At 43.0% G+C, this 220,057-nt stretch carries 191 protein-coding genes, 4 tRNA genes, 3 rRNA genes and 1 riboswitch (1 of these 199 only partly in view); of the genes, 108 read left to right on the top strand and 90 right to left on the bottom strand.

Translation table 11 applies throughout. From position 1 onward, the window contains the following. Nucleotides 1–659: 659 nt before the first annotated feature. The 5 genes from rpmH (at nt 660) to mnmE (ending at nt 4,765) form a co-directional block, all read left to right on the top strand. On the top strand, nt 660–794 hold the full coding sequence (gene rpmH, locus ACRAD_RS14320; RefSeq protein ID WP_000831329.1) for a 50S ribosomal protein L34: 135 nt from the start codon (nt 660–662) through the stop codon (nt 792–794). Between the two features lie 31 nt (nt 795–825). Continuing rightward, on the top strand, nt 826–1,218 hold the full coding sequence (gene rnpA / locus ACRAD_RS14315) for a ribonuclease P protein component (RefSeq protein ID WP_005017526.1): 393 nt from the start codon (nt 826–828) through the stop codon (nt 1,216–1,218). Between the two features lie 8 nt (nt 1,219–1,226). Beyond that, nucleotides 1,227–1,547: a membrane protein insertion efficiency factor YidD gene (yidD, locus tag ACRAD_RS14310; RefSeq protein ID WP_005017530.1), complete on the top strand. Its 321-nt coding sequence runs from the start codon at nt 1,227–1,229 to the stop codon at nt 1,545–1,547. Nucleotides 1,548–1,552: 5 nt separating this feature from the next. After that, nucleotides 1,553–3,307 (top strand): membrane protein insertase YidC, encoded by a 1,755-nt coding sequence (yidC, locus tag ACRAD_RS14305; protein ID WP_005023828.1) that lies wholly within the window; start codon nt 1,553–1,555, stop codon nt 3,305–3,307. Nucleotides 3,308–3,409: 102 nt separating this feature from the next. Further along, nucleotides 3,410–4,765, top strand: a complete 1,356-nt coding sequence (gene mnmE / locus ACRAD_RS14300) for a tRNA uridine-5-carboxymethylaminomethyl(34) synthesis GTPase MnmE (RefSeq protein WP_005023830.1) — start codon at nt 3,410–3,412, stop codon at nt 4,763–4,765. Nucleotides 4,766–5,112: 347 nt separating this feature from the next. On the opposite strand, the gene ACRAD_RS14295 is transcribed toward mnmE, so the two are convergent. Further along, nucleotides 5,113–6,285, bottom strand: coding sequence for an MFS transporter (locus ACRAD_RS14295; protein WP_010700176.1), 1,173 nt, complete (start codon nt 6,283–6,285; stop codon nt 5,113–5,115). A 145-nt stretch (nt 6,286–6,430) separates the two neighbouring features. Beyond that, the gene (locus tag ACRAD_RS14290; protein WP_005023836.1) at nt 6,431–6,694 is read right to left on the bottom strand and encodes a metal/formaldehyde-sensitive transcriptional repressor; all 264 of its coding nucleotides are present in this window, start codon (nt 6,692–6,694) and stop codon (nt 6,431–6,433) included. A gap of 53 nt (nt 6,695–6,747) precedes the next feature. Here ACRAD_RS14290 and dmeF point away from each other — a divergent pair, with 53 nt between their 5' ends. Next, a complete protein-coding gene (dmeF, locus tag ACRAD_RS14285; RefSeq protein ID WP_005023838.1) occupies nt 6,748–7,701 on the top strand; it encodes a CDF family Co(II)/Ni(II) efflux transporter DmeF in 954 nt (317 codons plus the stop codon). Between the two features lie 98 nt (nt 7,702–7,799). Beyond that, a complete protein-coding gene (locus ACRAD_RS14280; protein ID WP_005023841.1) occupies nt 7,800–8,513 on the top strand; it encodes a DsbC family protein in 714 nt (237 codons plus the stop codon). Nucleotides 8,514–8,571: 58 nt separating this feature from the next. Here ACRAD_RS14280 and ACRAD_RS14275 read toward each other — a convergent pair whose 3' ends face one another. From ACRAD_RS14275 to ACRAD_RS14260, 4 genes are all read right to left on the bottom strand, one after another. Continuing rightward, nucleotides 8,572–8,841: a GlsB/YeaQ/YmgE family stress response membrane protein gene (locus ACRAD_RS14275; protein ID WP_005017546.1), complete on the bottom strand. Its 270-nt coding sequence runs from the start codon at nt 8,839–8,841 to the stop codon at nt 8,572–8,574. A gap of 206 nt (nt 8,842–9,047) precedes the next feature. Beyond that, nucleotides 9,048–9,575 (bottom strand): hypoxanthine phosphoribosyltransferase, encoded by a 528-nt coding sequence (gene hpt, locus ACRAD_RS14270; protein WP_005017552.1) that lies wholly within the window; start codon nt 9,573–9,575, stop codon nt 9,048–9,050. A gap of 216 nt (nt 9,576–9,791) precedes the next feature. Further along, a complete protein-coding gene (gene guaD / locus ACRAD_RS14265) occupies nt 9,792–11,117 on the bottom strand; it encodes a guanine deaminase (RefSeq protein WP_005023845.1) in 1,326 nt (441 codons plus the stop codon). A 122-nt stretch (nt 11,118–11,239) separates the two neighbouring features. Next, nucleotides 11,240–12,196 carry a TerC family protein gene (locus tag ACRAD_RS14260; RefSeq protein WP_005023847.1) on the bottom strand — a complete coding sequence of 319 codons (957 nt, stop codon included), beginning with the start codon at nt 12,194–12,196 and terminating at the stop codon, nt 11,240–11,242. Nucleotides 12,197–12,581: 385 nt separating this feature from the next. On the opposite strand from ACRAD_RS14260, the gene ACRAD_RS14255 reads away from it, so the two are divergent. Then, complete coding sequence (locus tag ACRAD_RS14255; RefSeq protein ID WP_005023849.1) at nt 12,582–12,863, top strand: GNAT family N-acetyltransferase; 282 nt, start codon at nt 12,582–12,584, stop codon at nt 12,861–12,863. Between the two features lie 57 nt (nt 12,864–12,920). On the opposite strand, the gene ACRAD_RS14250 is transcribed toward ACRAD_RS14255, so the two are convergent. Both ACRAD_RS14250 and ACRAD_RS14245 read right to left on the bottom strand, forming a co-directional pair. After that, entirely contained in the window at nt 12,921–14,438 is a 1,518-nt protein-coding gene (locus ACRAD_RS14250) for a 3-hydroxyacyl-CoA dehydrogenase (RefSeq protein ID WP_005023851.1), read from the bottom strand. Nucleotides 14,439–14,453: 15 nt separating this feature from the next. After that, a complete protein-coding gene (locus ACRAD_RS14245; RefSeq protein WP_005023853.1) occupies nt 14,454–15,227 on the bottom strand; it encodes an enoyl-CoA hydratase in 774 nt (257 codons plus the stop codon). Nucleotides 15,228–15,685: 458 nt separating this feature from the next. Here ACRAD_RS14245 and ACRAD_RS14240 point away from each other — a divergent pair, with 458 nt between their 5' ends. The 4 genes from ACRAD_RS14240 to ACRAD_RS14225 all read left to right on the top strand — a co-directional run bounded on the left by ACRAD_RS14240 (nt 15,686) and on the right by ACRAD_RS14225 (nt 22,440). Beyond that, nucleotides 15,686–16,963: an MFS transporter gene (locus ACRAD_RS14240; RefSeq protein WP_005023856.1), complete on the top strand. Its 1,278-nt coding sequence runs from the start codon at nt 15,686–15,688 to the stop codon at nt 16,961–16,963. Between the two features lie 146 nt (nt 16,964–17,109). After that, a complete protein-coding gene (locus ACRAD_RS14235; protein WP_005023858.1) occupies nt 17,110–18,483 on the top strand; it encodes a long-chain fatty acid transporter in 1,374 nt (457 codons plus the stop codon). Nucleotides 18,484–18,801: 318 nt separating this feature from the next. Continuing rightward, nucleotides 18,802–20,604 carry an acyl-CoA dehydrogenase C-terminal domain-containing protein gene (locus tag ACRAD_RS14230; protein ID WP_005023860.1) on the top strand — a complete coding sequence of 601 codons (1,803 nt, stop codon included), beginning with the start codon at nt 18,802–18,804 and terminating at the stop codon, nt 20,602–20,604. Nucleotides 20,605–20,781: 177 nt separating this feature from the next. Then, nucleotides 20,782–22,440 (top strand): AMP-binding protein, encoded by a 1,659-nt coding sequence (locus ACRAD_RS14225; protein WP_005023863.1) that lies wholly within the window; start codon nt 20,782–20,784, stop codon nt 22,438–22,440. Nucleotides 22,441–22,479: 39 nt separating this feature from the next. Here ACRAD_RS14225 and mpl read toward each other — a convergent pair whose 3' ends face one another. Further along, nucleotides 22,480–23,844: a UDP-N-acetylmuramate:L-alanyl-gamma-D-glutamyl-meso-diaminopimelate ligase gene (gene mpl / locus ACRAD_RS14220; protein WP_005023865.1), complete on the bottom strand. Its 1,365-nt coding sequence runs from the start codon at nt 23,842–23,844 to the stop codon at nt 22,480–22,482. A gap of 272 nt (nt 23,845–24,116) precedes the next feature. On the opposite strand from mpl, the gene ACRAD_RS14215 reads away from it, so the two are divergent. The 4 genes from ACRAD_RS14215 (at nt 24,117) to ACRAD_RS14200 (ending at nt 28,261) form a co-directional block, all read left to right on the top strand. Continuing rightward, a complete protein-coding gene (locus ACRAD_RS14215) occupies nt 24,117–24,467 on the top strand; it encodes a DMT family protein (protein WP_016801137.1) in 351 nt (116 codons plus the stop codon). Nucleotides 24,468–24,651: 184 nt separating this feature from the next. Further along, the gene (gene purE, locus ACRAD_RS14210; RefSeq protein WP_005017582.1) at nt 24,652–25,164 is read left to right on the top strand and encodes a 5-(carboxyamino)imidazole ribonucleotide mutase; all 513 of its coding nucleotides are present in this window, start codon (nt 24,652–24,654) and stop codon (nt 25,162–25,164) included. Between the two features lie 15 nt (nt 25,165–25,179). Beyond that, a complete protein-coding gene (locus ACRAD_RS14205; RefSeq protein ID WP_005023868.1) occupies nt 25,180–26,301 on the top strand; it encodes a 5-(carboxyamino)imidazole ribonucleotide synthase in 1,122 nt (373 codons plus the stop codon). A gap of 676 nt (nt 26,302–26,977) precedes the next feature. Beyond that, on the top strand, nt 26,978–28,261 hold the full coding sequence (locus tag ACRAD_RS14200; RefSeq protein ID WP_005023869.1) for a lytic murein transglycosylase: 1,284 nt from the start codon (nt 26,978–26,980) through the stop codon (nt 28,259–28,261). Between the two features lie 64 nt (nt 28,262–28,325). Here ACRAD_RS14200 and ACRAD_RS14195 read toward each other — a convergent pair whose 3' ends face one another. The 3 genes from ACRAD_RS14195 to grpE form a co-directional block, all read right to left on the bottom strand. Further along, nucleotides 28,326–28,721, bottom strand: a complete 396-nt coding sequence (locus ACRAD_RS14195) for a hypothetical protein (RefSeq protein ID WP_005023870.1) — start codon at nt 28,719–28,721, stop codon at nt 28,326–28,328. Nucleotides 28,722–28,887: 166 nt separating this feature from the next. Then, nucleotides 28,888–30,834: a molecular chaperone DnaK gene (dnaK, locus tag ACRAD_RS14190; RefSeq protein ID WP_005023873.1), complete on the bottom strand. Its 1,947-nt coding sequence runs from the start codon at nt 30,832–30,834 to the stop codon at nt 28,888–28,890. Nucleotides 30,835–30,951: 117 nt separating this feature from the next. Next, nucleotides 30,952–31,506, bottom strand: coding sequence for a nucleotide exchange factor GrpE (grpE, locus tag ACRAD_RS14185; RefSeq protein ID WP_005023875.1), 555 nt, complete (start codon nt 31,504–31,506; stop codon nt 30,952–30,954). A 612-nt stretch (nt 31,507–32,118) separates the two neighbouring features. Between grpE and ACRAD_RS14180 the strand changes: the two genes are divergently transcribed. Next, complete coding sequence (locus ACRAD_RS14180) at nt 32,119–32,403, top strand: hypothetical protein (RefSeq protein ID WP_005017595.1); 285 nt, start codon at nt 32,119–32,121, stop codon at nt 32,401–32,403. A 452-nt stretch (nt 32,404–32,855) separates the two neighbouring features. Here the strand turns inward: ACRAD_RS14180 and ACRAD_RS14175 are convergent, their stop codons facing one another. Continuing rightward, complete coding sequence (locus ACRAD_RS14175) at nt 32,856–33,176, bottom strand: hypothetical protein (protein WP_005017598.1); 321 nt, start codon at nt 33,174–33,176, stop codon at nt 32,856–32,858. 205 nt (nt 33,177–33,381) lie between these two features. Between ACRAD_RS14175 and ACRAD_RS14170 the strand changes: the two genes are divergently transcribed. Then, a complete protein-coding gene (locus tag ACRAD_RS14170; protein WP_005017599.1) occupies nt 33,382–34,452 on the top strand; it encodes an alpha/beta hydrolase in 1,071 nt (356 codons plus the stop codon). A 75-nt stretch (nt 34,453–34,527) separates the two neighbouring features. Here the strand turns inward: ACRAD_RS14170 and ACRAD_RS14165 are convergent, their stop codons facing one another. Further along, a complete protein-coding gene (locus ACRAD_RS14165; protein ID WP_005017601.1) occupies nt 34,528–35,193 on the bottom strand; it encodes an acetoacetate decarboxylase family protein in 666 nt (221 codons plus the stop codon). A 99-nt stretch (nt 35,194–35,292) separates the two neighbouring features. Between ACRAD_RS14165 and ACRAD_RS14160 the strand changes: the two genes are divergently transcribed. From ACRAD_RS14160 to rrf, 6 genes are all read left to right on the top strand, one after another. Continuing rightward, nucleotides 35,293–35,862, top strand: a complete 570-nt coding sequence (locus ACRAD_RS14160; RefSeq protein ID WP_005023877.1) for a peptidylprolyl isomerase A — start codon at nt 35,293–35,295, stop codon at nt 35,860–35,862. A gap of 436 nt (nt 35,863–36,298) precedes the next feature. Next, nucleotides 36,299–37,835 (top strand): 16S ribosomal RNA (locus tag ACRAD_RS14155). 61 nt (nt 37,836–37,896) lie between these two features. Next, nucleotides 37,897–37,973: transfer RNA gene (locus ACRAD_RS14150), tRNA-Ile, on the top strand. A 55-nt stretch (nt 37,974–38,028) separates the two neighbouring features. After that, nucleotides 38,029–38,104 (top strand) — tRNA-Ala (locus tag ACRAD_RS14145). Nucleotides 38,105–38,467: 363 nt separating this feature from the next. Beyond that, nucleotides 38,468–41,357 (top strand): 23S ribosomal RNA (locus ACRAD_RS14140). A 190-nt stretch (nt 41,358–41,547) separates the two neighbouring features. After that, nucleotides 41,548–41,662 (top strand): 5S ribosomal RNA (gene rrf, locus ACRAD_RS14135). The 16S, 23S and 5S rRNA genes sit together here with 2 tRNA genes alongside, the layout of an rRNA operon. A gap of 106 nt (nt 41,663–41,768) precedes the next feature. Here the strand turns inward: rrf and ACRAD_RS14130 are convergent. The 3 genes from ACRAD_RS14130 to ACRAD_RS14120 all read right to left on the bottom strand — a co-directional run bounded on the left by ACRAD_RS14130 (nt 41,769) and on the right by ACRAD_RS14120 (nt 44,399). Further along, nucleotides 41,769–42,314 (bottom strand): type 1 glutamine amidotransferase domain-containing protein, encoded by a 546-nt coding sequence (locus tag ACRAD_RS14130; protein WP_005023879.1) that lies wholly within the window; start codon nt 42,312–42,314, stop codon nt 41,769–41,771. 234 nt (nt 42,315–42,548) lie between these two features. Next, the gene (locus ACRAD_RS14125; RefSeq protein WP_005023883.1) at nt 42,549–43,634 is read right to left on the bottom strand and encodes a zinc-binding metallopeptidase family protein; all 1,086 of its coding nucleotides are present in this window, start codon (nt 43,632–43,634) and stop codon (nt 42,549–42,551) included. A 72-nt stretch (nt 43,635–43,706) separates the two neighbouring features. After that, nucleotides 43,707–44,399, bottom strand: a complete 693-nt coding sequence (locus tag ACRAD_RS14120; RefSeq protein ID WP_005023885.1) for a TIGR04219 family outer membrane beta-barrel protein — start codon at nt 44,397–44,399, stop codon at nt 43,707–43,709. 535 nt (nt 44,400–44,934) lie between these two features. Here ACRAD_RS14120 and ACRAD_RS14115 point away from each other — a divergent pair. The 3 genes from ACRAD_RS14115 (at nt 44,935) to zupT (ending at nt 47,449) form a co-directional block, all read left to right on the top strand. Then, nucleotides 44,935–46,413 carry a sodium-dependent transporter gene (locus tag ACRAD_RS14115; protein ID WP_005017616.1) on the top strand — a complete coding sequence of 493 codons (1,479 nt, stop codon included), beginning with the start codon at nt 44,935–44,937 and terminating at the stop codon, nt 46,411–46,413. Nucleotides 46,414–46,421: 8 nt separating this feature from the next. Further along, entirely contained in the window at nt 46,422–46,550 is a 129-nt protein-coding gene (locus ACRAD_RS14110; RefSeq protein ID WP_005017618.1) for a methionine/alanine import family NSS transporter small subunit, read from the top strand. 89 nt (nt 46,551–46,639) lie between these two features. Next, the gene (gene zupT, locus ACRAD_RS14105) at nt 46,640–47,449 is read left to right on the top strand and encodes a zinc transporter ZupT (RefSeq protein ID WP_005023887.1); all 810 of its coding nucleotides are present in this window, start codon (nt 46,640–46,642) and stop codon (nt 47,447–47,449) included. Between the two features lie 23 nt (nt 47,450–47,472). On the opposite strand, the gene rsmB is transcribed toward zupT, so the two are convergent. Then, nucleotides 47,473–48,780 carry a 16S rRNA (cytosine(967)-C(5))-methyltransferase RsmB gene (gene rsmB, locus ACRAD_RS14100; RefSeq protein ID WP_005023889.1) on the bottom strand — a complete coding sequence of 436 codons (1,308 nt, stop codon included), beginning with the start codon at nt 48,778–48,780 and terminating at the stop codon, nt 47,473–47,475. Further along, entirely contained in the window at nt 48,777–49,739 is a 963-nt protein-coding gene (gene fmt / locus ACRAD_RS14095) for a methionyl-tRNA formyltransferase (RefSeq protein WP_005023891.1), read from the bottom strand. Before fmt ends, rsmB begins: the two co-directional genes overlap by 4 nt. A 315-nt stretch (nt 49,740–50,054) precedes the next feature. Here fmt and ilvD point away from each other — a divergent pair, with 315 nt between their 5' ends. Together ilvD and ACRAD_RS14085 are read left to right on the top strand one after the other, a co-directional pair. Next, a complete protein-coding gene (gene ilvD, locus ACRAD_RS14090; protein ID WP_005023893.1) occupies nt 50,055–51,740 on the top strand; it encodes a dihydroxy-acid dehydratase in 1,686 nt (561 codons plus the stop codon). 74 nt (nt 51,741–51,814) lie between these two features. Further along, nucleotides 51,815–53,119 (top strand): hypothetical protein, encoded by a 1,305-nt coding sequence (locus ACRAD_RS14085; protein WP_005023895.1) that lies wholly within the window; start codon nt 51,815–51,817, stop codon nt 53,117–53,119. Between the two features lie 64 nt (nt 53,120–53,183). On the opposite strand, the gene ACRAD_RS14080 is transcribed toward ACRAD_RS14085, so the two are convergent. Further along, entirely contained in the window at nt 53,184–53,930 is a 747-nt protein-coding gene (locus ACRAD_RS14080) for an HAD family hydrolase (RefSeq protein WP_005023898.1), read from the bottom strand. A 184-nt stretch (nt 53,931–54,114) separates the two neighbouring features. Between ACRAD_RS14080 and ACRAD_RS14075 the strand changes: the two genes are divergently transcribed. Next, entirely contained in the window at nt 54,115–54,858 is a 744-nt protein-coding gene (locus ACRAD_RS14075) for a sulfite exporter TauE/SafE family protein (RefSeq protein WP_005023901.1), read from the top strand. Here ACRAD_RS14075 and ACRAD_RS14070 read toward each other — a convergent pair. The 4 genes from ACRAD_RS14070 to ACRAD_RS14055 all read right to left on the bottom strand — a co-directional run bounded on the left by ACRAD_RS14070 (nt 54,855) and on the right by ACRAD_RS14055 (nt 60,976). After that, nucleotides 54,855–55,760: a LysR substrate-binding domain-containing protein gene (locus ACRAD_RS14070; protein ID WP_005017641.1), complete on the bottom strand. Its 906-nt coding sequence runs from the start codon at nt 55,758–55,760 to the stop codon at nt 54,855–54,857. The genes ACRAD_RS14075 and ACRAD_RS14070 overlap by 4 nt on opposite strands. Before the next feature lie 88 nt (nt 55,761–55,848). Continuing rightward, nucleotides 55,849–57,144 carry a solute carrier family 23 protein gene (locus tag ACRAD_RS14065; RefSeq protein WP_005023905.1) on the bottom strand — a complete coding sequence of 432 codons (1,296 nt, stop codon included), beginning with the start codon at nt 57,142–57,144 and terminating at the stop codon, nt 55,849–55,851. Nucleotides 57,145–57,507: 363 nt separating this feature from the next. Beyond that, entirely contained in the window at nt 57,508–60,192 is a 2,685-nt protein-coding gene (ppc, locus tag ACRAD_RS14060; protein WP_005023907.1) for a phosphoenolpyruvate carboxylase, read from the bottom strand. 151 nt (nt 60,193–60,343) lie between these two features. Then, nucleotides 60,344–60,976, bottom strand: coding sequence for a TetR/AcrR family transcriptional regulator (locus ACRAD_RS14055; RefSeq protein ID WP_005017644.1), 633 nt, complete (start codon nt 60,974–60,976; stop codon nt 60,344–60,346). Between the two features lie 145 nt (nt 60,977–61,121). Here ACRAD_RS14055 and ACRAD_RS14050 point away from each other — a divergent pair, with 145 nt between their 5' ends. From ACRAD_RS14050 to dnaJ, 4 genes are all read left to right on the top strand, one after another. Then, nucleotides 61,122–62,228, top strand: a complete 1,107-nt coding sequence (locus tag ACRAD_RS14050) for an efflux RND transporter periplasmic adaptor subunit (protein WP_005017645.1) — start codon at nt 61,122–61,124, stop codon at nt 62,226–62,228. After that, nucleotides 62,225–65,353: an efflux RND transporter permease subunit gene (locus tag ACRAD_RS14045; RefSeq protein ID WP_005023910.1), complete on the top strand. Its 3,129-nt coding sequence runs from the start codon at nt 62,225–62,227 to the stop codon at nt 65,351–65,353. Before ACRAD_RS14050 ends, ACRAD_RS14045 begins: the two co-directional genes overlap by 4 nt. Nucleotides 65,354–65,497: 144 nt before the next feature. Then, complete coding sequence (locus tag ACRAD_RS14040; protein ID WP_005017647.1) at nt 65,498–65,875, top strand: hypothetical protein; 378 nt, start codon at nt 65,498–65,500, stop codon at nt 65,873–65,875. Between the two features lie 103 nt (nt 65,876–65,978). After that, nucleotides 65,979–67,091, top strand: coding sequence for a molecular chaperone DnaJ (gene dnaJ, locus ACRAD_RS14035; RefSeq protein WP_005017657.1), 1,113 nt, complete (start codon nt 65,979–65,981; stop codon nt 67,089–67,091). 111 nt (nt 67,092–67,202) lie between these two features. Here the strand turns inward: dnaJ and ACRAD_RS14030 are convergent, their stop codons facing one another. Continuing rightward, nucleotides 67,203–67,562: a hypothetical protein gene (locus ACRAD_RS14030; RefSeq protein WP_005017659.1), complete on the bottom strand. Its 360-nt coding sequence runs from the start codon at nt 67,560–67,562 to the stop codon at nt 67,203–67,205. Nucleotides 67,563–67,858: 296 nt separating this feature from the next. On the opposite strand from ACRAD_RS14030, the gene dapB reads away from it, so the two are divergent. Both dapB and ACRAD_RS14020 read left to right on the top strand, forming a co-directional pair. Further along, nucleotides 67,859–68,680: a 4-hydroxy-tetrahydrodipicolinate reductase gene (dapB, locus tag ACRAD_RS14025; protein WP_005017661.1), complete on the top strand. Its 822-nt coding sequence runs from the start codon at nt 67,859–67,861 to the stop codon at nt 68,678–68,680. Nucleotides 68,681–68,747: 67 nt separating this feature from the next. Next, complete coding sequence (locus tag ACRAD_RS14020; protein ID WP_026444232.1) at nt 68,748–69,401, top strand: START domain-containing protein; 654 nt, start codon at nt 68,748–68,750, stop codon at nt 69,399–69,401. Nucleotides 69,402–69,441: 40 nt separating this feature from the next. Here the strand turns inward: ACRAD_RS14020 and ACRAD_RS14015 are convergent, their stop codons facing one another. Beyond that, nucleotides 69,442–70,608, bottom strand: a complete 1,167-nt coding sequence (locus tag ACRAD_RS14015; protein WP_005023917.1) for an MFS transporter — start codon at nt 70,606–70,608, stop codon at nt 69,442–69,444. 6 nt (nt 70,609–70,614) lie between these two features. Beyond that, nucleotides 70,615–71,418, bottom strand: coding sequence for a 2,5-didehydrogluconate reductase DkgB (gene dkgB / locus ACRAD_RS14010; RefSeq protein WP_005023920.1), 804 nt, complete (start codon nt 71,416–71,418; stop codon nt 70,615–70,617). Between the two features lie 113 nt (nt 71,419–71,531). Between dkgB and ACRAD_RS14005 the strand changes: the two genes are divergently transcribed. Then, on the top strand, nt 71,532–72,440 hold the full coding sequence (locus ACRAD_RS14005) for a LysR family transcriptional regulator (protein WP_005023922.1): 909 nt from the start codon (nt 71,532–71,534) through the stop codon (nt 72,438–72,440). Here ACRAD_RS14005 and ACRAD_RS14000 read toward each other — a convergent pair. Beyond that, nucleotides 72,419–72,793, bottom strand: a complete 375-nt coding sequence (locus ACRAD_RS14000) for a hypothetical protein (protein ID WP_005017672.1) — start codon at nt 72,791–72,793, stop codon at nt 72,419–72,421. The two genes, ACRAD_RS14005 and ACRAD_RS14000, sit on opposite strands and share 22 nt — an antisense overlap. 89 nt (nt 72,794–72,882) lie before the next feature. On the opposite strand from ACRAD_RS14000, the gene ACRAD_RS13995 reads away from it, so the two are divergent. After that, nucleotides 72,883–74,310: an aminotransferase-like domain-containing protein gene (locus ACRAD_RS13995; RefSeq protein ID WP_005023924.1), complete on the top strand. Its 1,428-nt coding sequence runs from the start codon at nt 72,883–72,885 to the stop codon at nt 74,308–74,310. On the opposite strand, the gene ahr is transcribed toward ACRAD_RS13995, so the two are convergent. The 8 genes from ahr to ACRAD_RS13955 all read right to left on the bottom strand — a co-directional run bounded on the left by ahr (nt 74,307) and on the right by ACRAD_RS13955 (nt 79,568). Next, the gene (gene ahr, locus ACRAD_RS13990) at nt 74,307–75,335 is read right to left on the bottom strand and encodes an NADPH-dependent aldehyde reductase Ahr (RefSeq protein ID WP_005023926.1); all 1,029 of its coding nucleotides are present in this window, start codon (nt 75,333–75,335) and stop codon (nt 74,307–74,309) included. The genes ACRAD_RS13995 and ahr overlap by 4 nt on opposite strands. Then, nucleotides 75,332–75,925 carry a DNA-3-methyladenine glycosylase I gene (locus tag ACRAD_RS13985; RefSeq protein ID WP_005023927.1) on the bottom strand — a complete coding sequence of 198 codons (594 nt, stop codon included), beginning with the start codon at nt 75,923–75,925 and terminating at the stop codon, nt 75,332–75,334. Before ACRAD_RS13985 ends, ahr begins: the two co-directional genes overlap by 4 nt. A gap of 34 nt (nt 75,926–75,959) precedes the next feature. Next, the gene (locus ACRAD_RS13980) at nt 75,960–76,205 is read right to left on the bottom strand and encodes a hypothetical protein (protein WP_005023928.1); all 246 of its coding nucleotides are present in this window, start codon (nt 76,203–76,205) and stop codon (nt 75,960–75,962) included. Between the two features lie 9 nt (nt 76,206–76,214). Continuing rightward, nucleotides 76,215–76,751, bottom strand: a complete 537-nt coding sequence (locus ACRAD_RS13975; RefSeq protein ID WP_005023931.1) for a M23 family metallopeptidase — start codon at nt 76,749–76,751, stop codon at nt 76,215–76,217. 51 nt (nt 76,752–76,802) lie between these two features. Beyond that, entirely contained in the window at nt 76,803–77,834 is a 1,032-nt protein-coding gene (mutY, locus tag ACRAD_RS13970; RefSeq protein WP_005023932.1) for an A/G-specific adenine glycosylase, read from the bottom strand. Nucleotides 77,835–78,044: 210 nt separating this feature from the next. Next, nucleotides 78,045–78,410 (bottom strand): HIT family protein, encoded by a 366-nt coding sequence (locus ACRAD_RS13965; RefSeq protein WP_005023934.1) that lies wholly within the window; start codon nt 78,408–78,410, stop codon nt 78,045–78,047. A gap of 85 nt (nt 78,411–78,495) precedes the next feature. Further along, nucleotides 78,496–79,230 (bottom strand): dienelactone hydrolase family protein, encoded by a 735-nt coding sequence (locus ACRAD_RS13960; RefSeq protein WP_005023935.1) that lies wholly within the window; start codon nt 79,228–79,230, stop codon nt 78,496–78,498. 179 nt (nt 79,231–79,409) lie between these two features. Further along, nucleotides 79,410–79,568 (bottom strand): DUF1328 domain-containing protein, encoded by a 159-nt coding sequence (locus tag ACRAD_RS13955; protein ID WP_005017692.1) that lies wholly within the window; start codon nt 79,566–79,568, stop codon nt 79,410–79,412. Nucleotides 79,569–79,757: 189 nt separating this feature from the next. Between ACRAD_RS13955 and ACRAD_RS13950 the strand changes: the two genes are divergently transcribed. After that, nucleotides 79,758–80,210: a YcgN family cysteine cluster protein gene (locus ACRAD_RS13950; RefSeq protein WP_005023938.1), complete on the top strand. Its 453-nt coding sequence runs from the start codon at nt 79,758–79,760 to the stop codon at nt 80,208–80,210. 46 nt (nt 80,211–80,256) lie between these two features. Here ACRAD_RS13950 and ACRAD_RS13945 read toward each other — a convergent pair whose 3' ends face one another. Next, a complete protein-coding gene (locus ACRAD_RS13945) occupies nt 80,257–80,874 on the bottom strand; it encodes a cation transporter (RefSeq protein ID WP_005023940.1) in 618 nt (205 codons plus the stop codon). A gap of 72 nt (nt 80,875–80,946) precedes the next feature. On the opposite strand from ACRAD_RS13945, the gene ACRAD_RS13940 reads away from it, so the two are divergent. The 5 genes from ACRAD_RS13940 to ACRAD_RS13920 all read left to right on the top strand — a co-directional run bounded on the left by ACRAD_RS13940 (nt 80,947) and on the right by ACRAD_RS13920 (nt 86,764). Further along, nucleotides 80,947–81,351, top strand: coding sequence for a MerR family transcriptional regulator (locus ACRAD_RS13940; RefSeq protein ID WP_005023942.1), 405 nt, complete (start codon nt 80,947–80,949; stop codon nt 81,349–81,351). A 130-nt stretch (nt 81,352–81,481) separates the two neighbouring features. Further along, nucleotides 81,482–82,654, top strand: coding sequence for a PQQ-dependent sugar dehydrogenase (locus ACRAD_RS13935; RefSeq protein WP_005023944.1), 1,173 nt, complete (start codon nt 81,482–81,484; stop codon nt 82,652–82,654). Between the two features lie 143 nt (nt 82,655–82,797). Then, nucleotides 82,798–84,069: a replication-associated recombination protein A gene (locus ACRAD_RS13930; protein ID WP_005023946.1), complete on the top strand. Its 1,272-nt coding sequence runs from the start codon at nt 82,798–82,800 to the stop codon at nt 84,067–84,069. 529 nt (nt 84,070–84,598) lie between these two features. Then, nucleotides 84,599–84,835 (top strand): DUF378 domain-containing protein, encoded by a 237-nt coding sequence (locus tag ACRAD_RS13925; RefSeq protein WP_005023947.1) that lies wholly within the window; start codon nt 84,599–84,601, stop codon nt 84,833–84,835. A gap of 357 nt (nt 84,836–85,192) precedes the next feature. Next, nucleotides 85,193–86,764 carry a histidine-type phosphatase gene (locus tag ACRAD_RS13920; RefSeq protein ID WP_005023949.1) on the top strand — a complete coding sequence of 524 codons (1,572 nt, stop codon included), beginning with the start codon at nt 85,193–85,195 and terminating at the stop codon, nt 86,762–86,764. A gap of 120 nt (nt 86,765–86,884) precedes the next feature. On the opposite strand, the gene purC is transcribed toward ACRAD_RS13920, so the two are convergent. The 3 genes from purC to dapA are packed head-to-tail and all read right to left on the bottom strand — an operon-like array spanning nt 86,885 to nt 89,159. Next, on the bottom strand, nt 86,885–87,604 hold the full coding sequence (gene purC / locus ACRAD_RS13915) for a phosphoribosylaminoimidazolesuccinocarboxamide synthase (RefSeq protein ID WP_005023952.1): 720 nt from the start codon (nt 87,602–87,604) through the stop codon (nt 86,885–86,887). Between the two features lie 36 nt (nt 87,605–87,640). Next, nucleotides 87,641–88,249: a hypothetical protein gene (locus tag ACRAD_RS13910; protein ID WP_005023954.1), complete on the bottom strand. Its 609-nt coding sequence runs from the start codon at nt 88,247–88,249 to the stop codon at nt 87,641–87,643. A 13-nt stretch (nt 88,250–88,262) separates the two neighbouring features. Then, nucleotides 88,263–89,159, bottom strand: coding sequence for a 4-hydroxy-tetrahydrodipicolinate synthase (dapA, locus tag ACRAD_RS13905; RefSeq protein WP_005017708.1), 897 nt, complete (start codon nt 89,157–89,159; stop codon nt 88,263–88,265). 699 nt (nt 89,160–89,858) lie between these two features. Here dapA and mhpT point away from each other — a divergent pair. The 3 genes from mhpT to ACRAD_RS13890 all read left to right on the top strand — a co-directional run bounded on the left by mhpT (nt 89,859) and on the right by ACRAD_RS13890 (nt 92,932). Further along, nucleotides 89,859–91,061: a 3-(3-hydroxy-phenyl)propionate transporter MhpT gene (gene mhpT, locus ACRAD_RS13900; protein ID WP_005023956.1), complete on the top strand. Its 1,203-nt coding sequence runs from the start codon at nt 89,859–89,861 to the stop codon at nt 91,059–91,061. 145 nt (nt 91,062–91,206) lie between these two features. Then, the gene (gene pncA / locus ACRAD_RS13895) at nt 91,207–91,851 is read left to right on the top strand and encodes a bifunctional nicotinamidase/pyrazinamidase (protein WP_005023959.1); all 645 of its coding nucleotides are present in this window, start codon (nt 91,207–91,209) and stop codon (nt 91,849–91,851) included. Nucleotides 91,852–91,969: 118 nt separating this feature from the next. After that, nucleotides 91,970–92,932, top strand: a complete 963-nt coding sequence (locus ACRAD_RS13890) for a bile acid:sodium symporter family protein (protein ID WP_005023961.1) — start codon at nt 91,970–91,972, stop codon at nt 92,930–92,932. A 402-nt stretch (nt 92,933–93,334) separates the two neighbouring features. On the opposite strand, the gene ACRAD_RS13885 is transcribed toward ACRAD_RS13890, so the two are convergent. After that, nucleotides 93,335–94,747, bottom strand: a complete 1,413-nt coding sequence (locus tag ACRAD_RS13885; protein ID WP_005023964.1) for an aminotransferase-like domain-containing protein — start codon at nt 94,745–94,747, stop codon at nt 93,335–93,337. 112 nt (nt 94,748–94,859) lie between these two features. Here ACRAD_RS13885 and ACRAD_RS13880 point away from each other — a divergent pair, with 112 nt between their 5' ends. Next, nucleotides 94,860–95,768: a DMT family transporter gene (locus ACRAD_RS13880; RefSeq protein WP_026055451.1), complete on the top strand. Its 909-nt coding sequence runs from the start codon at nt 94,860–94,862 to the stop codon at nt 95,766–95,768. A gap of 75 nt (nt 95,769–95,843) precedes the next feature. On the opposite strand, the gene glmS is transcribed toward ACRAD_RS13880, so the two are convergent. From glmS to ACRAD_RS13840, 8 genes are all read right to left on the bottom strand, one after another. After that, nucleotides 95,844–97,682, bottom strand: coding sequence for a glutamine--fructose-6-phosphate transaminase (isomerizing) (glmS, locus tag ACRAD_RS13875; protein WP_005017717.1), 1,839 nt, complete (start codon nt 97,680–97,682; stop codon nt 95,844–95,846). Between the two features lie 11 nt (nt 97,683–97,693). After that, the gene (gene glmU / locus ACRAD_RS13870; RefSeq protein WP_005023967.1) at nt 97,694–99,058 is read right to left on the bottom strand and encodes a bifunctional UDP-N-acetylglucosamine diphosphorylase/glucosamine-1-phosphate N-acetyltransferase GlmU; all 1,365 of its coding nucleotides are present in this window, start codon (nt 99,056–99,058) and stop codon (nt 97,694–97,696) included. Between the two features lie 21 nt (nt 99,059–99,079). Then, nucleotides 99,080–99,556 (bottom strand): phosphatidylglycerophosphatase A family protein, encoded by a 477-nt coding sequence (locus tag ACRAD_RS13865; RefSeq protein ID WP_005404828.1) that lies wholly within the window; start codon nt 99,554–99,556, stop codon nt 99,080–99,082. Between the two features lie 22 nt (nt 99,557–99,578). Then, nucleotides 99,579–100,496 (bottom strand): thiamine-phosphate kinase, encoded by a 918-nt coding sequence (thiL, locus tag ACRAD_RS13860; protein WP_005023969.1) that lies wholly within the window; start codon nt 100,494–100,496, stop codon nt 99,579–99,581. A gap of 12 nt (nt 100,497–100,508) precedes the next feature. Then, entirely contained in the window at nt 100,509–100,958 is a 450-nt protein-coding gene (nusB, locus tag ACRAD_RS13855) for a transcription antitermination factor NusB (RefSeq protein WP_005023971.1), read from the bottom strand. A gap of 3 nt (nt 100,959–100,961) precedes the next feature. After that, complete coding sequence (gene ribH / locus ACRAD_RS13850) at nt 100,962–101,432, bottom strand: 6,7-dimethyl-8-ribityllumazine synthase (protein WP_005023974.1); 471 nt, start codon at nt 101,430–101,432, stop codon at nt 100,962–100,964. Between the two features lie 11 nt (nt 101,433–101,443). After that, nucleotides 101,444–102,565, bottom strand: coding sequence for a bifunctional 3,4-dihydroxy-2-butanone-4-phosphate synthase/GTP cyclohydrolase II (gene ribBA / locus ACRAD_RS13845; RefSeq protein WP_005017730.1), 1,122 nt, complete (start codon nt 102,563–102,565; stop codon nt 101,444–101,446). A gap of 282 nt (nt 102,566–102,847) precedes the next feature. Further along, entirely contained in the window at nt 102,848–104,131 is a 1,284-nt protein-coding gene (locus ACRAD_RS13840; protein ID WP_089041191.1) for a hypothetical protein, read from the bottom strand. A 59-nt stretch (nt 104,132–104,190) separates the two neighbouring features. Between ACRAD_RS13840 and serB the strand changes: the two genes are divergently transcribed. The 3 genes from serB (at nt 104,191) to ACRAD_RS13825 (ending at nt 106,791) form a co-directional block, all read left to right on the top strand. Beyond that, nucleotides 104,191–105,411, top strand: coding sequence for a phosphoserine phosphatase SerB (serB, locus tag ACRAD_RS13835; RefSeq protein WP_005017734.1), 1,221 nt, complete (start codon nt 104,191–104,193; stop codon nt 105,409–105,411). A 412-nt stretch (nt 105,412–105,823) separates the two neighbouring features. Continuing rightward, nucleotides 105,824–106,159 carry a ciprofloxacin tolerance protein AciT gene (aciT, locus tag ACRAD_RS13830; protein ID WP_005017736.1) on the top strand — a complete coding sequence of 112 codons (336 nt, stop codon included), beginning with the start codon at nt 105,824–105,826 and terminating at the stop codon, nt 106,157–106,159. A gap of 152 nt (nt 106,160–106,311) precedes the next feature. After that, nucleotides 106,312–106,791 (top strand): SCP2 sterol-binding domain-containing protein, encoded by a 480-nt coding sequence (locus ACRAD_RS13825; protein WP_005023979.1) that lies wholly within the window; start codon nt 106,312–106,314, stop codon nt 106,789–106,791. 50 nt (nt 106,792–106,841) lie between these two features. On the opposite strand, the gene dtd is transcribed toward ACRAD_RS13825, so the two are convergent. Beyond that, nucleotides 106,842–107,282: a D-aminoacyl-tRNA deacylase gene (dtd, locus tag ACRAD_RS13820; RefSeq protein WP_005023981.1), complete on the bottom strand. Its 441-nt coding sequence runs from the start codon at nt 107,280–107,282 to the stop codon at nt 106,842–106,844. Nucleotides 107,283–107,488: 206 nt separating this feature from the next. On the opposite strand from dtd, the gene ACRAD_RS13815 reads away from it, so the two are divergent. From ACRAD_RS13815 to asd, 5 genes are all read left to right on the top strand, one after another. After that, nucleotides 107,489–109,009: a catalase gene (locus ACRAD_RS13815; RefSeq protein WP_005023983.1), complete on the top strand. Its 1,521-nt coding sequence runs from the start codon at nt 107,489–107,491 to the stop codon at nt 109,007–109,009. Nucleotides 109,010–109,207: 198 nt separating this feature from the next. Next, on the top strand, nt 109,208–109,633 hold the full coding sequence (locus tag ACRAD_RS13810) for an ankyrin repeat domain-containing protein (protein ID WP_373865822.1): 426 nt from the start codon (nt 109,208–109,210) through the stop codon (nt 109,631–109,633). 172 nt (nt 109,634–109,805) lie between these two features. Continuing rightward, nucleotides 109,806–111,014, top strand: a complete 1,209-nt coding sequence (gene pncB / locus ACRAD_RS13805; RefSeq protein ID WP_005023987.1) for a nicotinate phosphoribosyltransferase — start codon at nt 109,806–109,808, stop codon at nt 111,012–111,014. 111 nt (nt 111,015–111,125) lie between these two features. After that, on the top strand, nt 111,126–111,974 hold the full coding sequence (locus tag ACRAD_RS13800; protein ID WP_005023990.1) for a sulfurtransferase: 849 nt from the start codon (nt 111,126–111,128) through the stop codon (nt 111,972–111,974). Continuing rightward, nucleotides 111,971–112,822 carry an archaetidylserine decarboxylase gene (asd, locus tag ACRAD_RS13795; RefSeq protein WP_005023992.1) on the top strand — a complete coding sequence of 284 codons (852 nt, stop codon included), beginning with the start codon at nt 111,971–111,973 and terminating at the stop codon, nt 112,820–112,822. Before ACRAD_RS13800 ends, asd begins: the two co-directional genes overlap by 4 nt. 46 nt (nt 112,823–112,868) lie before the next feature. Here the strand turns inward: asd and phoR are convergent, their stop codons facing one another. The 3 genes from phoR to ACRAD_RS13780 form a co-directional block, all read right to left on the bottom strand. Continuing rightward, nucleotides 112,869–114,227 carry a phosphate regulon sensor histidine kinase PhoR gene (phoR, locus tag ACRAD_RS13790; protein WP_005023994.1) on the bottom strand — a complete coding sequence of 453 codons (1,359 nt, stop codon included), beginning with the start codon at nt 114,225–114,227 and terminating at the stop codon, nt 112,869–112,871. Nucleotides 114,228–114,236: 9 nt separating this feature from the next. Then, a complete protein-coding gene (gene phoB, locus ACRAD_RS13785; RefSeq protein WP_005017756.1) occupies nt 114,237–114,947 on the bottom strand; it encodes a phosphate regulon transcriptional regulator PhoB in 711 nt (236 codons plus the stop codon). 238 nt (nt 114,948–115,185) lie between these two features. Continuing rightward, nucleotides 115,186–115,863, bottom strand: a complete 678-nt coding sequence (locus ACRAD_RS13780; RefSeq protein WP_005023996.1) for a TetR/AcrR family transcriptional regulator — start codon at nt 115,861–115,863, stop codon at nt 115,186–115,188. Between the two features lie 198 nt (nt 115,864–116,061). On the opposite strand from ACRAD_RS13780, the gene ACRAD_RS13775 reads away from it, so the two are divergent. After that, nucleotides 116,062–116,913, top strand: a complete 852-nt coding sequence (locus tag ACRAD_RS13775) for an SDR family NAD(P)-dependent oxidoreductase (RefSeq protein ID WP_005023998.1) — start codon at nt 116,062–116,064, stop codon at nt 116,911–116,913. Nucleotides 116,914–116,999: 86 nt separating this feature from the next. Here the strand turns inward: ACRAD_RS13775 and ACRAD_RS13770 are convergent, their stop codons facing one another. From ACRAD_RS13770 to ACRAD_RS13750, 5 genes are all read right to left on the bottom strand, one after another. After that, nucleotides 117,000–118,367 (bottom strand): MATE family efflux transporter, encoded by a 1,368-nt coding sequence (locus tag ACRAD_RS13770; protein ID WP_005024000.1) that lies wholly within the window; start codon nt 118,365–118,367, stop codon nt 117,000–117,002. Nucleotides 118,368–118,484: 117 nt separating this feature from the next. Then, nucleotides 118,485–119,639, bottom strand: a complete 1,155-nt coding sequence (locus ACRAD_RS13765) for a methionine aminotransferase (RefSeq protein ID WP_005024002.1) — start codon at nt 119,637–119,639, stop codon at nt 118,485–118,487. Nucleotides 119,640–119,671: 32 nt separating this feature from the next. Next, nucleotides 119,672–120,973, bottom strand: a complete 1,302-nt coding sequence (locus tag ACRAD_RS13760) for a DUF445 domain-containing protein (RefSeq protein ID WP_005024003.1) — start codon at nt 120,971–120,973, stop codon at nt 119,672–119,674. Between the two features lie 32 nt (nt 120,974–121,005). Continuing rightward, nucleotides 121,006–121,572: a CC0125/CC1285 family lipoprotein gene (locus ACRAD_RS13755; RefSeq protein WP_005024005.1), complete on the bottom strand. Its 567-nt coding sequence runs from the start codon at nt 121,570–121,572 to the stop codon at nt 121,006–121,008. A 52-nt stretch (nt 121,573–121,624) separates the two neighbouring features. After that, complete coding sequence (locus ACRAD_RS13750; protein WP_005017768.1) at nt 121,625–122,164, bottom strand: DUF924 family protein; 540 nt, start codon at nt 122,162–122,164, stop codon at nt 121,625–121,627. 206 nt (nt 122,165–122,370) lie between these two features. Between ACRAD_RS13750 and gshA the strand changes: the two genes are divergently transcribed. Continuing rightward, a complete protein-coding gene (gene gshA / locus ACRAD_RS13745; RefSeq protein ID WP_005024007.1) occupies nt 122,371–123,948 on the top strand; it encodes a glutamate--cysteine ligase in 1,578 nt (525 codons plus the stop codon). Between the two features lie 23 nt (nt 123,949–123,971). Beyond that, a complete protein-coding gene (locus ACRAD_RS13740) occupies nt 123,972–124,496 on the top strand; it encodes a disulfide bond formation protein B (protein ID WP_005024008.1) in 525 nt (174 codons plus the stop codon). Between the two features lie 136 nt (nt 124,497–124,632). On the opposite strand, the gene ACRAD_RS13735 is transcribed toward ACRAD_RS13740, so the two are convergent. Next, nucleotides 124,633–125,964: an alpha/beta fold hydrolase gene (locus ACRAD_RS13735; RefSeq protein ID WP_005024011.1), complete on the bottom strand. Its 1,332-nt coding sequence runs from the start codon at nt 125,962–125,964 to the stop codon at nt 124,633–124,635. Nucleotides 125,965–126,188: 224 nt separating this feature from the next. Between ACRAD_RS13735 and ACRAD_RS13730 the strand changes: the two genes are divergently transcribed. Continuing rightward, on the top strand, nt 126,189–126,776 hold the full coding sequence (locus ACRAD_RS13730; RefSeq protein ID WP_005024014.1) for a YqiA/YcfP family alpha/beta fold hydrolase: 588 nt from the start codon (nt 126,189–126,191) through the stop codon (nt 126,774–126,776). 15 nt (nt 126,777–126,791) lie between these two features. Beyond that, entirely contained in the window at nt 126,792–128,672 is a 1,881-nt protein-coding gene (gene parE / locus ACRAD_RS13725; RefSeq protein WP_005017778.1) for a DNA topoisomerase IV subunit B, read from the top strand. Between the two features lie 101 nt (nt 128,673–128,773). Here parE and ACRAD_RS13720 read toward each other — a convergent pair whose 3' ends face one another. Then, complete coding sequence (locus tag ACRAD_RS13720; protein ID WP_005024016.1) at nt 128,774–129,511, bottom strand: outer membrane protein OmpK; 738 nt, start codon at nt 129,509–129,511, stop codon at nt 128,774–128,776. Nucleotides 129,512–130,206: 695 nt separating this feature from the next. Here ACRAD_RS13720 and ACRAD_RS13715 point away from each other — a divergent pair. The 3 genes from ACRAD_RS13715 to ACRAD_RS13705 all read left to right on the top strand — a co-directional run bounded on the left by ACRAD_RS13715 (nt 130,207) and on the right by ACRAD_RS13705 (nt 132,003). Then, nucleotides 130,207–130,560: an HPF/RaiA family ribosome-associated protein gene (locus ACRAD_RS13715; protein ID WP_005017781.1), complete on the top strand. Its 354-nt coding sequence runs from the start codon at nt 130,207–130,209 to the stop codon at nt 130,558–130,560. Nucleotides 130,561–130,678: 118 nt separating this feature from the next. Continuing rightward, nucleotides 130,679–131,221 (top strand): ankyrin repeat domain-containing protein, encoded by a 543-nt coding sequence (locus ACRAD_RS13710; protein ID WP_005017789.1) that lies wholly within the window; start codon nt 130,679–130,681, stop codon nt 131,219–131,221. Between the two features lie 14 nt (nt 131,222–131,235). Then, nucleotides 131,236–132,003, top strand: a complete 768-nt coding sequence (locus ACRAD_RS13705) for a transporter (protein ID WP_005024019.1) — start codon at nt 131,236–131,238, stop codon at nt 132,001–132,003. A gap of 159 nt (nt 132,004–132,162) precedes the next feature. Here ACRAD_RS13705 and ACRAD_RS13700 read toward each other — a convergent pair whose 3' ends face one another. Then, on the bottom strand, nt 132,163–133,074 hold the full coding sequence (locus ACRAD_RS13700) for an alpha/beta hydrolase (protein ID WP_005017796.1): 912 nt from the start codon (nt 133,072–133,074) through the stop codon (nt 132,163–132,165). A gap of 159 nt (nt 133,075–133,233) precedes the next feature. Between ACRAD_RS13700 and ACRAD_RS13695 the strand changes: the two genes are divergently transcribed. After that, nucleotides 133,234–133,671 carry a DUF2147 domain-containing protein gene (locus ACRAD_RS13695; RefSeq protein ID WP_005017798.1) on the top strand — a complete coding sequence of 146 codons (438 nt, stop codon included), beginning with the start codon at nt 133,234–133,236 and terminating at the stop codon, nt 133,669–133,671. A gap of 65 nt (nt 133,672–133,736) precedes the next feature. Here the strand turns inward: ACRAD_RS13695 and ACRAD_RS13690 are convergent, their stop codons facing one another. Further along, on the bottom strand, nt 133,737–134,093 hold the full coding sequence (locus tag ACRAD_RS13690; RefSeq protein ID WP_016801229.1) for a Spx/MgsR family RNA polymerase-binding regulatory protein: 357 nt from the start codon (nt 134,091–134,093) through the stop codon (nt 133,737–133,739). Nucleotides 134,094–134,540: 447 nt separating this feature from the next. Then, entirely contained in the window at nt 134,541–135,362 is an 822-nt protein-coding gene (locus ACRAD_RS13685; RefSeq protein ID WP_005024026.1) for an exodeoxyribonuclease III, read from the bottom strand. Nucleotides 135,363–135,401: 39 nt separating this feature from the next. Between ACRAD_RS13685 and pyrE the strand changes: the two genes are divergently transcribed. Together pyrE and gshB are read left to right on the top strand one after the other, a co-directional pair. Next, nucleotides 135,402–136,052, top strand: coding sequence for an orotate phosphoribosyltransferase (gene pyrE / locus ACRAD_RS13680; RefSeq protein ID WP_005024028.1), 651 nt, complete (start codon nt 135,402–135,404; stop codon nt 136,050–136,052). A 309-nt stretch (nt 136,053–136,361) separates the two neighbouring features. Beyond that, nucleotides 136,362–137,306: a glutathione synthase gene (gene gshB / locus ACRAD_RS13675; RefSeq protein ID WP_005024030.1), complete on the top strand. Its 945-nt coding sequence runs from the start codon at nt 136,362–136,364 to the stop codon at nt 137,304–137,306. 36 nt (nt 137,307–137,342) lie between these two features. On the opposite strand, the gene ACRAD_RS13670 is transcribed toward gshB, so the two are convergent. After that, nucleotides 137,343–138,539, bottom strand: coding sequence for an MFS transporter (locus ACRAD_RS13670; RefSeq protein ID WP_005024033.1), 1,197 nt, complete (start codon nt 138,537–138,539; stop codon nt 137,343–137,345). A 409-nt stretch (nt 138,540–138,948) separates the two neighbouring features. Between ACRAD_RS13670 and murG the strand changes: the two genes are divergently transcribed. The 7 genes from murG to lpxC all read left to right on the top strand — a co-directional run bounded on the left by murG (nt 138,949) and on the right by lpxC (nt 147,070). Next, nucleotides 138,949–140,046 (top strand): undecaprenyldiphospho-muramoylpentapeptide beta-N-acetylglucosaminyltransferase, encoded by a 1,098-nt coding sequence (murG, locus tag ACRAD_RS13665; RefSeq protein ID WP_005024035.1) that lies wholly within the window; start codon nt 138,949–138,951, stop codon nt 140,044–140,046. A 13-nt stretch (nt 140,047–140,059) separates the two neighbouring features. Next, nucleotides 140,060–141,508 (top strand): UDP-N-acetylmuramate--L-alanine ligase, encoded by a 1,449-nt coding sequence (gene murC / locus ACRAD_RS13660; RefSeq protein WP_005017818.1) that lies wholly within the window; start codon nt 140,060–140,062, stop codon nt 141,506–141,508. 52 nt (nt 141,509–141,560) lie between these two features. Beyond that, the gene (locus ACRAD_RS13655; protein WP_005024038.1) at nt 141,561–142,496 is read left to right on the top strand and encodes a D-alanine--D-alanine ligase; all 936 of its coding nucleotides are present in this window, start codon (nt 141,561–141,563) and stop codon (nt 142,494–142,496) included. 3 nt (nt 142,497–142,499) lie between these two features. Further along, entirely contained in the window at nt 142,500–143,357 is an 858-nt protein-coding gene (locus tag ACRAD_RS13650; RefSeq protein WP_005024040.1) for a cell division protein FtsQ/DivIB, read from the top strand. Between the two features lie 67 nt (nt 143,358–143,424). Beyond that, on the top strand, nt 143,425–144,687 hold the full coding sequence (ftsA, locus tag ACRAD_RS13645) for a cell division protein FtsA (protein WP_005017834.1): 1,263 nt from the start codon (nt 143,425–143,427) through the stop codon (nt 144,685–144,687). 165 nt (nt 144,688–144,852) lie between these two features. Then, on the top strand, nt 144,853–146,037 hold the full coding sequence (gene ftsZ / locus ACRAD_RS13640) for a cell division protein FtsZ (RefSeq protein WP_026055458.1): 1,185 nt from the start codon (nt 144,853–144,855) through the stop codon (nt 146,035–146,037). 130 nt (nt 146,038–146,167) lie between these two features. Continuing rightward, complete coding sequence (gene lpxC, locus ACRAD_RS13635; RefSeq protein ID WP_005024044.1) at nt 146,168–147,070, top strand: UDP-3-O-acyl-N-acetylglucosamine deacetylase; 903 nt, start codon at nt 146,168–146,170, stop codon at nt 147,068–147,070. A 98-nt stretch (nt 147,071–147,168) separates the two neighbouring features. On the opposite strand, the gene ACRAD_RS13630 is transcribed toward lpxC, so the two are convergent. Beyond that, the gene (locus ACRAD_RS13630) at nt 147,169–147,609 is read right to left on the bottom strand and encodes a DUF721 domain-containing protein (protein WP_005017837.1); all 441 of its coding nucleotides are present in this window, start codon (nt 147,607–147,609) and stop codon (nt 147,169–147,171) included. A 106-nt stretch (nt 147,610–147,715) separates the two neighbouring features. Here ACRAD_RS13630 and ACRAD_RS13625 point away from each other — a divergent pair, with 106 nt between their 5' ends. From ACRAD_RS13625 to recJ, 10 genes are all read left to right on the top strand, one after another. Then, a complete protein-coding gene (locus tag ACRAD_RS13625; protein WP_005024046.1) occupies nt 147,716–148,402 on the top strand; it encodes a M23 family metallopeptidase in 687 nt (228 codons plus the stop codon). 207 nt (nt 148,403–148,609) lie between these two features. Next, nucleotides 148,610–151,327: a pyruvate dehydrogenase (acetyl-transferring), homodimeric type gene (aceE, locus tag ACRAD_RS13620; RefSeq protein WP_005024048.1), complete on the top strand. Its 2,718-nt coding sequence runs from the start codon at nt 148,610–148,612 to the stop codon at nt 151,325–151,327. 5 nt (nt 151,328–151,332) lie between these two features. Then, nucleotides 151,333–153,372, top strand: a complete 2,040-nt coding sequence (locus ACRAD_RS13615; RefSeq protein WP_005024050.1) for a 2-oxo acid dehydrogenase subunit E2 — start codon at nt 151,333–151,335, stop codon at nt 153,370–153,372. A gap of 129 nt (nt 153,373–153,501) precedes the next feature. Continuing rightward, nucleotides 153,502–153,659, top strand: a riboswitch (yybP-ykoY riboswitch). Between the two features lie 90 nt (nt 153,660–153,749). Then, entirely contained in the window at nt 153,750–154,325 is a 576-nt protein-coding gene (locus ACRAD_RS13610; protein ID WP_005405191.1) for a TMEM165/GDT1 family protein, read from the top strand. Between the two features lie 179 nt (nt 154,326–154,504). Further along, nucleotides 154,505–155,302, top strand: a complete 798-nt coding sequence (locus ACRAD_RS13605; protein ID WP_005017851.1) for an oxygen-binding di-iron domain-containing protein — start codon at nt 154,505–154,507, stop codon at nt 155,300–155,302. A 92-nt stretch (nt 155,303–155,394) separates the two neighbouring features. Further along, nucleotides 155,395–155,757, top strand: coding sequence for a YkgJ family cysteine cluster protein (locus ACRAD_RS13600; protein ID WP_005024055.1), 363 nt, complete (start codon nt 155,395–155,397; stop codon nt 155,755–155,757). 173 nt (nt 155,758–155,930) lie between these two features. Next, nucleotides 155,931–157,397, top strand: coding sequence for an IMP dehydrogenase (gene guaB / locus ACRAD_RS13595; protein ID WP_005017853.1), 1,467 nt, complete (start codon nt 155,931–155,933; stop codon nt 157,395–157,397). 140 nt (nt 157,398–157,537) lie between these two features. Beyond that, nucleotides 157,538–158,884: a phosphoglucosamine mutase gene (glmM, locus tag ACRAD_RS13590; protein WP_005024058.1), complete on the top strand. Its 1,347-nt coding sequence runs from the start codon at nt 157,538–157,540 to the stop codon at nt 158,882–158,884. A 3-nt stretch (nt 158,885–158,887) separates the two neighbouring features. Beyond that, nucleotides 158,888–159,541 (top strand): pyridoxamine 5'-phosphate oxidase, encoded by a 654-nt coding sequence (gene pdxH / locus ACRAD_RS16560; protein WP_005024060.1) that lies wholly within the window; start codon nt 158,888–158,890, stop codon nt 159,539–159,541. Then, complete coding sequence (gene recJ, locus ACRAD_RS13580; protein ID WP_005024062.1) at nt 159,542–161,254, top strand: single-stranded-DNA-specific exonuclease RecJ; 1,713 nt, start codon at nt 159,542–159,544, stop codon at nt 161,252–161,254. Between the two features lie 142 nt (nt 161,255–161,396). Here recJ and ACRAD_RS13575 read toward each other — a convergent pair whose 3' ends face one another. Beyond that, nucleotides 161,397–162,182 carry a putative porin gene (locus tag ACRAD_RS13575; protein ID WP_005024063.1) on the bottom strand — a complete coding sequence of 262 codons (786 nt, stop codon included), beginning with the start codon at nt 162,180–162,182 and terminating at the stop codon, nt 161,397–161,399. 561 nt (nt 162,183–162,743) lie between these two features. On the opposite strand from ACRAD_RS13575, the gene prfB reads away from it, so the two are divergent. After that, nucleotides 162,744–163,839 (top strand): peptide chain release factor 2 gene (prfB, locus tag ACRAD_RS13570; protein WP_100067877.1). Its coding sequence is split into 2 segments (ribosomal slippage): nt 162,744–162,815 and nt 162,817–163,839, totalling 1,095 coding nucleotides; the frame shifts between segments, so codons are not numbered across the junction. 72 nt (nt 163,840–163,911) lie between these two features. Here the strand turns inward: prfB and ACRAD_RS13565 are convergent. Both ACRAD_RS13565 and ACRAD_RS13560 read right to left on the bottom strand, forming a co-directional pair. After that, nucleotides 163,912–164,457 carry a VTT domain-containing protein gene (locus ACRAD_RS13565; protein ID WP_010700148.1) on the bottom strand — a complete coding sequence of 182 codons (546 nt, stop codon included), beginning with the start codon at nt 164,455–164,457 and terminating at the stop codon, nt 163,912–163,914. 305 nt (nt 164,458–164,762) lie between these two features. Beyond that, the gene (locus tag ACRAD_RS13560) at nt 164,763–165,218 is read right to left on the bottom strand and encodes a GNAT family N-acetyltransferase (protein ID WP_016801298.1); all 456 of its coding nucleotides are present in this window, start codon (nt 165,216–165,218) and stop codon (nt 164,763–164,765) included. 289 nt (nt 165,219–165,507) lie between these two features. Here ACRAD_RS13560 and ACRAD_RS13555 point away from each other — a divergent pair, with 289 nt between their 5' ends. The 4 genes from ACRAD_RS13555 to ACRAD_RS13540 all read left to right on the top strand — a co-directional run bounded on the left by ACRAD_RS13555 (nt 165,508) and on the right by ACRAD_RS13540 (nt 169,002). Continuing rightward, complete coding sequence (locus ACRAD_RS13555) at nt 165,508–165,813, top strand: ArsR/SmtB family transcription factor (RefSeq protein WP_005024071.1); 306 nt, start codon at nt 165,508–165,510, stop codon at nt 165,811–165,813. A 42-nt stretch (nt 165,814–165,855) separates the two neighbouring features. Then, nucleotides 165,856–166,911 (top strand): alkene reductase, encoded by a 1,056-nt coding sequence (locus ACRAD_RS13550; RefSeq protein WP_005024073.1) that lies wholly within the window; start codon nt 165,856–165,858, stop codon nt 166,909–166,911. A gap of 87 nt (nt 166,912–166,998) precedes the next feature. Continuing rightward, on the top strand, nt 166,999–168,276 hold the full coding sequence (locus ACRAD_RS13545) for a 3-deoxy-D-manno-octulosonic acid transferase (RefSeq protein ID WP_005024075.1): 1,278 nt from the start codon (nt 166,999–167,001) through the stop codon (nt 168,274–168,276). A gap of 12 nt (nt 168,277–168,288) precedes the next feature. Further along, entirely contained in the window at nt 168,289–169,002 is a 714-nt protein-coding gene (locus tag ACRAD_RS13540; RefSeq protein ID WP_005024077.1) for a 16S rRNA (uracil(1498)-N(3))-methyltransferase, read from the top strand. Here ACRAD_RS13540 and ACRAD_RS13535 read toward each other — a convergent pair. Both ACRAD_RS13535 and ACRAD_RS13530 read right to left on the bottom strand, forming a co-directional pair. Continuing rightward, a complete protein-coding gene (locus ACRAD_RS13535; protein ID WP_005017875.1) occupies nt 168,976–169,968 on the bottom strand; it encodes a mechanosensitive ion channel family protein in 993 nt (330 codons plus the stop codon). The two genes, ACRAD_RS13540 and ACRAD_RS13535, sit on opposite strands and share 27 nt — an antisense overlap. A 98-nt stretch (nt 169,969–170,066) precedes the next feature. Then, nucleotides 170,067–170,630, bottom strand: coding sequence for a DUF805 domain-containing protein (locus tag ACRAD_RS13530; RefSeq protein WP_005024080.1), 564 nt, complete (start codon nt 170,628–170,630; stop codon nt 170,067–170,069). Between the two features lie 299 nt (nt 170,631–170,929). On the opposite strand from ACRAD_RS13530, the gene acs reads away from it, so the two are divergent. Next, entirely contained in the window at nt 170,930–172,876 is a 1,947-nt protein-coding gene (gene acs / locus ACRAD_RS13525; protein ID WP_005024083.1) for an acetate--CoA ligase, read from the top strand. Nucleotides 172,877–172,994: 118 nt separating this feature from the next. Continuing rightward, nucleotides 172,995–174,179 (top strand): acyl-CoA dehydrogenase family protein, encoded by a 1,185-nt coding sequence (locus tag ACRAD_RS13520; RefSeq protein WP_017400571.1) that lies wholly within the window; start codon nt 172,995–172,997, stop codon nt 174,177–174,179. Between the two features lie 188 nt (nt 174,180–174,367). Here ACRAD_RS13520 and sfnG read toward each other — a convergent pair whose 3' ends face one another. Then, nucleotides 174,368–175,477 carry a dimethylsulfone monooxygenase SfnG gene (sfnG, locus tag ACRAD_RS13515; RefSeq protein WP_005024094.1) on the bottom strand — a complete coding sequence of 370 codons (1,110 nt, stop codon included), beginning with the start codon at nt 175,475–175,477 and terminating at the stop codon, nt 174,368–174,370. A gap of 20 nt (nt 175,478–175,497) precedes the next feature. Further along, nucleotides 175,498–176,235, bottom strand: coding sequence for an FMN reductase (gene msuE, locus ACRAD_RS13510; RefSeq protein WP_005024097.1), 738 nt, complete (start codon nt 176,233–176,235; stop codon nt 175,498–175,500). A 367-nt stretch (nt 176,236–176,602) separates the two neighbouring features. Between msuE and ACRAD_RS13505 the strand changes: the two genes are divergently transcribed. Further along, entirely contained in the window at nt 176,603–177,253 is a 651-nt protein-coding gene (locus ACRAD_RS13505) for a response regulator (RefSeq protein WP_005017881.1), read from the top strand. A gap of 60 nt (nt 177,254–177,313) precedes the next feature. Here ACRAD_RS13505 and ACRAD_RS13500 read toward each other — a convergent pair whose 3' ends face one another. Further along, entirely contained in the window at nt 177,314–178,081 is a 768-nt protein-coding gene (locus tag ACRAD_RS13500; protein WP_005024098.1) for a hypothetical protein, read from the bottom strand. 396 nt (nt 178,082–178,477) lie between these two features. After that, a complete protein-coding gene (locus ACRAD_RS13495; RefSeq protein WP_005024103.1) occupies nt 178,478–181,975 on the bottom strand; it encodes a hybrid sensor histidine kinase/response regulator in 3,498 nt (1,165 codons plus the stop codon). A 192-nt stretch (nt 181,976–182,167) separates the two neighbouring features. On the opposite strand from ACRAD_RS13495, the gene ACRAD_RS13490 reads away from it, so the two are divergent. Together ACRAD_RS13490 and ACRAD_RS13485 are read left to right on the top strand one after the other, a co-directional pair. Further along, entirely contained in the window at nt 182,168–182,512 is a 345-nt protein-coding gene (locus ACRAD_RS13490) for a DUF485 domain-containing protein (protein WP_005017884.1), read from the top strand. 1 nt (nt 182,513) lies between these two features. Next, nucleotides 182,514–184,229 carry a cation acetate symporter gene (locus tag ACRAD_RS13485; RefSeq protein WP_005017886.1) on the top strand — a complete coding sequence of 572 codons (1,716 nt, stop codon included), beginning with the start codon at nt 182,514–182,516 and terminating at the stop codon, nt 184,227–184,229. Nucleotides 184,230–184,277: 48 nt separating this feature from the next. On the opposite strand, the gene ACRAD_RS13480 is transcribed toward ACRAD_RS13485, so the two are convergent. Beyond that, the gene (locus ACRAD_RS13480; protein WP_005024105.1) at nt 184,278–185,318 is read right to left on the bottom strand and encodes a hypothetical protein; all 1,041 of its coding nucleotides are present in this window, start codon (nt 185,316–185,318) and stop codon (nt 184,278–184,280) included. Nucleotides 185,319–185,664: 346 nt separating this feature from the next. Between ACRAD_RS13480 and ACRAD_RS13475 the strand changes: the two genes are divergently transcribed. Beyond that, nucleotides 185,665–186,360 carry an ion channel gene (locus tag ACRAD_RS13475; RefSeq protein WP_026055478.1) on the top strand — a complete coding sequence of 232 codons (696 nt, stop codon included), beginning with the start codon at nt 185,665–185,667 and terminating at the stop codon, nt 186,358–186,360. 165 nt (nt 186,361–186,525) lie between these two features. Beyond that, entirely contained in the window at nt 186,526–188,493 is a 1,968-nt protein-coding gene (locus ACRAD_RS13470; protein ID WP_005024108.1) for a BCCT family transporter, read from the top strand. A 60-nt stretch (nt 188,494–188,553) separates the two neighbouring features. Here ACRAD_RS13470 and omp33-36 read toward each other — a convergent pair whose 3' ends face one another. Next, on the bottom strand, nt 188,554–189,480 hold the full coding sequence (gene omp33-36 / locus ACRAD_RS13465) for a porin Omp33-36 (RefSeq protein ID WP_005024111.1): 927 nt from the start codon (nt 189,478–189,480) through the stop codon (nt 188,554–188,556). A 1,380-nt stretch (nt 189,481–190,860) separates the two neighbouring features. On the opposite strand from omp33-36, the gene ACRAD_RS13460 reads away from it, so the two are divergent. Then, a complete protein-coding gene (locus tag ACRAD_RS13460) occupies nt 190,861–192,558 on the top strand; it encodes a GGDEF domain-containing protein (protein ID WP_005024113.1) in 1,698 nt (565 codons plus the stop codon). A gap of 271 nt (nt 192,559–192,829) precedes the next feature. Here ACRAD_RS13460 and uvrA read toward each other — a convergent pair whose 3' ends face one another. Both uvrA and tenA read right to left on the bottom strand, forming a co-directional pair. Next, nucleotides 192,830–195,661: an excinuclease ABC subunit UvrA gene (uvrA, locus tag ACRAD_RS13455; protein ID WP_005024115.1), complete on the bottom strand. Its 2,832-nt coding sequence runs from the start codon at nt 195,659–195,661 to the stop codon at nt 192,830–192,832. Nucleotides 195,662–195,768: 107 nt separating this feature from the next. Then, entirely contained in the window at nt 195,769–196,443 is a 675-nt protein-coding gene (tenA, locus tag ACRAD_RS13450) for a thiaminase II (protein ID WP_005017903.1), read from the bottom strand. 240 nt (nt 196,444–196,683) lie between these two features. Here tenA and ACRAD_RS13445 point away from each other — a divergent pair, with 240 nt between their 5' ends. From ACRAD_RS13445 to ssb, 3 genes are all read left to right on the top strand, one after another. Beyond that, nucleotides 196,684–197,766 (top strand): DUF475 domain-containing protein, encoded by a 1,083-nt coding sequence (locus ACRAD_RS13445; RefSeq protein ID WP_005024117.1) that lies wholly within the window; start codon nt 196,684–196,686, stop codon nt 197,764–197,766. A 148-nt stretch (nt 197,767–197,914) separates the two neighbouring features. After that, the gene (locus ACRAD_RS13435) at nt 197,915–199,279 is read left to right on the top strand and encodes an MFS transporter (protein WP_005024118.1); all 1,365 of its coding nucleotides are present in this window, start codon (nt 197,915–197,917) and stop codon (nt 199,277–199,279) included. 51 nt (nt 199,280–199,330) lie between these two features. Continuing rightward, complete coding sequence (ssb, locus tag ACRAD_RS13430) at nt 199,331–199,915, top strand: single-stranded DNA-binding protein (protein ID WP_005024120.1); 585 nt, start codon at nt 199,331–199,333, stop codon at nt 199,913–199,915. A gap of 145 nt (nt 199,916–200,060) precedes the next feature. On the opposite strand, the gene ACRAD_RS13425 is transcribed toward ssb, so the two are convergent. From ACRAD_RS13425 to ACRAD_RS13400, 6 genes are all read right to left on the bottom strand, one after another. Then, the gene (locus ACRAD_RS13425) at nt 200,061–200,927 is read right to left on the bottom strand and encodes an SDR family oxidoreductase (RefSeq protein ID WP_005024122.1); all 867 of its coding nucleotides are present in this window, start codon (nt 200,925–200,927) and stop codon (nt 200,061–200,063) included. Between the two features lie 75 nt (nt 200,928–201,002). Next, nucleotides 201,003–201,329: a hypothetical protein gene (locus tag ACRAD_RS13420; RefSeq protein WP_005024124.1), complete on the bottom strand. Its 327-nt coding sequence runs from the start codon at nt 201,327–201,329 to the stop codon at nt 201,003–201,005. 177 nt (nt 201,330–201,506) lie between these two features. Then, on the bottom strand, nt 201,507–202,439 hold the full coding sequence (locus ACRAD_RS13415; protein WP_004812228.1) for an IS5-like element ISAha3 family transposase: 933 nt from the start codon (nt 202,437–202,439) through the stop codon (nt 201,507–201,509). Nucleotides 202,440–202,653: 214 nt separating this feature from the next. Then, the gene (locus ACRAD_RS13410) at nt 202,654–203,301 is read right to left on the bottom strand and encodes a hypothetical protein (protein WP_005024126.1); all 648 of its coding nucleotides are present in this window, start codon (nt 203,299–203,301) and stop codon (nt 202,654–202,656) included. A 313-nt stretch (nt 203,302–203,614) separates the two neighbouring features. Further along, a complete protein-coding gene (katE, locus tag ACRAD_RS13405) occupies nt 203,615–205,738 on the bottom strand; it encodes a catalase HPII (RefSeq protein ID WP_005024128.1) in 2,124 nt (707 codons plus the stop codon). A 52-nt stretch (nt 205,739–205,790) separates the two neighbouring features. Further along, a complete protein-coding gene (locus tag ACRAD_RS13400; RefSeq protein WP_005024129.1) occupies nt 205,791–206,261 on the bottom strand; it encodes a CinA family protein in 471 nt (156 codons plus the stop codon). Between the two features lie 670 nt (nt 206,262–206,931). Between ACRAD_RS13400 and ACRAD_RS13395 the strand changes: the two genes are divergently transcribed. From ACRAD_RS13395 to ACRAD_RS13385, 3 genes are all read left to right on the top strand, one after another. Continuing rightward, nucleotides 206,932–208,350, top strand: a complete 1,419-nt coding sequence (locus ACRAD_RS13395; protein ID WP_005024133.1) for an iron-containing redox enzyme family protein — start codon at nt 206,932–206,934, stop codon at nt 208,348–208,350. Between the two features lie 427 nt (nt 208,351–208,777). Next, a complete protein-coding gene (locus ACRAD_RS13390; protein WP_005024134.1) occupies nt 208,778–210,076 on the top strand; it encodes an FAD-dependent oxidoreductase in 1,299 nt (432 codons plus the stop codon). Nucleotides 210,077–210,083: 7 nt separating this feature from the next. Further along, nucleotides 210,084–210,920, top strand: a complete 837-nt coding sequence (locus tag ACRAD_RS13385; RefSeq protein ID WP_010699884.1) for an SAM-dependent methyltransferase — start codon at nt 210,084–210,086, stop codon at nt 210,918–210,920. Nucleotides 210,921–210,947: 27 nt separating this feature from the next. On the opposite strand, the gene ACRAD_RS13380 is transcribed toward ACRAD_RS13385, so the two are convergent. The 3 genes from ACRAD_RS13380 to ACRAD_RS13370 form a co-directional block, all read right to left on the bottom strand. Further along, nucleotides 210,948–211,023: transfer RNA gene (locus tag ACRAD_RS13380), tRNA-Thr, on the bottom strand. Nucleotides 211,024–211,160: 137 nt separating this feature from the next. Beyond that, nucleotides 211,161–212,219, bottom strand: a complete 1,059-nt coding sequence (locus ACRAD_RS13375; RefSeq protein ID WP_005024138.1) for a type II asparaginase — start codon at nt 212,217–212,219, stop codon at nt 211,161–211,163. A 472-nt stretch (nt 212,220–212,691) separates the two neighbouring features. Continuing rightward, nucleotides 212,692–212,781, bottom strand: a tRNA-Ser gene (locus tag ACRAD_RS13370). 120 nt (nt 212,782–212,901) lie between these two features. Here ACRAD_RS13370 and ACRAD_RS13365 point away from each other — a divergent pair. Beyond that, nucleotides 212,902–214,779, top strand: a complete 1,878-nt coding sequence (locus tag ACRAD_RS13365; RefSeq protein WP_005024140.1) for a potassium transporter Kup — start codon at nt 212,902–212,904, stop codon at nt 214,777–214,779. A 123-nt stretch (nt 214,780–214,902) separates the two neighbouring features. On the opposite strand, the gene ACRAD_RS16765 is transcribed toward ACRAD_RS13365, so the two are convergent. Next, a complete protein-coding gene (locus ACRAD_RS16765) occupies nt 214,903–215,553 on the bottom strand; it encodes a hypothetical protein (RefSeq protein ID WP_005024142.1) in 651 nt (216 codons plus the stop codon). 262 nt (nt 215,554–215,815) lie between these two features. On the opposite strand from ACRAD_RS16765, the gene ACRAD_RS13355 reads away from it, so the two are divergent. Together ACRAD_RS13355 and ACRAD_RS13350 are read left to right on the top strand one after the other, a co-directional pair. Next, nucleotides 215,816–216,883: a DNA/RNA non-specific endonuclease gene (locus ACRAD_RS13355; RefSeq protein ID WP_005017930.1), complete on the top strand. Its 1,068-nt coding sequence runs from the start codon at nt 215,816–215,818 to the stop codon at nt 216,881–216,883. Nucleotides 216,884–216,964: 81 nt separating this feature from the next. Then, nucleotides 216,965–217,210 (top strand): hypothetical protein, encoded by a 246-nt coding sequence (locus ACRAD_RS13350; protein WP_005024144.1) that lies wholly within the window; start codon nt 216,965–216,967, stop codon nt 217,208–217,210. Between the two features lie 2 nt (nt 217,211–217,212). Here ACRAD_RS13350 and ACRAD_RS13345 read toward each other — a convergent pair whose 3' ends face one another. Next, a complete protein-coding gene (locus tag ACRAD_RS13345) occupies nt 217,213–218,211 on the bottom strand; it encodes an AraC family transcriptional regulator (RefSeq protein ID WP_005017934.1) in 999 nt (332 codons plus the stop codon). Between the two features lie 101 nt (nt 218,212–218,312). Here ACRAD_RS13345 and ACRAD_RS13340 point away from each other — a divergent pair, with 101 nt between their 5' ends. After that, the gene (locus tag ACRAD_RS13340; protein ID WP_005024147.1) at nt 218,313–218,957 is read left to right on the top strand and encodes a sterol desaturase family protein; all 645 of its coding nucleotides are present in this window, start codon (nt 218,313–218,315) and stop codon (nt 218,955–218,957) included. Between the two features lie 88 nt (nt 218,958–219,045). Here ACRAD_RS13340 and hisF read toward each other — a convergent pair whose 3' ends face one another. Continuing rightward, the gene (gene hisF, locus ACRAD_RS13335) at nt 219,046–219,804 is read right to left on the bottom strand and encodes an imidazole glycerol phosphate synthase subunit HisF (RefSeq protein WP_005024149.1); all 759 of its coding nucleotides are present in this window, start codon (nt 219,802–219,804) and stop codon (nt 219,046–219,048) included. A gap of 112 nt (nt 219,805–219,916) precedes the next feature. Between hisF and ACRAD_RS13330 the strand changes: the two genes are divergently transcribed. Continuing rightward, nucleotides 219,917–220,057 carry the 5' end (the start) of a homoserine kinase gene (locus ACRAD_RS13330; protein WP_005024150.1) on the top strand. 810 nt of this gene lie beyond the right edge of the window, so only the first 141 of its 951 coding nucleotides appear in the window; it begins with the start codon at nt 219,917–219,919; the stop codon falls past the right edge of the window.

Here is a 220,057-nt window from a genome sequence, read left to right as displayed (position 1 = left end):
GTGAATCCCCTATCTTCATGTTTTAAATTTAAATTGAACTACAGCACCCCTTGCGAGGGGTGGCCATTCTAACCAAGTTATCCACATCTGTCATGGGTCATTTCTAAAGTTTTGGCCAAAAAAGAAACTTTCTGTTTTAAATTTGAATTTAAACCACATGTGGATAAAGTTTTCCATAACCTGTGGATAAAATATATCACAAAGTTATCCACAATTCATATAAATTATAAAAACATAGTTATCCACAATATAATCATCTGATATTAGAATATAAAAGTATCATTTCCACAGAAAAAAGCCGCTCTAATAATAATAAATTTAAATTTTAAAATTTGAATTTAATAATAACGATGCAATCTGGTGTGGATAACTTAACTTACAATGAATTTAAATTCAAAACCAGCAGCCTAACTCAGAAATACAAAATATTGTTTATAAAACTGTGGATATTTTTAGTTTTTAAATAAATGTATTTTAAAATAAATGGTTTATATTGTGTATAAGTTTTAAATTTTATCTCTCTCATTTTTATATTTGTATATTTCTCTATTCTTGGAATTACAATCAAAATTGAACAAAAGACGGGTTTTCATTGACAGCGTAAAGATTGCACAATACAATCGCGAACCTTTATAGAAAGATCATTTTGGAGTTTCGACATGAAACGTACATTCCAACCATCTGAATTAAAGCGTAAGCGCGTTCATGGTTTCCGTGCTCGTATGGCTACTAAAGCTGGTCGTCAAGTATTAGCTCGCCGTCGTGCCAAAGGTCGTCACAGCTTAACTGTTTAATTTCAGTTTAAGTTTAAACGACTTGGGTGTCATGACACTTTATAGCTTCAGCACAGCTGTACGTATCCGCTGTGCTGCAGATTACAAAAGTGTGTTTGATGGTGCGCTTTTTAAAGTGCATCAACCCCACTTCTTATTTCTTGCCAGACCGACCGAATTGCATCATAGCCGTTTGGGTATTGTTGTGGCCAAGAAAAAAGTGCGTCGTGCACATGAAAGAAATCGGATAAAACGACTTGCTCGCGAAAGTTTTCGCCTGCATCAGCAACAACTGGAATTATTAGATATCGTAGTAATGCCTAAAATAGGTATAGAAGATATTTCTAATGCCGAGTTGCACCAGCAACTACAGATAGCTTGGCAAAAGTTACAACGCCAGGTTAAAAAACACCGAAAAATAGCTGTTTCTTCCTCACAAAACTAGAGATACCAATGAGACGTTTATTGCATTGGTTGATACGTTTCTATCAAATTGCGATTAGTCCGCTGCTTGGACCTCGTTGTCGTTATATTCCAACTTGTTCTCAATATTCGTTAGAAGCCATTCATGCGCATGGCGCGATGCGTGGCGTGTGGTTGGCCGGTAAACGTATCTGTCGCTGTCATCCGTGGGGTGGTTCTGGCTATGATCCTGTTCCCCCAAAAGCAATTCGTTTTATTTCATTTCAGCAAATAGATTCTCAAACCTTTCACGTTACTGTACCCTTTCGTGATCGTTTTTTGAATCAAAATCACTCTAACCACTTGGGGTAATAGATATGCAACAATGGGCCAGGTTTGCAATTCTCGGGGCCATGTTTGTCGTCGCATATTTGCTCATTTTGGCGTGGCAAAAAGATTATGGTCATGCAGAGACAGCGCCGCAGCAACAGGCAGTCGTTTCGCATGAAGTATCTGCAGATTTGCCAAATAGCCAAGCGGCATCAGCTTCTTCTGATGTACCGCAAGCAAATATTGCAACGCCACAAGCAACAGATGTAACTGCACCTGTAAATCAGCAGCTGATTTCAGTACAGACTGACCTCTATCATCTTTTGATCAATCCAAAAGGTGGGGATATTGTACGAATTGAATTACTGAATCATGACAAGAATAAAGACAGCGATCAGCCGTTTGTCATGCTGGAAAGTGATGCCAAGCGTACCTATGTCGCACAATCTGGTCTGATTGGACTCAATGGTCCAGACAGTAACCGTAGCGGCCGCCCGGTATATGAGGTTGAAAAAACTTCTTATGACTTGCTTAAAGATGCTCAGACTGTCAGTAAAGATAATGGTAAAGCAGTAAAAGTACTGACTATACCAATGGTCTACAAGACTGCTGATGGTGTAGAGATCATTAAGACCTTTACCTTTAAGCAGGGCGAGTACCCGATCGTGGTCAACCATAAAGTGGTGAACCGTAGTCAGCAAAACTGGCAGGGTCAGATGTTTGGCCAGATCAAACGTGATAATTCTGAAGATCCTGGTAAGTCTGATCAAGGGATCTTTACGCTTGGTACCTTCCTGGGCGGTGCCTGGGGCACACCAGAAGAGCATTACAACAAGCTCAAGTTTGATAATTTTAATGATGAAAAGCTGAATGTTGATGCAAAGGGTGGCTGGATTGCTGTAGTACAGCATTACTTTGTGAGTGCCTGGATTCCGGGTCAGCTTAAACTGACTCAAGCCAATGGACAGCCATATGCTGCCAAGCTCGAATCACGCAAATCAGCTGATGATATGAATATCATTAGTTTTACTTCGCCAACTATCAATGTGCCAGCCGGTACGGTTGCTGAAGTAGATGCAACCTTCTACTCAGGTCCAAAGATTCAGTCCGAGCTCAAAGATCTGGCAGTAGGTTTGAACCAGACTGTAGATTATGGCTGGTTATGGCCAATTGCTAAATTATTGTTCCTGGGTCTGCAGTTCTTCCATAACATTGTCGGTAACTGGGGTTGGTCAATTATCCTGCTGACTATACTGGTTAAACTTATTCTTTGGCCACTGTCATCCAAGAGCTATCGCTCTATGGCGAAAATGCGGGTAATTGCACCAGAAATGCAGCGCATGAAAGAAGAGTTCGGTGAAGACCGTATGCGTTTCTCTCAGGAAATGATGGCGCTCTACAAGCGCGAGCAGGTTAATCCTCTCTCAGGCTGTTTACCGCTCTTGCTGCAAATGCCGATTTTCCTTGCCCTATACTGGGTATTGATGGAAAGTGTAGAACTGCGTCATGCGCCATGGTTTGGCTGGATTCAGGATTTGTCGGCGATGGATCCGTGGTTTATCTTGCCGTTAGTCATGGGTCTGACCATGTTTACTCAGCAATCACTGAATCCGCAGCCAGCTGATCCAATGCAAGCAAAAGTCTTTAAGATCATGCCGATCATTTTTACTGTATTTATGCTGTTCTTCCCAGCAGGACTAGTACTGTACTGGATTGTCAACAACAGTATCACTATCTTGCAGCAATGGTTTATTAACCGGAGCGTGAAGAAAGAACGCGAAAATGGTGTTGAAGTGATTTAATAATCCATTCAGCTCACTTGATCGATGCTGAATAAATCCGTCCAAGATGATAATCTTGGACGGATTTTCTTTTGCTGTTTTTAAAATTTTTAGGTGATCAATATGCTCAACTCCACCACAATTGCTGCGATAGCGACTCCACCTGGCCGTGGTGGTGTTGGGGTAATTCGCCTCTCAGGTCCGAAAGCCTATATGATTGCCGAACAGTTAACCCAGCGGTCTCTACCAAAAGCCCGCATGGCAGCTTTTCGGCAGTTTTATGATGCAGAGCAGCTGGTAATGGATGAGGGATTGGTGATCTGTTTTCCAAATCCCTATTCATTTACGGGAGAAGATGTTGTTGAGCTACAGGGTCATGGTGGACCGGTAATTCAAAATGCCCTGCTCTCCCGACTATTCGAGCTGGGTGCCATAGCGGCCAAGGCTGGCGAGTTTTCCATGCGTGCCTTTGAAAATGGCAAACTTGATCTGGTACAGGCCGAAGCCATTGCTGATCTGATTGATGCCACGTCACAGGCAGCTGCACGCTCTGCAGTACGTTCTTTACAAGGTGCTTTTTCTGTTAAGGTGAATTCTGTATTAGAGAAGCTTATTCATTTACGTTTACATGTAGAAGCGGCGATTGATTTTCCTGAAGAAGAAATTGATTTTCTCGCTGACGGAAAAATTCTCAAGCTGCTGGATGATGTTGCCAGTTCAGTCACGCTGGTACAGCAATCTGCACGTCAGGGCCAGTTACTGCGAGAAGGCTTACAGGTGGTCATTGCCGGAAAACCAAATGCCGGTAAGTCTTCGCTCTTAAATGCATTAGCAGGTAATGACCGCGCTATTGTTACTGATATTGCTGGAACAACCCGTGATGTACTGCATGAAAAGATTAGTCTGAACGGTCTACCCATTACACTCACAGATACAGCAGGTTTACGTGAAACCGGTGATATTGTAGAACAAGAAGGGATACGTCGCGCAATTAAGGAAATTGAACAGGCTGACTTACTGTTACTGGTCTATGATTTGAGCCAAGGTGAAGATCCTCTAAAATTAGCCCAGAATTATTTTGCTGAACATCTGGAGCCTAAACGGCTTATACTAATTGGAAATAAGTGTGACCTCATTGGGGTCCAGCCAGAAGCAGGAAAATATCAGGGTTTTCGTCATATCAGTGTATCTGCAAAAATGGAAACCGGCGTCCAGACACTCATAGAAGCGATTACAGACCATGCCGGCTTCCAGCCAGAAGAAGATACCTTTATTGCCCGAACACGGCATCTGGACGCAATGAAGCGTACACAGGCATATCTGGCTGAGGCACGTGAGCAGCTTACAGATTTTCATGCAGGTGAGCTGGTAGCCGAATCATTACGGCTGGCCCAAAATGCTTTAAGTGAAATTACTGGTGAATTTAGCGCCGATGACCTGCTTGGGAAAATTTTCGGGTCTTTCTGTATCGGGAAATAGTTCAAAATCAAGTGAACTCATTATCAATAAATTGATAAGTTATTTAAGCCGGTCTTAGGACTCTCTATAGAGAATTAAAACCCTACCTTTATCAGAGTTGGCCGGCTTTTAATTTCTATTAATAATTTGCCAGAATTTTTATAAAAAGCATAAGCAATGAGCTAAATTTTAATATTAGTAACTCCAAGACTTGATAGAAAATTTTACCTGAATCAGGTTTAGATAAAATTTATGGAATTCCAAATATCTAAATAATATTTTCAGTGAAAATGATTAAAATATAATAAATTAAGCTGATTTAGGATTTGATGACTGCTCCATTCTGCTAAGCCATAAAGTTCAGGTAATTATGATGAAACTATTTTTTTAGGCCAGAGTAATAAGGCCAGACAGAGCAGCGCTATGCTCGCACAGAAACTCAGTACCCCGAATGTCAGTCCAAAATGATCAGCCAGATAGCCTACGGCAATAATTGGTACAATTGTGCCCAGATAACCGATAAAAAGATAAGTTGACATAACCGCAGCACGATTACGTTCATGAGTCATGCTGTGAATCAGACCAAATGCACCCATTAACCCTAACCCATGCCCTGCGCCGACCAGAAGGTCACTGATGAAGAATAGCGGGCTCCATTGCGAAATCATACACAAGGCCAGTAAGATCAGACTGAACATTAATGTACCCACACCCAGATTCAGGCTTTTAATGGGTGACAGTGAGCGTGCAAAAAACTGTACAACAGCAGAGGTAAGTAAAATACTGGCAATTGCACTGCCACTTACCAGCGGGCCATGCCATGGAATTAAATCTTTCACAAAAGAAGGTGACAGTGAAGCAAACAGACTGAAAGCACCAAAAGCACTAAAGGCAGTCAGACCGGCAATAAAAAACAGGGTCTTGTAATGTGACTCAGGAATTTCCAGATGTGGCGCTATAGAAAAATTTTGCCGTTCGAATTGAGGTGATTCAAGGCGGGCCAAACCTAACAGGCAAAGGAAAGCTACCACAATCACCGGCAAATAAGGACTTATAAGAGGCTGATCAGAAAACTGGGCAATCAGTCCTCCAATAAAGGGTCCAAGCCCGAAACCAATCACAGTAATCACTGAACTGAGTTGCGGTGCATAAAGTTTATGTTGATCAGGAATCGTCGTAATCAGGCCAAGCATGGCTGAGGTACTAATCAGTCCAGAAGCAATCCCGATCACAAATCGTCCTGCCATCAACCAGTAAATATCAATGGCAACTGCAGAAAGTGTCAATCCACAAATCACGATGACTAAACCGATTTGCAGTGTACGGAGAAAACCCAAACTATTACTGGTACGACCAAAGAACAGTAAAGTGGCAAGACAGCCAAACATATAGGCGACGAAAATATAAGTAATGTGACTTGGCAGTAAATGCCATAATTGCTGGTAAATCGGATAGAGCGGGCTAGCGAGCGCTGTTCCGATGGTACCAGTACATAAGGCAAGGCTTACCATAAGAAATGGATGCCAAGATTGTTGTTTCATAAATGAAAAGATCAGGTCGTAAATAGGAATGAACCTAATAGTAGTCTGAAGCCTTTGAAAAATCGAAAGTAAATAAGTAACCTGGATTAGTGCCTGTCATAAATCTGGAACCTTACTATTTAGATAACCAGGATCTATGGCCAGATCAGGTATAACGCTTAAGCAACCTGAGAAACTCGGCCAGTTCCTTTTCATTATCATCATTTTGTTTGATTACGTGTTCACGCAGATGAGATTCAATCAGCTCGTTCATCAGGCCATTTACTGCACCTTTTATAGCTGCCACCTGCTGTAATACTTCAATGCAGCTTTTATCTTCTTGCTGCAACGCAGTTTCTACAGCTTGAAGCTGCCCTTGAAGCCGCTTGACCCGATTTAAAATTTTCTTGTCCTGATGTAAATGACCCATGCATGACCTCTAAAAATAATTATACTAGGGGGGAGTATATAGAATAAACTGTTATGCAAAATTTTAACCTATCCCGACACCATAAACACCAGTTTGATCAGGGGAATCCGCTCGCCCAGAAACGAATCCTGTGGGCTACACTGTTAACCGGTTTCATGATGCTACTCGAAATAAGTGGTGGCTGGCTATTTAACTCTATGGCTTTACTGGCTGATGGCTGGCATATGAGTTCACATATGTTGGCTTTGGGACTCGCTTATCTGGCTTACCGCGCGGCGCGCCACTATGCAAATGACCAGCGTTTCAGTTTTGGAACCTGGAAAATCGAAATTCTGGCAGGCTACAGTAGCGCCATTTTATTGATTGTTGTAGCTTTATATATGGCGGTTCATTCAGTTGAACGCCTGATTTTTCCGGTTGCTATTCACTATAATGAAGCAATTCCGATTGCAGTACTCGGCCTATTGGTAAATCTGCTTTGTGCCTGGCTCTTGCATGATCATACTGACCATCACCATCACCATCACCATCACCATCATGAACATGAACATGAACATGAACATGAACATCGTAAGCATAGTCATGATTTAAATCAAAAAGCTGCTTTCTTGCATGTGGTTGCTGATGCGGTGACATCGGTTTTCGCTATTATTGCGCTTCTGGCTGGAAAATATTTCGGCTGGGCCTTTCTGGATGCCGTCTTGGGAGTTGCTGGTGCTGTATTGGTAGCGCGCTGGGCCTGGGGACTTATAAGAGATACAGGCCGAACCTTGCTGGATGCAGAAATGGATCATCCGGTAGTCGCTGAGATTCGTGAGGTTATTGTCGGTTTACCAGTACAAGTAGAAATTACTGATCTGCATGTGTGGAAAGTAGGCCGTGGAAAATTTGCCTGTATTTTGGCTTTGGAAACTCAAGATGACCTGAATGCTGATCAGGTTCGTGATGCATTAAGTATTCATGAGGAAGTGGGGCATATTTCGGTTGAAATCAATATGCCGTTGTAGATGTTCCACGTGAAACCTTCCTTAGTTAGTTAAAATATTTTGTTAAAAATATGTTTAAAAAGAGCCAAAAGATTAGAATCAGGCAGGATTAACCTAAAATGAGCCATCCACGCATGAAAAAATTATTAATGCTAGCGCTAGCTGGAATACTCAGTAGTAGCTGCTTTGCCAATGTAGAGTCAGTACAGAATAATTTAAAGCAGCATTATCCTAACCTGAAATTTGAGCAGATTCAGTCTACTGAGATGAATGGAATCTATAGTGCAGTGCTAGATGGCCAAGTAGTTTACGTGGGTGAAGAAGCCAATCATATTCTGGTTGGTTCCATGATACGTCTTAAGGATCAGCAGAATCTAACCAAAGATCTGGTGCTTAAGCAAAATAGTATTGACTGGAAACAGCTGCCTTTACAGGATGCGATTAAAACAGTGCGAGGCAGCGGCAAGCGTCAACTTGCTGTTTTTTCTGACCCAAATTGTCCATATTGCAAAAAGCTTGAGACTGAGCTTGCCAAACTTAATAATGTGACGATTTATACTTTTATTTATCCGATCAAACCACAGTCGGTAAAACCGGCTAAACAGGTATGGTGTTCGGATAGCCGTACAGTGGCTTGGCAAAACCTGTTAGTTAAAGGAATACAGCCCACTGCCAATACCAATTGCACTAATCCGATTGAGCGGAATTTGAGTCTGGGAAAATCACTGGGCTTGCAAGGTACTCCGGCAATCATTTTCTCAAACGGTTTTAAACTGATGGGGGCTTATCCGGCGGAACAGATTGAACAGGCTTGGCAGGAATTTGGCTTATAAGCTATAGCCATAAAAAAGCACCGGAAACGGTGCTTTTTTATTTTAATTTTTAAATTATTTAAGGATGATGATTTACACGTGAACGCTTGGTAATCATGTTATAAATAAACAGGATGATCAATGCACCCACGACTGATGCGATAAAGCCTGCAGCCGAGTTTTCATCATAAAGGCCGAGCATACGGCCACCATAGGTAGCCACCAGTGCACCAGCGATCCCTAATAAAGTGGTAACGATAAAGCCTGCCTTGTCATTACCTGGGTGAATTGCCCGTGCAATTAGCCCTGCAATGAAACCGACGATAATAGCAACAATAAGTGACCACATACGCGTTCTCCTTCTTATCTTTTCTGATGTGATGTCTGGAACATGTACGCTTATTATCATTGAGCACGTATCAAATTTTAAAAAGTGCCATAATGCTACTTCCTGTTGAGTTTTTGTGCCGCTAGGGCATCAATACGATAAAACTGCTAAAGAACGTATAAAAAAAGTGGCCATAGGCCACTTTTAAGTATCAGGAATTTAGAAAACTAAAGACCAATTTCCCCAATAAAAGGAATATGTCGATACTTCTGGTCATAATCCAGACCATAGCCAACAATAAATTTATCTTCTACTTCAAAGCCTAAAAATTTAACTTCAAGTTCAATTTCACGGCGTGATGGTTTGCTTACCAAGGTGCAGAGCTCAATTGAATTAGGATTACGGGTTTGCAGGATTTCTAGAACTTTACTCAGGGTATTGCCTGAGTCGATAATATCCTCGACTACCAGAACATCTTTACCCCGGATTTCCCCGTCCAGATCTTTCAGGATTTTTACATCACGACTTGAAGTAGTGCCTCCCCCATAACTGGAGACAGTCATAAAGTCCAGTTCATGTGGTTTATGAATGGCACGGCATAAATCTGCCATGAAAATGACCGAGCCACGTAACAGTCCGATCAGAACCAGTTCCCGGTCACTTTGTGCATAGTGAGCATCAATTTTTGCACCAAGCTCTTTGACTTTTGCCTGAATCTCTTCAGCAGAAATCAATACGCTCATTTCAATGGTCATGGGCAGATCCCTAAAAACGAGTAAAATGGAAAAATAAAAAAGGTGTTGACCTGCAACACCTCGAATAGGGAAATTTTAATGCAATTTTTCATTCTGTGCATCCTTTTCAGAAGCCAGAATGTGAATTATCTGTTAGTTGAGGGCCGATCAGACTTGAGCAGGACTGCACAGGCTAAAGCCAATACTCCCCATTTAAAAAGACTGCTACCAGGAACTCTAGACTGGTTCTGCTTTGCTGTAGGCCTTTTGTCCATAGATATAGGTTGCTTCAACATTACGATCATCTCCTAATGTAAACAGGGCAAACAGGCTGTCTTCTAGTCCCTTGCTATGTTCCTGACGCAGTTTCTGTAAAGTTGTTGCCTTCAGGTCGAGTACTATAAAGTCAGCTTCTTTACCTAAATCGAAATTACCCAGTTTGTCCTCTAGGTTCAATGCACGTGCGCCCCCCAGTGTAGCGTGGTAGAAAGCCTCAAGCGCAGAGAGCTTGTTGCCCTGTAACTGCTGGACTTTATATGCTTCATTGGCTGTCTGTAACAGGCTGAATGATGTACCTGCACCAATATCAGTCCCGAGGCCAACCTTTACCTGTTTTTGCCAGGTTTTAGACAATGGAAACAGCCCGCTTCCTAAAAACAGGTTCGATGTTGGGCAGAATGCGATTGCAGATTTACTCTGGTGCAGACAGTCCCATTCCTGCTCCTGCAGATGAACACAATGTGCAAATACACTGCGTTCTCCAGTCAGCCCGTAATGATGATAAACCTCCAGGTAACCCTGCTGCTCAGGGAACAATTCTTTTACCCAAGCAATTTCATCCAGATTTTCACTCAAATGGGTATGTATATAGACATCCGGAAATTCTGTTTTTAATTTCCCCGCCAGCTGCAATTGTTTCGGTGTAGAGGTAGGCGCAAAACGTGGTGTAATAGCATAGAGTGCCCGGCCCTTGCCATGCCATTTTTCAATGAGTGCCCTGCTATCTTCATAGCTGCTCTGGGCCGTGTCACAAAGTGCTTCGGGTGCATTACGGTCCATCATGACCTTACCTGCAATGAGCCGCATCTGGTACTGTGCTGCCTGCTCAAATAATGCATCTACTGATTGCGGATGCACCGTACAGAAAACCAATGCAGTGGTGGTTCCATTTCTAAGCAGTTCTTCTATAAAAAAATGGGCAATCTTGCTGGCATGTTCAGGATTTTCAAACTGCATTTCAGTTGGAAATGTATAAGTATTAAGCCAGCTCAGCAGTTGCTCGCCATATGCACCGACCATTTCACTTTGCGGATAATGTATATGGGTGTCAATAAAGCCAGGAACAATCAACTGTTCAGGATAATGTTCTACCAGAATACCGGCAGGTAATTGGGTCTGACCCTCTTGCCACGGGCCAAACCAGACTATTTTTCCCTGTTCTGTAATCAGCAGGCCATCTTCTAAATAACGGACCTGATGAGCCAGATCGGTAGGCTGGGCTACAATCTGCCGAATATCTAGAAAACGCCCGCGAATGGCTGTGGAAATGGGAAGTGAAGACATGGTTAAAACCTGCAAGTTATACTTTTTTCAACCGATTTTAACCGTAACTCTCAGCGACTGTATACCGTTATAATGCGTAAAACGGTTAAGTCAGAGCCTTAACCGTTTAAACTATCTGTGGACTATTGTGGTAGCTGCTTTTGGTTATAACGGTATGACATCCAGCCGGTAATGGTGAGCACAACTGCAATAAAGCCTAGAGAAATCCAGATTGGCATATGGAATACGTCAAGCAGAAGCATTTTTGCGCCAATAAACAGCAGGATTACACCTAAACCATAAGGAAGGTAATGCATTTTTACTGCAGCACCAGATAGAAGAAAGAACATGGCACGTAAACCGAGAATCGCCATCAGGTTTGCTGTAAGAACAATAAACGGATCACTGGTGACTGCGAAGATTGCCGGAATAGAATCTACTGCAAAAATTACATCAGAGAACTCAACCAGAATCAATACTACGAAGAGCGGCGTCAACCATAACTGGCCCTGTTTACGTACCCAGAATTTATGACCTTCGAGCTGCGGGGTAATACGAAAATGCTTACGCAGCCATTTCAGTAAGGCCATCTCTTCAATATTGGGGTCATCATCTTGCCCTTTCAGAAATTTATAGCCGGTATATACCAGGAAGGCACCGAAGATATAAAGTACCCAGGAAAACTCCTGTACCATCCATGCCCCAATAAAGATAAAAATGGTCCGCAGGATAATTGCGCCCAGAACCCCATAAAGCAGGACCTGTTTCTGCAAAGCAGGTGGAATGGCAAATGCCGAGAAAATCATTAGCCAGACGAACACATTATCAATAGCCAATGATTTTTCCAGTAGATAACCGGTAAAGTATTCCATGGTTTTCTGGTTGGCTATTTCAATTCCGCTGCTCTGTTGCAGATAAAACCAGAGACCTGCACCAAAAATCACTGAAATGGTTACCCAGGCTGCACTCCACCACGCAGCCTGCTTCATAGGAACAGGCTGATCCTGATGCTGTCTGAAACCTAAAAAATCTACCAAAAGCATGACTGCAATTATGGCAAAAAATACCAGATACAATCCCATACTGCCGATTGATTCCATCACTATCTCCTCATCCGGCATACGGGCACAAAAAAACCTTGACCTGCTGCCAGATGTGTTTATTCATCTGTGTCAACATGATCAAGGTCTTGCCTACACCAGGGTTAGAACATCCTGATGCTCAGATACCGACTTTTTGCAAAGTGTATTGACGATATCTGACACGCAACCGAACGCGATAAAAAACTATCGGCTACGCTTGGAGGAGGCTACTCCCCTTGTCAAACTAAAATTCTGTCTCAAATAGAATGCTCTATTTGAATATGTGTAGAGTTGCACATTTTTTAACAAAGTGCAATTTAAAAAAATAACTCAAATCAACGGTAATTGTTGTCTGGATGTGGCATGTTAAAACAAATTGACAAGATTCATGAAGGAGAAAAGTATGGAAGTTCAGCATTATGAAAATGACCAGCGCGGTGCCTTTATTATTCCTGAAAATGGCGAACGCTTGGGCGAGCTGACTTATGTGTGGCAGGGTGAGGACAAATTTGCTATTGATCATACCTGGGTCAGTCCGGCAGCACGTGGCCGAGGCGTGGCACGCGAACTGCTTGATGCTGCAGTTGCTTATGCACGTGAGAAACAGGTCAAGATTATTCCAGTCTGCTCTTACGTAGCTACCATGTTTCAGCGTGAGAAAAGTTTTGCTGATGTAGCTGTCTGAGTCTTGTATCTGAACAGGTACTGCTGCTACAAGCAGTACCTGAGAGACTTTAAAGGATTATACAGTCGTGACCAATGGCAGTTTTAACTGAACACGACGGCGTAACCATGCACTCGGACGATAACGTGGATCACGGCTAATTGCAGACATACGGTCCAGAATAAGCAGAATTTTATCTGCTCCCAACTTGTCACCCCATTCAATCGGGCCATAAGGATAGCCCAGACCCAGACGTACTGCAGCGTTAATATCCTCAACACTGGCCACACCCTGCTGGGCAATGTCACAGCCCAGATTAACGATCATGGCCAGTACACGCTGTGCTACGAAGCCGGTACTTTCCTGAATCATGCTAAGTGAAGTGCCATCCAGATTAAAAATGGAATGTGCTGCTGTCTTATGTTTTGAGTCAGTGATGAGGGTTGGCATAAGAGTACGATGTTTATTAAAACCGTATAGCAGGTCAATACACACTACCTGTTTCGGATTTACCTGATAGCGTAAGGCCGCAGTCGTTGCATCTTCACCATAGCTGGCAATGAGCACTAAAGCCTGTTCAGAAGGCTCTGGACCTGTTTCTAGCGTTACGCCCTGCTGTTCCAGATAATCTTTTAAAATACTCTGGTCTTTTTCAAGGTCTGCTGCAATCCAGACAGTTGGATACTGATCCAGCTTTTCTACAAAAACTGCCGGGTCTTCTCCCTGCTTTTCACCAGTCGTATAGTCATAAAAACCTTTACCGGTCTTTCTGCCCAGCTGTTTGGCTATATATCGCTGCCGGGTAATAACACTTGGACGATAACGGGCTTCTTCATAGTACTGATGATAAATTGACTCACTCACCGGATGGGAGACATCCATCCCGGTCAGGTCTACCAGTTCAAATGGACCCATTTTAAAACCGATACCATCACGGTAAATCCGGTCAAGCTCGGACACTGAAGCCACATTTTCAATCAGCATGGCATAGGCCTCACTGCCAAAGGCTCGGCCCGCATGATTAATGATAAAACCCGGGGTATCCTGTGCTTTAACCGGATGATGACCCATTTTGACAGAAAGCTGCATGAGTGCATCTACAATATCCTCACGGGTATTGAAGCCCTGAATGACTTCGACAACTTTCATCAGCGGTACAGGGTTGAAGAAATGGTAACCCACGATCTGTTCAGGACGCTTGCAGCCAGCAGCAATTGCAGTAATAGATAAAGAAGAGGTGTTAGAAGCCAGAATGGTTTGTGTACCCACCAGGCTTTCTAGCTGCTGCATGAGCTGCTGCTTGACCTCAAGATTTTCAACAATTGCTTCAACAATCAGGTCACAGTTTTTGAGCTGTTCCAATTCGGTCGCTATACTAAGATGGCTCAAATCCTGATTGGCTTTTTCCTGACTGAATTTTCCTTTACTGGCCAGCGTATTTAAAGTCTTGCCGAGTTTTTCTCTGGCTTGCTCTGCAGCCCCTGCCTTGGCATCAAACAGTATTACATCGTGGCCAGATTGGATTGCAATCTGGGCAATACCTGCGCCCATAGTACCTGTGCCAATAATTCCGATCTGCTGAATTTGAATACTCATGTTTCTATCCCTGAATTATTTACCCTGATAATTTGGTTTTCGTTTTTCAATAAAAGCCTGCATGCCTTCTTTCTGGTCTTCGGTATCAAAGAGTAACTGGAAGGATTTACGCTCTAGCGCCAGGCCCGCATGAAGAGGTACATCTTCGGCCATCAGCGCAACTTCTTTAATCTGTTCCAGCGCGACAGGAGGCAATTTAGCTATGGATTCAGCCATTTTGAGGGCAGCTGGAATCGCATTGTCTTCTTCAACTAACTGGGACACTAAGCCCATTTGTAAGGCTTCTTGAGCTGGAACCAGACAGCCAGTCAATATCATGCGCATGGCCTGGAATTTGCCTACCGCACGGAACAGACGCTGGGTACCACCTGCCCCTGGCATTACACCAACTTTTACCTCTGGTTGTCCAAATACCGCTGTCTGGCTGGCAATAATAATATCTGCATGCATGGCCAGCTCACAGCCTCCACCCAAGGCATAGCCATTGACTGCAGCAATGACCGGTTTTGGACAGCTGGCAATTGCCTGCCAGTAACGCTCACTGCGACGTTGCATCATCTGAACTGCATGAGCATTTGCCAACTCTTTTAAATCTGCGCCTGCTGCAAAGTCCTGTTCTCCGCCTGTCAATACAATGGCACGAATTTCCGGGTCATCGCTGAGTTGATTAAAGATTTGTGCCAGCTGAATCCTCACTTGGGTATTTAAGGCATTTTTTGCTTCTGGACGGTGAATTTTAACTACAGCTACATAGGATTTTAAATATTCAACCTGAACGACCTGTTCCATTTTATCTCCATTGTTTCGTTATGCGGAAATATGTTTTATTAAAAATAAGTTTATTCTATAGCCAATGCAATGCTTTTTTAATAAAAACTTAGCTTAATAGGCATTCTTGGCTTCTTTGTAGTGTTTTAGGAAAAACACTTGAGCAGTTTATGGGAATATGATTTTATATTTCGTATTATGAAATAAAATTTTGGATTCATCTGAAGCTGGTTTATTTCATTAATATCCGACTCATATAAAAACTTAATTCAAGACAAAAGCTGCTGCAGTGACGCAATAGCAGAAACCATAAAGATAAGCCTCTACAGCCCAGGAGGAAAACTAGAAAAAATATTAGGAATTTGATGAGCCTGTTCTATCACCGGTATATCTAACTATATGACATCACTTCTAATCGCTGTTTAATAACCAAAACAATAATTTGCTGTAAGCAATAAAGATAATAAGGAAAATTTAATATGGAAAAGGTTTCACCTTTAATAATAGAAGAGGTTTCAGTACCACCTGCTAAAAAGGTCTGGATGACCGCATTTATATTTTCATTTCTGGTTTTACTGGTCGATGGCGCTGATATTGCATTTTTAGCCTATAGCCTGACCAGTCTTAAAGCCGAATTCGGATTGACCTCGATTCAGGTAGGTGCCTTGGGCAGCTGGTCATTGATTGGCAGTGCAGTAGGTGGCCTGATTGGCGGCTGGGCCTGTGACCGTTTTGGCCGGGTACGTATTATTGTGATTTATCTGGTAATTTCATCTGTTCTATCCTGTGCATTAGGTTTTGCAGACTCCTATTATCAGTTTGTTATTTTAAGAACGCTGGCTGCGGTCGGACTGGGTTCATTATACATTGCCTGTAATACCTTAATGTCAGAATATGTGCCTACCAAATACCGGACTACGGTACTTGCGGCGCTAATGACCGGTTTCACTATGGGATCTCTGGTGGCCACACTGTTAGCCGGCTGGATTATTCCGGCTTATGGCTGGCGAATGCTGTACTGGATTACTATCGTTCCCATCTTTCTCTCGGTTCTGATTCATTTTATGGTACCAGAGCCGGAATCCTGGAAAAAATCCATTGCCTTAAAGCTGAAGAAAGCCGAACAGCTGGCACAAACTATAAAAACCACCAATCCATATAAAGATATATTTAAAGAGAGAAAACACCGCAAGATGTTTTTACTCTGGTCATTAAGCGCGGGTGCATTACAGTTTGGTTATTACGGTATGAGTAACTGGTTACCATCTTATCTTGAGGCCGAAGTCGGCATCAAGTTTAAAGAGATGACCATGTATATGATCGGTACATTCCTGATCATGATCTTTGCCAAGGTTGTAGCAGGGATGGTCGCCGACCGTTGGGGACGCCGTGTAGTTTTTGCTTTTGGAACCATGGGTACGGCGCTGTTTATTCCTGTTCTGGTCTACCTTAATACACCTGCCAATATTTTATGGCTGATGTTGCTGTTCGGTTTTCTGTACGGTATGCCATTTGCTATTAATGCTACTTACATGACCGAAAGTTTTCCAACATCTATTCGTGGAAAAGCGGTTGGCGGTGCATTTAATGTCGGGCGAATTGGAGCAATTTTTGCGCCTGTTACAATTGGTATTTTTGCTCAGAATGGCTCTATTGGAACCGGCCTTCTGGTAATGGGGGCTGCTTATTTTCTATGTGGCCTGATTCCGTTGTTATTTATTAAAGACCGCTTATATGATCCGCAAAAAGCTGATTAAAAAAGAATTCACAAAGCAAAAATCTACTTTTAATTAGATTTTTTATTAAAAATGCAAGACAAATTAACAGATTAAGAAGAATTTTTATAAATAAAAAACCATGATCAATAACCGATCAGATTCCATATAAGAAAAGGATCACAAGAATGAGAAAGACAGTAATCGCTACAGTAATTGGAACATTATTTAGCCCAACACTTCATGCGGCAGCATTTGACCGTACTGGCCAATCAATCTCCAGTTTTTTACAGCCGGGCAATTACTTTGAAGCCACTTTAACGGTCAGTGATACTACACTCAAGGGCCAAGAGGCTGGCACGACAAATACTGACCGTATGATTGATGATATTGCCAATACTGATTATCGACCGGCGGCTGCATTCAAATTGCAGCTTGCACCACAATTTTCATTTGGCCTGATTTATGATCAGCCTTTTGCTTCAGACAGTGAATACTCAGGAAATAACAGTTTCACTGCTACTCCGCAGGATCAGGTGGTACTGCCAGGAATTACAACTGGCAGTCTGGCTGAGGCTACAGATGGTCAGATACCTGAGGGACAAACCCTGTCACAGGTAAATACACAAAATTTGAGCTGGATCATGGGCTATCAGCCCAATAAAAACTGGAATATTTATGCAGGGCCGGTTTATCAGACTTTTAAAAGCGATATTCAACTGCGGGGGGCCACTTACAGCTTATATAACGGTTATAACTTTCAGGCCGAGGAAACAGGAGATTGGGGCTGGCTTGCCGGCTTCGCCTACCAGATTCCTGAAAAGGCTATCAGGACTTCCTTAACTTACCGCTCTGCAATCACCCACAAGATTAATGCCATCGAAGAAGCACCACTGATTGATATGCTGAGTACCCGGTCCGGACGAGATTATGTGGGCAATTATCTGCAACAGCTGGTAGCTCTTGGCCAGATTTCTCCGGAGCAGCAGGCTGCCATTAATAGTATCGTTGCCCGTTTACCTTCTGCAGGGGAGTCTGGAACCACCAAATTTGAATCACCGGCTTCGCTTAATTTTGAGTTCCAGACTGGTTTACGGCCGGGCACTCTTCTGTTTGGTAATGTGCGCTGGGTAAACTGGGATGACTTCGCATTTCAACCTTACCGCTTTGGCGCAATATCTGAAATAGTCGGTGTGCTTTCTACGCCCAGCCGGCCGGAGGGATTTAATCTGGTGCGCTATTTTCATGACCAGTGGTCAGCGAATTTAGGTATTGGACAGCGTTTTAGCTCCAAATGGAATGGTTCTGCTTCTATAGGATGGGATTCCGGTGCTGGAGAATATGTATCTACGGGCGGTCCAATAAAAGGTTATTACAATATTGGACTGGGCTTTCAATATAGCCCTGTCACGTCATATTTTATTTCTGGAGGAATGAAATATACCTGGCTTGGAGACGCCAAGGGGCAAGTCGGTGCACAGGCAGGAAGTCAATACTATGTCAGCGAATTTAAAGATAACCATTCTATCGGCTATGGATTAAAGATTGGTTATCGTTTCTAGTCAGCTAATGGCACAGCCTGTCTCATCCAATAGAACCAATAAGAAGTGCAGCTTATTTAAAGTAAATCCTAAGCCACTTGATTAGTAAAAATAAGATGACTGCTTTTCTGAGTATATTTAAAAATTTTAGCTAAAATTTAATTTCTTGATATGAAATTTTTTGTAATAGCTATTCTTATGCTTCACTGGATTTTCAAGATTTCTTAAATTATGATGGAATAAAACATAACTGAATTTCACAGTGCGAAATATTATTTACAAATAGCTTGAGCCGTACAGATAGAAATTCAGACTACAAACCCGATAAGGATATGGCCGATGCCGAATTATATTGCACCGCTACGCGACATGAAATTTGTTCTCAATGATTTTTTAAACTTTGAACAGAGCTATCAACAATATCCGGCTGCCCAAGATAACTTTAGTGCAGAGATATTAGAGCAGTACTTGGAAGCTGCAGCAGATTTTTGCCAGAACGAACTTTTACCACTTAACGGTATTGGTGACCAGCAGGGCTGCAAGCTGGAAAATGGTGTAGTAACCACGCCAGACGGTTTTAAAGATGCCTATAAAAAATATGTCGAGCTGGGTTTTACTTCACTCACTGGCGATGAGCAGTATGGCGGGCAGGGCTTCCCTACCCTATTCCGTATTGCAATTTCAGAAATCATTACTTCAACCAACTGGGCTTGGGGCATGTACCCTGGACTCTCACATGGAGCCATGCGCACTATTGAACATCATGGTTCCGAACAGCAGAAGCAGCACTACCTTACCCGGCTGATTTCGGGGGAATGGACAGGTACTATGTGCCTGACCGAATCCCATGCGGGTTCTGATCTGGGTCTGATCCGGACCAAAGCAGTGCCCAATGCGGATGGCAGTTATGCTATCAGTGGTGAAAAAATCTTTATTTCTGCTGGGGAACATGACCTGGCTGAAAATATTATTCATATTGTACTGGCACGTTTACCAGATGCTCCTGCGGGTACCAAAGGAATCTCCCTGTTTATCGTACCTAAGTTTAATTTGGATTCGGACGGGAATATTGCCGAACGTAATGGCGTGGTGTGTAGTGCACTTGAACATAAAATGGGTATTCATGGAAATGCGACTTGTGTACTGAATTTTGATCAGGCTAAAGGCTTTCTGATTGGGCCGGAAAACCGGGGCCTAAACTGCATGTTTACCTTTATGAATTCGGCACGGATCGGCACTGCAATTCAGGGACTGGCTGCTTCTGAAGCTTCTTATCAGGGCGCACTGGCATATGCCAGAGAACGCCTGGCAATGCGCTCTCTGGCTGGACCCCAGCACCCAGAACTGCCGGCTGACCCGATAATTGTGCACCCGGCAGTACGCCAAATGCTATTAACTCAAAAAGTCTTTGCAGAAGGCTCGCGTGCCCTTGCCTATTACTTATCTACTTATGTCGATATGGCCGAGTTTTCAAATGATGAAGATGAAAAGAAACAGGCAGAAAACAAACTTGCCCTTTTAACCCCAATCGCCAAAGCATTCATGACCGAAACGGGGGTAGAGTCGGCCAAGCATGGGATGCAGATTTTTGGCGGACATGGTTATATCGCTGAACATGGAATGGAACAAATTGCTCGTGATGCACGGATCGCCTGTCTTTATGAAGGAACAACCGAAATTCAGGCAATTGACCTGCTGGCACGTAAGGTAATTGGTTCTAAAGGTAACTTGCTCAAAGCCCTGACCGATGAAATTCAGGAGTTTACTGCGCAGCATCAGCAGCACGATAAGTTCTCTGCTCAGGTGCAGCAGCTTGAGCAGCTAGTCAAGGAATGGTTAGAACTGACCAGAGACGTGGTGGATAAAATGCAGCAGAGACCAGAAGAAATTGGTGCCGCAGCAGTCGATTATCTTTATTTCTCCGGATACACCGTATTTGCCTATTTGTGGGCAAAAATGGCGATTGTAGCGGAAGATAAAATTGCTCAGGGCGATACAGATCCTTACTATCCGGCCAAGGTAGCTACGGCGCAGTTTTATTATAGCCGCATTCTAAACCGTACCTTAACCCATGCGGCAATGATCCGTTCTGGAATGGATACCCTATTTGAACTTAATCCGGAACAGTTCAAGTTTGATTAATGACTTTGACTCGACAGGTGTGTAATTCACACCTGTTTTTAAAATTCAAATATAAAGATCATTTTGAAGCTGCTCGCAATGAGCAGTAACTAGCTCCATGAGAATAGCCTGATTGAAAAATAATAATTCTGAATAGAAAACTGCTTTGATCTAAAGCGCACAATAAAGGATAGAGCAATGACAGAGAATGTCTGGTCAAATGAATACAAACAATGGAATATTGCCCCAACTATTCAACTACCTGCACGACATGTGACTTTACTGGATTTCTGGGAACATAGTTTTCAGAAATTTAGCTCGCGTACTGCATTTATTTTTAAAGATAAAAAATTCTCTTTCGACGAGATTGAGCAATATAGCCGTAAATTTGCCAGCTTTTTACAACATCTTCAACTACCTCAAGGTAGCCGCATAGCAGTGATGATGCCGAATATCATTCAGTATCCGATTGTGTCACTGGCTGTCATCCGGGCCGGTTATATACTGGTCAATATCAATCCACTTTATACCGCACGTGAATTACAGCATCAGCTTCATGACGCAGGTGCCTCTGTACTGGTACTGCTCGACCAGTTTATGCCTGTCTACCAGCAGGTCAAAGATCAGCTTGCTATACAGTATGTGGTGATTACAGCTGCGCCAGATTTGCTGGTTGATCCTGCTGAAAAACCTGAAAGCCAGCAGGAAGCACAAATATTCAGTTTAAAAGATATTCTCTCTGAAACTTTACCGGAGACCTATCTTCGTCCCAAGCTTGATCAAGAGGATACTGTAGTACTGCAATATACAGGTGGAACGACTGGAGTTTCTAAAGGTGCAGAGCTGACACATCGTAATATTATTGCCAATCTGCTGCAAAATAATGCAGTATTTTGCAGTTATTTCGGTGACCGGGATGCCTATGCAGATGAAGTCACGATCTGTGCCCTTCCGCTGTATCATATTTTTGCCTTTACCGTGTGTTTATTGCACAGTACATTAAATAAAGGCTATGCCACGGTGCTGGTAGCCAATCCGCGCGATCTGTCTGATCTGGTGCATTGTTTTAAAACATATCAGCCTGCAGTTTTTCCAGCAGTAAATACCCTGTTCAATGCGCTTATTAATCATCAGGAGTTTAAAACACTCGACCATAGCCAGCTGCGCATCACTACAGGCGGCGGCATGACTGTACTCAAATCTACTGCGGATGCCTGGCAGAGAATTACCGGCTGCATGATCCGTGAAGGCTATGGTCTGTCTGAAACATCACCAGTGGCTACATTTAACCCTCCAGCATCCACTACATTCAGTGGTTCAATTGGCATTCCACTCCCGGCAACAGAAATCAAAATTCTGGATGATAGAGGCCAAGAAGTGGTACAAGGTGAAAAAGGCGAGATCGCTATACGGGGACCGCAAGTAATGAAAGGTTACTGGAATCTACCTGAAGAAACAGCAAAAGTTATGACAGTAGACGGGTTTTTCCGCAGTGGCGATATTGGCGTCATGGATGCAAAAGGCTATGTACGAATTATTGACCGTAAAAAAGATATGATTCTGGTTTCAGGTTTTAATGTCTTTCCCAATGAAATCGAGGCTGTATTATCACAGCATCCCAAAGTGCTGGAAGTTGCAGTGATTGGGGTAGCAGATGAAAAATCTGGGGAAGTACCAAAAGCTTTTATTGTCAAAAAAGAACAGTCTTTAACAGCAGAGGAAATCCAGTCTTATGCCCGAGAAAATTTAACCGGCTACAAACAGCCACGCTATATCGAATTTCTGCATGAACTGCCTAAATCAACGGTGGGCAAAATTCTGCGTAAGGCACTCAGGCAGGATGCATCACTACAGTAGAGAGTCATAAAAAAGCGGGTGTTAACCCGCTCTTTCAGTTTAGCTTTGTAATGCTGCCAACAGTTTCTGATGCAGTCCGCCAAACCCGCCATTCGACATAATCACCACAGCATCACCCTCACCTGCTTCCTGAACTATACGCTGGATAATTTCATCCAGAGAACGGCTCACCTGTGACTTATTTGGAGCAGCCTCGACTACAGGTTGCAGATCCCAGTCCAGGCCTTCTGGCTGATACCAGATTACCTCATCTGCCAGGCGGGCCGAGTGGGCCAGTCCGTCTTTATGGCTACCCATACGCATAGTATTTGAACGCGGTTCAATAACCGCCCAAAGGCGCCGTTCACCCAGACGTTTACGAGCACCATCCAGTGTCGTTTCAATTGCAGTGGGATGATGTGCAAAGTCATCATAAACTTCGATACCCCTGAGCGTACCCAGCAGCTCCATACGGCGTTTGACACCCCCAAAACTGGACAGTGCTTCACACGCCTGAACAATACTGACACCCACATGCTGTGCAGCAGCAATGGTAGCCAAAGCATTGGCAACACTATGCTGGCCTGTCATGGACCATTGAACTTCAGCAATAACCTTACCCTGCTCCAGCACCTTAAAATGGCTGCCATCTGCTTGAATTAGTTCTGCATAGAGTTCGGCTTGGGTATCGGTATCCAAACCGGTACGTATAACAGGTGTCCAGCAGCCCATTTTCAGTACTTCATCAATATGGGTTTCAGTAATAGGCGCAATAATCCGGCCAGTGCTTGGAATGGTGCGCACCAGATGATGAAACTGTTTTTGAATGGCAGCCAGATCATCAAAAATATCGGCATGGTCAAATTCGAGGTTATTCAGGATTGCTGTTTTAGGATGATAATGAACGAACTTGGAGCGTTTATCGAAGAAAGCCGAATCATATTCATCTGCCTCGACTACAAAGTACTTGCCCCCGCCCAGCCGTGCGCTCTGGCTAAATCCAAGGGGCACACCGCCAATTAGAAAACCGGGATTTAAACCGGCCTGATCCAGTACCCAAGCCAGCATGGTGGTGGTGGTGGTTTTACCATGAGTACCCGCGACACCGAGTACATGTTTACCCTGCAATACATGATCAGCCAGAAACTGTGGTCCCGAAATATAAGGCAGACCGGCATCTAGCATATATTCAACAGCATCAATTCCACGCTTCATGGCGTTGCCCACAATGACCAGATCGGGATGTGGCTGTAAATGGCTGCGATTATAGCCCTGCATTAAGGTAATGCCCGCATTCTCAAGCTGGGTAGACATTGGCGGGTAGACACTCTGGTCTGAACCGGTCACAGTATGCCCAAGATCACGTGCCAGAAGTGCCAGTGATCCCATAAATGTGCCGCAAATACCTAAAATATGCAGATGCATAACTCACCCTCTCTACTACTTTTGACACATCACTTGATCTTATCGTGTTGTTGTCGTGATCGATTAAAATTGTCAGCAACGATAGCAAGGCTATTCATGAAAAGATAGTTGTTCTTATAGTCGTTATAAGGCTTTCAGGGATTTTTTATCAGATCTGATTACTGTTGCCCCGCTATTAAATTATTACGATAAAAAATCTGGTTAAAATATTTGTCGAATTTTTCAAATAGATTAAAGTCTTTACTCTCCTGTACCGTCTTGTATAAATACCCATGAATCCAAACCTGTACCTGCCCCTGCTGTTATTGATTATTTCGAACTGCTTTATGACTCTGGCCTGGTATGGGCATTTAAAATTTTTACATGGTGTACCGTTATGGCAGGCTATTTTATTTGGCTGGCTGATTGCACTGCTTGAATACAGTTTTATGATTCCGGCAACACGTCTTTTATCCCAGTATGGATGGAGCTTGGGCCAAATGAAGATTACCCAAGAAGTAGTCACCTTACTGGTATTTGTTCCTTTCATGATTTTTCTGTTTAAGCAGCCGTTTAAGTTGGACTATTTATGGGCAGGTTTATGTCTGTTAGGCTGTGTTTATTTTATCTTTCGCAGCCAGTAAGAATTTTTTAACTATTTTAATAAAGTTTCTCGGCTGCTTCCTGAAAAATCATAAAAAACAGCCAGCAGCTATAAGGTTAAATGGTCGTGAGCGCAAAAATCAGTCTATAATAGAGGGCTACTTATTCATTTAAAGCTTGGCTCTGGTCGAGATCTCTTTTTACCTAGTCTCTGGAACATTAGCAATGAATGCGGTCGCAACTGACGCTCAACCCCTAGTCGGAATTATCATGGGCTCCCAATCGGATTGGGCTACCCTCGAACATACTGCCAATATGCTCAAGCAGCTTGGTGTCCCTTTTGAAGCTGAAGTCGTCTCTGCACACCGTACTCCAGACCGTCTGTTTGAATACGCTGAAACAGCTCGCGATCGTGGGATTCAGGTCATTATTGCAGGAGCTGGTGGAGCTGCACATTTACCTGGAATGTGTGCAGCCAAAACCGATCTACCTGTACTGGGTGTTCCGGTTAAGTCCTCAATTCTAAATGGTGTAGATTCCCTGTTGTCTATTGTACAAATGCCGGCAGGTATTGCAGTCGGTACCTTGGCCATTGGCCCTGCAGGTGCTGCCAATGCCGCTATTATGGCCGCCCAGATTCTGGGTTTGACCCGTCCCGAAATTGCAAAAAATGTAGCAGGCTTCCGTGAAGCGCAAACTGCAAAAGTTGCGGGTAATAATATTCCAGGTCAGGGTTAAGACAGGATCGATATCATGAATAAGACTATCGGTATTTTTGGTGGCGGCCAGCTCGGCCGCATGATGGCCCAAGCTGCCTTACCACTCAACATTCAATGTACGTTTTTTGAAGCCAACCATAACTGCCCTTCAGCAATATTGGGTCAGGTCTTTTCTGAGCATGACGTGCAGGGTCTGGAAAAATTTATTGAAAGTGCAGATGTATTTTCCCTCGAATTTGAAAATACGCCTCTCGCGGATGTTGATACTCTCTTGCAGAGCAAACAGCTTTATCCACCACGTCAAGCATTGGCTACTGCTCAGAACCGTCTGCTAGAGAAGGCACTGTTTGACCAGCTGGATATACCAGTAGCGCCGTATCGTGCAGTAGATTCTTTGTCGAGCCTACAGCAGGCTGTAACCGAGTTGGGTCTACCGATTGTACTGAAAACGGCAACTGGAGGTTATGATGGTAAAGGGCAATTTGTACTGCGCGAGCAAGAGCAGATTGAACAGGCTTGGGCTGAACTGGGTCCGGCCAAATCTTTAATTGCAGAAAGCTTTGTAAAATTTTCCCGTGAAGTTTCAATTATTGCGGTACGTGGACAGAATGGTGAAGTTAAGAGCTGGCCATTAGCTGAAAATCATCATCATCATGGTATTTTGTCACATTCGATTATACCTGCACCGAATAGTGAGCAGTTACAGCCGGTTGCTCAGGATTATATTACCCGGCTGCTGAATCATCTGAACTATGTAGGTGTACTGACACTTGAGTTATTTGTGACAGAAGCCGGTCTGTATGCCAATGAAATGGCGCCAAGGGTACATAACTCGGGGCATTGGTCAATTGAAGGTGCAGTCTGTTCACAGTTTGAAAACCATATACGTGCTGTTGCAGGCCTACCGCTCGGTTCTACAGAAGTGCTTCGCCCTACGGTGATGGTCAATATTATTGGGCGATATCCTGATGCCGCACAGGTACTGGCTTTAAATGGTGCGCATCTGCATATGTATAACAAGGAAGAACGGCCGGGGCGTAAACTCGGTCATATTACCTTAATGCCAGTTAATCATGCAGAGCTGACAGAGCTATGCCGTCAGCTGGCGAAAATATTGCCAGAGCCATTAGCCTTGACTCAAGATATGAACATTTAAACCTTAAACTGTTGCTAAAAAAAGCGGTCATTTTAGTGACCGCTTTTTTTATAGCTGTCATTACGGCATGATTGCGCCTCTTTTTTATTAGCTATGAATATCTTTAATTTTTTAAGTTTTATTTAATATCTGAATCGCGTCAGATTCTTCAATAGTTACTGAATTTATCAACTCAATATTCAACTGAAAAAAGTAGCTTCACATATAGAGTTTATGAAATTGGGAAATAATATTTAAATTTAGATTTATGAATTCATTTTATTGAATTTAAATTTTCTATTTTAAGTTTGAATTCAAAGTTTCATGCCGGTTGGCTTGTGGACAAACTTTAAATTTAAAATTAGAAAATAAATTTTGAATTTAAAACTAAAAAAATAAATTCAAAATTCATCTTGTTGAGCGTAACCATTCTTTAGCCAGTGCATTCGTATTGATAATTATCTATAAATTTAAAAGAGATTATTTGAATTCAAATTAATTTAAGATGGATTTTTAATTTGAATTTAAAACTATCTTTATAAATTTAAATGCTGAAGGGTTGTGGATAAAATTTTTAAATTTAAAATGAATTTAAAACAGGAAATTTTGACTTTAAATTTACGTTTCAAAACTTCCATTTTGACTTCAGAATGCTATGGTAAAAACAATAATTTAAATTCAAAGTGATAAGGATCTTATGCGCCACTTTGCTCTAATTTTTTCTACCGCTTTTTTGAGCGTGTCTCAGGTTAATGCTGAATTAATTATTAATGGTCAATCGAGTTCTACTTCGGTAACAGCAACATCTGCTATTTCAAATGCCTATAGTCCACAAAATAATTTTCAGGCATGTCTGGGCAACTTGCGTTCACAGGCTATATCTGCTGGAGTAAACGGAAGTACTTATGACCGTTATACCCAATCTTTAACACCTGATTATTCAGTAATCGACAAGCTAAATTATCAGCCAGAGTTTTCTACACCAATCTGGGATTATCTGTCGGGTCTGGTGGATGAAGAGCGAGTACAGGCAGGCCGAACAAAACTGGCACAGCATGCAGAGGTACTCAAGCGTGTTGAGGCAGCTTATGGTGTACCAGCCGAAACAGTAGTGGCAGTATGGGGGGTAGAGAGCAACTTCGGTGATATTTCAGGAAGTTATCCCTTGTTACAAGCGCTTGGAACATTAAGCTGTGAAGGCCGGCGCCAAAGTTATTTTCGTGGCGAGTTTTTTGCAGCCATGCGAATTTTACAACGTGGAGATTTACGTGAAGAGCAATTAAAAGGTTCATGGGCAGGCGCTTTTGGCCATACCCAATTTATGCCTTCGACCTATGAGGAACTGGCGGTCGATTTCGATGGAGATGGCCGGCGTGATTTAGTCTCAAGTACTATAGATGCCTTGGCTTCTACAGCAAACTTTCTAAAAAAACGCGGCTGGCAAACCGGTATGCCTTGGGGATTTGAAGTCAAACTTCCTTCAGGTTTTTCTGCACAGGGAGAAGGGCGGCGTAATAAAAAAGCTTTAAACAGCTGGGTAAATCGCGGATTAACTCGTACTGATGGTACTGCACTGGTTCAGGGAAACCTTTCAGGTTCTACACCAGCAGGTTTGATGATGCCGGCAGGTGAAAATGGACCGGCTTTTCTAGTATTTAAAAATTTTGATGCAATTTATAGTTATAACGCGGCAGAAAGTTATGGGTTGGCGATTGCCCATTTGTCTGACCGTTTACAAGGACAGGGACCTTTTTTGACGGCTTGGCCAACCGATGATGCCGGAACATCACGTGCGGAGCGGCGTGAAATTCAACAGTTTTTATTAAGAAAGGGTTATGACATCGGGGCAGTAGATGGACTGATCGGTGATAAAACCCGGCAGGCCATTCGTCAGGAACAGCAACGTTTAGGATTAAATCCAACCGGACGGGCGGGGCAGCAAATTCTGCGTGCTCTGCGTGCTGAATATATTATGCAGTAAAATCTAAAATTAAAGCAGCGAAATATTTCGCTGCTTTTCATGAATATAAAAGTCGGAAAATAATTTAAATTATTTCATCATCTTCGTCTGGTGTAATCATCGCCTCTAGCAAGTCCATAATAACGGCGGTAACATCTTGGCAAACTTCATGGTCATTTAAAATTTCAGATGCAGTGATGGTAATTTCAGTATCACTTGGCAAAAGTTTTTGTTCTTCTTCAATGAGCTGTTCAATAGGTAACAAGGTCTGCTTGATAGAGAAATGTAAAATATCATTAAATTCAATATTTTCATCTTCAAGTTCAATCGCACAATCATTTAAGTAGGGGAGCAGTACTGAATAAAGATAGGGCTTTAAGTCTGTAATATTAAATAACTCAATATCACGCGATTGCTCAATAGTGCTGATATGATCATTTGCTTCAATCAGAATATGATAGTAACTCACCTGAATATCCATCTTTGTTCCCCTCTAGCTGTCTTAACCATATCATGAAAATGATCTGTAACTAGACAGGGTAATATCCATACATAATATTGCAAGGCTTTTTACCGGAAAACCCTAAAACTATAAACAAGAAAAAACCGCGCCTGAGCGCGGTTTTTTTGAAAGTTAAAGTGAAAAATTATTTTTTATCATCTTTAACTTCAGTAAATTCAGCATCAACGACACCGTCATCAGCTTTTTGTTGCTGACCAGCATCACCACCCTGGAAAGCATTCGGATCAAAGCCTTGCGCACCACCCTGAGCACCTTGAGCGGCTTCATAAGCACGCTGGGTGATTGGCATAATGATGTTTTGTAATGCTTCAGTTTTTGCCTTAATAGCGTCAACATCATTTTCTTTAGTTGCAGCTTCAAGTTCAGAAACTGCTGTTTCAACGGCAGTTTTCTCATCAGCAGTTACTTGCTCGCCCAGATCTTTTACTGCTTTTTGTGCAGAAGAGATCAGTGCATCCGCTTCATTACGTGCTTTCGCCAGTTCTTCAAACTTGCGATCTTCTTCCGCATTCGCTTCCGCATCTTTAATCATTGCTTCAATTTCAGCATCAGACAAACCTGAGTTTGCTTTAATCTGGATCGATTGCTCTTTACCAGTACTCTTGTCTTTTGCAGAAACTTTCAGGATACCGTCAGCGTTAATGTCAAATGACACTTCAATTTGCGGTACGCCACGTGGAGCAGGTGGGATATCGCCTAACTGGAAGTTACCCAACAATTTATTTTGTTGAGCCATTTTTCGTTCACCTTGGTAAACCGAAATATCTACTGCAGGCTGGTTATCTGCCGCTGTAGAGAACACTTGTGATTTCTTCGCAGGAATCGTCGTGTTTTTCTCGATAATTGGAGTCAACACGCCGCCCATAGTTTCAATACCCAGTGTTAACGGGGTTACATCTAACAATAGTACGTCGTTCTTGTCACCAGACAATACAGCACCTTGAATCGCAGCACCAATTGCAACTGCTTCATCCGGGTTTACGTCTTTACGTGGCTCTTTACCAAAGAATTCTTGTACTTTTTGTTGTACAAGCGGCATACGAGATTGACCACCAACCAAAATGACGTCAGAGATGTCAGAAGTTGAAAGCCCAGCATCTTTAAGCGCAATACGGCAAGGCTCAATGGTACGCGCCACTAAATCAGCAACCAAACCTTCAAGTTTCGCACGTGTTACATTGATCACTAAGTGTTTAGGACCAGTTGCATCAGCGGTGATATATGGAAGATTGATTTCAGTTGCATTTGATGAAGAAAGCTCGATTTTTGCTTTTTCAGCAGCTTCTTTCAAACGTTGTAACGCAAGTGGATCATTTTTCAAGTTCACACTTTGTTCTTTCTTGAATTCTTCAACCAGAAATTCAATTAACGCGTTATCAAAGTCTTCACCACCAAGGAAAGTATCACCATTGGTTGATAACACTTCGATTTGCTGGTCGCCATCAAGGTCTGCGATTTCAATGATTGATACGTCAAAAGTACCACCACCTAAGTCATAAACTGCAACTTTACGGTCGCCTTCTTTTTTATCCATACCGAACGCAAGTGCAGCAGCAGTAGGTTCGTTAATGATACGTTTAACGTCTAGACCAGCGATTTTACCCGCATCTTTAGTTGCCTGACGCTGTGCATCGTTAAAATAAGCAGGCACAGTAATAACCGCTTCAGTTACGGTTTCACCTAAATAGTCTTCTGCAGTTTTCTTCATCTTTTTCAAGATTTCAGCAGAGATCTGTTGAGGTGCCAATTTTTTATCGTTAACTTCAACCCAAGCATCACCATTGTCTGCTTTGATGATTTTATAAGGTACAAGACCGATGTCTTTCTGTACCGCTTGATCTTCATAACGACGACCGATCAAACGCTTGATTGCGAATAATGTATTTTTCGGGTTGGTTACTGCTTGGCGTTTCGCGCTTTGACCAACCAGAATTTCGCCATCTTTATAGGCAATAATGGATGGGGTAGTGCGTGCGCCTTCCGCATTTTCGATTACTTTAACTTTATCGCCTTCAAGTACAGCAACACATGAGTTGGTTGTACCCAAGTCAATACCAATAATTTTAGCCATCTGACATATTCCTCAGTAATTTTTACAATCTTATGTTTGTTATCCGATATGAGAGTCTTTCAAAAATTTTCAAGTAAATTAGCTAAAAATTTTTAAAAACTCCCGCATTTAGAAGGCTTATTGCCCTACCATGACCATTGCAGGCCGTAACAGACGACCGGATAGGGTATAGCCTTTTTGCAAAACTGTACCTATTTCACCAGACTTGGCATTTGGATCAATACCCACCGCCTGATGCAGATCGGCATTAAAACCATTTGCCGTGTCTACAACTACCACGCCCGCTTTTTCAAGCGTAGTCAGTAACCCTTTTAATGTGAGTTCTACACCTTCCGATAAAGGAGTTTGTTCTTCACCAGTGGCTTGCAGCGCACGTTCAAGGTTATCTACTGTCTCAAGCAGGTTTTTCGCAAATTTCTCTAGAGCAAATTTTTTCGCAGTCTCAGCTTCACGCTCAAGACGCTCTTTTACTTTTTCACTCTCATAAATCGCATTCGCCGTACGAGCTTTTTCAAGTTTCAGGCTTTCTTCAAGCTTGATAATTTGTGCTTTTAAATCTTCAGCATCTGTTTCTAAATGCCCTGAACCGCTTTCAGCCTGAGTCTGTTGGTCATGTGCTTCTAATTGCTCTTCTTGAGGGTTTTGAGCCTGCTCATTTTGCTCATTCGCCATTGCTGATCTCCGTTTAAATGGGTTTTTAAACATGTACAGTCCTTATTTGGCCTCAGTACTAACTGCGTTACTTCTGAACTGCCATGATTGCTCATTCATTAATACTGTTGAAGTCGGGGCTAGATGAAAAAAATCAAGCAGAAACCCATATAAATATAAGGTTTTTTATTTCTTCTATATATAAAAGGTCATTTTTCTAAAAATTATCAGAAAATAAAATCGCTAAACCCCCTATAACAGGACGCTATAGAGGTATTTTTTCTTAAAATGGGTATAATTTTTAAATCATCTTCTTAAATTACAATGTAAAGCTTTTATAACGGTGTATAAGAGTTGTATAGCTGAATTATTATTAAAAATGAAAATTCCATCCTTTATGTAAATTAAAATCTTTATAAACTGAATAATTTAAATAATTCTCATTTGCTAATCCTAAAGATGTGCTTATTCATTTTACTCTGTAACAGTTTAATAAAAGATTTCAGAAGCTGTACCTGTCTTATTCAAAACACCAACCAATTGTATGCAGGACAATGAAAAGCTTTTGTTCATTATGATTTTCGCAAAGCAGTGTCTAGGCTTTGTGTATTTGATGTTTTTTTAAGGAAGGAAATGATGAAAAAATTAGGTTTAATTTCACTGGTGCTGGCAGGTGTTTCTTTTGCAGCTGTAGGCTGTGCGACCAATGATGGTATGACTCATCCTGAAACTGCACAAAGCCAGTCTGCTGTACAGTCTGAGACTGACACTTCATTAGTAAGTGCTCAAGCGTCTACAGATATTAGCGCACAAGGTGAAGTTGCGGCTCAAGCTGATCCTGCAGCTCAACAAATCGAAGCAGCACAGGCAGCTCCTGCTGAGCAGCCAGCAGCTATGACTGATGCTACAGCACAGTAAGAACTAATCCTCCAGGAAAGGATACAATGAAGAGAAGCCATCTCTTGATTGTTTAATTGTTGAGGAAACAATTGGAAATAGATAATAGACCTGAGATCTGTTATCTATTTTTGTCTAAACAGTCGTTATTAATAAAAATATAAAAACTCAATAAGAAAGATGAACTGTTGATTTAGAATTATAGATAAGAAAGTAATCCAGGTGTTTAGCTTAATATTTTAAGTTAACCATAGAGATATTGTTGTTAAGCTGACGGCTGACTTGTTTGGTAGAAATATCTGGCATGATATAAATAGAAAAGACAGTTAAAGTTTTAGTCTGCTCTATAATTTTGAGTTTATTTTAAAGAATAACTGCTATGTCAAACTATGCATAGGTTATAGCTAGAGTAAAAGATAAAAGAAAGCCCGGTTAAAACCAGGCTTAGTCTAGAGGAGGTAAGAAAAAGAGATTTAGTCTCTATCCCATTTCCGATATTCACGCTCGCGTTCACGCTGACGCTTTTCCCATTCCTTGTGATCTTTCTTCCATTCTTTACTATTTTCTCTACGCTGTTCATACAGCTTTTTACGCTGCTCCATACGCTTACGTTCCCATTCACGCTGATCATAACGCTGCTGGTCATAGCGTTGATCTCGGTCATACCGATGATCACGATCATAACGCCGGTCCTGATCATAACGGCCATCATATTGATAGTCATCCGGATAAACCGCACAACCACTTGCTAATACTGCTGTTGCAAGCGAAAGTCCTAATAATTTATTTAACATGCTGCTGTTCCTTTCTACTCTTGCCGTCCAGTGGCAAAAAACATCCTGAAAACCATTGCTTAATGTCAATGACAGTTTATAGAAATAAGAATAGCGTATTCAGCTTGTTGGATTTGTATACACACTAGTTGTTTTATATACCAGTATAGTCAAATGACAGTTAATCATGTAGAAAGTATGAAGAAATAAATAAGGAGAAAATGGCATGGCAGTTTCTAACTTGGCAATACAACAATTATTAAAAAAAACTCAAGGTCCCGCAGCACGTGCACTCGATAAATTGCCTGATCTTGCCAAAGAATCAATTGCCAAGGCATTGGGCTATAGCTATATCTATCCGCAGCTCGACCCTCTGGTCAAATGTTTAATGGCCATACAGCATAAGCAGGGTAAGTTTGGTTTAATTACAGATCAGCCCTTAAAAGATCGAGAAGGCTTTGAAAAACAGATTGCAGAGCTAACCGCAAAGAAAACTCCTATCAAACATGTAGAGGACATCCGGCTACCTTTACAAAGTGGCACGATTACAGCCCGGCATTATCATCCTGATCCACAGAAAAAATTACCTTTAATCATGTTTTATCATGGAGGAGGGTTTGTGATTGGTAGCTTGAATACACATGATGAAGTTTGTCGTCTGATTGCCAAATATGCCAATACTCAGGTGATCAGTATAGATTATCCACTTGCACCTGAGGTTGGTCCAAAACAGATAATTCAGTGCTGTGAGGATGCGCTCGCATGGGCCTATCAGAACCGTAAGCAGCTTAAGATTTATAAAAACCGTATTGCAGTCGCAGGGGACAGTGCCGGTGCCAATATCAGTGCAGTAGTTGCACAGCGTACAGTGAATAAGGCTTATAAACCTTCTGCGCAGTTATTAATTTACCCGGTAGTAGACTTCAAGAGCCGTCACCCTTCTTTTTATAACTATAATGAAGGATTAGTACTGACCAAAGATGACGTGGACCGCGTTACAGAGTTTTATGCTATTCGTCATCATATCGAATTGGATGACCCGATGATTTCGCCTACTTATGGTGAGTTAAAACATCTGCCGCCAACTTTTATTTTAACTGCCGGGCATGATGTTCTACACGATGAAGGAAAGATTTATAGCCATAAGCTGCGTCAGCAGGGCGTAAAGGTCCGCTATCAGGAATTTGAAGACCAGGCTCATGGTTTTGTTAATCTGACTTTGGTATCTGGAAAAGCCAAAAAATATACAATTCAAATTGCCAAGGATTTCCGTAAATTCTGGAATAAAGCAGCATAACTGCTATCAAGGTTTCTTATATTTCTAAAGCTCATTTAGATGAAGTATTTTAGGTTCCACGTGAAACAAAAAATATCAAGTGATCTGAGCTTTAGGAAATATTAAGTCAAACGCAGGTACGTATAGACCTTTTAGAAAAATTGCCTGGGAAAAGTCCGGAAACAGGCAGCCAGTATTTTTCCAGTGTGCCTGATATATTACATTTAAGGAACCTTTAAATTCAGGACGGAAACGGTAATGCCGTTGTCCATCAAACTGATCAATCTGCATCAACTGTTTAGGTAGATATTTAGAGTTGACTGGTACACTTTTAAAGTAAGGTGAAAAACCAATATGCAGAGACATTTCATGTTCAGAAGATGCAATATGGCAAAAGAGTTGATTCTGCTGTCGTCGCCATTCAAAACGTGCCAGTTCTTTAGGAATGCCCCATAACTTACGGCCGTGTATTACAGACTCTGTAGTTGAGACATAAATTTTTGGAATAGTAGAAAGTATACGTTGTGTCATTAAAGGATGATCAAGAATCAATAATTCATCATAAGGTTGTATAGGAGTATCCTGATAGCGTACCAATATGACTTGGACGAAGCGCCCTGTAGAAGAGTAGGACAAACCAAAATGGCGAAATTTTTTCAGAAACTGCGGAGTAAGCCAGTAATTTAAAATAAAGCCTTCTCCTTGCAAGTTCCAAGGCGGTAACTGTAAGTTATGCGGATCAGTATGATTTATTCTTGTCATAACACATACTCAAAATAATTACTTTTCTGCTGATTAATAAATTATGAAAGCTTAATATAGCTAAATCTAAAAGCTCTAGAAAATAGTGTGGGTAAATAAATGTTAAAACAGATAATCGTGGGTATGAGCGCAGGTTTTTTGAGTATCTCGGTATGGGCTGCCAACAGTGCCATGCAAATAAAAACATCTTTGGGTAATATCGAAATAGAATTATTTAACGATAAAGCGCCTGTGTCAGTTAAAAATTTTGAAAGCTATGTAAAGAGTAATTTCTACAATGGTACCATTTTCCATCGGGTCATTCCTGGCTTCATGATTCAGGGTGGAGGGTTTGATGCACATATGAAACAGAAACCTACAAATGCCCCTATACGTAATGAAGCAGGTAATGGTTTAAAAAATACCCGGGGTACTTTAGCAATGGCACGTACCAATGATCCAAACTCAGCTACCAGTCAATTTTTTATAAATATTGCTAATAATGACTTTTTAAATAGAAATATAATGAATGACGGATACGCAGTATTTGGCCGGGTTACTCAAGGAATGGAAATAGTCGATAAAATCGGTGCTGTACCGACAGGTAACAATGGCCCATACCAAAATGTTCCAGTTCAACCAGTTAAAATTTTAGAGATAAAAACAAAAGTAAACAAAACTGATAAATAAATACTCATTTAAGTGGGAATATTTAACTTATATTTCTATTTTAAAATTAATAAGTTATAGGGTAGCTATACTAATAAAAAGTTAAATAAAATGTATATTTTTAGAACACTTGTAAAAACAGCAGCTTAAAAGTGCTTGCCATAGCTCATTTTTGCCCTATAATGAGCTCATCCCGACGCGATTAAGACAAAGATCTTCACTAAAGGGTGAAGGTAGTGGTTCTTATTTGCGTTAATTCTGTCTCTGACGAAGAGCAGAAAGATCATTAAGAGAGTATGAAGAACAACTTGTGTGGATTTTTACTGGTTGATCGATCGAAATAATTTTCATTGATTGAATGGTAGAAATTTCTCGAAGTTTATTTGAGTAAATTTTTAGTCAGAAGATTAATGAGCCAGAATTGGTACCTTGTCTATAAATAAGGTACAAATGATTTTAACTGAAGAGTTTGATCATGGCTCAGATTGAACGCTGGCGGCAGGCTTAACACATGCAAGTCGAGCGGATGAAGGTAGCTTGCTACTGGATTCAGCGGCGGACGGGTGAGTAATGCTTAGGAATCTGCCTATTAGTGGGGGACAACGTTCCGAAAGGAGCGCTAATACCGCATACGTCCTACGGGAGAAAGCAGGGGACCTTTGGGCCTTGCGCTAATAGATGAGCCTAAGTCGGATTAGCTAGTTGGTAGGGTAAAGGCCTACCAAGGCGACGATCTGTAGCGGGTCTGAGAGGATGATCCGCCACACTGGGACTGAGACACGGCCCAGACTCCTACGGGAGGCAGCAGTGGGGAATATTGGACAATGGGGGGAACCCTGATCCAGCCATGCCGCGTGTGTGAAGAAGGCCTTTTGGTTGTAAAGCACTTTAAGCGAGGAGGAGGCTACCTAGATTAATACTTTAGGATAGTGGACGTTACTCGCAGAATAAGCACCGGCTAACTCTGTGCCAGCAGCCGCGGTAATACAGAGGGTGCGAGCGTTAATCGGATTTACTGGGCGTAAAGCGTGCGTAGGCGGCCAATTAAGTCAAATGTGAAATCCCCGAGCTTAACTTGGGAATTGCATTCGATACTGGTTGGCTAGAGTATGGGAGAGGATGGTAGAATTCCAGGTGTAGCGGTGAAATGCGTAGAGATCTGGAGGAATACCGATGGCGAAGGCAGCCATCTGGCCTAATACTGACGCTGAGGTACGAAAGCATGGGGAGCAAACAGGATTAGATACCCTGGTAGTCCATGCCGTAAACGATGTCTACTAGCCGTTGGGGCCCTTGAGGCTTTAGTGGCGCAGCTAACGCGATAAGTAGACCGCCTGGGGAGTACGGTCGCAAGACTAAAACTCAAATGAATTGACGGGGGCCCGCACAAGCGGTGGAGCATGTGGTTTAATTCGATGCAACGCGAAGAACCTTACCTGGCCTTGACATACAGAGAACTTTCCAGAGATGGATTGGTGCCTTCGGGAACTCTGATACAGGTGCTGCATGGCTGTCGTCAGCTCGTGTCGTGAGATGTTGGGTTAAGTCCCGCAACGAGCGCAACCCTTTTCCTTATTTGCCAGCACTTCGGGTGGGAACTTTAAGGATACTGCCAGTGACAAACTGGAGGAAGGCGGGGACGACGTCAAGTCATCATGGCCCTTACGGCCAGGGCTACACACGTGCTACAATGGTCGGTACAAAGGGTTGCTACACAGCGATGTGATGCTAATCTCAAAAAGCCGATCGTAGTCCGGATTGGAGTCTGCAACTCGACTCCATGAAGTCGGAATCGCTAGTAATCGCGGATCAGAATGCCGCGGTGAATACGTTCCCGGGCCTTGTACACACCGCCCGTCACACCATGGGAGTTTGTTGCACCAGAAGTAGGTAGTCTAACCGCAAGGAGGACGCTTACCACGGTGTGGCCGATGACTGGGGTGAAGTCGTAACAAGGTAGCCGTAGGGGAACCTGCGGCTGGATCACCTCCTTAACGAAAGATTGACGATTGGTAAGAATCCACAACAAGTTGTTCTTCATGACGATGTATCTGAGGGTCTGTAGCTCAGTTGGTTAGAGCACACGCTTGATAAGCGTGGGGTCACAAGTTCAAGTCTTGTCAGACCCACCACTACTGACGAAAGCAGTAATGCAGAAAAACAGATATGTTGACTTATTGATAAGCTGGGGACTTAGCTTAGTTGGTAGAGCGCCTGCTTTGCACGCAGGAGGTCAGGAGTTCGACTCTCCTAGTCTCCACCACGAATCAAACATGATTTGATTCGAAGCTAGAGATTACAGAATTTAGTAAATGGAAGGTTCAAGAATCCTGGTTTATTAACTTCTGTGATTTATCACAGTTGACTGCAATCCGACGAGGATGCAGTGAATCATTAACAGATTGGCAAATTTGAGTCTGAAATAAATTGTTCAACTCATTCAATAGACGTTACAGGGCAACCTGTTGACTAACGTAGATTGAACTGAGAACTAGCAAATTAACTGAATCAAGCGTTTTGGTATATGAATTTAGATTGAAGCTGTACAGTGCTTAAATGCACAGTGCTCTAAACTGTAATGTTGAAGTTGCTCCTTGTAGGTAACGTCGACTGTTTGGGGTTGTATAGTCAAGTAATTAAGTGCATGTGGTGGATGCCTTGGCAGTCAGAGGCGATGAAAGACGTGATAGCCTGCGAAAAGCTTCGGGGAGGCGGCAAATATCCTGTGATCCGGAGATGTCTGAATGGGGAAACCCACTTACCATAAGGTAGGTATTGCATGATGAATACATAGTCATGCAAGGCGAACGAGGGGAAGTGAAACATCTCAGTACCCTCAGGAAAAGAAATCAATTGAGATTCCCTCAGTAGCGGCGAGCGAACGGGGATCAGCCCATTAAGTTATGTGTGTTTTAGCGGAATGCTCTGGGAAGTGCAACCGTAGAGGGTGATAGTCCCGTACACGAAAGGGCACACATAATGATGACGAGTAGGGCGAGGCACGTGAAACCTTGTCTGAATATGGGGGGACCATCCTCCAAGGCTAAATACTCCTGACTGACCGATAGTGAACCAGTACCGTGAGGGAAAGGCGAAAAGAACCCCTGTGAGGGGAGTGAAATAGATCCTGAAACCGCATGCATACAAGCAGTGGGAGCACCTTCGTGGTGTGACTGCGTACCTTTTGTATAATGGGTCAGCGACTTATATTCAGTGGCGAGGTTAACCGAATAGGGGAGCCGTAGAGAAATCGAGTCTTAATAGGGCGTCTAGTCGCTGGGTATAGACCCGAAACCGGGTGATCTATCCATGAGCAGGTTGAAGGTTGGGTAACACTAACTGGAGGACCGAACCCACCGTCGTTGAAAAGCCGGGGGATGACTTGTGGATAGGGGTGAAAGGCTAATCAAACTCGGTGATAGCTGGTTCTCCCCGAAAGCTATTTAGGTAGCGCCTCGGACGAATACCATTGGGGGTAGAGCACTGTTTCGGCTAGGGGGTCATCCCGACTTACCAAACCGATGCAAACTCCGAATACCAATGAGTACTATCCGGGAGACAGACTGCGGGTGCTAACGTCCGTAGTCAAGAGGAAAACAATCCAGACCGCCAGCTAAGGCCCCAAAATCATAGTTAAGTGGGAAACGATGTGGGAAGGCATAGACAGCTAGGAGGTTGGCTTAGAAGCAGCCACCCTTTAAAGAAAGCGTAATAGCTCACTAGTCGAGTCGGCCTGCGCGGAAGATGTAACGGGGCTAAAACTATGTGCCGAAGCTGCGGATGCACATTTATGTGCGTGGTAGGGGAGCGTTCTGTAAGCCGATGAAGGTGGATTGAGAAGTCTGCTGGAGGTATCAGAAGTGCGAATGCTGACGTGAGTAACGACAAAACGGGTGAAAAACCCGTTCGCCGAAAGACCAAGGGTTCCAGTCCAACGTTAATCGGGGCTGGGTGAGTCGACCCCTAAGGCGAGGCCGAAAGGCGTAGTCGATGGGAAATTGGTTAATATTCCAATACTTCTGTGTAATGCGATGAGAGGACGGAGAAGGTTAGGTCAGCCTGGCGTTGGTTGTCCAGGTGGAAGACAGTAGGCATGCATCTTAGGCAAATCCGGGGTGCTCTATGCTGAGAGTCGATAGCAAGCCAGTTTACTGGCGAAGTGGCCGATACCATACTTCCAAGAAAAGTCTCTAAGCTTCAGTTACACAGGAATCGTACCCGAAACCGACACAGGTGGTCAGGTCGAGTAGACCAAGGCGCTTGAGAGAACTCTGCTGAAGGAACTAGGCAAAATGGTACCGTAACTTCGGGAGAAGGTACGCTGCTGATGGTGATAGGACTTGCTCCTTGAGCTGTCGGCAGCCGCAGAAACCAGGCCGCTGCAACTGTTTATTAAAAACATAGCACTCTGCAAACACGAAAGTGGACGTATAGGGTGTGATGCCTGCCCGGTGCTGGAAGGTTAATTGATGGGGTTAGCGTAAGCGAAGCTCTTGATCGAAGCCCCAGTAAACGGCGGCCGTAACTATAACGGTCCTAAGGTAGCGAAATTCCTTGTCGGGTAAGTTCCGACCTGCACGAATGGCATAATGATGGCGGCGCTGTCTCCAGCAGAGGCTCAGTGAAATCGAAATCGCTGTGAAGATGCAGTGTACCCGCGGCTAGACGGAAAGACCCCGTGAACCTTTACTGCAGCTTGACACTGAACTTTGACCTTACTTGTGTAGGATAGGTGGGAGGCTTTGAAGTAGGGACGCCAGTTCCTATGGAGCCATCCTTGAAATACCACCCTGGTAATGTTGAGGTTCTAACTCTGACCCATAATCTGGGTCGAGGACCGTGTCTGGTGGGTAGTTTGACTGGGGCGGTCTCCTCCTAAAGAGTAACGGAGGAGTACGAAGGTGCGCTCAGCGTGGTCGGAAATCACGCGTAGAGTATAAAGGCAAAAGCGCGCTTAACTGCGAGACCCACAAGTCGAGCAGGTACGAAAGTAGGTCTTAGTGATCCGGTGGTTCTGTATGGAAGGGCCATCGCTCAACGGATAAAAGGTACTCTGGGGATAACAGGCTGATACCGCCCAAGAGTTCATATCGACGGCGGTGTTTGGCACCTCGATGTCGGCTCATCTCATCCTGGGGCTGAAGCAGGTCCCAAGGGTATGGCTGTTCGCCATTTAAAGAGGTACGCGAGCTGGGTTTAGAACGTCGTGAGACAGTTCGGTCCCTATCTACCGTGGGCGCTGGAAATTTGAGAGGATCTGCTCCTAGTACGAGAGGACCAGAGTGGACGAACCTCTGGTGTACCGGTTGTGACGCCAGTCGCATCGCCGGGTAGCTATGTTCGGAAGGGATAACCGCTGAAAGCATCTAAGCGGGAAGCCTACCTCAAGATAAGATTTCCCCGTGACTTTATGTCACCTAAAGAGCCGTTCAAGACCAGGACGTTGATAGGTTGGATGTGGAAGCATAGTGATATGTGAAGCTGACCAATACTAATTGCTCGTGAGGCTTGACTATACAACACCCAAACAGTTGTATACAAAGCATCAATCGATTCATAAATATGCAATATCCCTTGATTCAGCCTAATGCTGGAACATACAATTCAGACCCAGATCTGCCCGCTGTTAATAACTCATTTGGACCAAAGTACGGCACATACTGCACCGCAGTTAAATCAGACCCGAACAAGTCCATCAACAGTTGTGCTGGCGACCATAGCAAGAGTGAACCACCTGATCCCTTCCCGAACTCAGAAGTGAAACCTCTTAGCGCTGATGGTAGTGTGGGGTTACCCATGTGAGAGTAAGTCATCGCCAGCTCATTATTCTAAAAAAGCCCCCTCATCGAGGGGGCTTTTTTATGCTTTGATTTTGAAATAGAAGGGGAATTAGCCATCGCGATGCTGGCAATGGCTGATAGCCCGGTTTAAGCGGCTTCTAGTTCTTTTAAAATTGCTTCATTAAATTCAGGCAGGTCTCCTGGATTACGTGAAGTAATTAAAATCCACCCGTGGGCCTTGCAATAGGCCACCGCTTCATCTTTCCATAATCCACCTGCATTTTTCAGGTCCAGTTCCAGGCTTTGATAACCAGTAACGGTTTTACCTTCAATTCGCCCGGCATTAATTAATGTCCAAGGTGCATGACAGATCATGGCAATGGGTTTACCGTTATCTGTAAAATGCTGAATGAGTTGTTGCACCTGTTCATTAATGCGCAGGGTGTCAGCATTTACCGTACCGCCTGGTACAATCAGAATGTCATAATCGATCGGATCGACCTTTTCAAAAGTACTATCAGGTGTGTAGGCTGGTCCAGGTTCTTTATCACCTTTCATGGTCTGTACTTCTTCATTTTTTTCGGCAGCATGAATTGCTTCAATGCCTTTACTCTTCAAAAATTCAAGCGGTTTAATCAGCTCGTCATGTTCTACACCGGCATTTGAAGTAATAATTAATGCTTTTTTTGCCATGTTTCTGAACTCCTTACTGGTTTTATATTTCTTTAGATTAGTCGAGTTTTATAGAACCCCCTATAGCAGTTCTTAAGCAGCTTTGTATAAAACAGATACAGTTTCAAATTTATTTACATTCATTTTTACGACTCATTTAAAAAGCCCTACTAAAAGCAGGGCTTTTTAAATACTGTGTTTTATTCAGCATTAAACTGTCTAATTTAAGTAATAATCATTGTCAATTTCAGTGATTCAGGCTTCCCGTACTTCTGGCTGTAATGCTACTTTGAGTAATCCATTATGTATGAAACGGAGTTTATCCAGTACTGTATCGGATAAGGTAAACGGATAAGCGTCTTCAAGCCCCATACTGCGATTAAGTGCATTTAAGCTATAGCTCAAAGCAAACCAGTTAATCAGGGTCTGTTCAAAGTCCTGTGAGCCAATAGGAGATTCTTTAAACTTCATGGCAGGGTCAGATGGACGGTTAGGCTCTAACCTTAGACCTGCATGATATGCGGTATCGAGCGTATCCATCATATGTAGGTAATGCGCCCAGGTTTCCGCCCAATCTTCCCAAGGATGTGCAGAGGCATACTGGCTAATATAGCTTTCACTCCAGTTCTCTGGTGCACCCTGTTCATAATGATGCTCTAAGGCCTTTGCGTAGTCCTGTCTTTCATCACCAAACAGCTGGCGAAATTCTTCCAGCCATTCCGGATAAGTATGGGTCAGCAGATCAAAATAATAATGGCCGCTTTCGTGACGGAAGTGGCCGAGCAGGGTGCGATAATTTTCACCCATGTTAAGCCGTGTCCGTTCACGATGCACTACATCCGCTTCTGAAGCATTTAAGGTAATCACACCATCAGCATGGCCAGTCATCACAGACTCATGCGGAAGGGGCATCAGGAAATTGAAACGCAGGCCATAACGGTCATGATCATCTGTTTTCGGACGCGGCAAGATATTCATCTGCTGGGTTAGATATAAAAATCTGCGTTTGGCCTGTTCTAATGCTCCCCAATACTGTTTATTTTCGGGAATGGATAGATCCGGAATCTTATGGGTTAACTGACACGAAGGACAATACATATTCGGGTCATCTACCGGAATCATCCAGTTGCAGACCTGGTGGTGAACGTAGTTATAACAGGGTTTATAGTCCGGCTTGGAGTCCTTGGGATCCACATGTTGCCAAAGCTGGTCATTAACTGGCTTGAAAGTACCCATTATTTTCTTTTCGACAATATAGCCTAGAGCGGCTTGGCACTTTTCGCAGTAGATATTATTAAAGAAAACTTGGTTCTGGCATTGTTGGCAATAGAAGATTTTCATTGCTTACTCAGTATGCATAGGTGATGACAACCAGTAATGAAGTTTTATTGGCTGGCCGTCTGGATGTTCTTGTTAAAAATGTGCTTCTAATCCTAGATATGGACCTTTGAACTCGAATTTCAGATCATTATCTTCATAGTCATCCAGGTCGATACTCAAACTACGGTAGCCAACTTTTGCACCTAAATCAACGAGCAGACTGTCAATTACGTTATATTTTATTTCAGCTTGTAGATCAGTTATTTTGGCATCATTAACGTTAGTATAAATACCTTCTGCCTGAGCACTTAGACCAGTAAAGGGAAGTTTGGCCTGCACCAGACCATAAAGTACCGGGTAGGTCTCATCAATGTCGAGGGTATTTAGCCCTACAGAAGAAATTTTACCATCAAGAAAACGTGCTCCCACACCGACATCAGCACTGATAATATTGTCGAGTATCTCGTAATATAAAATAGCATCAGTCTGATCTAGATCTACTTCATGTAATGGTACACCGGCAAGCTCATTTTCTGTCTGACTGTTTAAATTAACATATTTAAGTTTGGCATTCGGTATCAACGGTACAGGATGTTCAATAGAAAGCGACAGCTGAGGGCTACCTTTTTGGTCAAGGTCCTGATCATTAAGGTTCTGTTGGTTGCGGTTGAGCTGGCCATCATAGAACCAGTAATCTATACCGGCTTTTGCACCAATGATATCTGCATGGCTAAGCTGGGCTAGGCTGACCATTAATGCAATACCTGAATATTGAAAAAACTTCATAAGGTCCCTTTTATAATGATGAAAAAGCAAATTAAAAACCGGAGCAGTAAAAAGTGTTTTTTTACTATTTCTACGGGTAATAGAGCGCATCATATAGCAAACTTTATTTGATGACTTATATTTAAATGTAGAGTCAGCAAGAGAAAAATATTGGGTTATATTGGATAAAACAGAAAATTTTTAATAAGATTTTTATAATTTTTAGGACCATATAAGACTGTACTTTATAAATTATTTTTCTAAATAATTGAAATTAAAACAAGTGAAGGATGAATAGACGAAAGATTTAAAAATGTGACTGTAGAAATTACAGCAAAGTAAAACAAAAACAGGTATTGTTTCTTCATAAAAAAGCAAAACTCCAGATTCGGCTTTAAGCAGGCCTTTCTGACTTTGCAGGTTTGTGAATTAGACATACAGCTCAAAAGGCTGACCTAAGTTCAAACAAGGAAGATTTATTCAGGATACTTTTTTTGCTTGCGTTATTATCCCAAAAAAAAGCAGCATTAAAAGAAACCTAAGATTTAGGTGTTTTATGACAGATACTCGTGAAAATTGGTCCGCGCGATCAGGTTTTATTATTGCGGCCATCGGTTCAGCCGTGGGGTTGGGAAATATTTGGCGCTTTCCCTATGTTGCCTATGAAAATGGCGGTGGTGCATTTTTAATTCCCTATCTTATTGCTTTATTAACAGCAGGATTACCCCTGCTATTTCTGGACTATGCCGTCGGGCACCGAAGCAATGGCGCACCGCCTAAGGCTTATAAAAAACTGTTTAAACCTGCTGAATCACTGGGCTGGTGGCAGGTGTGTGTATGTATCATTATTGCTTTGTACTATGCAGGAGTGCTCACCTGGGCGGGTAGTTATATATTTTTCTCTATGGGACAAATATGGGGGAATGACCCGGAGGCTTTCTTCTTCAAAACCTTCCTGAGAACTTCAGAAGCCAGCAATTTTGATATGTCTTTTGTTAGCCATCTTTTTTGGCCTCTGGTGGGTGTCTGGGCGCTGGTTTTGGCTATTCTCTATGGAGGCGTAAAAAAAGGAGTTGAGCTTTCTAACCGTATCTTTATGCCTTTACTGGTAGTGCTATTCACTATTCTGGTGATTCAGGCGTTACGCTTACCAGGGGCAGCTGATGGTTTGAATGCCTTCTTTACCCCGAACTGGAAAGCCATGATGGATTATAAGGTCTGGCTGGCAGCTTATGGTCATATCTTTTTTTCTTTGTCTGTTGGCTTCGGTATTATGGTGACCTACGCCTCCTATCTAAAGCCAAAAACCAATTTAACGGGTTCGGGTCTTATTGTCGGTTTTGCCAATTCGTCATTTGAGCTTCTAGCTGGTATTGGGGTATTTGCTGCATTGGGCTTTATGGCTCACTCGGCCGGTACTAGCGTACAGGAAGTAGTAAGTGGCGGGATCGGACTGGCCTTTATTGCATTTCCTAAACTGATTTCAAGTCTGGGAGCCGGGGCTGATCTGTTTGGTATTCTGTTCTTTGGTTCACTGTTTGTAGCTGGTGTAACTTCAATGGTCAGTATTCTGGAAGTGCCAATTGCTGCCATGCAGGACAAGTTAAACTGGAGCCGCAAGAAAGCTGTAAGTGTGATTGGTTTCAGTACAGGTGCGGTATCTATTTTCCTGTTCTCAAGTGTCAATGCCATCAAGCTGGTCGATATTATTGACCACTTTATTAATAACCTTGGAATTGTGTCGGGTGCTTTAGTTTCAATTATTATCGTTTCCTGGTTCAAACGTGTACTGATGACTGAACTAGAAATTCACATCAACTCGATTTCTACAGTTAAACTGGGCCGTACTTGGGAACTTACACTAACTGTAGTTACTCCAGTGGTACTGCTGTCAACTTTGGCACTGACTTTAAATGCCTTACTGCAAAAAGGCTATGGTGATTACTCCTTAAGCCTTCAGGTCTGGTTTGGCTGGGGCAGTATTATTTTCTGTGCGCTAGGCGCATTGCTGTTTACTAAGCTCAGTCAGCGTTAGGAGGTGATATGAATACATCTGCAATTATTATGCTGGTCATTTCCATTGTCTTTCTATGGGGTGGTCTAATTTTATCTATTCTTCACTTGATGCGACATCCTGAAGAGATCGATATTAATGACCAACATAGACTCTAAATAAAAATACATTGCTTCAATACTGAAAGCCTATAAAAAAAGTCATTATCTCTTGTAGATAATGACTTTTTACTTTTAAGGGACAAACCATGGATAACTTCATGCAGCAAGAAGTCCTGACAGCTTTTCTGGTCACTTTATTGGCCGGACTGGCCACAGTGATTGGCGGAGCGCTGGTCCTGTTTTTTAGGCAGCCCAGCTTCCGGTTTTTATCATTCGGTCTGGCCTTTTCAGCCGGTGCGATGGTTTACGTTTCGCTTACTGAAATTCTTAATAAATCTATTGCTTCTTTCTCTGGTGCTTTTGACCCTAAAACCGGTTATGCCTTGGGAACTTTTTCATTGCTGCTGGGCATTATTCTGGTATTACTACTTGATCACTTCATTCCTAACCCGCATGAAAGTGTAGAAAAAGGTACAGAGCATGGACTGGATCAGCAGCAGCTGATGCGGACGGGACTGCTGACCCTGTTTGCTATTACTGCCCATAATCTGCCCGAAGGTCTGGCAACTTTTTTTGCCACATTGGAAAGTCCGACCTTGGGAGCACCACTTGCAGTTGCAATTGCTATTCATAATATTCCTGAAGGGGTAGCCATTGCTTTACCCGTCTATATAGCCACTCAGAATAAAAAACTTGCTTTAGGTGCAAGCTTTGTTTCCGGTCTTGCTGAACCTATAGGTGCAGCACTTGGCTATTTTATTTTGCAGCCTTTCATGAGTGATGCAATTTATGGCATTGTCTTTGGAATTATTGGTGGAGTGATGGTTTATCTGGCCTTAGACGAGCTGCTGCCCACAGCCAAACGTTATAGCCAAGGCCATGAAACCGTATATGGACTGGTATCCGGCATGGCGATTTTGGCTTCAAGTCTGGTACTGTTCAGATTTATCAGTTAAGAGTGGCTGAATAAAAAAGTGGCTTAAATTGCCACTTTCTTAATTCTACAGTAATAAAAGCCATCGCCATGTCCAGGTTCTGGCAGCAGCTGACGGCCATAGAGCTGCTCAATCCCCCAATCTGCCTGGATCTTGTCTTCTACAGCATCTTTGTGTTCAATAAAGAACTGGGTCATTTGCTGCTCATTTTCAACTTTTAAAATCGAGCAGGTGATATAAAGCAAAGTTCCCCCAACATTAAGCTGTTGCCACATATGATGCAAAATCCGTTTTTGCAGATCGACAGTCTGGGCAATGTCTGAGGGCTGACGCAACAGCCGGATGTCGGGATGCCGGCGCAGGACCCCAATAGCCGAACAGGGCGCATCTAAAATAATACAATCTACTGGCTGTTCAGGCTGCCAGCGTGTTGCATCGCCTGTTTCAATCTGAACATGACCAGCTTCAAGGTCAAGCCGTTGCAGATTCTCTGTAATTCGTTTTAAACGCTGTGGGTCCTGATCTAATGCAACCAGTAGCGCAGGTTGGTACTTTTCTAAAAGATGCGCCGTTTTCCCGCCAGGCGCTGCACAGGCATCAATAACCGTTTTGGTATTCAGATTGGGCAAAAGGCTGGTACTTAGCTGGGCATGTTCATCCTGTACTGAAAACCAGCCCTCGTCATAACCTGGTAGTTCACGGATAGGCATACTCTGGTCCAGTACAATTCCTACCTCTGATACAACGCAGGCATGGGCCTGAATCTGTATATTATGCAGTTGTTCCAGATAGGCTTCACGACTGATTTTACGCTGGTTTACTCTTAGGGTCAGTGGGGCTGATTGCTTGAGGTTCTGGCTGAGTGACTGGATCTGCTCGGGCCAGTCTTTATTTAGTCGTTTAAGCAGCCAGCTTGGCAGACCATGCGCCTGGTTCAGGGTGTGCTGAAATTGCTCGGTTTCCCGTGTGGCCCGCCTTAAAATGGCATTAACCACGCCACTGAGCGGATGAAAGCCCAGCTGTTTAGTTGCAGTGACCGTTTCCGAAATAGCAGCATGTGGCGCAATACGGGTGCAAAGTACCTGATACAATCCTAAATACAGGCAGGTTTCGACTACAGGATTATTCAGGGGCTTGGTCAGCAATGGCAGGGCCAGTGACTTGAGGGCGAACCATTGGCGTAAAGTACCTAGTAACAACTCATGGAACAAGGCTCGGTCACGGTCGGCCACCTGGTTTAGCTGCTGGTTCAGGATCAGTGACAGAGACTGGCCTTGTTGTACTGCCAGCAGACTATGCACCACTTGTGCACGTAAATTCAGGTCTGGACCGGGAGAGGGAATATAACTCATTGTAGGATTTGCCCAACCTTCAGTTTCTGGGTTTGATTAATTTGTACAGCATTCAGCGGTTTACCGCCTGGCCATTGCAGGCTGGTCAAGCAAAGTACAGTGTGCTGACCGCACTTTATATGAACCCCTTTTTTATCGACCGCAACAATCTCACCTGGCTGGGCGGCAGTATCTTGCTGGTCTGAAAGCCGTGATTCCCAGACACGCAGCGCAGTATGGTCATCTAGTTGACAAAATGCTACCGGCCACGGATTAAACGCCCGGATATTGCGGTCCAGAGCTACTGCATCCTGAGTCCAGTCAATTTCTGCTTCAGCCTTGCTCAGCTTATGGGCATACACAGCCAAGCTGTCATTCTGGACTTCACTATCAGCAAGTGCCTGTTGCAGGGTCTGCTCAGATTCGAGCACTGTACAGATGGCTTCAGCGCCTTGTACTGCGAGTTTATCATGCAGAGTTGCCGAGGTATCACTGGCCAGAATCGGACATAGCGTTTTAAGCATCATATCGCCTGTATCCAGCCCGGCAGCCATTTTCATAATAGTGACACCAGTAACCTGATCGCCTGTAGCGATAGCGCGCTGAATAGGGGCAGCACCACGCCAGCGTGGCAGCAGCGAACCGTGAATATTCAAGCAACCATATTTAGGAGTATCTAAAACAGCTTGTGGCAAAATTAGACCATAAGCCGCCACCACCATTACATCTGCATTAAGTGCGGCCAGCTGCTGCTGTGCGGCCAGCCCTTCTTCAGTACTGCTTTTAAAATGCAGAGGCTGAAAAACGGGTAGATCATGTGCAAGTGCCAGCTGTTTTACCGCTGAGGCAGTCAATTTCTGGCCGCGACCTGCCTTGCGGTCTGGCTGGGTATAAACCGCCACAATGTCATGAGGTGTTTTTAATAATGCATTTAAAGCTACTGCGGCAAATTCAGGGGTGCCGGCAAAAATGATTCTCACAAGTGCAATCCGCTATAAACTTGTTTCAAGTATAAGGCATAATCGGCTGGAGGCCTAAAAGCGATGCGTATCCGGCTGTAACCTGAACAAACTGGATGCTATATATGAACAAAAATTTATTTAAAACTATTTATTGATAATTTTATTTTATAGAAAAATAAAAAATTATTCATGCAAGTTTTCGGGATTATTCGAGAGATAAAGCCCTTTGCAGCTTTAAGAAATACAGAGGCTTCTATAGAATGATCACAATTAAAAAATACAGATGATGCGATCATAGCTACGGCCATCGCCTAAGCCACGGAGTGAGTTTTCATGAGCAAAGAAAATATACGCGAGCATTCAGCACCAGTTTATGAGGGCATCGAAAATGCGCCGGCACGTTCCATGATGCGTGCGGTGGGCTTTAATGATGATGATTTTACCCGTCCATTTATTGGTATTGCCTCGACTTGGGCAAATGTTACACCATGCAATATGCATATTGATGGTCTGGCGCGTGAAGTAGAAAGTGGCGTGAATACAGCCGGTGGTAAAGGAATCATTTTTAATACCATTACTATTTCTGACGGTATCTCAAATGGTACTGAAGGTATGAAATATTCACTGGTATCCCGCGAAATTATTGCTGACTCAATTGAAGCTGTTGTTGGCTGTCAGGCTTATGATGGCGTAATTGCAATTGGTGGCTGTGACAAGAATATGCCGGGATGCATCATGGGACTTGCCCGTCTGAACCGCCCGGGCCTGTTTATTTATGGTGGTACGATTCAACCGGGTGAAGGTCACACTGATATGATTTCGGTCTTTGAAGCAGTAGGCCAGCATGCCAAAGGTGAAATCAGTGCAATTCAGGTCAAGCAGATTGAAGAAGTGGCATTGCCTGGTCCGGGATCATGCGGTGGAATGTATACCGCAAATTCAATGGCCTCTGCCATTGAGGCGCTTGGCATGAGCTTGCCGGGTTCATCTTCGCAAGAAGCTATATCAAGTGACAAACAGCTCGATTGTGCGCGTGCTGGCGAAGCAGTAATGAACCTGTTACGTCTGGATATCAAGCCTCGCGATATCATGACCAAGGCGGCATTTGAAAACTCAATTAAAGTTCTGATTGCTCTGGGCGGTTCAACCAACGGTGTATTGCATTTGATTGCGATGGCACATACTGCCGGTGTCGAACTGACACTGGATGACTTCGTACGTATTGGCAAGGATATTCCGGTCGTTGCTGATGTACGCCCTTCAGGTAAATACCTGATGTCGGAACTGATTAAAATCGGAGGCATTCAGCCCCTGATGAAGCGGATGCTGGACCGTGGCATGCTGGATGGTTCTTGCATGACAGTAACTGGTAAGACTCTGGCTGAAAACTTGGCTGATGTAGAAGATTATCCTGAGGGTCAGCAGATTATCATGCCGTTTGATGCACCAATCAAAAAGGATTCACATCTGGTAGTGTTGAAGGGCAACTTGTCTCCTATGGGTGCCGTGGCAAAAATTACCGGTAAAGAAGGGCTTTACTTTGAAGGCCCGGCGCGGGTATTTGAAGGTGAAATTGGAGCTATGCGCGGTATTCTGGATGGCGAAGTTCAAGAAGGCGAAGTTGTGGTCATCCGTGGTGAAGGGCCAAAAGGTGGACCCGGTATGCCAGAAATGCTCAAGCCAACCTCTGCCATTATCGGTAAGGGCTTGGGCCAGACAGTTGCCCTGATTACAGATGGCCGCTTCTCGGGTGGTAGTCATGGTTTTGTAATTGGTCATGTAACTCCGGAAGCCTATGAAGGTGGACCGATTGGTCTGGTCAAAAATGGTGACCGGATTTCGATTAATGCCGAGACCCGTGAGATGACCCTGCATATTTCAGATGAAGAAATGGCAGCTCGTAAAGCCGTTTGGGTTAAACCGAAACCAAATTATACTTCGGGTGCGCTGGCCAAGTTTGCTAAACTGGCAGCAGGCGCAGACAAGGGTGCCGTTACTGATCTAAATCTGGATGTGTAATTGAACATTTTGTCCTGACTTGTTATAAACCCTTGTATTAAGACAAGGGTTTTTTATTTTTAGAGGCTACTCACATGTCACTGTTACGCCGTTGGTTTGATCCGATCCGATCGAGCTGGTTTTATCAAAAACCTTCCCGGCAGGCGGTATTGCCTACAGATCAGGGGCTGAGTATTTATCTGCGGCTGGATGATGTCTATAGTTATCTGGCTGCACAGCAGCTGACCCAGCTCGACAATATTCTCAGTGATGACATCAAGCCGCTCAAAATTATTATTTCAAGCCGGGCAGCTGAACCACCTAATAACATGACTGCCAGTGAATGGCAGGCCTATTGCGTTAATGATGCGCAGATTCTGGCAAAGCAGCACCGTTTTAGCTTTCATGAAACTCCGGAACTGCCTACTGCAGAGGCCTTGCAACAGGCCGAACTGATACTTCGTAATACACCGTTACAGGGGCGTAATTTCCTGTATCTGCTTGAGGATGTGTTTCATATGCTCTGGCAGCAGCAATATGGCAAGTTGCGCACACTGTATGCAATGGCCAAGCGCCATCAACAGCCGCATGACTATCCGGAGCGAATCTTTACAGATAATGCAATCTTGTCCAGCTACTTTGAGTTCGGTGGACGAAAATACCATGCAGTTGATGATCTGCTGCGTTTAACCCGCCGTCTCAAACAGCAAAAACTGCTGACGGGTAATCCGATTTTCCTGATCAATCATATCGAGTGGCGTGAGCATCTGCTCAGTGATGCTGAAGAGCTGTCAGATATTCAGAGTATGCATCCGGAGCTTGATCTGTATATTGCACTTGAAGACCCTATTAGCTGGCTACTGCTGGCTTATATTAAAGAAGAGTTGGCAGATTATTATAATATCCAGTTGCAGGTTTATCCGCTCAGTTACCATGGCCGTGACTGGTTTGACTGGAGTCTGGCCACCCGCCTATCAAAACGCACCGAAGTTGCTTTTACGCCATTTTGCCGCCCCACTCAGGAAGCAACTTTAAATATGGCACGATTATTTTATAGTGTGCCGGAAGAACAGCGTATTGAAACCATGTACACTCTACTCAAAGCAGTGTGGACGCAAGGCAAAGATTTGTCGTATAAACCGCATTTTATGCAACTACAGCATAGTCTGGGAATTGAGCAGCTTGGTGAACAGGATGTTGTGACATTACTGGAAAAGAATGATATGCACTGTGAAAACATGCACCAACCTAGTTTACCAGTATTGCAATTACGGATTGATGGGCAGAGCTATACCTTTAACAGCCTGTACCGGGTCTGGATGATTGAAAGTATTTTTAACAATGTATTGGAAGAAAAGTATAAAACTGAAAATGATGCAGAGCATCAGCAGAGGGATTAATCAAAGAACCTGAACCCGACTGGAATAAAAAAACAGCTGTAAGTTCCAAGCAGTAATATATCAGTTATATTTTCTTTGACCAGACTGAGCTGACAGCCTGCTGGTTCAGAACCTCCAACAATTCTTTATAGTCCTGCACTATATAGTCCGCTTTAAGACGGATTTGATCCTGTTCATGTTGGGAATGTTCATCATATATGGCCACGACCTGTATGCCAGCCGCATGTGCTGCCTCTACACCGACCAGCGAGTCTTCAATAATCAGGCATTCACTGGCTGTAATCTGAAAATGTGCCAAGGTCTTAAGGTAAACTTCAGGATCCGGTTTAATGCGCGTAACATTTTCGCGGGTAAGAATGAGGGAAAACTGGGTATTAAAATCTATCTTCTGGTAAATGTTGGGATTATTCTGCTGATAACGCTGGATATTATGAATACTGGTTGTGGTGGCGAGGGCCAGCAGAAAATTCTGCTGTTGTAATTCCTTTATGAAATGCTCGGCATACGGTTTTAAACGTATTACCTGATCAAGAAAATGCTGGGAGATGGTATAACGTAATGTTTTGATTTCCTGTTTTGATAAAGCAGAACCATAACTGTCTTTTAAAAAACCACAATATTCTAGGTATGGATCAGCATGAGTCCTGAATAGATTCAGTTGCTGGTCGCGCTGCTGTTGAATCTGTGACAGTGAGATGTTCTGGCCCCTCAAGCTTTCAATCAGGTGGGCATCAATATCATTCCAGATACCAACTGAATCGATCAATGTTCCATCCAGATCAAAACAGATTACTTTTTTGTTACTAAACATGGTACGTATTCTTTACTCAGCCCAAGCGCATGGAAGTATAACATGGGCGGCTAAAACAGTTTTCCGCTCTGTCCCTTATATCATTTGGCCTCAATCTTCTGTTGAGGCCTGCTCCATAAAACCCTGATATTGGAAGTTGCTGACTTTACTTAAAATAATCGCTCTACCCAAAGGGATGAGTTGAATGCTTGGTTATGTCATAGGTGTATTTGCAGTAGCGGGAATGATCAAGGGAACTATTGGTCTGGGCCTGCCCGCAGTTTCAATGGGATTGCTAAGTCTGGTGATCAATCCATTTCAGGCGGCTACCTTATTGATTATACCTTCCATGGTCACCAACTTTTGGCAGCTTTTTGCCGAAGGCCATGTGGTACGACTGATCCGACGTTTCTGGCCGATGCTAGTGGGAATAGTCACCGGGACAATATGGAGTATTTTTCCAACCCTGGGTGAAACAGATATGGCGTTTCATAGCGAAATTTTACTAGGGGCTATGTTGGCGCTTTACGGACTATATGGCCTGTGCGCTAAAAATATGCCGAATCTGGCACCGTATGAGAAATGGCTTTCTCCAGCAATAGGATATCTGGGCGGAGCACTGACGGTAGCAACTGGGGTAGTAGTCATCCCGGTTGTCCCTTATTTGCAGTCTTTACAGCTTAAAAAAGATGATCTGGTACAGTCCTTGGGGTTAGCTTTTACCGTTTCCACACTGTGTCTGGCTATTTTTCTGCATCAAAACCCGGTTGATAATACACCGATTGATTATACTCTATCAATGATTGCCTTGATTCCGGCACTTATTGGCATGTGGTTGGGTACTAAAATCCGTTATCAGATAAGCGAGCAGAAATTCCGGAAAGTGTTTTTTATTGGTCTGGTTTTATTCGGCAGTTATATGATGCTACACCAGTTAGGCTGGCTCTAGCCCAGACTGAGCTGACTTTTCTTTGCCAGCAAAAACTGGCTGAAATGCTGATATGGCACAGGCAGCTCGTCAAAACTACGTGCGGCCAATAAGAGTTTACGATTGGCCCAAGCACCATTCAGCTTGATCTGATGGAAGGTGTAATGAACACTTAGTCGCATGGCTGCACGTTTAGGCATAACTGCCACCCCTACGCCATTGGCAACTACCTGGGCAATGGCTGCAAAATTTGGCAGGCGTAAACGGTACTGGATAGCGCAGCCAAGAAGCTGGGCTTGGGTTTCAATTGACTGCTGTAGAGAATGATGCTGCATTAATCCGACAAAAGGCTGGGTGAGCGTATCGGCCAGAACCAATTCTTTAAAATGACTCAGTTCATGCTTTAGGGGGCAGATCAGTACCAAAGGATCATCAGAGAACTCCAGTGTCTGTAACTGATGGGCCTGAAAGAAACTGGAAATCAGGCCCAGGAGCGCCGTCCCCTTATCCAATGCATAAATAATATCGTTACTTTCTGCCTCTTTCAGATCGATTCTGACCTGAGGATTTTCAACCAGATACTGGGGTAGCAACTGTGGCAGATACTCACTTTGTGCAGATGAGTTACACCAGAGTGCGACTTCACAGCTTAAATTTCTGGAGAAAGGTAGCATACTGTGCTGTAAATGCCGCCCTTGCTGGATCATCAATGTGGCCTGCTCGGCAAAGGCTTGTCCGGCTAAGGTCAGACTAACACCAGAAGAGTGCCGGATAAACAGCTGTACGGTAAACTGCTGTTCCAGTTTTTTGATACGTTCACTGGCTGCCTGCAAGGAAATGGCTGAGCGCTCGGCACCCCGGGTCAGACTGCCACTGTCTACAATATTCAAAAAAAGCTGCAGATCAAATAAGTCAAGGCGCATGGCTGAGCTGTTCTGGGAAAGTACCTCTATCTTACTAAAACCCCCATAAAAAAAGCAGCCCGAAGGCTGCCGAAATCAACAGATCAAATCAGGTTTTATCTTTAAGGCTAAAAAACCAGTTCAATAAAATTGCTGCGAAGGTTGCAGTACCAATACCGCCCAGATTAAAGTTGCCAAAGACCAGCTCAAAATTACCGGCTCCCAGAATAATAGTCACGGCAGCAACTACCAGATTTTTGTTATTAGCAAAATCGACCTTGTTTTCAATCCAGATTTTGGCGCCGGCAATGGTAATCAGGCCAAATACTACAATTGATGCACCTGTCAGGATAGCGGTAGGAATAGTAGAGATGACTGCACCAAATTTTGGTGAAAGGCCCAGAAAAATTGCAAAGATACCGGCAATCACAAAAATAATGGTGGAGTAAACCCGGGTAATTGCCATTACCCCAATATTTTCACCATAGGTGGTCATACCGGGAGCACCAACACTGCCTGACAGTGAAGTCGCAATCCCGTCTGCAACAAATGCCTTGCCTAGATGCGGGGTCAGGTTTTCACCTGTCATCGCCCCAACTGCCTTGATATGTCCCAGGTTTTCAGCTACCAGGATCAGTGCAACAGGTGCAATAATCAGCATGGCATTCATTTCAAACCGGGGCGTGGTCATACTTGGAAGTCCGAACCAGGCTGCATTCGAGATGACTGAAAAATCAATCGGTTTACCATAGCCCAGCACATTACTAATGATAAAATAAAGCAGGTAAGACAGTAGTAGCCCAACCAGCAATAATAAACGCTGCAAAAGTCCACGGGTAAAGACTGCGATAATACCCATAGAAAGTACCGTTAGTAGCGCCATCCACATATCAAACTGATTGCCTGCTACACTCTTGACAGTCACTGGCGCAAGGTTCAGGCCAATAATCATTACCACTGCGCCTGTTACCACAGGAGGCATCAGTTTCTCGATCCAGCGGGTACCAGTCAGCATGACAATGAAACCGATGATGGCATAAAATACCCCGCAGGCCACTATACCGCCCAAAGCAACAGCCAGGTTCGGATTGACACCGCTACCAATGGCATGGCCACTTGCTGCTGCGACTACACCAATGAAAGCAAAGCTTGAACCCAGATAACTTGGTACCCGGCCGCCTGTAATTAAAAAGAATAAAATGGTGCAGATCCCGGACATCAAAATAGCTAGGTTAGGATCAAAGCCCATCAGTAAAGGTGCAAGTACCGTTGCGCCAAACATGGCAAATGCATGCTGGATACCTAAAACTACACTTTGTGCCGGAGGGAGATATTCATTGGTAGAGACGGGTCGCTGGTCAATATGACCGGCATAAGGACGCCATTTGGGAAACCAATTGGACATAAAATGAGCTCTTGAAGTTCAAACTGGCGACATCATACTCTTTCTTTTCTGGAGAATTAATCTCTCCAGTAAAATTAAATGATGATAATTACAATAGTTTTTTGGTTTTTTTACCAACCGGTAAAAAGGTTGAATACGCTAAATTTTACGAAATCAATCAATTAATTTATGATTTTTTAGAGTATTGACTTTAAAAATAATTTTTGCATGAGATAAAAATAATATGTTTTAAGCAATATTTTTTAATAGAGTCTGATCGGAATGGCAAAACGGATGAGAGCTACATATTGATCTGCCAGTAAATTAAATCTTATTTACTGGCAGAGATTTTAAGTATTTAAAACCTATTTGCTAAAGTATGGATTAGCCTGTGTTACGTAAACCTGCGGCAATACCGGCAATACTGACCATCAGGGCGTGGTCAACCGGTGTATGTTCAAGTTGCTGTTCAGCCAGATAGATCCGGCGGCGTTTCATCAATTTAGCCTGTAACAGGTGCAGGGGCAACAGATACGGTTTACGCACCCGCATTGACTGATCCAGTACTTCATTATGGCTAAGCAGCTTGGATTCACCCTTGAGTGCCAGTAAAGTCTGAACTGCATCTTGCAGACGCTGACGCAACTCTTGTCCAAGTGCTTTGAGTTCAGGGTCATCAGTCAGATGAGCCTCATAATATAGCGCTACATGGGCATCGGCCTTAGAGAGCACCATTTCCAGCATGTCTATCAGTGTCTGAAAATAAGGCCATTGCTGTAACATTTCATCCAGCAGTTCTTTTTGGCCCTGATCCAGTACCTGATTCAGCGCAGCACCTGTACCCAGCCAGGCAGGGAGCATCAGGCGGATCTGGGTCCAGGCAAATACCCATGGAATAGCACGCAGGGATTCGATACCGCCACTGACTTTACGTTTGGCCGGGCGTGAGCCTAGCGGCAGCATCTGCAGTTCCAGCTCAGGAGTTACAGTACGCAGATATTGCACAAAGTGTGGATTCTCCCGTACAGTCTGGCGATAGACCTGTACTGAAAGATCAGTCATGCGATGCATCAGTTCACGCCATTCGGCTTTAGGTTCTGGCGGTGGCAATAAAGTCGCCTCTAGCGTTGCCGCGGTATAAATTTCCAGATTTTGCAGGGCAATACCTTCCACACCAAATTTGAAGCGAATCATTTCACCCTGTTCTGTTACCCGAATAGCCCCTGATATTGAACCGGGCGGCTGGGAGAATAAAGCCTGCTGGGTCGGTGCTCCACCACGGCTAATAGAACCACCACGACCATGAAACAGAGTCAGCTGAACAGCATGTTGCCGGGCCACCGCAGTTAGCTCTTCCTGAGCACGGTATTGTGCCCAGTTGGCACACATAAAGCCGGCATCTTTTGCGGAGTCGGAATATCCGATCATTACCTCATGCTTACCCTGAATGTGCTGTCTGTACCAGTGCATATTGAACAGTGTCGCCATCGTAGCGGCTGCACCATCCAGATCCTTTAAGGTTTCGAACAGGGGCACAACACGCAATGGTCGTTGTATACCTGCTTCTTTTTGCAGTAGCAGTACGGCCAGTACATCGCTCGGGTACTCCGCCATAGATATAATATAAGCACCCAGGCTTTCAGATGGCTGTTCGGCCAAGGTCTGCATGGTCGCAAACACTTCCTGAACATCGGGATGCAGGATCAGACTTTGTGCCGGCTCATTGAAGTGTTTAGGCAGTAAAGGCCGTTTACTTTGTAATTCCTGCAACAAGAAGTTCTGGCGTGCCTGTTCTGTCCAGGTGTCAAAATTTCCCAGACCCAAGTATTCAGTAATGGCCGAGATGGCTTGGCGATGACGGCCCGACTCCTGACGGACATCCAGTTTTAAGAGTTCGATACCAAAACAGTTAACCCGACGGATAAAATCCAGCAGTCGGCCATTGGCAATTTCTGGCAGGTTACAGGCCATCAGTGAGCGATAACAGAGAAGTAAAGGCTGGAGTAATTCGTCCTTGCTATGAATAACAAGGCTGGCGTCAGCATCTTGCCCCTGTAATTTCTGTGCAAGCCAGTGACGGGTAGCGCGTAAACGTTCGCGTGTTTGACGCAGATATTCCCGGTAGGGTTCAGGGTGGGTATATCCCAACGCTTCGCTCATTTCCTCGGAGCAGTTCTGAATGGAAAGTTCCCAGCGCAAGGCTTCAATATCACGTACATACAGATCAGCAGCCTGCCAGCGTGATAGCCATAAAACTTCCTGTGTAACCTGATGGGTTACATTCGGATTCCCGTCCCGGTCGCCGCCCATCCATGAAGCAAAGCGAATAGGTGCAACTTCGAGCGGCAGAGGTCGGCCACAATGCTCGAGTACCAGCTGATCCAGTTCATGAATAAATTTAGGTACAGCATTCCACAGGGTTTGTTCGATAGTGGTAAAACCCCATTTTGCCTCATCAATCGGGGTTGGACGATGCTGGCGGATTTCATCGGTTTGCCAGGCTGAACAGATCAGCTGCTTCATTTCATCCAGTACACTCTGACGTTCATGAGGGGTCAGTTTTTGCTGGTCCAGACGCGACAGGCACTGGTTGATTCCATCATATTTCTGAATCAGGGTACGGCGACTGACTTCTGTAGGATGTGCAGTCAGTACCAGCTCGATCTTGAGTTCACAAACTTGCTGGTAGAGCGCATCAGCACTGATGTCTTTTTGTTTAAATTTCTGAAACAGGTGATCAAGCGGGTTCGGAGAAGGAGCATTTTCATCGAATTCATGCTGTCTCCGGCTGCGGACCAGATGATATTGCTCGGCAATATTGGCAAAGTTCAGAAAATGGGAAAAAGCCCGGGTCAGGGGCAGAATTTCTTCATCTTTTAATGTTGAAAATAGTTCTTCGAGCTGTTTTTCTGCTTCTTTTTGTCCGTCACGTGCACCTTTAGCCAAAGCACGAATCTGTTCAATCTGATTAAACAAATCCTGTCCCGCATGCAGTTTGAGGGTTTCACCCAGAAGATTACCGAGCAAACGGACATCTTCACGTAACGGGGCATCAATTTGTTGAATCATCACCTTTCTCCTGAGGCTGTTTTCCTTATATCTTTTTGACTATACCGCGATTATGTGACTTGCCAAGACAGAGAATTTGAATTCCTGATCTTTTGTGCAAAAAATAACAGGCAATACAGTTAAAATTTTTAAAATAGAGTAGAAGTCTGGTTCAAGGTGGAGATGAGCGAACCTGATAGCGTAATAAAAACAGCTCAATGGCCTGCTGAATCATGCAGTCACGTTCTTGCTGATCTGGAGCCGGCTGCATACCAAGTAATACATGCTGATGTCGGATACCCAATAACAGGGAAAGTAATAGCTCGGTATACATGACCGGGGCAGCTGGCTGAATAAAGCTCAACTCAATAGCCTGGCGGAAGAAATCTGTCAGGCTATTGGTCAGGCGCTGATGCGAAGCCTTAAAAAACTGTTCTACCAGAGGACTCTGCTCGGCTGCCAGCTGCAGCAGTATATATTCAAGCTTGAGCGCTTCTGGCAGGTAAATTAAATGTAATACCCGGCTACAGACCTGATACAGCTCTTTAGCAAAATGGCTTTGTGCATGCAGACTGAACTGGCGGGCCGGTATCGCTTCCTCGCAACTTTCTTCAATGGCACAGGTAAATAAAGTGGCTTTGTCCTGAAAATGATTATAGACCGTCAGCTTGGTTACACCGGCTTCAGATGCAATCTGGTTCATACTGGAGCCGTGATAGCCCTGTTTTAAAAACATACACTTGGCTGCGGCCAGGATCCGGGCTCGTTTTTCCAAATCTTTAGGACGACCTGCTGTTATTTGCACACCATTATCCAGAAACTTTAAATAAAAGAAGAATTAAAAATATTTTAATTTATGTACCGCGCGGTATATTAATTAAAAAATAAACAATTTAGTATAGCGATCATTATTCTGCCTTAAAAATAAATCTGAAATAAGAGTAATTTGCATGAGTTTAACCAAATCCGCCCTGGTGAGCCTGATTTTTATGTGTTACCTGACTTTAGGGGGGTGTAGCCGGGAAGCTCCCCAAACTGAAGAAATTCCTTATGTAATGGTCGCACAGCCCTTGACTACGCATCATGAACAGAAAAGTTATGCCGGCGAGGTTCAGGCCCGCCAGCAGACAGCACTGGCTTTTCGGGTTGGCGGGCAGGTTACTGCCCGGCTGGCGGAGGTAGGGGATCGAGTCCGGGCAGGGCAGGTCTTGGCCCGGCTGGATGTGAGTGATGCACAACTACAAAGTAATGCTGCCAGGGCCCAGCTGGAAAGTGCTCAAGCTGCTTTAAAAATAGCGGCCGATGAATTACAGCGCTTTAGACAGCTGCTGCCGATGAATGCAGTCAGCCGTTCCCAGTATGACGCGGTTGAAAACCAGTATAAATCGGCTGAGTCCGCCTATCGTCAGGCCCAGTCCAATTATCAGGTCAGTACCAACCAGACCCGCTATAACCAGCTGCAGGCTAATCGAGCGGGCGTGATTACCGAACGTAATATTGAGGTTGGGCAAGTGGTAGCAGCCGGGCAGGCAGCATATCAGCTGGCAATTGATGGCGACCGGGACGTAGTTATCGGCATACCCGAACAGACTACCAGCGCTATAAAAGTTGGTCAGACTGCCTGGGTTACCCTTTGGTCACAGCCACAAGCCAGATTAGCCGCTTATGTTCGGGAAATCTCACCTGCAGCAGATGAGTCACGTACCTTCAAGGTTAAAGTTGCGTTACGTGAAGGGCCATCTGCCATTCAGCTCGGGCAAAGCGCACGGGTATTTTTTGACTATAGTCAGCCGAATGTCCTGAGTGTGCCTTTATCCAGTGTATCTGCCCATGAAAAACAGCCTTATATTTGGGTTCTTCAGCCGGATCAACGCATACATAAAGTACCAGTTCAGCTCGGAGCCTATGGCCGGGACTCTGTGCCCGTACTTTCCGGTCTCAAAGCTGGGGACTGGGTAGTAATTGGAGGAGTACACCTGTTGCATGACAAGCAGAGAATTCATCCGGTAGACCGTGATAATCGTCCGGCGAAGCTTGCAGCAGGAGCACAACCATGAAGTTTAACCTGTCGGAATGGGCACTGCGTCATAAAGGATTAGTACTTTATTTAATGATATTGCTGGGTATTGTCGGCATTTATTCTTATTCCAAACTGGCACAAAGTGAAGACCCGCCATTTACCTTTAAGGTTATGGTGGTACAAACCTACTGGCCGGGAGCAACAGCCAGAGAAGTTTCCTTGCAGGTTACTGACCGTATTGAAAAAGAGCTGATGACCACCGGACAATATGAACGCATCATGGCTTATTCCCGGCCGGGCGAGTCAATGGTTACCTTTATTGCCAAGGACTCGCTCAAATCAGACCAGATTCCCGATGTCTGGTACAACGTGCGTAAAAAAGTCAGTGATATTCGCCATCAATTACCTCAAGGTGTACAGGGGCCATTTTTTAATGACGAGTTTGGAGATACCTTTGGCAATATCTATGTACTGACCGGAAAAGATTTTGACTACGCCATTTTAAAAGAATATGCCGACCGTTTACAGTTACAGTTACAGCGGGTCAAGGACGTCGGTAAAGTTGAGCTGATCGGACTACAGGACCAGAAAATCTGGGTTGAAATTTCTAATACCAAGGCAGCACAGCTGGGTATCCCGGTGACTGCCATCCAGCAGGCCCTGCAACAGCAAAATAGTGTTGCTAATGCCGGATTCTTTGAAACCGGAACTGATCGTATCCAGCTACGGGTGAGCGGACAGATTCAAAGTGTAGAAGAATTAAAACAGATGCCGTTACTGGTCGGCGGGCAGACCATCCAGTTATCTGATGTGGCAGAGGTTTACCGCGGCTTTAGTGAGCCGGCCCAGCCGCGGATGCGCTTTATGGGTGAAAATGGAATTGGAATAGCCGTTTCCATGCGTAAGGGTGGAGATATTCTGGCGCTGGGTAAAAATCTGGAAAATACCTTTGCTAAGTTACAGAAAACCTTGCCGCTGGGTATGCAACTGCAAAAAGTATCTGACCAGCCAGTTGCAGTGAAACGTAGTGTTAACGAGTTTATGAAAGTACTGGCCGAAGCAGTTATTATTGTTCTACTGGTCAGCTTTTTCTCTCTGGGCTTTCGCACCGGTCTGGTGGTGGCTTTTTCTATACCGCTTGTGCTGGCGATGACATTTGCCGGAATGAACCTGTTTGATGTCGGACTCCACAAGATTTCACTTGGTGCCCTGATTCTGGCTTTAGGTCTGCTGGTAGATGATGCCATTATTGCTGTCGAAATGATGGCTATTAAAATGGAGCAGGGCTACAGCCGTATAAAAGCTGCTGGTTTTGCATGGAACAGTACAGCTTTTCCAATGTTGACCGGAACACTGATTACTGCTGCCGGTTTTCTGCCAATTGCCACAGCTGCTTCAAGTACTGGTGAATATACCCGTTCTATTTTTCAGGTAGTCACAATTGCCCTGATTGTTTCCTGGTTCGCAGCAGTGCTGTTTGTTCCTTACTTAGGTGAGAAGTTTTTACCTGATTTTAATCAGTTACCGGTTCGGGCACCATGGTACCAGCGTCTATGGGCGCGGCTGCGCAAACGCCCTGAACCAGAGCCGGTCAGACCGGTACATGCATTGGATGAAGTTCATGATCCCTATCAAAGCGGTTTTTATCAACGGTTCAGAAAACTCGTCAATACCTGTGTAACTTATCGTAAGACCGTCATCATCAGTACAGTGGGATTATTTATACTGTCAATCCTCATGTTTAAACTGGTGCCACAGCAGTTCTTTCCACCATCTAACCGTGCTGAAATTCTGGTTGATTTAAAACTTGAAGAAGGTGCCTCGCTTACTGCTACTGAAAATGCTGTCAAAAAGGTCGAGAGATTCCTCTCCACACAAGAGGGTATTGATAATTTTGTAGCCTATGTCGGAACCGGTTCATCACGATTTTATCTGCCTTTGGACCAGCAGTTACCTCAAGCCAGCTTTGCCCAGTTTGTTGTACTGGCTTCTTCTCTGGATGATCGGGATGAAATCCGTCGCTCACTGGACCAGCAGATCCGTAAACTTTTACCGGAAGTTCGTACCCGGGTGTCATTACTGGAAAATGGGCCTCCGGTCGGTTATCCGATTCAGTACCGGGTTTCAGGTGAGGATTTAAGCTTGGTCCGTCAGTGGGCAGAGCGTGTAGCGCAGGTCATTGGTAAAAATCCAAATACTACCAATGTACATCTGGACTGGGGTGAGCCCAGCAAGACCATTATTTTAAATATTGATCAGGACCGCGCTCGCCAGATGGGAATTAGCAGTGCTGATCTGGCCGGATTCCTGAACAGTTCCATCAGCGGGGCGGCTATTGACCAGTACCGGGAAAAACGTGAACTGATTGAGATCCGTCTAAGAGGAGACCAGGCAGAACGGGTGGATGTCGGTTCATTGGCCAGCCTGGCCGTACCGACCAGCCAAGGGAGTACTGTTCCTTTGGCCCAGATTGCCCAGATTGATTACAGCTTTGAAGAGGGATTGATCTGGCATCGTAACCGTTTACCGACCATTACAGTCCGGGCAGACATACGCAGTCAGCAGCAACCTGCAACAGTCGTGAATGAAATGGCTGGACAGATCGAGCAGTTACGTACCGAGTTACCGCCTGGTTACCTGATTGAAGTTGGCGGGACAGTGGAAGAGTCGGCACGTGGCCAAAGTTCAGTAAATGCAGGAATGCCGCTATTTCTGGCTGTGGTCATGACTTTACTGATGTTACAGCTCAAGAGTATCTTGCGGGCATTGATAGTATTTCTGACCGCACCTCTTGGCCTGATTGGTGTAGTCATCTTTTTGTTGCTGTTTAACAAACCTTTCGGTTTTGTGGCCATGCTGGGCACGATTGCCCTGTCTGGCATGATTATGCGTAACTCTCTGATCCTGATTGACCAGATCGAGCAGGATATACAGGCCGGTCATGATCGCTGGAATGCCATTATTGATGCGACGGTTCGGCGTTTCCGTCCTATTATTCTGACGGCCTTGGCGGCGGTTCTGGCCATGATCCCCCTATCACGCAGTATTTTTTTCGGTCCGATGGCTGTAGCGATTATGGGTGGACTGATTATTGCGACGCTGTTAACACTATTTTTCTTGCCAGCTTTATATGCAGCATGGTTTAAGGTGAAAAAACCGTAAATATGCAGTAATTTTTGCTGAATATGAGGTGCGAAATATTGAAAACTTCAATATAGTAACACCTTATCTTTTACACAAAATAACACAGCAAATTTCATTGCATAAAAATAACTGATGCATGCAATGAATGAGGTCAGAGAATCCATGAGGCAAGATACACTCGCACAGCATCGCCGTTATATTGCGATCTCGTATGTTTTCATGTTTCTGGCATTATTTAGTGTCATTACCGCAGTCATTGCCTATATTCTGGCGCGCAAAGTTGCTGGTGTCGATCATGCAGAAGTCTGGCTTAATTCCCATGCCTTATGGATTATGCGAAATATAGTGCTGTTTTTGGGAATGACAGTTTTTGCAGCGCTATGGTTTATTCCGCTGATTTTCTTTTACTGGGACAGCGAACTTTGGGTTACAGCCTGTACAGTTCTAGGCGTCGTCTTTACTGCGATTGCCTGGCTGTTCCTGTTAAATGCCTGGATTAAAGGTATTTCCAAGTTCTTCAATTACAAGGCAGTTTTTTAAAGTCTTTTAAAAAAACCGGCTTTGCCCTTGTAAAACAGTACCTAATCCCCAATTTTACACGGCAGTTGTATAAATTAAAATTCCGTGAGGAGCATCGCCAGTCATGGCTAAACGTGATTATTATGAGGTTTTAGGGGTTTCCAAAACCGCAAGTGATGATGAGATTAAAAAAGCCTACCGAAAGTTGGCGATGAAATATCATCCGGACCGAAATCCTGATAACCCGGAAGCTGAAGAAAAATTTAAAGAAGCCTCAGAGGCTTATGAAGTCCTGTCTGACAGCGAAAAGCGTAGTATGTATGACCGTATGGGTCATAGCGCGTTTGAAGGCGGCTTTGGCGGCGCAGGCGGCGGCTTTGGCGGTTTTAGTGCTGAAGATATTTTTAGCCAGTTTGGTGATATCTTTGGCGGGGCTTTTGGTGGTGGTGGACGTCAGCAGCGTCAACGCCGTGGTTCCGACCTGCGTTATGTGATGGAATTGACACTTGAAGAGGCAGTACGTGGTGTCAAGAAAACTATTACTTTCAATGCGCCTGCGCCTTGTGAAGTCTGTCATGGAAAGGGTTCCAAGAATCCAAATGATGTAGAAACCTGTAAAACCTGTCACGGTGCAGGACAGGTACGGATGCAGCAGGGCTTTTTCTCTGTACAGCAGACCTGTAGCACTTGTCGTGGCCAAGGTAAAATTATTAAAAACCCATGTCATGCCTGTCATGGTTCCGGTGTTGCAGACCGTCAGCAGACTCTGGAAGTTACGATTCCTGCAGGTGTGGATAATGGTGACCGGGTACGTCTGAGTGGCAAGGGCGAAGCTATTCGTGATGGCCAGTCAGGTGACCTCTATGTTGAAGTCGTAGTGCGTGAGCATGAAATCTTCCAGCGTGATGGGGCTGATCTGTATATGGATGTGCCTGTCAGCATTGCTGATGCAGCGCTTGGCAAGGAAATCCAGATTCCTACACTTGAAGGCCGTGTAAGTCTGAAAATTCCTGAAGGTACCCAGACCGGAAAGCTGTTCCGTTTACGGGGTAAAGGCGTACGTCCGGTACGAAGCAGCATGGTAGGCGATCTGCTTTGCCGTATCGTGATTGAAACTCCGGTCAATCTGACCAGCCATCAACGTGAACTGCTAAAAGAATTGCAGGCCTCTTTTGATGGTGAAGACAGTACGTCTTCACCGAAGAAAAAGTCATTCTTTGATCGCCTGTTTGACTAAGCAGGTGCTCTGAGATAAAAGGCAGCTATTGAGGAGCTTTTCTTCATAGCTGCTTTTTCTTATTTAAAATAATCTGGAATACTTAACAAACCTGTCTGTTTAGTCACAGGTTTATTCTGGCTGTATGGCATCAATATCATTCCAGCTTACCAGTTCTTCCTGCCCAGTGGCTGAGGTAGAGGCCTGGAGTATACTCTGCTGGGTAACCTGTGCCGCAGAAGACTGTTCCTGTATTCTACTTGTCTGCTCATCGGGCATAATAGTGTCAATTTCCTCGACTGCAATACTTGTAGCTGTTTCATTCTGAACCTGTACTGTCCCAGACGGTAAAGAGGTCTGGCGCAGAGTCGTCGTGATGCGTGCTGTAGATAAATTTGCCAGTGTATCGCCCGCTTGAACTACCGGCTCAGCCCAGACTGCACCCGTACACAGTATTAAAACGATTCCCAAACCCGTAAAGTGAAAGCGCATATCTTTTCCTTATTTGATGACACCCAATGGTGCTGGCTAGTCTGCGCCTGCTTGTTTAAAGAATTGTGAAAAATACGAAATTGTCTGAACATTTTTTAATATTTTTCAGCAGTTAACTGGATAAATAAAGTCATGAATGAGCTAAAAATATTGCTTCTTCTTTGAACTGCTTGTTTTCTTAATGGTTCATTTTTATAAAGGAACTTTAAGCCATAATTTTTCCAGACAAGTTTCAGAGAGCGGGAAGAGTTTTGTTATAGTAGAGCAATTTTAAAGATGACTGCAGGGAAAATGTTATGTCAGCAACTCCACGTATTGGTGTTTTAGGTGCAGGTGGCCGTATGGGCCGGATTCTGGTTCAGGCTGTCCAGCAGGCAGGTTACCAGCTGGCAGCAGCAGTAGAGCGTCCAGAGAGCTCACTGGTAGGAGCCGATGCGGGTGAGCTGGCAGGTATTGGTACGCTGGGAGTCAAAGTATCTGGTCAGCTGGCTGACGTGCTTAATGATTGTGATGTAATCATTGATTTTACTGCACCTGCTGCCACTGAACAGCACTTGAAACTTTGCCGTGAAGCAGGGGTAGCAATGGTCATTGGAACCACTGGCATGAATGATGAACAAAAAGCCGTACTGGAAGAAAGTGCTAGCCAGACACCTGTAGTTTATGCAGCCAATTATTCAGTTGGAGTCAATGTGTCGATCAAACTGCTCGAGCTTGCAGCAAAAGTGTTTGGTGATACAGTTGATATTGAAGTGATTGAAGCACATCACCGTCATAAAGTCGATGCTCCATCGGGTACTGCGCTCATGATGGGTGAAGCGATTGCGGATACCTTGGGCCGTAATTTAAAAGAAGTGGCAGTTTATGGCCGCGAAGGCCATACTGGCCCACGTGAGCGTCAGACCATTGGCTTTGAAACTATTCGTGGTGGCGATATTGTTGGTGAGCATACTGTCATGTTTATCGGGGAAGGTGAGCGTGTCGAAGTGACCCATAAGGCAACCAACCGGATGAATTTTGCCGCCGGTGCAGTACGTGCAGCCGCATGGGTCGTTGGACGTGAAGCAGGTAAATATGATATGAAAGATGTGCTTGGATTCAATGATATCCAGATGTAGCGCTAATGGCCCTTTTCAGGAAGAAAGGGGCCTGATTACACTTATATAAAAAGTATGAAAAATAAAAATGAGAAAGAAAACTATATTCAATATTTGCTTGATGTTACTGAGTCTGTTAATTACTCAATTTACCTCGGCAGAGCAGGCCAGACTAAAAATTAATAAACAGAATATCAAAGTCTGGACTTACCAGATGTCTCGCAACCCGGCTGCATCCTATAAGGCAGAGACAGTATTTAATGTACCCTTGGAACGGGCTGTTGCGCTGATTATGGATGTTGAGCGTGCCCAACAATGGGTCCCATATATGGGGAAAATCAGTATATTAAACCGAGATGATCAAGCTGGAGAATTTTTGCTGCATGTGGTAATGGACTTACCTTTTCCGCTTAAAGATCGTGACCTTATTATTCAAAGTAAAATTACTAGAGAGCGTAATGGTACAGTGAATATCCGTAACCGGGGTATGGCAGACTCCCGTTTTAGTCAGCCTGACTATATACGTCTTCAAGACTATCAGGGGGACTGGACTTTTCAGCGTTTAGGTGCAAATAAAGTTAAAGTCACCACAATGGGATATGTAAACCCGGAAGGCAGTTTGCCCATCAGTTTTATGAACATATTTGTGGAACAGCAGCCTTACCAAATGCTTAAAATCATGCGATCCGAGCTTGAACGGCCTATGTATATCAATGCCAAACTTCCTGTAGCTATTCAATAACGTTATTTCAGCCTGCCTTACAGGCTGAAATTGATAACACTTATGATTCACAGGCTATGGAAGGCTGTTGTCCTTTCCTCTGGATGAATACCAGAAGCAGGCCTACTATGCTCAGTACTGCGCCACTGACCGACACTGCCATATAACTCCAGCCCATGCTAAGTACGGCACCACCCGCTACAGCGCCAAGCGCATTACCCAGATTAAATGCCCCGATATTAACTGAGGACGCAAGTCCTGGTGCATCATGAGCGGCTGACATTACCCGCATCTGTAAAGGGGGTACCAGAGCAAAGGTGGCTATGCCCCAGATCACCAGTCCGACTGCTGCCCCCAGTGGATTTTTTGCCAGTAACGGAAAGAGCAGCATACTGACGATCAGCAATACAAAGAAACCGATTAGGGTTTTGTCCAGAGACAGGTCAGCAAATTTTCCGCCTAAATGATTGCCGATCGAGAAACCTATACCAATCAGTACCAGCATCAAGGTAATGAATCCTGGAGATGCCTGGGTAAATTCAACCAGGCTCGGGGCAATATAGGTATACAGGGTAAACATTGCACCAGAGGCCAATACTGTGGTCAGCATTGCCAGTACGACCGGCCTGCGTGTCAATACTTTCAGCTCAGCTCTTACATCAGGCCTGCTACCTCTATGGTCTTTAGGTAAGGCTTTCCATAAAGATAGCATCGTCAGCAGACCAAGACCGGTAATTGCCAGAAAGGACATTCGCCAGCCAATATTTTGTCCAACCCAGGTTGCCAGAGGGACACCACCAATATTGGCAACAGTCAAACCCATAAACATAGCTGCTACTGCGCTGGCCTGTTTATGGACCGGAACGACACTGGCGGCTACTACAGACCCGATTCCAAAAAATGCACCGTGGTTTAAACTGGTGATAAGACGTGCACCCATCAGACTCATATAACTGGTAGAAACTGCTGTCAGCAAATTACCTATAGTGAAAATAGCCATAAGTAGAATAAGTGCCTTACGGCGGCTAAAGCTGCTAAACCATAAAGTCATCACTGGAGCGCCAAGCATTACGCCCAGCGCATAACCAGTAATCAGCATACCAGCTCTCGGAATAGAAACATCAAGATCCCCGGCAATATCAGGTAACAGTCCCATTGGCGAGAATTCGGTTGTACCAATCGCAAACGCACCGACTGCAAGGGCAAGCAGCGGAAAATTAATTTTCATCCGTACTTAATCCCACGCTGGTGCCAGCTGCTCCGGACTGATTTCCCGTCCATTACGTTCAAGTTCGGCGATTTGCTGCATTTCTTCATGGCTCAGCAGAATTTTCTGGGCTTCTAGATTACTGAGCAGGTGCTCACGCTTGGTAGAAGATGGAATTACTGAAAAGCCCTGCTGCATGGCCCATGCCAGGGCAATCTGGGCGGTACTCGCTTCATGTAAGGCTGCAATACGCATAAGAACAGGGTCTTGCAGCACCTTGCCATAAGCCAGTGTCATATAAGAGGTAACCTGTATATTCTGGCTCTGCAGATATTGTACTAATGTACGGTTTTGCAAATAAGGGCTTAGCTCGATCTGGTTGGTTACAATCTGGTCTGGTCCAACTGCTGCAATCGCCTCTTCTGTCTGGGCAATATTGAAATTGGACACACCAATATGTTCGGTGAGTCCCAGCTTTTTGGCTTGATACAGGCTCTGCACCAGTTCAGCAGCAGAGTAGCCCAGACCGGGTGCTGGCCAATGAATGAGTGTCAAGTTCACAGCATTTGTCTGTAACTTGTGCAGGCTGTCCTTCAGGCTGGCAATCATCCGTTCTGGTGCATAATTTCCAGTCCAGATCTTGGTGGTTAAGAAAAGCTCCTGTCGGGAGACCTTGCTTTGCTTTATGGCTGTACCGACTTCTGCTTCATTACCATAAATCTGGGCTGTATCAATCGCCCGGTATCCAACGTCGAGTGCCTGGCTGACTGAATCAATGACGGCTTGGCCAGACAGGCGAAAGGTACCTACACCGATTTTAGGAATAATCATCGTAACCTCGATCATATTTTTAAATAGTTAAGATTATTTTGTCGGAAGCTTTGTTGCTAAAAAAGTAGATAATCTGCAAAATATTATTGTTAATTTGTCATTAATTGGATGTGATGAAATCTACTTTTGAAGAGCTGCAGGTTTTTGTCAGTATTGTGGATAGTGGTTCGATTGTTAAGGCGTCTGAACAGCTCGGCCAGTCAACTTCTGGATTAAGCCGTATTTTGCAGCGTCTGGAGAGTAAGTTAAACGTTACGTTACTGGAACGTACTACCCGCAAGCTCTCGCTGACACAGGAAGGCCAACTGTTTCTAGAGCGTGCACGCAAGATTATCAATGAGCTGAACGATGCTGAAGAGCTGCTGCTTAAATCTGACCACGAGGTTTCCGGTAAAATCCGGATCGATTCGGCCACCCCCTTTGTGCTGCATGTAATTGCTCCACTCATGCAGAAATTTATGCAGCGCTATCCATATATTGAAATTGAACTGAACAGCCATGACCAGATTATTGACCTTTTAGAACATCGGACCGATGTGGCTATCCGTTTTGGTCAGCTGAATGATTCAAGTCTGCATGCTCGTTTACTCACTCAAAGCCGCTTATATATAGTTGCAAGCCCCGCTTATCTGGAACAGTATGGCACTCCACAAACTGCTGGGGAGCTATTGCAGCATCAGTTAATCGGGTTTAGTTCTCCCAAGCATTTGAACACTTGGCCTCTCAAACTGGGTAATGAATACTTTACCGCAACTGCACCAATTCGGGCATCTAATGGTGAGACTGTACGGCAGCTGGCCCTGTTGCATCATGGAATTACCTGCCTGTCTGAATTTCTGGTGGGTCAGGATCTGGCCCAGAACAGACTAGTTGCCTTGTTTGAAGACCAGATTGAATTACATTATCAGCCTATTCATGCGGTTTATTATCAGCAGGAACATTTACCAAAACGGGTCAGGCTACTGATCGAATATCTGGTACAGGAATTAAGCTCGGGTTTTCATTTTGAACCATTTACCTGAGAGGCTGGCACAGGCAAACGGAGCTCAAATAATGGGAGCCTGAGCTGTCTGGATGTCTGCAATAATTCGAGTCGTAAATGCTGCTGCTGTTGTGAACAGACAAACTCGATTTTAGGCTGAAGTAGACCTGTCATAATCAGCCCGTTTTCAGTAGGTTTCTTATAAAGATAATGCCACTCTGTGCTGGAAGGGAGTGCTGTAATTTTCCAGAGCTGATAGCCAGGCAGTGACTGCATTTTTAAATAACCTCCAATTAATGACTGACACAGTGCATTTTGAGAAGTATTCTGCTGATATTGTGGCTGACAAGCTGCTAGCCATAGACAAATAAATAATAAAGTACAAGTTTTCATCAAGTTTTGCTCAATTTTAATTTTTTTCAGCTTAAACCTATGCTATAGAGCATTACAGACACAAAAAAATTTAAAAAAGCAGTACAGATATGGCATTTCACTACCAACTTCTTGCCAGTCAGCTGGCCGGAAAAATTCACAGCCAAGCTTTAAAAGCCGATCAGCGGCTCAGTTCTCTTCGGGATTTTGCCCGGCAGCATGAAGTGAGCCTGAGCACTGCACAAAGCTGTTATGAATTACTGGAAGCTCAAGGCTTAATTTATGTACGGCCCAGATCTGGCTATTTTGTGAAAGGGCAGTCATTACAAAACCCGTTACCCCGTCATTTAGATTTCCAGTCCAGACCGCGTGATGTCAGTAATCTTGAACTGCAAATTGAAATACAGCAGGCTTCCATTCAGACTAATTTAGTACATCTGGGGGCTATCCAGCTATCACCACAACTGGTACCTGTAGAGGCTTTGCGCCGTTCGATTCAGCGTGCGCTCAAGCATAGCCAGCCGGAAGACTTTCTATACAGTGACCGGCAGGGCCATAAAAAGTTACGTCAGGCTTTAAGCGAACACTGGGCAGAAGATGGCCTGTATATTCAGCCAGAAGATATTTTAATTACCAGTGGCTGTATGCCTGCATTATCACTCATTATTCAGCAGCTTACTGAAGTGGGTGATAGCATTCTGGTACCAACCCCAAGTTTTAATGGCCAGTTACAGCTACTGGCCAGTCTGAAGCGTAAAATTATCGAAATACCGGCCAGTCATGCAGGCGTTGATCTGGACCGGCTGGAACAGATGATGCAAAGCGGGCAGGTAAAGGCCTGTCTGATGACTGCGAATTACCAGAATCCGCTTGGCTACTGTCTGACCAATACAGAAAAGGCACAGATTGCACAGCTGGCAGAACGCTACCGCTGTTATGTGATTGAAGATGATATTTATGCTGAATGCGGCTTTAATCTGGAACGACCATTACCTATTAAGTACTGGGATCAGGCCGGTTATGTCATCTACTGCGGTTCAGTTTCCAAGTCTTTATCATCTGCTTACCGCATTGGGTGGGTATGTATCAGCCAGCAGCTACAGTCTTTTAGAATCGGGTTATTAAATGGAAATGCCATCGTCAATACACCATTGCAGCTTGCACTGGCCGATCTGATATATAGCCGCAGTTACCGTGAACATTTAAATAGTTTACGCCCCCGTCTTATGCAGCAGGTAAGACAATATCAGGAATATATTTTAAAGGCTTTTCAAGGCGTTAAAATCGGTCTAAGTCAGCCTGAGGGTGGTTATGCCCTGTGGCTGGAATTTCCGGTACAGATTGACGGACTAGAAATGTATCATTTTGCACAGCGGCATGGTATTAACATTGTACCGGGAGAAGTATTTGGAGAAGACCGGCGCTACCGGCATTTTATCCGTTTAAATGCCGGACATGGCTTAAGTCATGAGATCTGCCAGTCAATTGATAAACTGGCAGAATGGGTAAAACAAAAACTTGATAACACAGACAGTTAGTCAAAATCTGCTTTTAAAACCACCCGGTAACGTACTTGACCTGAGTGCAGGCGTTCAATAGCTTCATTAATCTGTGACATTGGAAACAGTTCAATCTGTGGAGCAATATTTTTACGTGCTGCAAACTTGAGTAACTGACGCAAAGCCGCCGGTGAACCGGTGGGTGAGCCCGTCACTGATTTGTTCCCTCCAATAAGGGTTCCTACTGGTACCTGCATCGGTTCAAGGGTGAGTCCCAACATATGTACGGTACCATGTGGTGCCAGTGTGTGTAGATAGGATTTCCAGTCCAGACTGACATTAACGGTACTGAGCAATAAGTCAAACTTGCCGTATTGGTCTTTAAGTGCCGCAGAATCACGGCTGTTTACTACGTGATCTGCACCCATTTCAATCAGCTCGGGTGTTTTATCCAGACTGGAAGTGAAAGCAGTAATTTCGCAGCCCCATGCTTTAAGCAGCTTGATGGCCATATGGCCCAAGCCCCCAATTCCGATAACACCGACATGATGTACAGATTGAATCTGATGTTTTAATAAGGGGTCAAATACAGTAATACCGCCACAGAGCAGGGGGCCGGCACTTTGTGGATCCAGATCATCGGGAAGAGGAATCGCCCATTGCCAGTCGGCACGAACTTTTTCAGCAAAACCGCCAGCATGGTCAACAATAGTCGCTTTAGAACCACCATTACACATTACCTGATCGCCGGCAATACAGTAATCACAATGCTGACAGCTTTCTGCTGTCCAGCCGATACCCACACGTTGACCCAGTTGCAAGCCTCTGGCTTCTGAGCCTAAGCCAATAATTGTACCGATAATTTCATGACCAGCCACAACCGGATAAACCGAACTGCCCCAGTCATTATTTAGTACTGAAATATCAGAGTGACACAAGCCACAGTACTCAACCTTGACTTCAACCTGATGTGGCTGTAAATCACCGGCATCGAACTCATAGGGAACCAGTGCTGCACCTGGCTGCATGGCAGCATAGGCACGAATAGTATTCTTCTGACTCATAACAACTCCTTGGCAGAAAAGCGGATGTTTGGCTTAGACTTAAATTTACAGCTATTTTCATGATCATCAACCATACCGACTGCCTGCATAAAAGCATAACAGGTCGTCGGTCCAACAAATTTGAAACCATATTTTTTTAAAGTTTTTGAAAGTGCAAGACTGGTCTCTGTCTGGGCAGGAGCCTGACGAAAATCTGTTACATTTCGATATAAAGGTTGACCATCGACAACTTGCCATAACCAGAGGCCTACGTCACCGACTTCAGCTTTAAGTTTTTGCCAGGCAACTGCGTTGTCACGAATAGCCTTCAACTTGCCCAAGTGACGGATAAGACCTGAATCCTGCATTTTTTGCTGTAACAGCTCATCACTCAAGCTGGCAATCTTAGCAATTGGATATTGAAAAAAATGCTGCCGATAAGCCTGGCGTTTTTTTAAAACGGTAATCCAAGAGAGGCCGGCTTGCTGACCTTCCAGACACAGCATTTCAAATAGGCGTTGCTCATCATATTCAGGTTTTCCCCACTCTTGGTCATGATAGGCAATATAAAGCGGGTCATCCGAGCACCATCCGCAGCGCTGAGGGGTCATCATGGTGCTCCCTGAGTGGTTTAACTTAAGGTCATTAAATAGTAAATCTTATCCACTCACTGGTAAGATTATTCCAAAAATATAGTTCGGCAATAGCAAGATCGTCAAACTTTAACCAGAAATCTTTACCATTCTTATCATTAAAACCTGTGCTGATCATCAGCGCATCTTCAGTAATTTCCATTATCCAGCCCTGGTAACTCTGTCCGGCCAGCACAATTTTCTGCTGGTTTCCAGATTCTGCAAACTCGACCAGCCGTTGAATTAAAGCTTCTGACATATTTTTTTCCTAACGCAGATACAGATAAGGATTCACTGCACCACGACCTTTGCCTTGCAGATAAATTCCATAATGAAGATGAGGGGCTGTATGACGGGCATTACCAGTATTGCCTACGTAACCGATGAGCTGTCCCTTTTTAATATAATCACCGACTTCCAGACCTCGCTTGTGCCCATCAAGATGGGCATAATAGTGCCAGCTGCCACCTGGTCCCAAAATCCAGATGACTTTACCTCCAAGATTGTTATTGCGCAGATCTGCGATCAGCCCCTCTGTGGCACTATAAACTTTTGTACCGCGTGGAGACATAATATCAATACCTTCATGAGTGCGTCCTTTACTACGTGACACTCCCCAGGTATCACTGAGTTGTTGACGCTCCATACTCTTCACTGGAACCGGCAAACGCGGAGCAAGCTGCATACGATGAAGTTTACTTACTTGGGCAGCGGGTAGGGCAGAAGGTTTTTTCGGCGCAGAGGTACAGGCCGCTATCAAGATAAAACACAAACTTAAAAAAATATAACCGGCAAAACGTGACACACGACTTCCTTGATTAAATAAGTTTATAAAATGACAGTAACCAGTATGTCATCACTCGATAAGCTGAATCAATTTTTTCATAGCCGTTGGCAGACCACGCATTAGAGCCTGTTCAGGGCTCAGCCATTCACCACCCAGTTCAGTCTGTAGAAACTCACGTTGTTCTGGTTCCACGTGGAACAGATAGGTATCCAGCAGCCAGGTAAAATGAGTGAAGCCATGTGTAAACTGAATGGGCGCTTGTTTCTGCTTTAAACCATATTGTGCCAGCAGCTGAGAAAACTGCTGCTTATCTTCAATTATAGGCAGACAATACAAGCCGCCCCAGAGACCGCTAGCTGGCCGCTGCTGCCATAACCATTGGTCTTGGCTTTGCAATAATAAGATATGGCCCTGTTTCAGCGGCACAGGCTTTTTTGGTTTTTTATAAGGCAATTCAGTTTCTAATCCCTGCTGATGGGCAAGACAGTGCTGCTGCATCGGGCAGTAAAGGCATAACGGTTTTTTGGGGGTACAAATGGTAGCACCCAGATCCATGATAGCTTGCGTATAATCATGGTTACGTTCAGTCGGACATAGCTCTTCTGCCAGTTTCCAGAGTCTGCGTTCCTGTACCGGCTGGCTCAAATCTTCTTCAATTGCAAAAAAGCGTGCCAGTACCCGTTTAACATTGCCATCCATAATGACACCATACTGGCGCAATCCGAGTGACATTAATGCGCCTGCTGTCGAGCGGCCTATACCGGGCAAAGCAATCCAGCCCTCAAGACTGTCTGGAAATTTGCCTTCACAGCTAACTATTCCAGCTGCTTTATGCAGATTTCGGGCACGTGCATAATAGCCCAGCCCAGCCCAGTATAGGGCTACTTCATCCCAACTAGCCAGTCCCAAGTCATTTACAGTAGGAAACCGCTGGATAAAGCGTTCGAAATATTGCAGCACAGTCTTGACCTGGGTTTGTTGAAGCATAATTTCTGAAACCCAGACTTTATAGGGATCATCACTGACTTGCCAAGGCAGATCATGCCGGCCATGAACATCAAACCATTCAAGTAAAGCATGTGAAAAGGAAAATTCGGACATATAAATTTCAGGCAAGAATTACCTAGAGATTATAGCTGAACTACAGCGAGAATAGATTTTTTAGTTGGAAAAAGGCTGTTTCATGGCAGGTGTTTTAAACAGCTTAAAGATTAAGTATTAAAGATAAATAGCACCGTTATAGTAAACGGCAGAAATCATTAAACCCAGTAACCAGGATAAAAGATGATGCCCTAGGCATCATCTACTCATTTATTCTTCGTCCAGTATTCCCCAGCGCTCGTCCAGTCTTAAAGCCTGACCCGCATAGCGTGGAATAATATGGATATGGAGATGCTGGGAAGCTTCTCCAAAGACAGAACCATCATTAAAGCCGATATGGAAACCTTCAGGCTGATGACGAATTTTAAGTTCATTACGCGCCAGTTCCAGAAGCGACATCAGACTTTTACGTTCTTTATCAGTGACATCGAAAAATGAACTGATATGGCGCAGGGGAATAATAACAGAATGTCCCTTAGATAACGGTTTTGGCTCAGGCAAAATGGCACCAAAGTCATTTTTATCAATCACATCATATTCATCAAAGTCACAATATGGACAATTATTTTCAATCATGATTATACCCTCATCGTTTTATTTATAGGTTGAATCTATGCAGTAAGGTAATCAGCACCTTACTGCGGTTTTAATCTTTTATAGGTTAAAGGTGACGTTGTAGCAAATCATACATGGCCTTTAAGCTTTGTCGCTCTGCTTCTGCGTTATAGCCCAGATCTACTCCATTGGCCCGGGCACGTTCATCGGCTAATGGATTACTAAAACCATGTTTTGCTGCTTCAAATACAATAACATCATGCTCTACATCCGCTGCCTGCATTTCCTGCTTGAAACTGGCTACATCATCTAGAGTGACCATGCTGTCGAGTTCACCGTGCAATACCAGAACTTCAGCCTGAATTTTTCCAGGCTGTGCCGGCTCTTTTGCAGAGAGATTACCGTGAAAAGTAGCAACGGCTTTAAGTGGTGCACCTGAGCGTGCCAGATCAAGGACGACCTTGCCCCCATAGCAAAAGCCTATTGCTGCCAGTTTATCCGGATTTACTTCATTTTGTTCAGCCAAAGCCTTTAGGCCAGCTGACGCACGAGTCACTATTGTGTCCGGATCCTGAAAAGTTTGGGTCATCCATTCATTGGCTTGGCCCGCGTCGATAGTTACCTTTTTGTCACCATACATATCAATTGCAAGTGCAGCATAACCATGCTCAGCCAGCTCACGGGCACGTTGTTCAGTATATTCAGTTCTGCCCCACCATTCTGGCGCTACAATCACACCCGCTACTGGTGCATCAGATTCTGGCGCAGCAAAATAGCCAACTAAATTGGTACCATCTGCTACGTTATAATGAATTTCGCGGGTTTTGATTGTTGAAGTCATTCTGATCAATCCTTGTATAAACTTAAGAGAATGACCTGATTAAATCATAAAAAATATTTAAAATGACTGAAAAGAAAAAGAATATAAAAGAAGAAATGTGAAAATTTATGTTTTTAATAAGATGAAAAAATAAAAAAGAAGGATAAATCCTTCTTTTTTATAACACGATGAATATATATTTATACTCGGCCGCGTGAGATAAAACCAACGATTGCCAGAATAACTGCAATCACAAGCAGAATCACTGCAAAGTCTTTAGATAAGCCTGCTACGCCACCAAAACCTAACAGACTTGCAATTAGTGCAATCACCGCAAAAATAATCGCCCAACGAAACATAATTTATCTCCATAATTTTTTATTAATGTGTTTTTAGTATAGAGAGCAAAATAAAATATAAGTGTGAGCTTTGTGTTTAAAAATTATACCAGGTATTGCGTTAAGTAAATGATTTGTGAGAGATGTATTTTTTAAAAGTCAAAACACACAATGATATACTGTTCAGGTAGTAAATTTGTATGAAGTATTATGGTGAAGCCGTTGCGTCCACAGTTTTGGAAAGTCTATCCACTTGAACAACTTAGCCCGGAAGAGTGGGAAGCGCTTTGTGATGGCTGTGGTTTGTGTTGTCTGGTCAAACTTGAAGATGAAGAGACTCAAGAGGTTGCCTATACCAAAGTTGCCTGTAAATTACTGGACTGCAAGACAGCGCGGTGCAGTGATTATACCAACCGGAAACAGCAGGTTCCTGACTGTATCCAGCTGACTCCAGAAAAGCTCGCTACAATTCACTGGTTACCTCCGAGTTGTGCTTATCGCCGTCTGTCTGAAGGTAAAAATTTACCTTCATGGCACTATTTGAATACCGGCAGTCGCCAAAGTGTGATGAAAGCCAAAAAATCAGCAGCCGGCCGCTGTATTTCTGAACTGGACATTGAGGAAGACCAGATAGAAGAATATATCGTGCGCTGGGTACGTTAAATTAAAAATAAAAGAGAAGTATCTCAAGCTTCTCTTTTATTCTATCTCATCCGAGCTTGGCCTGAATCCGTTCTTTCCATGAGGTCCGGATAATAGTAAGGCTGGAGCTTAAGCCAAGTAAAATCATAATTAAGGCTACAATTAAATCTGGCCAGACCTGCTGTGTTCCAAATACGCCTACAGCAGCCAGAACTACCGCTATATTACCAATCGCATCATTACGACTGCACAGCCACACAGACTTCATATTGGCTTCGCCATCCCGAAAAGCATATAGAATCAGGGCAGTCAGGATATTAGCGATCAGTGCCAGTGTACCAATAATACCCATAGTAATTGCTTCTGGCGGTACACTATGTATATAGGACCAGACCACTTTGCCCAGAACAATGAAAGCAAAAACCAGCATCATCAGTCCTTTTAGCAGGGCAGCTGTTGCGCGCCAGTATAATCCAAGACCCAGTACGAAAATAGAAATCAGGTAATTGAAAGAATCTCCTGCAAAATCCAGTGCATCAGCCCAGAGTGAAGTGGAACCTGTATGTGCTCCACCTGTAACCTCAACAATAAACATAGTGAAATTTAAAAATAGGGCTATCCACAGCGCATTTCTGAATTTACGGCTTTTGGCCTGTGTTTCCTGACAACTACAGCAACCTGCCATTATTCAACTCCTGAAAGATCAGATAGAATAATTAAAAAGTCTGGAGTAACTCCAGAGTCAAGAGGGGAACGTATGCTGTATTCGATTGGTGAACTGGCTAGGAAAAGTAAAATTTCGGTAGACAGTATTCGCTTTTATGAAAAGAAAAATCTGCTTTCGCTGCCATTACGGGGTAATAATAACTATCGTTATTATGATGACACTGCGCTTGAACAGCTTATCTTTATCCGGCATTGCCGTGAACTGGGAATGTCACTTAAAGAAATTGGACAGCTGACTGAACTGTTGAAAAAGCCGTATCAACAGTGCAATACAGTTGATCAACTGCTAGAAGATCATTTGGGACATATTGAACAAAAACTTCAACGCCTTGAAAATTTCCGTACAAAGTTACAACAGCTGCGCCAGACCTGTCGGGCTGACCTTACTATTCAGAACTGCAAAATTATTTCTGGCCTTAAGCACCCTGAACCATAAGCTTTAACTTTCCTGAAAATTAATTAAATCAAAAGGAAATATTTGGTAAAGCAATACTTTGATTAAATCGGACAGATATATTCATTCATTTGTATGATGGAAAATATAGTCAGAATTTAAGAGAGAAGTAATGTATAACAATAAATTCCGCATAACATCTATATTATTTTTTAGCCTGTTTACCTTGTATGGCTGTAATTCAAATCAGGGACACACTAATACTCCGGAAAGCCATCAACAGGCTGACCAGACTTCAACTTCTAAGCAATTACAGATATTTAAAGTACAGCAAATTACCCAGTTTAATGAACCTTGGGCACTCGCTATCCTACCTGACCAGCGACTACTGGTCACTGAACGAAAAGGTCAGCTCAAGCTATTTGACCCGCTGACAAAACGTACAGTAAATATCACAGGTCTGCCTGAAGTAGCATACGGTGGGCAAGGCGGTCTGGGCGATATCGTATTGCATCCAAATTTTAATCAAAACCAGTGGGTTTACTATAGTTATGCGGAAAAAGGTGCTGGAGGACAGGGAGCAGCTGTCGCCAGAGCCCGGCTGGACCTGAACAGTGCAGTGCCAGCTTTAAAAAACCATGAAGTAATCTGGCGTCAGATACCAAAAGTTTCGGGGCAAGGCCATTATGGTCATCGTCTGGCTTTTGACCATGAAGGAAAACTCTGGATTGCCTCAGGTGAGCGCCAGAAGTTTACGCCGGCACAGGATATGAAATCTAATCTTGGGAAAGTACTGCATCTAAACGATGACGGTACACCGGCCAGTAATAATCCATTTGCACAGCAGAGTAGAGTAACCGCCGAGATCTGGTCATTCGGACATCGAAATCCGCTTGGGATTGCATTTGATGCTAAAAATCAGCTCTGGGTCGTAGAAATGGGACCGAAAGGTGGGGATGAGCTGAACCTGATTAGAGAGGGGAAAAACTATGGTTATCCCATCGTTTCCAATGGAGACCATTATGATGGTAAAGCGATTCCTGACCATTCAACCCGACCTGAATTTCAAAAACCCGAGCTAAGCTGGACACCTGTCATTTCTCCCTCGAGTCTGCTGATTTATCAAGGCCGGCAATTTCCCAAGTGGCAGGGGAAGGCACTGATTGGAGGGCTGTCTTCAGAGGCTTTGATTATCGTAGATCTGGAGCAAAACCCGGCGAAAGAAATTCAGCGTATTGATATGAAGGAACGTATTCGGGGATTACAGGAAGCTCAGGATGGTTCGATCTGGGTTATTGAGGATGGCAAAAATGCAAAACTTTTGAAACTAACGGCTGGCTCATGAAGCATCGGGGTATGAAGCTGATATTTAAGCCAGAATATTTGCTATTTTTGCCCCGCACTTATATACAGTACTGCTTAAAAACTGCCGTGCAGCAGCCTGAAAATACGCTACTATAAAAGCTTATACAGTAATGCAAAAAGAATATGTCAGATACTCAAATCCCTCTACCTGAACGTCTGCGTCCACGTGACCTCTCAGAAATTATCGGACAGGATCATCTGCTCGGTGAGCAGGCACCTTTACGGCAGATGATTGATCAGGGGCATTTGCCTTCTATTATTTTCTGGGGTCCACCGGGTGTGGGTAAAACTACTATTGCCTTGCTTCTGGCACAGGCTGTAGATCGACCTTTTATTAGCCTTTCAGCGCTCAATACTGGGGTTAAAGAACTACGGGAAATTATTGCTGAAAGTGGCGATCTGCTGACACCTGTAGTTTTCATTGACGAAATTCATCGCTTTAACAAGTCTCAGCAGGATGCGCTATTAAATGCGGTAGAGAAAGGTAAAATCACCTTAATCGGAGCGACAACTGAGAACCCGTCTTTTGAGGTAAATGGTGCGCTTTTGTCACGCTGCCAGGTTTATACCTTAAATATTCTTGATAGCGAATCTATTCAAACCTTGCTTGATAAAGCACTTCAAACAGATGAATTTTTAAAAGAACGGCATATCCAGATTGAAGAATATGATGCACTCATCCAGTTTGCTGCTGGAGATGCTCGCAAGGCACTCAATCTACTTGATCTGATTGCCAGTACCTTTGAACCCGGCCTTGAAAATATAATTAATAATGCCATCGTGGTTAAGGTTGCACAGCAGAATATCGCACGTTACGACAAATCCGGTGAACAGCATTATGATTTAGTATCAGCATTTATTAAGTCAATTCGGGGAAGTGATCCGGATGCAACTTTGTACTGGATGGCCCGGATGCTTAAAGGTGGAGAAGATCCGGTATTTATTGCACGCCGTATGCTGATTGCAGCATCAGAAGATATTGGCAATTCTAATCCGAATGCACTTTTACTGGCTGGAGAATGCTTCCGTTCAGTTCAGGCAGTGGGTATGCCTGAAGCACGGATTATTTTAGGTCAGACAGCAGTATATCTGGCTACCAGTGCGAAAAGTAATAGTACTTATCTGGCAATTAATAAGGCCTTGGCCTTGGCCGAGAAAACTGCCAACCTGCCTGTTCCCCTACATTTAAGAAATGCGCCTACCAAAATGATGAAAGATCAAGGTTATGGAGTGAATTATCTATATCCGCACGATTATCCGGAGCATTTTGTATTACAGGAGTACTTGCCCCCTGAGCTAAAAGGTACTCAATTGTATGAGTCGGCACGTAATAAGCGGGAAGTGGAAGGTGAGAAGCTACAACAGCGCCGCTGGCAGCAACAACAGCAACAGTAAATCAAGGGCCGTACCCGGGCCCTTGTTTTTAGGATTTAAAAAGTCTGTTAATGATATTCAGCCTATTTTTCTAGATATTATTTTGAAAAGTTGAGTCTTCCGATAAGCCTTTTTTATTTTTGGTATATTTATTTATATTTACTTAATGGGTTATATAAAAAATAAAAAATTTCATTAAATATTTTAAAGTTATTTATTCTCTTAATTTTAAGATCATAAGTTAGTAATTGGCTAGAGATAAATTTTTTAAATAGAAAATTCCAAAATTTTTAATCTTTAGGCACTCTATATAAGGAATTTAAATTATATAAAATATTTAATAGTATTTCTTTTATAGCTAAAAAACTCAATTTTTATAAGTTTACATTGAACACTAATTGTACAAATAAAAGTAACCTAGTTAAAATTTAAACTCTATAAAATGACACTAGCTCAACATAGAAAACAGCTTTTTAGCATCAAAACAACATATTAAATTTAATTAAATTCTCATAATTAATATATCAAATAGATGGCTGGAGAGTAACCTATGAGACTTAATACAATCGACTGGATTGCATATGCTTTAACAATTATTGGTGGAATTAACTGGGGCCTGGTTGGTGCATTTAATTTTGATCTAGTTGCTGCAATTTTTGGTGAAATGAGTGCTCTATCCCGAATTATTTATGTATTGGTTGGTTTGTCTGCACTTTATCTAATTTATACGGGTACTAAACTGGGTAAAACAGTGCACCATGACCCTCATGCAAAAGTTGTTCGCTAAGTAAGCCTAATATTTTAAATTTTATATAAAAATGGAGTCTTGGCTCCATTTTTATTTTTATAAAACACTATTTTTACCTTTTTCTTAATATTTAAAAGCCACTCTATAAATATTAGCTTATAGCTTTTCTATTATTTTTTATAAATTTCCTACTGCTGCTTTACAGTTAAATATTAAATTTCTATTTTAAAAATTAACTTCTTATTTTAATGGAAACTATTTAATCAATACTATTCACCCAATTATAAAACAATTAATAGAATATTCTAGCAGAGATCCTCTTTTAAAATTAGTAATAAAATTGACATAACATTAAATTATTATACCCAGCATTTCCTTATCTATTATTTAAATTATATGAATAAAATATTTAAAATCAGCATATTAGCTTTAAATTTATTTATAGTTGCCTGTAACGATGAAACCAGTAAAAATTTAGTCATACCACCTTCAAATCATACTGAGTCAAAATATTATCAAACTAAAACCCCTTATCAGCCACAACAGGATATAAAAAGTTACGAGCCAGTTCCTTCAGGCTTTCAGCCTGTCTTTACAGAGATGGTTGCACGTCATGGATCAAGAGGGTTATCAAGCCTTAAGTATGATCTGGCCTTATATCATTTATGGAAACAGGCGAAAGCAGAAAATGCCTTAACTCCTTTAGGGGAACAACTGGGTAAAGACCTAGAAACTATGATGCAAGCTAATATACTTTTAGGCTATGGGGTAGAAGGTATTCGCCAGTTTGGTTATGGTAATGAAACTGTGACAGGCATTTTGGAACATCGTGGAATTGCTGACCGCTTACTGCAGCGTTTACCAAACTTGTTTAATCAGGATGCTTCAATCTGGATACAAAGTTCTGGAGTGGACCGGGCAGTCGATAGTGCAAAATTTTTCACAGCTGAATTAATTCAGCAGCGAAGTGAGCTTAAAAATAAAATAGAACCTGACTCCTATACCAGTCTGACCAGTACTATTTCTCCTACCATTGAAGAAGGTGGAGTCGACCGCTTCAAGCTTTATTTTCACCGCTTAAATGCAGAGGAAGATTTAATTAAAGCACTTAACCCTCATCAACAGGAAATTTATGAGACGAGTCAGACCTATCAACAGTTTGAAGAAAATAATGATGACTTGAACAAGAAACTTGATGAATTATCTAACCATACTCAGGCTGAGGCAGTTGCATTAACTGTACTCGAACCCATCTTTAAGGCAGATTTTATTCGAAAGCTCGGTTTACCTGACTATATTTTCAGTAATACAGGCTCATTTACGGTCACTACTCCTGCAGGGGAGCAAGTTACAGAAAAGGGTAAGGGTAAAAATACAATCGCAAGCACGGTAGATGCTGCAGCTTATCTGTATGAGCTTTATTCGATTTCAGGTGGAATGCAAAGTGAATTACGAGGAACAGACTTTGCTAAATACATGCCTTTAAATGCTGCCAGGTTTTACGCTGAATTTAATGATGCTCATGACTTTTATGAAAAAGGACCAAGCTTTTTAGAATCAAATCAGGTAACAAGTAAAATAGCATATGGCCTAAAACAGGATTTATTTCAACAAGCTGATCAGGTTATCGAGAAAACACAACCTTATAAAGCTGTTTTACGTTTTGCCCATGCAGAAATTATTATTCCGCTTGCGACCAGTCTTGATCTGCATAGTATGATGCAACCTTTAGCCCTGCATCAGACTTATAGTTATGCTACCAGCACATGGCGGGGCGAAACAGTTTCACCTATGGCCGCCAACATACAGTGGGATATTTATCAAAATCCTCAAGGTCATACGCTAGTAAAAATGCTTTATAACGAAAAAGAAACTTTATTTAAACCAGCTTGCAATTATGCACGTTACCAACCCACAAGTTTTTATTATGATTATCAAAAATTAAAACAGTGTTATCAGGGCCGTTAAATTGCTGGGTAAAAAATTATACTTATCTGAATAATAAATCCATGATTGAAGTGTCCAAACATAATACTATTAAAATAAAAAACCGGACTCTATGTCCGGTTTTTTGATTTACTGCTATTTTCAGATGTCGGACAGATCAATACCTAAACGTGCAGCTACTTCTTCATAGGCCTCAACAACACCTCCTAATCCCTGACGGAAACGGTCTTTGTCGAGTTTTTTCTTGGTATCCTTATCCCATAGACGGCAGCCATCTGGAGAGAACTCGTCACCAAGTACTATACGGTCATGAAACACACCAAATTCAAGCTTGAAATCTACCAGAAGCATATTGCCCTGAGCAAACAGGTCTTTTAGAACTTCATTTACTTTATAGGTAAGAACCTTCATCTGTTCCAGCTGCTCCGCAGTAGCCCAGCCCAAGGCAATTGCCTGAGACTCGTTTACCATTGGATCACCTAAACCATCATCTTTAAAGAACAGTTCAAAAGTAGGTGGATTAAGTTCCTTACCTTCTTCGATACCTAGACGACGACATAATGAACCTGCAGCATAATTACGGATCACACATTCTACCGGAATCATTTTCAGTTTCTTGACCAGAACTTCTGTAGGTGAAAGCAGCTTCTCGAAATGAGTTTCGATCCCGGCAGCAGCAAGTTTTTCCATGATAAAGGCGTTAAAACGGTTATTCACCTTGCCCTTACGATCTAGTTGTTCGATTTTTTCGCCATTGAACGCAGAGGCATCATCACGAAAGACTAAAATCAGATGGTCGGCAGAATCTGTTTCATATACAGATTTCGCTTTACCCGTATAAAGCAAGGTTTGTTTTAACATGGAGGAACCTTTTTACAAAAAAAATGCCTAGTACGACTAGGCTGGCCAATTTTGGTAAATCTGAGCTAACAGCTCTGCAGCCTGCTGTGGATCTGCAAAACTATTATCGGCATTAAACACAGCAAGTGTATGACTTGCACCTACGGAGGTTAGTCTTAAAACATATGTCCGGTTATCAGCTTTAATAGTGGCTTCATGACCATTTTTACTCTGGCCAACCACGCTATAGTTAAGGCTGCTCAGCGTGGCAAGAGTATATTGCCAGATCGTTGCCGAGTTACCCTCAATTTTAAGTAACGGATTGCGGTTACCATCCATCACTACTTGAGGACGCCCAGTTTCAGTCACATTCTGAGCTGTAGCAGACTGATTTGTACCTTGCTGAGCTGATTCTGGACGAGGCAGGGCAAAACGGTTGCCCCGCTTATTTTCAAGTTTAGGCGCATTATCAATGGCGAGCTGTTCAACTGTAGGTGCCGGATACAGCGGCGTAGCTGGTCGTACCAGAGAACCTTCAGGATATTTAAGTGGTTCTAGTGTGGTTGTATTTTTATAGTCAAGAGAACCATTATTGATGCTCATGGAACTGCAACCAGCCAGACTTAAGGCTGAAAGGGTCAGGGCTAAACCAATACGTAACTGCATAATCTTTGTGCTCTTATTCAAGTATACCCGCTGCTTTGAGGGCATCACGCAGTGGGGTGCGATACTGTTCTGCAAGTGGGGTCAGCGGCAAGCGAATACCAGTGCCAATCAGACCCATTTCATGAAGAGCCCATTTCACAGGAATTGGATTCGATTCACAAAATAGAATGTTATGTAAATTTGATACTTTATTGTTAAGTTCAAGAGCTAAAGTCTTATCTCCCTTGATTGCAGCTGCACAGATTTCGCTCATGATCTTAGGTGCAATATTGGCAGTTACAGAAATATTCCCCTGAGCCCCGCCATGAATCAGCTCGCATGCTGTAGCATCATCACCCGAATATACTGAAATCTTGTTTTTCAGCCCTTCGATCAGTTTGCAGCCCCGCATAATATCGCCGGTAGCATCTTTAATACCAACAATCTGTGGAAGATCAGCCAGACGGATTACAGTTTCATTCTGCATGTCTACACCAGTACGACCTGGTACATTATACAAAATCTGTGGTAAATCGACAGCTTCAGCAATCGCTTTATAATGTTGATAAAGACCTTCTTGTGTCGGTTTATTATAATAAGGAGTCACCAGCAGGGCAGCATCTGCACCCAGTTCCTTGGCTTCTTTAGTCAGTTCGATGGCTTCGCGTGTTGAGTTCGCACCAGTGCCGGCAATAATAGGAATACGTTTGTTGGCCACACGAATGATTTCTTTGATCACCTGTGTATGTTCAGCCATACTTAAAGTCGATGCTTCACCTGTTGTGCCAACAGCAACAATGCTGTTAGTGCCTTGTTCTATGTGCCACTCAACCAGCTTCTCAAGACCCTTCCAATCTACGCTACCATCTTCAAACATTGGGGTGACAATGGCGACAATTGAGCCTTGAATGGTCTGTGCTTGCTGAGTCATTTTAAAAAAATATCCTTGTTGTCCATCCGGATAGTTTAAGAATTAAGTGTCTGGATGGTTGCAGTATTTTGAGTGTAAGCAAAATATGAACAGGCGTAGCCCATTGCATAATGCTTATGCAAATTATGACTGAACATCTGGTGAAGAACAATATACTTTCGCCAAAGCGGTGAAAAACTTTGATGAAACATATTCAGGCGACCAAAAAATTTTAATTTCCAGTCTGATAATGAATTGAACCAAGTTATTTTAATTTAAAAAACCTGTAGTTCAGGACAGTGAAATGACCAGGTAAATCATCAAATATTAAAATTAATAGTCTGAAGAGCCATAAAAATAAAATTCACCTGATTAAGAGCTAATTGTGATGAGCTTATAGAGGAATATAATAAAAAAATTTTAAAACCTGATGTGCTAAAATTACTCAAAAAATAATAAGTTATTAGTTTTAGCTATCAGAAAATTAGTAGAAGTTAGGCTAAAAAATATAGTATTTACAGCTCTATTGTTGAGTTTTTTAGTCAGTATTATTTCCCAGTTATTGTTTTTATCACTATCTCAGTATTTTTATATTAGAAGAAAAGTCCAGTAATTAATAAAAAAACAGAAATTTCTAGAACTTATGGATAGTTATATTAAATGTTGGCCTTCTGGATGATGTGAGGCTAAGTCATCACCTCTACTTTAAGGATACGCTAGATGGGTGGATCAAATAAAAAGCATTCCATTATTACGGTGGTTATCTGTTTTTTAATTGCTGTCATTGAAGGGCTAGATATTCAGGCTGCGGGAATTGCAGCTGCCGGTATCCGTGAACATTTTGGGCTAGATAGCTCACAGTTAGGCATATTTTTTAGTGCTGGTATTCTGGGGCTGTTACCGGGCGCATTAATCGGGGGACGTTATGCAGACCGGATTGGCCGTAAAAAAGTTCTGATCTGGTCAGTTGCAACCTTTGCGGTATTTACTTTGTGCACGGTATGGGTCAACAGTTTCTATAGCCTGCTAGTGGTACGGTTGCTGGCAGGTGCAGGGCTAGGCGCGGCTATGCCGAATCTGATTACTCTGGCTTCAGAAGCCGTGAGCCCTGCCCAGCGTGGCCGTGCTGTAGGTTTAATGTACTGCGGTATGCCGGTCGGCGCTGCCGCACTATCCTATATCGCCAGTCTGGAGTTTGGGGCTGACTGGAAAAATATTTTCTACCTGGGTGGATTGCTACCGATTATTGTTATTCCGATCATGGTTAAATTTTTGCCAGAATCACATGAATTTTTGCAATCCCGACAATTACAACCCCGAATCGAAACACCAAGTTCATTTAAACCACTGTTCAACCAAGAAAATTTATTACGGACTTTGCTGGTATGGGGCAGTTATTTTTTGACCCTGATGGTGGTGTATATCATGTTAAGCTGGTTACCGTCCCTGTTTATGGAACTCGGTTTCTCGCGTAAAGAAGGCAGCACTGCACAGTTCTTCTTCATGGTCGCAGCTACCGTTGGTACAATTATTCTGGGTATTTTGACAGATCGCTGGAAAAAGGCCTATGTCATACTCCTCATGTATGGCGGTATTGCTGCCGGGCTGTTTAGTTTAAGTGCAGCGGGTTCCTTGCAGCAGATGTACTGGGCAGCTGCTTTAACTGGTGCTTTTGTCATTGGTTGCCAAGGGGTACTGTATGCGTTTGGCAGTATTGTTTATCCGACTAATATCCGGGCTAGTGGAGTAGGTATGGCATCTGCTGTAGGACGGGTTGGAGCTATGCTTGGGCCAGCAATTGCAGGTCAGTTGCTATCTGCCGGTTTTGGTGCTGTTGGAGTCATTTCTGCAGCTATTCCCTGTATTATTATTTCAGCAATACTCATGTTGTTGTTAGTACGTCGCTTGCCTGCACAGACCTGAATCTGATCACTTAAAAGCCTGCATCTGTCGGGCTTTTTTATTGGTGTGACGAGAAAACCACAGAAATTTAATTTGTCTGGTTAAACTGTACTGAAACCACGCTACACTATTTTGATTTTTAGATACAGCTTAGAGGAGCTACCGCATGCTTCCGCAAAACAGTGCTTTGATTATTGTCGATGTGCAAAATGGTTTTTGTCCCGGTGGCAATCTGGCAGTCAATGGGGCGGACCAGATTATTCCGCTAATTAACCGGCTGGCTCAAAAGTTTAAAAATATTATTCTGACTCAGGACTGGCATCCGGAAAATCATGTTTCATTTGCAAAAAACCATATAAATAAAAAGCCTTATGACAGTATTGAGCTAGCTTACGGGACACAAGTACTGTGGCCGGCACATTGTGTTCAAGGCACTGACGATGCTGAATTACATCCCTTGCTTAATGTTCCAGCTGCACAGCTAGTAATCCGAAAAGGATTTCATCCTGACATTGACAGCTACTCAGCTTTTCTGGAAGCAGACCAGGAAACTGTAACCGGTCTGGCAGGTTATTTAAAAGAACGCCGAATTGATACAGTATATATTGCAGGGATTGCTACAGACTTCTGTGTGGCCTGGACAGCAATGGATGTACGTCAATTCGGTTTTAATACTTTTGTAATTGAAGATGCCACCAAGGCAATTGATCTTGAGGGTTCACTTGAACAAGCTTGGCAGCAGATGCTGGATAGGGGCGTACAGCGTATCCAATCAGATGATTTATTTAAAGTCACAGTTCAAGATGAGTGATGTGCTCAAAGAATATGGCAGAATGGGTGTTTAAACCCGCTTACCTCAACAGAAAAAGAATATTTTTATAGTAAAACTTTAAAGTTTGATTTTCTCTGTCAATACATGGATGAATTTTATGGCTGCCTTGTTACGCTTGACCCAGTTTATTCAGAAAACTTTTGCATTATGGGTTGTCCTGTTTGCAGGGATTGCGTTATTAGTGCCTGAGGCTTTTGTCTGGCTCAAGGCCTATATTACCTGGATGCTGGGTATTATTATGTTTGGCATGGGCATGACCATGACACCAAATGATTTTAAAAGCGTATTACAAAGCCCAAGAGCAGTAATCATTGGAGTAGCTGCCCAGTTCGTAGTCATGCCGGGCCTGGCGTTTATTTTATGTAAATTATTCCAGTTACCGCCTGAAATTGCCATTGGTGTCATTCTAGTCGGATGTTGCCCGGGAGGTACAGCTTCTAATGTAATTACTTATATGGCCAAGGGCAATACGGCGCTATCAGTAGCCTGTACCTCGGTATCTACCTTATTAGCACCTATTTTTACACCAGCAATTTTTTATGTATTGGCCAGCCAGTGGATTGAAATTAATGCTGCTTCTATGCTGGTTTCTATTTTGCAGGTGGTGCTATTTCCAATACTGCTAGGGCTTATTGTCCGTAGCTTACTTAAGCAAAAGGTAGAACAGTATATTCAGGTCATGCCTCTGGTTTCAGTGGTTGCTATTGTGGCCATTGTGGCTGCGATCATTGGTGGCAGCAAGGCTTCTATACTGGAATCCGGGTTAATGATTCTAGGAGTAGTCATGCTGCATAATACCTTGGGATATTTGTTGGGATTCTGGGCCAGTTGCCTGTTTAAGTTACCTTATGCAGACAGTAAAGCGGTGGCAATCGAGGTTGGCATGCAGAATTCAGGACTGGGTGTTGCACTTGCCGCCGTACATTTTGCTGCTTCACCAGTTACAGCAGTACCAAGTGCTATCTTTAGCCTCTGGCATAATATTTCCGGCCCGGCATTGGCAACTTACTGGGCCAGCCGAACTCGGCAGGAAGTAGCCCCACAGCGGCATGAGGAATAAATCTGGTTGTATCTAAACTGTGAACCCAGCTTTTCTCAGAGATGATCATTTAAAGAGCTAGAGTGGTAGTGTTCAATAAGAGTGCGCAATATTAAGCTCAATATAAGATAGATTGGTGACCAGACCGGTTTAAGCACTACATGCCCTTTAGCCGGTATAATATAAAATTTACCTGGCTTTAAACCACCAGATAAAACAGGTACAACTTATAGTCTTCACCCGGCCATACCATGTAGCGAGCGATAATATTGGAAAATAGACGTTACGCATAATCTTGAAAATTCATGAGTATTGAAGCTGTCAGTGGTACAAATATAACTGATCACCCAGAGACTAACTTTTCTAATCGGCTTATAGGATGGATATACTAGACATCTATACTAATCAGGAATAATCCTGCAGTTAAATGTCGGTGCTGCCAGCTCTGGATTGTTTGTTTAAGACTTTCTCCAGGATCTGGTAGATTTTCTTATGATTGGACTGTGCCACATTAAATCTTAGGAACTGGTTAGCGGTTGGTGATGAGCTGAATGCTCCACCTGGTGCGAGAATTACGCCATGTTTGAGCGAATCTTTAGAAATTTTATCTGCTTGATAGCCCGCAGGTAACTGGCACCAGAGAAACATACCTGCTTTAGGTAACAACCAAGGGTGAATATCCAGTTTTTTTAAGTTTCCTGCAGTTTTACTCATAGCCTCTGCCAGATGTAGGCGCAGCCAGTCTAGATGCTTGCGGTAGGCTGAATCTGTCAAGGCATGATAAATAATTTCAGTATTTAAATGATTGCTGTTAAAACAGGTAGCGATCTTAAGATCGATCAGGCGTTCAACCCATTCTGGTTTGGCAGCAATATAACCGCAGCGAATAGATGCTGACAAGGTTTTAGAAAAACTGCCAATCTGTATTACCTGATGAAAGCCATTTAATGCTGCATAACGAGGTGCCGGAATTAATTCAAGATCAGCAAAGATATCATCTTCTATAATAATCAGTTGAGCTGCCTCGGCCAGTTTGAGTATCTGGTATGCAGTAGAAATCGAGAGGCTGGCCCCAGTCGGGTTATGTATACCGGCATTAGTAATATAAAGTCGCGGCCGTTTAGCCAGTGCAGCTTGAAATGCTGCTATATCTGGACCCTGAGCTGTAAAAGGAACTGCTATGGTTTCGACTTTATGCACCTTGAGTAACGCGTGAAAATTAAAATAGCAAGGGTCATCAATCAGGACAACATCACCTGGATTTAAAAAGAGCCGACAGATCAGGTCGATTGACTGTGTACCGCTATCAGATAAAATTATCTGCTCAGGTAGACTGTATACCCCTGTCATCTCCATACGTCTGGCAATCAGATGGCGTAAGGGTGCATAACCGGCAGGTGTAGAATAGCTGACCAGACCATCAGGTTCAGTTCGTGAGGTTTTTCTCAGTGCTTTTCGTAAAGCAGCTTCTGGTATCCAGTTTGCCGGCATCCAGCCACATCCTGGTTTAAGAGAATCTGGCTTTGCTTCAAGAGATTGCCGTGAGATCCAGAGCGGATCTATTTCCCGGGTCAAACAAGGTTCAACCGTATTTAAAGGATAAGCCCTGACCGACGAGCAAACAAAATAGCCCGCTCCGGCACGTGCTTCTATAAGTTCTTCCGTGACCAGCCGTTCATAAGCCTCTACAACGGTAGAGACCGAAAAATTAAATTCCTGGGCCATTGCCCGTACTGAAGGTAAGCGTGCCCCTGAGACCAGATGGCGGTTTGCCACTTTTTCACGCACACTTTGCATGACTATTTCTATTTTTGTTTTCTTTACATTATTTTCCATAACAGTGCCAATTTCTAGAGCAATACAGTATGTTTAAATTGTATGGGGCTGTATCTGTTAGTACAACTATAAGATGTCTTATAACACATCAACCGTTATAGGAAGATAGAGTATTTATAAGTCATCTAGAGGCTGGTTAAATGGGCTGATTGGCGTAATTATTTTTTCAGGCTCCCTGCCTGCAACCCGAGTCGCTGTAGCAGGTTTTACCCCAGAGTTTTTAACTGTTGCCCGTGCAGCAATTGCCGGATTGCTGGCCTTATTGGTCTTAAAAATATTGAAAGAGAAATGGCCTAAACGTACTTATGTGAGCTCTCTGGTAATTGTATCTTTAGGCGTTGTTATAGGCTTCCCTTTATGTACTGCACTTGCGTTGCAATACATTAGTGCATCATATTCAATTGTCTTTATTGCTCTGCTGCCCCTATCTACAGCTATTTTTGGGGTAATACGTGGTGAACAGTGGCCCCAGCCTTTATTTTGGCTATTTGCACTTCTGGGGAGCAGTGGTGTCATGAGTTTTATGCTGCTTAAAGTACAGGGTGAAAATAGCATGTCTGGAAACCTTTGGATGCTAGCTGCCATTACGGTTTGTGGACTGGGTTATGCTGAAGGAGGAAAACTGTCGAGACAGCTTGGCGGGTGGCAAGTAATTTCTTGGGCTTTGGTAATTTCTTTACCGCTTATGCTCATGCTGAGTTATGTCTATCTACCACAAAGTTTTAGCCAGATTACTATTTCTGAGCTACTGGCGCTGTTATATGTCGCTTTCTTTAGTATGTTTCTCGGTTTTATTTTCTGGTATCAAGGCTTGGCACAAGGTGGGGTACTGGCAGTAGGACAATTACAACTGCTACAACCGTTTTTAGGTTTAGGCTTGTCTGCTTGGTTATTGAATGAAACCGTAAGCCCGATAATGTGGGGGATTTCACTCATGGTTGTCATTTGCGTAGCAGGAGCTAAAAAATTTTCGGTATATCCATCGTCTACTAATTCTATAAACAATGTAAAACAATCTTAATTATGAAGATGATCATTTCTTTTAAATAATAAAAAAGAGAGTGATAAACTCTCTTTTTTATTATCAGATATTAAATTATTCAACAGTAACGGACTTGGCTAAATTACGCGGCTGGTCCACATCAGTACCACGTAGCACTGCAACATGGTAAGACAATAACTGCACTGGAACACTATATACAATAGGTGCCAAGCAGGCAGTTACAGTAGGAATGCTGACCACATGCTGACGCTCTTTTTCCTGTATACCACTGTTCTCATCTGCAAAAACAAATAATTCTCCACCACGTGCCTGTACTTCTTCCATATTCGATTTTAATTTATCGAGCATGTCATCTTGTGGCGCAAGAATAACTACTGGCATATCGTTATCTACCAATGCCAGTGGGCCGTGTTTTAATTCTCCCGCTGCGTAGCCTTCAGCATGGATATAGGAAATTTCTTTCAATTTAAGCGCGCCTTCTAGCGCGATTGGATAATGAATTCCCCGGCCTAAAAACAGACAATGCTGTTTTTCTACAAACAACTCAGAGAGACGTAAAATCTCACTGTCATGTTGCAAGGTATCCAGTATTACTTTTGGACAGTGCCATAACTCTGCCGTAATCTCAGCAATCTGCTGAGCACTAATACTTTGCTTGACCTGACCGACTTTTAATATTAACAGCATTAATGCCGCCAGCTGGGTAGTGAAGGCCTTGGTTGAGGCGACACCAATTTCTGGCCCTGCCAAAGTCAGCAGATAATGATCTGTTTCACGTACCATTGATGAAGTTGCAACATTACAAATCGTCATGGTGGTAATAGGGATATTTTTCTCGGCAGCCCGTTTTTTGGTATCACGCAGGGCAGCAAGTGTGTCGGCAGTTTCACCAGACTGAGAAATACAGATATATAGGGTATTTGCTATAATTACCGGCGAACGATAACGGAATTCGCTGGCGATTTCGACTTGGCAGGATAGCCCGATAATCTGTTCAAACCAGTATTTGGCAATCATACCGGCATGATAGCTGGTGCCACAGGCAATAATCTGTACCTGCTGGATATTCTTGAAATCATTTTCAGCACTTTCCAGAAAATCTTCACGCAGGTGGTCACTATTTAGAGCCTGAGATATTGTCTGCTGAATCGCTTCCGGCTGCTCATAAATTTCTTTGAGCATATAGTGCTTATATTCACCTTTAGATGCATTGCTTACTGTAGCGTCTAGCTCTTTTACCGGACGGTCAATACGCTGGCCATGAGCATAAACTTCAATACTGTTACGGGTGAGGCGTGCAATATCACCTTCTTCCAGATAGATAAAACGGTTGGTGATCGGAAGCAATGCCAGCTGGTCAGAGCTAATAAAGTTCTCGCCAATACCTACTCCAATCACAAGAGGTGAGCCTTCACGTACTGTAATTAACTCATCCGGATGATCAGTATGGATAATTCCCAGTGCATAGGCACCTTTTAACTGTGGAACCACCTGATTAACTGCTTCTAGCAGATTTGAGGTTGATTTAAGGGCATCATTAACCAGATGCGCCACTACTTCGGTATCGGTCTGTGAGGTGAAGACATAGCCGAGAGCTTCCAGGTCATCTTTGAGTTCCTGGTAATTCTCAATAATACCGTTATGAACAACTGCAACATTACCAGAGATATGCGGGTGAGCATTATCTTCAGTCGGTTTACCATGAGTGGCCCAGCGCGTATGAGCAATACCGACCGAACCGCTAATCTGGCTGTCACGAACTGCTTCTTCCAGCATGGCTACTTTACCGACACGGCGTTCGCGTACAATCTGGCCATTATGCAGCAGGGCAACACCGGCTGAGTCATAACCCCGGTATTCAAGGCGTTTTAGGCCTTCAATTAAAATATTAATAATATTACGTTCAGCAACGCCACCAACAATACCGCACATAGTTTATTCCTCTATTTTTTAATTTTTTGTGGACGCTGATAGTTTTCTTTGGAGAGCTGTTTGGCACGTTCAAAAGCCAGAGAATAATCTTCAACATCACGGGTAATGACTGAGCCTGCACCAACTGTTGCGCCATTACCTATTCTGACCGGGGCAACCAGTGAGCTATTTGAACCGACAAAGGCCTCATTACCAATAATGGTCTTGTGCTTGTTGGCACCATCATAATTACAGGTAATTGTGCCTGCACCAATATTGGAATTTTCGCCGACTTCAGCGTCCCCTAAATAAGTAAAATGATTGGCTTTCGAGCCTGTACCGATAGAGGTATTTTTCACTTCAACAAAATTACCAATATGTACATCATTGCCAAGTTTTGCGCCCGGACGAAGGCGGGCAAATGGCCCAATCTGGGTATTTTCACCCACTACCGCGTTTTCAAATACGCTATATGGCTGGACTTTGGTTCCAGCCGCAATTTTAGTATTTTTGAGAACACAGCCTGCGCCAATCTCGACAAAATCACCGAGTTCACAGTCGCCCTCAATAATGACATTAATATCAATTCGCACATCTTGGCCGGCTTTTAATGTTCCACGTAAATCAAAGCGTGAAGGATCAATCAAATGCACCCCTTGCTGCATAAGATCTTTCGCCTGCTGCTGCTGAAAATCGCGTTCCAGTGCAGAAAGTTGCAGGCGGTCATTTATTCCTTCAACTTCAAATGCCAGTTCTGGTTGAATTGATGCAATCTCCAGACCGTCTGCCACGGCCATCGCTACAATGTCAGTCAGGTAATATTCACCCTGTACATTGTCATTGGAAAGCTGCGGCAGCCACTGATGCAGCTTGGCATTACTAACACAATAAATACCGGTATTGATTTCATTAATCAGACGCTGCTCATCCGACGCATCTTTGTGCTCGACAATTGCCTGAATTTTGCCACTTTCACGTACAATTCGGCCATAACCTGCTGGATTGTCTACAGTTAAAGTAATCATGCCAATACCGGTTTCTCTGGATGCCTCCAGCAGCTGTTCTAATGTCTGCTGGCGCACTAACGGCACATCACCATATAGAATCAGGGAAATACCTTCTTTAGGTAATACTGGCAGCGTCATTTGAACCGCATGTCCGGTTCCGAGCTGTTCTGCCTGTTCTACCCATTGAATTTTTTCTTCAACAAATGCATCTTGAACCAGTTGGCCACCATGGCCATAAATCGTAATAATATTTTCAGCTTGTAGTTTTTTTGCGGTCTCAATCACATGACCAAGCAATGGACGCCCTGCCAGAGGTTGTAAGACTTTAGGTAAATGGGAACGCATTCGGGTTCCTTTACCTGCCGCAAGAATAATAACGCTTGTAGACATGAGTAATCCTAAAAAATAGGGTTAAATCCTGGAAAAATATAAATAAATTAATATACAGAGTGCAGCCCAGATACCCGCGATAATATCATCAAGCATAATACCAAAGCCACCATGTACCCGGCGGTCAACTACCCGGATTGGCCAAGGCTTCCAGACATCGAACAAACGGAACAGGGCAAAACCGATAAGAACCCACAGCCAATTCATCTGACCTAGATACACCAGTGGTAAAAATGAAATAGACTGTCCAGCAAATTCATCCCAGACAATGCGGCCATCGTCATGTACACCCATGAGTTCAGCAGTACGCCCGCACAGATAAATACCTAGCAGTGACATCAGTACAATGATCAAGACACTGTTAAAAAAACCTAGTGCCAGCCAAGCGGGTATAAACAGCAAGGCAAAAGCAGAACCAAACGTACCCGGAGCCTTAGGTGCTAGACCTGAACCGAAACCTACGCCACAAAATACAATACAGCGCTGTGTCCAGGTCATCTGTTTAAATTTGATGGAAGGTTTATGCAAAATGTTGATATCCGTGAAACTGAAACGGATGGTCTATGCCATCTTTTTCAAAAGTTAAGCCGAGCCGCTCAGTAATATGCCCGATTTTGCTAATTTTTACATGACTTTGTTGTTGTAAAAGTTTTTCATAAGCTGTCGGACTCAGCGTAAAGCAAAGCTCATAGTCATCGCCACCAGCTAAGGCATACTGGAACTTTTCATTTAAAGAGAGCTGCTGTAGTACAGGATCAAGTGGCAGACACTCGAGTTCGATCTGTGCGCCTACATGCGATGCCTGTAAAATATGACCTAAATCCTGTGCCAGTCCGTCTGAAATATCGATCATGGCTGAGGCCATGCCTTTAAGCTGCTGGCCAAGTTCACAGCGTGGTGTTGGATAATCTAGCCGTTTTTGCAGAGGATGTCCGGGATGTTGCAGACCATAAGCTGCATCTCCAACCTGCCCACTTACACAGATATAATCACCTGCCTGGGCTCCGCTACGTGTAATGGCCTGTCCGGCTTCAACCCAGCCCAATGCAGTAATACTGATAGTTAGATGTGGACCCTGAGTGGTATCACCACCAATCAGGCTGACACCAAACTGCTGGCAGCAGTCAAATAGGCCTTGGCTAAAGGCCTGCAACCACTTGTGATCTACCTGTGGCAAAGTTAATGCCAGTAAAATACTGTGTGGTTTGGCACCCATGGCAGCAATATCAGAAAGATTTACCGCGACACTTTTCCAGCCAATGGCATGGGCAGAGGTCGAGAGCGGGAAATGACGGCCGGCCACGAGTGTATCAGCACAAATGACCAGTTGCTGGCCAGGAGGAGGGGAGACCAGAGCCGAGTCATCTCCAATACCTAAATCAACCTGACTATGATGATCACGGTTAAAGTAGGTCTGAATTAAGGAAAACTCGGCCATCGTCAACAGCTTTTATTCAGTTTGCTGTTTTTCTGCCGCACGCAGACTTTGTGCCAGACGGTCAAGTACACCATTAATGTATTTATGACTATCTGCACCACCAAAATGCTTGGCTAGTTCGATCGCTTCATCCAGTACGACCCGGTAAGGAATTTCAAGATGATCCCGTAGCTCGTAAGCGCCCAGACGTAACGTAGCCAGTTCTACACCATCAAGTGCACCAAGCTCACGGTCAAGTACCGGAACCAATAAGGTATCGAGTGCTTCATGCTGGGCAACAACTTGCGTAAGCAGCTCATGATAATAGCCAAGGTCGACCTTATGCATGGCATTTTCAGCACGGGTACGAGCTTCAATTTCATGCACTGGATTATGGCTCATTTGCCATTCATATATACCTTGTACAGCAAAACGGCGTGCTTTGCGTTTTGCTGCATAAGTTGCTTGAAGAGTTTGCGACATCTTTTAGATTGCCTTTAACAAGTTAACCATTTCAATAGCAGTCAGGGCAGCTTCGCTACCTTTATTACCTGCTTTTGTACCAGAGCGTTCAATCGCCTGTTCAATACTGTCCGTAGTTAATACACCGTTGATCACTGGCAAGCCAGTATCTAGTCCAACTACGCCCAAGCCCTTGGCACATTCACCGGCTACAAAGTCAAAATGTGGTGTACTGCCGCGAATCACTGCGCCTAGCGCAATAATCGCATCAAATTTGTTTGTTGCAGCTAGTTTTTTTGCAACTACTGGCAGTTCCCAAGCACCCGGTGCGTGAACAACAGTAATATTCTCTTCAGATACACCATGACGTTTCAGTGTATCAATCGCACCTTCTAACAGATGTTCTACAACAAAGCTGTTAAAACGGCCGACCAGAATCGCGTAACGGCCTTCGCTCGCGAGATGTAATAAACCTTCAATACGGCGAATCGCCATAGCAACCTCGATTATTTAACTAAAGTTTGATCTGCGGTGATATATTCCACCACTTCCAGATTAAAGCCGGACAGGGCATTAAAGCGTAATGGCGAGCTAAGTAGCTGCATTTTCTCTACCCCCAGATCCCGTAAAATTTGTGCCCCTACCCCAATAGTCTGATACTGCTGCGATAACGCTGCGTTCGATTTTATCGGTTTAGGCTTGTTCAGGCTTTCAAGCGCAGGGCCCAAGTCCTGCAAGTGACGCTGTCCGATCCAGACCAGTACACCACGTTCGCTATCAGCAATGGTTTTTAAGGCACGGTCCAGATTCCAGGCCGGCTCGCCTTCCTGCTTGTTAAGTTTCAGCAGATCACGAGCTGGATTAAAACCATGCACACGAACCGTAGTGACCCCTTCTTTAGGCTCACCTTTTACTAGCGCCAGATGAATATCCGGGTTACCGATTTCACGATAACGATACAGGTCAAAAGTTCCATATTCAGTGTCGATACTTTGCTGGTCAATACGTTCGATAGTCTGTTCATTGGTCATGCGGTAATGAATCAGGTCTGCAATTGTACCGATTTTCAGCCCATGTTTTTCAGCAAAAATTTCCAGATCCGGACGGCGTGCCATTGTACCGTCTTCTTTAATAATTTCACAAATGACTGAAGCTGGTTCCAGTCCTGCCAGTCTTGACAGGTCACAGCCTGCTTCTGTGTGTCCGGCGCGGTGCAAAACACCTCCCGGTTGAGCCATTAATGGAAAAATATGCCCTGGCTGGACAATATCACTTGGTTTGGCATGGGCAGCTACGGCAGTACGAATCGTATGAGCTCGTTCAGCTGCTGAAATACCGGTTGTGATACCCTCTGCCGCTTCAATGGACAGCGTAAAGTTTGTTCCGTGCTGGGCACCGTTAGAATCCACCATCAGTGGCAGATCTAACTGCTTGCAGCGTTCGCGGCTTAAAGTCAGACAAACCAGACCACGCGCATGCGTAATCATAAAATTAATATCTTCAGGGCGTACGTGCGTGGCGGCCATCACTAAATCGCCTTCATTTTCACGATCTTCATCATCCATCAGGATGACCATTTTTCCTGCACGGATATCTGCAACGAGCTCTTCTACAGTATTGAGCGGCATCTATCTAGACCCTCTTTTTTTGTCTTGCTGACAATAAATTGCATTGATAAGCCATAGTCTAACGTGTTTTAACTATATTTGCCTATGCTTATAGTATGGATGTTCCGGTTCTCTGTTATACACACCCTAATAGCCCTTTGAAAAGAGTGAAGATTTTAAAACAGAGCTGAATATGCTTAATCTTTGCTCACCTGGAAGATTTTGGGCCAGTGTGCCAAGGGTTTTAGACTGAAATAAAAAAACCTGACCTATATACAGATCAGGTTTGTGTTTTCAGAGAAACTAGACTTGTTCTGAACGTACTTTTTTACCCATCAGGATTTCAGTACGGATTTGCTGTGCAAGTTCAGCAGACTCAATATTTAAACCATTGAGCATAAATGCATTTCGGGTAAGGACATTACTCGGATTTGGCATTGGCATCAGCTGGTAATTCTGGCTGATGTCTTTAAGCTGTTCATTATTGAGATATAAAGCAGTTTCCTTGGCGTTGAGCTGCTGGGCCAGACGTTCAGCAGCTTGCTGGGCGTTGAGCTGCATTGCCTCAACCGCGGTTGCAACCGCACTCCGTGTTTGCAGGGCAAAGCGTTTGTCTTCACGGTAACGTTTATACAGTACATCTGAGAGTAACTGGAATACCGTACCTACCATAAGCAGGCACTCAACTGCCGGTTTGGAGTCAGCAGAGACAGAAACGACTGCACCATTCTGGTTAAATTCCTGTCGAATTTCCAGATTGCTACTGCGTAGATGATACTGCTGTGCACACAGCTCAATACTTTTATTCAAAAAAATCTGACAAAGCTTAAAGTAAGGCACAGAAACGGACTGGTTTACGCTACTAAGCAACTGTTTTGGATCATAGAACTGAATGTTTAAAGCCACTCGCTGATCATTATCTGAGGTTGTTTCGGCAGTTCTGGCTTTAGGTAATGGCTGGGCTTTAGCCTGCTGCTGGACTTGGGCCACCATCAGGGCAGAATTATGTTTCTCTAGTTCAAGGGCCTGGGTCAACTGCTGAATTTCATGTTTCAGGCGTGACTCATTATTGATCCGTGCCAGATATTCGCTACGGCTTGGACGCGCAACTGCCCGGTAAGCCAGCCATAACAGCATATGTATAAACAGTGATGCCAGAATTGCCAGCCATTGGGTCCGTAAAATTTCACCAATACTGGGTTTAATCAGACTGACTTCAATACTGCCCACTTTCTTTTCATTCTGCAGCGCATCACGCACAAATACTTCACCCTGACGGGTTTTAGCCATACCACTTGATGCTAAAAGCTGGTTATTGGCATCCAGAATGCGAATAGATGCCACACTCGGATTGGTCGCATAACGGTTGGCGACCAATGCCAGCGAAACCGGGTTGGGGGGGTCCAGCTCTGCCAGAGAGTCGCTGACCAGTTGACTGGTCATCAGCTGGCCTTGGCTGGCCCGATTCTCATTGAGTTGATGGGTTGTTGCAAGAACCAGTAAAAAGGTATGCAATGCAAAACTTATTATCAGCAGGCTAGCAAATAGCCCTTGTCTAGGCGCATTCAACGTAAACTTCCAAGGCAATTATATTTGATTTCGATTATGATTCTTACAATAGTTGTAGCTCAGACCCGAGTCAATTCATGCGAGAAATCATTCTTATATCATTTTTAGGACCTGATCAACCCAACCAGTTTACGCGATTAATGCAGGTATTGTCCGTACATTCCTTGCAAATTCTGGATGTGGGGCAGGCCGTTATTCACAATCAGCTCACCTTAGGTATTGTAGTCGCGTCAAACGACCAGACTGCAACAGCTCTGGCAATGAAAGAGATTTTGATTTTAGCACATGATATTGGTTTAACTGTGCGCTTTAAACCAATCTCAAGCACAGAATACGAACAATGGGTGAATGAAGGTGGCCGAACCCGTTATATTGTCACGGCTTTAGCACCTGAACTGTCAGCTTCGCATTTACAAGCTGTTACGAATATTGTCTCAGGGCAAGGCTTTAATATCGAAACAGTCACCCGTCTATCGGGACGGCCTCATCTGAATCATGAACAGGTAGAACCTAAGCGTAGTTGCATACAGTTTGGCTTGAGCGGACAAATGCTTGATGCCGCAGCTATGCGAGCTGCCTGTCTGAGGCTCTCAACTGAGCTTAATGTTGATGTTGCTGTACAAGAAGATAATGCTTATCGGCGTAACCGACGCCTGGTCTGTTTTGATATGGATTCCACCCTGATTGAACAGGAAGTCATTGATGAATTGGCAATAGAAGCTGGTGTTGGTGCACAGGTTGCTGAAATTACCGAGCGTGCCATGCAGGGTGAACTCGATTTCCAGCAGAGTTTCCGTGCACGGGTTGCTCTGCTTAAAGGGCTAGATGCCGAAGTTCTACCAAAAATTGCTGAGCGACTGACAGTGACAGAGGGTGCAGAACGTCTGATTTCAACGTTAAAAGCTTTGGGTTATAAAACTGCTATTCTTTCGGGTGGTTTTCAGTATTTCGCAGAATATTTACAGGCCAAACTCGGGATTGACGAAGTACATGCCAATATACTTGATGTAGAAAATGGCCGTGTCACTGGTGAAGTGAAAGGACATATAGTCGACGGTGCCCGCAAAGCCTTCTTACTGCGTGAACTGGCAGAAAAAATGGGTATTTCCCTGGAACAGGCAATTGCTGTTGGAGATGGTGCTAATGACTTGCCTATGCTTTCAATCGCGGGCTTAGGGGTGGCTTTTCGTGCCAAACCTCTAGTACGGCAAAATGCTAATCAGGCAATTTCGAGTGTAGGCCTAGATGGTGTTCTTTATTTACTGGGTGTACACGATAAGGACTTGAATCGTGCCTGATGCGTAAATACAGTTACAACTTGTGCGACTCAGGAGTCGCACTTTTTGTTGGTAAACTTCTGATAAACAGATAGTTAATAAAAAATAATCTTGGTTTGTATATGTGTAGATTAAACTAAAAAAATTATTTTTTGCTCAAAAAAGCAACATATTTTTTTGTAATGACGCGCCAAGATTGATACAGCTTGGGATAAGACATTTCTATATTTTTTTTTAATGTAATGACAAAAGAATGTTGCGACAAGGTATGTCGTGTAATCGGAATTCAGGGCTTTTTTTCTATAGAAAACTCTTCATAATGCCAACAAGTACAAAACAGGCTAAGCAGAATAATCAATTTTGCAGGGCATTTGGGGAATAACATGATGGTCTAAGAAAGGGCCTAACGACATCATTAATGACGGAGATTGGTATGTGGACAGCGAATTATGCAACCATCATGGGATTTGGTTTAATTGTTGCTGCACTTGTTGCTGTTTTCTTTTCGCCTTACCGTCGTTGGCTGAGTTTTATGCTTGCCGGTATGGTATTCTGGGGTCTACTGGAAATGGTACGTTTTGGTATTCAATCAGTTTTTATTATTCCACTCACTTACAGTTATTTATGTGCACTCAGCCTGGCCATGCTGGCGATTACCATGCTCTTGCTGCGTGAAGACCACCGTGCACAAAAAGCCTTGGCTAAACGCCAGTACATTGAGCATACTCCAGTTTATGAAGACGACCAGCAACAGTGTTCAAGTCGCTAAAAATAAGCTGACTTAACAAAAAAGGTGTACCTGTCCGTACACCTTTTTTTACGTTTGATAATTTTTAATATACAAAGACTTTATTTAAAAATAAGCTTTTATGCTACGATCATAAGATTATTTTTTATAAGAATATAATAGGCGCGCATGTCATGAAACTCTCTTCAATTCCTGTTGTTCACTTGCCTCTGGTTGACCTGAGTACTGATCCTCTCGATTTACTCCTGATGGGATTAGCTCTACGTATGAAGCAATTGGCCCGTACCAGTCCAAAGTTTATTGAACTGACCCATGATCGCCAGTTCCGTATCCAGATTGGGACAGAACAGGGGATGGCACGTCAGTTTGTCATTAATCATGGGCAAGTAGAAACTGTATCTGGTTCTGCTGAAAAAGCTGACTTTATTTTACAGTTTGCAGATAGTGAGCAGGGGGTGAAGACGCTGCTTAAAGGTGATCCAACTGCTTTTATGACAGGGATGCAAAATGGCAGTATTAAAATGGAAGGTGATTTTGGTTTACTGGTCTGGTTTAACCAGGTAGCAAAACTGCTTCCACCTAAACTGCCAAAGCCGGTTAAAGAAAAAATTAAAATGGCTCGCCAGTTTTTAAAGGAAAAAACGGGTAAATAGTAAAACCCAGCCCTCTTAAAATAGAGGGCTTCTTTATATTTTTTTAAAAATTACTCTATTTCAAGATTGAAGGTAACCGGGCCATCATTTACCAGATGGACTTTCATATCTGCTGCAAAAATACCGGTTTGTACATTCTCAAATTGAGACTTCGTGTAGGCAACCAGGTCTTCATAAAGTACTTTAGCTTCACTCGGTGGCATCGCTGGTCCAAAGTCCGGACGTAACCCTTTTTGGGTTTGAGCCATCAGGGTAAACTGGGAAACCAGTAAAATACCACCCCCTACCTGACTGACATTCCAACCCATTTTTCCCTGCTCATCATCAAAAAACCGATATTTTAAAATTTTATCGATTAATTTCTTACCCGTATCCAGCGTGTCTTCTTTCCCTAATCCTAAAAATACCAGAATCCCATGACCAATTTCACCGGTAGTTTTGCCTTCCACTATGACTTTGGCCTCAAGTACACGCTGTAATAATGCCCGCATCTCACTCTCTTTTTTGCTTATTTAAAGACTGGGTTAATAGTGTATCAGAACTCGATTTCTAAACTTGAATATATATTTTATTCATATTATACAACATCTTATTTTTAAATATTTGAATAATCGATTATATTTATTTTTATTATCATTTTTAACTATTTGAAAGACTCTAGTAAAGTGCCGCTGCAGAAAATTAAAGAGATGATGTTATGTTTAAGCGTTCATTACTGGCCGCCATGCTGGGTGTTACCATGTCAGCAAGTTACGCAGCGCCTTTGACCAAAGACAATGGAGCACCTGTAGGGGATAACCAGAATTCAATCACTGCCGGCGAGAATGGCTCAACTTTGCTTCAGGATGTACAGCTGATTCAAAAATTGCAGCGTTTTGGTCGTGAGCGTATTCCTGAGCGTGTAGTACACGCACGTGGTACAGGAGCATATGGCGAGTTTATTGCGACAAAAGACTTATCGGACTTAACGGTTGCATCACTATTTAAAGCAGGAATCAAAACACCGGTTTTCTTGCGTTTCTCTACCGTAATCCATCCTAAAGGTTCACCAGAGACATTACGTGATCCGCACGGTTTTGGCCTGAAGTTTTACACTCAGGAGGGCAACTGGGACCTGGTCGGCAACAACCTGCCTGTATTTTTTATTCGCGATGCTATTAAATTTCCCGACTTTATTCATGCCATGAAGCCAAGCCCGGTGACAAATGTTCAGGATCCAAACCGTGTGTTTGACTTCCTGCAAAGTCAGCCTTGGGCTGTAAATATGCTGACCTACGTGTATTCTAACCTCGGTACTCCAGTCAGCTACCGTAACCTGGATGGCTTCGGTGTGCATGCTTTCAAACTGTACAATGCTAAAGGCGAGTATAAGTATGTGAAATTCAATTTCCGTACTCAACAGGGGCTTAAAGGCATGAACATGGAACAGACTCGTGAGATGCAAGGTAAGGACTTTAATCATCTGACCAATGACCTGTACAACAATATTTATGCCGGAAACTATCCAAAATGGGATTTATATATTCAGGTACTTGACCCGAAAGATCTGAACAAATTCGACTTTAATCCACTGGATGCTACTAAAATCTGGCCCACTCACCTGATTCCAGAAGTTAAAGTAGGTACTTTGACGCTAAACCGTATGCCGAAGAATTTCTTTAATGAAACTGAACAGTCGGCATTTGCACCAGGTAATCTGGTTCCAGGCATTGAGCCTTCTGAGGACCGTCTGCTACAGGGCCGTATCTTCTCTTATTCAGATACCCAGATGTACCGTTTAGGTGCAAACCATCAGCAGATTCCAGTAAACCGTCCTCTGGTCAAAGTCAATAACAATAACCAGGAAGGCTTCATGAATGTATCTGAACGTGATTCAGATGTGAACTATGAACCAAGCCGCAAGGAACCTAAACCTTCAACCACACATGCCAAAGCAGTCATGACACCACTTGAAGGAAGTGTATTACAGCAGGCAATCAAGAAAGAGCAATCATTCAAACAGGCCGGTGAACTCTATCGCTCCTATTCAGCGGTTGAAAAAAATGACCTGATCCGTAACTTGGCAGCTGATTTGGGTGCAGTAAAAGATACCGAAACCAAACACATCATGCTGTCCTACTTTTATAAGGCAGATGCAGAGTATGGTACACGGCTGACCCAGGCGGTAAAAGGTAACCTGGCTACTGTTAAGGCAAAAGCAGAGCAACTGCAAGACTAAGTCCGGTCAGTCCTTCAGTGAGGTAAGGTGAGTTAACTTAATCACCTTTACCTCATACGGTGCACTAGTTTTAAAGTGGAGTGATTACAGCAATATGTTAGAGATATTTTATTATTTTGAAGACTAAGGGGAATCCTGATGAGTTTTTTAAAAAGCACTTTCCTGATTTCACTATTTTGCCTGAGCAGTACCGTCGTGATGGCCGAAGTAGCTGAGTCTCCTGTGCAAGACAGTAAGCTGCCAGCCCAGCAGGAACTGGTTGATCTTTTCTTCGCTGCTGCAAAAACAGGAAATAAAGAAGTAATTGATGAATTCCTAAAATATGGATTTCCGGTCGATAGCAGAAATCATGCAGGTTTTACTCCCTTGATGATGGCAACTTACTATGGCCAGCAAAATATTGTCAGCACATTATTGGCATCCGGGGCTGACCGCTGTGCCAGAGACAATAAAGGTAATACAGCCTTGATGGGTGCTATTTTTAAAATGGAATGGGCAATTGCCAGACAGCTGCGTAAGGTCGACTGTGATATGAATACACAGCAGACCGGACAAAAAACTGTAGCAGAATTTGCTAAAGTGATTGGACAGGAACAGGCTCTTAAAGAGCTATCGAACGAATAATATATACTGGCTAAGTTTTTAAAATATAGATAAAAATTTAGCGGACTGTTTGCAAGTAGATTCTGAACAGTATAAGACCATAGTCTTGCTTTACGTATCTACATGAAAAACTTGGCTTATAGCTCATCAAAATATGTTTTAATTAAAAGATTAAAGCAAAAATTTTCTGCATATGTCTGCAATTATTCACTCCCTTCTTGATACTGACTTATATAAATTCACCATGCTACAGGTGGTATTACATAAGTTTCCGCAAACTGACAGTGTCTATCATTTTCGTTGCCGGAATCTGGAAGATACTGTATATCCTTTGTCAGATATCCTGGATGAGCTCAATCAGCAACTAGATTATTTATGCCAGCTCACATTTAAAGAAGATGAGTTACAGTACCTGCGCAATCTGCGTTTTATCAAGAGTGATTTTGTCGACTATCTGGAACTGTTTCAGCTCAAGCGTCGTTTTATTAAAGCCAGTATAGATGCAGAAGGCCGACTGGATGTCTGGATTGAAGGCCCAATGGTTCAGGCCATGATGTTTGAAATCTTTGTACTGGCACTGGTTAACGAACTATATTTTCGCCGTATTCGCAGTGAAGAAGTATTGGCTGAAGGTGAACGACGTTTGCAGGCCAAGCTGGAACTGATCAAGAGTTATGAGCGTGGACAGCAGCCAAATGATCCTCCTTTTCTGGTGTCAGACTTTGGTACACGCCGTCGCTACAGTTTTGAATGGCAAAAGCATGTAATTGAAGAGTTCCATAAGGCCAGTCCAAGTGTTTTCCGTGGTACCAGTAATGTCTTATTAGCAAAAGAGCTGGGTATTACTCCTATCGGTACAATGGCACATGAATTCTTGCAGGCTTTTCAGGCACTGGATGTACGGCTGCGCAATTTTCAGAAAGCTGCACTGGAAACCTGGGTACAGGAGTATCGTGGTGATCTGGGCATTGCCTTAACTGATGTTGTGGGTATGGATGCCTTCCTGCGTGATTTTGACCTGTATTTTGCCAAACTGTTTGATGGTCTGCGGCATGATAGTGGCGACCCTTATGAATGGGGTGACAAAGCCTATAAGCATTACCGCAAGCTAAAAATTGACAGCCGGACTAAAATGCTGACCTTTAGCGATGGCCTCAATCTGGAAAAAGCATGGAAACTTCATCAGTACTTTAAAGACCGCTTTCAGGTCAGTTTCGGTATTGGAACCAATTTGACTAATGATATGGGCCAAACACCCTTAAATATTGTCTTAAAACTGGTGGAATGCAATGGACAATCGGTTGCCAAAATTTCAGACAGTCCGGGTAAAACCATGACCGATAACGATACCTTCCTGGCCTATTTACGACAGGTTTTTGAGATTCAGGAACCTGAAATTTAAGCTGGTTTATATAGCAGTTATTTTATAAAGGCCCTATAAAAAACCGCAATGGCTTTAAATTAGACTATGCTAAAATTGGCTTTAGATAAAAAATAACCTGAAATAAGTGTAATGATGACACCTGATTTTAACTTTGGTTTACTGATCGAAGCCGAGGAACTTTTGCCACAGCTGGGTCATCCGAAACTGCGTATTGTCGACTTGAGCCGAGAATCGGTTTATCAGCAACTGCATATTCCGCACGCTTTACATTTAAAACCTAAATTATTAGTGCGTCATGAAGAGCAAGCCTCTGGCCTGCTCCCAGATGAGCTGGGCCTGCAGGCACTAATTGAATATTTACAAATTTCTCCAGAACATCATGTAGTTGCTTACGATGATGAAGGCGGGGCATGGGCAGGACGCTTGCTCTGGAACCTGCATTGCTTGGGTTTTGAACAGACCAGTCTGCTAAATGGTGGTATTCATGGCTGGCTGGCTGCCGGTTTACCTACTTCATCTGAACAGGTGGTTATTAAAGCCGCTGATACACTGGTACAGGTTGACCTTGGCCAAATTGAGAAATATCGGGTAAAATATGATCTGCTTCGTCAAATGATTAAAGAAGATAGCACCCAGCTATGGGATTGCCGAACCTTTGATGAGTATACAGGCCTGCGTCTTGCCGCCCGTCGTGGTGGACATATTCCAGGTGCTCGCCATTTTGAATGGAGTACTGCCCTTGACCGACAAAATCATCTAAAATTGCATCCGCTAGAACGCACCCGACAAAATCTGCAGAATGCAGGTTTTCAGCTGGACCAGCCTGTCGTGGTGTATTGTCAATCGCATCATCGCTCTGGGCTGGCTTATATACTGGGCCGACTTCTCGACTGGGAAATACAGGCTTATGATGGTGCATGGAGTGAATGGGGCAATCGCCTCGACAGCCCTATTATTACCGGAGAGTTGCCGTTTTGAGCCTCACATCACGTCTGAAAAAAAATATCTTTATTCGGGCCCAGCGCCTGGTTCCCCAGCATCAGCTAAGCCGGGTAGTCGGTAAAATTGCTGCCAGTGAGAACCCGCTGGTACGTGCGGCGGTCATTCAGACCTTTAAAACCCGCTATGGCGTAGATATGTCAATTGCCGAGCAGGTTAATGCTTTAAAATATAAATCTTTTAACGAGTTTTTTACCCGTGCCCTACGCGAAGGTGTGCGTATGGTAGATGCTGATCCTAAGAGTATCGTTTCACCAGCCGATGGCGCTATCTCACAGCTGGGTACGATCCATGACGGTGATATTTTTCAGGCGAAAGGACAAAGTTTTTCTGTCGAGAAACTCATCGGTGATCCACAACTGGCAGAGCCATTTAAACATGGCCAGTTTGCTACGGTCTATCTTTCTCCGCGGGATTATCATCGTGTCCATATGCCAATAACGGGTACACTAACTGAAACCCTGTATATTCCAGGTGAGCTGTTTTCAGTTAACCGGATTACTGCCGAGAATATTCCTGGCCTGTTTGCACGTAATGAGCGTATGGTCTGTCTGTTCGATACCGAACTGGGACGCATGGCGGTAGTCATGGTAGGTGCCATGATTGTGGCTGGAATTGAAACAGTGGTTACTGGAAAAGTAAAACCGTCCGGTCGTCTTGAGCTGAACCAGCATAACGTGGTACTGGAAAAGGGTGCCGAACTGGGACGTTTTTACTTGGGCTCAACTGCTGTAATTTTATTTGAACAGGATAAAATGGCTTGGGATGCGGAATTTAAGGCTAATTCTGTGGTGACTATGGGACAGAAACTGGGTCAGGCTCTTTAGAAGACCAATAATAAAAAATGCGCCTTGAGGCGCATTTTTTATAGTTCTAGTTTAAATGATATAGGCGTTCTTTAGGGAAGACAGCTTTGAAGGTCGAGCCTTCATTTTCCTTGGATTCAATTTCCAGATAGGCATTATGCTGCATGAGTACATGCTTGACGATCGCAAGGCCTAATCCGGTACCGCCGGTTTGCCGGCTGCGGGCACTATCCACCCGGTAGAAACGTTCAGTCAGTCTTGGTAGGTGCCGTGGGTCAATTCCGATGCCTGTATCCTGTACGGTAAAATAGCCATGTTCAGCATCATCATGCCAGCCGATAGTAATTGTACCGCCCTTGGGCGTATATTTAATGGCATTGGTAATCAGGTTGCTAAAGGCACTAGCCAGTTCCATATCTGAACCGATCAGGTCACAATGGCTGTCTATGTCCAGATTAAGCGTATGGCCATAATCGACATTATAGGCCTGAGCATCATCAAAAAGCTGGTTCATTAGACCGGGCATTTCCACAATCTGGTTCTTGGCAATTTTCTTGTTATTTTCAAGACGTGATAACAGCAACAAGTCATTAACCAGAGAATTCATGCGCTTGGTTTGTGCCTGCATCTGGTCAAATGCCCGTTTCCAGCGTGGATTCAAATCTTCCTGATCGGTAAAAGTCTCAATGTAGCCACTTAATACAGTGAGCGGGGTGCGTAATTCATGCGAAATATTGTCGACAAAATCTTTACGCATCTGTTCCAGGTTTTGCATGCGAGTAACATCATAAGCCACCAGCAAATGACTTTCGCCACCAAAACGGGTTAGCTTGATTTGCACATAGTGGTCTTCATGCACGGGCGACTTCATCTTGATGCCATCTGGCGCCTGATCAATATTTTGAAAATATTCAATAAAAATAGGCTGGCGTAGTATCGTGAGCAGATTACGACCACGATCTAGGGGCTGTATACCAAGCAGTTTTTCAGTAGCCGGATTAAACCATTCTATCTGGTTCAGATCATCAATCAGCATTACTGCTTCAGACAGTGCGACTAATGAAGATTGCGCCCGGTCAATCAGTCCGACCATTTCTGCCTGCACGATGCGTTCCTGACGCTGGGCCCGGTATACATTAAACAGGAGTGCTCCCCAGATACCGTTTAAATTAGGTGGAGCATCATAAGGCCGGTTAGAAATCCATTCATTTACTAAATATAAGGACCGTAGTTGAAAAGCAAAAAACACGACAAAGCCAATGAAAATACAGCTCCAGAAATAGCCGATCCCGAAACCGATCAGACTGGCAACGAGCAGTAGAAAGACCAGCAGCCGTAAGTCCTGTTTAGCAAAAGTCCACAAACTGCTGTATCGGAATTTTTTGTAGTCCCGGGCCAGCTCAGGAACCGGATATGGTTCATACATAAAGTCAGTTTAACCTAGAGCGACATCAGCACGGGTCGAGAAGCGGTAACCGGTTCCACGTACAGTCTGTACAAAGCGGTCGGCACCATAAGGCTCAAGCACCTTGCGTAAACGTCGGATATGTACATCAATGGTACGATCTTCAATATATACATTTCCGCCCCAGACCTGGTCAAGTAACTGGGCACGGGTATAAGCACGCTCTGGATGAGTCATGAAGAACGCCAGTAAGCGATACTCGGTTGGCCCCATTTCCAGAATGGAATCACCAAAGCTGACACGTTGACTGACCGGATCTAATAGCAGGCCATTTGCATCAATTGTTTTCTCACCGCTCAAGGCATTGGCACGGCGCAGTACAGCTTTAATTCGGGAAACCAGTTCACGAGTTGAGAATGGCTTGGTCATGTAATCATCTGCACCGGCATCAAGGCCTTGTACTTTATGGTCCTCTTCGCCACGGGCAGTGAGCATAATTACCGGAATTTCAGAAAGATTTTCATCGCGCTTCAGACGGCGACACAGATCAACACCACTGATGCCGCCTGGCATCATCCAGTCCAGAAGAATCAGGGCCGGGCGCTGATCAACAATCATCTGATGAGCCTGCTTGGCATCTTCAGCTTGCAGACATTGAAAACCTGCCATGTCCAGAGAGGTATGAATCATTTCACGGATCGGTAATTCATCATCTACAATTAAAATATAATCATCTTTCACAGCGCAATACCCTATTCGTTATTAACGGTGAACCGTTTTTATTTATGACAGGCTTATTACAAAGATAAATTATGACAGTATCATTGCAAAAATGGAGACAAACTCTATTTTAGCAATTATTTGTGACAAATATTACATTCAAATAGCAGCTCTGCGAAAGTATGGTATTAATAATTCAGAAATTATCACAATATTAAATTAAGAAAGATAAGCGATCAGCTCACAATTTAAAGAAAGACTATTTCTCAAATTTTTCTAATAATGCCATAAATACCACTTGGGCTGCTGCCAGTATATCTTCAAGACTCTGTTTAAAACCGCCCATAACCCAGCGAATTGCCAGCTGTGTGACATAACCGTTCAGGCCAGTCGCAATCAGTGAAACCTCATGCTGGCTACGGCTTAGATGCGGCATCATTAACATCACAAAAGCCTGAATCATTCGATCAAAACGCAGCATGGTTTCCTGAATGGTAGCCTGGTTATGCAATTCCTGAACCAGCATGGCATCCACATAAATGATACGTGCAACCCGTGGATCATCTTTTAACATGTTGAGTAAAGCCCGTAAGCCGGCTTCAATCATTTTATCAGGATTAGGCGAAGCCTGCATAATAGCCTGCATTACCCTTTGCTGTAGCTCTTCAATCAGCTGGAGAAAAATAGTCTGGAACAGCTGTTCACTTTTCTTAAAAGATTCATAAAAATAACGTTCAGTCAGTCCGGCTTCACGGCAAATATCTTTAACCGTAACTGAAAAAAAACCTTGAGTACCGTAAGCCTCAATTCCGGCTTCAATCAGCTTGGTGCGACGTGCAAGTTTACGTTCTGACAGAGATAATCCCTTGAACTGACGTTCCCTCGAACTGGCAACTGTATCTGCCTGTGGCTCCTGAGCATATTCTGACTGACTCATCTTTACCTATTATCTATAGAATTCTATGGCAGCCATTTTAACAAGTTTTTTAAACGAAGGTGCTGTCAGATACTGCCGTTTATTTTTCATGCATTTTTAACTTTAAAGAAATATTGACAATATGAATTGTCAAAATTATATTGAAAAGGAAATTTGCTATCTATCTGCCACTGCAGAGAGAAAAATAAAGGAACATGCATGAAGAATTTTAAAAATAAAGTTGCTGCCATTACAGGTGCAGGCTCAGGGATTGGCCAACAGCTGGCGGTTTTGCTGGCTAAACAGGGCTGCCATTTGTCTTTAAGTGATGTTAATGCGCAAGGCCTGCAAAAGACTGTCGAACTGTTAAAAGACAGTAATGTACGAATCACGACCCAGATAGTGGATGTGGCAGATCGTGAAGCAGTAAAAGCATGGGCTGAAGAAACTGTCAGAAATCATGGGTCGGTAAATCTGATTTTTAATAATGCCGGCGTTGCTTTAGCTTCAACAGTCGAAGGTGCCAATTATGATGAGCTGGAATGGATTGTCGGAATTAATTTCTGGGGCGTAGTATATGGCACTAAAGAATTTCTGCCTTATCTGAAAAAGAGTGGTGATGGGCATATTGTCAATATTTCCAGTTTATTTGGTCTGACAGCTCAGCCTACTCAGTCTGCCTATAATGCGACCAAATTTGCAGTGCGTGGTTTTACTGAATCATTACGTCAGGAACTGGACCTGCAAAAATGTGGGGTAAGTGCCTTATGTGTGCATCCAGGCGGTATTCGTACCAATATTGCCAATGCTGCTAAAGTCAATCAAAGTCTTAAATCACTAGGCATGCATCCCGAAAAATCAGTCAGTTCATTCAACAAACTGCTCCGTATTCCACCAGAAGAGGCTGCTCGCCAAATTCTGGATGCAGTACTGAAAGACAAGCGCCGTCTATTGATTGGTAATGATGCAAAATTTCTGGATGCCTTGCAGCGCGTTATGCCGGCCAAATACCAATATATTACTGGTCTGCTGACTGGCATGAATAAAAAACCACGTAACCAGATCGTATAACTGTTTATTAATATACTAAATAAAAAAAGCCCAGATCCTATTATCGGTTCTGGGCTTTTTAATACCTAAAAGAAGAGGGTATTATTTTAAATTAATACCTCTACAGTTTTTTTCTTCCATACAAACTGGTAATACAAACCTTGTAAAATACAGAGACTTACAAAAGCAAGTGCATAGGCATACCAGATTCCTTTAAGGCCCCAGATTTGACTAAACCAGTAAGCGCATGGCAGTTCAATCGCTAAAATAGCAAAGATATTGATGAGCATCGGTACAGTTACGGTGCCACTGGCACGCATGATGGAGGCGAAAATGGCACTGGCTCCAAAAAACAGAATAGACCACAGTACAATAAACAGTAACTGCTGACCCAGCTCGACTACTTCCGGATCGGTAATAAAAAGTGCCATCAGATACTTCGAGAAAAGATAGCCTAATATTACCAGAATGCCAGTGATGACAAAATTCATGCCGAGCGCAGTACGGCTCACCCGTGACAGTAAATCGTTTCTACCCGCCCCAATCGCTTGGGCTGCAAAAATTGAAGCTGCGATACCTATAGAGAGTGCTGGGAACTGGATATAGTTTAAAACCTGGTTAACTGCACCATAAGCTGCTGTAGCATGGGCACCAAAACGGTTAACCAGCCCCACAATGACCAGGCCAGCTACAGAGGTGGTTACCATCTGGATGCCAGTAGGAATACCTAGCCTTAAAATAATTTTACTTAATTTTGGCTGATGACGGATATAACTGAACAGCTCCCGGTCTGGACGTAAAGGATGATGTTTTTTATTCAGATAAACTGCAAGAAAGCCCAGCACCGCAAGATAGCCCACAATAGTCGCAATAGCCGGTGCAATAATCCCCATTTTAGGTAAGCCGAAATAACTGGCGATCAGGATAGGAGTGATCATTAAGCCGATCAGGCTGGTCATACCCAATGCAATCAGTGGCGTTACACTGTCACCGACACCCCGTAAAATAGATGTATAAATAATATAAATAAATAGCAGGGGACTACCAGCTAGCATCCAGCGGACATAAGGAAGTGATAAATGCATCACAGCCGGGTCTGTACCCAGTGCAAGCAAAATATGCTCGGCAAATATAACCCCCAGTAACGCCACAATAATCCCGCCGATTAATGTCATAAATAAGGTAGAACCAACTACGCAGCGTACCTTCTGAATATTCTGAGCACCCCAAGCCTGGCCAACCAGTACGGTGGCTCCTGCTGAAAGCCCAATTACAAATGCCATCAGGCAGAATAAAATTGGAAAAAACACGGAAACGGCAGCAATTGCCTCGACGCCCATCATCTGCCCGACAAAGATCGTATTAATTGTCCCGGACAGATTTTGCAGAATATTGGTTGCAATTAACGGTAAAAGAAAAACTAAAAAAGTTTTCCAGAGTTTCTGCTGCTGTATAGTAGTTTGATGTGGTGCCATAACAGTGCGTCGCACTCTCCCTGTTTTTAGTATTATCTTTAAAATAACCTTAACATAGGGCTGACCTGAAAAACGCTATGAATTAAGTAACTTCCTGCCAAATATAGTGGTATCTGTTTAGCAGCCGCGTAAAATTTCGCAGGCTTTATGCAATGTAGATTCCTGTTTAGCAAAGCAGAACCGGATCAAACGTAGTTCAGAGGGCGGTTTTTCATAAAAGGCAGAAACAGGAATAGCCACAATACCATGCTGTTCAGCCAAAAATTTACACATTTCCATATCATTCAGTTCTGGGCAGATCTGGCTGTAGTCCAGATTCTGAAAATAAGTGCCTTGAGGAACTTCATACTGGAAGCGTGAACCTTTTAATCCTTCAATAAACAGGTCTCGCTTGGCCTGATAAAAACTGCCGAGCTGCTCAATATGTTCCGGATGCTGTTGCATATAGCTGGCCAAGGCTACCTGGCAGGGAGTATTCGCACAGAAATTTACAAACTGATAAACCTGACGAAACAGGCGCATGAGATGCGGTGAAGCCGCACAATAACCTGTTTTCCAACCTGTCACATGAAAGGTTTTACCAAATGAACCAATCACAAAACTGCGCTCGGCCAGCTCAGGAAAACTGAGGGCACTCAAATGCGGACGGCCATCAAATACCAGATGCTCATACACCTCATCGCTGAGAATCACGATATTGGTGTCTTGCACCAGTTTAATCAACTGTTGCCAGTCTTCACGTGTCCAAACAGTAGCACTCGGATTATGTGGAGTATTGACGACTATCATTCGTGTTTTAGAGTTGACCTGTTGTTTTAAATGCTCCCAGTCAACCTTGAACTCTGGCGCTTGCAGGGCTATACGCTTACAGCTTCCTCCCATCATCTGTACACTGGGTACATAGCTGTCATAACTCGGATCAAAAATAATTACTTCATCACCCGGACGAATCATTGCTTGAATAGCGCAAAAAATAGCAATTGTAGCGCCTGGTGTAATGGTAAGCTGAGCCCGTGGATCAATATTGATCTGGTCCCGTTTATAAAACTGGGCAGCCAGCTGTTCACGAAGGGTCAGTAAGCCATCACCGGGAGCATATTGATGATGGCCGTCACGACTGGCTTTACATAATACCTCGACCAGATCGGGTGGTGCTGGAAAATCTGGAAAACCCTGAGACAAGTTTAGTGCATTCAGGCGCTGTGCCATTTCTGTCATCACACTGAATATGGTCACGTTCTGTGTGGCAAATTTAGACTCTACTTTAAACATATCGTAAACCTCGTTTTAAATTTAACTCAAGCTTAAAAAGCAAAGTCCACCAGCGCGCGAATAATGCCGAGAGTCAGTCCGATAAAAGCGCCTACGACTACGCCGTTGACACGGATCATGTGCAGGTCGCCACCCACTTCGTTCTCAATTTTGTCAATCATTTCCCGCGAATCCCATTCATGAATCCGCTCACTAATAAAATGAATCACCCGGTCACTGTACTGGTCACTAAAGCTAACAGCCAAACTACTCATCCGCTGATTCAGCAAGTGACGGACTTCTCTATTCTGCATCAGGTTCTCACCCACCTGCTGAATGGCAACTCTTAAATTCAGAGCAATTCCTGAATCCGGTTTTTCTAAATCGTCCTTGACAGCATTACACAATATAGCCACCGCGCCACTAATAAAGTTAAGTACTTGCGGACTGTCGAGCAGGGCATCCTTGGCACTGTTCAGACGTTGACTCGACAGACTATTTTCATCTGTCAGTTCCAGCATAAGCTGGCTTGCATATTGTTCAATGCTCTGTCGCCACGGATGCTCGGGATCAGCCAGCATGGACTCGACCCGGCCAAGCATCGAATCAACAGTCCGCTGCTGTACATCAATACCAATCCAGCTGGCGCCTCTTGCCAGTTTCCAGACACCGAGTTCCTTAAACAGCTTACGGGTCAGCTCACGTGTCTCTTCCGGATGTGACTTCATCCAGTCCTGAGCCAGATCCAGCCCACGCTGCAATACATCCTGGTGAAAATCATTTTCCAGTACAGCACGCAACATTTCACTGGCTAAAGTGTTGATCTGGGTATTACGTACCCACTGCACACTATTATTCTGGATAAAACGGCCAATTTGCTCCTGCCCGACAAATTCAAAAATTTTGGGTACAGTCTGCTGAATAATCTGTACCACTTGCAGATTGTTATCTGGCTGAGCCAGCCACCGTCCGGCTGCCATGGCCAGATCAGTATCTTGCAGACTGCGTTCTACCACTGATGGAGACAGGAAGTTTTCCTGTACAAAGCGGCCCATAGATACGGCAATCCGATCCTTGTTGCGTGGAATGATTTCCGTATGGTCTTTTAAAAATGCCGGAATAGGAATACGACCAAAAGGATTCCGGAACAGAACTGTAATCGCATACCAGTCAGCAAGCCCGCCCACTACTCCAGCTTCAGCAGCAAGCATCAGGATCTGGATTAGCCAGGCATACTCTGGCACGAGCTTGGCCATGGCAATGAGTATGAGCCAGGCTATAACCGCCACAACCAGAGCGATTGTGGCATAACGTTTACTACGGTTCAGACTCGGAGAAGTCACAGGTTCAGCCATAAAATTTTATTTGTCCTTAATTTTTGTTTTTATCATTTGGTTGTGTCCTGGGCTGGTGCAGTCTGGGGTTGTAGGAGCTGACCAGTTGGACTGACTCCATATTTCTGTCCAATAGATGACAGAATAAGGCGTGCATCAAAGGCCTCCTGAGGCACATTTTTCTGCTCCTTGTAACATTCAATAGTATAGGAAACCTGAACCGGGTCAATATTTACCACTTGCGGCATATCATAAAACGGATCTGGCCAGAAGCCGGGATAGCGCCGGTAATAAGCAGAAGGATAATAGGACCGGCTTGGATAGACGACTGCCTGACGGGGTGGCTGCTGGGTACGGTTGCTCGGATCATCCAGTACTTTAAAATAGCGAAAACCGTTTTGTACTGTGGTCTGTGCCGCTTTAACCAGGGTAATTTCTTCTGCAGTCCCATAACTGATATTGTCACGAGCTTGGTAACTGATACGATAGGTCTGCGCATTTAAAGCATAACTTGAGAATTGTCCCAACTGGTCAAATGTCAAAGGCTTGTGCGGGGTAGTAGCACAACCGCCAAGCAGCAGAGCTGTACCGAGAGCAAAACCTATAGATAAATTTTTCATCATACACCTCCTATCAGGAAGGACAGCACAATGGCTGGGGAGTGCAGGAAGGTTAAAAGCTGCTTCCTGGCTGATCTAGGAATTCCAGTTCTTCCGGAGTTGATTCACGGCCCAGAATTTTGTTGCGATGCGGATAACGCCCGAAACGTTCAATAATTTTCTTGTGACGTTTTTCATAATCCAGATTAACCGGATTACCCAGACGCTGAAAGAGCTTTAATGCAAATTCATGCATCATTTTTGATTCACTGTGCATGAATGGCATGTATAAAAAAGAACGTTGTTCAGGATTGAGCTGGGCATCCAGATTCAGGCTGATCGCTTCCTGGGCCAGAGCCAGAGCTAACCCGTCCTGTGCAAAAGCCAGCGGCTGGTCACGATAAAGGTTGCGGGAGAACTGATCCAGAACAATAATCTCGGCAAGGCGTCCATCGGCTGTTTTGCGCCATGACCAGAGCTCTGCCTGAACTGCTTGTGCATGAACTTTGCTAAAGTTCTGCCGTATTTTCTGATCAAAAGTATCACTTTTTGAAAACCATAGTGACTGGTGCTCAGGATTAAACCAGAAATCGAGGATCTCCTGATAATTCATAAGTTTTAATACCTATCAAGATTTATTTTTCAATAAAATCACAAATTTTCCGTGTCTTATACAGCAAGATTGTGATAAATATTTGCCGGGATAAACGCAGTATAATTGCCGGAAAATCAGTTGACTGTCACAGTAGAGCGGGTAAATCGCGTTATACTGCATGACTTAGATGATTTGAATTAATAGTTTTTAAAAGTGAGCCATGTATGAGTCAACCCGAATCAATCTCTCAAGTTTTGATACCAACATGGGTAGATTCTTCGCTCTTCAAAGGCATGTTGCGCGGGGTGGAACGGGAAGGCCTGCGCATGCAAAGTAATGGGTTTATCTCTCAAGGTCCGCATCCACACAGCCTGGGGGCGGCGCTCACTCATCCGCATATTACCACTGACTACTCTGAAGCCTTGATGGAATTCATTACGGCCCCCCAACCTGATATTCAGACCATGCTGGCTGAACTGACAGATATTCATGCACTGGTTTACCAGCATCTTGAACATCAGGAAAAACTCTGGCCACTTTCAATGCCATGTATGCTGGACCGTGAAGAAGACAGTATTCAGCTGGCACAATATGGCTCGTCTAATATTGGCCGGTTTAAAACCCTATACCGCCGTGGCTTAGGGGTGCGTTATGGCCGGCGTATGCAGACTATTGCAGGTGTTCATTATAATCTTTCATTTCCCGATGAGCTCTTTGAACAGTTACAGCAGCATGAGCAAGATAAAGCCTTAACACAGCTGAGTTTGCAAGATTATCGCAGCCATCGTTATTTTGGCCTAATCCGTAATTTCATCCGCCTGACGCCACTGGTAATGTATCTGGTGGGCGCTAGTCCGTCAGTATGTCAATGCTTCTTAACAGGTCGCGAACATCACTTGCTGCCACTGGTCAAAGGAACTTTATATCTTCCATATGCTACCGCATTACGCATGGGGCGTTTTGGCTACCAGAATTCGGCACAAAAACAACTAGGTATTCACTATAACAACCTGTCCGGCTACCTGGATGGTCTACAAAAAGCTGTGAAAACCCCTTATGCCAAGTTTAGCCGTCTGGGACTAAAAGACGCAGATGGTGAACCGCTCCAGATTAATGATCATGTACTCCAGATTGAAAATGAATATTACAGTCTGGTCCGGCCAAAACAGGTACCAAGAGATGGAGAAACACCATCTGAGGCTTTAGCAAACCGTGGTGTCGGTTATGTGGAACTGCGGGCCGTCGATATTAATCCTTATAATCCGATTGGTATTGACGAAAATACTGCAGGTTTCCTTGAAGTGCTGGCTTTATATTGTCTGCTTAAAGACAGTCCAGACCTGCTGCCAGAAGAACAGGACCAGATTGAAAATAATCAGGCTGAAGTGGTTAACCGGGGCCGCGCTCCCAACAGTCACATCACTGAACGTGGCCAGGAACAATCTTTGGAACAATGGGCTCAGGCACATGTTGTAGCCATGCAGCCTCTGGCGGTATTGCTGGATGAGGGCTATCACACCCAGCTGTATAGCCATGCCCTGCAACTGATGCAACAGCGTATTCAACAGGTTGATGAGACCTTATCAGCCCATGTAATTGCCGATACGATAAAATGGGGTGGAACCTGGAATCTGGGTAGCCACCTTGCACAAGAACATGCCAATTTTTATGAACAGCATGCACTTACACCAGAGAAGCAGGAATACTTTACAAAACTTGCACAGACATCGCTAGAGCAGCAACAGCAGCTTGAAGCCGATACCCGTATCAGTTTTGAAGATTATCTTGCCCATTATCAATAGTGAAAATAACAAGAGGTTGATCCATGCAATGGGGTAGTTATCGCTTCGTAAATGGTTTATTGCTGATTGCCAGTATTGTAGGGATGGCATTTGCACTTTATCTGGAACATGTCAAAGGCCTGGAACCTTGCCCTTTATGTGTCTTCCAGCGAATTGGCCTGATTGCGATGGGCTTGGTTGCCTTGGTGGCAGTAATTCATAATCCGGTATCGAATATAGTCAAACGTCTTTACGCTTTTTTGGCGACCTTAGCCATGATCTGGTCTGTAGGTGTTGCTGCGCGACACGTCTGGTTGCAGCATTTACCACCAGATCAAGTGCCAAGCTGTGGGCCGGGACTGGACTATCTGGTAGATGCCCTGCCATTGAAAACCGTTTTTCAGCAGGTTCTGACCGGTTCGGGCGAGTGTGCCATGGTAGACTGGACATTTTTAGGTCAGTCGCTGCCGTTCTGGTCACTGGTATTTTTCTGTATCTTGTTAATGCTATGCTTATGGCAGCTGGTACGTAATTATCCTTATAGCAAAGCAGTCAAGAAAAAATATTAATCTGGATCTACCTGATAAGATATCGAAAGGTCAGCTTGAGATATATCAAGCTGGCTTTTCAAATTCAGATAATTAAATAATTTATGAGCCATAAATTATTTAAGAGTAGTAGTGGATATTTTATATTTTTAATGTTTTATGTCTCAGCAATATCTTCAAGTTTTATATTTTTTGTGTGCAGAATGTAGTGATCTAAACGTGTATTTTCAAGCAGAGGATCAGGATAGAACCACTGTACAATCTGCTGAGCAACCTGAGTATGATACTGGATCTCAAAATGGTTCAAACCGAAAAATACTGCCTTGTGGTGTTCAGGTACCTTGAGCTGGAAACGTGGATTGGGATGTTCTCCCAAGGCACTTTTAATACTCACCAGATAGTCACCAATAATCTTTAAAGCGCGGCTGTTAATATGTTCTGCTTCAACTGTACCAGCTACAAAAAAGGCCTGAATATGTGAAGGCAGGGGCGCAGGTTTACGGCTGTCATCCATTGTTCCAATACGCGCATCTAAATATTCCCAGTCGTCATCACGAACACTGCCATGGCGCAAGTCAATAATTCCATTACTACGAATATTTACCAGGTTACCAATCATATTAATCAGGGGGAAACGTCCGAGCTTTTCCTGCAAGGTAAAACCAAAACGCTCTAGAACCGCGCCATGATGCGGCGACCCCAGACAAACCAGATTCCCTACTTTACTCAACCAGCCCTGCATATTTTGCTTGCCATAAAATAAGGCACTACGAGACACTAATCCTCCCATACTATGACCAATCAGGTCAATCTGGCTAATATCAGGGTTACGCTGGATCAGGTCATTCAGTAAATTGGCAAAACTGCGCCCATTGGCAGAAATTCGCCGTCCCGTATTATAGTTTAAATAAAGCATAGTACCGGGATGCGGTTGTGTCAGCAGATGCGCACCAATACCTGTAAAATTTGAATTGGTCCAGGTCAGGTGGTTCATGCAGAGTCCATGTACAAAAATAACCACTTTACCTTTAAGCCGGCCCTGCTGTACCCGACCATGGTGTTCATACAGAACCATAGGAAGTGCGAGCGGATTTTGCTGTGCTAAAAGATAATCACCTAATACACCGTTCAATATACCAATTAGAGAATGTAATTGCGGTGTCAGGTCTTTGCGATGCAGGCCGGGAAAGTGCTCAATAACTTGACGTAAACCGGGCGCAAGAAAATAATGGCCATAGCGTTGCAGGGCCCGGTAAGAAAACTGGTAAATCTTTTCTACACGGGGCAGGGCCTGAAAATATCTGGACTGCTGTTCACTCATGCCTAATGTGTTTAATAATAATTCACGGTGAATCATCTGCACCAGTTCATGTATACCGCTTAAACTGGTGGATGCCAGCTGTGCCAGTCCCTCTAAGAGATCTGCCTGACTGGGTGGCGTGCGGTCCCATCTACAATAGGTTTCATGCAGTGGCGTCAAACTTGGCATATTTATAGTCCTGATAGCCTGTTGGTTACATGTAGCCGGCTCTTTATTTTTTAAATATTTAAGAGTATAAAAACTACGCATCCCTGATGAGCTAAACATACTGTGAATAGAGAGATGAGCTGCATTTTTTTGTCCAACAATCTGCTTTTTCCTGTAATAATCAATTTTTAGGAAGACACTCGGGTCTAAAATTTCGGACACATTCAGAGATAATAAATATTTTAATGAATATCATTTATTTACATGGCTTTAAAAGTAATTCGAACTCTATTAAAGGGCGGCTGCTTAAACAGTACTGTGCAGAGCATTTACCAGACATCAAGATCCATCTGCCTGACTTGAATATGCCGCCTGTCGAGGCATTAAAACAAATGTCTGAGCTGATTGAGGCTTTAGAACATGTGGCTTTGGTAGGAAGCAGTCTGGGGGGCTTTTATGCGACACAACTGGTCGCTAAGCATAATATTCCAGCTGTACTGATTAATCCGGCTATGCGACCATGGTTACTCTTTCGAAAACTATTTGCTGTAGAATCCGTTCCCTATCCAGTGACCGAACACTGGACGCTTGATAATGCCCAGTTACAGCAGCTTGAACAGCTTGCAATTCCTTTTGCCCGGCATGCCGAAAAAGTTTTGGTATTACTGCAACAAGGTGATGAAGTTTTGGATTATCGAGAGGCCCAGCGTTATTATAGTGCGCCTGCACATTCATCATTAATTATGACTGAAGCGCATGGCAGCCATGGGATGGACAATTTTGCAGAAAAACTTCCCATGGTGCTTGAATTTTTATCGTATTCCATAAAATAAAGGAAATTGTACAACGTGTCTCAATATACGGCTCAATCACTTGAAGTTCTCTCTGGTCTGGATCCGGTCCGTCGCCGTCCAGGGATGTATACCGATACCACACGTCCTAACCATCTGGCACAGGAAGTGATTGATAATGCTGTAGACGAAGCACTGGCAGGACATGCTAACCAGATTGCGGTTAAGGTCTATAAGGATGGTTCATTGTCGGTTGAGGACAATGGGCGTGGAATGCCGGTTGATATTCATCCGGAATACGGTCAGAGTGGTATTGAAATTATTCTGACCAAACTGCATGCCGGAGGTAAGTTTAGTACCGATAACTACCAGTTTTCGGGTGGTCTGCATGGTGTAGGTATTTCTGTAGTGAATGCTCTTTCAACCCGGGTAGAGGTTGAAGTACAACGGCAGGGCAATCTTTACAAAATGGCTTTTGAACATGGAGAGCCGGTTGCACCCTTAGAAGTTCTAGAAGGTAAAGCACCTAAGCGCGCCAGTGGAACCACAGTTCGGTTTTGGCCAGAAACCAGATATTTTGACAGCCCAAAATTTGCCTTGAAGGCGCTCAAACATAATTTGAAGGCCAAGGCAGTATTGGCAGCTGGTCTGAAAATTAATTATATTGATGAAATTAATAATGAAAAAATAGAATGGCAGTTTGAAAACGGTCTGGTCGATTACCTTATGGATGAACTGCAGGAGCGGGAGATTGTTCCACAGCCTGCTTTTGTAGCAACAGGTGAGGCAGAACGAGCCAGTGCTGAATTTGCAATCTGCTGGAATACCGAAGGTGGTGAACAGATTCAGGAAAGTTATGTTAACCTGATTCCAACAGCTCAGGGAGGAACGCATGTAAATGGCTTGCGTTCAGGCATTACCGATGCATTACGGGAATTCTGTGAGCTGCGTAATCTATTGCCCCGTAATCTCAAGCTTTCGGCTGAAGACGTATGGGATGGGGTAAATTATATCCTGTCTTTAAAATTTCAGGAACCGCAGTTCTCTGGTCAGACCAAAGAACGTTTATCAAGCCGTGAAGCATCATCGATTGTGCAAAATATTGCTAAAGATGCTTTTACCCTATGGTTGAACCAGAATTCTGAAATTGCCATGCAACTGGCAGAAATGGCAATCTCTAAAGCTGGCCGGCGCCTGAAGGCGGCTAAAAAAGTCGAGCGGAAAAAAATTGTTTCGGGTCCGGCTTTACCTGGAAAACTGGCCGACTGTGCCGGCTTGACCCGTGAAGATAGTGAGCTATTTATTGTAGAAGGGGACTCAGCTGGCGGTAGTGCCAAACAGGCGCGAGACAAAAATTTCCAGGCAATCATGCCGATTCGGGGAAAAATTCTGAACACCTGGGAAGTATCTTCCGATGAAGTGCTTGGCTCTCAGGAAGTCCATGATATCGCAATTGCTATCGGGGTCGATCCAGGCAGTGATGATCTGTCCGAATTGCGTTATGGGAAAGTCTGTATTTTGGCTGATGCCGACTCGGATGGTCTGCATATTGCCACTTTGCTTTGTGCCTTATTTGTTAAACACTTTCCAGCTCTGGTTGAAGAGGGTCACTTATTTGTAGCTATGCCACCTTTATTCAGAATTGATGATGGTAAGGATGTGCATTACGCTCTGGATGAGGATGAACTTGAAGCCATACTGAAAAAGACCAAAACCAAAACTCCACAGATTACCCGTTTTAAAGGTCTGGGTGAAATGAATGCCAGCCAGCTTCGTGAAACCACCATGGATCCAAATACCCGTCGTCTGGTACAACTTGATCTGGATGATATTCAACTGACAGCAGGTTTGCTCGACAAATTACTGGCCAAGAAGCGTTCTAGTGACCGCAAACATTGGCTCGAACAAAAAGGGAATCTGGCTGATATTGTAGTGTAGGCTAAAAAAAAATCTGTCCAGCGTAGAACTTTGATATAAGTTAAAAAATCAAAGTATTAAAAAGCAGAGCCTTGGCTCTGCTTTAAACATTTAATTATTGTTTAAAAATGGTATTTTACTAACGCACTTACGTTATTTTCGCGTACATCTGGTACACCGTATTTATTGTTCCAGAGAGAATATTCAATACCTAGGTAAAGACGGGTTTCAGGTGAAATATATTTACCGGCATTCCATTTAAGCTGGCTGGTCCAGTTCAGTTCACTTGCATGAGCTACTTCGTCATCTTCTGCAGTTGACCAGTCTAAAAATCCGTCAAACAGGAAGTCTTGGCTGCCTAATTTGAATGGTACTCCATAAGTGAGTGTCATCTGCCAGTCATCTTTCTGGATTTCATTATTTGCGCGATAAAAGTTGATGCTGGCATATTGAGTATAAGGAATAGCTAAATCAAAACCGATACCGTAGAGATAGTTGTTAAAACTCTCAATTCCATCACCGCTATTGCCTTCCCAAGTGGTTGAAACCAGTACATCTTTAACTGGGCCGGCAGAAAGTTTTTTACCCGAAACTTCGCCCAGGCTTAAGCGTGGAGAAAATTCAAAATAGGTACCTTTATCACCGCCGCTTTCAGTACGGTCTGCAAAGGCAAATACATCACCATATTGTAATTTGGCTGCATATTCAAAGGTTACAGTAGTTTGTTCCGGCTCTGTAGTAAGTTCATAGTTTTCACCGTACAGTCCGGTAATACTAAAATCCTGCCAGACTGGTTTGGCTTGAGCCATGGACGCAGTTGCTGCTAGAGCACATGCCAGTGCGATATGTGTAAATTTCATGTCAGTCTCTCCCCCGTAGACGGCATAAAGAATACACACTATTGTTTAAAAATAAAGACAAAATTTAAGCAGTAAAGAAAAAAAGTCCACCGAAGTGGACGCGCTAAAACAAATATAAGATAAACTCGGAATTAAAGCTGAAACTGAATGTATCAAGAATTTTAAGCGGAACTCTTGAAATTTTCCTTAAACTCTCTGGTTAAAAAAACTGGCCCTTCTCCAGTTATCTGGAATAGGCCTGAAAAATTATATATTTAGATCATACCGATTATAAAACAAGTTGCAACCTTAATCTCTGTATTCTATGAACTCAAAATGAATCTTCTTATAAAGGGAGCATGTCTAACCGGTTCGAAAATATGGGACAAGGTTCTTCAAAAACCACTATGGCTTATTAAAGCAGGATTTATGCATATATCTAAATAGGTTTGTAGGGAAAAGCGTGATGTGTTGTTACCGTTGTGTATGCTTTAGAAATTTTTACAGAATTCACTTGCATATTTTTAAACTTAGCCCGATATTGAAGATAACAGCATGAATAAAATTTTAGCGAGAATTGAGCTAAAACAGGAGGATAGGCACAAAAAACTGCTCGGTAAATCATTAAGTATTGTGTTTAAGTCACCCGTAATAATGTGTCAATTCCAACAAGTTTTGCACAGGTAAGATTCGACCAGAAAGAAGAGGATGAGATTATGAACATTGAAATCCGTACAGATAAAAATATTCAAAACAGTGAACGTCTGATTAGCTATGTGCGTGCAGAACTAAACCAAGAATTCGAACGTCACAATGAGCGAATTACTCATTTTTCAGTTCATATCACTGATGAGAACGGCTTAAAAGGTGGAGATGACGATATCCGTTGTATGATCGAAGCCCGTCCTTCCGGATTAAAACCTGTTGCAGTCAAGCATAAAGCACCGAGTGTCGATTTAGCCATTCATGGAGCTATAGACAAATTGAAACGTAGTCTCGAGCATTTAATTGAGAAAAATGAACCTCAGCGTGGTGGTACTCTCGAAATACCAGATGAATTACCTGAGTAAGAAAAAAAGCCCCTTAGGGGCTTTTTTATGGCTTATTATTTTTATTCAACAATTTCCTTTCAACAAATAAATAATTCTTCGGCATAATAGGAGAAAATTTCCTGTAGAGTGCCAAGATATGTTAACTGCCCCACAACAAGCCTTGATCCAGGCCATAGAAGAATTAGATCTGGAGCAGGTACAGCGTCTTTTAAATGAGGGGCTCGACCCGAATTTTATTGATCCTGAAAAAGGTCCTCCTATTTCAGTAGTATGCGATGGCCTGTTTCAATGGTGGGAAGACGTTTCAGAAGCTTATGCTTCTGATCAACCTTTGACAGAGCAGGAAAAACAGCAAAAATTACAACCACATTTGGCGATACTTGATGCTTTAATTGAAGCTAAAGCCAATTTACACCTATGGGATGCCGAAGAGTTTTATGGTCCACTCTGGGATGCTGCAAGTGCTGCCTGTACTCCTGCTATACAACGTTTACTTGACCATAAAGTAGATCCAAATACTCGTGATGAGGAAGGTCAAACTATTCTCACATCGATCAGCGAATTATTCTTTGACTGCGATTTTGATAAAATAGACTGGACACAGTCACTACCTGAAGAAAAAAATGCATTGGAACTGCTACGTCAAAATGGCGCAAAAATGTCGAAAGAATTAATCTGATTTTGAGTAATCTTATGAATTTATCTAAAACTTTATCTTTTGTTATGCTTTCTACTGTAACCGTACATACGATGGCTGCCGATTTTTCTTTTGACCGCCCAGGTACAGGTTTTGGTACCAGTATTACACCGGTAGGCCAGCTTGCATGGGAACAGGGATTACCGACAGTAAGTTATGATAAAAGTTATCAGGCTGGCGAAAAACAGAGAGTATTAAATTTAAATGCCGATACACTTTTACGGACCGGTTTAATGCCTGACCTGGAATTACAACTAGGCTGGCAAGGACCAGCCTGGACCCAGACTAAATATAATGGCAAAACAACAGAAGATGACGGTTTGGGTGATATCAGTATTGGTGTAAAAAAAGCCATAGACTTAGGTGATGAGCGTCTATCGATGGCAATTCTGGCAGAAGCTGTTCTGGCAACCGGTAATAGTGGTTTTAGTAATGAAGATGATATTTATAGTCTGAGTTCTGCTGTTGCCTATGTTTATAATGATCTGGTTAATACTTCAATCACAATGCGTTATGAAGTACAAGATGGTAACTGGGCAGTTACTGCTGTACCTACATTTGAATATCAGATTGCTGGCAAGTTGTCCGGTTTTTCTGAATTCGTTTATCGTAAGGCAGAAAGCCGGTCAGATGAAACCTCTCTAGCTTCAGGCCTGATGTATCAGGTTAATAATCGTACCCAGCTGGATGCTAGCGTCGGGGTCGGCCTTGCAGGAGACACACCAGATTATCAGGGTGGTTTAGGTATTTCTTATCTGTTTTAGGAAGTAATACAGATAAGATTAGTAGAAAGCCGGTATTTATTTAAATGCCGGCTTCTACTGATATTTGATATTAGTTATTATTAATAAACAGAATATAAAACTATATTGACTGTCCTATTGAACAATAAAATGACACTATCTTTCTGATTTTATTAAAAATCAGCTGCGGTCAATTCGATGTGCAAATTCAGATAGGTCAGCGAGTGCCTGCTTACTTTCATCAAACCAGGCGCTGAACATTGAAAAGTTATGCCACATACCCGTATAAATTTTAAAATCTACCTCAACTCCAGCAGCTTCGGCCTTTTCCTTAAAACGCTGCGCATCATCTAGCAGAATTTCTTTAGAACCGACTTGAACCAGAGTTGGGGGTAAACCGCTGAAGTCACCAAATAAGGGTGAAACCTGTGGGTCTGCTGTATCTATTGAAGGCGGTACATAGTATTCAATACCCCGTTCCAACAATTCGACTGATAATAATGCATCAAGTTTACGGTTGTAGCGTAAGGATTCACTAGTCAAGGTCAGATCCAGAAATGGTGACATAAGTACCAGTGCACTCGGCAATGGTTGTTCATTCTGCTTGAGTCGTAAAATCAGTGCTAATGCAAGATTAGCTCCACAAGAATCACCTGACAGAATAATATCTTTGGGCTGAATATCTTGGTCGAGTAGAGTCTGGTAAATATCATATACAGCTTCCAGAGCTTCGGGGTATGGATGCTCTGGTGCCAAAGGATAGTCAATATGAACGACCTGCATCTGGGTTCGGGCAGCAAGCTCAGTCATAAAAGACCGGTGAGTAGCCAAACCTCCTAAAAAGAAAGCACCACCATGAATATGTAGAATCATCTGGGTAGCATTAGGTTGGGGCTTGATTTCTTCTGCGCGAACACCGGCTAACCGGAGTGCCCGGATCTCGACTTCAGGATTTTTGGGAAAGACTCGGCCCAACTGATTAAACGCAGTACGCAGTACAGGAAGAGGAAGAGCAAATTGGCTTGGTTTACGTACCAGCGATTTCAGCAGTGACTCGGCTAAAAATTGTTTAAAAATTGGGTCAATCTTCATACTTTTTCCATTATGGTGATTTACTATTTTTATTGAAGTGTATTTACCGACAGTTTTTACAAGCGTACACTAAACGGTCACATTCAAAAGTTGAATTCTTGTTGTGACTTCTTTAATACTAGGGTGGTCGACTAGTGCAGGACAAGGGAAGCTAGAAAAATGAAAAAAATCGCAATTGTGTTAGGACTGTTCAGTGTGACTGCTTTGGCAAATGCAGCTGATCCGCTTAATGGTACAGTATGGAAAACGATAGACGACCAGACTAATCAAGCGAAAGCCTTAGTCAAGTTTACTGAACAGAAAAATGGAACTCTGACAGCATCTATTCAGAATGTACTCACCAAAGGTGAGGAAAATGCCTGTACGAAATGTGAAGGTCCATACAAAAACAAGTCACTTAAAGGTTTAACCATTGTTCATAACCTGAAAAGTGTAGGTACCAACAAATATGATGGCGGTACCATTCTTGATCCGCAGTCAGGTAAAACCTATAAACTGAAAGGTGAGCTGGCTGAAGGTGGTAAAAAACTGAAATTGCGTGGTTATATCGGTGTATCAGCTCTAGGCCGTAACCAGACTTGGGTTCGCGCTAACTAAGCTTGAATTAAAGTCAAATTCGATAAAACTCCCGGCAAAATTGCCGGGATTTTTATATTTTAAACTTAGCTTCTCTCAGCAAGCGTTCGATAAGAAAATTCATCAAAACCTACTACATAGCCTTGTGGTGTTTTTAATACCGGACGTTTGACCAAGCTGGTATGGGTGATTAAGGTTTGAAGCAGCTGCTCTTCACTCTCTAGGGCTTTCTGCTGCTCTGTTTCCGAAAGTTTTCGCCAGGTGGTTCCTTTTTTATTAAGAATTACATCAGCTCCCATCTGGTCCAGCCATTCCTTGAGAGTTTCTTTATCTATTCCCTGTTTTTTATAGTCATGAAATGCATAGGGCAAGTTTAGTTCATTGAGCAGATCAAACGCTTTTTTCATTGAACTGCAATTTTTAATTCCATAAATTTTCAGCATATTACTATCTTTTTTAACCTTTTCGACAAGACTAAAGGTTAGCTAAAATTACTAGTATTGGCTATTCGATTGAAATTAAAGTTTTATGAAAGTGACACAGGACTGTCACATGAAAGACTTAAAATAATTTAATAAAGAAGTAAGATTTAAAAATATATAAATCAAGAGGGTTTTACAAAATGAGGGTCCTAAAATAGAGAAAACCCACATTTAATCATCCTGATCATGCGGGTCTCAAGCTAACGTCCATTGTCATGTCCTTAAAAAATAAGCTAAATCATTTAGATTATTTTCTTCATCCTACGGCTTCCGATCCTTTTCGTGTCATCCTGACCCATCCTTGTGCCGTAGCGGTATAATGCGCTTAAGCAGCTGTAATAAAAAGAAACAATAACTACAAATCATGTAGGACAAAAACTCACATTGAGTTTACAAGTGTACACTAATTTAGTTTATTTTATAGTCGATTATGACTGGTGCATGATCACTAAACCATTGTTCTTTATATACCCAGGCATTGACTGTACGGTTTTTCCAGTCTGGTGAACAAGCTTGGTAATCAATTCGCCAACCTACATTTTTAGCACGGGCCTGACCACGGTTGGACCACCACGAATAAAGTTCTGCTTCTGGACGAACTTCACGGAATGTATCTACATAACCCAGTTCATCATAGATATGGTCCAGCCACGCCCGTTCATGAGGTAGACAGCCGGAGGACTTCTGGTTACCTGACCAGTTTTTAATATCAATACGTTTATGTACGATATTATAATCCCCACAGATAATGATAGATTTGCCTTCCTCTCGCCACTGCTTAAGGATTTTTTGATACTCTTCTAAAAAGTGATCTTTACGTGCCTGTGCTTCATCACCAGATGAACCTGATGGTAAGTAAAGTGAACAGATATAAACCGGATAGCCGAGTCCTAAATCAAATTCAGCTGTAACAAAGCGGCCTTGGCTGTCAGCCAGTTCAAAACCTAGGCCATCTTTAACTGAAATAAAAGGCAGGCGGCTATAGATCGCAGTTCCAGCATAGCCTGGACGCTCAGCTGGAAACAGATGCGTGTACCAGCCTTCTGGTTTAAATTTATCGGTCCACTGCGCATGGGTAATCCGGCTCTCCTGCATGCAAATTACATCAGCATCAGACTGTTCCAACCATTCCAGCAGGCCTTTAGTCACTGAGGAACGTAAACCGTTTACGTTAATTGAAACTACACGTAGAATTTTTTGATCACCTGGATAGCTACTCTTTGGTATCATGCGCAAGTCTTACCTCAATCTAAAAATTTGGAGCACCTCATGACAACGCCTGTGCAATTTAACCCGCAAGCTTTCATCGAACTTGCCTTATCACGTGGTGTGCTTAAATTTGGTGAGTTTACTTTAAAATCAGGCCGTGTGAGTCCTTATTTTTTTAACGCAGGTTTACTTAATGATGGCGAAGCATTGTCATTACTGGCAGCAGGTTATGCTGACAAGCTGACAGAATGCAATCAGGTAGAAGTAATTTTCGGGCCAGCCTATAAAGGGATTCCATTTGTGGCCGCTACAGCTGTGGCTTTATCACAAAATCATGGTGTAAGTGTACCATGGGGCTTTAACCGTAAAGAAGCCAAGGATCATGGCGAAGGTGGAGTACTGGTAGGTGCTTCAGTACAAGGAAAAAAAGTCTGGATTATTGATGACGTGATTACTGCTGGCACAGCCATCCGTGAAGTAGTAACTATCCTTAAAAATGCGGGTGCATCAATTGCCGGCGTACTGGTTGCACTTGATCGCCAAGAAAAAGGACAGGGTGAACTCTCTGCAATTCAGGAAGTGCAGAAGGAGCTGGAGATTCCTGTACATGCACTGATTACGATGAAAGACTTGATGAATTATCTAGAAACGAAGGGCGATAAGGCGGCACTTTCAAAAATGGAAGCCTATCGAGTGAAATATGGGATCTGATATTCGGTCGAACAGTTTAAGCCTTTTAAAGCCCTATTTATAATAGGGCTTTATTCTTCTATTCAATCAAATAAAGTTATAACTCCTGACCAGTTTGAGTTCTTTATTTCGTTTTGATCACCTGGAAAAATCAGCCTATATAGAGGATCTAAAAATAATCAATAATATTAAGGTCTGACAGGGTTTTATATACTGACCCTTTTTATAAAGATATTTAACATGAAATAAAAGCTTTACTAAAATTGAGAAAAAAGCACAGTTAATCTCCGCTATACTTTTCTGGATTAAAAATTGATAGAGCAAAGACAGATGCGCGTACTTGTTGTGATGGATCCGATCGAAAATGTAAATCTGAAAAAGGACTCAACCATGGCCATGCTATGGGCAGCCAGCCGTCGTGGCCATGAACTCGGTTATGCATTACAGCAAGACTTATACATTGATCAGGGTAAAGCCTGGGGCCTGATTTCTCCTTTAAAAGTATTTGAAGACTATAATCATTACTACGAGTTAGGCGAAAAACAAAAAGAATCAATCGCAGCCTATGATGTGGTATTGATGCGTAAAGATCCGCCATTTGACATGAACTTTGTCTATACAACTTATATTCTGGAGCAGGCAGAGCGGGAAGGTGCACGTATTGTCAATAAACCGCAGAGCCTGCGCGACTGTAACGAAAAACTGTTTGCAACTCAGTTTCCAGAATTGCAGGTGCCAACCCTGGTGACCTCACAGCAACAGCTGATTCGTGAATTTATTGCAGAACATCAGGATGTGATTGTCAAACCACTTGATGGTATGGGCGGCGCTGGAATTTTCCGCTTAAGTGCGACAGGAGCCAATATTGGTTCCACACTAGAAATGCTGACTCAACTCGGACAACAGCCAATTATGGCACAGCGTTATATTCCGGAAATTGTTGATGGTGATAAACGTATTTTAATGATCAACGGAGAGCCTGTACCATACTGCTTGGCGCGTATTCCACAAAATGGTGAAATACGCGGTAATCTGGCAGCAGGTGGTTTGGGTGAGGCCCGTCTCTTAACTGAAAATGATAAAGCAATTGCAGCTAAAGTTGGACCTTACCTGAGGGAGAAGGGCCTGATCTTTGTAGGCCTTGACGTTATTGGTAATTATGTGACTGAAATTAACGTTACTAGTCCAACCTGTATTCGCGAAATTGATAACCAGTTTGGTACTTCAATTGCAGATGATCTGTTTGAAGCTCTGGAAAACAGCTCCTCAGCTTAAAACTGGAAATATAAAGAAGCCCAGATCTGGGCTTCTTTATATTTTATAGGGATAGCGCTGAAATAATTGTATGGTCAAGATCAGACCAAGTACAGAGAGAATCGTACTGACCCAAGCGATCATGCTCCAGAGCTGAGTATAAGAAATTAAGGCTGCAGTCAGTGGTGGAACAGTAAGTTGTGCAAAAGCAGAGACTTGTAGGACTAACCCGATACTGGTTGCTGTGGTATTTGGCTGTGGTGCATAATGCAGACTAATGGCAAAAATAGTAGTGGGAATAAAACCTCCCAATATTGAAAACACCATGATAGCCAGATATTTCAGACCAAAAGACAAATTAAAATAAGTAGAGAAAGCCAGCCAGCACATCATGACCATAAGTATAAAACCTGTACTAATGAGCCGTGCAGGTGCCAGACCACGATGTAATAAAAAACCGGAAGTAAACGTGCCTAAAATATTAGAGACTGAAACAAGAGCAGTCAGTGTTCCGGCAACTTTTAGATTAATTTGCTCATCAAGATACAATGTCGGTAAAAAGCCAATTACTGTCAGCCATTGACTGGTATAGCAGGCAAAAATAAGAGCCAAGATCAGTACAGGCGGATGACTTAAGGTTGTTCTCAAAAGCTTAATGAATAAAGGGAAGGAGCTATTTTGTATTTTGTTGATAGGCGGTAACTGTAGGTACACGACAGCCGCCAGCAGCAGGCAAGATAAGCCAAGCATATTCCAGATCTGCTGCCAGCTCCAGAACTCTAACAGGAATGGTATAAACAGCAGGGCGAGACCCACACCTAATCCCATATAGGATCCCCACAACCCCATTTTCAGGTTAAGTGATTCAGGCGTACTCAGCTGTTTAAGCAAAGCTGGAGCACATAAAGTGATAAAAAGGAAGCCAATACCTTCAATAAAACGGAAAATAAACAGGCTATAAAGATCGTTAATCCATAAACTGCCCATGCTTGCACAGCCTAGAATGACTAAACCCAATGTAAGACATCTTTTTAAACCAAAATATTGTGAAAGCCCACCCAAGCTTAGAGCAAAACACATACCAGCTGCTTGTACCAGCGAAAGCGCTAAACCTGCCTGAGTTAAACTCAGGCCAATTTCCTGCTGTAGAATGGGTAAACCCGCAGATAGTTTACCTACGTGAATAGCGGCTAGGTAACCTGCGAAAATGATGCAAAAATTAGTCTTTAAAGAAGCTAGAGCCACGTTTTTCATCCATGAAAATACTGGAGTTTTTTTGAATATTAAGAGAATTTTTTTATAGTTTATAATGAGATTCTATAAAAAAATTATAATTTTTGCATAATATGATAATTTTAATTTTTATTAATCTTATATTTGAATCAGTAAAGCTCTTATACAAAACTTTACTCAAGAGAAAAATCATAATAAAGAACGAGAAGGGATATTTTATCTTTAATTAAATTAAACTCTCGATAATTATACGAATTTATATAGGGTTAATAATAAAACTAGTTTAAACTTTAAAATTCCAAGAAAAAAACGATGACATGCTTGGTGAAAAAAAGTAAATAAACTTTTCGAAGCTTAAACTTTGTGATTACAATTAGCGGTCAAAAAACTGGTTCCCAGTCGAATTATTTTAGTATTGAAGAATTAAGCCGTGTCTGACTCACAACAACGTATTTCCAAACATGTCATGATTATGGCTGCCGGCACAGGCGGCCATGTTTTTCCTGCGCTTGCTGTTGCCAAACAATTACAATCAGAAGGTGCTCAGGTTTCATGGTTGGCAACTCCTCAGGGTATGGAGAACCGCCTGCTTCAAGATCAGAAAATTCCAATTTACCAGATTGATATTCAGGGGGTACGTGGTAATGGCATACTTCGTAAACTCATGGCCCCCTTTAAAATTTTAAAGGCAACTTTTAGTGCTATGCGTTATATGAAGCAGCTAAAAATTGATGCGGTGGCTGGTTTTGGTGGATATGTTGCAGGACCTGGTGGCTTGGCTGCTCGTTTATTGGGTATACCTGTCATTATTCATGAACAGAATGCCGTAGCCGGTTTTACCAATATACAGCTTTCTCGTATTGCAAAAATAGTCTGTCAGGCATTTCCAGAAACTTTTTCGCCACAGTCCAAAGTGGTCACAACCGGTAATCCGGTTCGTAAAGAAATTGCTGAAATTCTAAATCCAAAATGGCGCTATGATCAGCGTGCAGCTGCACAGGCACCGCTAAATATTTTAATTGTGGGAGGCTCACTAGGTGCACAAGCATTAAATGAGCGAGTCCCTGCCGTATTAAAACAGTTTGATATGCCTTTAAAGGTATTTCATCAGTGTGGACAAAAACAGCTGGAACTTACCCAGTCTGCCTATCAGGGAGCACCAGCGAGTTTACAAGTTGAAGTACAGCCATTCATTACCGATATGGCCAAAGCTTATAGTGATGCTGACTTAATTATTTGTCGTGCTGGCGCACTTACTGTTACTGAAGTCGCAACTGCTGGGGTGGCTGCCATATTTGTACCTTTACCTATCGCTGTAGATGATCATCAGACTGCCAATGCCCGGTTTCTAGCAGATTTGGGTGCTGCCAAAATCTGTCAGCAAGCCGTCATGAGCCCTGAATATTTAAAAGAACTTTTAGCGCCCTTACTTAACCGCCAGTTACTGACTGAAATGGCAGTCAAAGCGCGGCAACAGGCACAACCGAATGCAACTCAGCACGTGGTTGATTTAATTAAAAAATTGTAATATAGAGTTTATTATGTCTCCTTCTATTCCTGCTGAACAAGTTAAAGAATTAATTAAAATTCCTGAAATGCGCCGTATCAAGCAAATTCATTTTGTCGGAATTGGTGGGGCAGGTATGTGTGGTATTGCCGAAGTACTTAAAAATCAGGGTTACTGCGTTTCAGGCTCAGATATTAAGGCCTCGAAGACCACAGCTCAGCTCGAAGAAAATGGTATTGAAGTATTTATTGGCCATGCGGCTGATAATATTAAAGGTGCCAGTGTACTGGTAGTGTCTACCGCAATTGATCCTGAGAACCCGGAAGTCAAAGCCGCGATCGAACAGCGTATTCCAGTGGTACGCCGTGCCGAGATGCTGGGCGAGCTGATGCGTTACCGTCATGGAATTGCAGTAGCAGGGACTCATGGTAAAACCACAACTACCAGTCTCCTGACCTGTATGCTGGCAGAAGAAGGTATGGATCCTACTTATGTTATTGGCGGCTTGCTGAACCGTACTGGTGTAAATGCTGCATTAGGAGCAAGTCGTTATATTGTAGCTGAAGCCGATGAGTCAGATGCATCCTTTTTACATCTTGAGCCAATGGCAGCCATTGTGACCAATATCGATGCTGACCATATGGATACTTATGGCGGTAGTTTTGATGTACTGAAAGATACCTTTATCCAGTTCCTTCACAAGCTGCCATTTTACGGCTTGGCAGTTGTATGCGGTGATGATGCCAATATTCGTGAAATCATGCCGCGGATCGCGCGTCCATTATTAACTTATGGCTTCAATCCAGACAATGACATTCGCGCTGTCGATGTTGAACAGGATGGCATGCGCAGTCACTTTACGGTATTACGTAAAGATCGTGAGCCATTACGCCTGACGATTAACCAGCCCGGCCTGCATAATGTATTAAATGCACTGGCAGCTATTGGTGTTGCAACAGATGAAGGTGTATCCGATGCGGCAATTGGCCGTGCACTGGAAGGTTTCAGTGGCGTGGGGCGCCGTTTCCAGGTTCAGGGTGAGTTTGGGCTGGAACAGGGTACAGTCAAGCTGGTCGATGACTATGGACATCATCCGAAAGAGGTAGAAGCTACCATCAAGGCTGCACGGCAGAGCCACCCTGACCGTCGACTGGTTATGATGTTCCAGCCTCACCGCTTCAGCCGTACTCGAGACTGTTTTGATGACTTTGTCGATGTACTTTCACAGGTTGACCAGTTACTGTTACTTGAAGTTTACCCTGCTGGTGAAAAGCCGATAGTGGGTGCGGACAGCCGATCGCTAGCACGCAGCATCCGTCTGCGTGGCGAGGTTGAACCAATCCTGATCGATCCGGTCGAAGGCAATCTGCAGAATGTTATACAAAAAGTGTTACAACCGAATGACTTGTTATTAACCCAAGGTGCAGGTAACGTGGGGGCTATTTCACTTGAACTCGCTCATCACCAGCTCTATCTGAAATAGGACTTTTGGGTCATTTAAAAAATATTAGTGATAAAACTTTAAGGATATCAACGTGTCAAATGCTTTAAAATTCGGCAAAGTTGCAGTATTGCTTGGCGGGAAATCAGCAGAGCGAGAAGTTTCGTTAGATAGTGGTCGTGCTGTGCTTGAAGCATTGATACGTTCAGGGGTGGAAGCCGAGGCCTTTGATCCACAAGAACGTTGTGTCACTGAACTGGTGAATTATGACCGCGCTTTTATTGTATTGCATGGTCGTGGCGGTGAAGATGGACAGATTCAGGGTGTACTGGAGTGGTTAAATATTCCATATACCGGCACAGGGGTACAAGGTTCTGCGATTGGTATGGACAAGATCAAAACCAAGCAGGTCTGGCAGGGCAGTGAACTGCCGACAGCCCCACACCGTATTGTGAGCAAAGATACCGATGCTGATGAGGTAATTGCCAGTCTTGGTTTGCCATTCATCATTAAACCGGTACATGAAGGTTCAAGTATTGGCATGAGTAAGGTAGAAAAACCTGAAGACTTTGCTGAAGCTTTGGCCAAGGCCACTGAACATGATGCTGTAGTCATGGCAGAAAAATGGATTAATGGCCGTGAGTTCACGATCGTATTGCTAAATGGCCAGGCCCTGCCAGTTATCCGTCTGGAGCCACCAAAAGATGTCGCGTTTTATGATTATGAAGCTAAATATAATCGTAATGATGTGCAATATGGTATTCCTTGCGGCTTAAGTGAAGCTGAAGAGAAGACGCTTCAGGAGCTGGCCTTGCGTGCATTTCAGGCAGTGGGCTGTAAAGGCTGGGGCCGTATTGATGCCATGCAGGATGAACAGGGTAATTTCTGGCTGCTTGAAGTCAATACTGTACCAGGCATGACCAGCCATTCACTGGTTCCTAAAGCAGCCAAGGCTGTGGGTTATGATTTTGACCAGCTTTGTGTCACGATTTTGGAGCAAACACTGCAATATCATGGAGTAGACCAGTAAGCCATGGCTCAGCTTCCGACTTCTATGCGCCGTAAACCGCGGGCAGCAATTACTTCTATTCATGAAAAACCACCAACCCGGAAGGAAAAGCTTACTAATCTGGGTGGGTGGCTGATGCTGGTAATTGCCTGCTTGGTGCTGGTTATAGGAGTTTATGGTTTATACCGGGTTATGACAGATGCTACTGTAGCTGAACTTCAGGTAGTTGGAGCACGCTCCGATGCTGAACAGCAGCAGCTGGTCAAACATCTGGACCCGGTAATTCAGGCTAACTATTTTACCTCTGATCTGGAACAGATCCGGGACGAAGCCTTGGAAATATCTTGGGTAGATAGAGTCGTCGTATCACGTGCATGGCCAAATGCCATCCGGGTACGTGTTATGCCACGTCACGCAATTGCCCGTTGGGGAACAGGACGACTGCTTAGTGACAGTGGGGATATTTTTACTGAGGCGGTGTATAGCAGTCATCAGCAATTGCCCTTACTTCATGGTCCGGCCAGTCAGTCCAAGGTGATGATGCGCCGTTACAATGAGATCAATCAATTATTTCGACCAGTCAATTTGCGTTTAAAAGAACTTTATTTAACAGAACGTATGACTTGGTTTATGCAATTTGATTCTGGACTTCGTATTATCGTGGACCAAGATCAGACTATGAGTAAACTGCAACGTTTGAGTCATCTGGCACAAACTGACTTAAAACCAGTGTGGAACAAAATCTCGGCAATTGACCTGCGTTATCGTAATGGCCTGGCTATTCAGTGGAAAAGTGCAGCACCACCTAAAATTATAAATAGTCAGTTTGTTGTAACGATTGATGACACAAGCATTGCAGGCGGAATAAGGGCAAAGCCATAATACGTGGCTTTATAAGATTGAGGCATTGGGCCAAATATAAACAACGAACATAAAATGGTAGTGAGTAATGAGTGAAGCTGTTCCCTCGGTTGTTGCGATTGATATTGGGACGCACAAAGTTTCAGTTTTAATTGGTAAGGTCCATGCTCCGGATAATATTCAGGTCATTGGTATGGCGAGTGCTCGCAACCGGGGTATGAATAAAGGAAAAATTGTCAGTCTCGATAAAGTCATTGCCGCAATAAAAAATGCTGTCGCAGAAGCAGAAAATATGGCGGAATGCCGTATCCACTCGGCCTGGGTGTCTATACCAAGTACAGAATTAAAAAGTTTCTATGCGGCTGGCCGTACCCCTGTTACAAATCCGGAACGTATTATCAGCACCAATGAAGTGGTGCGTGCGCTGGAACTAGCCAAGGCAAGCCATGTAACAGCAGACTACTATCTGGCCAGTGCTGTACCATTAGGTTTTGAACTGGATGACACGCCAGAATGGGTGCAAAATCCGATTAACATGTCAGCACAAAGTATGACCGGACATTATCAGCTAATGATGATGCCAATCAGCACTATGCAAAATCTTGACCGGGCCATGAAAGGTGCAAATATTGGGGTCGAGAAGATGGTGGTATCTTCTTTGGCAACATCGGAAGGCAGCCTGTTGAAAGATGAAAAAGAATATGGCGTCTGTCTGGTCGATATAGGCGCAGGTACCACCAATCTGGCGGTCTATCTTGATGGTCATTTAGCACTGGTTCATACCTTGCAGCGAGGAGGGGAGCATGTTACCCGGGATATTGCTGCTGTGCTGCAAACAACGACTGAGGAAGCCGAGCGTATTAAAATATTACATGGTTGTGTTGATTTGCATGCAGTAAAGCCTGATCATATGATTCAGGTACAAGGGATTGATGGTCCGCAAACGATTAGTCGCATTGAACTTGCAGAAATTATTATTGCACGCTATGAAGAAATTTTTTCTAAAATTCGAGAAGAACTAGAACGAAGTGGTGCAATTCATGGCTTGTATCATGGTGTCGTGCTTACAGGGGACGCATGCCAGATCGAAGGCATGGTAAATCTGGCGCGCCGTATGTTAGGTGTATCCGCCCATTTAGGTAATCCGCCTTTACAGGTGTATGCAGAAGAACAGCATCAGGCTTCTTTGCGTCGCTCAATGTATGCCACTGCTTCAGGCTTGCTACTTTTTAGCCAAAGTGAAATGCAGGCAACCGTTGATGAGCCGGAAGAAACAGAGAAGCGCCCATTCTGGAGTCGGGTTGCCAATGGATGGACTAACCTGAATAGCAAACTAAAATCGATCTTCTAGGATGTATGGGTTTTTTGGGAATATTGTTAGGAAGTTGTAAGTGAAAAGCCGTGTACTTGACAAGGTGAGCATTGCACAGCATTCTAAAAAATATTTTTTACAGATCAAGGCAGTATACGGGCTAAAGTGACTGCCACAATTTAATTAGGAAATCTAAAGGTCATGTTGTCCTCATTTGAACTAATAGAAGATGAACCAAGCGATAGCAACGGTCAGGCCCGTTTCACTGTATTTGGTGTAGGCGGTGGTGGCGGTAATGCTGTACAGCATATGGTGCAGTCCGATATCAAAGGTGTAAAGTTTGTCTGTGCTAATACCGACAAACAAGCTCTCGACCGGATGAACGCTCCATTTAAAATCCAGCTTGGCGAACAAAGTACACGTGGTCTTGGCGCAGGTGCTAATCCGGAAGTAGGACAGATTGCCGCTGAAGAAAGTCGCGAAGTAATCCGTCAGCATCTTGAAGGTGCTGATATGGTTTTTGTGACTGCTGGAATGGGCGGGGGAACAGGTACAGGTGCCGCACCTGTGGTTGCTGAAATTGCTAAAGAGATGGGGATTTTAACCGTCGGTGTAGTGACCACGCCTTTTAACTTTGAAGGCCGTCGTCGTCAGCGTTCTGCAGAAAAGGGTATTGATGCGCTTGAAGCTCATGTCGATTCCCTGATTATCATTCCAAACCAGCGCCTGCTCAGTGTGTTTGGTGATATTTCCATGCAGGATGCATACAAAAAAGCAGACGATGTACTGCTTAATGCAGTACGTTCAATCTTTGATCTGGTTGTACGTCCAGGGCACATTAACCTTGACTTTGCTGACTTGAAAACTGCAATGAGTACCCGTGGCTATGCCATGATGGGTGAAGGGCGTAGCAGTGGACAGGATCGTGCCGAGAACGCAGCCCGTCTGGCTATTCGTAGTCCGTTACTTGATAATGTTAATATCATGAATGCCAAAGGTGTTCTAATTAATATTACAGGTGGTGCTGACGTAACTTTACGTGAAACCGAGATTATTACGGATGTTGTTAACCAGATCGTGGATCTGGATGATGGTGAGGTATTCTTTGGTACGGTGTTTGATCCAGATGCGCGTGATGAAATTCGTGTTACAGTCATTGCCACCGGTTTGACCCGTAATGCCGCTGATGCCGTTGAGCCAAAACGCCAGGTCCAGTCAGCTCAAGCACGCACTCAGGCTACCACCCATGTTTCTGTTGAAGAAGATGATGTGCCTGCTATCAGCAAGCGTCAGGCTGTAGAAGCTCCAGCAGCCTCTACACCAAGCTCTACGCCACGTTCCTCACCAATGAGTATTCAAGATTACCTGAAAAACCAGCAACGCAAGTAAAAATGCAGCTAGTTTGAACAAAAGCTGATATCTTTACAAAAGGTAGTGGTCAAACACTACCTTTTTGTTTTTTATCAATGGCTAAATATGCTAACGTATAGCGGTTTTTTAGGTGGAAGACAAAAAGCGAATGTTGAAACAGCGTACCCTCAAACGTATGGTCAAAGCCAGTGGCATTGGACTGCATAGCGGTCAGAAAGTCATGATTAACTTTGTTCCGCATACAGTTGATGGCGGCATCATATTTCGTCGTATTGATCTGAACCCTCCTGTTGATATTCCTGCTGATGCCTTACTCATCCAGGAAGCATTTATGTGTTCTAACCTGGTACAGGAAAATGCCAAGGTTGGAACCATTGAGCACGTCATGAGTGCAATTGCCGGCTTGGGAATTGATAACCTGATTGTGGAGGTTTCAGCCTCTGAAGTGCCGATTATGGATGGTAGTGCAGGTCCATTTATTTATTTACTCATGCAAGGTGAGCTGGTTGAACAAAATGCACCCAAGAAATTTATTAAAATTTTAAAGCCGGTTGAAGCTCTGATTGATGACAAACAGGCTATTTTTACTCCCCATCATGGCTTTCAGTTAAATTTTACAATTGATTTTGATCATCCTGCATTTGCTAAAGAATACCAATCTGCCACGATTGACTTCTCTACTGAAACTTTCGTATATGAAGTTAGTGAAGCCCGGACTTTTGGGTTTATGAAAGATCTGGATTATCTGAAAGCAAATAATCTGGCGCTAGGAGCCAGTCTTGAAAATGCAATTGGTGTAGATGATACCGGCGTAGTGAACGAAGAGGGGCTACGTTTTTCAGATGAGTTTGTACGCCATAAAATTTTGGATGCAGTAGGTGACCTATATCTGCTCGGACACCAGATCATTGCCAAATTCGATGGCTATAAGTCTGGCCATGCTTTAAATAATCAGCTGCTACGCAATGTGCAGAGTGATCCTAGTAATTATGAAATTGTAACATTTAATGACATTGAGGACTGCCCAATTTCTTATGTAAGTCTTTCATAAGTCATTGTCTTTATATGGTTATGTTATAATATAACATGTAAAAATGTGAAATATTTCTCTAAATATCTTCTCTAAAGTAATCGTATATTGCTGCCATGTTACTTTTTATTGCTTGCCAAACGTAGCAAGGCTTGGCTAAGCTTGGGGTCGCTCACAAAGCCAGCAGCATTTCGTAACATTTCCTGTGTTTCTGGTGCAAGTGATTGAGAAGATGCAGTTCTGACAGGAGTATCAGGTTGTCTAGACCTGAGATAAGGCCGGATCTGTTTCAGATCTTTCAGTTCAGCATGTTGAGCTAACTTAGAAATATATTGCTTTTGCAGGTAGCCGAGCTGACTGATCAAGGCTTGATTTTCACCAGTTACCGTCAAAATGCCGTATTCATAACACACGACTTGCCATTGTTCCGGTTGGGGTAATAGCGGTTGAATTAGTTTCGTAAGTTTCTGCCATTCAGCAACTTGCGCTTTAAGAAACGTTAAGTTTCCTGTTTTTAGGTGTTTTCTTGTCTGTTGAAAGACGTTGAAAGGTTCTGACATACATATTTTCCACATAGTAATGTCTTAATCTTATGCGCTTGTTTCAGCTGATATCAAGGAAGAGATCACAAGGAACCTTGAGTAAGAACAGTTAAATGAGGTTTTTATGCACACGCGTCGTATTTTACTAGCGTTTTCACTCGCCGCATCAGCTGCATCAGTTGCATTTGCAGATCTGGTTGAATTAAACGGTACCACATCATCACCAGATCGTCTTGAAGAACTTACCCGCACTTTAGCTCAAGGTTCATATTCTCAGCCGGATGATATTAATATTCCAGCAAACACGAATGTCAGTATTACTCTTCGCGAGAAAACTGTTGAATTGAATAATGAATCTTTAGCAAAGAAGTACGGAACTAAAGCGACCCCATCTTACAGCTCCAGTAATCCTTATTCATGGCTAGTCAGCCATCCCCTACCTGATATGAAACGCGTCAGTTCTAATTACGGTGGCCGTGTTATGGGTGGCCGGGCTGAAAATCATTCAGGTCTGGATCTATCTGCACCTAGTGGTACTCCAATCTATGCAACTGGCCCAGGTATTGTGACCAAATCAGGCTGGGGTACAGGCTATGGCCAGTATGTAGAAATTAATCATGGTAATGGTTACTTAACTCGCTATGCCCATGCTTCACGTTTGGTCGCCCGTGTAGGTGACCGTGTTGAAGCAGGTGAACATATTGCAAATGTTGGCTGTACCGGCCGCTGTACTGGCCCGCATCTTCATTATGAAGTAGTCAAAGATGGCCAGCGTAAGAATCCTTCAACTTACCTTGCTATGCTGCCATAAAATTATAGTATCACCACTTTTAATATGAATTGTATGAAAAATCGCCTATATTGGCGATTTTTTGTTATTATGAGTAATAAAACGTCACTTGGTATTTATCTTATGAATAATTCTCCATGATGGCATTCACCTGCGGCGATACCTGCTCTACACGAAAACATGATACATATAGGGGATAAGACAGGAAGATTAAGAGAAAGGTGAGTTATGGCGTTTTACGGTGATACCGACGCACAGGAAACACAAGAATGGCAAGATGCTTTTGATTCAGTACTACAGCATATGGGTACAGAGCGGGCAGCATTTCTGCTTGAAAAATTGTATCAGCGCGCGATAGCTAAACATGTTCCTATTCAGCGTCTCAATACGCCATATCTCAATACAATCTCAGTAGATGAACAGCCTGCTATGCCGGGTGATCAGGATATGGAGCGAAGAATTCGCGCTCTGATTCGCTGGAATGCCTTAGCAATGGTGTTACGTGCTAACAAGACTGGTGATGATCTTGGTGGTCACTTGGCAAGTTTTGCATCTAGTGCCACCCTGTATGATGTAGGTTTTAACCATTTTTTCCGTGCTGCTAGTGATAATTTCGGCGGTGATATGATCTATTATCAAGGTCATTGTGCACCGGGCATTTACGCACGTTCATTTCTGGAAGGCCGACTCACTGAAGAGCAGCTCGGCAATTTTCGCCGTGAAGTAGGCGGAAATGGTTTACCAAGCTATCCACATCCTTATCTGATGCCAGATTACTGGCAATTCCCGACAGTATCTATGGGCTTGGGACCAATCATGTCAATTTATCAGGCCCATATTCAGAAATATCTGATGAACCGTGGCCTGATTAAAGAAGAAGACCGGAAAATCTGGGCGTACTTGGGTGATGGCGAGATGGACGAGCCAGAGAGTCTGGGTGCGATTTCATTGGCAGGTCGCGAAAAGCTCGATAACCTGATTTGGGTGGTGAACTGTAACCTGCAGCGTCTGGATGGCCCGGTGCGTGGTAATGGTAAAATTATCCAAGAACTAGAATCACTGTTCCGTGGGGCAGGCTGGCGAGTAATTAAGGTAGTGTGGGGTCGCCACTGGGATCCGTTACTGGCCAAAGATACCTCTGGTGCATTAAAAGCTGCAATGGAAGAAGCAGTAGATGGTGACTATCAGCGCTATCAGGTTAAAGGTGGAGCCTATACGCGTGCTCACTTCTTCGGTAAGTACCCGGAAGCTGAAGAGCTGGTAAAGAATTTAAGCGATGAAGATATTGATAATCTGAATCGTGGCGGTCATGACCCGTACAAGGTCTTTGCTGCCTATGCTGAGGCCACCAAAGCCAAAGGTCAGCCGACAGTTATTTTAGCTAAAACGGTAAAAGGTTATGGACTGTCTGAAGAAATTGAAGCGGTAAACAAGACGCATCAGATCAAGAAAATGCAGCTTGAGTCACTGAAATATGTTCGTAACCGCTTCAATCTACCATTTAATGATGAACAGCTTGAAGAATTGCCATTCTATCGTCCGAGCGAAAATTCTCCCGAGCTAAAATATCTTAAGGCACGGCGCGAAGCTCTAGGAGGTTATCTACCGGCACGACGCAAAGAAAGCTATGCTCTGGATATTCCAGAACTGTCAGTTTTTGATGGCGTTCTACGTGGCAGTAATGGTAAACAGCAATCTACCACCATGGTAATGGTACGCCTGATCTCAGCATTGCTTAAAGAAAAAGCAATTAAAGATCATGTTGTTCCGATCGTACCGGATGAGGCACGTACTTTTGGCCTGGAAGGCATGTTCCGGCAGTTAGGTATCTATGCGGCACATGGTCAGCAGTATACGCCAGAAGATAATGAACAGCTCATGAATTACCGTGAAGCCAAAGATGGGCATATGCTTCAGGAAGGTATTAACGAAGCCGGGGCCATGAGTGCTTGGGCTGCACTGGGAAGTAGCTATTCAACCAATAATTTGCCGATGATTCCGATGTACATGTATTACTCCATGTTCGGTTTCCAGCGTATCGGTGATATTGCCTGGGCTGCAGGAGATGCGCAGGCTCAAGGTTTCTTGCTGGGTGCAACTGCAGGCCGTACTACCCTAAATGGTGAAGGTTTGCAGCATCAGGATGGTCATTCACATATTCTGGCCAGTACCATTCCAAACTGTGTTTCATATGACCCTTGCTTTGGTTATGAGCTGGCTGTTGTGGTACATGATGGTTTGCAACGCATGTATGTAAATCAGGAACGTGTGTTCTATTACCTGACACTCATGAATGAAAACTATGAACATCCACCAATGCCACAGGGTGTAGAAGAGGGCATCAAACGCGGGATGTACCTGCTTGAAGAAGATGATAAAGCCACTGTCCAGTTGCTGGGTTCAGGCGTTATTCTGCGTGAAGTGATCAAGGCTGCTAAAATTCTGCGTGAGGAATATCAGGTTCATGCCAACGTCTGGAGCGTCACCAGCTTCAATGAACTGGCACGTGATGGAATGGCATGTGAAGAATATAACCGCCTGCATCCGTTAAATGAACAAACCCGAGAATCTTGGGTTTCTCAGCAGCTGCGTGGTACAGATGGTATCGTGGTTGCAGCAACGGATCACATGCGTACTTATAGTGAACAGATCCGCGCTTATCTGCCAGATAACCGGCCTTACGTTACATTAGGTACAGATGGCTACGGCCGTTCTGATACCCGCGCCAATCTTCGCAGTTATTTTGGTGTAGATGCAGCTCATATCGTGGTTGCCACTCTGAAAAAACTGGCAGATGAAGGTGAAGTTGAAAACCGTCTGGTTAAAGATGCTATTTCCAGTTTTGAGCTGGAAACAGACCGTCCGGTAGCTTGGGCACCTCAAGCTCATCCGGAAGTCCAGACAGTTGCAGAATATCAAGAACCAGTATCAGGTGAGGAGAACTAAGCCCTATGCAAATCAAGACACCTGATATCGGCGTAGATCAAGCGAATGTTGCAGAAATTCTGGTCAAAGTAGGCGACCATATTGAAGTAGATGACAGCATTGTCGTGTTGGAATCCGATAAAGCAACGGTTGAAGTGCCTGCCACTTCAGCCGGAGTAGTTAAAAGTATCCTGGTCAATCAGGGCGATGACGTGACTGAAGGCACAGCATTGATTGAACTTGAAGCAGAAGGTACATCTGGTGGCGTTACTGAAGCTCAAGAAGCCGATGCAGCACAGAAAACTTCAGAAAATACTCCAACTGAATTACCTGACCGGGAAATTCAGCAGGAAATTTCATCCCATCAGCCAAACTCTCCGACCCAGGCTGCTCAACCGTCTGAATCTGGCTCATCTTCAGCTGCTACGGTTGAAGTTAAGTTGCCTGATATTGGGGTAGAGAAAGCACTGGTGGGTGAGCTGCTGGTTCAGGTAGGTGATGATATTCAGGTTGACCAGAGTATTGCAGTAGTTGAGTCAGACAAAGCCACCGTAGAAGTACCAAGTACTGTAGCAGGCAAAGTACAAAGTATTACCGTCAAAGAAGGTGATAGCGTTAAAGAAGGTGTGGTGCTGATTACTGTACGGACCGCTGAAGGTTCGGCCGAGCCTGTACCAGAGAAGCCTTCCGTCCAGTCTGCTACAGAAAAATTTGCATCTCAACGGCAGGCTGCTACATCAGTTGAAAATAGTAGTAGTGCTGAAAGTACAAAAATTGAAGTCACTGTACCGGACCTTGGGGTAGACAAAGCCACAGTCACTGAAATTTTAGTTAAAGTCGGTGACCGTGTAGAGGCTCAGCAAAGCTTGTGTGTGGTTGAGTCAGACAAGGCTTCAGTTGAGATTCCAAGTTCTGCTGCCGGCATCATTAAGGCGTTACATGTAGAGTTAAACCAGGTCGTTAAACAGGGACTATTACTGGCTGTAGTAGAGATAGAGAAATCATCTGAACCGGTTAAAACTAAACAGGCTGCAGCGGTTAAAGAGCAGGATGCTGCAACGCAACAGACTGTAGCTAAGCCGCAAAATGATACTGGTACTTTGTCAGCTCCACAGCAGGGCACTGATAAGTTAAGTAAAGAACAGCAACTTGAAAATGCCAAGGTTTATGCTGGGCCTGCAGTACGGAAGCTGGCTCGTGAACTGGGTGTAGTATTAGCACAGGTTAAGGCATCGGGACCGCATGAACGTGTAATGAAGGAAGACGTTTTTGCATATGTCAAAACTCGTCTGACTGAAGTGCAAAAACCTGCAAGCTCAACTCCAGCACCTGTGGTTTCAGGTTTGCCAGCTTTGCCAGATTTTACTGCTTTTGGTGGTGGTGAACTGAAAACCATGACACGTTTGCAGCAGGTGTCTGTTCCACAGCTTTCACTCAACAATTATATTCCTCAGGTAACCCAGTTTGATTTGGCTGATATTACCGAACTTGAGGCATGGCGTGGTGAATTGAAAGCTAACTTTAAAAAAGAAGGCATCAGTCTGACTATCTTGGCCTTTATCGCCAAGGCGGTTGCTCACCTGTTAAAAGAAGAGCCTTATTTTGCAGGTCATCTGGCTGATGACCAGAAAGCAGTAATGCTGCGTCATGAAATTCATATGGGTATTGCGGTAGCTACGCCAGATGGGTTGACTGTACCGGTACTACGTAATCCTGACCGGAAATCTATCCGTCAGATTGCACAGGAATTGGGGGAGCTGAGCCAGAAGGCGCGTGATAAAAAGCTGTCTCCAAAAGACCTGCAAGGTGCCAACTTTACCATTACCAGTCTGGGTTCAATCGGTGGTACGGCATTTACGCCGCTGGTTAACTGGCCACAAGTGGCAATTCTGGGAATTTCTCCGGCAACCATGCAACCAGTATGGAATGGTGAGTCTTTTGATCCGCGCCTGATGTTGCCATTATCATTGTCTTATGATCATCGGGTCATTAATGGTGCTGATGCAGCACGTTTTACCAATAAGCTGACCAAACTGTTAAAGGATATACGCAGTTTATTGCTGTAATCTCCTTATCTAGATAAAAAGCCCTGCAATTGCGGGGCTTTTTATCAGCCCGATTAAAAAATATTAATGTATAAATCCGGGTTTAAAATAAAAGGGGTTTGAAAATTTGGCTGGCTCGTTTTACACTAGGCCTACTTCATTGGGGAGTAGCCGCTATTTACGTTCCAGTAAATAGGTGATGGTCAACATAATTGTTCAACAGAACATGGTCATCATAGCCAAAGAACCCGAGCTTTAATTCTTTTGTTGGCAAGACCTTTGATTTATCTTTCTGCTTGATTATGGCTGGCGGGAGAGATAAGTCATGGGACTACGCTAGCCAGAGAATAATCATGCCAGATTTTTTCACCTCCTTAATCTCTAATATGCCAAGTAGTATGGCGGCTTTTTCTGTATCAACAGCGATTGTTGCTTTGGCTGAAATGGGCGATAAAACTCAGCTTTTGGCCCTTTTGTTGGCTGCGCGTTTCCGTAAGCCTTTACCTATTATTTTGGCCATTCTCGCTGCTACGCTGATTAATCACGGGCTTTCCGCAGTATTAGGGCAATTTATTACCCGTATGGTTGACCCGACTGTAATGATGTGGATTCTGGCAGCAGGTTTTATTGGCATGGCAATCTGGATGCTGATTCCTGACGAGCTGGATGATGAAACTGAAAATATTAATAAATGGCAGCGCTACGGAGTATTTGGTGCCACATTTGTATTATTCTTCTTGGCAGAAATTGGTGATAAAACCCAGATCGCTACAGTTGCCTTGGCAGCTCGTTTTGACAGTATTTTCTGGGTAACAGCCGGCACCACGCTAGGTATGCTTCTGGCTAATGTACCTGCAGTGTTTATTGGCGATAAGCTGGCACACAAGCTGCCCATAGCTCTAATTCACAAGATTAGTGCCTTTATCTTCTTGGCGATTGGTATCTTTACTATTGTGCAGCATTACTTTTTCTAAGCCAACTTTATGACAGCCCGGCAGATACCGGTCGGGCTGTATTTTATATTTTGAGCCTGCTTAAAAAACTGCCTGAGCAGTACAAACTAAATTTTTTATTTTATTGTAAGTTTTAATGAATCCCATTATTTTAATAAGGAATTAAAAATTTAACTTGTTAAGTCAATTTGGGGTAGGGGATGAGTTTAGATCGCACCACATCACAGGTGCTGTTTGATAACGGCACACATAAATGCATCAGTTTTACCAGTCTGGTTAAAGGTGAAGGTGTACAGGCCAATCAGTTTCTGATTATTGATCATGAGCGGGCGGCGGTTCTCGACCCTGGTGGCGACTTAACATATATTCCCCTGACCATGGAATTAAACCGTTACACCCGGCTGGCCAATCTTGATTATGTAATGGCCTCACACCAAGATCCGGATATTATTACTTCCATGCCACGCTGGCTGGTTTATACGGATGCCAAGGTGGTTGCATCAAAACTCTGGGCACGCTTCTTACCCCATCTGAACTCTGCCTTCATGAGTGACCGCATGAAAGGTAACTGGCTGGACCGTCTGGTTGAGCTCCCAGATCAGGGGCAGAGTATTGCGCTGGGACATGCTGCGATACTGGCTATTCCGGCTCACTTTTTACATTCAGTGGGTAATTTCCAGTTCTACGATCCGGTTTCTAAAATTTTATTTTCAGGTGATATGGGTGCTTCTATGGTAGAGAATGCCAGTCAGCCACTTGAAGACTTTGAAGCTCATATTCCTAAAATGAAAGCTTTTCACCAGCGCTATATGTGTGCGAATAAGGTTATCCGTTTATGGGTGAATATGGTTCGTAAAATGGATATTGAAATGATTGTGCCACAGCATGGCAGTGCATTTATTGGCAAGGAAAAAGTGAAACAGTTTCTGGACTGGATTGAGACACTCCAGTGTGGCGTTGATTTGATGGATGAGCGTATTTTTCACTGCCCGGTTTAAAATATTAAAAAATACTTGAGTAGAAAAACAACATTTTCTAAGATTCTGCTATTGGAAATAGCCAATATCTAGACTAACGAGAATATAAGAAAATGTTGTCTCAAGTAATTTATGAAAATGCCTGTTTAAGCTGTGGTGCCTGCTGTGCCTATTACCGGGTATCATTTTATTGGGCAGAAGGCGAGCAGATTCCTGAACATCTGGTAGAGTCAATTACGCCAGTTTACTCATGCATGAAAGGGACTAACCAGACCCAGCCACGTTGTCAGGCACTAGAAGGAACGCCAGGAGAACAGGTCAGTTGTAGTATTTACAGTATGCGAAGTTCAAGCTGCCAGGAAGTTCAGGCTGGTGACAGTCAGTGTAATAAAGCGCGAAGCGCGCATGGGATGATTCCGCTGATTAATATTGAACCTCAGGTAATTAATGATGACAGCTACGATCAGGTTAGCTAAGCATAAATAAAAATAAAACGAGTAGGATGATAAAACTATGGGCAAAAATGCTTCTGCGAAGATACTGATTTCTCTGGTCTGAAATCGCTGAAATAAAAATTCTCTGGGAGAAAAATGAAATTTGAGGAGAAATTTGTTTATAATAGCTCACGGAAATTACCAGTGAGACTGTTATGCTGACCATCGTTCAAGAAGCGTTAACCTTCGATGATGTCTTGTTACTCCCTGCCTACTCTACTGTTCTCCCAAAAGATGTCTCCTTAAAGACACGTTTGACCCGCGGTATTCAACTTAATATTCCTCTTGTTTCAGCAGCCATGGATACTGTAACCGAGTCACGTATGGCGATTGCCATGGCTCAGAACGGTGGTATCGGTATTCTGCATAAGAATATGGATATTGCACTTCAGGCTGCAGAAGTCCGCCGTGTCAAAAAATTTGAAGCCGGTATGGTTAAAGACCCAATTACAGTTACCCCTGAAACCACTGTACGTGAACTGATTGCGATTACGCAAGCCAATAATATCAGTGGTGTACCTGTGGTTAAAGATGGCCAGGTGGTCGGCATTGTTACTGGCCGTGATACCCGTTTTGAAACTAATCTTGAACAGCCTGTCAGTAATATTATGACGCCACAAGAGCGCTTGGTGACTGTGCGGGAAGGCGAGTCTAAAGAAAATATTCAGGCCTTACTGCAACAGCACCGTATTGAAAAAGTACTGGTCGTGGACGAGCAACATGCACTTAAAGGACTGATTACGGTAACGGATTTCCGTAAAGCTGAGCTTTATCCAAATAGCTGTAAAGATGACCTTGGCCGATTGCGTGTTGGTGCAGCAGTAGGAACTGGTGCCGAAACACCAAGCCGTGTTGAAGCCTTGGTTGAGGCAGGTGTAGATGTCATTGTGGTCGATACTGCCCATGGTCACTCAGCCGGTGTAATTGAACGTGTCCGTTGGGTCAAGAATAACTATCCGCAGGTCCAAGTCATTGGTGGAAATATTGCCACAGGTGATGCTGCGCTGGCGTTACTTGATGCCGGTGCAGATGCAGTTAAGGTAGGTATTGGACCAGGTTCAATCTGTACCACCCGTATTGTTGCCGGTATTGGTATGCCGCAGATCTCTGCAATTGACAGTGTGGCCAGTGCACTTAAAGAACAGATTCCACTGATTGCAGATGGTGGTATCCGTTTCTCGGGTGACATGGCCAAAGCAATTGGTGCAGGTGCCAGTACGATTATGGTCGGTTCATTGCTAGCAGGAACTGAAGAAGCACCAGGTGAGGTTGAATTCTTTCAGGGACGTTATTATAAGGCCTATCGTGGCATGGGTTCATTAGGAGCAATGGCTGGAGCGACCGGGTCTGCAGACCGCTACTTCCAGGACTCTAAAGCGGGTGCCGAGAAATTGGTTCCAGAAGGTATTGAAGGCCGTGTACCATATAAAGGCCCGATGGGTAATATTGTGCACCAGATGATGGGTGGTTTACGTTCATCTATGGGTTATACCGGATCTGCGACAATTGATGATCTTCGCCAAAATGCTAAATTTGTAAAAATTACGGCAGCAGGTATGTCTGAGTCTCATGTACATGATGTCACGATTACTAAAGAAGCACCTAACTACCGTGTGGGTTAAATCATGATTGGGCTATTTTTGACCTGATCCTTATAGAAAAAGCCGTCAGTTTTATGACGGCTTTTTTGTTTTGGTGTAAAGTAAATCCAATTTGCAACAGCTTGGTTAAATAACCATAAACTATAAGAAGTGAGTAAAATATGAGCTATTTTGGAACCGATGGTATCCGTGGTAAATTCGGTGAACTCCCAATCACCCCTGAATTTGCCTTAAAACTTGGTTTCGCTGCAGGTAAGGTACTCAAAAGAATCAATCCTTCTGATAAAACATTAGTCGTACTAGGTAAAGATACCCGTTTGTCCGGGTATATTTTAGAGTCAGCCTTACAGGCTGGTCTTAACGCTGCTGGCGTTTATGTACATTTACTTGGGCCTTTACCGACTCCCGCAATTGCCCATTTGACGCGTGCTTTACATGCCCATGCCGGGATCGTCATTTCTGCTTCGCATAATCCTTATTTTGATAATGGTATTAAATTCTTTTCCAGTCAGGGTAAAAAATTGCCAGACGAGCTTCAAGAAGCAATTAATGCGGAACTGGAAAAAGAAATTCGTATTGAGGATACGGCTAATCTGGGTAAGAGTGTCCGGGTAAAAGATGCAGCTGGCCGTTATATTGAATTCTGTAAATCCACCTTTCCTTACCATCATGATCTCCGTGGCCTGAAAATTGTAGTAGATTGTGCCAATGGAGCAGCCTATAACGTAGGTCCTGCTGTTTTTCGCGAATTAGGGGCAAAAGTTATTGCTCTATATAATGAACCAGACGGCCTAAACATTAACGAGCAATGTGGTTCAACTCATCCAGAAAACCTGCAAAAAGCAGTAATACAGTCACATGCCGACCTCGGTATTGCATTTGATGGCGATGCTGATCGCGTCGTTATGGTAGATAAAGCCGGTAACCTGATTGATGGTGACCATATTCTGTATATTCTTGCGACACAAACCAGCCAGAAACCTGCGGGTATTGCCGGTACCCTGATGAGTAACCTGTCACTGGAACTGGCATTAAAAAAAGCCGGTGTCGATTTTGTTCGGGCCAAAGTCGGTGACCGCTATGTATTGCAGGCACTAGAAGAGAATGGCTGGATGACTGGCGGTGAACCTTCTGGACATATTCTTACCTTGGATAAGAGTACAACAGGAGACGCTATTATTGCTGCACTTCAGGTATTAACTGTCATGGTTGAGCAGGGTAAGGCTCTGGATGAACTGGTTGCAGACTTTGAGCTTTTTCCACAAGAACTCATTAATATTCGTTTAGAAAAAATGATTGATCCTTATTCGATTCCTGCACTGGTTGCTGAATTTGAAAAAGCTGAAGCACAGCTTGAAGGAAGAGGACGGCTTTTAATAAGAAAATCAGGTACTGAGCCGGTCATCCGTGTCATGGTAGAGGGTGAAAATGAGCAGGAAGTAAAAGCACTGGCTCAACATCTGGCCAATGCCGTAAAAAATCAGGCAGATGTACTTGTGGAGGGCTAAAGCATGAGTGATGTGATTAAAGATTTAAGTGAGTTACGCCTGACTTATCAGAAAGATGAGCTGCATGAAGCAGAAGTAGATACCCAGCCACATGAGCAGTTCTTGAGCTGGTTTAATTATGCTCTTCAAGCAGGATTGCATGAACCTTATGCCATGTCCTTAGCTACCGCAAATGCTCAGGGGCGACCACATGTGCGTACCGTGTTGCTGCGCGGCGCCACTGAAACAGGTTATGACTTCTATACCAATTATGACAGTCAAAAAGGCTTGGATCTGGCAGTTAATCCTTATGCCGAGCTGCTATTTTACTGGCCTGTATTGGAACGGCAGATCCGTGTCCATGGGCGGGTTGAGAAAATTTCAGAACAGGAGTCAACGGAGTATTATCATAAGCGGCCACATGACAGTCAGGTTGCTGCCCATATCAGTCAGCCACAGAGTGGCGTAATTTCTAGCCGTGAAGAATTACAGCAGCGCTTTCAGACTCTACAACAGCAAGTAGAGAACCAGCCTCTTGAAAAACCTGTATTCTGGGGAGGCTATCGTCTACACCCTGAATATTATGAATTCTGGCAGGGACGGCCTAACCGTTTACACGACCGCCTCAGTTATGAAAGAATCGATGGTCATTGGAAATTACAACGATTAATGCCATAGATGCCGAATATTCAAGTTAAGCAACGCCCTTTACTGACACGTGTAGAAAGTTTTCAACACGTGTCACCCTTTCTTGCCCATATTCTGGCCAGACGTGGAGTCGCTTCTGAACAAGAACTTGAACTCAGATTAAAATATCTGCTTTCTCCTTGCCTTAAAGGACTGGAACAGGCAGTTGAGATTATAAATCAGGCCATTGACCAGCAGAAAAAAATTGTTATTGTCGGAGATTATGATGCAGATGGTGCAACCAGCACTGCTCTGATGATTCTTGCTTTAAGAGATATGGGCGCAGATGTAGCCTATCTGGTTCCTGACCGGTTTAAATATGGTTATGGACTTACGCCTGCAATTGCGGATCTGGCTTTTACCCGTTTTACTCCCGACCTGTTGATTACTGTAGATAATGGTATTTCTAGTCATGAAGGGGTAAAACAGGCGCAAGACCATGGTATGCAGGTTATTATTACAGATCACCATCTGACTACCAAAGAAACGCCAGCCGCTGAGGCAGTAGTTAATCCGAACCAACTGGGCTGTAATTTTCCGAGTAAAGCCTTGGCTGGAGTAGGCGTTGCCTTTTATGTACTTGCCAATCTGTGCAGTTTTCGCAAAAGGGCAGACAAATCTGTCAGCAATATAACCCAATATCTGGACCTGGTTGCCTTAGGTACCTACGCCGACGTTGCGAGCCTTGATTACAATAACCGTATTCTGGTCGATGCTGGTTTGAAACGCATACACCAACAGCAGTGCCGTCCAGGAATTCTGGCATTACTTGATATTGCCGGACGCGAACCGGCAGCTCTTAAAGCACAAGATTTAGGTTTCGTACTTGGGCCGCGTATTAATGCAGCAGGCCGTATGGAAACTATGGAAATCGGAATTGAGTGTCTGTTAGCCCCTGATCTGGAAAATGCTTATCCTCTGGCCCGGCAACTTAATCAGCTAAATATTGAACGCCGTCAGATTGAAGCACAGATGAAGCAGGAAGCCTTGCGCTATCTGGAGCAACTACAGTTATCAAAAGAGAATATACCTCCCGCGCTGATTATGTTTGAAGAACACTGGCATCAGGGCGTGATTGGAATTGTCGCTGGACGCTTAAAAGAGCAGTTTCACCGGCCAAGCATTGTATTCGCAGCAGATGAAGACGGTATTCATATCAAGGGATCGGCCCGTTCGGTTGAGGGAATTCATATTCGTGATTGTATTGAGCAGATCGCTGAACAGTATCCCTATCTGGTACGTTATTTTGGCGGTCACGCTGCCGCTGCCGGACTCACGATCCGTAAAGAGCATTTTTTAGAATTTAAACAGGTTTTTACCCAGCTAATTGCAGAAATGGATGAAACGCTGCTCTCTGCTACACTTTGGACAGATGGGGAGCTGCCTGCAGAAGCGTTGGTTCTTGACACAGTGGATCTGATTGAAAAGTTAGGACCATGGGGACAAAAATTTCCGTCACCTGTGTTTGAAGGAACTTTTAAGGTTGTAGACTTCAGATGGCTTAAAGAGACTCATCTCAAATTACGTCTGGCATTAAATAACGGTCAGGTAGTAGATGCAATTGCCTTTAACGCAAAAGACAGATTTGAGTATGATCCGGAAAATGATCAAGTCGATCTGGTCTATGAACTGGAACGTAACGAGTTCAATGGTAATACAGGCCTGCAATTACGTATTATCCATCTTAAACAGAAAATTTTATAATAGGCCGCTTGAACCAGTTTAAGTATAGTAGATCGAATTGATAGGTACTGACTGTAATAGATATATTGCTTTATGACTTGTAAAATATAATAAAAAACCCATCCGGAGATGGGTTTTTTATTAGTCTAAATATTACTTCAGATTAGAAGCGGTATTTTGCAGCTACACCAAAGCTATTGTAGTCATTATTACCTTCTTCACCGAAGCCAACACGGCCTTCCAGACTTACTTGCTGGTTAATGAATTTACGTGCATTTACGCCAAACTCATTAGTATCTGTTAAATCATTATTGTAATAGTCGGCACCGATACTGAAAGTTTTGTCAATGAAGTAATCTGCTGCCAGATTGTATTCATCAAGGTCACCGAATGCTGCACCCGCTTCAAGGTTGATATCTTTACCATTGCTAAGAGTTGTAACATATTTTGCACGAAGTGTTGGGTCTACACCGTCGTCATTGTCATTGTCATAACCTTTTAGACCGGCTGCAATTAAGAGACCTGGAGCTGGTAAGTAACCTACTTCTGCACCATAGTAAGTTGTATCATTATCAATAGTACCAAATGGTGTATCACGCTCACTGTCGTGACGGCTAACATTACCACTTAGGTAAAAGTCTGAGTTAGGTACAAAGTATTCTGCACCGATACCATAACGAGTACTATCTACATCACCACGGTCAGCATAGTTAATAGCTGCGCTTACATTGCTGGCACGGTCAAGGAAAGCAGCTTCTGCAAGCGGTGCATTACGTGTTTGAACCGGATTAAAATAATAAGTACCGTTTACACCAAAAGCACTACCTGAATCGCCATTGTCGGGGTCTACATAACTTGCAGATGCACCTACTTCGGCTTGATAAGCATTGGCTGTGCCCGTTACTGCTAGAGCTGATAAAAGCGCTGACGCAATTGCTAGTTTTTTCATGGTTATTCACCCCTCTTAAAATCTTGTTAGCTAAGTTGCATACATAATGTTTTGTTACAACTTCAGTTTATGTGTTTTTAAATTCGGGTCAATCACAGGAAAGTAACGAGAATGTTGTTCGCGTAATAATATGTAATTTTTTTGATATAAGTATTTGATATATAATATTAAAACTTAAATGTTTAGTTTTATTAAAAGCATGGAGATTTTGTGAATAGTACAGGTGTTTGATTATAGATTATTCAATTTTGATTACAACTTATTTAAATGTGAGCAAGATTTACTCATTTTTATCTTTTTATTTTCAAGTTGAATTTACATATTTTGTTAGCTTTGAAATATGATGTTGATCTGTTGCATACATTCGGACAACTTGTAATTCACTCTCATTTATTTCATTTTCAATATAAATTTTTAATTTTAATAAACTCATAAATGATCCCTGCCCAATATCAATTTTCAAATTTTTTATCACGCTACTGTTATTTGAAATGATCTCAACGAGACAGATGCTCTATGCTACAATTTAAGGATTAAAAGGTTTTTTTGAGAGTAAATCACGTGGAAATTAATCCGTATCTAAACCAGTTGAAAGATTTAAGTGAACGTAGTCAGACTCTACGGGGGTATCTTTGACTACGATCTTAAAAAAGAACGGTTAGAAGAAGTTTTACGTGAGTTAGAAGATCCGAGTATCTGGAATGACCAGAGTCGTGCTCAGGCGATGGCTAAGGAAAAAGGTGAGCTTGAAAATGTTATTAATGTGCTGGAAGGTTTAAGTACCCAGCTGGAAGATGCACAGGCAATGCTAGACCTTGCAGTCGAAGCGGATGATGAAAGCCTGCTTGCGGATGTACAGGCTGAACTGAGCTCTGCGGAAGAAGCATTGGCAAAACTTGAGTTCCGCCGCATGTTCAGTAACCCCATGGATCCAAATCCCTGCTATGTCGAAATTCAGGCTGGTTCGGGCGGTACAGAGGCACAAGATTGGGCCTCTATGTTACTGCGGATGTATATGCGCTGGATTGAACGTCATGGCTTTAAAGCTGAGTTGATGGAAGAGTCTGATGGTGATGTCGCGGGAATCAAATCAGCCACTATCCGGGTAGAAGGCGAGTATGCATATGGCTGGCTACGGACAGAATCCGGTGTACACCGTTTAGTACGTAAGTCGCCATTCGACTCGGGTAACCGTCGTCATACGTCATTTTCTGCTGTATTTGTTTCACCTGAAGTAGATGATAATATCGAAATCGATATCAATCCATCTGATGTACGTACAGATACTTACCGTGCATCAGGTGCGGGTGGACAGCATATTAATAAAACTGACTCTGCAGTACGTTTGACCCATATGCCAACAGGTATCGTGGTTGCATGCCAGAATCAGCGATCACAGCATGCCAACCGTGATCATGCCTGGAAACAGCTACGTGCCAAGCTTTATGAACTTGAAATGAGTAAGCGTAATGAAGCTGCACAAGCTTTGGAAGATTCCAAGTCGGATATTGGCTGGGGTAGCCAGATTCGCTCTTACGTACTTGATGACTCACGGATTAAAGATTTGCGTACTGGCGTTGAGAATTCAAATACCGGAGCAGTACTTGATGGCGATCTGGACAAGTTTATTGAAGCAAGTCTGAAACAAGGGCTTTAATTTTAATTATAGCTCATATAAAAACAGGAGCTGGTCTCCTGTTTTTTTTAATTTTATTAATAAAATAATTAATTAGATAATTTCATTAATTAAAAAAATCGTACTGCCAGCAAAATATCCCAAGCCCAGCAATAGCCCAATCCAGAACAGGCCGCCTAGCAGGTTATAAAGCAGAAACATCGGATAATTCATCTGATTGGCACCTGCAGCAAATGGAGCCACTGAACGTACAAAAGGAATAAAACGAGCCATCAGGATAGTTTTACCACCATGACGCACAAAATAGCGATTTGTACGGGTTAAATGTTCCGGTTTGATAAAACGTGATTTTACACTGGTAATCTGTGGCCCAAAGAATTTACCGGTATGGTAGTTAACAATATAACCTAGAGTGGCCGCTGCAAAAAGCAGCATGATCATAAAGTCAAGGTGCATAAAATCTACTGAAGCACATAATGCTCCTACACTCAGGAGCAAGCTGTCTCCTGGCAGGAAAAACATGGCAATAAATGCAGTTTCAGCAAAAATAATCATAAACAGGAGCGCATATACCCACATACCATAGGCTTCAATAAAGCCGGGCAAATGCTGTTCGAAACCAAGCAAAAAATCAATCAATTCCGTCTACCCATTTGTCGTGTTTATATAGAAAACGAGAAGTTACAGGCACTTCCATACAGCAGGCTGTATACAACGTTATACTCATTCAGCTTTGGCCTGATCTGGTCACAGTCAAAAATCCATATTTCAATATATAAATAAAAAATTAATATATTCAATATGATATAAAATTTATGACTTTTATTCATTCTCAAAACTGACAGCAGTATAACCCGGTTTAGCTTAAAGTAAACCTCAGGTGTTTATCGATAAAACTGCTTTTCTGGTCTGATCAGTAGCTTTATAAGTGCTCTGAATAGGATTTAAGGCATAGTTGAGGAAAGGGTTAAATGCATATTAATATGGGGTATACCACAATCTTCATATACTTCCCCAAAACATGCAAAACCGAGTTCCTGATAAAATGATGTTGCATGGACTTGAGAAGATAGACACAGCTGATCAAGCTGCTGCTCCTGTGCATATTTAATGATAGCCTGCATTAGAGCTTTACCTAAACCACGTCCACGATCAGTTTTAAGAACGGCTACTCGGCCAATCCAGTGATTTGGTAGTAACCGTGCAGTTGCAATGGCACGTGTCTGATCATATAGAATAAAATGAACAGCATGTTTATCGTCCTGATCCCATTCATCTTCTGCTGCAATCTTTTGCTCCTGAATAAATACTTCAGTACGAATAAACTTTGCTGCTGACTGGAGTTCGTTCCAGCTGCCATGTCTAATCTGGAATAAAGACAAAACTTGCTCCTGTAGCATATCGATATAAATGAATTAGCCTGATTTTAATGCAGCAACCCGGTACTGCTACACTATTTTTATAAAACTTTTTGAATATAGAGAGTTTTAATATTGACTCATCAATGAGTACAGTGAAGGTTATGGGGAAAGTCTTCTGAGAGTGTTAAAATAAAATCCCCCGTTCAACAGATCACGTTTATTTCTAAATTGAATAACAAATATCGTAAAAATTCGATATTAATATCGATAAAAAACGATATACTGTATTTCAAGGGTGACGTGTTTTACATCAGTGCGAGAAAAAGTGATGGACACAGAAGCGATTTATAAAGCTTTGGCAAATCCGATCCGCAGGCAGATTTTACAGTGCCTGAAAGATCCTGAGCAGTTTATTCCTAAGCTAAATGAATGTGAATATGATTTTAGCCGGGGAGTATGTGCAGGGCAGATTGAAAAAATTGCCAATGTCTCTCAGTCGACTATGTCCAACCATCTGTCAGTGTTGCAACAGGCAGGACTGATCCAGGCAACCAAATATGGTCAATGGTCTTATTTTTCGCGCAATGAAGCACTGATCCAGAAATTTGTAGATACTCTACAACAATCTCTCTAAATCTTTTTCAGGTGAAGAAAAGATCTCCCAAGGATATGAAATATGACTGATCTGTCTACTCCCGCACAGTTTGGCGAACTTCAGCTCAAGAACCGTCTGGTTATGGCCCCATTAACTCGAACCCGTGCTACTGAAGATCGTATACCCACTGATCTGATGGTGGAATACTATACGCAACGTGCGAATGCTGGCCTGATTATTGCGGAAGCAACTGTGATTGCAGAAGAAGCAAACGGATATGAACGTAGCCCAGGTTTATATAATGATAAACAAGTTGCTGCATGGAAAAAGATTACAGATGCAGTGCATGCTGAGGGAAGCCTGATTGTTTCACAACTGTGGCATGTAGGCCGTATTTCACATCCAGATTTACTCAAGGGTGAAATACCAGTTTCATCAAGTGCCATCAAACCGAAAGGTACCGTTAGTCTGCTACGACCAAAACGTGAATATGTGACCCCACGCCCGCTCGAAATTTCTGAAATTAAAGCCATTGTAGCGCAGTATAAGCAGGCAGCCATATATGCCAAAGCTGCCGGTTTTGATGGGGTAGAAGTTCATGCTGCAAATGGCTATCTGCTGGACCAGTTCCTGCAAAGCAGTACGAATCAGCGTGAAGATGAATATGGTGGTTCTGTTGAAAATCGTGCCCGCTTCTTACTTGAAGTTGTCGATGTTCTGATTGAGGTATGGGGAGCAGGACGTGTTGGCGTACATCTGGCACCACGTGGTGATGAGCATGATATGGGCGATGATAACCCGAAAGAAACCTTTGGCTATGTGGCTGAAGAGCTGGGTAAACGTCAGATTGCCTTTATATTTACCCGTGAATATCTTGCCGAAGACAGTATTAGTGCCTATCTGAAAGAACGTTCAGGTGTACCCTATATCGCGAATATGCGCCTAGATGCGCAAACAGCTAAAGAGCTGCTGGCCAGTGGTAAGGCAGACGCCGTATCGTTTGGCAAGGCTTATATTGCCAATCCGGACTTATATCAACGCCTGATGAGCAATGCGCCACTTAATGAGCTTAATACCACTACCATGTATGGTTTTGGACCGGAAGGCTATACTGACTACCCGACAATGGCTATATAAACACCAGGATTAAAATTCTTAAGGGGCATGATCCAGAGGACTGGGTCATGCTATATTTGCCGATTGTTTCTTGACTGAGAGTTCTGCTTGGGAACACCATTTTGGTATAACGCCTTACTGGCGTTAGTAAAGCCGCTTTATCGGAAGCGTTTATATAAACGTTCGGGACACTTGCCTGATTTTCAGGATGAGCTGCTGGAACGCTTTGGGCCTTTTCAGCCTCCTTTACATACGCAAGCGCTCTGGTTCCATGCTGTTTCTGTCGGTGAAACCAATGCAGCACAACCTCTGATTGAACATTATTTAAGTTTAGGTCAGCCGGTACTATTGACCAATACGACCCGTACTGGACAGGCACGTGCCAAATCCTTATTCTCACAGCGTTATCCGAAACTGTTTCAGGCAGTATTTCTGCCGGTAGACCAGCGTTACTTAATTGAAGAGTTTCTGAGCAAATACCAGCCCAAACTGTTGGCACTGGTTGAAACTGAACTTTGGCCGAACCTGTTGCAGATAACCCGATTTCGGCATATTCCTGTCTTATTGTTAAATGCACGCTTATCTGAAAAGTCCGCCAAAGGTTATGCCAGAGTAAAAGGCCTTAGCCGTTCCATGGTCGAATGCCTGGATTCAATGCTGGCTCAAGATCAGCCCACCAGACAGCGTTATATCGAATTGGGTATGCCACCTGAAGCTGTTCAGGTTGTAGGAAATATCAAGTTTGATATTTCTGCACCGCCTAAATTTACTGAACGGGCTGCCCAATTAAAGAGAGACTGGCAGTTAGAGCCACGCAAGATTATTCTACTGGCCAGTACTCATGCGCCTGAAGAACTAGAGCTGTTAACTGCTCTTCGGCCCTTTTTACAAAAGCAGCCAGAACTCTTATGCATTGTAGTACCACGACATCCTGAACGTTTTAATGAAGTATTCGAGCAGTGCCAGAAACTGGCACTGCTTACCCGACGCCGTAGCCTTGACCAGACGATTCAGCCAGATACACAAGTCTATCTGGCCGATAGTATGGGTGAATTATGGTTATGGTATGCCTTGAGTCAGGCCTGTTTCGTTGGTGGTTCTTTAAATGAGCCAGGGGGCGGACATAATATTCTTGAACCGATTGCACTTCATGTTCCCACGGTTATCGGTATACGTTACTTTAATTTCCAGAGTATTGTTGATGAGTTCGTAGAAGCTCAAGGAATTCTGATTGCACACGATGCAAACGAGGCTGTAAACCAGCTGCTCGCCTGTATAGATGACCCGGAGGCCGCAGGTCATTTAAGCCAGCAAGCCTATAATGTTCTCCAAAAAAATCAGGGTTCTTTAAATCGGCACATCCATGCTATTGATCAGTATTTATAAGTCAGCATAAAAATGAATATTGTTTTACTTGAGCCGCAGGCAGCAGCGACCGAACCATGGACTATCTGTTCCAGACGTCAAGTCCAGCATTTACTTCAGCATCTGAATATAAAGACAGGTGATACTTTAAAAGTGGGTATCCGTAATGGAGAGCGTTACCTGACAGAAATCGTTGCTCTGAATGACAATACAGTACAGGTACGGCCATTAAAACAGGAACAGCTACCAGATAAACTTCCTGTCACCCTCATTGTGGCTATGCCACGGCCAAAAGTATTACGCCGCCTGATTATGGACAGTGTAACACTCGGTGTTGAAAAGATTATTTTATTGCACAGCTACCGGGTCGATAAAAGCTACTGGCAAACCCCATTTTTACAACAGATTGAAAGTTATGTAACGCTGGGACTGGAGCAGGCAGGAGATACAATTGCACCGGCTGTAGAAATCCATAAGCGTTTTAAGCCTTTTGTTGAAGATATATTGCCCGGGTTAATCTCAGCGCAGCAACCTGCTTATGTGGCACATCCCTATAGCGAGCAGGCTATGCCGTCCAGTATAGTGCATCCCTGCACTGTAATTATTGGACCAGAAGGTGGCTTTATTCCTTATGAAATAGAATTGCTCACTCAAAATGGCTGTCAGGCCGTGCATCTAGGCCAACGTATTATCCGTACTGAAACCGTGATTCCATATGTGTTAGGTCGGCTGTTTAGTGGCATCTGATGGTTTATCTTCCTGTACTAGACTGTTGTCGCCGCGGTAAACTTTAACTTCCTGTACCGGATAAGGAATAGAGATGCCATGCTCATCAAAGGCTTTGATCACCTGTTCCTGAACTTCACTGACTGAAGCACCAATATTGGTTTCTTTTGTATCAATCCACCAGAACACGCTGAGCCTGACAGAAAAGTCAGATAAAGCAGAAACATTCACACTAAAAGCCGGCTGGCTTAAAATTGTACGCTGGTTATTAAGTATATTCAGAATCAGTTCTTTGGCTTTTTGTGCATCATCTTCATAGCTGATCCCGACATCAAAGTTACAGCGGCGGCGCGGGTAGGCAGTGTTGACAGTTATTGAGCTGGTATAGACTGTCGCATTTGGGATCAGAATACGGCGACCATCCGGCGAGCGTAAATAAGTTGCCCGAATCTGGATATCTTCGACCGTACCTTCCAGTCCATTTACAATAATATCGTCACCAATCCGGAAAGGTTCACTCAGTAAAATCAGGATACCTGAAAGCAGGTTCTGAAAAATATCCTTAAATGCAAAACCGATTGCGACCGAGCCGATTCCTAACGCGCTCATCAGTTGTCCCGGTGTAAAGCCGGGCACTGAGATTACCAATGCAATCAGCAAACCAAAAGATACAATAAAGGTACTTCCTACCCGGTTTAGTACCAGAACCAAATTCTGTCGGGTATAGGTTTTATTATGCAGGGTCTTACGAATAAAAAATTTAAACAGGGCTGATAAGAGCCAGAAAATCAGGAAAACTGCTAGAGCAATACAGAAGTAGGGCACACGTTCCCAGAAACCTTCAATGATCTTATCAATGGTACTATAGGCATCATTATATTTGCTGGTGTGTTCAATCACCTTTTGTGCAGTTTTTTCACCTGCTTCGTGCAGTAACTGAGTAGTTCCCTCAGTTACATCACTCAATTTCTTTGCTTCTTCAGCCACAGCTTCATCCGCACCTTAAACAAAGACCATATTCTGCCTGAAAACCATATTGAATTTAATCGGCTACTTGCCAAAATTATACATAGGCTGTACCTGAGTTAAAAATACGGCGTCGCTTTTTGCAAGACTTCCCGTGGTATTTCAATAGGCTGACTTTCACTCAGGTAAATCCAGGTACTGCGGCTGACAAAGAAACTTAAAATGACTAAAGCAATTAACAGCCAAGCTACAGTTTTTTCCCAGAGCAAGGTTCGACGTGGATGCCCAAAACGGTTAATCCCTGCATCACCCGCGGCAAAAAGCAGGTAAATCATGAACAGGAAATTAACCAGAGGTAAGAACAGCAGCAGCGCCCACCAGCCGCTATGATTACGGTCATGCAAACGTCGTACTATCAGGACCAGGTTAAAATAGGCATAAAGCAAGGTAAGTATTAATAAACCTATACTGGCCAGCTGATCCCACATCCCTGTAATATTATAGCTCTGAGGAGTGCTTTGCATATTAAAGCTGCCCATGAGCAGACTGAATATAACCAGTATGAAGAAAGCGATACAATTTAAAAGGCCATTCCAGCCAATATAGCTTAAACGGCTAAAGCGCCCTCTCATCGAAAGAGGATGATCGGTTTCAGTGGGGTAAAAATTATATTCAGCAGTCATGATCGCTCATCAGTTAATGGCTGGATTGGGTAAGAAAATGTTGCTTTTATGCAATTATTAAAGTTTTACCGGTTTAAAATTATAAGATAAAGATTAAATTAGTTTCTGATAAATCAATCATATTTGTTAAAAAGCAGTTATTCTGTTGAATAAAAGTTAAGCGCTTTATCTACGACCAAAGCATGATTGTCAGTTGTACTGAACAGTCCTATTACTGGTTGAAAGGCAATCAATAAAATAAATAATACCCCGTGCTAAAAGTCTCGTGAGGAGACGTACAATATCAAGGAAGTGATACTATGAGTGAGATCTATCCTGTACCTGAAGAATTTAAAAAAACTGCCCGCACTGTCGAAGAAGATTATCTGAAACGTTACCAGCATTCGATTGAACAACCTGAAGAATTCTGGGCTGAAGAGGCAAAAAGGATTGACTGGATCAAGCCATTTACACAAGTTAAAAATAGCAGTTTTGCTGCTGATAATTTCAAGATCGAATGGTTTGCTGATGGCCAGCTTAATGTCAGTGCCAACTGTCTGGACCGACATTTAAAAGAGCATCCGCACAAGCCTGCAATTATCTGGGAGGGAGACCATCCTTCACGTCACAAGATTATTTCTTTTAAAGAACTGCATGATGAAGTATGCCGTTTTGCCAATGCCCTGAAAAAATACGGGATTGCTAAAGGCGACCGGGTAGTCCTATACATGCCGATGGTCAGTGAAGCTGCCATTGCCATGCTGGCATGTGCCCGTATTGGAGCAGTGCATTGTGTAGTCTTTGGGGGATTCTCTCCTGATTCGCTGGCCAGCCGTATTGAAGACAGCCAAGCAAAAATGGTAATTACCGCTGATGCCGGTATGCGGGGCGGCAAGCTGATTCCTCTTAAAGAAAGTGTCGATCAGGCCTTAGAGCATGCAAAAACAGACTCAGTTGAACATGTAGTAGTAGTACACCGTACCGGTAATCCGGTAGAAATGAAACCAGAGCGCGATCTGTGGTATCACGAAGTAATAACTGAAGTGAATGAAATCTGCCCGCCGGAGCCGATGAATGCTGAAGATCCACTTTTTATTCTTTATACCTCTGGCTCTACCGGTAAACCTAAAGGCGTACTGCATACTACTGGCGGATATCTAGTTTATGTCAACAGCACCTTTCGAGAAGTATTTGATATAAAACAGGACGACATATACTGGTGTACTGCCGATGTGGGCTGGATTACTGGTCACAGCTATATTATTTATGGGCCATTATCTAATGGTACCACGACGGTAATGTTTGAAGGTGTGCCGCAATATCCAAGTTGGGCGCGTGTAGGCCATATTGTCGACAAACATAATATAACCATCTTATATACTGCACCCACTGCAATTCGGGCCATGATGCGTGAAGGTGATGCTTACGTGCGTGAAAGTGACCGCAGTAGCCTACGTTTGCTGGGCTCTGTTGGTGAACCGATTAACCCTGAAGCCTGGTCATGGTACTACAACGTAGTTGGAGGAGGGCGCTGTCCAATTGTCGATACCTGGTGGCAGACTGAAACGGGCGGCATACTGATTTCACCACTCCCCGGTGCGACTGACCTTAAACCCGGTTCGGCTACGCGGCCTTATTTTGGAGTGCAACCTGCTATTGTCGATGGTGATGGCAAGGTGCTAGACGGTGCAGCAGAGGGTAACCTGATTATTAAAGATTCCTGGCCGGGCCAGATGCGAACCATATGGGGAGATCCCCAGCGTTTTATTGAAGCCTATTTCTCGACATTCCCCGGTAACTATTTTACTGGTGACGGTGCTCGTCGTGATGAAGACGGTTACTACTGGATCACGGGTCGTGTTGATGATGTGCTAAATGTTTCAGGTCACCGGCTGGGAACTGCAGAAATTGAAAGTGCCTTGGTGGCACATGACCATGTTGCTGAAGCCGCTGTAGTGGGAATGCCTCATGAGATTAAAGGACAGGGGATCTGTACTTTTGTAACCTTGCAGGCAGGCGTTAATGAGTCTGAAGAGTTAAGGCAGGAACTGGTCAGCTGGGTACGCAAGCAACTTGGCCCAGTGGCAACACCAGATGCGCTGCACTGGGCACCCGCACTGCCCAAGACACGTTCCGGTAAAATTATGCGCCGTATTTTAAGAAAAATTGCTGCCAATGAACTGGACAGTCTGGGAGATACTTCGACCTTGGCAGAACCAGCTGTAGTCGAGCAATTGATTGTTACGGTCTATCCGGACCACAAGTAAAATATTTCTGAATACCGCCTTGCTTTAAGGCGGTATTTTTAACTATAAGAATAAACTGAAGAATACACACAGCTGTACAAGCCATAAAATTTTAATGAGTACCCTAGATAAAAGCTTAATGAATACAACAGAAAATTCTTACTCTGCCGAGCAGGCGATACAGACAGCACAACAACTCACCCGGCTATTTTCACATACCGCTGCCTTACGTGATAAGCAGGGCGGTAACCCTAAAAAAGAACGTGACCTGATTCGGGAAAGTGGGCTACTTAAACTGTCAATTCCTACTGAATATGGCGGTTCAGGAGCAAACTGGACGACAATTTTTGAAACTATTCGAATTATAGCGCAGGCAGACAGTTCACTGGCGCATGTCTACGGATTTCATCATCTGTTGATTGCCACGGTACAACTGTTTGCACAACCACAACAATACACCAGCTGGTTCAGGCAGACTGCTCAAGATAACCTGTTTTGGGGCAATACGCTCAACCCCCTCGACCGTCGTACTACAGTAACCCGAATTACAGATCATGAATATATTTTTCAGGGGGATAAAAGCTTCTGCTCCGGTTCAATAGACTCAGACCTGTTGCTGTGCTCGGGCTATGATGAACAGGGCAAATTGCTGATAGGTGTGATTCCATCGCAGCGCAACGGCGTTAGTTTTTTGGGGGACTGGGACAATATGGGACAGCGCCAGACCGACAGTGGCACCAGCCATTTTGAACAGGTGCATGTCTATAAAAAAGAGCTACTACTTAACCCGGGCCCACTGAGTACCCCCTATTCAAGTCTTCGTCCGCTTATTGCACAGCTGATTTTTGTCTATTTATTTTTAGGTGTAGCAGAAGGAGCATTTGAGACTGCTAAAGCTATTGTACAGGGCCAAAAAGCCTGGTCAAAGTCTCTGGCTGAACAAGCTGTAGATGACCCTTATATCCAGAAACATTTTGCCGAGTTTTATGTGCAGCTTGAAGGGGTAAGGCTACTTGCAGCAGACGCTGTGAAGAAACTGCAGGCAGCATGGTTACAGGGTGAACACTTAAGTTCAGTGCAACGCGGGGAGGTTTCTATTGCAATCGCAACTGCTAAGATTGCTGCGACCAATACCTCACTTTATATCACGCAAAATATATTTCAGGTCATGGGGGCACGTGCCACAGCTGCCAAACTGAATCTGGACCGCTTCTGGCGCAATGTTCGAACCCAAACCCTGCATGATCCGGTTGACTATAAATATCAGGAAATTGGGGAATGGATATTAACCGGTAAACTACCTGAACCCAGCTTTTATTCTTGAACGGGTATGAGAGAAATAATTTTCAGGTCAATCTTTATATCCAGAATTTAATATACAACTATCTTCAGAGACAGCTTATAGAAAAAGTGCAGGCTATAAAAAACCCTCAAGCCGAGTCTTGAGGGAGGAGAACTGCCATGGGGTGTTATTATTATTTGGTTCATGAGCAACCAGGTTTAGCTGATTAATCAGGCAGACTTGGCAGATACAACATGCTGCTGCTCTACTTCTAACTCACGAACCAATGGCAAAACCTTCTCGCCGAAATACTCTATTTCTTCTATAAAATGTAAAAAGCCTGAGAGGATCAAATCAACCCCGGCATTTTTAAGCTCAATAATCCGTTCAGCAATTTGTTGGGGAGTACCAATTAGATTGGTCTTAAAACCATCATTATATTGCACCAGATCCACAAAAGTGGATTTTGCCCAGTTTCCTTCGCCTTCACGACTGGCAGCTCCTGCCTCACGAGTAGCCTTCCCAAAAGCCTGTACTGCCTGAATATCGGCCTGCTCGATAATCTCTTGTAATACTGCCTGCGCTTCTTCTTCTGTATCACGGGCAATAATAAAGGCATTTACCCCAACCTTAATTTGATGACCATTTAAAGCCGCTTTGGTACGCAAATCACTAATCTGTTTGACCAGTTCGTCAACGCTATTACCGTTGGTAAAATACCAGTCAGACACACGTGCAGCCATATCACGTGCGGCTCGGGAACTTCCACCCTGAAATACCTCAATATGAGGCTGCTGTAGAGGTTTGGGTTTAAGGGTATAATTCTCAAACTGATAATATTTACCTTTAAAACTATACTGATCCGTAGTCCAGATTCCTTTTAAAGCTCGAATAAATTCTTCAGAACGTACATAACGTTCATCATGTTCAGGCCAGATCTCTCCAATGGCATCAAATTCTCCACGAAACCATCCACTCACAATATTAACTGCTATGCGACCTTGAGTCAGATGATCAATAGTAGCGAGCTGTTTGGCAGCCAGAGCCGGTTTCCAGGGACCTGGTAAAATGGCAGCAATAACTTTCAGCTTTTCAGTTTTTGCGAGAAGAGCATGGCTAAAGCTGACAGACTCATGCTGGTTTTCGGCGCCATAGCCTGCTGTAAAACGAATCTGGGTTAATGCATATTCAAAGCCGTTTTTCTCGGCAGTCTGCGCTAAACGGACGTTATATTCATAACTCCAGTCGGTGCGCTGCTCAATCTTACTCACCACTAAGCCGCCACTGACATTTGGAACCCAGTAAGCAAACTTCAGCTGCTGTGCTTGATCATCCTTCATAGTGATTTCCTCACAAACTGTTAGGCCACATGAGTCTTCAGGTTTTTTGGATGCAAACGCGACTCTGCTGCATCTAGGCTGGGTACGGCGACAGATGGCAAGACCTCTTCCTGCTCAATCTGTTTATTGATCCCCAAATTCTGGTTAGCTTGCTCAGTTTTGACTTTAACCAGTTCTGCGCGTTGCCCTTTGGCTGGCGCCCACTCTAGAATTGGAAGTGCGCGGGCAACAGCCAGTGTAATGCGGTCTGCCAGCTGTTGACTCTGAATGGTATATTCTGGAGTAAAATCACGATCTGTGGCATAAACACCAATTGGTAAAGTCTGTGCCTGAAAAAAGCTAAACAATGGGCGTAATTGGTGTTCCAATACCAATGCATGGCGGTCGCTACCACCAGAGGCAGCCAATAATACAGGTACATCTACTAGGGCTGTCTGTTCGACAAAGTCAAAAAAATGTTTGAATAGGCCAGTAAAAGAGGCACGGTAAACCGGGGTCCCAACAATTAAAGCGTCTGCTGCTTCCACAGCAGCCAGATCATCCTGTACGCGCTGTGGAAGCTGGTTACGGTAAATAGCGCCTCCAAGTAAAGGCCCAATTTCACTAAATTTAATAAAGTGGATATTAATAGGTGTTGCCTCGCCGAGTTCATTTAATACCGCCTGAACCAGAGCTTCAGTTTTAGACGGTGTATTGAGACCACCTGAAACTGCAACAATATTAAGAGGCTGAACAGAAGATGAAAAATGATGTGTCATGTAAATAAACCTAAATAGCTCGCTAGTTACTATTTATTAACGGTCAGAAGCAGCCAGCCTGTAAAATAAGGAAATTAAAATAAGTTATCGTTTTTCAAGATATCTTTTAGATCAAAAAAAAATAAAATTTAAGTTATTGTTTTATAAAAATTTAATATAAACTGAGATTTAGGCGGCTCTAAAAATAGTAATTTATATGAAATTCTGATTTGAATTGAATAAAAATATCAAATACATTAAGAGCGCTTTATTATTGATCAGTTCTTACTAGCTTGCACACTAAATTAGTGAAGAATTGCATATCCTTAATGTCATGAGTGCAGTTAGAATAAAGCTGTACTGTGCAAAGAGATCTCCTGTTTCGCTTATGAACATATTAATTGTTGATGATCATCCACTGTTCCGGCATGCCCTAATTCAAGCCGTGCGTTATAGCCTGCCACAGGCACAAATCTCTGAGACAGCTGCAGTAAATGAATTTTATGAACGTCTGGAAAAGGGTTCAGAACCAGATTTGGTTTTACTGGATTTAAACTTGCCCGGTGCTTCAGGTTTTTCAGCACTGGTTCATGTCCGTGCCCAATATCCTTCTATTCCGATTATTGTAGTCTCTGCTCATGAAGAGCTGTCAATTATTCAGCGTGCAATTGCACACGGAGCAATGGGCTATATTCCTAAATCTGCCCATCCAAGTCATATTGGCGAGGCAATTCGTCAGGTATTAGAAGGGGAAATCTGGTTACCACCGAATTTGCCTACCAACGTGAGCTTTGATCCGAGAGCAACTGATGAGACCGAACTTGCAGAGCGAATTCAGTCACTTACACCACAGCAGTTCCGTGTACTGATGATGGTTGCTGAAGGTCTGCTCAACAAGCAGATTGCTTATGAACTAGATGTTTCAGAGGCTACCATCAAGGCACATGTAACAGCTATTTTCCGTAAGCTGGGAGTACAAAACCGTACTCAGGCAGTATTGGCTATCAAGGCACTTAATATTGATGAAAAGAGAGTCTAATTTAAAATAGCTATAAAAATAAGGCCCATGAATAAGGCCTTATTTTTTGTACCGAATGTTTTAAGCCAGGCAGTCCTGTTTGGCCATCAGATCAGTGCAAAATAGCGGATTCAAGGCAAATTCTAAATCATCAATCTGATCTTGTGATACCTGTCCTTTTTCCTTTAAATAATTTGCTACACGATCATCACGCAGGCTCAAGAATGCTGCATCATATACACCAAGCTCGACAAATAAAGCCGCAGTTTCCAGACTGTTAAAACGGTCCAGAAAAATATCACCTTCATACATTAAGAAAATATGATCCGAATCAGCCTGAGGGTCTACTTTTAAATACTCGGCCAAATCATAAGGTGAAGTCTTAATAAAGAGCAGATCGGATAATTCATCAAATTGAGTCATATCCAATTGGTCCTGTCCGGTTTTTACCTTACCCAGCCATGCTTTAAAGACCAGTACCGCTCCACCACGCAGCAGCATACTCCAAAGCTGATGACGTGCAGCATCGTCTAGACACACAGATTCTGACTGTAGAACCTGAATCAGGTTTTCTTCCTGCTGGGCTAGCTTGTCAAATAAACCCAGACCTTGGGGCTGATAGGCAGCGGGAGCAAAAACATCAAATCTTAATGCTTCAAATACCTGAAGTGCCAGAGGAACTGCGCTGTGGTAAAGGGTATCGAGAGCCTGTAATTGGGGTTGGGCAAGCTTGCTATGTTTAAACAATTGCTGCCACTGGATTTCAGGTAATAGCGCATTGGCACTATAATCCCGATAAAACTGTTGTGAAGGCTGGGCACCGTGTCCGACAATTTCTGACATATTCATAATAGTATCCTTAGGTTTTTTCTCTGACCGGTTTTTTCATAATGCAGACAATGAGAAAACCTGATGTATATATCTATTTTATGAGGGTGGAGGGGGGTAAATAGAAATAAGACTAAAGTTGTATAAGATTAAAAATGGGTTTTTTATTTTTATAAAATCAATAACTTGTTTAATTGTAACTAAGTATACAAGTGTTCACTTTAAAATTGAGCAGCTTTGCCATAGAAAATTCACAGTTGAAATTTTTGGCCAGTTTTTCATCATTAAATTAGCTGTTTTTTGATTTATTCTGCCTGTCTTGCCCTTATATTTTGTCAGTTAAGGCTGAAAATAGTTTTTCACAGTCTTTTTTGCCAGCTTTATGCTGGCAAAAAAGACTGTTCAATTATTTATAGATCAAGACTGATCACCTATGATTTTTAAACCCGATAACCAGGCGCGTAATGCCGCTGGTTTTAATGGTTTTTTCAATAAGACAATATTGTGCTGTTTTAAACGGTGAGGTAATTCAGGATCTGAATCTGCGGTAATCAACGCTACGGGTACAGGATGATAACGATGCTCAAGAATAAAGTCTAATCCTAATTGCCCCTGATTCAGATGTTGGTCAATCAGCCAGACTTGAATATTTTCCTGTTCGATAAGAGCAAGTGCCTGTTGAGGTTCACGGGCTTTAAAGACCTGATACCCCCATTTCGTTAGTAAGGTTGACATACCTTCAAGGATAGTTTCGTCATTGTCCAGACAAAGAATGCGATAAGCCTTGGTTTTCAGTGGTGCCACCTGTACTGGGGCAGTCACTGTTTTGGGTGGCGCTACAATTGGAACTTCCAGAATAAAGCAGGAGCCCTTACCTTGGGTAGAGTATACATGAACCGGATAATCTAGCAGGCTGGTCATTCGCTGAACAATGGCCAGACCTAGGCCCAGACCTTGCTCACCCCAAGGCGAGGTATGTCCACACCGTTCAAATTCCTGAAAAAGCTTAATACGCTGTTCTTCAGCAATCCCAGGCCCGGTATCCCAGACGCCAATTCGTATATGGCCCGGTCGTTCACTGGAACGTAATACACCTAAAAGCACCCGGCCTTTAGCGGTATAACGTAAGGCATTACTGACAAAATTCTGTACAATCCGGCGTATCCACTGCGGATCTGTGTCTATCCAGAAGGGTGCATCGTGGACGTGAAACTGAATATTGCGCTGTGAAGCAATCGACTTGAACTGCAACTCCAGATCGCGTAGCAGGTCATGTAGAGGATAAGACTGCCGGTTTGGCTGCATATTGCCCCCTTCTAGTCGGGCAATATCCAGAAGAGCTGAAAGCATACTTTCAGCCCCATGCAGGGCCCGGTCCAGTTGCTGCAAAGTAGTACGATCTTCATCATTGTTAACGCTCTGCTCCAAAGCGGTACTAAACAGCCGGGCAGCATGCATTGGCTGTAATAGATCATGACTGGCAGCTGCAATAAAACGGCTTTTCGACATGTTCGCCTTATCTGCCTGTTCGCGGGCAAGTTGCTGCTCTGCTAGGGCATCTGCCAGCTGGCGGGTGCGGTCAATAACGCGTGCTTCCAGTATGGCTTCATTTTCCCGAAATGCAGTAATGTCGGCAAAGGTAGTCACGAAACCGCCTCCTTCAATTGGGTTGCCGCGCATCTGGATCACTCTACCATCCTTACGGATACGCTCAAACTCATGTGCGCTGCCGACCTGCATCCAGTGAATCCGCTTACGGACATGTTCTTCAATAGACCCGGGACCACATTCGCCACGCTCGGCATTATAACGGATCAGATCAGAAATCGGACAGCCGACATAAACCAGATCCTTAGGATAGTCAAACAGCTTCAGGTATTGGTTGTTCCACGCCACCAGACACATATTTTCATCGACTACACTTACACCTTGGGTCATGTGGTCAATCATGGTCATCAGCAGATTCTGGTTGAAACGCTGCCATTGCGAAGCTTGATCCAGAATATTGGCCACCTGGCCTAATGCCAGGCCATTATTAACCATGGCCGTAGTAAGCAGGGTACGGGCTGAAGCGGCACCAATAGTACCGGCCAGATACTGCTCGGTAAAGCGCCACCACATACCGTTAGCAACACTATTTTCATTAAGAACCAGATTGTTCTGGGCACAAAATTGCTGAAAGGCATGCGTCGCTGGCCCTTCTCCAGTAATACGCCGCGCCAGAGTCATGAGGTCACCTACTTTTAAACGGACCGCATCCTGGTGCAAATAACTCATGTCAGTAGAAGCACTGTGTGCTGGTAAGGGTTTAGTTTCATAATAAAAGAAACTTTCAGCCTGAATCTGCTCAGCAATACTTGGGCGGTAAATTCGTGATACCCAGATATATAAAATAATATTGAGACCTAATGCCCAGATGACGCCATGCGTTAATGGCGCAAAGGATTCAAAGCCTAACAGGGCCTCCGGGCGTAACCAATGCAGGCCAAGCGGTCCAGCCGTGAGGAACTGTTGGGCAAATTCAGTATAGCTTTCTGGCAGACTGCGCAAGATGGTAGGTAGCAGCAGGGTATAGGTCCACATAAAGAAACCAACAATCAGTCCGGCATACACCCCCTGACGGCTACCACCCCGCCAATAGAGTCCACCAATTAGGGCAGGGGAGAACTGGGCTACTGCACTAAAGGCCAGCAGGCCAAATACAGATAACTGGTCAATATCGTTAAAAAAATGAAAGAACAGGAAGCCCAGGAGCATGACACCCAAAATGCAGACCCGCCGGGTAAATTTAAGAACTTGTGGTAAGCGTTTGTCATGCCGGGAAATAATATTAAAACGCCATAATGCCGGCATGATCAGATCATTACTGAGCATAATGGAAAGTGCAACCGATGAGACCAATAGCATACCGGTCGAGGCAGAAAAGCCTCCTAAAAATGCTAATAAAGTTAGCCATTCCTGATTATAACTGAGCGGAAGGGAAAGTACTGCCACATCAGGTACGGTAAGAAAGTTTGGTGCAGCATGCAATGCCCAGCTGGCAATAGGAATAATTGCCAGTGTCGTTAAAATCAGATAAGCGGCAAACCAGCGGCGTGCCCCGCGAATATGTTTTTCGTCGCGCAGCTCAACCACGGCCACATGGAACTGTCGTGGCAGGCAGATGATTGCCAGTGCAGCCAGCAAGGTCTGTACCCAGAAAGTTTCCGGCACACCAAATAGCTGTACTTCATAAAATGTCTTGGCAACATCACCAGAGACCTGCACAATATTTTCAGGAGCATCAAAAAGAAAAAAGAGTGCTACACAAAGTAGGGCAAACAGCTTAACAAAAGACTCAAAAGCGACAGCCAGCATCAGACCACCATGTTGCTCAGTATTGGCGATCTGCCGTGTACCGAACATCATTGCGAGTATAGCCAGAACACCGGTAAGTAAAAGCACACTGTTGGTAGTGGTATGTAAGGATTCATTCTGCGTTAGTATGACCGACGCACTCAGTGCAATGGCCCTGAGTTGTAAAGCCAAGTAAGGAATGATGGCAATAACAGCCAAAATAGTCACTAAAGAGGCAAGACTACCGCTTTTACCATAGCGGGCAGCTACAAAGTCAGCAATAGAAGAAATAGCATGATGCTGGCGTACCCGACCCAGACGCCGCCAGATATCATAGCCTAATCCGACGAATAGCAATGGCCCCAGATAGATCGGCAGAAAAATAATACCTTCACGTACTGCAGCACCAGTTGCGCCATAAAATGTCCAGGATGAACAATATACTCCGAGCGTCAGGCTGAATAACAACATACGGCCACGAGTACTTAAACGGCTGGCATGCTTTTCACCAAAAAATGCACAGACAAAAAGTATAAAAATATAAAGGGCCAGTACCCCGATGATCAGCCAGCTGTTCATATTGCTCACGGTCTTTATTGCTGCTTCTATGATACCTCAAGCGCAGGATAAACAGATGCCTGATCAGTATTTAAAGACCAAAGTCTAAGTTACGGGAACCCTACAATATTGTTAATTTTGTATACGTAAAAAAAAGATTAAAGATTGGACAAAAGCGACCAATAGCTTGGCCGCTGATTAAGGAGCAAGGTTATGGATGAGCTTAAGGTAGAACGAATTCTACAAAATCCAAAATTTAAAGAGATGGTGGCCAAGAAAAGAAATCTCAGCTGGACATTAACTGCAATTATGCTGTTTGTCTATGTTGGTTTCATGCTGTTGGTAGGTTATAACAAAGAATTCCTGATGAGTTCTTTTAGTGGCGGGGTAACAACTTGGGGAATTCCTTTAGGCCTCGGCATTATCGTCCTGTCATTTGTATTATGTGCAGTGTATTCATATATCGCCAATAACACACTTGATGAACTTAACAGAGAAGCTTTGAAAGAAGTCGAGGCAATCGCGCAAGAGTCTACGACTACTAAAGGAATGCACTAATATGAAATGGAATTCATGTAAAGCAAAAGTATTTGCTGCGTCCACATTTTTAACTTCTGGTCTGGCTATGGCTGGCCCTGATCTGGGTGCGGCTGAGCAGCAGGCTACGAATTGGCACGCAATTATCATGTTCGTGATTTTTGTCGGCCTTACATTGTTCATTACCAAATGGGCAGCCAAACAGACTCAGTCAACTCAAGACTTCTACACTGCAGGTGGTGGTATTTCGGGTTTCCAGAACGGTTTGGCGATTGCTGGTGACTTCATGTCTGCTGCATCGTTCTTGGGTATTTCTGCCATGGTGTTCAGTTCAGGATTCGATGGTCTGCTGTACTCATTAGGCTTCATGGTTGGCTGGCCAATTGTTCTGTTCCTGATTGCAGAGCGTCTGCGTAACTTGGGTAAATATAACCTGTCAGACGTGGTGTCATTCCGTCTGGAAGAAAAGCCGGTTCGTACCTTGGCAGCAATCAGCTCATTGGTCGTGGTCGCGTTTTACCTCATTGCACAGATGGTCGGTGCGGGACAGCTGATCAAACTGCTATTTGGCTTGAACTATAATATCGCGGTTGTAATTGTTGGCCTGCTGATGATGGCTTACGTAATGTTCGGCGGCATGTTGGCTACCACTTGGGTACAGATCATCAAGGCTGTAATGCTGCTTTCTGGCGCAACTTTCATGGCATTTATGGTAATGAAAGGTGTTGGCTTCAGCTTTACTGCAATGTTTGACCAATCTATCCAGATTTTCGCTAAAGTCCATGATATTACACTGGCAGAAGCAGGCAAAATCATGGGACCAGGCAAACTGGCAGAGAACCCAATTGATGCGATTTCCCTCGGACTTGCATTGATGTTTGGTACTGCTGGTCTTCCACATATCCTCATGCGTTTCTTTACAGTAAAAGATGCAAAAGAAGCACGTAAATCAGTGGTTGTAGCAACAGGTTTCATTGGTTACTTCTATCTGCTGACCTTCATCATTGGTTTCGGTGCAATCTTGTATGTATCGAATAATCCACAATTCATTGATGTAGCGAAAATGGCGGTTACAGGCAAGTTAGAGCTTGTAGGCGGTAACAATATGGCTGCGGTCCATCTGGCTGATGCTGTGGGTGGCGACCTGTTTATGGGCTTCATTTCAGCGGTAGCATTTGCCACAATTCTTGCCGTAGTGGCTGGTTTAACCCTGTCAGGTGCTTCTGCAATCTCGCATGACCTGTATGCAAACGTATTTAAAAAAGGACAGACTACGCCTGAATCTGAACTTCGCATGTCTAAAATTGCCACTCTGGGCCTTGCGATCTTTGCAATGATTTTAGGTATCCTGTTTGAGAAACAGAACGTGGCCTTCATGGTAGGTCTGGCATTCTCGGTTGCTGCGTGTGCTAACTTCCCGGTACTTGTTCTGTCTATGTTCTGGAAAGGCCTGACGACACGTGGTGCAGTAGCCGGTGGTGTTGTGGGTCTGTCACTTGCTGTAATTCTGATTGTGCTGTCTAAAGCAGTCTGGGTGGATACACTCGGTATTTCTGATACGCCAATTAACCCTTTTAATGGCCCTGCAATCTTTGCTATGCCACTTTCATTCTTCTGCTGCTGGTTGTTCTCTGTAACTGATAAATCAGCGCGTGCACAGCGTGAACGTAAAGAATTCGATGCCCAGTTTGTACGTTCCATGACTGGTATCGGAGCTTCCGGTGCTCAAGATCATTAATTGATTTAAATAAAAAGCCCCGCAATTGCGGGGCTTTTTATTAATTCATTATTTCTTGTCACCAATAATAGTTGACCAGTACAGGTCAGCAATTTCACTACCATTAAAATAAACAGTAGCTTTTAATGATTCAGGCTGGTTCTGGCGCACATCAATCATCTGGTTGTAGGTGTCACGTATTTTTAAATTACCCTCAGTAGGTAAATGCTTATAATTGTTAGATATGGTTTCAGCCATTTTAAAGGGTGTAGTGGTCTCAAAATTAAAGCTATAACGGAAATCTGCCTGGTAAGGCTGGCCAATAATTGTCCCGCTGGTGGTAAGAGTGCGTATTCCATTACTTCCGCTGCCATATTCATCGGCTAAACGGTAGTTATAGTTTCTGACTTGCAGGTACTCTTTACTGGTTTCATTATAGTTTGTTCCGCCAGCTGGTGCATTAGCATCCTTGCTGACCCGCTGAAATTCCAACTGATCAACCTGATAAGCCTTTTCTTTACCTGCTGTAGTTGTTGTTTCCCGATAGGAAATACTGCCTGAAATCAGGTAATCATCTTTCAGGCTAAAATCTACATTTGAACCATAGCGCACATTGGTAAATTTCAAAGTAGTGGTATCACCATTTACGGTTTGGGTAATACTTGAGCCCTGACGATAAGTTTTATCGAGAATAATACAGTTTTCCTTATCCTGTTTTAGGCTTAAAGTCTTTACTGAGCCATTCGTAATTACTTCTGCACAAAGTCGGTTTGGAAACTTGATGCTATTTAGACCCAGATTATAAATCTGTACCAGTCTGCCAGTCCGACCATAAGGATAGTCTGCAAAAACCTCTCCAACCATGTGGCCTAATGCAACGTTATAGTCTGTCTCATTGCTGCGATCACCAGTGATTTTATCGCGAACCTTGTCCAGAATACTCTGGTCTTCAAAAGGCACGAATTCTTCTGATAATTCTGGCGAAATTGTTTCATTAGGCACATTTGGTGGCGTAGTGATAGTAGCGTCATTGGAACTTCCGCCTCCTCCACAGGCTACCAGTAAAGTTGAGCTTAAAGCCAAGCCAAGTAAGCTGATCTGCTTTTTCATAAAATGTACTTCCTTAATTTTATTTGTTTTTTTAGACTTAAAAACGAATTAGAATTTTTACTCTAAAATCTTGGATATAGGTCCTTTTAATGTCATTATTTTGTAAAAATTGAGTAGGCATAGGCTTTAGAGATATTTTTTAGATAAAATTTTAAAATTATTGTTTTTAAAAGATTAATTGAAAGAAAACCTATAGATATAGAGTTTACAGGTATAGAGTTAATGTTACATTTCTTAATATAAGCTTTTATAAATTTATACTTTCTTTTTATAAGGTCTCGCCACACTTCATTTAATTAATAAATAATAATGGCTACATTAGAAAATGGCTGGGTTAAAAGCAGGCTTGCGTGTACTTCTTGGATTCTGGAAAGGTCTTCGTTTATTACCTTCCGCCCAGTTAGTTTTATTACAATTTTTTATACTGATTTTATCTTTGCTCAGCAATGATAGTACACCGTCTCGTTCTGTCACCTGGTTACTGGGCGTGATTGCACTATTACTGGTGGCAAAAATGATACGCCAGACTCCAGCCTACACCGCACTCGGTCTCATTTTTGTCGGCGGTGCTTTTATTTTTTCTGTGCCCATACTTTTTGGTTATGAACATGTGGGTCTGATCATTACTACCCATGCTTTTGAAGCAAGTGCCTATTTCTGTGCGGCTTATGGACTGATCCGCTATATGTTTGCTGACCGTTATCTTACTAAGGATGAGCTTTTTGCAGCTGCCGCAGTCTTTACCTTGATCGCTTGGGGTTTTGCCTTTCTTTATAACATCTGCCAACTGGTAGTTCCTTATAGCTTTCAAAATCCAAATCGGACAGGGCCATTGCAAACCTGGCTGGATCTTCTGTTTTTAAGCTTTAGCCTCCAATCAGCTACGGGTCTTGCAGACCTGATGCCAGTCAGTCCGGCGGCACGTGTTCTGGCAATGTTACAGATGTTTGGCGGAGTAATGTATCTGGCACTTATCGTTTCAAGACTTATTGTGCTGCAATATATTTCACATTCACCCCGTACAGATAAAGACAAATCTTGAAAATTCTCCTTTACAGGAAGTTAACGGCTTTCATTTGTAAGTTAATTTAATATATCACTCTGAATACTGGTTCAGTATTCTTTGTTTTTACAATGTCTTAGCAGAATGCATTTTGACCGCAGAGTCTGTCATTTTATTAAAAAAATATATGGGGGTAAATCACCTATGTCTTCCAAGTCCAAAGCTTGGTTTTCCAATGTTAATCCTAATGTGTTTATTAGCACGGTTGTGATTATCCTGATCTTTTTAGCTATTGTTATTTTTGCTCCCGATGCATTTGAACTTCTGACCAAAAAATTAAATCAGTGGATTACTGATTCTTTCAGCTGGTTTTATGTTTTATCGGTTGCCTTATTTTTAATCCTGCTAACAGGTATTGCTGTGTCTTCCATGGGCCGGATCAAACTTGGGCCAGATCATAGTCAACCTGATTATACTTATCCTTCCTGGTTTGCCATGCTGTTTACTGCAGGTATGGGGATTGGCTTAATGTTCTTTGGTGTTGCTGAGCCCATTATGCATTATGTCAGTCCACCAAGTGGCCAGCCGGAGACCGTACTGGCAGCACAACAGGCCATGCGTGTTACTTTCTTCCATTGGGGTTTACATGCCTGGGCTATTTATGCAGTTGTTGGGTTGTCACTGGCTTATTTTGCATACCGTCATCAGCTTCCATTAAAAGTCCGCTCAGCCTTATATCCTTTAATTGGTAAGCGTATTTATGGACCAATTGGTGATGGAGTCGATACTTTCGCCACAATTGGGACCATATTCGGGGTTGCCACTTCTCTGGGTTTTGGTGTAACACAGATTAACTCGGGATTAAATTACCTGTTTGGCTGGGAGCAGAGTATTCTGACTCAGATTATTTTAATTGTTGTGGTAAGCAGTATTGCTTCACTCTCGGTTTTTTTAGGTCTGGATAAGGGCGTTAAGCGTTTATCTGAACTCAACCTCATTCTGGCATTGCTATTGCTGGCTTTCATATTTTTAACTGGCGCCAGCATTTATTTATTGCAGACCACCATCCAGACAGCAGGACAATATGTATCTAACCTGTTCAGCATGACTTTTAACTTATATGCCTATCAGCCTAATGGCTGGATTGGTGGCTGGACTATCATGTACTGGGCTTGGTGGATTTCGTGGTCACCATTTGTGGGTATGTTTATTGCCCGAGTCTCACGAGGACGTACTGTCCGTGAGTTTATTGCAGGCGTATTGCTGATTCCTACAGGTTTCACCATTATCTGGATGGGATTCATAGGTAATGCAGCGCTATATAATGTGATGTTTGAAGGAAATAATAGCCTGCTAGAAGCTGTAAAAACTGATTCTTCTGTAGCGCTGTTTGAATTCTTGACCCAGTTACCTTGGTCTGGAGTGAGCAGTATTTTAGCAACTGTTCTGGTCATGCTGTTTTTTGTGACCTCTGCCGATTCAGGCGCCCTGGTTACCGATTATCTCACCTCTAAAACAGATCAGTCTCCTGCCTGGCAGCGGCTGTTCTGGACAGTACTTATGGCGCTACTGGCTATTATTCTGCTCATGGCTGGTGGTTTAGGTGCATTACAGTCCGCCACCATTATGAGTGCTTTGCCATTTACCTTTATTATGCTGCTCATCTGCTGGGGGTTGCTCAAGGCACTAAGATTAGACAGTTTGAAAATGCAGGCTATTCAGGAGGCACGTATTACACCGCGTGCTATTCATAACCCGCGCAGCTGGCAACAGCGTTTGGGCCTAATTATGCATTATCCACATAGTCGTGATGAAGTAGAGCATTATATAAAGTCTACAGTTGCTCAGGCATTTCAGCATATTCAGCATGAGTTTAAACGTCGTAATCTTGAGGTGAGCATAGAAACTCTTGAGGACGGATTGCTATTAAGGGTGGATCATTGGAATGAGATTAATTTTATCTATAAAGTAGTTTCACGTGAAACTACCCCTCCCAGCTTTATGACTGAAGCTCAATCAGCTACCGACCATGAATATTATCAGGCTGAGGTGTTTTTAAGAGAGGGAGGACAAAATTACGATGTTATGGAATGGACGCAAGAAGATCTGCTTCAGGATATTCTGGACCAGTATGAACGTCATCTTTACTTCCTGAACGTCATACGCAGTTAAATGCAATAATAGAAAGGACTCCAATGGAGTCCTTTTTTAGTTCCTTAACCTGTTAACAGATTAAAAACGGAATTTGGCGTTAACCCCTACAGTCTGAGTATCTGCATCTATACCTACTGCATTTGCATTAACATAGCTTGCACCTACTGCAACTGCTGGAGTAATAAAGTAGTTAATGTTTGCTCCCCAAGCTGAGTCCATTACATCAGTAAAATTAGATTCAGCATAAGAAGCGCCTATACTAAATTTTGGTGTAAAGTAGACATCAGTTTTTAACTGATATGCATTGTTGCTGTCTGCATGCATCATTGCGGCTTCAAAACCAACTGATGCATTTGTACCATCAACTGGGCCTACATATTTAGTGCGGGCAGTTACGATATCTTGAGAAAGACGCTGATTAGTAAAACCGGCAGTTGCAGCTTCACCTACAGTTTTTAGAATACCATTAGACATAATATTGTTGGCGTCTAGAGCAAAAGGATCAGCAATATTTGCATAGCCTACTGCTACCAGGAAATTAGGTGCCAGAAGTGCACCAAGCTCTAATGCATAACGATCGCCATTATTTTCAATAGAACCTAATTTTGTACCAAACTCAGATATATCTGTATCTGTTTTAGTGTGGCTATAAGCTGCACTGGTATATAACGGAACAACTGAAGTCGGAATATATGCTTCACCTTTTACACCGTAAGTGTGTGCTTCAGTATCTAGACTCAAGGTACGATCTGCACCCAAGTCAAGATTACCATAGGTGTAAGCAAGAGAAATGTTAGAAGCTTGGTTTAAAAATGCGGCTTCAGCTAATGGCCCTTTGCTTGAATCTACATTTTTATAGTAGTAAGTTCCGGCTACTGAACCAGTAAAATCTTTATCATTGAGTGTGGCATCGATATATTCAGATTGTCCCTGAACCTCAAATTGATATGCTTGCGCACCGGTCATGGCTAATAGTAAAGCAGTGGCTAAACCGAGTTTTTTCATGATATTTACCAGTTTATTAAAAATGGATTAAACCCCTGCATTGTATTGTAACAATTTATTAAGTCAATGAAGTAAAAAGATATTATTTTACAGAGTAATTATACTAAATATGATAAAGGACATTTTTTACTCATTTGGAATAAAGTTTGTCAACCTTTTAAAAAGTTTCGATATAACAGTTAAGTAATAATTAATTAATGAATAAATTTTGGGAAAAAATAAGTCTTGAATAAGAATTTTATGATTGTTTTAACTGATTAATATAGAGGAATTAATCAATAATTCTAGAAATAAGAGAAGAATCAAATTGAAGTATTTTACATTTAATTTTTGGTAGGACAGATGCTTTTTTAAGCACTCTATAAGCTAAAAACTTTAAACTAGAATTTATCTTAGTAGTTAGATTAAGATAAGACTTAGCTCTACAAAATTGTAAAAAGCGATAGATTTTCTAATCCTTATTAAATTAATCAACTTTACTTTATACATGAAAAATCACATAATATTTATATCAGATATATACAACTTATATCTGCACCACAGAATTTTTAAAACCGTATTTCTGGTTTATCCGCCCAGCTTTCCCCAAGGTTGGGCTTTTTTTTAACCTGAGTTTTATAATTAGACAGTGTGCTATTTTAAATTACAGTTAAAATAAGAAATTTGAGCTGTACATGCAAAACCAAAAAATGACTTGCGTAATTTTAAAAAAGTTTTAACTAAAAATAAGTAAATTTTAAGTAAAAAAAGGCCCAGCTTAAAAGAGATAACTGGGCCAGAAAGGATGCATAATATTTGGGAGATACATCCTGAGGAATTCAAATAAGTGTGATGAAAATCTCGCTTATTGTTCTTAAATGTAGTATGCAACAGTTTTTTAAATGTGTTAAATTGATAATTAATATTTTAAAAAACGGTAAAACCAATTAATAGAAAAATTATAGAGTTAGAAAAAATATTAATCTTTAACTTGAAAAGGGATTTAAGCTAAATGAAATATTATATAGTTACAGAAACTTTTTATCTTTCAGAAAAGTTATTAAAATTATAGTTCTGATTTTTTAATAAAATTTTATAAATTTTGTTTAAAGAAAAATATAGTGTATTTAAAAATATTTATATTTTTACTCACAGTTCTATGTATTCTGTAGAGCTCTTAGACTTCAAAACTAAAATGATAAATTTTTAAACTATTGAAAAAAATAGAGTAAAAGGTAAAATAGCCCCTCTTAGGGAACAGGTTATTACTAACTTTCCATTAAAAAAACATCAGTAAAGTTTAAGTATTCTAAAGAAGCCATCTCTGCCCGAAACTTTTATGATCTTAAGTTTTTATAAAATATATTTTTGAATACTAGAATTTGTAATGGGATATGTTTGATGAAGAACCAGCTACGTTCAGAATATATTACCCGGCGTTTATTCTGGTCCATGTTGGTTATTATTTTTTCACTTCTTTTTATTTGTATTCCTCTGACTATAGACAGTTATCGTACTTACAAGAAAACAGACCTCGCTCTGACAGAAATTTCTGCACTACGTAATATGGCCGAGCTGACAAATATGATTTCACGAGAACGTGGCCCATCAAATAAAGTCATGTCGAGTACCACAGAAGAGTTTGCACAGAATCTCAGGGAACTAATTGAGTTTCGAAAATCAGTAGATAAACATATTGCTGAAACAGTAGATATTTTAAACAAGGCCGGCTTGTCGGCAGATGCTGAAAATGTATCTAAGAATGTGGTGCATTCGCTAGAGCAGGGTAGACAGGCTATAGATGGCTATATTGCTATACCTCGCTCTAAAAGAACCTCTATACAGCTTGATCGGTCGATTCAGAAAATGTTTGCTGCTTGGGATAGCGCTCATCAGGTCTTAAAAAATGTCATTTCACATTCAGTGGGGAAAAATACCGTTATCTCTGATTATTATACCCTGATTTTAATTTTGACTGACCTGCGTGATCAGGCTGGACGTTTGGCCTCCAATATTATTGCAGCGGTCACTTTTCAGGAGAAAATTCCAGAGGAAAATCTTGCACGCTCTTTGCAGACCCAGTATCAGGCTTATTACTTATGGGATCTGATTAATTCTATTCAACAGGATAAATATAGAACACCCCAATATTTAAGACTACATGGTGAAGTTAAAACAGAGTTTCTGGAAAAAGCGATTCCAATGGTAAAAACGCTGATCAATGAAAGTATAAAAAATCAGCCGTACTCTATGACAGGAACCCAGTTAACTGAACAAATCGTTGATAAATTTTTGACAGTGGTTAATTTACAGGATTTTCTGCTGGATCATAGCGTTAAAACAGCTGAAGAGGTACGCAGTAAGGCATGGAAAAAATTTATCCTGACTCTTTCTGTTTCTGTTATTTCTGTGTTTACCGCCATTTTTACTATGGTTTATGCACGCTATAAAGTATTTACCCCCTTAATCCGGGCACGCAATCTGATTTTAAAGCTTGCCGGTCATCAAGATGCTCGTATCCAGTCCTCAGATATTCTTTATCCACTCTCGCTATTTGAAGCCATACAAAAACTACAGGCACAGCTGGCCGAGCGTGATGTACTTGAATTACAACTGCGTAATATTGCCAATACCGATATTTTAACCGGAGTATCGAATCGCCTAGCATTGGATGAGCATATACAGTATCTGGAAAAGCATGTTAAACAATTAAGCCAGACTTGTCTGATTCTGGTAGATATTGATTATTTTAAACAGGTAAATGATCAGTACGGACACATTATTGGTGATCAAATTATTCAGCTTGTTGCCAGTCAGCTTAAAAAAAGTGTACGTTCTTCGGATCTGATTATTCGTTATGGCGGAGACGAATTTATCATATTCTTGGAATATGTCGAGTTCGGTGCAGCTTTGAAAGTGGCAGAAAAAATTCGTGCTGAAGTCCAGCAGGCCCATCTTAAGCTTGAAAATGGTAACTCAATTTCTGTTTCAGTGAGTATAGGCGTCGCGACAGGCGCAGAAAACTGGTTAGAACTGCTGGAAAAGGCGGATCAGGCGTTATTCCGGGCAAAGGCAGCGGGACGAAATAGTGTTGTGTAGTAAGAGATTTAAATTCCCGAATGTCTAGAATACGCTAACTTGGAATTTTTATTTAAGCTATTAAAAATTTTAACTTTTTATATTTTGATGAATATTTTTATAAATGAGGCAGCTGTTAAAGCTATTGATAGAAACAACAGCGTATTGCTAAAAAAAGTATTTATAAGTATCTGTCTGCATAAAACGTCTCAGTAAAAAATTATGAAGTTTAAAAATAAAAAAAACGGTGAATATATCACCGTTTTCAATAGGGCTTTAACAGCTGAGGATTCTATTTCAATAAAGGTTTCAAAAAACGGCCTGTATGTGAAATAGCTACTTCAGCAACCTCCTCTGGTGTGCCGGTAGCAATAATCTGACCACCACCAGAACCTCCTTCCGGTCCAAGATCGACCACCCAGTCTGCAGTCTTAATAACATCCAGATTATGTTCAATCACTACAATAGTATTACCCTTGTTGCGTAGCTCATGCAGGATATCTAATAACTTGGCAATATCATGGAAATGCAGGCCTGTGGTAGGTTCGTCCAGTACATACAGAGTCTTCCCGGTATCACGTTTAGCTAATTCACGGGCCAGTTTTACCCGTTGAGCTTCACCTCCCGACAGCGTGGTTGCCGACTGGCCCAGACGGATATAACCGAGACCTACCTGAGTCAGTGTTTCCAGACGGCGATGAATTACCGGAATAGCCTCGAAGAATGCAGCTGCATCTTCTACCGTCATTTCCAGTACATCGGAAATATTTTTACCTTTATAGCCAACTTCCAGAGTCTCACGATTATATCGTTTGCCATGACAGGCATCACAGGGTACATACATATCCGGCAGGAAGTGCATTGCTACCTTAATCATGCCGTCACCTTCACAGGCCTCACAGCGGCCACCTTTTACATTAAAGGAGAACCGGCCAGCACTATAGCCGCGTGCTTTGGCTTCTTGTGTTTGGGCAAACAGTTCCCGGATAGGTGTAAATACGCCTGTGTAGGTTGCCGGGTTGGAGCGTGGGGTACGTCCAATCGGACTCTGGTCAATATCTACAACTTTATCAAGAAATTGCAGACCATCTATACTGTCAAATTTCTCTGGTGTTAAGGTAGTTGCTCCATTGAGCTGAGTAGCTGCCAGAGGTAACAAGGTCCGGTTAATCAGGGTAGATTTTCCAGAACCAGACACGCCGGTAACACAGGTCATTACACCTAGGGGAATGGTAAGGTCAACATTTTTCAGGTTATGTCCTGACGCCCCTAACAGCTTGATCTGTTCTTCCGGTTTTGGCGGCTGAACACGCTGTTGTGGTACCACGATTCTTAACTCACCAGAAAGATATTTGCCAGTCAGTGAATCTTTGTGCTGGCAAAGTTCATCGGCTGTACCCTCAGCAATTACATAACCGCCATGCACTCCTGCACCTGGGCCAATATCAATAATATGGTCAGCGGCACGAATGGCATCTTCATCATGTTCAACCACCAGTACAGTATTGCCCAGATCACGCAGACGAATCAGGGTTTGCAGTAGGCGGTCGTTATCACGCTGGTGCAAGCCAATCGAAGGCTCATCCAGTACATACATCACGCCCATCAGACCGGCACCAATTTGTGAAGCCAGACGAATACGCTGTGCTTCACCACCAGACAAGGTTTCTGCTGAACGCGCAAGACTCAGATAATTCAGACCGACACTGACCAGAAAGTGAAGACGCTCACGAATCTCTTTGAAGATTTTGTCACCAATTTCACCTTTGGCGCCTTCCAGATGCAGATGCTCATAATAATGTGCGGCATCACCGATCGACATGCGGGTAATCTGGCTGATGGTATGGTCCAGAATTTTTACATTACGTGAAATCTCATTCAGCCGAGAACCGTCGCAAACATCACAAGCAGCATTCGACAAGTATTGTGACAGGTCATCTCGTACATAATTACTTTCAGTCTCACGGTAGCGCCGTTCTAGATGTGGCAATACACCCTCAAAAGGCATAACCCGGTTATGACGGCGGCCACGTTCGTCCACATAGCTGAGATCAATTTTCTCACGCCCTGTACCATATAAAAACTTCTTCTGAATATCTTTACCCAAGTCTTTCCACGGGGTTTCCAGAGAATAATCATAATGGGCAGCTACTTTTTGTAGCATTGAATAATAATAAGGGCGCTGACGGTCCCAGCCACGGATTGCACCTTGGCTAATACTCAGCTCCGGGTTATGGATCAGTTTATCGGCACTGAAGTGGCTACGGGTACCCAGACCATCACAAGCTGGACAGGCACCAAACGGATTATTAAATGAAAATAACCGTGGTTCCAGATCACCTACCGCACGGTCACAGTCCGGACATGAATGTTTGGCCGAAAATACCCGGTCTGGATGTTCATCTTTCATCCAGGATAAAACTGCCAGATCTCCGCCGAGCCGTAGTGCAGTTTCAAAAGATTCAGCGATACGATTACCCAGGTCATCACGTACTTTGAAACGGTCCACAATTACTTCAATAGTATGTTTCTTTTTCTTGTCCAGTTCGGGTGGCGTATCAATTTCAATAATTTCGCCATCTACACGTGCACGGACAAAACCCTGACTTTGCAACTGTTCAAAGAGGGTAGAGTATTCACCTTTACGTTCACGTACTACCGGTGCCAGCAGCATCAAGGCCGTCCCTTCAGGCAGGGCTTTTACAGCATCTACCATTTCTGACACAGTCTGCGCCACCATTGGCAAGTCATGTTCCGGGCAGTACGGTGTACCTACACGTGCGTAAAGCAGTCGCAAATAGTCATAAATTTCTGTAATAGTTCCCACTGTAGAACGTGGATTATGACTGGTTGACTTCTGTTCAATTGCGATTGCAGGAGACAGGCCTTCAATTGCATCAACTTCCGGTTTTTCCATCTGGGATAAAAACTGACGCGCATAGGCCGACAATGACTCGACATAACGGCGCTGACCTTCGGCATACAGGGTATCAAAAGCAAGAGAAGATTTACCTGAGCCTGAAAGTCCCGTAATTACCACGAACTTGTCCCGTGGAATATCGAGTGACACATTTTTGAGGTTATGGGTACGTGCGCCTCGAATACGGATATGACTTTGACTCATGAATCGTCCTAAGTAAGCGTTTAAAACTCTATATATGGTAGCGCTTTAAAAATGTTCAAGCGTAGTTTTTATGATTTTAAAGCGTCAGTTTATGTCACATTGTTTTACTATTCACTTAAACCTTCAGGCCAGTCCCGCTGCCGGTAGGCACTGTCCCAAAAAATCCACTCCAGCTCAGCACCACGTTTATAAACTTGCTGCATTTTATTTAATGTCTCGTGATCACACTGCTGAGCCACCTGGTCCAATGTCATGATCACTTCCCTTACCGCATGATGAAACTCTTCACCCGCATAGGTATCAATCCAGGCCTGATAGGGATTGTCGGGCGCTGAATGCTCAACAATATATCTGCCGACTTCAGCATATATCCAGAAACAGGGTAACAGGGCAGCCAGAACCACCGGATAGCTTTCTGACCAGGCAGTTGCACTCAGGAATGATGTGTAATGATGGCAGGCTTGAGTCAATGGTGTAGCTGCAAATTGGGCTGGGCTAATACCGAATTTCTGCATGAAATCCTTATGCAGGCTACGTTCAAATACAATTGCTACCCGTGCAGCTTCAGAAAACTGAATCACTTCCTCGGCATTTGCAGCTTTGGCTGCACAAACTGCCAAGGCACGGCCGTAGGCAAGCAGATAATGTGCATCCTGAATAATATAATGAGTGAAGATTTTTTTGCATAAGGTTCCCTGCATCAGTTCCTGGTTGAAAGGCATCTTGAGGATTCGTTCATATAAACCCAGATTATCCCGCCACAGTAATTGTGAAAAATGCAATTTTATACTCCTGAAGGTAAGCGTTAAAAAATACTTAAAATATCCCAACACTATAGGATGTTATCTATAAGACCATGAGCTCTTGAATATAACTTAAACTTCTTAATACATCAGGTTGCTCACTGATCAAAAAGTTTTTACCGGCTTCAAAAAAAACAGGTCATAATTACTGGAACAAGATGCCGTAGATCTCTCCGGTTCAAACAGGTTTTAAAACATTCATTGCGAATAGGTTTATCCATGAAGCATTTCCGATTTTCCATTTTTTTTACGGTGGTGTGTCTTGCACTGTCAGCTTATTGGGGCTATACCCATGGGCCTCAAGCAGGCATAGAAACCATGTTCAAGGCTCTGACCATCACAGCCATCCTGGCAGTAATGGAGGTATCCCTGTCATTTGACAATGCCGTAGTCAATGCCTCAGTACTGCGTAACTGGGACCACTTCTGGAAAATGATCTTCCTGACAGTTGGTATCTTAATTGCGGTTTTCGGTATGCGTCTGATTTTCCCTGTGGTGATTGTTGCAGTCACTGCTGATATGGGATTAATGGAAGTGGTAAGACTGGCACTTAATGATCCAACGACCTATTCGCAGCGGTTGATGGACCATCATGCTGAAATTGCCGCTTTTGGTGGAGCTTTCTTGCTTCTGGTTTTTCTCAATTTCTTCCTGGATGAAGGTAAAGATACTCACTGGTTTCGCTGGCTGGAGCGACGCTTAACCAGTTTGGCCAGCGTACCGGCCATGTCTGTATTTATTGCCCTGATTGCTTTGCTGGTAGTGGCTGCCAATGTAGACGAGACAAAACGTCTGGTCGTAACTATGGCCGGTATCTGGGGAATTGTAATTTATATCGGGGTACAGGTACTTAGTCATCTGCTAGGTGGCGAACCGGAAATTGATGAAGAAGGCAACGCTGTTACACATGACAGCAATGGCGCAGCAACCGGTGTAGTAAAAGCAGGTTTCGGCGGTTTCCTGTATCTTGAAGTGCTGGATGCATCTTTTAGTTTTGACGGTGTAATTGGAGCTTTCGCAATTACCAGTGATGTAGTTATTATTATGCTAGGCTTGGCAATTGGTGCAATCTTCGTCCGTTCCATGACTATTTATCTGGTCGAAAAAGGCACACTGGATGCTTACATCTATCTTGAACATGGTGCGCATTATGCAATTGGCGCACTGGCCATCATCATGCTGGCAAGTGGCACAGGCGTACATATTCCTGAAGTGGTAACCGGCCTGATCGGGGTGGCATTTATTGTCTGGGCAGTACTGGCTTCAATCCAGTATCGTAAACGGACAGAACGTCTTGGTTAGAATATATTTTTAAACTCAGAATAAGTTGAAGGGTATAGTCATATACCCTTTTTTATTGTCATTAATATCGTTATTTCGAATAACAGAGCTACGCGCTTTGAGCCGCTTTATCTTATAATTCATCTTATTTTCTAATAAGCCTGTTGCTATGATGAATGCCTTAGAACGCCGTTCAACTTTTGCCTTAAGCAGTATCTTTGCTTTACGCATGTTGGGCCTGTTCATGATTATTCCTGTATTCTCTGTAGCAGGGCAGTCATATCAGTATGCGACACCAGCATTGTTGGGTCTGGCTGTGGGTATTTATGGTCTGAGCCAAGCGATTCTTCAAATTCCATTCAGCTTGCTGGCAGATCGATTTAGCCGTAAACCTCTTATAGTGTTTGGCTTGTTGCTGTTTGCTTTGGGCGGTGCAATTGCTGCCATGTCAGAGACTATCTATGGTGTGATTATTGGCCGTGCTATTGCTGGAGGTGGTGCAGTTTCAGCAGTGGTGATGGCTTTACTGGCCGATGTAACCCGTGAAGAGCAGCGTACTAAAGCAATGGCTGTGATGGGCATGAGTATCGGCCTGTCGTTCGTAGTAGCTTTTAGTCTGGGTCCTTGGCTTACAGGAATTGTCGGTATTTCCGGCCTGTTCTGGGTAACCACAGTCATGGGCCTTCTGGCGATTCTGATGTTATTCATGGTGCCTAAGGTCACTCGTCATCATAAGAATTTTTCCCAAGGCTATTTGCAACAGCTTAAGCAGGTCCTGAAAATGGGTGACCTGAACCGTCTGCATTTTTCAGTATTCAGTCTGCATTTGCTGCTTACCGCAATGTTTGTATATATACCTTCACAGCTGATTGAGTTTGCCCATATTCCGCTTGCCAGTCATGGCATGGTCTATTTACCGCTTTTGGTAGTTAGCCTGTTTTTTGCTTTTCCCAGTATTATCCTGGCGGAAAAATATCGCAAAATGCGTGGAATCTTTTTGACGGCAATTACTGGAGTTATTTTAGGCCTGCTGATCATGATTTTTGGCTTTGAGTCTAAATATATTCTGCTGACCGGCCTCGGGTTTTTCTTTATTGCTTTTAATGTGATGGAAGCATTATTGCCGTCCTGGCTGTCCAAATCTGCACCTTTGCAGTCTAAGGCTACCGCCATGGGTGTCAATGCCAGTGGCCAGTTTCTGGGTGCCTTTTTCGGAGGAACACTGGGCGGTTTCCTGCTGACTTTGCATAATACTTCTCTAGGCTGGAGTATCCTGACAGCAATTGCCATAATCTGGTTATTCATCAGTTTTGGTCTGGCTCAGCCACGCTATTTAACTTCACTGGTTTTAAGCTTGCCAGAAATGCAGGAAACAGATGAATGGACTTCTAAGTTATTGGCGATTCGTGGTATTGAAGAGGTCGTGGTGATGCCTGAACAGCAACTGGCCTATATTAAAGTCGATAAACAGCAGGTGGATGCAGCTGCTCGACATAATTTGACGCAGTTGTTGGGTAAAGAGGTAGCCATTTAAGCATAACTCTTATAAAGTAAAACATAGAAATGAATAGGAAGAGAACAGCTGATGCGTGGTGTAAATAAGGTTATTTTAGTAGGGACTTTAGGGCGCGATCCAGAGACAAAAACTTTCCCAAATGGCGGCTCTTTAACACAGTTTTCTATCGCAACGAGTGAATCGTGGACAGATAAAAGCACAGGTGAACGTAAAGAACAGACAGAATGGCACCGTATTGTGCTACACAACCGTCTAGGTGAAATTGCCCAGCAATATTTACGTAAAGGTTCAAAAGTTTATATTGAAGGTTCATTGCGTACCCGTCAATGGACCGACCAGAACGGTCAGGAACGTTATACTACCGAGATTCGTGGTGAACAGATGCAGATGCTAGACTCAGGCCGACAGCAGGGCGATCAGGCAGGTGCAGGTTTTGGTGGTGATCAAGGCTATGGTCAACCACGTTTCAATAATAATCAGGGTAGCCAGGGCGGTTATGGTAATGGCAACCAGCAGGGTGGCGGTTTTAATAATAACAACAACCAAGGTGGCGGTTATGGCAATAATAACCCGGGCGGTTTCGCACCTAAAGCTCCTCAGTCAGCTCCAGCCTCTCAAGTTCCGGCTGACCTGGATGATGATCTGCCATTCTAACAGGTGTCAATAAAACAAAAAGCAGACCTGTGGGTCTGCTTTTTTACATTCATTTTTTAAATAAAAAAGAACGACTCAAAAAAAGAGCTGAGTCGTTGTTGAGCAAGTTCTATCAAAAGTAAAAATACTGCAAATCTATTTTTAATTAGCCATTAACGATTGAACCGCCGTTTACATGAATAACCTGGCCTGAAATATAGCTGGCATCATCGGAAGCCAGAAATAGATAGGCAGGCGCCACTTCGCTTGGTTGGCCCATGCGTTCCATTGGCGTTTCCTTACCAAAATCTTTAACCTGTTCTTCATCAAAGCTGCTTGGAATAAGCGGGGTCCAGATTGGTCCGGGCGCAACACCATTTACACGAATTCCTGTTTTATTTTTAAGGAGATTGGTCGATAAACTACGTGTAAAAGAGGTAATGGCACCCTTAGTGCTGGAGTAATCAATCAGCTGGTCATGTCCGTGATAACTGGTGATGCTGGTCGTATTAATAATACTGTCCCCTTCTTTTAAATAAGGCAGTACTGCTTGGGTCAGATAGAACATTGAAAAAATATTGGTTTCAAAAGTCTTGAATAATTGCTGCTGAGGAATATCAGTCAGATATTTCTGTGGGTACTGTACCCCGGCATTATTCACCAGAATATTAATTTTCTGGAATTCATTTAGAGTTTTTTCAACTAACTGATCAACGTCTTCTTTTTTCTGGATATCACATTTTACCAGAAGGCAACGCCGGCCTTCCTGTTCAACCATTGCTTTGGTATCTTCAGCATCCTGACTTTCTTCTAGATAAGCAATCACAATATCTGCACCTTCACGTGCAAATAACACCGCAACTGAGCGACCGATTCCACTGTCACCACCAGTAATCAATGCAACTTTATCTTTTAATTTATCACTACCTTTATGGGAAGCCTTGATAATTTCAGGCTCGGGATTCATTTTGGTCTGTTTACCCGGTTGATGGGTTTGAATCTGTGCAGGTGGTGTAGCTGGGTACTGATTCATAAGATCTCCGGATGATTGTTATAAAAAATAAATAAAAAGGATTCAGAGAAATTCTGAATCCTTGACTTAAAATACTTACATACGGTCCCAGGCATCTTTAATAGCATGTTTAGCCTGTTCCCACTTTAAACGTGATTCACGTTTAGTTTCTTCCCATTTCTGCTGCAAGCTGCCTTCCATCTCATCAAAGTGACGGCCTTCATTTTCTCGGCGGCTGGTATAACCCAAGTTATAAGCACCTGAATAATCACGATCATATTCCAAGTCAGGATAGTGTGTTAATGCATCTTTATAATATGGAGTCTTATTATAATTTTCCTTCCAATATTCCTGAGATTGACGATGTGTATCGTCTTTATAAGTGCTGGTCGTATCCGTTAGGTTTTCATTTACGTCAACCATTGTACATCTCCTGCTTTATAGTAAAAATCTATAGCTAAAATATAAAAGTTATTTACTAAAAAAGATGTTGGGAAAATATATTAAAACATAGAGGGATTGCTGCTTTATGTTTTTTAATTTTACATGGCTTTGTTGCATAAACATTCAAAAGCTGAGTTCTCCCCAATCCATTCAAATTTAAGACACAACTTGGGTGCGAGGTCTACCTAATTCCGTAAATCTATTCAGAACTGCCACACGCGCATGAATTTCATTGACCTGACTTTGAAAATGTCTTGCCGTCAGCCTATCACCTAATAATTTGATGCAATGCATCTTGGTTTCCACCAAACTACGACGGTGATAACCCGACCATTTTTTCCATAGGGTTCTACCTAAATGTTTAACCGTTTGAAGTAACTCATTTCGTTCTATTGAACTTATTTTAGAATCTTTCCAGGGCTTGGCATTCTTTCTGGGTGGAATTACTGCATGTGCTTGACGATCTGAAATCACTTTTCTGCAGCACTTCGTGTCGTACGCGCCATCGGTATAGACAGAATCTATTCGCTCATCTAGTGGAATTTGATCCAGTAAATCACCTAGTACTTGTGAATCACTGACATTATTTGTAGTAAGCTGAACGGCACGTATTTGCAGTGTTTCAGCATCTATACCAATATGCAGTTTACGCCATTGCCGACGGTATTCAGGCTGATGTTTTTTACGCTTCCATTCGCCTTCACCTAAAAACTTTAAACCCGTAGAGTCGACAAGTAGGTGTAACCCATCATGACTTTTCTGATAGCTTATCGCAATATCAATATGCTTTTGTCGTCTACAAAGGGTGGAGTAATCTGGTGCTGTCCAATTCAAGCCACAGAGTTTAATCAGGCTTTGAACAAAGCCAGTAACCATACGTAAAGAAAGACGGAATAGAGATTTGATCATTAAACAGCATTGAATCGCTGTATCGGAATAAGTTTGATTTCGTCCTTGCTTGCCTTGTGGTTGTGCATACCATTGCGTCTTAGGATCAAACCAGATTGAAATATTTCCTCGCTTGATTAAAGCTTGGTTATACGAGGACCAATTGGTTGTACGATAGATTTTAGGTGTAGGCTTCTTCATCTGGAAATTATATTACTGAAGAAGCCTTCAAGAATAGCTTTGTGCAACAAAGCCATTTTACATTGAAATATTATTTAATAAATTAAATATAAAAAATCGGATATTATATAAATATCCGATATTAAATTTTTTATTTTTAAGAAAGAAGTAATATATTTAAATCTATCTATATTAACAAATAGCCAAAGATGAAAATAATCTTAATTTTCTAAGATTAATAATCTTCATTTTGACCTTCCTGACGAGAGCGATATTGATCATCAGTTTCATGCTGCATTGCATTATTACTATTTTGCTGATGCTGCTGACCCTGTTCATACTGAGTGGTGCGTTGCTGCTGTTGCTGTTCAGGGCTAACTTGCTGTGGCTGGCCGCCATGACTTTGCTGATTATGCTGACTGGTAGCACCCATGCCTGTACCTGTCAGCCCTTGGCCTTCCTGACCACGATTAGTTCCTTGCTGGTTATTATCAACACCACCTTGCTGATTCAAACTTTGGCCTTGTTGGCTCATGCCCTGCTGGCCCATATTTTGACCTTGCTGGCTCTGAGATGAACCTTGCTGGCTTTGTTGATTATACTGATTCTGTTGACCCTGCGGGTTATAATTCTGCTGATCTGGCTGTCCTAAACCTTGGCCTTTCTGGTCTGACTGCTGGGTATGTTGCTGGCTTTGCTGCTGTTGTTGCTCAACACTCTGTTGGCCTTCCTGCCCGACACCAAGTTGTTGGTTCTGGTGGTGAATACCCTGATCCTGTTTGCTCTGGGTATTATTTTCCTGTTGTTTCTGTTCGCCAGTCTGTCCTTGCTGGTTTTGCAAATGTTGTTGATTTTCCTGATTTTGATTGTTCATATTATTCATGTCTCACCTCTTGTGTTTAAAATAATCTATACATCACATGAAAATAATTAGAACATAGAATTAGGTTATGAAGTGTTTAAGCATGTTGCTGAATAATTAAAATGAATTATTTAAAATAAATAAGAATATAGAATTAGGTAATTAAAATAGGAAGTTGTTATGTTTTAGGTTAATCTTAAATTAATTTAATATTACATTGGTTACATATAAATAAGATTTAAAGATTATCTAGATGAGTTTTGCTTTATTAAAAAAAATAGGAAAAGCACTTTAGTGCTTTTCCTATTATTATTTATTATTACAGTTTAGAAAATTATGCCGGAATCTTTTTGGCTTGCATTTCACGAGCCCAGACGCGATGTTTGAGCAGTGCAGTTTTCAGCTGTTCTTGAACAGCTGTAAAGTTCGGCATAGTAATTACACCTTCATCAGGTTCAATAAGAGGCATGGTAGTAATTAATCTTTCATTCCCGTTCAGGAAGACCAGTGGTTTCAGATGCTTATAGGTTTCCATAATATAATGCATCAGATAGCCTTCCTGATCTGGTACAACTTCCTTGGTACCACCAAGTACTACAGTTGCATCATAGAAAATCGAAGGTTCTGACTGATAGTTTCCTTTGAGCGGTAAAGTCGCGTTTGTATCAGAAGTCACGAAACCGCTATGATCACTGATACATTCAAGGATAACGCCTTCCTTGATTGCCCAGTCCTGAATAGTTTCAAATTCCTGCATGCTGAAGCCATCTTGTACCAGCAGGGCCAGACGGCGTGCACGAATATCAAGTGGCGGGAAGGCCTCCTGACTCAGGCGTTTTGACGGAGTAACAGTTGCTAGCTCGCGTTTTGGTGGCATAGGAAGTGAAAGCTTCTGTGCAACATAGCTCGCCAAGTCATCGTCGATATAGCTGAGCATTTCATTGACGATACGTTCACGGATATAAGCACGTTTAACTTTGGTAAGCTCAAATACATAAGCATCTTTAATATGCTGTTGCTCATGTGGAGTCTGGCTAACATAAAATAGACGTGCCTGACTAAAGTGATCATTAAAAGACTCACTACGCTCACGTACCTTATGTGCATCTACACGTTCATAGTAGCTTTCAAAACCACCGCCACTTGGTGCAGGTGGAGTTTCACGTGGCCAGTTGTTATCAATCGAATTAGGTTCATAGTTTGCCTGACCTTGATGCACAATCCGCTGATGATAACCATCACGCTGATTATTATGGAAAGGACAAACGGCACGGTTAATTGGAATCTGATGGAAGTTTGGACCCCCAAGGCGTATTAACTGGGTATCTGTATAAGAGAACAGTCGTGCCTGTAGTAACGGGTCATTACTAAAATCAATACCCGGTACAACATGTGCCGGACAGAAAGCTACCTGTTCAGTTTCTGCAAAGAAATTATCTACATTACGGTTTAGTGTAATTTTACCAATTGGAGTTACAGGGACCAGCTCTTCTGGTATTAATTTGGTGGCATCCAGAATATCAAAATCAAACTTATGCTCATCCTCTTCAGGAATGAGCTGAACACCGAGTTCCCATTCCGGATATAAACCGCTTTCAATAGCATCCCACAGTTCACGGCGGTTAAAATCAAGGTCTTTACCATTGATTTTTTGTGCTTCATCCCAGAGTACCGAGAATACACCTTGCATCGGGGTCCAGTGGAATTTCACAAAGTGAGATTTACCTTCAGCATTGATCAGGCGGAAAGTGTTCACCCCGAAACCCTGAATGCCGCGGAAACTTCGTGGAATTGCACGATCAGACATTAGCCAGATTACATGATGCGCTGTCTCTGGTGTAAGTGAAACAAAGTCCCAGAAAGTATCATGTGCTGAAGCTGCCTGAGGGATATCATTGTGTGGTTCGGGTTTAACAGCATGTACGACATCTGGAAACTTTATCCCGTCTTGAATAAAGAAGACCGGCATATTGTTACCCACCAGGTCATAATTTCCCTCAGTGGTATAAAATTTCATGGCAAAACCGCGAACATCACGTGGAATATCTGGTGAACCGCGTGAGCCCTGTACAGTCGAGAAGCGTACAAACATAGGTGTGGTAATTTGGGTATTAGTCAGGAAGGCCGCCTTGGTAAACCGTTCATTTCCTTCATAAGCCTGAAATACGCCATGTGCACCAAAACCACGGGCATGTACAATCCGCTCCGGAATACGCTCATGGTCAAAGTGGGTAATTTTTTCCCGCATGATAAAATCTTCAAGCAGGGCAGAGCCACGCGAACCTGCTCTTAGCGTATTCTGGTTATCTGCAATTTTTAAACCCTGATTGGTCGTCAGTGCATGACCCGTAGCATCACTTCGTGCACTATTTAAGTCAAAAGTCTTGAGGTTATCGTTTTCTTTATCTGGTGTGTCGGCGCCTGCCAGCTCACTTTTAGAATAATGTTGATTCGTCATACCATGCCTCTATTGTTTTAGGTGTGTGTACTACAAACTTCAAAGACAACCTTTATTCAGGTTGAATCAGCTGATTTAATTCACGGCAAGCCTGATTCAGGACTTTATGCAACTTTTCTTCAGGCGCACCCTCTGCATAGAATCTGAAATCATGAAGCTTGCCGTTATAGTAAATAGAATAGAAAAAGGTCCCGACAGGTTTTTCCGGTGTTTCCGAACCACCAGGTTTCACCAGACCTGTACAAGCCACAATAATGTCGGCATCAAAGAAATGATGACCATGCTCAGCCAGATAATGAGTAACTTCCTGAGACTCAGGCGTATACTCTTCAATCAGGTCTTTAGGAATATTTAAGATTTTTTCTTTAACTTTTAAGTCATAACAGACCAAACTGCCAATTAAAACTTCACCCGAATGCGGGTTAAGTGAAAACTGATAAGCCAGATAACCTGCTGTTGCACTTTCGATGAACGCAACTTTTAAGCCTAGATCTGCCAAGTGCTTGCAACAGACATAAAACATTTAGAAGCTCCCTTGTCTTATTAGGTTTAGTTCTAGAGCAATGCTTTTTAAATTTATTGCGATGTCGGTAGATAAAAACAGAAAATGGGCAAAATTGAATTAGCAACTTACATACTTAATACTTTTTGAATATAAAAGTTAAATAGGGTTTTCTAATATAAAATAAATAAAAATAAAGACTTAAGTATAATTGTTTCTCTGTATTTCTATAATATTTACATATCGCTATATAAACAGTTGTATAAAAATATATCCAACATACACAATCCTTACACATTAAATTAAAAGTTAAAACTTAAGGTGGTCATTCCTTTAAAAATATAATCATGCATGATTAATAGAAATAAAATTTCTGCATTTGAGATTTATTAAATTATTTATATAAATCAATAAATTAATCTATATTTTTGGTTTATTGTTATTTGTGGGAATATTAGAATTAATAAATTTAATGAAAAACTTCTACAATAATATCTCAGGTGTTTCAAAATATTAAAATGTAAATAAAAGTAGAGTTTATAGTCTTTAGTTTTTTGAAAATAAAAGTAATTTATTAAAACACAACTTTATTTTTACGTGTTCTTAACCAGAGATAACACAAACTTTATTTAAAAGAAGAGGGGAATGCTATTTCCTAACAGGAGTGGATTAAAAAAAGAGATAATGAAATATGGTTACCACAACAACGCAGCCAGTGAGAAAGCTGACCCAGAAGAAAAGCCCGGCCTTATCTCATAAAGAAACAGTAAAATTTTTTTCTGAACCTGAGCGGGATACGGCTGAAAAGGAAAAATTCGCCGAAATTTATTTAGAGCGTTTTATTGATACAATTACACTTGAAGAAAAGGAGTTTCCACAAAATTTAGAAGATTTAGGGGCATGGCTCAACAATAAAAATATTCAGGCATGTGAATCTTTTCAGAGCTATCTGGAACGAAGGAGGCAAAATGGTACCCGTGAATATTTTAAAAACGTCGGTGAAGCTCTAGAATTTCTGGTCAAGATTGGCCCGACCAAAATGGTTGATGGTTCTTGGCTCTATAGCTTGTGCAAATACTGGCAAAATCCTGTTTACAATGAAGCGATCTCGATTTACCTGGATGAGCTGGGAGGCGGATCTTCTTCACTCAACCATGTCTGCCTCTATCAGCAATTACTGGATCAGCTTGAACTTAACGATTTTGAAAATCTTTTGAACGATGAACATTATATCCAAGCCGCGGTGCAATTGGCTTTAGCCTATGCACCTGCTGAATATATTCCAGAAGTGTTAGGATTTAACATGGGATATGAGCAGCTTCCCTTACATTTACTCATCAGTAATTATGAGTTAAAAGAACTTGGTATTGACTCACATTATTTTAATTTGCATATCACGATTGATAACTTTGATAATGGCCATGCCCAGAAAGCCCTAGAAGGTGTACTTAAAGTTGCCCAGCGCTATCAAGATAAAGAAGAATTTTTGCGCCGTGTAAAAATTGGCTATTACTTAAATGATGTAGGTATAGGTTCCACTGCGGTAGTTAAAAATCTTGATCTGCGCAGTAATGTAGAAAAAATTCTGATCAAGAAAGCCAAAGTGGGTCGTTTTATTCATGGTGATAAATGCCGTATAGAAAACCGGCAGATTAATGACTGGTTACAGGATGATGAGAGTACAGTGGCCTTCTTGGATGCCCTGATCCGTAAAAACTGGATCAAGCCGGGGGAAGATGTACAGGAAAGCCGTTTCTGGAAATTGATTGATGATGACCGCGGTAAAATGTTTGGTGTATTTAGCTATCCTGAAAAACAGATGATTTACGACTGGATTCAGGGTCCACAAAGTACTTCAACTACCAGCTTGCGTGGTTGGGCAAGAAAGCATGAGCAGAAGAACCAGAATCAGGACCGTCCAGAAGATATGGTCGATTTTGAACTGACCTTTTTGAAGAAGTCCTATCAGGCTGAAACTGATTTCCAGAAGCGTATGAATATGTTACTTCCTTATCTCGCACCTCATATGCATCATACCCCGGTAGGGCTATGGAGTACGGATCAGTTTACACGATCACTGTTTCCAGCTCTGAAAGCTTCTTTTGTTTAAGTTCAGTTAGGCGGGAATTTTCTTGAATATAAAGTTCTTACATGATCGGGTATAGCGCAATTCTATACCCGAATTATTTTGTGAAAATGAACTACAGCAAGATCTGATCATTGAGCCAGTTGGCCTTTATGTAAATACTGAAATTAACATTATATATACAGAAATTTGTACTTAATTTTTTCATCCTGAAAGAAGCTTTTTAAGTTTATTTCTTCTATTTCAGTGGGAATTCGTCTTATAAAAATATTATTTATTAATGGGTTATATTTTTTTAATTATTAGGCCGAATTGTTTAGTTAGATGAATTTATCCTCCAGTTTGCTTAATACTTGAGATAGACAATTTAGAATTCTGGCATTTTTTAATACGGCGTTTCTAAGAGCGTTGGTACATAATCTGGAAAACGGTTAACTGACGGATAATAACTTTGGATATTGCAGTAATCGGTAGTGGCATGGCTGGGCTTGCTACCGCAAGAATTCTGAAAGATGCAGGGCATGAAATTACTATTTTCGAGGCACTCCCGGGCCGAGGTATGGACAGTCATAGTCTAGAGTTTGAGGGGGGGCTGATTGATGCCCCGCTACGGGTTATGAATCCCTATTTATGGAAGAATACACTGAGTCTGGCCAGTTACCTGGGCATTAAAACTTTTCCGGTACGTACCTATATGGCCTGTAGCTGGTTATTTGAAGACCGTACTGAAACCTGGCTCACAACTTCACGTACCCGCATTGGTAATATTCCCATTATTAATAACCGCAAGGGCATCAAGCAGTATGGCTGGCGTCTGGTTAAGGGTATGCTGCAGCTAAAAACAGCAATTCATCAGTTCTTCAAGTCTAAAAATCAGGACATTACACTGGCTGAGTTCATTAACCAGCATGATATTGAAGAAGTATTCTGGCATGGTGCAGTAATGCCGGTACTCTATACCATCTGTACCTGTAATCCGAAAACAATCGGAGACTGGCCTGTCAAACCGTTACTAATTTTTCTGCGTCAATTGACTGATGGAGATGCCCTGATCCGTATGCAAGGCGGAACACCTGCATTGGTAGATAAATTGATCGAAGGTATTCGTATTCAGAGTGGCTCTCCAATCTGTAAGGTGGAAGAACAGGGCGAAAAAGTTCTGTTGGAAAAACAGGATGGTGAGCAGTCGGTCTTTGACCGGGTAGTAGTTGCAACACCGACCACTAAACTTGAAGAGTTCATGAATCCGCAACAATTTGCGGATGATATTGAGCTTCTCAAACAGTTTAAGTTTGAGCAGGGAGAACTGGTAATACATACAGATAGCTCAGTGATGCCGCCGCGCCGTAAAGACTGGTGTGTACTGAGTTATATGATGGACCGCCATTTTACCCGACAACAGTTTACCGTCTGGCTTAATGCAGTTGAGCCAAGTTTGGTCGGTAAGTCTCCGGTATTTCAGACATGGCGCCCGGTTACTGAAATTGATCCGAAAAAAGTGATTTCCAGTGTAACGTTGACTCGGGCAGTAGTTGATTCCAAAACTGTGGCATTAAACAAAGAAGTCCAGCAACGGCATTTACAGCCGAACCGTAAGGTATTCTACTGTGGTTCATGGTCATGTGATGGTCTGCCGATCCTGGAGTCTGCTGTCACTTCGGCTATTCATATTGCCAAGATCTTTGATGCACCTTTGCCATTTTTAGGTTTAGAACCTAAAGTGGAGATCGCACCGCAACTTGGTTATTAAAAATCTCATGAAATGGGCCCAGATTTTCTGCCAGTATTTACCCCAGCATAAATATGCTATTGATGCAGCACAGTTGGGTGACTCGGTAGAGTTGGCCTGGACCAACCTAGGTTACTGGCAAGCTGAGGAAAATTATCCTCAGGCCTGCCAGCAGCTGGCTGACCGGTTAGCACAGGCAGTACAGCTTAAGGCTCAGGATGCTGTATTAGATCTGGGCTGCGGCCAGGGAGCGAGTCTGCTGCATTGGCAAAATCAGTACCAGGTTCAATATATAGAAGCTGTAGAATTACAGCAAAACTGTGTCAAAAAGATTGGTCAATATCATCTGCCAGCCTTAAAAGCGATTTATAACCAGTCTTTTCTTGCCTTAAAACTAATACAATTTACTCAGCAGTTTGATGTCGTTCTTTGTATTGATGCTGCTTACCATCATGCACTAAGCCATTTTCTGAATAGTGTAACTGGCCATTTAAAGCAGCATGGTCATCTAGGATTCCATTATTTGATGTTGTCAGATGACTGGCAACAGGCAGGCCTCTGGCAAAAAAGTAAATACCAGTTATTGGTCAAAGCAGCTGATCTCAAACTTAAAGACTTAAAAACTCAAACTGAAATGGTAAATTTGCTAGAAAATTATGGTTATGAGCAAATAATGATCCAAGATATATCTTCAGAAGTTTTGCAGGGCTTTTCCAAATACGTGGCAAAACTACGTAACTCTGGACAATCCACCATAAAAAATACAGATTATTATAAAATCCAGATGACAGCCAAACTTTGCGCCCAGCTTTACGCTGATAGATTAATTCGCTATGTACAGATTAGTGCAATAAAAGCTGAATAAATCGAGAAAAGAAGAGTAGAAGAGAAATGGTGCCGGCACACGGATTCGAACTGTGGACCTACTGATTACAAGTCAGTTGCTCTACCAACTGAGCTATGCCGGCACTGTGGCGTAGATTCTACCGAAAAACACCTGATTTTCACAAGCGAAAAAATGAACAAATGAATTTTGTCTAAGTTTAATGCTTTCCGAGCATCAAGAAGGTATCGGAAGATACCTTCTTTAATTAATATTTAAAAATTAATATTCCCAGAACATACGCTGAATTTCTTTAGCATCTCTGGTCTGAGTGAGTGCAAGTGCAGTCAGCAATTTGGCTTTTTGCGGATTTAAATCATGTGCAACCACCCAGTTATATTTATCATCTGGCTGTTCGGCATTTCTTAATACAAAACCTTGGGGTACACGAGATGAACGAATAATCTGTATACCACGCTGTTGGAGCTCAGTCAGGGTAGGTACAATATTTTTGGCTACCGAGCCATTGCCTGTACCCGCATGAATAATTGCCTTTGCGCCTGCTCGAGCATATGCGGTATAGGCATCGGGCAACATATTGCCAGAACCGTAAACAATTTGGACCAGCGGCAGAGCATCGCCCTTAATATTCTCGATATTAAATTCAGATGTATTGTTAAATCGTTTGGCTACGCTTCTAAACCAGTAAGGTTTCCCTTCCACCAGTGTACCTAACGGTCCCCATTGGCTGGCAAAGGCATCGGTATGGATGTTAATTGTCTTGCTGACATCACGTGCTGCAAAAATATTATCATTCATGAGCACGAATACGCCTTTATTTCTTGCATTGTCTGCGGCTGCCAGAGCAACAGCACTATACAGGTTTAAAGGCCCATCAGCAGACAGCGCTGAAGGTGGACGCATAGAACCTACCACTACAATCGGTTTATCAGTATGCACGGTCAGGCTTAGAAAGTAGGCAGTTTCTTCTAGAGTATCTGTCCCATGCGTAATCACTACACCGTTAACATCAGGTCTTTTAACCAGCTCATTAACTTTACGGGCAATTGTCAGTAATTCTTTATCAGTAATACTCTCGGAAGCTACCTGAAGAGCCTGTACTCCAGTAACATTAGCCAGATTCTGGATTTGTGGTACTGCGTTTAATAGGTCATCAACGGGTACCTTAGCCGCTGTATAGGTAGCACTGTTGGTTGAGCTGGCACCAGCACCAGCAATGGTTCCTCCAGTCGCTACAACCACAACATTATTTTTGGCAAAAGCAGAAAAAGGCAAGAGTAAGCCCAAGCTTAAAGTCAGAGCGGAGAGTGTTTTTTTCATCATTTTTCCTTTTAAGATTTATGTACATTCCAAGTATTTTTTGTACCATTTATAAGTTAATACAAAGCAGCAGACTTTAGTCATATAAATTTAAAATACTGTTTTTAGATTAATAAATATTCAGTGATGAGGATTTCGATATTTAAATAGAACGTTGAGATATAAATTCAATTTTAAAAGATTAAAAGAAGTTTAAGGAGGTTTAAAAGATATTTAAGCATTACTAGATAAGCTTGAGATTATTTTATTCTTAATTTATAAATTTTTGGCATTGAGCTCAATGATAAGAAATTTTTTTATTGACTGATTCAAGCTTCTTTAGATTTATAAATTAATCATTATACCCCCAGTTATATCCCAACTGATTTAAGGTTCAATAGGGTCAACTGGAAAACATAAGGCAATAAAAAAAGCCCAAACCCTTTAGATTTAAGCTTTTTAAGACCTCATGAATCATCATGAGAATAAAATATGGCGGTGAGAGAGGGATTCGAACCCTCGATACGCGTAAACGTATACACACTTTCCAGGCGTGCTCCTTCAGCCACTCGGACACCTCACCAAGGCGTGCGATAATAACTAAAAAAACCGCGCCTGCCAAGTTGAAACAATTGATTTGAAGAAAAATAAATAACTCGGTGATAATATGGCGCAAAAATGGCATCTGTTATGAAGACAAAATATGCAAAGTTCTGCAAAAAAAGCCGCATTGCCTGCGATTACCTTGGCAGCATTAGGGGTGGTATTTGGGGATATTGGGACCAGTCCGCTTTATGCACTTAAGGAATCATTCCATGCAGCTCATGGTTTAGGAATCAGTACAGCTAATGTATTAGGTATTTTGTCGATTATCTTCTGGACAATGACACTGGTCATTACCATTAAATATATCGCTATTGTAATGCGTGCAGACAACAATGGTGAGGGCGGCATCATGGCGCTTCTTGCATTGAATTTACGTAATACCCGTTTCAGTGACCGCAAAAAATTACTTTTAATTGCTATTGGTTTTATTGGGGCTTCACTATTTTTTGGTGATGGCATTATTACACCTGCGATTTCAGTACTATCTGCCGTAGAGGGTCTATCTATCGCAACAGATGCTCTGGATCCGTATATTGTTCCAATCGCCATTACCATCGTGACGACCCTGTTTATCATGCAAAAGTATGGTACTGCTTTTGTTGGCAAATTTTTTGGTCCATTAACCCTGCTCTGGTTTTTCTCGCTCGGCTTATTGGGCATTTCCAGTATTATTCAGACACCTGTGGTACTAGGAATGTTCAGCCCACACTGGGCATTTCAGTTTATTGTAAGCCATCCGCTCATGACTTTTTTTATTATGGGAGCGGTAGTACTTACTGTGACAGGGGGTGAGGCGCTCTATGCCGATATGGGACACTTTGGGCCTGTACCCATCCGTCTGGCCTGGTTTTTTGTAGTCTTGCCATGTCTGGTACTTAATTATGCAGGACAGGGCGCATTATTACTGAGAAATCCGAATGCTATTGAAAATCCATTTTATCTGCTAGTGCCGGAATGGGCGCTGTATCCAATGATTTTTCTGGCCACTATGGCTGCAGTAATTGCTTCTCAGGCGGTGATTTCAGGCGTATTTTCATTGGCGCGTCAGGCTATCCAGCTGGGTTATTTACCACGCCTTACTGTTAAGCATACCTCGGATTCAGAACAGGGCCAGATTTATGTGCCATTGCTCAATTGGGTACTGCTTGCTTCTATTATTGTCTTAATCCTGATTTTCCAGACCAGCTCGCGCCTCGCTAATGCCTATGGCCTGGCTGTAACTTTAACCATGCTGTGTGACACTTTGCTGATTGCTGCATTTATCCGTTACAGCTGGAAATGGAAAATGCCAAAGCTGATGCTGCTGATCATTCCATTTCTGATACTGGACTTGGTACTGGTCAGTGCTACCTCACTAAAGGTATTCTCGGGCGGATGGGTGCCATTATTGATCGGTGGAGTTGCTTTTCTTCTGCTGATTACCTGGAAACAGGGGCGTGAGCTGACCTTTGCAAAATTACAGCAGGATACCTTGCCTCTGGAGCTATTTGTCGAGAGTATCGGTGATCAGGCTAACTGGGTAGAAGGAGAAGCAGTTTTCCTGACCGGTACACCTACTGTAGTTCCACATGCGATGCTGCATAACATGAAGCATAATAAGGTCTTGCATCAGAAAAATATTATTCTGACAGTCAAGATACAGGATGTACCTTATATGCCTGACGAACAGCGCTTTCATGTAGAGGTACTAAATCAACATTTTTATCGGGTTGAGCTGTACTATGGTTTTAAGGATGAGATGAATATTCCTCATGCTCTGGAAGCAGTCTATGAGGCACTTGAGCTTGAATATAACCTGATGCAGATTAGTTTCTTTGTCTCACGTGAACGGATTATTAGTACAGTTGGAGACGGTATGGCACCTTGGCGTGAAAAGCTGTTTATTTCCATGCAACGTAATACCAGCCCGGTGAGTGACTTCTATAAAATACCTACTAACCGTGTAGTAGAACTGGGCAGCCAGATTGAAATCTGAGTCTCTTAAATAAAATAGTAAGAATAAAAAAACCAAGGCACATAGGCCTTGGTTTTTTTACTCTGGAGGAGTAGTTAAAATTTTGAGCTTGAATATGTATCTTATAGAACGACTAGACAAGGCTTAACGACCGGCGCCACTGCCACTACCGGTTGAGCCTGAACTACCTGTGCCACTGCCCGTACCAGTTGATCCGCCTATACTGCCTGTACCGCTCATGCTGCTATTGCCAGTTGCACTTCCCATACGACTCGTACCTGTAGTGCCGTTACTGGTCGTACTGCTGGTCGCACCTGTACCGCTATAGCCTGAGCTGGTGCCAGCTGAGTTGCTATAACCCGAGCTGGTGCCGGTAGTGGTACCGGAAGAAGTACCTGAGCTGGTTCCACTATAGGTGCCTGTGCTCGGAGTACCGCCATAAGTGCCCATGCTGTTTGTACCCATCGAGCCACTCATTCCGCCTGTAGTACCAACACCAGTGGTACGGCTATTAGTATTAATACCTGTAGTACTGCCAGTGCTACCCATGCTGCGTGTGCTGGACGAATCACGTGCCAGTGTATTGCTGTCCGAGATAGCAGACTGGGATGAAGAACGGTATTGACCATTACCCATCATTTCACTGAGTGAACCTGGCTGTCCATTCACTGTAGTATTAATCCGGACTTTCGATAGGCTTTCCAGAGTATCTCCAGGTTGTACTGGAGGTTCTGCGAAAGCTGTTATACTACACATTCCGGTAATGAAGCCTAGGCCGATTAGTTTAGAACGCATATTAAACTCCTCATGAACACTTGTGTTTGTTTTAATCGGGAGATCATTACCTTCTCATAAAGCACTTTTTCTTTTCAATCAAACATACGTAATACTTAAAAGAGTATTCAGAAACCCTTTAATAAAGCGAACAAAATGTTACGTTTTTTACGGACTTTTTCATGCAATTTTGATGACGCTTTAATCAAATAAAGGTATATGCAATATACTTCATATAGAGGGCTTGTTAAGCTGCCGGAAACCGTTGTTTTGATACAAAGATATGGCCACTCGTAAGACACGTAGTAAGAGTAGATCGAAGACCCCATTTTTAAATAGCCGCCTGTCTAAAGGGTTGTTAGGTGTGCTTGCGGCCGGAAGTTTTGCCATAGCCTTCGGTGAAGAAAAAATCGGTCAGCTGTTTACAGCCGGGACATCAAATGCGGCCTGCCTAAACCAGTTCTATCGTGAAGTGCCGCCCTATCTGGTAAAGGAAAGTCTGAAGAAAGATAGTTATCCGCTTTGTTTTAACGGGTTTAATGTCATGTATTCAGGAGTATCGAAAACACCACTCTGGGTTGCAGAATATTTAAATCCACAGCGCCTCAGTACCAAAATCAAGCGTGAAGACAATTTTCATGAAGAGAGTCGCGTAGCAGAGCGCCACCGGGCCTTGCTCTCTGATTATCGAGGTTCAGGTTATGACCGTGGACATATGGCGCCTAATGGGGATATGAGCAATAGCTCCTCCCAGTATGACAGTTTTTCTCTGGCCAATATGGTACCGCAGGCGCCTAAAAATAATCAGCAAGTCTGGCGTGAACTGGAAGAAGCCACGCGCGCTATTGTCACCAAGCAAAAGCAAAATGTTTACGTAGTTACCGGTCCGTTATTTACAGGGAAAAAACTGAAAACTATTGGCCGGGGTGTAATTGTACCGACAGCCGTATATAAAGCAGTGTATCTCCCGAAAACTGGTGCAATAGGAGCTTATTACGCGCCCAATAATAATTCTTTACAGGTCAAAATTGTAAGTGTCTGCTATCTGGAAGAGCAGCTTGGGATTAATCTGTTTCCACAGCTTACTGAAGAGCAAAAACGTAATACCTATAAGCTGCCATTGACCAGTACGGCAGTTAAAGCAAATAAACCGCTTGAGTATTCACACTGGGATGCAGAAAGCCAGTGTGCCGTAGATGCAAACCGGGAGCAGATTGAAACTGCACAGCAGGAATTCAAGCAGCAAAAGTCAGGCACCAGTATAAGTAATGTCAGCAGTGCAGCAACTAATTCAGGCATACAGCAGTTGCTTTCTGCCTTACTACAATTTATTTTGCAACTGTTCAAATAAGTTGTCATAAAAAGCTAAACAAAACTTCCTGATTTGGTAACCTAAATATTAGATATAAAATCGAGAATAAGGAGTGTGCAGATGTTTAAACCTTTTGAAAATGGCACAGAATCCTCTGCGATTTATGACCTGACCTTAGAAAACCAGCTAGACTGTGTCAATATTTACGGCAATTTACAGATTACCAAAGACCAGCAGGGATTGCAGGCAGCCAAAAAATTGCAGGCATTTATGAATGATCTGGTTCAGGCGCTTGAACAGGCTCAGCCTTTACCCGAGCAGATTGAACGACAGCCTGAACATGAAATTGAAAACCCCTTCCTTTAACTTTAAGTTTTTATATCTTGCTCATACAGGCGCCATTGTCGCGGCGTCTGTCCAGTCCAGTGCTTGAACGCCCGTTGAAAAGCACTTTGTTCTGAATAGCCCAATAGCAAAGCGATTTCTTTTAAGCTGAGATACGGGTCTTTTAAATACTGTCTTGCCAGCATGAACCTGATATGTTGCACACGCTCCTGATAAGTACTACCTTGCTGCTGTAAATGGCGTTGTAACTGACGTACAGACATTTCCAGTTTTACTGCTACCTGTTCAATCTGATACTCATCACGTTGTAAACCCTTGAGTATAACCTGCTGCAGACGTTGATCCAGCTGGGTGCTGTGTGGCAGTTTTTCTAAAAGAGCTTGAGCCTGCTGCATCAGGAGATGCTGTAGAGTTTGATCACTATGCTTTATAGGCTTGGAAAGTTCACTAAATGGGAGTAAAAGTCGGGTTAGCGGCTGGGAAAACCGGACCTTACAATGAAAATACTGTTCATATAATGCAATATTTCTTGGAGCCGGACAGGAGAAATGCACTTCATATAAATGAATCTGGTCCAGTACCATAAAGTGTTTAAGAAACTCGACCATTAAAGCGATAGCAATCTCATCGGTAATCTGGCAGGGCTGTGCTTCTGGTTCTTCCCAGCTCACGGAAACATATTTAATATCTGAAGTAATACATAAGGGGCTGCCGTCATAAATCAGGCGGTGAAAGTCATGGTAGCGTTGCAATGCCTCTCCCAGACTTTCACAGGACAGTGCCAGATAGGCAATAATGCCTAAATGTCGTGGCTGGACATAAGCTGCAATATCTAAACCTAGTGCCGGTTTTTGTAATTGTTGTTCTAGCCCTAATAAAAGCTCCCGCCAGATGCGGTATTCGAATCGCTCCTGTTGCTGTATATGCTGTAATTGTTTCGGTACGGTTAGGGCCTGTGCCTGATAGTAATCTAGCAGTAATTGCGCCAGTCCACCAAAGACTGAACCACTATATCCCTGCATTGAAATAAATTTCCTGTCGTATTTTGTCAATAAATTGGCTGAGCCAAGTCAATATTTAGCATGGAAAGCTTTTTATATTCAAGTAAAAGGGAGGAAGAGTTATGTGGAAAGGTTTTGTTGCGGGTCTGATCGTCGCCAATGCATTTGAATGGGTAGCGCATAAATATATTTTGCATGGTACACACCGTGCTGGAAAGCCACGTTACTCTCCCGTGCCAGATAGCATGAAATCACATTGGGAACATCATAAAATTGTTCGTAAAACTGAATTTTTTGATCAAGGTTATATAGAAGGGATAAAAAACTGGCGAACCCGTAATGAACTGATTTCACTAGGAGCAGTGGCAACTGCAACCAGTCTGATGTTTTATCCCATCTCTAAGGGTATGGCGCTGGCAGCCTGGTATAGTGCTATCAATTATTTTTATACACACCGCAAGGCTCATCTGGAACCGGAATGGGCCATAAAGGTTATTCCTTGGCATTATGACCACCATATGAATGCCAATCAGGATGCTAACTGGTGTGTAACCAAACCCTGGTTTGACTATATTATGGGAACCCGGATTATTTCTGTTCAGGATCTACAGGAAAAAAACCCTTTAGGTATAGCATTGCCAGAACCTCTGTCAAAGTCATTACAAAAAATAGCAGGGCGTTATTTTCCCGCACAATATATTCAAGCAGGAATAGCTGAATCTGAAAATAAGAGTATATATTTAACTGAAACAGAGCAGGGAGCTTAAAAGAAAGCTGTCCTGAAAGTAGATTTTTTTCCGAAGTAAAAAGAGTGTGGGGGATACACTCTTTTTTTTAAATTCTTTATTTTTCCGGTTAAAGGCGCATTTCAATACCTTGCTCTGCCAGATACTGTTTTGCTTCAGGAATAGTGTGCTGGTCAAAATGAAAAATACTTGCGGCCAGTACTGCATCAGCTCCACCTTTTAAAATACCATCCGCCAGATGCTGAAGATTACCCACTCCACCAGATGCGATAGTTGGTACATTCACCTGGTTATTAATAGCACGCATCAGTTGCAGGTCATAACCGGCTTTAGTCCCATCGGCATCCATACTGGTAATTAATAACTCGCCTGCGCCGTATTCTGCCATTTTGACAGACCATTCAATAGCATCAATACCTGTCGGTTTACGGCCTCCATGGGTAAAAATTTCCCATTTATTTTCACCGGTTTTTTTGGCATCAATTGCAACAACAATACATTGTGCACCAAAACGCTGGGATGCTTCCTGAACAAATTCAGGATTAAATACAGCAGCAGAATTAATACTGACCTTGTCTGCACCGGCATTAAGCAATAAACGGATATCTTCGACTTTGCGCACACCGCCGCCAACAGTAAGGGGAACAAATACACTTTCGGCCATACGTTCGACTGTACGATAAGTCGTATCCCGCCCATGATGGGTTGCAGTAATATCAAGGAAGGTAATTTCATCGGCGCCCTGTTCATTATAACGGCGGGCCACTTCAACCGGATCACCGGCATCGCGGATATCAAGAAACTGTACGCCTTTTACCACTCGGCCATTATCAACGTCCAGGCAGGGGATAATACGTTTTGCGAGCATAAATTTTTCCAATTATAACAGCCGATTATGAAACTCACCTCTGCAGATGCTACACCTTGATAGAGGGAGAAGGTATTCTATCAAATTCGATATGTTTTTTTGCAGGTTTTCTATGTCGGTTTATACGCCGTTGAGTTTAAAGGAAGTTCAGTCCTTCGCAGCACCTTATGGACTAAAGGTTCAGGAACTGATTCCAATTCAAGGCGGTATTCAGAATACAAACTATTTTTTAGTGAACGAGGATGGTTCGCAG

Source organism: Acinetobacter radioresistens DSM 6976 = NBRC 102413 = CIP 103788 (genome assembly GCF_006757745.1).
In the GTDB taxonomy this organism is placed as follows: Bacteria; Pseudomonadota; Gammaproteobacteria; order Pseudomonadales; family Moraxellaceae; genus Acinetobacter; species Acinetobacter radioresistens.
Note: the sequence above shows the minus strand (reverse complement) of the source record. Positions and strands in the feature narration are given on the sequence as shown.

Bases quoted from the DNA above. Each gene is read 5' to 3' on its own strand.
- ACRAD_RS13980 (WP_005023928.1), bottom strand. From the start codon at position 76,205: ATGTCAGAAGCTTTAATTCAACGGCTGGTCGAGTTTGCAGAATCTGGA.
- ACRAD_RS13985 (WP_005023927.1), bottom strand. From the start codon at position 75,925: ATGACCCCTCAGCGCTGCGGATGGTGCTCGGATGACCCGCTTTATATT.
- glmS (WP_005017717.1), bottom strand. From the start codon at position 97,682: ATGTGCGGTATTGTTGGTGGCGTTGCTGAACGTAATATTATTAATATT.
- ACRAD_RS13815 (WP_005023983.1), top strand. From the start codon at position 107,489: ATGTTTAAGCGTTCATTACTGGCCGCCATGCTGGGTGTTACCATGTCA.
- zupT (WP_005023887.1), top strand. From the start codon at position 46,640: ATGGATAACTTCATGCAGCAAGAAGTCCTGACAGCTTTTCTGGTCACT.
- ACRAD_RS13460 (WP_005024113.1), top strand. From the start codon at position 190,861: ATGAAGAACCAGCTACGTTCAGAATATATTACCCGGCGTTTATTCTGG.
- ACRAD_RS13495 (WP_005024103.1), bottom strand. From the start codon at position 181,975: ATGAACAGCTGGCTGATCATCGGGGTACTGGCCCTTTATATTTTTATA.
- ACRAD_RS13530 (WP_005024080.1), bottom strand. From the start codon at position 170,630: ATGACTGCTGAATATAATTTTTACCCCACTGAAACCGATCATCCTCTT.
- ACRAD_RS14175 (WP_005017598.1), bottom strand. From the start codon at position 33,176: ATGTTAAATAAATTATTAGGACTTTCGCTTGCAACAGCAGTATTAGCA.
- omp33-36 (WP_005024111.1), bottom strand. From the start codon at position 189,480: ATGAAAAAACTCGGTTTAGCCACTGCTTTACTATTAGCCATGACCGGT.
- ACRAD_RS13575 (WP_005024063.1), bottom strand. From the start codon at position 162,182: ATGAAAAAACTAGCAATTGCGTCAGCGCTTTTATCAGCTCTAGCAGTA.
- ACRAD_RS13960 (WP_005023935.1), bottom strand. From the start codon at position 79,230: ATGACTTCAACAATCAAAACCCGCGAAATTCATTATAACGTAGCAGAT.
- sfnG (WP_005024094.1), bottom strand. From the start codon at position 175,477: ATGAAGGATGATCAAGCACAGCAGCTGAAGTTTGCTTACTGGGTTCCA.
- ppc (WP_005023907.1), bottom strand. From the start codon at position 60,192: ATGATTCAACAAATTGATGCCCCGTTACGTGAAGATGTCCGTTTGCTC.
- ACRAD_RS14005 (WP_005023922.1), top strand. From the start codon at position 71,532: ATGAAATCTACTTTTGAAGAGCTGCAGGTTTTTGTCAGTATTGTGGAT.
- ACRAD_RS14080 (WP_005023898.1), bottom strand. From the start codon at position 53,930: ATGTTTAGTAACAAAAAAGTAATCTGTTTTGATCTGGATGGAACATTG.
- dapB (WP_005017661.1), top strand. From the start codon at position 67,859: ATGTCAGCAACTCCACGTATTGGTGTTTTAGGTGCAGGTGGCCGTATG.
- ACRAD_RS13420 (WP_005024124.1), bottom strand. From the start codon at position 201,329: ATGGTTGACGTAAATGAAAACCTAACGGATACGACCAGCACTTATAAA.
- ACRAD_RS14275 (WP_005017546.1), bottom strand. From the start codon at position 8,841: ATGTGGTCACTTATTGTTGCTATTATCGTCGGTTTCATTGCAGGGCTA.
- rnpA (WP_005017526.1), top strand. From the start codon at position 826: ATGACACTTTATAGCTTCAGCACAGCTGTACGTATCCGCTGTGCTGCA.
- ACRAD_RS13395 (WP_005024133.1), top strand. From the start codon at position 206,932: ATGGTTACCACAACAACGCAGCCAGTGAGAAAGCTGACCCAGAAGAAA.
- dnaJ (WP_005017657.1), top strand. From the start codon at position 65,979: ATGGCTAAACGTGATTATTATGAGGTTTTAGGGGTTTCCAAAACCGCA.
- ACRAD_RS13730 (WP_005024014.1), top strand. From the start codon at position 126,189: ATGAATATCATTTATTTACATGGCTTTAAAAGTAATTCGAACTCTATT.
- hisF (WP_005024149.1), bottom strand. From the start codon at position 219,804: ATGCTCGCAAAACGTATTATCCCCTGCCTGGACGTTGATAATGGCCGA.
- ACRAD_RS14030 (WP_005017659.1), bottom strand. From the start codon at position 67,562: ATGCGCTTTCACTTTACGGGTTTGGGAATCGTTTTAATACTGTGTACG.
- purC (WP_005023952.1), bottom strand. From the start codon at position 87,604: ATGTTAAAACAAACCTTGCTTTATACGGGTAAAGCGAAATCTGTATAT.
- ACRAD_RS14170 (WP_005017599.1), top strand. From the start codon at position 33,382: ATGGCAGTTTCTAACTTGGCAATACAACAATTATTAAAAAAAACTCAA.
- ACRAD_RS14245 (WP_005023853.1), bottom strand. From the start codon at position 15,227: ATGGAACAGGTCGTTCAGGTTGAATATTTAAAATCCTATGTAGCTGTA.
- mhpT (WP_005023956.1), top strand. From the start codon at position 89,859: ATGGGTGGATCAAATAAAAAGCATTCCATTATTACGGTGGTTATCTGT.
- dnaK (WP_005023873.1), bottom strand. From the start codon at position 30,834: ATGGCTAAAATTATTGGTATTGACTTGGGTACAACCAACTCATGTGTT.
- ACRAD_RS13810 (WP_373865822.1), top strand. From the start codon at position 109,208: ATGGCCGAAGTAGCTGAGTCTCCTGTGCAAGACAGTAAGCTGCCAGCC.
- ACRAD_RS13890 (WP_005023961.1), top strand. From the start codon at position 91,970: ATGGCTGCCTTGTTACGCTTGACCCAGTTTATTCAGAAAACTTTTGCA.
- ACRAD_RS13995 (WP_005023924.1), top strand. From the start codon at position 72,883: ATGGCATTTCACTACCAACTTCTTGCCAGTCAGCTGGCCGGAAAAATT.
- dapA (WP_005017708.1), bottom strand. From the start codon at position 89,159: ATGACTCAGCAAGCACAGACCATTCAAGGCTCAATTGTCGCCATTGTC.
- ACRAD_RS13930 (WP_005023946.1), top strand. From the start codon at position 82,798: ATGTCAGATACTCAAATCCCTCTACCTGAACGTCTGCGTCCACGTGAC.
- ACRAD_RS13780 (WP_005023996.1), bottom strand. From the start codon at position 115,863: ATGAGTCAGTCAGAATATGCTCAGGAGCCACAGGCAGATACAGTTGCC.
- ACRAD_RS13720 (WP_005024016.1), bottom strand. From the start codon at position 129,511: ATGAAATTTACACATATCGCACTGGCATGTGCTCTAGCAGCAACTGCG.
- yidC (WP_005023828.1), top strand. From the start codon at position 1,553: ATGCAACAATGGGCCAGGTTTGCAATTCTCGGGGCCATGTTTGTCGTC.
- ribH (WP_005023974.1), bottom strand. From the start codon at position 101,432: ATGGCGATTCGCCGTATTGAAGGTTTATTACATCTCGCGAGCGAAGGC.
- acs (WP_005024083.1), top strand. From the start codon at position 170,930: ATGAGTGAGATCTATCCTGTACCTGAAGAATTTAAAAAAACTGCCCGC.
- glmM (WP_005024058.1), top strand. From the start codon at position 157,538: ATGAGCTATTTTGGAACCGATGGTATCCGTGGTAAATTCGGTGAACTC.
- ACRAD_RS14045 (WP_005023910.1), top strand. From the start codon at position 62,225: ATGAAGTTTAACCTGTCGGAATGGGCACTGCGTCATAAAGGATTAGTA.
- ftsA (WP_005017834.1), top strand. From the start codon at position 143,425: ATGAGTGAAGCTGTTCCCTCGGTTGTTGCGATTGATATTGGGACGCAC.
- ACRAD_RS13690 (WP_016801229.1), bottom strand. From the start codon at position 134,093: ATGCTGAAAATTTATGGAATTAAAAATTGCAGTTCAATGAAAAAAGCG.
- mpl (WP_005023865.1), bottom strand. From the start codon at position 23,844: ATGCATCTGCATATTTTAGGTATTTGCGGCACATTTATGGGATCACTG.
- phoR (WP_005023994.1), bottom strand. From the start codon at position 114,227: ATGTATGAACCATATCCGGTTCCTGAGCTGGCCCGGGACTACAAAAAA.
- ACRAD_RS14205 (WP_005023868.1), top strand. From the start codon at position 25,180: ATGAATAAGACTATCGGTATTTTTGGTGGCGGCCAGCTCGGCCGCATG.
- ACRAD_RS13925 (WP_005023947.1), top strand. From the start codon at position 84,599: ATGAGACTTAATACAATCGACTGGATTGCATATGCTTTAACAATTATT.
- ACRAD_RS14075 (WP_005023901.1), top strand. From the start codon at position 54,115: ATGCTTGGTTATGTCATAGGTGTATTTGCAGTAGCGGGAATGATCAAG.
- ACRAD_RS13555 (WP_005024071.1), top strand. From the start codon at position 165,508: ATGGACACAGAAGCGATTTATAAAGCTTTGGCAAATCCGATCCGCAGG.
- lpxC (WP_005024044.1), top strand. From the start codon at position 146,168: ATGTTGAAACAGCGTACCCTCAAACGTATGGTCAAAGCCAGTGGCATT.
- ACRAD_RS13500 (WP_005024098.1), bottom strand. From the start codon at position 178,081: ATGAATATGTCAGAAATTGTCGGACACGGTGCCCAGCCTTCACAACAG.
- ACRAD_RS14020 (WP_026444232.1), top strand. From the start codon at position 68,748: ATGAGAAAGAAAACTATATTCAATATTTGCTTGATGTTACTGAGTCTG.
- ACRAD_RS13425 (WP_005024122.1), bottom strand. From the start codon at position 200,927: ATGAATCAGTACCCAGCTACACCACCTGCACAGATTCAAACCCATCAA.
- ACRAD_RS13630 (WP_005017837.1), bottom strand. From the start codon at position 147,609: ATGTCAGAACCTTTCAACGTCTTTCAACAGACAAGAAAACACCTAAAA.
- ACRAD_RS13340 (WP_005024147.1), top strand. From the start codon at position 218,313: ATGTGGAAAGGTTTTGTTGCGGGTCTGATCGTCGCCAATGCATTTGAA.
- ACRAD_RS14050 (WP_005017645.1), top strand. From the start codon at position 61,122: ATGAGTTTAACCAAATCCGCCCTGGTGAGCCTGATTTTTATGTGTTAC.
- ACRAD_RS14015 (WP_005023917.1), bottom strand. From the start codon at position 70,608: ATGAAAATTAATTTTCCGCTGCTTGCCCTTGCAGTCGGTGCGTTTGCG.
- pncB (WP_005023987.1), top strand. From the start codon at position 109,806: ATGTCTGCAATTATTCACTCCCTTCTTGATACTGACTTATATAAATTC.
- ACRAD_RS13755 (WP_005024005.1), bottom strand. From the start codon at position 121,572: ATGAAAAATTTATCTATAGGTTTTGCTCTCGGTACAGCTCTGCTGCTT.
- mutY (WP_005023932.1), bottom strand. From the start codon at position 77,834: ATGTCCGAATTTTCCTTTTCACATGCTTTACTTGAATGGTTTGATGTT.
- ACRAD_RS13540 (WP_005024077.1), top strand. From the start codon at position 168,289: ATGAATATTGTTTTACTTGAGCCGCAGGCAGCAGCGACCGAACCATGG.
- ACRAD_RS13385 (WP_010699884.1), top strand. From the start codon at position 210,084: ATGAAATGGGCCCAGATTTTCTGCCAGTATTTACCCCAGCATAAATAT.
- ACRAD_RS14235 (WP_005023858.1), top strand. From the start codon at position 17,110: ATGAGAAAGACAGTAATCGCTACAGTAATTGGAACATTATTTAGCCCA.
- ACRAD_RS13825 (WP_005023979.1), top strand. From the start codon at position 106,312: ATGAAACTCTCTTCAATTCCTGTTGTTCACTTGCCTCTGGTTGACCTG.
- pncA (WP_005023959.1), top strand. From the start codon at position 91,207: ATGCTTCCGCAAAACAGTGCTTTGATTATTGTCGATGTGCAAAATGGT.
- dtd (WP_005023981.1), bottom strand. From the start codon at position 107,282: ATGCGGGCATTATTACAGCGTGTACTTGAGGCCAAAGTCATAGTGGAA.
- ACRAD_RS13920 (WP_005023949.1), top strand. From the start codon at position 85,193: ATGAATAAAATATTTAAAATCAGCATATTAGCTTTAAATTTATTTATA.
- ACRAD_RS14290 (WP_005023836.1), bottom strand. From the start codon at position 6,694: ATGGGTCATTTACATCAGGACAAGAAAATTTTAAATCGGGTCAAGCGG.
- murC (WP_005017818.1), top strand. From the start codon at position 140,060: ATGTCTCCTTCTATTCCTGCTGAACAAGTTAAAGAATTAATTAAAATT.
- ACRAD_RS13965 (WP_005023934.1), bottom strand. From the start codon at position 78,410: ATGATTGAAAATAATTGTCCATATTGTGACTTTGATGAATATGATGTG.
- mnmE (WP_005023830.1), top strand. From the start codon at position 3,410: ATGCTCAACTCCACCACAATTGCTGCGATAGCGACTCCACCTGGCCGT.
- nusB (WP_005023971.1), bottom strand. From the start codon at position 100,958: ATGTCGCAAACTCTTCAAGCAACTTATGCAGCAAAACGCAAAGCACGC.
- purE (WP_005017582.1), top strand. From the start codon at position 24,652: ATGAATGCGGTCGCAACTGACGCTCAACCCCTAGTCGGAATTATCATG.
- ACRAD_RS14130 (WP_005023879.1), bottom strand. From the start codon at position 42,314: ATGGCAAAAAAAGCATTAATTATTACTTCAAATGCCGGTGTAGAACAT.
- ACRAD_RS13710 (WP_005017789.1), top strand. From the start codon at position 130,679: ATGTTAACTGCCCCACAACAAGCCTTGATCCAGGCCATAGAAGAATTA.
- ACRAD_RS14295 (WP_010700176.1), bottom strand. From the start codon at position 6,285: ATGAAACAACAATCTTGGCATCCATTTCTTATGGTAAGCCTTGCCTTA.
- ACRAD_RS14065 (WP_005023905.1), bottom strand. From the start codon at position 57,144: ATGTCCAATTGGTTTCCCAAATGGCGTCCTTATGCCGGTCATATTGAC.
- guaB (WP_005017853.1), top strand. From the start codon at position 155,931: ATGCTGACCATCGTTCAAGAAGCGTTAACCTTCGATGATGTCTTGTTA.
- msuE (WP_005024097.1), bottom strand. From the start codon at position 176,235: ATGACACATCATTTTTCATCTTCTGTTCAGCCTCTTAATATTGTTGCA.
- ACRAD_RS13560 (WP_016801298.1), bottom strand. From the start codon at position 165,218: ATGCTACAGGAGCAAGTTTTGTCTTTATTCCAGATTAGACATGGCAGC.
- ribBA (WP_005017730.1), bottom strand. From the start codon at position 102,565: ATGCCGCTCAATACTGTAGAAGAGCTCGTTGCAGATATCCGTGCAGGA.
- ahr (WP_005023926.1), bottom strand. From the start codon at position 75,335: ATGAGTCAGAAGAATACTATTCGTGCCTATGCTGCCATGCAGCCAGGT.
- ilvD (WP_005023893.1), top strand. From the start codon at position 50,055: ATGAGCAAAGAAAATATACGCGAGCATTCAGCACCAGTTTATGAGGGC.
- ACRAD_RS13770 (WP_005024000.1), bottom strand. From the start codon at position 118,367: ATGGCACCACATCAAACTACTATACAGCAGCAGAAACTCTGGAAAACT.
- ACRAD_RS13700 (WP_005017796.1), bottom strand. From the start codon at position 133,074: ATGAAGATTGACCCAATTTTTAAACAATTTTTAGCCGAGTCACTGCTG.
- ACRAD_RS13365 (WP_005024140.1), top strand. From the start codon at position 212,902: ATGCAAAGTTCTGCAAAAAAAGCCGCATTGCCTGCGATTACCTTGGCA.
- ACRAD_RS13550 (WP_005024073.1), top strand. From the start codon at position 165,856: ATGACTGATCTGTCTACTCCCGCACAGTTTGGCGAACTTCAGCTCAAG.
- ACRAD_RS13600 (WP_005024055.1), top strand. From the start codon at position 155,395: ATGTTGTCTCAAGTAATTTATGAAAATGCCTGTTTAAGCTGTGGTGCC.
- ACRAD_RS13775 (WP_005023998.1), top strand. From the start codon at position 116,062: ATGAAGAATTTTAAAAATAAAGTTGCTGCCATTACAGGTGCAGGCTCA.
- ACRAD_RS14280 (WP_005023841.1), top strand. From the start codon at position 7,800: ATGAGCCATCCACGCATGAAAAAATTATTAATGCTAGCGCTAGCTGGA.
- ACRAD_RS14040 (WP_005017647.1), top strand. From the start codon at position 65,498: ATGAGGCAAGATACACTCGCACAGCATCGCCGTTATATTGCGATCTCG.
- ACRAD_RS14165 (WP_005017601.1), bottom strand. From the start codon at position 35,193: ATGACAAGAATAAATCATACTGATCCGCATAACTTACAGTTACCGCCT.
- ACRAD_RS16765 (WP_005024142.1), bottom strand. From the start codon at position 215,553: ATGCGTTCTAAACTAATCGGCCTAGGCTTCATTACCGGAATGTGTAGT.
- katE (WP_005024128.1), bottom strand. From the start codon at position 205,738: ATGACGAATCAACATTATTCTAAAAGTGAGCTGGCAGGCGCCGACACA.
- ACRAD_RS13410 (WP_005024126.1), bottom strand. From the start codon at position 203,301: ATGAATAATATGAACAATCAAAATCAGGAAAATCAACAACATTTGCAA.
- ACRAD_RS13650 (WP_005024040.1), top strand. From the start codon at position 142,500: ATGGCTCAGCTTCCGACTTCTATGCGCCGTAAACCGCGGGCAGCAATT.
- ACRAD_RS13750 (WP_005017768.1), bottom strand. From the start codon at position 122,164: ATGAATTATCAGGAGATCCTCGATTTCTGGTTTAATCCTGAGCACCAG.
- ACRAD_RS13955 (WP_005017692.1), bottom strand. From the start codon at position 79,568: ATGTTTCGTTGGGCGATTATTTTTGCGGTGATTGCACTAATTGCAAGT.
- ACRAD_RS13865 (WP_005404828.1), bottom strand. From the start codon at position 99,556: ATGACCTGGACACAGCGCTGTATTGTATTTTGTGGCGTAGGTTTCGGT.
- ACRAD_RS14195 (WP_005023870.1), bottom strand. From the start codon at position 28,721: ATGGATATTCAGGTGAGTTACTATCATATTCTGATTGAAGCAAATGAT.
- gshA (WP_005024007.1), top strand. From the start codon at position 122,371: ATGAGTCAACCCGAATCAATCTCTCAAGTTTTGATACCAACATGGGTA.
- pyrE (WP_005024028.1), top strand. From the start codon at position 135,402: ATGACAACGCCTGTGCAATTTAACCCGCAAGCTTTCATCGAACTTGCC.
- glmU (WP_005023967.1), bottom strand. From the start codon at position 99,058: ATGTCTACAAGCGTTATTATTCTTGCGGCAGGTAAAGGAACCCGAATG.
- ACRAD_RS14215 (WP_016801137.1), top strand. From the start codon at position 24,117: ATGAATCCAAACCTGTACCTGCCCCTGCTGTTATTGATTATTTCGAAC.
- dkgB (WP_005023920.1), bottom strand. From the start codon at position 71,418: ATGATTATTCCTAAAATCGGTGTAGGTACCTTTCGCCTGTCTGGCCAA.
- ACRAD_RS13470 (WP_005024108.1), top strand. From the start codon at position 186,526: ATGTCTTCCAAGTCCAAAGCTTGGTTTTCCAATGTTAATCCTAATGTG.
- dmeF (WP_005023838.1), top strand. From the start codon at position 6,748: ATGCAAAATTTTAACCTATCCCGACACCATAAACACCAGTTTGATCAG.
- ACRAD_RS13760 (WP_005024003.1), bottom strand. From the start codon at position 120,973: ATGGCTGAACCTGTGACTTCTCCGAGTCTGAACCGTAGTAAACGTTAT.
- ACRAD_RS13615 (WP_005024050.1), top strand. From the start codon at position 151,333: ATGCAAATCAAGACACCTGATATCGGCGTAGATCAAGCGAATGTTGCA.
- ACRAD_RS13670 (WP_005024033.1), bottom strand. From the start codon at position 138,539: ATGAAAAACGTGGCTCTAGCTTCTTTAAAGACTAATTTTTGCATCATT.
- ACRAD_RS13435 (WP_005024118.1), top strand. From the start codon at position 197,915: ATGATGAATGCCTTAGAACGCCGTTCAACTTTTGCCTTAAGCAGTATC.
- ssb (WP_005024120.1), top strand. From the start codon at position 199,331: ATGCGTGGTGTAAATAAGGTTATTTTAGTAGGGACTTTAGGGCGCGAT.
- ACRAD_RS13375 (WP_005024138.1), bottom strand. From the start codon at position 212,219: ATGAAAAAAACACTCTCCGCTCTGACTTTAAGCTTGGGCTTACTCTTG.
- thiL (WP_005023969.1), bottom strand. From the start codon at position 100,496: ATGGCCGAGTTTTCCTTAATTCAGACCTACTTTAACCGTGATCATCAT.
- ACRAD_RS13610 (WP_005405191.1), top strand. From the start codon at position 153,750: ATGGCGGCTTTTTCTGTATCAACAGCGATTGTTGCTTTGGCTGAAATG.
- ACRAD_RS14110 (WP_005017618.1), top strand. From the start codon at position 46,422: ATGAATACATCTGCAATTATTATGCTGGTCATTTCCATTGTCTTTCTA.
- ACRAD_RS13415 (WP_004812228.1), bottom strand. From the start codon at position 202,439: ATGAAGAAGCCTACACCTAAAATCTATCGTACAACCAATTGGTCCTCG.
- ACRAD_RS13695 (WP_005017798.1), top strand. From the start codon at position 133,234: ATGAAAAAAATCGCAATTGTGTTAGGACTGTTCAGTGTGACTGCTTTG.
- pdxH (WP_005024060.1), top strand. From the start codon at position 158,888: ATGAGTGATGTGATTAAAGATTTAAGTGAGTTACGCCTGACTTATCAG.
- ACRAD_RS14240 (WP_005023856.1), top strand. From the start codon at position 15,686: ATGGAAAAGGTTTCACCTTTAATAATAGAAGAGGTTTCAGTACCACCT.
- ACRAD_RS13885 (WP_005023964.1), bottom strand. From the start codon at position 94,747: ATGGAAAATAATGTAAAGAAAACAAAAATAGAAATAGTCATGCAAAGT.
- ACRAD_RS14260 (WP_005023847.1), bottom strand. From the start codon at position 12,196: ATGGAATCAATCGGCAGTATGGGATTGTATCTGGTATTTTTTGCCATA.
- ACRAD_RS14085 (WP_005023895.1), top strand. From the start codon at position 51,815: ATGTCACTGTTACGCCGTTGGTTTGATCCGATCCGATCGAGCTGGTTT.
- ACRAD_RS13945 (WP_005023940.1), bottom strand. From the start codon at position 80,874: ATGGCAGGTTGCTGTAGTTGTCAGGAAACACAGGCCAAAAGCCGTAAA.
- ACRAD_RS14000 (WP_005017672.1), bottom strand. From the start codon at position 72,793: ATGAAAACTTGTACTTTATTATTTATTTGTCTATGGCTAGCAGCTTGT.
- aciT (WP_005017736.1), top strand. From the start codon at position 105,824: ATGTGGACAGCGAATTATGCAACCATCATGGGATTTGGTTTAATTGTT.
- ACRAD_RS13715 (WP_005017781.1), top strand. From the start codon at position 130,207: ATGAACATTGAAATCCGTACAGATAAAAATATTCAAAACAGTGAACGT.
- recJ (WP_005024062.1), top strand. From the start codon at position 159,542: ATGCCGAATATTCAAGTTAAGCAACGCCCTTTACTGACACGTGTAGAA.
- ACRAD_RS14160 (WP_005023877.1), top strand. From the start codon at position 35,293: ATGTTAAAACAGATAATCGTGGGTATGAGCGCAGGTTTTTTGAGTATC.
- ACRAD_RS13520 (WP_017400571.1), top strand. From the start codon at position 172,995: ATGAATACAACAGAAAATTCTTACTCTGCCGAGCAGGCGATACAGACA.
- ACRAD_RS14115 (WP_005017616.1), top strand. From the start codon at position 44,935: ATGACAGATACTCGTGAAAATTGGTCCGCGCGATCAGGTTTTATTATT.
- ACRAD_RS14250 (WP_005023851.1), bottom strand. From the start codon at position 14,438: ATGAGTATTCAAATTCAGCAGATCGGAATTATTGGCACAGGTACTATG.
- hpt (WP_005017552.1), bottom strand. From the start codon at position 9,575: ATGACCATTGAAATGAGCGTATTGATTTCTGCTGAAGAGATTCAGGCA.
- ACRAD_RS14225 (WP_005023863.1), top strand. From the start codon at position 20,782: ATGACAGAGAATGTCTGGTCAAATGAATACAAACAATGGAATATTGCC.
- gshB (WP_005024030.1), top strand. From the start codon at position 136,362: ATGCGCGTACTTGTTGTGATGGATCCGATCGAAAATGTAAATCTGAAA.
- rpmH (WP_000831329.1), top strand. From the start codon at position 660: ATGAAACGTACATTCCAACCATCTGAATTAAAGCGTAAGCGCGTTCAT.
- ACRAD_RS13485 (WP_005017886.1), top strand. From the start codon at position 182,514: ATGAAATGGAATTCATGTAAAGCAAAAGTATTTGCTGCGTCCACATTT.
- ACRAD_RS14255 (WP_005023849.1), top strand. From the start codon at position 12,582: ATGGAAGTTCAGCATTATGAAAATGACCAGCGCGGTGCCTTTATTATT.
- ACRAD_RS13735 (WP_005024011.1), bottom strand. From the start codon at position 125,964: ATGCCAAGTTTGACGCCACTGCATGAAACCTATTGTAGATGGGACCGC.
- ACRAD_RS14070 (WP_005017641.1), bottom strand. From the start codon at position 55,760: ATGCGCCTTGACTTATTTGATCTGCAGCTTTTTTTGAATATTGTAGAC.
- serB (WP_005017734.1), top strand. From the start codon at position 104,191: ATGCGAGAAATCATTCTTATATCATTTTTAGGACCTGATCAACCCAAC.
- ACRAD_RS14125 (WP_005023883.1), bottom strand. From the start codon at position 43,634: ATGAAAATCTTCTATTGCCAACAATGCCAGAACCAAGTTTTCTTTAAT.
- grpE (WP_005023875.1), bottom strand. From the start codon at position 31,506: ATGGCGAATGAGCAAAATGAGCAGGCTCAAAACCCTCAAGAAGAGCAA.
- aceE (WP_005024048.1), top strand. From the start codon at position 148,610: ATGGCGTTTTACGGTGATACCGACGCACAGGAAACACAAGAATGGCAA.
- ACRAD_RS13950 (WP_005023938.1), top strand. From the start codon at position 79,758: ATGGTGAAGCCGTTGCGTCCACAGTTTTGGAAAGTCTATCCACTTGAA.
- ACRAD_RS13355 (WP_005017930.1), top strand. From the start codon at position 215,816: ATGGCCACTCGTAAGACACGTAGTAAGAGTAGATCGAAGACCCCATTT.
- ACRAD_RS13490 (WP_005017884.1), top strand. From the start codon at position 182,168: ATGGATGAGCTTAAGGTAGAACGAATTCTACAAAATCCAAAATTTAAA.
- rsmB (WP_005023889.1), bottom strand. From the start codon at position 48,780: ATGAGTTATATTCCCTCTCCCGGTCCAGACCTGAATTTACGTGCACAA.
- ACRAD_RS13910 (WP_005023954.1), bottom strand. From the start codon at position 88,249: ATGCAGTTACGTATTGGTTTAGCCCTGACCCTTTCAGCCTTAAGTCTG.
- ACRAD_RS13935 (WP_005023944.1), top strand. From the start codon at position 81,482: ATGTATAACAATAAATTCCGCATAACATCTATATTATTTTTTAGCCTG.
- uvrA (WP_005024115.1), bottom strand. From the start codon at position 195,661: ATGAGTCAAAGTCATATCCGTATTCGAGGCGCACGTACCCATAACCTC.
- ACRAD_RS13605 (WP_005017851.1), top strand. From the start codon at position 154,505: ATGAGTTTAGATCGCACCACATCACAGGTGCTGTTTGATAACGGCACA.
- ACRAD_RS13685 (WP_005024026.1), bottom strand. From the start codon at position 135,362: ATGATACCAAAGAGTAGCTATCCAGGTGATCAAAAAATTCTACGTGTA.
- ACRAD_RS13445 (WP_005024117.1), top strand. From the start codon at position 196,684: ATGAAGCATTTCCGATTTTCCATTTTTTTTACGGTGGTGTGTCTTGCA.
- ACRAD_RS14120 (WP_005023885.1), bottom strand. From the start codon at position 44,399: ATGAAGTTTTTTCAATATTCAGGTATTGCATTAATGGTCAGCCTAGCC.
- guaD (WP_005023845.1), bottom strand. From the start codon at position 11,117: ATGTCTTCACTTCCCATTTCCACAGCCATTCGCGGGCGTTTTCTAGAT.
- ACRAD_RS14230 (WP_005023860.1), top strand. From the start codon at position 18,802: ATGCCGAATTATATTGCACCGCTACGCGACATGAAATTTGTTCTCAAT.
- ACRAD_RS13740 (WP_005024008.1), top strand. From the start codon at position 123,972: ATGCAATGGGGTAGTTATCGCTTCGTAAATGGTTTATTGCTGATTGCC.
- yidD (WP_005017530.1), top strand. From the start codon at position 1,227: ATGAGACGTTTATTGCATTGGTTGATACGTTTCTATCAAATTGCGATT.
- ACRAD_RS13350 (WP_005024144.1), top strand. From the start codon at position 216,965: ATGTTTAAACCTTTTGAAAATGGCACAGAATCCTCTGCGATTTATGAC.
- ACRAD_RS13505 (WP_005017881.1), top strand. From the start codon at position 176,603: ATGAACATATTAATTGTTGATGATCATCCACTGTTCCGGCATGCCCTA.
- ACRAD_RS13800 (WP_005023990.1), top strand. From the start codon at position 111,126: ATGATGACACCTGATTTTAACTTTGGTTTACTGATCGAAGCCGAGGAA.
- ACRAD_RS13705 (WP_005024019.1), top strand. From the start codon at position 131,236: ATGAATTTATCTAAAACTTTATCTTTTGTTATGCTTTCTACTGTAACC.
- ACRAD_RS14200 (WP_005023869.1), top strand. From the start codon at position 26,978: ATGCGCCACTTTGCTCTAATTTTTTCTACCGCTTTTTTGAGCGTGTCT.
- ACRAD_RS13940 (WP_005023942.1), top strand. From the start codon at position 80,947: ATGCTGTATTCGATTGGTGAACTGGCTAGGAAAAGTAAAATTTCGGTA.
- ACRAD_RS13345 (WP_005017934.1), bottom strand. From the start codon at position 218,211: ATGCAGGGATATAGTGGTTCAGTCTTTGGTGGACTGGCGCAATTACTG.
- ACRAD_RS13480 (WP_005024105.1), bottom strand. From the start codon at position 185,318: ATGAAAAAGCAGATCAGCTTACTTGGCTTGGCTTTAAGCTCAACTTTA.
- ACRAD_RS13765 (WP_005024002.1), bottom strand. From the start codon at position 119,639: ATGTTTAAAGTAGAGTCTAAATTTGCCACACAGAACGTGACCATATTC.
- ACRAD_RS13625 (WP_005024046.1), top strand. From the start codon at position 147,716: ATGCACACGCGTCGTATTTTACTAGCGTTTTCACTCGCCGCATCAGCT.
- ACRAD_RS14180 (WP_005017595.1), top strand. From the start codon at position 32,119: ATGATGAAAAAATTAGGTTTAATTTCACTGGTGCTGGCAGGTGTTTCT.
- ACRAD_RS13400 (WP_005024129.1), bottom strand. From the start codon at position 206,261: ATGTTTTATGTCTGTTGCAAGCACTTGGCAGATCTAGGCTTAAAAGTT.